206 protein-coding genes, 2 tRNA genes and 5 pseudogenes are annotated in these 228,897 nt (G+C 70.5%); 82 read left to right on the top strand and 131 right to left on the bottom strand.

Annotated features, from left to right (window positions below; translation table 11 throughout):
* Positions 1-324: 324 nt before the first annotated feature.
* Positions 325-933 (bottom strand): TetR/AcrR family transcriptional regulator, encoded by a 609-nt coding sequence (locus tag ABZT06_RS21735; protein ID WP_355743117.1) that lies wholly within the window; start codon positions 931-933, stop codon positions 325-327.
* Between the two features lie 223 nt (positions 934-1,156).
* Here ABZT06_RS21735 and hisN point away from each other — a divergent pair, with 223 nt between their 5' ends.
* From hisN to ABZT06_RS21755, 4 genes are all read left to right on the top strand, one after another.
* Positions 1,157-1,957 (top strand): histidinol-phosphatase, encoded by an 801-nt coding sequence (gene hisN / locus ABZT06_RS21740; protein ID WP_355743120.1) that lies wholly within the window; start codon positions 1,157-1,159, stop codon positions 1,955-1,957.
* Between the two features lie 169 nt (positions 1,958-2,126).
* Positions 2,127-2,534, top strand: a complete 408-nt coding sequence (locus tag ABZT06_RS21745) for a CBS domain-containing protein (RefSeq protein ID WP_355743123.1) — start codon at positions 2,127-2,129, stop codon at positions 2,532-2,534.
* 75 nt (positions 2,535-2,609) lie between these two features.
* Positions 2,610-3,026, top strand: a complete 417-nt coding sequence (locus ABZT06_RS21750) for a Fur family transcriptional regulator (protein ID WP_355743126.1) — start codon at positions 2,610-2,612, stop codon at positions 3,024-3,026.
* 405 nt (positions 3,027-3,431) lie between these two features.
* Positions 3,432-4,298 carry an alpha/beta hydrolase gene (locus tag ABZT06_RS21755; RefSeq protein ID WP_355743129.1) on the top strand — a complete coding sequence of 289 codons (867 nt, stop codon included), beginning with the start codon at positions 3,432-3,434 and terminating at the stop codon, positions 4,296-4,298.
* A 363-nt stretch (positions 4,299-4,661) separates the two neighbouring features.
* Here ABZT06_RS21755 and ABZT06_RS21760 read toward each other — a convergent pair whose 3' ends face one another.
* Entirely contained in the window at positions 4,662-5,255 is a 594-nt protein-coding gene (locus tag ABZT06_RS21760; RefSeq protein ID WP_355743132.1) for a TetR family transcriptional regulator, read from the bottom strand.
* A gap of 436 nt (positions 5,256-5,691) precedes the next feature.
* A pseudogene (locus ABZT06_RS21765) lies at positions 5,692-6,754 on the bottom strand (alkene reductase).
* 356 nt (positions 6,755-7,110) lie between these two features.
* Between ABZT06_RS21765 and ABZT06_RS21770 the strand changes: the two are divergent.
* On the top strand, positions 7,111-7,449 hold the full coding sequence (locus tag ABZT06_RS21770; protein ID WP_355743135.1) for a Tn3 family transposase: 339 nt from the start codon (positions 7,111-7,113) through the stop codon (positions 7,447-7,449).
* A gap of 354 nt (positions 7,450-7,803) precedes the next feature.
* On the opposite strand, the gene ABZT06_RS21775 is transcribed toward ABZT06_RS21770, so the two are convergent.
* On the bottom strand, positions 7,804-8,532 hold the full coding sequence (locus ABZT06_RS21775; RefSeq protein ID WP_355743137.1) for an SDR family oxidoreductase: 729 nt from the start codon (positions 8,530-8,532) through the stop codon (positions 7,804-7,806).
* A 199-nt stretch (positions 8,533-8,731) separates the two neighbouring features.
* On the bottom strand, positions 8,732-9,571 hold the full coding sequence (locus tag ABZT06_RS21780) for an alpha/beta hydrolase (RefSeq protein WP_355743140.1): 840 nt from the start codon (positions 9,569-9,571) through the stop codon (positions 8,732-8,734).
* A 68-nt stretch (positions 9,572-9,639) separates the two neighbouring features.
* On the opposite strand from ABZT06_RS21780, the gene ABZT06_RS21785 reads away from it, so the two are divergent.
* Positions 9,640-10,311: a TetR family transcriptional regulator gene (locus ABZT06_RS21785; RefSeq protein WP_355743143.1), complete on the top strand. Its 672-nt coding sequence runs from the start codon at positions 9,640-9,642 to the stop codon at positions 10,309-10,311.
* 98 nt (positions 10,312-10,409) lie between these two features.
* Here ABZT06_RS21785 and ABZT06_RS21790 read toward each other — a convergent pair.
* Positions 10,410-10,726 (bottom strand): annotated as a pseudogene (locus tag ABZT06_RS21790) (hypothetical protein); the annotation flags it as partial.
* Positions 10,727-10,831: 105 nt separating this feature from the next.
* On the bottom strand, positions 10,832-11,530 hold the full coding sequence (locus ABZT06_RS21795) for an SDR family oxidoreductase (RefSeq protein ID WP_355743146.1): 699 nt from the start codon (positions 11,528-11,530) through the stop codon (positions 10,832-10,834).
* A 212-nt stretch (positions 11,531-11,742) separates the two neighbouring features.
* Here ABZT06_RS21795 and ABZT06_RS21800 point away from each other — a divergent pair, with 212 nt between their 5' ends.
* Positions 11,743-11,970, top strand: a complete 228-nt coding sequence (locus tag ABZT06_RS21800; RefSeq protein WP_355743149.1) for a hypothetical protein — start codon at positions 11,743-11,745, stop codon at positions 11,968-11,970.
* 107 nt (positions 11,971-12,077) lie between these two features.
* Here ABZT06_RS21800 and ABZT06_RS21805 read toward each other — a convergent pair.
* From ABZT06_RS21805 to ABZT06_RS21820, 4 genes are all read right to left on the bottom strand, one after another.
* Positions 12,078-12,151 (bottom strand) — tRNA-Met (locus ABZT06_RS21805).
* 78 nt (positions 12,152-12,229) lie between these two features.
* Positions 12,230-14,062 carry a tetratricopeptide repeat protein gene (locus ABZT06_RS21810; RefSeq protein ID WP_355743152.1) on the bottom strand — a complete coding sequence of 611 codons (1,833 nt, stop codon included), beginning with the start codon at positions 14,060-14,062 and terminating at the stop codon, positions 12,230-12,232.
* Positions 14,063-14,268: 206 nt separating this feature from the next.
* Positions 14,269-14,342: transfer RNA gene (locus ABZT06_RS21815), tRNA-Met, on the bottom strand.
* 55 nt (positions 14,343-14,397) lie between these two features.
* Positions 14,398-17,337: a UPF0182 family protein gene (locus ABZT06_RS21820; protein WP_355743845.1), complete on the bottom strand. Its 2,940-nt coding sequence runs from the start codon at positions 17,335-17,337 to the stop codon at positions 14,398-14,400.
* Between the two features lie 164 nt (positions 17,338-17,501).
* On the opposite strand from ABZT06_RS21820, the gene ABZT06_RS21825 reads away from it, so the two are divergent.
* Positions 17,502-18,044: a PPA1309 family protein gene (locus ABZT06_RS21825; protein WP_355743155.1), complete on the top strand. Its 543-nt coding sequence runs from the start codon at positions 17,502-17,504 to the stop codon at positions 18,042-18,044.
* Between the two features lie 90 nt (positions 18,045-18,134).
* Here the strand turns inward: ABZT06_RS21825 and ABZT06_RS21830 are convergent, their stop codons facing one another.
* From ABZT06_RS21830 to ABZT06_RS21845, 4 genes are all read right to left on the bottom strand, one after another.
* Positions 18,135-19,232 (bottom strand): PDZ domain-containing protein, encoded by a 1,098-nt coding sequence (locus ABZT06_RS21830; protein WP_355743158.1) that lies wholly within the window; start codon positions 19,230-19,232, stop codon positions 18,135-18,137.
* A gap of 61 nt (positions 19,233-19,293) precedes the next feature.
* A complete protein-coding gene (locus ABZT06_RS21835) occupies positions 19,294-19,458 on the bottom strand; it encodes a hypothetical protein (protein ID WP_355743161.1) in 165 nt (54 codons plus the stop codon).
* A gap of 122 nt (positions 19,459-19,580) precedes the next feature.
* A complete protein-coding gene (locus ABZT06_RS21840) occupies positions 19,581-20,042 on the bottom strand; it encodes a molybdenum cofactor biosynthesis protein MoaE (RefSeq protein ID WP_355743164.1) in 462 nt (153 codons plus the stop codon).
* 206 nt (positions 20,043-20,248) lie between these two features.
* Positions 20,249-21,364: an SDR family oxidoreductase gene (locus ABZT06_RS21845; protein WP_355743167.1), complete on the bottom strand. Its 1,116-nt coding sequence runs from the start codon at positions 21,362-21,364 to the stop codon at positions 20,249-20,251.
* A 192-nt stretch (positions 21,365-21,556) separates the two neighbouring features.
* Between ABZT06_RS21845 and ABZT06_RS21850 the strand changes: the two genes are divergently transcribed.
* Positions 21,557-22,972: a zinc-dependent metalloprotease gene (locus tag ABZT06_RS21850; RefSeq protein ID WP_355743170.1), complete on the top strand. Its 1,416-nt coding sequence runs from the start codon at positions 21,557-21,559 to the stop codon at positions 22,970-22,972.
* Entirely contained in the window at positions 22,969-23,490 is a 522-nt protein-coding gene (locus ABZT06_RS21855) for an NUDIX hydrolase (RefSeq protein WP_355743173.1), read from the top strand. The genes ABZT06_RS21850 and ABZT06_RS21855 overlap by 4 nt, the downstream gene beginning before the upstream one ends.
* A 60-nt stretch (positions 23,491-23,550) precedes the next feature.
* Here ABZT06_RS21855 and ABZT06_RS21860 read toward each other — a convergent pair whose 3' ends face one another.
* The 4 genes from ABZT06_RS21860 to ABZT06_RS21875 all read right to left on the bottom strand — a co-directional run bounded on the left by ABZT06_RS21860 (position 23,551) and on the right by ABZT06_RS21875 (position 27,295).
* Positions 23,551-24,288 carry an AIM24 family protein gene (locus ABZT06_RS21860; RefSeq protein WP_355743176.1) on the bottom strand — a complete coding sequence of 246 codons (738 nt, stop codon included), beginning with the start codon at positions 24,286-24,288 and terminating at the stop codon, positions 23,551-23,553.
* Positions 24,289-24,305: 17 nt separating this feature from the next.
* Positions 24,306-24,983, bottom strand: a complete 678-nt coding sequence (locus ABZT06_RS21865) for an AIM24 family protein (RefSeq protein WP_355743179.1) — start codon at positions 24,981-24,983, stop codon at positions 24,306-24,308.
* A gap of 4 nt (positions 24,984-24,987) precedes the next feature.
* Entirely contained in the window at positions 24,988-26,583 is a 1,596-nt protein-coding gene (locus ABZT06_RS21870) for a TerD family protein (RefSeq protein ID WP_355743182.1), read from the bottom strand.
* A 115-nt stretch (positions 26,584-26,698) separates the two neighbouring features.
* Positions 26,699-27,295, bottom strand: a complete 597-nt coding sequence (locus ABZT06_RS21875; RefSeq protein ID WP_355743185.1) for a M48 family metallopeptidase — start codon at positions 27,293-27,295, stop codon at positions 26,699-26,701.
* 264 nt (positions 27,296-27,559) lie between these two features.
* Here ABZT06_RS21875 and ABZT06_RS21880 point away from each other — a divergent pair, with 264 nt between their 5' ends.
* Together ABZT06_RS21880 and ABZT06_RS21885 are read left to right on the top strand one after the other, a co-directional pair.
* Complete coding sequence (locus ABZT06_RS21880; protein ID WP_355743848.1) at positions 27,560-28,777, top strand: TOMM precursor leader peptide-binding protein; 1,218 nt, start codon at positions 27,560-27,562, stop codon at positions 28,775-28,777.
* Entirely contained in the window at positions 28,770-30,140 is a 1,371-nt protein-coding gene (locus tag ABZT06_RS21885) for an AarF/ABC1/UbiB kinase family protein (protein WP_355743188.1), read from the top strand. Before ABZT06_RS21880 ends, ABZT06_RS21885 begins: the two co-directional genes overlap by 8 nt.
* A gap of 12 nt (positions 30,141-30,152) precedes the next feature.
* Here the strand turns inward: ABZT06_RS21885 and ABZT06_RS21890 are convergent, their stop codons facing one another.
* The 5 genes from ABZT06_RS21890 to ABZT06_RS21910 all read right to left on the bottom strand — a co-directional run bounded on the left by ABZT06_RS21890 (position 30,153) and on the right by ABZT06_RS21910 (position 34,009).
* The gene (locus ABZT06_RS21890) at positions 30,153-30,356 is read right to left on the bottom strand and encodes a hypothetical protein (protein ID WP_355743191.1); all 204 of its coding nucleotides are present in this window, start codon (positions 30,354-30,356) and stop codon (positions 30,153-30,155) included.
* A 103-nt stretch (positions 30,357-30,459) separates the two neighbouring features.
* A complete protein-coding gene (locus ABZT06_RS21895) occupies positions 30,460-30,783 on the bottom strand; it encodes a hypothetical protein (RefSeq protein WP_355743194.1) in 324 nt (107 codons plus the stop codon).
* Complete coding sequence (locus tag ABZT06_RS21900) at positions 30,780-31,148, bottom strand: WhiB family transcriptional regulator (RefSeq protein ID WP_355743197.1); 369 nt, start codon at positions 31,146-31,148, stop codon at positions 30,780-30,782. Before ABZT06_RS21900 ends, ABZT06_RS21895 begins: the two co-directional genes overlap by 4 nt.
* A 175-nt stretch (positions 31,149-31,323) precedes the next feature.
* Positions 31,324-31,647, bottom strand: coding sequence for a hypothetical protein (locus ABZT06_RS21905; protein WP_355743200.1), 324 nt, complete (start codon positions 31,645-31,647; stop codon positions 31,324-31,326).
* A 169-nt stretch (positions 31,648-31,816) separates the two neighbouring features.
* On the bottom strand, positions 31,817-34,009 hold the full coding sequence (locus tag ABZT06_RS21910; protein WP_355743203.1) for an ATP-dependent DNA helicase UvrD2: 2,193 nt from the start codon (positions 34,007-34,009) through the stop codon (positions 31,817-31,819).
* Positions 34,010-34,191: 182 nt separating this feature from the next.
* On the opposite strand from ABZT06_RS21910, the gene ABZT06_RS21915 reads away from it, so the two are divergent.
* The gene (locus tag ABZT06_RS21915) at positions 34,192-34,434 is read left to right on the top strand and encodes a mycoredoxin (protein WP_355743206.1); all 243 of its coding nucleotides are present in this window, start codon (positions 34,192-34,194) and stop codon (positions 34,432-34,434) included.
* 32 nt (positions 34,435-34,466) lie between these two features.
* Here ABZT06_RS21915 and ABZT06_RS21920 read toward each other — a convergent pair whose 3' ends face one another.
* The 6 genes from ABZT06_RS21920 to ABZT06_RS21945 form a co-directional block, all read right to left on the bottom strand.
* Positions 34,467-35,078: a class I SAM-dependent methyltransferase gene (locus tag ABZT06_RS21920; RefSeq protein ID WP_355743209.1), complete on the bottom strand. Its 612-nt coding sequence runs from the start codon at positions 35,076-35,078 to the stop codon at positions 34,467-34,469.
* Positions 35,079-35,088: 10 nt separating this feature from the next.
* Positions 35,089-36,033, bottom strand: coding sequence for an NAD(+) diphosphatase (gene nudC, locus ABZT06_RS21925; RefSeq protein WP_355743212.1), 945 nt, complete (start codon positions 36,031-36,033; stop codon positions 35,089-35,091).
* 151 nt (positions 36,034-36,184) lie between these two features.
* Complete coding sequence (locus ABZT06_RS21930) at positions 36,185-37,597, bottom strand: dipeptidase (RefSeq protein WP_355743215.1); 1,413 nt, start codon at positions 37,595-37,597, stop codon at positions 36,185-36,187.
* A gap of 10 nt (positions 37,598-37,607) precedes the next feature.
* Positions 37,608-41,108, bottom strand: coding sequence for an ATP-dependent DNA helicase (locus ABZT06_RS21935; protein WP_355743218.1), 3,501 nt, complete (start codon positions 41,106-41,108; stop codon positions 37,608-37,610).
* Positions 41,109-41,218: 110 nt separating this feature from the next.
* Complete coding sequence (locus ABZT06_RS21940; protein ID WP_355743221.1) at positions 41,219-44,833, bottom strand: UvrD-helicase domain-containing protein; 3,615 nt, start codon at positions 44,831-44,833, stop codon at positions 41,219-41,221.
* Positions 44,834-45,099: 266 nt separating this feature from the next.
* Positions 45,100-45,486, bottom strand: coding sequence for an MGMT family protein (locus ABZT06_RS21945; RefSeq protein WP_355743224.1), 387 nt, complete (start codon positions 45,484-45,486; stop codon positions 45,100-45,102).
* A 186-nt stretch (positions 45,487-45,672) separates the two neighbouring features.
* Between ABZT06_RS21945 and ABZT06_RS21950 the strand changes: the two genes are divergently transcribed.
* The 3 genes from ABZT06_RS21950 to ABZT06_RS21960 all read left to right on the top strand — a co-directional run bounded on the left by ABZT06_RS21950 (position 45,673) and on the right by ABZT06_RS21960 (position 51,685).
* Positions 45,673-48,369 (top strand): lysylphosphatidylglycerol synthase domain-containing protein, encoded by a 2,697-nt coding sequence (locus ABZT06_RS21950; RefSeq protein ID WP_355743226.1) that lies wholly within the window; start codon positions 45,673-45,675, stop codon positions 48,367-48,369.
* An 82-nt stretch (positions 48,370-48,451) separates the two neighbouring features.
* Positions 48,452-49,996, top strand: a complete 1,545-nt coding sequence (locus ABZT06_RS21955) for an alpha/beta hydrolase (protein ID WP_355743228.1) — start codon at positions 48,452-48,454, stop codon at positions 49,994-49,996.
* Positions 49,997-50,137: 141 nt separating this feature from the next.
* Complete coding sequence (locus tag ABZT06_RS21960; RefSeq protein WP_355743230.1) at positions 50,138-51,685, top strand: alpha/beta hydrolase; 1,548 nt, start codon at positions 50,138-50,140, stop codon at positions 51,683-51,685.
* Positions 51,686-51,738: 53 nt separating this feature from the next.
* On the opposite strand, the gene moeZ is transcribed toward ABZT06_RS21960, so the two are convergent.
* The 12 genes from moeZ to ABZT06_RS22020 form a co-directional block, all read right to left on the bottom strand.
* Positions 51,739-52,917: an adenylyltransferase/sulfurtransferase MoeZ gene (gene moeZ, locus ABZT06_RS21965; protein ID WP_355743233.1), complete on the bottom strand. Its 1,179-nt coding sequence runs from the start codon at positions 52,915-52,917 to the stop codon at positions 51,739-51,741.
* A gap of 63 nt (positions 52,918-52,980) precedes the next feature.
* Positions 52,981-53,730, bottom strand: a complete 750-nt coding sequence (locus ABZT06_RS21970; RefSeq protein ID WP_355743236.1) for a spherulation-specific family 4 protein — start codon at positions 53,728-53,730, stop codon at positions 52,981-52,983.
* On the bottom strand, positions 53,718-54,677 hold the full coding sequence (locus ABZT06_RS21975) for an NAD-dependent epimerase/dehydratase (protein WP_007384548.1): 960 nt from the start codon (positions 54,675-54,677) through the stop codon (positions 53,718-53,720). The genes ABZT06_RS21970 and ABZT06_RS21975 overlap by 13 nt, the downstream gene beginning before the upstream one ends.
* Before the next feature lie 296 nt (positions 54,678-54,973).
* Positions 54,974-56,437, bottom strand: a complete 1,464-nt coding sequence (locus ABZT06_RS21980; RefSeq protein ID WP_355743240.1) for a hypothetical protein — start codon at positions 56,435-56,437, stop codon at positions 54,974-54,976.
* The gene (locus ABZT06_RS21985) at positions 56,434-58,131 is read right to left on the bottom strand and encodes a DUF3492 domain-containing protein (protein WP_355743243.1); all 1,698 of its coding nucleotides are present in this window, start codon (positions 58,129-58,131) and stop codon (positions 56,434-56,436) included. The genes ABZT06_RS21980 and ABZT06_RS21985 overlap by 4 nt, the downstream gene beginning before the upstream one ends.
* 190 nt (positions 58,132-58,321) lie before the next feature.
* The gene (locus ABZT06_RS21990; RefSeq protein ID WP_355743246.1) at positions 58,322-59,914 is read right to left on the bottom strand and encodes an ABC transporter ATP-binding protein; all 1,593 of its coding nucleotides are present in this window, start codon (positions 59,912-59,914) and stop codon (positions 58,322-58,324) included.
* Positions 59,911-60,909 carry an ABC transporter permease gene (locus ABZT06_RS21995; protein ID WP_355743249.1) on the bottom strand — a complete coding sequence of 333 codons (999 nt, stop codon included), beginning with the start codon at positions 60,907-60,909 and terminating at the stop codon, positions 59,911-59,913. The genes ABZT06_RS21990 and ABZT06_RS21995 overlap by 4 nt, the downstream gene beginning before the upstream one ends.
* On the bottom strand, positions 60,906-61,910 hold the full coding sequence (locus ABZT06_RS22000) for an ABC transporter permease (RefSeq protein WP_355743251.1): 1,005 nt from the start codon (positions 61,908-61,910) through the stop codon (positions 60,906-60,908). Before ABZT06_RS22000 ends, ABZT06_RS21995 begins: the two co-directional genes overlap by 4 nt.
* 4 nt (positions 61,911-61,914) lie before the next feature.
* Positions 61,915-63,633 carry an ABC transporter substrate-binding protein gene (locus ABZT06_RS22005; RefSeq protein WP_355743254.1) on the bottom strand — a complete coding sequence of 573 codons (1,719 nt, stop codon included), beginning with the start codon at positions 63,631-63,633 and terminating at the stop codon, positions 61,915-61,917.
* A 163-nt stretch (positions 63,634-63,796) separates the two neighbouring features.
* Positions 63,797-63,892 carry an Ms4533A family Cys-rich leader peptide gene (locus tag ABZT06_RS22010; protein WP_329230691.1) on the bottom strand — a complete coding sequence of 32 codons (96 nt, stop codon included), beginning with the start codon at positions 63,890-63,892 and terminating at the stop codon, positions 63,797-63,799.
* A gap of 57 nt (positions 63,893-63,949) precedes the next feature.
* Entirely contained in the window at positions 63,950-65,701 is a 1,752-nt protein-coding gene (locus ABZT06_RS22015) for a DUF3152 domain-containing protein (protein WP_355743258.1), read from the bottom strand.
* An 8-nt stretch (positions 65,702-65,709) separates the two neighbouring features.
* Positions 65,710-66,813 (bottom strand): alpha/beta hydrolase, encoded by a 1,104-nt coding sequence (locus ABZT06_RS22020; protein WP_355743261.1) that lies wholly within the window; start codon positions 66,811-66,813, stop codon positions 65,710-65,712.
* A gap of 203 nt (positions 66,814-67,016) precedes the next feature.
* Between ABZT06_RS22020 and ABZT06_RS22025 the strand changes: the two genes are divergently transcribed.
* From ABZT06_RS22025 to ABZT06_RS22040, 4 genes are all read left to right on the top strand, one after another.
* Positions 67,017-67,253, top strand: a complete 237-nt coding sequence (locus tag ABZT06_RS22025; protein ID WP_355743264.1) for a hypothetical protein — start codon at positions 67,017-67,019, stop codon at positions 67,251-67,253.
* 233 nt (positions 67,254-67,486) lie between these two features.
* A complete protein-coding gene (locus ABZT06_RS22030) occupies positions 67,487-68,128 on the top strand; it encodes a TetR/AcrR family transcriptional regulator (protein WP_355743267.1) in 642 nt (213 codons plus the stop codon).
* A 224-nt stretch (positions 68,129-68,352) separates the two neighbouring features.
* Positions 68,353-68,580 (top strand): DUF3107 domain-containing protein, encoded by a 228-nt coding sequence (locus ABZT06_RS22035; RefSeq protein ID WP_019754243.1) that lies wholly within the window; start codon positions 68,353-68,355, stop codon positions 68,578-68,580.
* 182 nt (positions 68,581-68,762) lie between these two features.
* Positions 68,763-69,029: a hypothetical protein gene (locus ABZT06_RS22040; protein WP_355743851.1), complete on the top strand. Its 267-nt coding sequence runs from the start codon at positions 68,763-68,765 to the stop codon at positions 69,027-69,029.
* Positions 69,030-69,117: 88 nt separating this feature from the next.
* On the opposite strand, the gene ABZT06_RS22045 is transcribed toward ABZT06_RS22040, so the two are convergent.
* Positions 69,118-69,873 (bottom strand): ferritin-like fold-containing protein, encoded by a 756-nt coding sequence (locus tag ABZT06_RS22045; protein ID WP_355743270.1) that lies wholly within the window; start codon positions 69,871-69,873, stop codon positions 69,118-69,120.
* Between the two features lie 501 nt (positions 69,874-70,374).
* Here ABZT06_RS22045 and ABZT06_RS22050 point away from each other — a divergent pair.
* Together ABZT06_RS22050 and ABZT06_RS22055 are read left to right on the top strand one after the other, a co-directional pair.
* On the top strand, positions 70,375-72,894 hold the full coding sequence (locus ABZT06_RS22050) for a DEAD/DEAH box helicase (RefSeq protein ID WP_355743273.1): 2,520 nt from the start codon (positions 70,375-70,377) through the stop codon (positions 72,892-72,894).
* A 217-nt stretch (positions 72,895-73,111) separates the two neighbouring features.
* A complete protein-coding gene (locus ABZT06_RS22055) occupies positions 73,112-73,981 on the top strand; it encodes an alpha/beta fold hydrolase (RefSeq protein ID WP_355743276.1) in 870 nt (289 codons plus the stop codon).
* A gap of 4 nt (positions 73,982-73,985) precedes the next feature.
* On the opposite strand, the gene ABZT06_RS22060 is transcribed toward ABZT06_RS22055, so the two are convergent.
* Positions 73,986-74,879, bottom strand: a complete 894-nt coding sequence (locus tag ABZT06_RS22060) for an NYN domain-containing protein (RefSeq protein WP_355743279.1) — start codon at positions 74,877-74,879, stop codon at positions 73,986-73,988.
* Between the two features lie 194 nt (positions 74,880-75,073).
* Here ABZT06_RS22060 and ABZT06_RS22065 point away from each other — a divergent pair, with 194 nt between their 5' ends.
* Positions 75,074-75,226: a hypothetical protein gene (locus tag ABZT06_RS22065; RefSeq protein ID WP_129801357.1), complete on the top strand. Its 153-nt coding sequence runs from the start codon at positions 75,074-75,076 to the stop codon at positions 75,224-75,226.
* A gap of 93 nt (positions 75,227-75,319) precedes the next feature.
* On the opposite strand, the gene ABZT06_RS22070 is transcribed toward ABZT06_RS22065, so the two are convergent.
* From ABZT06_RS22070 to ABZT06_RS22080, 3 genes are all read right to left on the bottom strand, one after another.
* Positions 75,320-75,925, bottom strand: coding sequence for a MarC family protein (locus ABZT06_RS22070; RefSeq protein ID WP_057610068.1), 606 nt, complete (start codon positions 75,923-75,925; stop codon positions 75,320-75,322).
* A gap of 96 nt (positions 75,926-76,021) precedes the next feature.
* The gene (locus ABZT06_RS22075) at positions 76,022-76,879 is read right to left on the bottom strand and encodes a PHP domain-containing protein (RefSeq protein ID WP_355743283.1); all 858 of its coding nucleotides are present in this window, start codon (positions 76,877-76,879) and stop codon (positions 76,022-76,024) included.
* Positions 76,880-76,981: 102 nt separating this feature from the next.
* A complete protein-coding gene (locus ABZT06_RS22080) occupies positions 76,982-77,623 on the bottom strand; it encodes a DUF6758 family protein (RefSeq protein WP_355743285.1) in 642 nt (213 codons plus the stop codon).
* Between the two features lie 171 nt (positions 77,624-77,794).
* Here ABZT06_RS22080 and ABZT06_RS22085 point away from each other — a divergent pair, with 171 nt between their 5' ends.
* Positions 77,795-79,018, top strand: coding sequence for an MFS transporter (locus tag ABZT06_RS22085; protein WP_355743287.1), 1,224 nt, complete (start codon positions 77,795-77,797; stop codon positions 79,016-79,018).
* A gap of 41 nt (positions 79,019-79,059) precedes the next feature.
* Here the strand turns inward: ABZT06_RS22085 and ABZT06_RS22090 are convergent, their stop codons facing one another.
* Positions 79,060-79,644: a suppressor of fused domain protein gene (locus ABZT06_RS22090; RefSeq protein WP_355743289.1), complete on the bottom strand. Its 585-nt coding sequence runs from the start codon at positions 79,642-79,644 to the stop codon at positions 79,060-79,062.
* Between the two features lie 519 nt (positions 79,645-80,163).
* Here ABZT06_RS22090 and ABZT06_RS22095 point away from each other — a divergent pair.
* Both ABZT06_RS22095 and ABZT06_RS22100 read left to right on the top strand, forming a co-directional pair.
* Positions 80,164-81,282 carry a magnesium and cobalt transport protein CorA gene (locus tag ABZT06_RS22095; protein ID WP_355743291.1) on the top strand — a complete coding sequence of 373 codons (1,119 nt, stop codon included), beginning with the start codon at positions 80,164-80,166 and terminating at the stop codon, positions 81,280-81,282.
* A gap of 10 nt (positions 81,283-81,292) precedes the next feature.
* The gene (locus ABZT06_RS22100) at positions 81,293-81,805 is read left to right on the top strand and encodes a hypothetical protein (protein ID WP_355743293.1); all 513 of its coding nucleotides are present in this window, start codon (positions 81,293-81,295) and stop codon (positions 81,803-81,805) included.
* Here the strand turns inward: ABZT06_RS22100 and ABZT06_RS22105 are convergent.
* On the bottom strand, positions 81,802-82,545 hold the full coding sequence (locus ABZT06_RS22105; protein WP_355743295.1) for a hypothetical protein: 744 nt from the start codon (positions 82,543-82,545) through the stop codon (positions 81,802-81,804). The genes ABZT06_RS22100 and ABZT06_RS22105 overlap by 4 nt on opposite strands.
* Positions 82,546-82,747: 202 nt before the next feature.
* Between ABZT06_RS22105 and ABZT06_RS22110 the strand changes: the two genes are divergently transcribed.
* Genes ABZT06_RS22110 through ABZT06_RS22125 form a run of 4 tightly spaced genes read left to right on the top strand, consistent with a single transcriptional unit; the run spans position 82,748 to position 87,796 of the window.
* Positions 82,748-84,034: a CBS domain-containing protein gene (locus ABZT06_RS22110; protein WP_355743298.1), complete on the top strand. Its 1,287-nt coding sequence runs from the start codon at positions 82,748-82,750 to the stop codon at positions 84,032-84,034.
* A complete protein-coding gene (locus ABZT06_RS22115; RefSeq protein ID WP_355743301.1) occupies positions 84,024-84,638 on the top strand; it encodes a DUF1003 domain-containing protein in 615 nt (204 codons plus the stop codon). The genes ABZT06_RS22110 and ABZT06_RS22115 overlap by 11 nt, the downstream gene beginning before the upstream one ends.
* A 42-nt stretch (positions 84,639-84,680) precedes the next feature.
* Entirely contained in the window at positions 84,681-85,814 is a 1,134-nt protein-coding gene (locus tag ABZT06_RS22120; RefSeq protein ID WP_355743303.1) for an Mrp/NBP35 family ATP-binding protein, read from the top strand.
* Positions 85,815-85,861: 47 nt separating this feature from the next.
* Positions 85,862-87,796, top strand: a complete 1,935-nt coding sequence (locus tag ABZT06_RS22125) for a glycosyltransferase family A protein (protein WP_355743305.1) — start codon at positions 85,862-85,864, stop codon at positions 87,794-87,796.
* Positions 87,797-87,843: 47 nt separating this feature from the next.
* Here the strand turns inward: ABZT06_RS22125 and ABZT06_RS22130 are convergent, their stop codons facing one another.
* The 4 genes from ABZT06_RS22130 to sigE all read right to left on the bottom strand — a co-directional run bounded on the left by ABZT06_RS22130 (position 87,844) and on the right by sigE (position 91,305).
* Complete coding sequence (locus tag ABZT06_RS22130; RefSeq protein WP_355743307.1) at positions 87,844-88,509, bottom strand: hypothetical protein; 666 nt, start codon at positions 88,507-88,509, stop codon at positions 87,844-87,846.
* A 292-nt stretch (positions 88,510-88,801) separates the two neighbouring features.
* Complete coding sequence (locus ABZT06_RS22135) at positions 88,802-89,227, bottom strand: sec-independent translocase (protein ID WP_355743309.1); 426 nt, start codon at positions 89,225-89,227, stop codon at positions 88,802-88,804.
* A 438-nt stretch (positions 89,228-89,665) separates the two neighbouring features.
* Complete coding sequence (locus tag ABZT06_RS22140) at positions 89,666-90,610, bottom strand: zf-HC2 domain-containing protein (protein WP_355743312.1); 945 nt, start codon at positions 90,608-90,610, stop codon at positions 89,666-89,668.
* Positions 90,607-91,305: an RNA polymerase sigma factor SigE gene (gene sigE / locus ABZT06_RS22145; protein WP_355743315.1), complete on the bottom strand. Its 699-nt coding sequence runs from the start codon at positions 91,303-91,305 to the stop codon at positions 90,607-90,609. Before sigE ends, ABZT06_RS22140 begins: the two co-directional genes overlap by 4 nt.
* Before the next feature lie 235 nt (positions 91,306-91,540).
* On the opposite strand from sigE, the gene ABZT06_RS22150 reads away from it, so the two are divergent.
* Complete coding sequence (locus ABZT06_RS22150; protein ID WP_355743854.1) at positions 91,541-92,239, top strand: O-methyltransferase; 699 nt, start codon at positions 91,541-91,543, stop codon at positions 92,237-92,239.
* A gap of 131 nt (positions 92,240-92,370) precedes the next feature.
* Here ABZT06_RS22150 and ABZT06_RS22155 read toward each other — a convergent pair whose 3' ends face one another.
* Positions 92,371-92,538, bottom strand: a complete 168-nt coding sequence (locus ABZT06_RS22155) for a DUF3117 domain-containing protein (protein ID WP_003966491.1) — start codon at positions 92,536-92,538, stop codon at positions 92,371-92,373.
* A gap of 370 nt (positions 92,539-92,908) precedes the next feature.
* Here ABZT06_RS22155 and ABZT06_RS22160 point away from each other — a divergent pair, with 370 nt between their 5' ends.
* Positions 92,909-93,700, top strand: a complete 792-nt coding sequence (locus ABZT06_RS22160) for an enoyl-CoA hydratase-related protein (RefSeq protein ID WP_355743318.1) — start codon at positions 92,909-92,911, stop codon at positions 93,698-93,700.
* A gap of 3 nt (positions 93,701-93,703) precedes the next feature.
* Here the strand turns inward: ABZT06_RS22160 and ABZT06_RS22165 are convergent, their stop codons facing one another.
* Together ABZT06_RS22165 and ABZT06_RS22170 are read right to left on the bottom strand one after the other, a co-directional pair.
* The gene (locus ABZT06_RS22165; protein WP_355743321.1) at positions 93,704-94,282 is read right to left on the bottom strand and encodes a DNA-3-methyladenine glycosylase I; all 579 of its coding nucleotides are present in this window, start codon (positions 94,280-94,282) and stop codon (positions 93,704-93,706) included.
* Positions 94,279-94,638, bottom strand: coding sequence for a DivIVA domain-containing protein (locus ABZT06_RS22170; RefSeq protein ID WP_355743324.1), 360 nt, complete (start codon positions 94,636-94,638; stop codon positions 94,279-94,281). Before ABZT06_RS22170 ends, ABZT06_RS22165 begins: the two co-directional genes overlap by 4 nt.
* A gap of 146 nt (positions 94,639-94,784) precedes the next feature.
* Here ABZT06_RS22170 and folP point away from each other — a divergent pair, with 146 nt between their 5' ends.
* Positions 94,785-95,645 (top strand): dihydropteroate synthase, encoded by an 861-nt coding sequence (folP, locus tag ABZT06_RS22175; RefSeq protein ID WP_355743327.1) that lies wholly within the window; start codon positions 94,785-94,787, stop codon positions 95,643-95,645.
* Between the two features lie 161 nt (positions 95,646-95,806).
* Here the strand turns inward: folP and ABZT06_RS22180 are convergent, their stop codons facing one another.
* Together ABZT06_RS22180 and dapE are read right to left on the bottom strand one after the other, a co-directional pair.
* Positions 95,807-96,565, bottom strand: coding sequence for a TIGR00730 family Rossman fold protein (locus ABZT06_RS22180; RefSeq protein WP_123991473.1), 759 nt, complete (start codon positions 96,563-96,565; stop codon positions 95,807-95,809).
* 122 nt (positions 96,566-96,687) lie between these two features.
* Complete coding sequence (dapE, locus tag ABZT06_RS22185) at positions 96,688-97,767, bottom strand: succinyl-diaminopimelate desuccinylase (RefSeq protein ID WP_355743331.1); 1,080 nt, start codon at positions 97,765-97,767, stop codon at positions 96,688-96,690.
* An 85-nt stretch (positions 97,768-97,852) separates the two neighbouring features.
* On the opposite strand from dapE, the gene ABZT06_RS22190 reads away from it, so the two are divergent.
* Together ABZT06_RS22190 and ABZT06_RS22195 are read left to right on the top strand one after the other, a co-directional pair.
* The gene (locus ABZT06_RS22190) at positions 97,853-98,857 is read left to right on the top strand and encodes a heavy metal transporter (RefSeq protein ID WP_355743334.1); all 1,005 of its coding nucleotides are present in this window, start codon (positions 97,853-97,855) and stop codon (positions 98,855-98,857) included.
* A 273-nt stretch (positions 98,858-99,130) separates the two neighbouring features.
* Positions 99,131-99,586 (top strand): ATP-binding protein, encoded by a 456-nt coding sequence (locus tag ABZT06_RS22195; protein WP_355743336.1) that lies wholly within the window; start codon positions 99,131-99,133, stop codon positions 99,584-99,586.
* 86 nt (positions 99,587-99,672) lie between these two features.
* On the opposite strand, the gene ABZT06_RS22200 is transcribed toward ABZT06_RS22195, so the two are convergent.
* Positions 99,673-100,767, bottom strand: a complete 1,095-nt coding sequence (locus ABZT06_RS22200; RefSeq protein WP_355743857.1) for a bifunctional succinyldiaminopimelate transaminase/glutamate-prephenate aminotransferase — start codon at positions 100,765-100,767, stop codon at positions 99,673-99,675.
* Between the two features lie 111 nt (positions 100,768-100,878).
* Entirely contained in the window at positions 100,879-101,196 is a 318-nt protein-coding gene (fdxA, locus tag ABZT06_RS22205) for a ferredoxin (protein WP_007384503.1), read from the bottom strand.
* 140 nt (positions 101,197-101,336) lie between these two features.
* On the opposite strand from fdxA, the gene ABZT06_RS22210 reads away from it, so the two are divergent.
* Both ABZT06_RS22210 and ABZT06_RS22215 read left to right on the top strand, forming a co-directional pair.
* Positions 101,337-102,344 carry a GNAT family N-acetyltransferase gene (locus ABZT06_RS22210; RefSeq protein ID WP_355743340.1) on the top strand — a complete coding sequence of 336 codons (1,008 nt, stop codon included), beginning with the start codon at positions 101,337-101,339 and terminating at the stop codon, positions 102,342-102,344.
* Positions 102,345-102,376: 32 nt separating this feature from the next.
* On the top strand, positions 102,377-103,228 hold the full coding sequence (locus ABZT06_RS22215) for a transglutaminase-like domain-containing protein (protein ID WP_355743343.1): 852 nt from the start codon (positions 102,377-102,379) through the stop codon (positions 103,226-103,228).
* A 73-nt stretch (positions 103,229-103,301) separates the two neighbouring features.
* Here ABZT06_RS22215 and ABZT06_RS22220 read toward each other — a convergent pair whose 3' ends face one another.
* The 8 genes from ABZT06_RS22220 to ABZT06_RS22255 all read right to left on the bottom strand — a co-directional run bounded on the left by ABZT06_RS22220 (position 103,302) and on the right by ABZT06_RS22255 (position 111,127).
* Entirely contained in the window at positions 103,302-103,919 is a 618-nt protein-coding gene (locus tag ABZT06_RS22220; protein ID WP_355743346.1) for a response regulator transcription factor, read from the bottom strand.
* Positions 103,916-105,112: a histidine kinase gene (locus tag ABZT06_RS22225; protein ID WP_355743860.1), complete on the bottom strand. Its 1,197-nt coding sequence runs from the start codon at positions 105,110-105,112 to the stop codon at positions 103,916-103,918. Before ABZT06_RS22225 ends, ABZT06_RS22220 begins: the two co-directional genes overlap by 4 nt.
* Positions 105,113-105,117: 5 nt before the next feature.
* On the bottom strand, positions 105,118-105,858 hold the full coding sequence (locus tag ABZT06_RS22230) for an ABC transporter permease (RefSeq protein WP_355743349.1): 741 nt from the start codon (positions 105,856-105,858) through the stop codon (positions 105,118-105,120).
* Positions 105,855-106,766, bottom strand: coding sequence for an ABC transporter ATP-binding protein (locus ABZT06_RS22235; RefSeq protein ID WP_355743352.1), 912 nt, complete (start codon positions 106,764-106,766; stop codon positions 105,855-105,857). The genes ABZT06_RS22230 and ABZT06_RS22235 overlap by 4 nt, the downstream gene beginning before the upstream one ends.
* Before the next feature lie 106 nt (positions 106,767-106,872).
* Positions 106,873-109,374: a hypothetical protein gene (locus tag ABZT06_RS22240; RefSeq protein ID WP_355743355.1), complete on the bottom strand. Its 2,502-nt coding sequence runs from the start codon at positions 109,372-109,374 to the stop codon at positions 106,873-106,875.
* Between the two features lie 248 nt (positions 109,375-109,622).
* Positions 109,623-110,033 carry a DUF6113 family protein gene (locus tag ABZT06_RS22245; RefSeq protein ID WP_355743358.1) on the bottom strand — a complete coding sequence of 137 codons (411 nt, stop codon included), beginning with the start codon at positions 110,031-110,033 and terminating at the stop codon, positions 109,623-109,625.
* Positions 110,030-110,887: an N-acetyl-1-D-myo-inositol-2-amino-2-deoxy-alpha-D-glucopyranoside deacetylase gene (gene mshB / locus ABZT06_RS22250; RefSeq protein WP_355743361.1), complete on the bottom strand. Its 858-nt coding sequence runs from the start codon at positions 110,885-110,887 to the stop codon at positions 110,030-110,032. Before mshB ends, ABZT06_RS22245 begins: the two co-directional genes overlap by 4 nt.
* 45 nt (positions 110,888-110,932) lie before the next feature.
* On the bottom strand, positions 110,933-111,127 hold the full coding sequence (locus tag ABZT06_RS22255) for a hypothetical protein (protein WP_007384493.1): 195 nt from the start codon (positions 111,125-111,127) through the stop codon (positions 110,933-110,935).
* Between the two features lie 177 nt (positions 111,128-111,304).
* On the opposite strand from ABZT06_RS22255, the gene ABZT06_RS22260 reads away from it, so the two are divergent.
* On the top strand, positions 111,305-113,425 hold the full coding sequence (locus tag ABZT06_RS22260; RefSeq protein ID WP_355743365.1) for a prolyl oligopeptidase family serine peptidase: 2,121 nt from the start codon (positions 111,305-111,307) through the stop codon (positions 113,423-113,425).
* 122 nt (positions 113,426-113,547) lie between these two features.
* Here the strand turns inward: ABZT06_RS22260 and ABZT06_RS22265 are convergent, their stop codons facing one another.
* The 12 genes from ABZT06_RS22265 to ABZT06_RS22320 form a co-directional block, all read right to left on the bottom strand.
* The gene (locus tag ABZT06_RS22265) at positions 113,548-114,585 is read right to left on the bottom strand and encodes a dipeptide ABC transporter ATP-binding protein (protein ID WP_355743368.1); all 1,038 of its coding nucleotides are present in this window, start codon (positions 114,583-114,585) and stop codon (positions 113,548-113,550) included.
* The gene (locus ABZT06_RS22270) at positions 114,578-115,552 is read right to left on the bottom strand and encodes an ABC transporter ATP-binding protein (RefSeq protein WP_355743371.1); all 975 of its coding nucleotides are present in this window, start codon (positions 115,550-115,552) and stop codon (positions 114,578-114,580) included. Before ABZT06_RS22270 ends, ABZT06_RS22265 begins: the two co-directional genes overlap by 8 nt.
* A 780-nt stretch (positions 115,553-116,332) precedes the next feature.
* The gene (locus ABZT06_RS22275; RefSeq protein ID WP_355743374.1) at positions 116,333-117,301 is read right to left on the bottom strand and encodes an ABC transporter permease; all 969 of its coding nucleotides are present in this window, start codon (positions 117,299-117,301) and stop codon (positions 116,333-116,335) included.
* The gene (locus tag ABZT06_RS22280) at positions 117,294-118,217 is read right to left on the bottom strand and encodes an ABC transporter permease (RefSeq protein ID WP_355743377.1); all 924 of its coding nucleotides are present in this window, start codon (positions 118,215-118,217) and stop codon (positions 117,294-117,296) included. The genes ABZT06_RS22275 and ABZT06_RS22280 overlap by 8 nt, the downstream gene beginning before the upstream one ends.
* Positions 118,218-118,224: 7 nt before the next feature.
* Positions 118,225-119,868, bottom strand: a complete 1,644-nt coding sequence (locus tag ABZT06_RS22285) for an ABC transporter substrate-binding protein (protein ID WP_355743380.1) — start codon at positions 119,866-119,868, stop codon at positions 118,225-118,227.
* Between the two features lie 231 nt (positions 119,869-120,099).
* The gene (locus ABZT06_RS22290; RefSeq protein WP_355743383.1) at positions 120,100-121,212 is read right to left on the bottom strand and encodes a dipeptide ABC transporter ATP-binding protein; all 1,113 of its coding nucleotides are present in this window, start codon (positions 121,210-121,212) and stop codon (positions 120,100-120,102) included.
* Between the two features lie 13 nt (positions 121,213-121,225).
* Complete coding sequence (locus tag ABZT06_RS22295) at positions 121,226-122,287, bottom strand: ABC transporter ATP-binding protein (protein ID WP_355743386.1); 1,062 nt, start codon at positions 122,285-122,287, stop codon at positions 121,226-121,228.
* 9 nt (positions 122,288-122,296) lie between these two features.
* A complete protein-coding gene (locus ABZT06_RS22300; RefSeq protein WP_355743389.1) occupies positions 122,297-123,277 on the bottom strand; it encodes an ABC transporter permease in 981 nt (326 codons plus the stop codon).
* A gap of 94 nt (positions 123,278-123,371) precedes the next feature.
* Positions 123,372-125,180: an ABC transporter substrate-binding protein gene (locus ABZT06_RS22305; protein WP_355743392.1), complete on the bottom strand. Its 1,809-nt coding sequence runs from the start codon at positions 125,178-125,180 to the stop codon at positions 123,372-123,374.
* Between the two features lie 111 nt (positions 125,181-125,291).
* Positions 125,292-126,329: an ABC transporter permease gene (locus ABZT06_RS22310; RefSeq protein ID WP_355743863.1), complete on the bottom strand. Its 1,038-nt coding sequence runs from the start codon at positions 126,327-126,329 to the stop codon at positions 125,292-125,294.
* A gap of 372 nt (positions 126,330-126,701) precedes the next feature.
* The gene (gene typA / locus ABZT06_RS22315; protein ID WP_355743395.1) at positions 126,702-128,609 is read right to left on the bottom strand and encodes a translational GTPase TypA; all 1,908 of its coding nucleotides are present in this window, start codon (positions 128,607-128,609) and stop codon (positions 126,702-126,704) included.
* 126 nt (positions 128,610-128,735) lie between these two features.
* Positions 128,736-130,979 (bottom strand): ABC transporter family substrate-binding protein, encoded by a 2,244-nt coding sequence (locus tag ABZT06_RS22320; protein WP_355743398.1) that lies wholly within the window; start codon positions 130,977-130,979, stop codon positions 128,736-128,738.
* A 299-nt stretch (positions 130,980-131,278) separates the two neighbouring features.
* On the opposite strand from ABZT06_RS22320, the gene ABZT06_RS22325 reads away from it, so the two are divergent.
* The 4 genes from ABZT06_RS22325 to ABZT06_RS22340 are packed head-to-tail and all read left to right on the top strand — an operon-like array spanning position 131,279 to position 135,144.
* On the top strand, positions 131,279-131,569 hold the full coding sequence (locus tag ABZT06_RS22325; RefSeq protein WP_355743401.1) for a hypothetical protein: 291 nt from the start codon (positions 131,279-131,281) through the stop codon (positions 131,567-131,569).
* A 19-nt stretch (positions 131,570-131,588) separates the two neighbouring features.
* The gene (locus ABZT06_RS22330; protein ID WP_355743404.1) at positions 131,589-132,425 is read left to right on the top strand and encodes a hypothetical protein; all 837 of its coding nucleotides are present in this window, start codon (positions 131,589-131,591) and stop codon (positions 132,423-132,425) included.
* A 17-nt stretch (positions 132,426-132,442) separates the two neighbouring features.
* Positions 132,443-134,377, top strand: a complete 1,935-nt coding sequence (locus ABZT06_RS22335) for a fumarate reductase/succinate dehydrogenase flavoprotein subunit (protein WP_355743407.1) — start codon at positions 132,443-132,445, stop codon at positions 134,375-134,377.
* Positions 134,374-135,144, top strand: coding sequence for a succinate dehydrogenase/fumarate reductase iron-sulfur subunit (locus ABZT06_RS22340; protein ID WP_355743409.1), 771 nt, complete (start codon positions 134,374-134,376; stop codon positions 135,142-135,144). The genes ABZT06_RS22335 and ABZT06_RS22340 overlap by 4 nt, the downstream gene beginning before the upstream one ends.
* Here ABZT06_RS22340 and ABZT06_RS22345 read toward each other — a convergent pair.
* From ABZT06_RS22345 to ABZT06_RS22355, 3 genes are read right to left on the bottom strand one after another with little or no spacing between them, the layout of a single operon-like run.
* A complete protein-coding gene (locus tag ABZT06_RS22345; protein ID WP_355743412.1) occupies positions 135,125-135,448 on the bottom strand; it encodes a hypothetical protein in 324 nt (107 codons plus the stop codon). The genes ABZT06_RS22340 and ABZT06_RS22345 overlap by 20 nt on opposite strands.
* Before the next feature lie 5 nt (positions 135,449-135,453).
* A complete protein-coding gene (locus tag ABZT06_RS22350; protein ID WP_355743415.1) occupies positions 135,454-136,422 on the bottom strand; it encodes a phosphotransferase in 969 nt (322 codons plus the stop codon).
* A gap of 45 nt (positions 136,423-136,467) precedes the next feature.
* Positions 136,468-137,547: a hypothetical protein gene (locus ABZT06_RS22355; protein WP_355743418.1), complete on the bottom strand. Its 1,080-nt coding sequence runs from the start codon at positions 137,545-137,547 to the stop codon at positions 136,468-136,470.
* Between the two features lie 88 nt (positions 137,548-137,635).
* Between ABZT06_RS22355 and ABZT06_RS22360 the strand changes: the two genes are divergently transcribed.
* Positions 137,636-139,024, top strand: coding sequence for a hypothetical protein (locus ABZT06_RS22360; protein WP_355743421.1), 1,389 nt, complete (start codon positions 137,636-137,638; stop codon positions 139,022-139,024).
* Here ABZT06_RS22360 and ABZT06_RS22365 read toward each other — a convergent pair.
* The 8 genes from ABZT06_RS22365 to ABZT06_RS22400 all read right to left on the bottom strand — a co-directional run bounded on the left by ABZT06_RS22365 (position 139,021) and on the right by ABZT06_RS22400 (position 146,606).
* Complete coding sequence (locus ABZT06_RS22365) at positions 139,021-141,648, bottom strand: SpoIIE family protein phosphatase (RefSeq protein WP_355743423.1); 2,628 nt, start codon at positions 141,646-141,648, stop codon at positions 139,021-139,023. The genes ABZT06_RS22360 and ABZT06_RS22365 overlap by 4 nt on opposite strands.
* A 100-nt stretch (positions 141,649-141,748) precedes the next feature.
* A complete protein-coding gene (locus ABZT06_RS22370; protein ID WP_355743426.1) occupies positions 141,749-141,958 on the bottom strand; it encodes a hypothetical protein in 210 nt (69 codons plus the stop codon).
* Positions 141,959-141,974: 16 nt separating this feature from the next.
* Complete coding sequence (locus tag ABZT06_RS22375) at positions 141,975-142,382, bottom strand: ATP-binding protein (protein WP_355743429.1); 408 nt, start codon at positions 142,380-142,382, stop codon at positions 141,975-141,977.
* A 95-nt stretch (positions 142,383-142,477) separates the two neighbouring features.
* On the bottom strand, positions 142,478-142,960 hold the full coding sequence (locus ABZT06_RS22380) for a (deoxy)nucleoside triphosphate pyrophosphohydrolase (protein WP_355743432.1): 483 nt from the start codon (positions 142,958-142,960) through the stop codon (positions 142,478-142,480).
* Between the two features lie 25 nt (positions 142,961-142,985).
* Positions 142,986-143,177 (bottom strand): SPOR domain-containing protein, encoded by a 192-nt coding sequence (locus tag ABZT06_RS22385; protein WP_355743434.1) that lies wholly within the window; start codon positions 143,175-143,177, stop codon positions 142,986-142,988.
* Between the two features lie 314 nt (positions 143,178-143,491).
* Complete coding sequence (locus ABZT06_RS22390) at positions 143,492-144,244, bottom strand: GntR family transcriptional regulator (RefSeq protein ID WP_355743437.1); 753 nt, start codon at positions 144,242-144,244, stop codon at positions 143,492-143,494.
* Between the two features lie 147 nt (positions 144,245-144,391).
* Entirely contained in the window at positions 144,392-145,681 is a 1,290-nt protein-coding gene (locus ABZT06_RS22395; RefSeq protein ID WP_355743440.1) for a DUF4190 domain-containing protein, read from the bottom strand.
* A 733-nt stretch (positions 145,682-146,414) separates the two neighbouring features.
* Positions 146,415-146,606 carry a hypothetical protein gene (locus ABZT06_RS22400; protein ID WP_355743443.1) on the bottom strand — a complete coding sequence of 64 codons (192 nt, stop codon included), beginning with the start codon at positions 146,604-146,606 and terminating at the stop codon, positions 146,415-146,417.
* 143 nt (positions 146,607-146,749) lie between these two features.
* Here ABZT06_RS22400 and ABZT06_RS22405 point away from each other — a divergent pair, with 143 nt between their 5' ends.
* Positions 146,750-147,382: an SMI1/KNR4 family protein gene (locus ABZT06_RS22405; RefSeq protein ID WP_355743446.1), complete on the top strand. Its 633-nt coding sequence runs from the start codon at positions 146,750-146,752 to the stop codon at positions 147,380-147,382.
* Between the two features lie 8 nt (positions 147,383-147,390).
* Here ABZT06_RS22405 and ABZT06_RS22410 read toward each other — a convergent pair whose 3' ends face one another.
* A complete protein-coding gene (locus tag ABZT06_RS22410) occupies positions 147,391-148,221 on the bottom strand; it encodes an oxidoreductase (RefSeq protein ID WP_355743448.1) in 831 nt (276 codons plus the stop codon).
* Between the two features lie 84 nt (positions 148,222-148,305).
* On the opposite strand from ABZT06_RS22410, the gene ABZT06_RS22415 reads away from it, so the two are divergent.
* Positions 148,306-149,259, top strand: coding sequence for a LysR substrate-binding domain-containing protein (locus ABZT06_RS22415; protein WP_355743450.1), 954 nt, complete (start codon positions 148,306-148,308; stop codon positions 149,257-149,259).
* Between the two features lie 57 nt (positions 149,260-149,316).
* Entirely contained in the window at positions 149,317-149,964 is a 648-nt protein-coding gene (locus ABZT06_RS22420; RefSeq protein ID WP_355743453.1) for a response regulator transcription factor, read from the top strand.
* Here the strand turns inward: ABZT06_RS22420 and ABZT06_RS22425 are convergent.
* Entirely contained in the window at positions 149,855-150,991 is a 1,137-nt protein-coding gene (locus ABZT06_RS22425) for a histidine kinase (protein WP_355743455.1), read from the bottom strand. The genes ABZT06_RS22420 and ABZT06_RS22425 overlap by 110 nt on opposite strands.
* 300 nt (positions 150,992-151,291) lie before the next feature.
* On the opposite strand from ABZT06_RS22425, the gene ABZT06_RS22430 reads away from it, so the two are divergent.
* From ABZT06_RS22430 to ABZT06_RS22445, 4 genes are all read left to right on the top strand, one after another.
* Positions 151,292-152,560 (top strand): beta-ketoacyl-[acyl-carrier-protein] synthase family protein, encoded by a 1,269-nt coding sequence (locus tag ABZT06_RS22430; protein ID WP_355743458.1) that lies wholly within the window; start codon positions 151,292-151,294, stop codon positions 152,558-152,560.
* Positions 152,557-153,780 (top strand): ketosynthase chain-length factor, encoded by a 1,224-nt coding sequence (locus ABZT06_RS22435; RefSeq protein WP_355743461.1) that lies wholly within the window; start codon positions 152,557-152,559, stop codon positions 153,778-153,780. Before ABZT06_RS22430 ends, ABZT06_RS22435 begins: the two co-directional genes overlap by 4 nt.
* Positions 153,781-153,806: 26 nt before the next feature.
* Positions 153,807-154,064: an acyl carrier protein gene (locus ABZT06_RS22440; RefSeq protein ID WP_355743464.1), complete on the top strand. Its 258-nt coding sequence runs from the start codon at positions 153,807-153,809 to the stop codon at positions 154,062-154,064.
* A gap of 93 nt (positions 154,065-154,157) precedes the next feature.
* On the top strand, positions 154,158-155,093 hold the full coding sequence (locus ABZT06_RS22445) for an aromatase/cyclase (RefSeq protein ID WP_355743467.1): 936 nt from the start codon (positions 154,158-154,160) through the stop codon (positions 155,091-155,093).
* An 81-nt stretch (positions 155,094-155,174) separates the two neighbouring features.
* On the opposite strand, the gene ABZT06_RS22450 is transcribed toward ABZT06_RS22445, so the two are convergent.
* On the bottom strand, positions 155,175-156,278 hold the full coding sequence (locus ABZT06_RS22450; RefSeq protein ID WP_355743470.1) for a hydrolase: 1,104 nt from the start codon (positions 156,276-156,278) through the stop codon (positions 155,175-155,177).
* 127 nt (positions 156,279-156,405) lie between these two features.
* On the opposite strand from ABZT06_RS22450, the gene ABZT06_RS22455 reads away from it, so the two are divergent.
* On the top strand, positions 156,406-157,314 hold the full coding sequence (locus tag ABZT06_RS22455; RefSeq protein WP_355743473.1) for an NmrA/HSCARG family protein: 909 nt from the start codon (positions 156,406-156,408) through the stop codon (positions 157,312-157,314).
* Positions 157,315-157,381: 67 nt separating this feature from the next.
* On the opposite strand, the gene ABZT06_RS22460 is transcribed toward ABZT06_RS22455, so the two are convergent.
* From ABZT06_RS22460 to ABZT06_RS22470, 3 genes are all read right to left on the bottom strand, one after another.
* Entirely contained in the window at positions 157,382-158,053 is a 672-nt protein-coding gene (locus ABZT06_RS22460; protein WP_355743476.1) for a DsbA family oxidoreductase, read from the bottom strand.
* Positions 158,054-158,073: 20 nt separating this feature from the next.
* Positions 158,074-158,841: an antibiotic biosynthesis monooxygenase gene (locus ABZT06_RS22465; protein ID WP_355743479.1), complete on the bottom strand. Its 768-nt coding sequence runs from the start codon at positions 158,839-158,841 to the stop codon at positions 158,074-158,076.
* A gap of 82 nt (positions 158,842-158,923) precedes the next feature.
* Entirely contained in the window at positions 158,924-159,646 is a 723-nt protein-coding gene (locus ABZT06_RS22470) for a TetR family transcriptional regulator (protein ID WP_355743482.1), read from the bottom strand.
* A gap of 87 nt (positions 159,647-159,733) precedes the next feature.
* On the opposite strand from ABZT06_RS22470, the gene ABZT06_RS22475 reads away from it, so the two are divergent.
* Both ABZT06_RS22475 and ABZT06_RS22480 read left to right on the top strand, forming a co-directional pair.
* Entirely contained in the window at positions 159,734-161,242 is a 1,509-nt protein-coding gene (locus tag ABZT06_RS22475) for a DHA2 family efflux MFS transporter permease subunit (protein WP_355743485.1), read from the top strand.
* Positions 161,243-161,244: 2 nt separating this feature from the next.
* Positions 161,245-161,643: a PPOX class F420-dependent oxidoreductase gene (locus ABZT06_RS22480; protein ID WP_355743488.1), complete on the top strand. Its 399-nt coding sequence runs from the start codon at positions 161,245-161,247 to the stop codon at positions 161,641-161,643.
* A gap of 68 nt (positions 161,644-161,711) precedes the next feature.
* Here ABZT06_RS22480 and ABZT06_RS22485 read toward each other — a convergent pair whose 3' ends face one another.
* The 4 genes from ABZT06_RS22485 to fabG all read right to left on the bottom strand — a co-directional run bounded on the left by ABZT06_RS22485 (position 161,712) and on the right by fabG (position 165,184).
* Positions 161,712-162,533 (bottom strand): DUF6081 family protein, encoded by an 822-nt coding sequence (locus ABZT06_RS22485; RefSeq protein WP_355743491.1) that lies wholly within the window; start codon positions 162,531-162,533, stop codon positions 161,712-161,714.
* A gap of 38 nt (positions 162,534-162,571) precedes the next feature.
* Positions 162,572-163,594: an LLM class flavin-dependent oxidoreductase gene (locus ABZT06_RS22490; RefSeq protein WP_355743494.1), complete on the bottom strand. Its 1,023-nt coding sequence runs from the start codon at positions 163,592-163,594 to the stop codon at positions 162,572-162,574.
* 64 nt (positions 163,595-163,658) lie between these two features.
* Positions 163,659-164,399: an SDR family oxidoreductase gene (locus tag ABZT06_RS22495; protein WP_355743497.1), complete on the bottom strand. Its 741-nt coding sequence runs from the start codon at positions 164,397-164,399 to the stop codon at positions 163,659-163,661.
* Positions 164,399-165,184, bottom strand: coding sequence for a 3-oxoacyl-ACP reductase FabG (fabG, locus tag ABZT06_RS22500; RefSeq protein ID WP_355743499.1), 786 nt, complete (start codon positions 165,182-165,184; stop codon positions 164,399-164,401). The genes ABZT06_RS22495 and fabG overlap by 1 nt, the downstream gene beginning before the upstream one ends.
* Positions 165,185-165,363: 179 nt before the next feature.
* On the opposite strand from fabG, the gene ABZT06_RS22505 reads away from it, so the two are divergent.
* Positions 165,364-165,804 (top strand): nuclear transport factor 2 family protein, encoded by a 441-nt coding sequence (locus tag ABZT06_RS22505; protein WP_355743502.1) that lies wholly within the window; start codon positions 165,364-165,366, stop codon positions 165,802-165,804.
* A 10-nt stretch (positions 165,805-165,814) separates the two neighbouring features.
* Positions 165,815-166,519 (top strand): 4'-phosphopantetheinyl transferase superfamily protein, encoded by a 705-nt coding sequence (locus ABZT06_RS22510; protein WP_355743505.1) that lies wholly within the window; start codon positions 165,815-165,817, stop codon positions 166,517-166,519.
* Here the strand turns inward: ABZT06_RS22510 and ABZT06_RS22515 are convergent.
* Complete coding sequence (locus ABZT06_RS22515) at positions 166,502-167,308, bottom strand: AfsR/SARP family transcriptional regulator (RefSeq protein ID WP_355743508.1); 807 nt, start codon at positions 167,306-167,308, stop codon at positions 166,502-166,504. The two genes, ABZT06_RS22510 and ABZT06_RS22515, sit on opposite strands and share 18 nt — an antisense overlap.
* Positions 167,309-167,515: 207 nt before the next feature.
* Between ABZT06_RS22515 and ABZT06_RS22520 the strand changes: the two genes are divergently transcribed.
* Positions 167,516-168,433: an MBL fold metallo-hydrolase gene (locus tag ABZT06_RS22520; protein ID WP_355743511.1), complete on the top strand. Its 918-nt coding sequence runs from the start codon at positions 167,516-167,518 to the stop codon at positions 168,431-168,433.
* Here ABZT06_RS22520 and ABZT06_RS22525 read toward each other — a convergent pair.
* The 4 genes from ABZT06_RS22525 to ABZT06_RS22540 form a co-directional block, all read right to left on the bottom strand.
* On the bottom strand, positions 168,424-168,936 hold the full coding sequence (locus tag ABZT06_RS22525) for a flavin reductase family protein (protein ID WP_355743514.1): 513 nt from the start codon (positions 168,934-168,936) through the stop codon (positions 168,424-168,426). The two genes, ABZT06_RS22520 and ABZT06_RS22525, sit on opposite strands and share 10 nt — an antisense overlap.
* A gap of 543 nt (positions 168,937-169,479) precedes the next feature.
* Positions 169,480-169,746 carry a LysR substrate-binding domain-containing protein gene (locus ABZT06_RS22530; RefSeq protein ID WP_355743517.1) on the bottom strand — a complete coding sequence of 89 codons (267 nt, stop codon included), beginning with the start codon at positions 169,744-169,746 and terminating at the stop codon, positions 169,480-169,482.
* A gap of 132 nt (positions 169,747-169,878) precedes the next feature.
* Positions 169,879-170,430: a low molecular weight phosphatase family protein gene (locus ABZT06_RS22535; RefSeq protein WP_355743520.1), complete on the bottom strand. Its 552-nt coding sequence runs from the start codon at positions 170,428-170,430 to the stop codon at positions 169,879-169,881.
* Complete coding sequence (locus ABZT06_RS22540; RefSeq protein ID WP_355743523.1) at positions 170,427-171,983, bottom strand: polysaccharide biosynthesis tyrosine autokinase; 1,557 nt, start codon at positions 171,981-171,983, stop codon at positions 170,427-170,429. Before ABZT06_RS22540 ends, ABZT06_RS22535 begins: the two co-directional genes overlap by 4 nt.
* Before the next feature lie 230 nt (positions 171,984-172,213).
* Here ABZT06_RS22540 and ABZT06_RS22545 point away from each other — a divergent pair, with 230 nt between their 5' ends.
* Positions 172,214-172,888, top strand: coding sequence for a hypothetical protein (locus tag ABZT06_RS22545; protein ID WP_355743526.1), 675 nt, complete (start codon positions 172,214-172,216; stop codon positions 172,886-172,888).
* A 62-nt stretch (positions 172,889-172,950) separates the two neighbouring features.
* Positions 172,951-173,898 (top strand): glutaminyl-peptide cyclotransferase, encoded by a 948-nt coding sequence (locus ABZT06_RS22550; protein ID WP_355743529.1) that lies wholly within the window; start codon positions 172,951-172,953, stop codon positions 173,896-173,898.
* Between the two features lie 74 nt (positions 173,899-173,972).
* Here ABZT06_RS22550 and ABZT06_RS22555 read toward each other — a convergent pair whose 3' ends face one another.
* The 4 genes from ABZT06_RS22555 to ABZT06_RS22570 are packed head-to-tail and all read right to left on the bottom strand — an operon-like array spanning position 173,973 to position 180,133.
* Positions 173,973-175,166 carry a glycosyltransferase family 4 protein gene (locus tag ABZT06_RS22555; protein WP_355743532.1) on the bottom strand — a complete coding sequence of 398 codons (1,194 nt, stop codon included), beginning with the start codon at positions 175,164-175,166 and terminating at the stop codon, positions 173,973-173,975.
* Positions 175,153-176,127 carry a D-glucuronyl C5-epimerase family protein gene (locus ABZT06_RS22560; protein ID WP_355743535.1) on the bottom strand — a complete coding sequence of 325 codons (975 nt, stop codon included), beginning with the start codon at positions 176,125-176,127 and terminating at the stop codon, positions 175,153-175,155. The genes ABZT06_RS22555 and ABZT06_RS22560 overlap by 14 nt, the downstream gene beginning before the upstream one ends.
* Positions 176,124-177,350, bottom strand: a complete 1,227-nt coding sequence (locus tag ABZT06_RS22565) for a glycosyltransferase family 4 protein (protein ID WP_355743538.1) — start codon at positions 177,348-177,350, stop codon at positions 176,124-176,126. Before ABZT06_RS22565 ends, ABZT06_RS22560 begins: the two co-directional genes overlap by 4 nt.
* Positions 177,347-180,133: an O-antigen ligase family protein gene (locus ABZT06_RS22570; protein ID WP_355743541.1), complete on the bottom strand. Its 2,787-nt coding sequence runs from the start codon at positions 180,131-180,133 to the stop codon at positions 177,347-177,349. Before ABZT06_RS22570 ends, ABZT06_RS22565 begins: the two co-directional genes overlap by 4 nt.
* Before the next feature lie 358 nt (positions 180,134-180,491).
* On the opposite strand from ABZT06_RS22570, the pseudogene ABZT06_RS22575 reads away from it, so the two are divergent.
* From ABZT06_RS22575 to ABZT06_RS22590, 4 genes and pseudogenes are all read left to right on the top strand, one after another.
* A pseudogene (locus ABZT06_RS22575) lies at positions 180,492-180,758 on the top strand (UDP-N-acetylglucosamine 2-epimerase); the annotation flags it as partial.
* Positions 180,759-180,825: 67 nt separating this feature from the next.
* A complete protein-coding gene (locus ABZT06_RS22580) occupies positions 180,826-181,101 on the top strand; it encodes a hypothetical protein (protein ID WP_355743887.1) in 276 nt (91 codons plus the stop codon).
* A 297-nt stretch (positions 181,102-181,398) separates the two neighbouring features.
* A complete protein-coding gene (locus ABZT06_RS22585) occupies positions 181,399-182,706 on the top strand; it encodes a glycosyltransferase family 4 protein (RefSeq protein WP_355743544.1) in 1,308 nt (435 codons plus the stop codon).
* On the top strand, positions 182,703-183,320 hold the full coding sequence (locus ABZT06_RS22590; RefSeq protein WP_355743547.1) for an acetyltransferase: 618 nt from the start codon (positions 182,703-182,705) through the stop codon (positions 183,318-183,320). Before ABZT06_RS22585 ends, ABZT06_RS22590 begins: the two co-directional genes overlap by 4 nt.
* Here the strand turns inward: ABZT06_RS22590 and ABZT06_RS22595 are convergent.
* The 5 genes from ABZT06_RS22595 to ABZT06_RS22615 all read right to left on the bottom strand — a co-directional run bounded on the left by ABZT06_RS22595 (position 183,278) and on the right by ABZT06_RS22615 (position 189,139).
* Positions 183,278-183,526, bottom strand: coding sequence for a hypothetical protein (locus tag ABZT06_RS22595; RefSeq protein WP_355743550.1), 249 nt, complete (start codon positions 183,524-183,526; stop codon positions 183,278-183,280). The two genes, ABZT06_RS22590 and ABZT06_RS22595, sit on opposite strands and share 43 nt — an antisense overlap.
* A 37-nt stretch (positions 183,527-183,563) precedes the next feature.
* Positions 183,564-184,727, bottom strand: coding sequence for a DegT/DnrJ/EryC1/StrS family aminotransferase (locus ABZT06_RS22600; protein WP_355743553.1), 1,164 nt, complete (start codon positions 184,725-184,727; stop codon positions 183,564-183,566).
* Entirely contained in the window at positions 184,720-185,352 is a 633-nt protein-coding gene (locus tag ABZT06_RS22605; protein WP_355743866.1) for a sugar transferase, read from the bottom strand. Before ABZT06_RS22605 ends, ABZT06_RS22600 begins: the two co-directional genes overlap by 8 nt.
* Before the next feature lie 92 nt (positions 185,353-185,444).
* Positions 185,445-187,412 (bottom strand): SDR family NAD(P)-dependent oxidoreductase, encoded by a 1,968-nt coding sequence (locus tag ABZT06_RS22610; protein WP_355743556.1) that lies wholly within the window; start codon positions 187,410-187,412, stop codon positions 185,445-185,447.
* Between the two features lie 227 nt (positions 187,413-187,639).
* Positions 187,640-189,139, bottom strand: coding sequence for a DUF4012 domain-containing protein (locus ABZT06_RS22615; protein ID WP_355743559.1), 1,500 nt, complete (start codon positions 189,137-189,139; stop codon positions 187,640-187,642).
* Between the two features lie 676 nt (positions 189,140-189,815).
* Here ABZT06_RS22615 and ABZT06_RS22620 point away from each other — a divergent pair.
* The 4 genes from ABZT06_RS22620 to wecB all read left to right on the top strand — a co-directional run bounded on the left by ABZT06_RS22620 (position 189,816) and on the right by wecB (position 194,121).
* Positions 189,816-190,913: a DegT/DnrJ/EryC1/StrS family aminotransferase gene (locus ABZT06_RS22620; protein ID WP_355743562.1), complete on the top strand. Its 1,098-nt coding sequence runs from the start codon at positions 189,816-189,818 to the stop codon at positions 190,911-190,913.
* A 41-nt stretch (positions 190,914-190,954) separates the two neighbouring features.
* A complete protein-coding gene (locus tag ABZT06_RS22625; protein ID WP_355743869.1) occupies positions 190,955-191,947 on the top strand; it encodes a Gfo/Idh/MocA family oxidoreductase in 993 nt (330 codons plus the stop codon).
* Between the two features lie 423 nt (positions 191,948-192,370).
* Positions 192,371-193,024, top strand: coding sequence for an acyltransferase (locus tag ABZT06_RS22630; protein ID WP_355743564.1), 654 nt, complete (start codon positions 192,371-192,373; stop codon positions 193,022-193,024).
* The gene (gene wecB / locus ABZT06_RS22635) at positions 193,021-194,121 is read left to right on the top strand and encodes a UDP-N-acetylglucosamine 2-epimerase (non-hydrolyzing) (protein WP_355743567.1); all 1,101 of its coding nucleotides are present in this window, start codon (positions 193,021-193,023) and stop codon (positions 194,119-194,121) included. Before ABZT06_RS22630 ends, wecB begins: the two co-directional genes overlap by 4 nt.
* Here the strand turns inward: wecB and ABZT06_RS22640 are convergent.
* A complete protein-coding gene (locus ABZT06_RS22640; RefSeq protein ID WP_355743570.1) occupies positions 194,109-195,416 on the bottom strand; it encodes a nucleotide sugar dehydrogenase in 1,308 nt (435 codons plus the stop codon). The genes wecB and ABZT06_RS22640 overlap by 13 nt on opposite strands.
* A 236-nt stretch (positions 195,417-195,652) precedes the next feature.
* Here ABZT06_RS22640 and ABZT06_RS22645 point away from each other — a divergent pair.
* Together ABZT06_RS22645 and ABZT06_RS22650 are read left to right on the top strand one after the other, a co-directional pair.
* Positions 195,653-196,059 (top strand): annotated as a pseudogene (locus ABZT06_RS22645) (transposase family protein); the annotation flags it as partial.
* 44 nt (positions 196,060-196,103) lie between these two features.
* A pseudogene (locus ABZT06_RS22650) lies at positions 196,104-196,381 on the top strand (Uma2 family endonuclease); the annotation flags it as partial.
* Between the two features lie 109 nt (positions 196,382-196,490).
* Here the strand turns inward: ABZT06_RS22650 and ychF are convergent.
* Positions 196,491-197,579 (bottom strand): redox-regulated ATPase YchF, encoded by a 1,089-nt coding sequence (gene ychF / locus ABZT06_RS22655; RefSeq protein WP_355743573.1) that lies wholly within the window; start codon positions 197,577-197,579, stop codon positions 196,491-196,493.
* 177 nt (positions 197,580-197,756) lie between these two features.
* Here ychF and ABZT06_RS22660 point away from each other — a divergent pair, with 177 nt between their 5' ends.
* A complete protein-coding gene (locus ABZT06_RS22660) occupies positions 197,757-198,275 on the top strand; it encodes a DUF6542 domain-containing protein (protein WP_355743577.1) in 519 nt (172 codons plus the stop codon).
* Between the two features lie 459 nt (positions 198,276-198,734).
* Here the strand turns inward: ABZT06_RS22660 and ppgK are convergent, their stop codons facing one another.
* Together ppgK and ABZT06_RS22670 are read right to left on the bottom strand one after the other, a co-directional pair.
* Positions 198,735-199,478, bottom strand: a complete 744-nt coding sequence (ppgK, locus tag ABZT06_RS22665) for a polyphosphate--glucose phosphotransferase (RefSeq protein ID WP_355743580.1) — start codon at positions 199,476-199,478, stop codon at positions 198,735-198,737.
* A gap of 29 nt (positions 199,479-199,507) precedes the next feature.
* Complete coding sequence (locus tag ABZT06_RS22670) at positions 199,508-200,518, bottom strand: 4-hydroxy-3-methylbut-2-enyl diphosphate reductase (RefSeq protein ID WP_355743583.1); 1,011 nt, start codon at positions 200,516-200,518, stop codon at positions 199,508-199,510.
* Positions 200,519-201,043: 525 nt separating this feature from the next.
* On the opposite strand from ABZT06_RS22670, the gene xseA reads away from it, so the two are divergent.
* From xseA to ABZT06_RS22685, 3 genes are all read left to right on the top strand, one after another.
* Positions 201,044-202,252 (top strand): exodeoxyribonuclease VII large subunit, encoded by a 1,209-nt coding sequence (xseA, locus tag ABZT06_RS22675; protein ID WP_355743586.1) that lies wholly within the window; start codon positions 201,044-201,046, stop codon positions 202,250-202,252.
* A gap of 9 nt (positions 202,253-202,261) precedes the next feature.
* On the top strand, positions 202,262-202,495 hold the full coding sequence (locus tag ABZT06_RS22680; RefSeq protein ID WP_355743589.1) for an exodeoxyribonuclease VII small subunit: 234 nt from the start codon (positions 202,262-202,264) through the stop codon (positions 202,493-202,495).
* Between the two features lie 177 nt (positions 202,496-202,672).
* A complete protein-coding gene (locus tag ABZT06_RS22685) occupies positions 202,673-203,263 on the top strand; it encodes a malonic semialdehyde reductase (RefSeq protein ID WP_123762837.1) in 591 nt (196 codons plus the stop codon).
* A gap of 81 nt (positions 203,264-203,344) precedes the next feature.
* Here the strand turns inward: ABZT06_RS22685 and ABZT06_RS22690 are convergent, their stop codons facing one another.
* Positions 203,345-203,866 (bottom strand): DUF4245 domain-containing protein, encoded by a 522-nt coding sequence (locus ABZT06_RS22690; RefSeq protein ID WP_355743592.1) that lies wholly within the window; start codon positions 203,864-203,866, stop codon positions 203,345-203,347.
* Positions 203,867-203,992: 126 nt separating this feature from the next.
* On the opposite strand from ABZT06_RS22690, the gene glpX reads away from it, so the two are divergent.
* Entirely contained in the window at positions 203,993-205,027 is a 1,035-nt protein-coding gene (glpX, locus tag ABZT06_RS22695; RefSeq protein WP_355743595.1) for a class II fructose-bisphosphatase, read from the top strand.
* A gap of 176 nt (positions 205,028-205,203) precedes the next feature.
* Here the strand turns inward: glpX and ABZT06_RS22700 are convergent, their stop codons facing one another.
* Together ABZT06_RS22700 and ABZT06_RS22705 are read right to left on the bottom strand one after the other, a co-directional pair.
* Positions 205,204-205,575: a WhiB family transcriptional regulator gene (locus ABZT06_RS22700; protein ID WP_355743598.1), complete on the bottom strand. Its 372-nt coding sequence runs from the start codon at positions 205,573-205,575 to the stop codon at positions 205,204-205,206.
* 175 nt (positions 205,576-205,750) lie between these two features.
* Positions 205,751-206,470 carry a DUF1707 domain-containing protein gene (locus ABZT06_RS22705; protein ID WP_355743601.1) on the bottom strand — a complete coding sequence of 240 codons (720 nt, stop codon included), beginning with the start codon at positions 206,468-206,470 and terminating at the stop codon, positions 205,751-205,753.
* A gap of 167 nt (positions 206,471-206,637) precedes the next feature.
* On the opposite strand from ABZT06_RS22705, the gene ABZT06_RS22710 reads away from it, so the two are divergent.
* From ABZT06_RS22710 to ABZT06_RS22725, 4 genes are all read left to right on the top strand, one after another.
* On the top strand, positions 206,638-208,305 hold the full coding sequence (locus ABZT06_RS22710) for a fumarate hydratase (protein ID WP_355743604.1): 1,668 nt from the start codon (positions 206,638-206,640) through the stop codon (positions 208,303-208,305).
* Positions 208,306-208,952: 647 nt separating this feature from the next.
* A complete protein-coding gene (locus ABZT06_RS22715; RefSeq protein WP_355743607.1) occupies positions 208,953-210,356 on the top strand; it encodes a class II fumarate hydratase in 1,404 nt (467 codons plus the stop codon).
* Positions 210,357-210,428: 72 nt separating this feature from the next.
* Positions 210,429-211,121: a DUF402 domain-containing protein gene (locus ABZT06_RS22720; protein WP_355743610.1), complete on the top strand. Its 693-nt coding sequence runs from the start codon at positions 210,429-210,431 to the stop codon at positions 211,119-211,121.
* A gap of 295 nt (positions 211,122-211,416) precedes the next feature.
* Complete coding sequence (locus ABZT06_RS22725) at positions 211,417-213,540, top strand: SpoIIE family protein phosphatase (RefSeq protein ID WP_355743613.1); 2,124 nt, start codon at positions 211,417-211,419, stop codon at positions 213,538-213,540.
* A 52-nt stretch (positions 213,541-213,592) separates the two neighbouring features.
* Here ABZT06_RS22725 and ABZT06_RS22730 read toward each other — a convergent pair whose 3' ends face one another.
* A complete protein-coding gene (locus tag ABZT06_RS22730; RefSeq protein WP_355743616.1) occupies positions 213,593-215,938 on the bottom strand; it encodes a transglycosylase domain-containing protein in 2,346 nt (781 codons plus the stop codon).
* A 238-nt stretch (positions 215,939-216,176) separates the two neighbouring features.
* Between ABZT06_RS22730 and ABZT06_RS22735 the strand changes: the two genes are divergently transcribed.
* The 5 genes from ABZT06_RS22735 to ABZT06_RS22755 all read left to right on the top strand — a co-directional run bounded on the left by ABZT06_RS22735 (position 216,177) and on the right by ABZT06_RS22755 (position 221,022).
* Complete coding sequence (locus ABZT06_RS22735; protein WP_355743619.1) at positions 216,177-217,103, top strand: SPFH domain-containing protein; 927 nt, start codon at positions 216,177-216,179, stop codon at positions 217,101-217,103.
* Positions 217,100-217,345: a hypothetical protein gene (locus tag ABZT06_RS22740; protein WP_355743622.1), complete on the top strand. Its 246-nt coding sequence runs from the start codon at positions 217,100-217,102 to the stop codon at positions 217,343-217,345. Before ABZT06_RS22735 ends, ABZT06_RS22740 begins: the two co-directional genes overlap by 4 nt.
* A gap of 106 nt (positions 217,346-217,451) precedes the next feature.
* The gene (locus ABZT06_RS22745; protein WP_355743625.1) at positions 217,452-217,976 is read left to right on the top strand and encodes a PadR family transcriptional regulator; all 525 of its coding nucleotides are present in this window, start codon (positions 217,452-217,454) and stop codon (positions 217,974-217,976) included.
* Positions 217,973-218,659 (top strand): ABC transporter ATP-binding protein, encoded by a 687-nt coding sequence (locus ABZT06_RS22750; RefSeq protein WP_355743628.1) that lies wholly within the window; start codon positions 217,973-217,975, stop codon positions 218,657-218,659. Before ABZT06_RS22745 ends, ABZT06_RS22750 begins: the two co-directional genes overlap by 4 nt.
* Positions 218,656-221,022, top strand: a complete 2,367-nt coding sequence (locus ABZT06_RS22755) for an FtsX-like permease family protein (protein WP_355743631.1) — start codon at positions 218,656-218,658, stop codon at positions 221,020-221,022. The genes ABZT06_RS22750 and ABZT06_RS22755 overlap by 4 nt, the downstream gene beginning before the upstream one ends.
* 22 nt (positions 221,023-221,044) lie before the next feature.
* Here ABZT06_RS22755 and ABZT06_RS22760 read toward each other — a convergent pair whose 3' ends face one another.
* The 8 genes from ABZT06_RS22760 to ABZT06_RS22795 form a co-directional block, all read right to left on the bottom strand.
* On the bottom strand, positions 221,045-221,473 hold the full coding sequence (locus tag ABZT06_RS22760; protein WP_355743634.1) for a hypothetical protein: 429 nt from the start codon (positions 221,471-221,473) through the stop codon (positions 221,045-221,047).
* 4 nt (positions 221,474-221,477) lie between these two features.
* Positions 221,478-221,876 (bottom strand): roadblock/LC7 domain-containing protein, encoded by a 399-nt coding sequence (locus ABZT06_RS22765; RefSeq protein WP_053851222.1) that lies wholly within the window; start codon positions 221,874-221,876, stop codon positions 221,478-221,480.
* A 42-nt stretch (positions 221,877-221,918) separates the two neighbouring features.
* The gene (locus ABZT06_RS22770; RefSeq protein WP_355743638.1) at positions 221,919-222,737 is read right to left on the bottom strand and encodes a MarR family transcriptional regulator; all 819 of its coding nucleotides are present in this window, start codon (positions 222,735-222,737) and stop codon (positions 221,919-221,921) included.
* Positions 222,738-222,891: 154 nt separating this feature from the next.
* Complete coding sequence (locus ABZT06_RS22775; protein WP_355743641.1) at positions 222,892-224,247, bottom strand: AI-2E family transporter; 1,356 nt, start codon at positions 224,245-224,247, stop codon at positions 222,892-222,894.
* Positions 224,248-224,380: 133 nt separating this feature from the next.
* Positions 224,381-225,046 carry a transglycosylase SLT domain-containing protein gene (locus ABZT06_RS22780; RefSeq protein WP_355743644.1) on the bottom strand — a complete coding sequence of 222 codons (666 nt, stop codon included), beginning with the start codon at positions 225,044-225,046 and terminating at the stop codon, positions 224,381-224,383.
* Positions 225,047-225,053: 7 nt separating this feature from the next.
* The gene (locus ABZT06_RS22785) at positions 225,054-225,758 is read right to left on the bottom strand and encodes a transglycosylase SLT domain-containing protein (protein WP_355743647.1); all 705 of its coding nucleotides are present in this window, start codon (positions 225,756-225,758) and stop codon (positions 225,054-225,056) included.
* Between the two features lie 392 nt (positions 225,759-226,150).
* Positions 226,151-227,476 carry a PhoH family protein gene (locus tag ABZT06_RS22790; protein WP_355743650.1) on the bottom strand — a complete coding sequence of 442 codons (1,326 nt, stop codon included), beginning with the start codon at positions 227,474-227,476 and terminating at the stop codon, positions 226,151-226,153.
* A gap of 313 nt (positions 227,477-227,789) precedes the next feature.
* Complete coding sequence (locus tag ABZT06_RS22795; RefSeq protein ID WP_355743653.1) at positions 227,790-228,563, bottom strand: isoprenyl transferase; 774 nt, start codon at positions 228,561-228,563, stop codon at positions 227,790-227,792.
* Positions 228,564-228,897 lie beyond the last annotated feature (334 nt).

A 228,897-nucleotide genomic window follows, 5' to 3' on the forward strand; every position in this document is an offset into this window, starting at 1 on the left:
AGCCTGTAATGGTGCAAGTCGGGCGCGATTTCAAGATCTTCAGTGTGCTCCTAGGCCTCCAGTCCCCTCCACGAACTTGCGCGGGGCAGCACTAGGGCCTGTCGTTCGGATCAGGCCGGCTGTGAGGTGCGGTGCTTTTCAGCCCGACCCGAGCGGGGTCTGGTGCGTGCAGTTGCGAGGCGGAGGAAGGAGTCGACGCGATGGGGGTCCCCCCGCTCGAGCGAAGCCGAGAGTGGGGGAGTCAGCGACCGACGACAACCCGCAGATGGCGTGTCAGACCCCGCTCGGGTCGGGATGATCCAAACCACAGGCCCTGGGCACTGTTCACACCGGCTGCCGGTGCAGCACGCTCCGCACCAGGTCCGCGACCCCGCCCTCACCCGGCGGGGCGGCCACGCAGGACAGGGCGAGCCGGACGGCGAGTTCGCAGGAGCGGGCGAGCTCGGGGACGTCCGACTTGTGGACGCCGGGTCCGGAGAGGACGGAGACGGCGCGGTCGCGCACCAGTGCCACGAAGTCGCCGGGTGACGGCAGCTGTCCGTCGGCCCGGCGCTGTGCCGGTACGGCGGAGGAGGACGGCACCGCCGAGAGCGTCGGCGAGGGCAGCCGCTCGCTCCAGCAGCCGGTGAGCATGGCCCGTACCAGCGCGTTCTCCCGGGCGGAGGCGGTGGTCCACTCGGCGGTCGCGGTCAGCCGCTCGTGGGCGTCGCCGTGTGTGGTGAGCGCCCGGTCGACACCGACGAGATACCCGTCGGCCTCTCGTCTCACCAGCGCGCGGGCCAGCCCTTCCTTGCTCCCGAACTCGTTGTACAGCGTCTGCCGGGACACTCCGGCCGCCGCCGCGACATCCACCATCCTCACGGCGGACCACGGCCGACGCGCCAACGCCGCATAAGCGGCGTCCAGCAGCGATTCCCGCGCAGCAGGCATCATCGCCTCCCAGGGAGCAAGCAGCTCTGCGCCCAGATTTGACGCGCGCGGGGGCACTGTCAAGGGTTCGCGAGGGCATGCGCCCGCTCATGGGGCGCGGCGAACCGCGCGATCGACCACCAAGCGCCCGTCCCCGCCGGGCAACCCCGACCCGGGCCCCCCTTCGCACTGTCCACACTGCGGCCCTGGTAGCCCCGTGCAGGGGCCCCCGGATACGGTTCGCACCATGCCGGACTACCTCGACGACCTCCGCTTCGCCCACGTCCTCGCGGACGCGGCCGACGCGACCACCATGGACCGCTTCAAGGCACTGGACCTCAAGGTCGAGACAAAGCCGGACATGACCCCGGTCAGTGAGGCGGACAAGGCGGCGGAAGAACTGATCCGCGGCCACCTCAAGCGCGCCCGTCCCCGCGACGCCATCCTCGGCGAGGAGTACGGCATCGAGGGCACCGGCCCGCGCCGCTGGGTCATCGACCCCATCGACGGCACCAAGAACTACGTCCGGGGCGTCCCCGTGTGGGCCACCCTGATCTCCCTGATGGAAGCCGCGGAGGGCGGCTACCAGCCCGTCGTCGGCGTGGTCTCCGCCCCGGCCCTCGGCCGCCGCTGGTGGGCCGCGAAGGGCAACGGCGCGTTCAGCGGCCGCAGCCTCACCTCCGCCTCCCGCCTCCACGTCTCCAAGGTCGGCAGGCTCTCGGACGCCTCCTTCGCGTACTCCTCCCTCACCGGCTGGGAGGACCAGGGCCGCCTGGGCGGCTTCCTGGACCTGACCCGCGAGGTGTGGCGCACGCGCGCGTACGGCGACTTCTGGCCGTACATGATGGTCGCCGAGGGCTCGGTCGATCTCTGCGCGGAACCGGAGCTCTCCCTCTGGGACATGGCCGCGAACGCGATCGTCGTCACGGAGGCCGGCGGCACCTTCACCGGCCTCGACGGCCGCCCCGGCCCGCACAGCGGCAACGCCGCCGCCTCCAACGGCCTGCTCCACGACGAGTTCCTGGGTTATCTCAACGAGCGTTACTAGCGGCGCGGAGCACTTCCGGGAAGCACATGTGAGCGCGCACGCCCTCAATCGGCGGCGCGCGCCCCCTTGTTGACCCTCGCTTTACCTGCGACTCTGAAGGAACCCTCATTTGTGAACTTGTGAACCAATGAACGAACTCATTGGTTTCCCAGGAGGTGACTGCGAACCCATGCTCGTCCGAGACGCCATGAGCACGGTGGTCCTCACCATCGGCCCCGCCCACACTCTCCGCCAGGCCGCCGCCCTGATGTCCGCCCGCCGAGTGGGCGCGGCCGTGGTCCTCGACCCCGACGGCACCGGCATCGGCATACTGACCGAGCGCGACATCCTGAACTCCGTAGGACTGGGCCAGAGCCCGGACACGGAGCACGCCCACGCCCACACCACCACCGACGTCGTCTTCGCCACCCCGGCCTGGACGCTGGAGGAGGCCGCGCAGGCGATGACGCACGGCGGCTTCCGGCACCTCATCGTCCTGGACCGCGGCGAGCCCGCGGGCATCGTCTCCGTCCGCGACATCATCCGCTGCTGGGCACCGGCACGGCAGCGCGTACCGGCCGCCAGCGCACCACATTAGACTCGATCCAAGTCGAGCAGCTCTCCAAACTCACACCCATTCGGATTCTGGTCTCCAGCTGTTAGGCTGGTGCGCATGAGCGACCTTCTGGAACGACTGCGCGGCCGCGGATGGCGGATGACCGCGCAGCGGCGCGTCGTGGCCGAGGTCCTCGACGGCGAACACGTCCACCTGACGGCCGACGAGGTCCACGCGCGCGCCGTGGCCAAGCTGCCCGAGATCTCCCGGGCGACCGTCTACAACACGCTGGGTGAGCTGGTCTCCCTCGGCGAGGTGCTCGAGGTCGCCACCGACAAGCGCGCCAAGAGGTACGACCCGAACGCCCACCGGCCACACCACCACCTGGTCTGCGCCCAGTGCGGCGCCATCAGGGACGTCCACCCCACGGGCAACCCGCTGGCTGAGCTCCCCGACACGGAGCGCTTCGGCTTCACCGTCTCGGGCGTCGAGGTGACGTACCGGGGCGTGTGCCCGAACTGCGCGGCGGCGTAACAGCGTTCACCGAAGCCCCGGCGTCCCTGATGGACGCCGGGGCTTCGTGCTGACGTCGTGCGGCCACCCTCTCCGTACCTCGCGGCCGTCGGCGTAGGTGAGCCACTCCCGCCCTGGTGGCGTGCCCCGCCGTGTACCACCACACTTGACGGAACCGGTGATTCCGCCGCTGCGCATCTCGTTCGGCTCGGCCACTTGCGCCCCAATGAAAGTATGGTCATACTTCAATCATCGACGGGTTGTTCAGGGACCTGATCCAGGGGCTTCCCACTTTTTGGGCCTCCTCTGACCGCCGACCCCGAACTGCAGTCGCAGCCGGGAGACCTGGAAACCGCTCTGCGCCCACCTGCGAGGAAGAAGAGTCGGCGCGTACTGGCGGTAACTCTCACATCGAAGGGCACGACCGTGAACGCACGCGAAACACGAGGTGACGTGGTGACGTCGTACAAGAACGCGCAGACCCGCACCGTCACCGCCGACGGAGTGACCTTCGCCTACCGCGACCTCGGCCCCCGGACCGGCATGCCGATCATCTTCATCACCCACCTCGCCGCGGTCCTCGACAACTGGGACCCCCGGGTCGTCGACGGCATCGCCGCCAAGCACCGGGTGATCACCTTCGACAACAGGGGCGTGGGCGCCTCCACCGGCAAGACGCCGAAGACCATCGAGGAGATGGCCAAGGACGCCGTCACCTTCATCCGGGCCCTGGGCTTCGAGCAGGTGGACGTCCTCAGCTTCTCGATGGGCGGCATGATCGCCCAGGTGATCGCCCAGACCGACCCGCAGCTCATCCGCAGGCTGATCCTCGCGGGCACCGGTCCGGCCGGAGGCGAGGGCATCAAGAACGTCACCCGGCTGTCCGACTACGACACCCTCCGGGCACTGCTCACCCTGCAGGACCCCAAGCAGTTCCTCTTCTTCACTCGGACCCCGAACGGGATCCGGGCGGGCAAGGAGTTCCTGGCCCGCCTGAAGGAGCGCACCAAGGACCGCGACAAGGCCATCTCCCTCATCGCGTACCGCTCCCAGCTCAAGGCCATCCACCGCTGGGGACTGGCACAGCCGCAGGACCTGTCCGTCATCGAGATCCCCGTGCTCGTCGCCAACGGCGACAACGACCGCATGGTGCCGACGCCCAACTCGTACGACATGGACCGGCGACTGTCGAACTCCGAGCTGGTGATCTACCCCGACGGCGGCCACGGCGGCATCTTCCAGTACCACGAGCAGTTCGTGCCGACGGCTCTCGAGTTCTTCGGCCGGCCGTAGGGCCGCGGTGCGGTCTAGGTACGGGCCGAGGATGTGGGGTCAGAGCCGTGATGCCCGGTGGGCGTGCGGCTCTGTCACCATTTCAACGCAACCGACCTGCTCGCTCGTGGCCCTACGGCGCCGAGGCGCTTGTCGTGCGGGATGCGATGCGGAGAACGCGTGGTCGACGTCCCGTCCGCGCGCCAGCCCAGCGACCTGCGCTGCTGCTACGGCGTATCGAGTCAGCGGAGCGCCATACGCCGTACGAGCGGAGGACCATCGCGTCGGTGCCGCTTCCGGGATGGCAAATGCTCGGGGCCCCCGCTCACGCCGACCGCGGAAACGCGGGTGCACGGCACTGGCGCCGTGACCCTTGCCAGGCGGTCACCCAGCCGGCATCGACCGGCACCGCGCCAAGGCGAGGACGTTCTCGATTCCCTGCTCGAGGACCTCGTCGGAGAACTTCCGGTCGGACAGCGCGCGGGACAGCTGCAACGTTCCCACCGCCATGGTGTAGAGCCCGATGGCCTGACCGCGGGCGGACTGCGGATCCTCGGGTGCCAGGCGGGCGGCGAGCTCGTCCAGGATGGCCCTGGCGCCGTCGGTGTAGGCGCCCTTCGTCGCGTCACCGCAGCGGCCGATCTCGTCGAGCAGGGCCGCGGACGGGCAACCGTCGCCGGGGTTGTCCCGGTGCTCGGGCGACAGATACGCGCGGATGAGGTCTTCGAGTCCCTCACGGCCGGGCCGCAGCGTGCCGTACTGCTCCACCTGCGCGCGCAGTTGCTGGGCGACGACGTTGGCGACCAGGTCGTCCTTGGACTCGAAGTGGGCGTAGAACGCTCCGTTGGTGAGCCCGGCGTCCGACATCAGCGTGGAGATGCCGGAGCCGTCGATGCCGTCCTTCTTGAACCGGTGGCCGGCCCGCTCGATGATCCGCTGCCGCGTGACCTGCTTGTGCTCCTTGGTGTAGCGCGCCACAAGATCCCTCCCCAACTTTGCCCGGCCATTGCCCTGCATCCCATCGTAATCTATGGTCTGACATATGTAATATTACGATCGGCAGGTGATGGTGCGACATGACGGACACCGCGTCTCGATATCCCGAGCGCACCGCGGCCGTCTTCGGTGACGACCAATCACGTACGCCGGCCTCGACGCCGCGGCATACCGCTACGACGAGGGCACGCATGGCGCCGGCTTCGACCGGGCCGACGACGGCCCTCCTGCCGGCGTGGTCGGCCTCGACCAGGATGCCTTCCCCGGGGATGCCCTGGTCATGGGAGGTGGGCCGAGTCTGGATCGGAGCCGCGCGGCGCGACCTCGCGGTCATCGCCGGAACACCGGTGCCCGACTGTGTCGTACGTACGCCGAAGCGCCCGAGGAAGGCGACTTCCTCGGGCACAAGGCGTTCCGGTCAGGCGGCGTAGTTCGGGTAGTCGGTGCAGCCGGCCGCGCCGCCGCCGTAGAAGGTGGCGGGGGGTGTTCAGGGGTGCCCCTGCGCGGATGTGCTCGACCAGGTCGGGGTTGGCGAGTGCCATCGAGCCCACGGTGATGACGTCGGCGTTGCCGTTCTCGATGTCCTTGGCGCGGGTGGCGATATCGGTGCCGGCGCGGTTGAGGATCAGCGTGTTGGGCCACAACTCGCGGAGCGTGCCCAGGAGTTCCTCGTCGCCGCCGTGCGCGAGGTGCAGGTAGGCGAGGTCGAGGGGGGCGAGGGCGCGCACGAGGTGGGGGTAGAGCTCGTGGGTGTCGTCCTCCACGAGGTCGCCGAGCTGGAACGGGTTGCCCGGGGAGAGCCGGATGCCGGTGCGGTCGGCTCCGATCTCGTCGGCCACGGCAGTGGCGACCTCCACCGCGAAGCGGATGCGGTTGTCGAGGGAGCCGCCGTACTGGTCGGTGCGCTGGTTGGTGCTGGAGAAGAGGAACTGGTTGACCAGGTAGCCGTTGGCGCCGTGGATCTCGACGCCGTCGGCGCCGGCCGCGATGGCGGCCGCGGCGGCCCGCCGGAAGTCGTCGACGGTCGCGGCGACCTCCTCGGTGGACAGTGCGCGCGGCTCCGGCATCTCCTGCATCCCGGAGGCGGTGAACATCTGACCCGCCGGCTTGATCGCGGAGGGGGCCACCGGCTGACGGTGGTGGGGGGTGTTGTCGGGGTGGGAGATGCGCCCGACGTGCATGAGCTGGATGACGATGCGCCCGTCGGCCTTGTGTACGGCGTCGGTGACCTTGCGCCAGCCCGCGATGTGCTCGTCGGTGTAGATGCCCGGGGTCACTACATAGCCCTGGCCGTCGGCGGAGGGCTGGGTGCCCTCGGTGATGATGAGGGCGTGCGAGGCGCGCTGAGCGTAGTACTCGGCGTTCAGCTCGGTCGGCACGCCGTCCGGGGTGGCCCGGCTGCGGGTCAGGGGGGACATCGCCAGACGGTGCGGCAGGGAGATCTTTCCGGCGACGGTCGGCGTCCACAGGCTGTTGAGCATGCGTGATTCCTCAGGTTGTGGGTGGCGGACATCCGGCAGGCCGGCGTTCCGGGCTGTGAGTCCGATGAGGCATCCGCCATGAGCATGGGATAATTTACATTACGAACATAATATTTTGTCGGGCGGTGGACGGCTGGACGGCACAGGAAGGGGTGGTTCGGGGCGTGCTTGGGCGCTTCAGCAGTTCCTGGGGCGGGGAAGGCGGCCGGGATGCCTGGGTTGCCGGAGGTCAGGTCCCTCGTGGGGGTCGGGCGCCGGACAGTGTCCATGAGCAGGTCGAACATGCGGCTCTGCATGTGCGTCGGCCAGTGAGGCCCTTGTGAGGATGCCGGGAGGGTGATGGCGATGTCCTCGGCGTGGAGGCGAACTACACCGATCCGCACGGCCAGCCGGAAATCGGATTCGGGATCACCCGGCTGCTGAACTTCCACCCACTGTCCAGGGTCATGCAGATCAACAAGGTCAAGCCGTACCGGCCGGTGGCCGGCGCCCCGTACGCCTACCCGCAGCTCACCCCGGCGCTGAACCACCCGATCCGCTGGGAAGTCATCGCCCAGCGGTACGACCGGATGATCAAGTACGGGACCGCGATCCGTACGCGGACCGCATCGACCGAAGTGGTCCCGCGCCGCTTCACCCACAACGCCTCCCATCCCCCTTACGCGGCGACGCTGGAGGTCGGCCGCGCGCAGTAGACCGTCTTCGTGGCCGCTACCTGCGGCTGCGCGACCTTCGGCGCAAGATCGAGGGGGGCCTGCACGTCATGGAGGTCCCCGCTGACCGGCGTGGCCCGACCCCGCTGTTCTGGTCCCCCGTCCGGACCTACGGCGATGTGAACCTCGACATGGACAGCCGCCGCAACCTCACCCCGGCGAACGCTGCAGGGCCCGGAACGCGGACAGCGAGCCCGCCCGATCCGCCAGGGGAAATGCATGATCCGCTCCGCTACATGTCGCGCCCGCCGGCATCTCGCCTGGCGCGATACCGGCACGCGGCTGCTCTCAAGCTGAGTACCGCGGATTCGACCTTGGCGCCGGCACTCCCGTGGGTCAGTCGGCCAGTTGCGCGGCGAGCTGCGCCTCGAGGGCCGGGTACAGCAGGGCCTGGTCGTCATGGAGCGTGGACTTCACGTTGCGGCTCATCTCGTCGACGATGGCCTCGGGCCGGCCTGCCTCCAGCGCGTCCAGGGCACTGCGGGCCACGTCGGCCGGCGGGGTCTTGGGGACGTCGAAGCCGGCCTGCATGTCCGTGTCGACCGGCCCGACGTGGACGGCGACGACTTCGGTCCCCTGCGTCTTGAGCTGCTGGCTGGCGGCGTTGGTGTAGCTCCACGCAGCCGCCTTCGACGCGCCGTACGTGGCGGCTATGGGATAGGCCGCCCAGGAGGCGACCGAGAGCATGTTGACGAAGGCACCGCCGCCGTTGGCCGCCACGACCGGGGCGAACGCCTGCGTCATGGAGATGAGTCCGAAGTAGTTCACCTCGAGCTCGTTGCGCGCCACGTCGAGCGACGCGGAGAGAGGGAGGTTGGCGCTGGCGACACCGGCGTTGTTCACGACGATCGAGACATCGGCGAACTGGGCAGCGGCCGCGGCGACAGCTGCCGGGTCCGTGACGTCCAGCGCGACGGGCGTGAGCCGCGGGTCCGTGATGGTGGCGACATCGCGGACAGCCGCGTACACCTTGGTTGCACCGCGGGCGAGGAGCTCGTCCGCGAATGCCTTGCCGATGCCACGGTTGGCACCGGTCACCAGAGCTACCGAACCTTCAATCTTCATGTCTGCCTCTTCTCATCAGGTGTTTCGTTGGGTGCGGGGCGCGCCGAGGTGATGGGGCATGGCCCCGGGACCGCTGGTCGGGCCGCGGCCTCGACGAGCGCGACTGCTGCCCGCGCGTAGTGACTTCCGCGCCGCCGAAGGCCGATGGCCACCAAACCGTCGGCCGAGGACGTGCCGTTCGCCTTTCGCGCGCGGCTGCTTACTCGTCGAGGAACTGAAGGGCGTGCTTCAGGAATCGCTCGGGGTACTGGAAGTGCGCTCCATGCCCGGCGTCGGGGTAGATCAGCAGTTGCGCGTTGGGGATGTTCTGGGCGAGGTGCCAGGAGTTGATCGAGGCGATCATCACGTCGTTCTCGCCGTTGACGACCAGCGTCGGCTGGGTGATCGCGTTCAGGTAGGCGTAGGGATTCTCGCCGGGCAGCGGTTCCCCGTAGGCGGTGGCCGCTTCGAACTGCGCCTGCCCGACTGCGGGCGAGCTCGGCGGGTCCTGGTCGGCCCGCTGGTGACGCCGCTCCCAGAAAGCTCGGCCCGCTTCGACGGCGGCCTCGGAGCGGCCGAAGAACAGGAAGAGGAAGTCCTCCAGACCGGGGACCGGATTCAGCGCCACCTCGGGCACCTTGGGGTCCATCGTCGGGTCCCCGCCGCGCAGGCCGGTGCCGACCAGGAGGAGCTTGCGCACCAGCTGGGGGTGGCGCAGCGCGACCTCCTCCGCCTGCCAACCGCCGATCGAGAAGCCGAGCAGATCGACCTGCTCCAGCCCCAGCGCTCGGATGACCGCGGCGATGTCGTCGGCCATGTCCTCCATCCGATTGCGCGGCGTGCCCGATGACGAGGCGATGCCGCGACCGTTGAACAGGATGACCTCACGGCCCTCGGCCAGGCCGTCGGTGAGCAGCGGGTCCCAGTGGTCCATCCCCCCGCGGAAGTGCTGGACGAGGAAGATCGGGACGCCGGAGGGCTTGCCCCAGCGCCGGTACGCGAACCGGTCGCCGTCGACCTCGACGTACTGGGTCGGTGCGGTCACATGCGTGTCACTCATGGCCTGAGCCTTTCTGGAGGGGCTGAGCAATACGATGACGATCGTCATCTAAAAAGTCAAGCTCTTAGATGTCGATCGACATCTATGTATGCTTGACCGGCGAGCGTCGACCGTGGAAGGGGCGGCTGGACATGCGGGTCACCAAGGCACAGGCGGAGCAGAACCGTGCGCACATCGTCGCGACAGCGGCCAGGCTGTTCCGCGAGCGCGGCTACGACGGTGTCGGCGTGGCGGAACTGATGGCAGCCGCCGGGTTCACCCATGGCGGGTTCTACAAGCACTTCCGCTCCAAGGCCGACCTGATGGCCGAAGCGTCCGTGAGCGGGCTCTCGCAGATCGCGGCACGGACGGAAGGCCTGGACCCCGCCGAGTTCGTCGAGAGCTATGTCTCCCGGGAGCATCGCGACGGGCGCGGAGACGGCTGCACCATCGCGGCCCTCAGCGGCGATGCCGCACGTCAGCCGGCGGACATCAAAACAGCGTTCGCGGCCGGGATCGAGAACCTGCTGACTGCCCTCCAGGCCCCGAGCGACACACCGGAGGATGCGGACCAACGCGCGGCCCGCACCATGGTGATCGACATGCTCGCCCATTCGGTCGGAGCGATCATGTTGTCGCGGGCATGCCCGGACGACTCTCCGCTGGCGGACGAAATCCTCGATGTCTGCCGCAGGGAAATTCTCACGTCCCTGGCGCGCGACGACAGCGACCGGCAGGCAGCAGGGAGCCTGGAAGCCTGACCACAGCCGACCGACGCAGGCCCGGCCACCTGAGGGTCAGACACTGACGCAAAGGGGATGCGGCGGCGTATGTCCGGGTCCTTCTGCTGTGGGCTTCAGGGCAGCATGCGCACCCCGGCCTCCATCGGCGAGTAGCCCCCGACGGTCTGCAGGTACTGGCTGAGCAGGAAGAGCGCCCCGAACATGCCCAGGAACATCAGCAGGCATGCGGCGTTGATGACGCTGAACGAACGATGACGGAAAAGACGCATCGCCCGAACATCACCAGGACCGCGAAGGTGAGGGTGTAGACGCTCACCGTCCATTCGACGTCTTCGAGGCCGCCGCCGAGGTCCTCGCCCAAGGAGGGAAGTGCGGTGGTGACGATCAGGTTGTCCAGCGCCGTGATGAATCCAGCAATGCTGGTGATGACCACGGCCCGGAAACTGCGCTGCCGCCACGAACCGGTTGCTTGTGTTGCTGTGTCAGACGTTCCCTTGGCGGACGTGCCTGGCGGTCGGCCCGTGGCGGCGGGTGCTCCTCAGGGGAGCTGCGGGTATAGCACCGAGACACCCCCGGCAAGTGCTGCCTGCGCCTGGCGGGCCGCGTTGTCGGCGAGGATCTCGTAGGCGCCGGCGGCGATGCCGTCCACGGCGATGCGCGCGATGTCGGCCGGGTCGGACTTCTCCGCGTCGACGGCACGGACCATGTCGGTGTCCATGTAGCCGACGTGCAGGCCGGCCACGCGGATGCCCTGGTCGGCGAGTTGCAGGCGCAGGGTGTTGGTGAGTGACCATTCCGCGGATTTGGCGGCGCAGTAGGCGCCGAGCTCCGGGAAGCTGACCCAGGACAGGCCGGACAGGACATTCAGCATGGCCCCGCCGCCGTTGGCCGCGATCTGGGGTGCGAAGGCGCGGGCCACCGTCAGGGTGCCGAGGTAGTGGGTGTTCATCTCGAGGCGGATGTCGTCCAGGTCGGCGGTGAGCAGGTCGGCGCCGGTGGAGGAGCCCGCGTTGTTGACCAGGATGGTCACGTCGCCGGTGGCCTTGGCGGCGGCCGCGACGGAGGCGGGGTCGGTGATGTCGATTGCGATCGGCTTGGCGCCGGGCAGGTCGATCTGGTCGGGGTTGCGGGCGCCGGCGTAGACGGTGGCGCCGCGGCTGAGCAGTTCGGCGGCGAGGGCGCGGCCGAAGCCCCGGTTCGCTCCGGTGACAAGGGCGGTGCTGGCGGAGAGGTCCATGAAGGTTCCCGGTGAAATGGAGAGGAGATGACCAGAGCGCAGATGGCATGGCCTGACGCGACCCAGGTTCATTAAATTACGATCGTAATAATAAGCAGGCTGCGTCAGTGATCGCAACCGATCCGCCCGGTGAACGACGCTGCGCCGGGCCCCTCGCCGCAGCCCTGGCAGGACGTCGCAGGCGCCCTTTGGTTGGATATGAGGAGCGCGTCATGCAGCACCGGACACTCGGCAGCCAAGGCCTGGAGGTCTCGGCGATCGGCTACGGCTCGACGGGTCTGACGACGGCCTACGGCCCCGGCGACGAGCAGGCGGGGGTCGCCGCCATCCGGCGCACCCACGACCTGGCAGTCACCTTCTTCGACACCGCCGAGCTCCACGGCTGGGACACCGGTAACGACGAGGTCCTGGACGCGAGCTTCGTCACCTACCCGGCATAGCTCCTGCCGGAGCTGAGGACAGTGGACAGAAGTCCGGGGCGGTGGGCCACCGGCCTGGAAAACACCGAGGGCCGGAACCCTTTCGGATTCCGGCCCTCGGCCTTCAGTAGCGGGGACAGGATTTGAACCTGCGACCTCTGGGTTATGAGCCCAGCGAGCTACCGAGCTGCTCCACCCCGCGGCGATGAATGCAACGTTACGTGAAGGGGGAGGCCAGAGGCAAATCGCTTGGTGCGAGGCGGCCCGACACCACGCACCGCTACGCCGACAGCTCCTCACTCAACGCGTCCCGGAGCCGGGCCGCCCGCTCGGAAACCTCCGCGGGCCCGAGAACGACGGCCCGGTCGGCCCACCGCTGTCCCTCGGCCAGCTCACCCCGACGCGCGTAGACCAGGGCCAACCGCAACGCCGCCCGTCCATGCCCCGCGTCGGCGGCCCGGGCCCACCACACGGCGGCCTCCGGCTCACTCCCCTCACGGGCGAGCAGCAGCCCCAGGTTGAACGCCCCGTTGCGGGACCCCGCCTCCGCGGCCTCCCGGTACCACCGGGCCGCCTCCACGACATCGCCCCGCGCGGCGGCGAGCATGCCCACCCGCACCTGGGCCCGGCGATGCCCCTGGGAGGCCGCCCGCTCGTACCACTCCTCGCACTCGCTCTTCTCCTCGTGCACGGGCTCTCCGAGCGAGTGCGCGGGCACCGGCGGCCGTCGGGCGTCCAGCACGGTCGCCAGCCGGTACGCGGCCTCCGCGCTGCCACCCCCCGCCGCACACCGCAGATGCCGCTCGGCACCGGCCTCGTCCCCGTCCCGCAGCCGGGCGATGCCCACCTGGAGCGCGGCCTCGGTGTGCCCGGCGGCTGCGGCCCGCTCGTACCACCGCAGCGCGACGGCCTCCTCGCCCCGCCCTGCGAACAGGATGCCGAGGTTGAACGCGGCGTCCACGCTCCCGGCCTCCGCGGCCTTGGAGAACCACGGCTCCGCCCCGGCGGTGTCCCCGCCCTGGAGCAGCAGGATGGCGAGCGCGTTGGCCGCCTCCCGGTGCCCCGCGTACGCGGCCCGCCGGTACCACTGCTCGGCCTGCGCGGTCCGCCCCTGCTCGGCGCAGAGCAGCCCGAGGTTGTACGCGCCGTTGTCGTCACCGGCGTCCATCGCCGCCCGGTACCAGCGCTCGGCGGTCTGCGACTCGCCACGCTCGGCGTGCAGGGCGCCCAGCGCGTTGGCCGCGTTGCCGTCGCCGTCCTGGGCGGCGCGCAGCCACCAGACGGCGGCGCTCTCGGTGTCGCCCGCGTCCCGCAGCAGGAATCCGAGGGCGCAGGCGGCCCGCGCCTCGCCGTCCTTGGCGGAGGTCAGATACCAGCGCCCGGCCTCCTTGAGCGCGCCGCGCCGCTCCAGGATCGCCCCGAGGTGCAGCGCCGCCCGCCGGTGTCCGCGCGCGGCGGCCTGCCGGTACCACTGCTCGGCCTCGGCCCCGGCGCCGTCGTCGTCGCCGACGGCGCACTCGGCCAACCGGCGGTCGAGCGCACGGGCCAGCCGATAGGCCGCCTCCCGGTGCCCCCGCTCGGCGGCGATCCGCATCCACTGCTCGGCGCCCCCGTCCCCGCGGTGCTCCAGCAGGTCGGCGAGCGCGTAGGCGCCCAGCGCGTGTCCCTGTTCGGCGGACTGGCGCAGCCAGTACTCGGCGGCGGGCTCGTCGCCCCGCTCACGATGGTGCCGCCCCAGCGCGTGCGCGGCCGCGGCGGACCCGGCGACGGCGGCGATCCGCCACCAGCCGGCGGCGTCGTCGGCGTAGCCGCGCTGGTGCAGCAGGACGCCGAGGTTGTTGGCGGCGGCACGGTCGCCGGCGGCGGTGGCGGCACGCAGATGGGGCTCGGCTCCGTCGAGGTCACCGCGGCGCAGCAGGAGGGCGCCGAGGACGCTCATCGCCTCGACATCGCCGGCCTGCGCGGCCATGCGCTGCCGTGCCTCCTCGGCAGCCTCCCCGGTCTCGTCCCGGTCCATGGGCTGCGACAAGTCGCCCGTCGACTCCGAAAAATCGGCAGGCTGCACAAAACGCCCTGTCTCCAACAGAGTTGCCTTGTCCCCCATAACGTCCATCGTCGCACCACCATCAACCTGGGTACACCTGGTATACCGCAGCCATTGAGGTCACTTCAGCGTTTTGTCGACATGCCCACAGAGAGACAAGTCAAACACAGTCGCCCCAACTCCCGGAGGCGGCACGGCCGTCGCAGCGGCCGGTACATGCGTTCGCACATCACGAAGGCCCGGATCCTCAAGAGGATCCGGGCCTTCGATTTCAGTAGCGGGGACAGGATTTGAACCTGCGACCTCTGGGTTATGAGCCCAGCGAGCTACCGAGCTGCTCCACCCCGCGCCGTTGTGTAGCAACCGTATCACGGCGCGGGGGTGGGCATTTGACCAGCGGCTGATCAGCCGCTGGGGCTGCTGCTCGGACTGCTCCGCGGGCTCGGGCTGCTACTGGGCTTCGCACTGCTGCCGGTGCCCTTGCCCGCCGCGGACTGCGCGTCCTCGGCACGCTTGAGCGCGTCCTTCAGATCCTCCTGGGCCCGGCCGTACGCCTCCCAGTCGCCCTTCTTCAGGGCTTCCTGGCCGGCGTCGAAGGCCTTCTGGGCGTCGTCAAGCGCCTGTTGGACCGTCGGGTTGGCGGAGGTCGGCGGCGGCTTGGTGGTGGTCCCGCCGTCGTCCGGAGGCTGCGTGGTCGAAGCGTTCGCTCCGAACACCTTGTTCAGGGCCTCGTCGAGGGTGTCCTCGAAGGCGGTGTTGCCTCCGTAGGTGACCAACACCTTCCGCAGCAGCGGGTACTTGAGTCCACCACCGCGTACGTAGACCGGCTCCACGTAGAGCAGTCCGCCGTCCAGCGGCACCGTCAGGAGATTGCCGTACTCCACATTGGAGTCGCCTCTGTTGAGGAGGCTGATGGTCTCGGCGATGTCCTGTTCGGAGTTGAACTGGCTCTGCACCTGTTTGGGCCCGTTGACCGTGGTGTTGGTCGGCAGTTTCAGGATTCTGATCTTGCCGTAGTCAGTGGTGCCCGCCTCGGCGTCGACCGACATGAACGCACTGAGGTTGTCCCGGCCGTTGGGCGTGAACGTCGTCGTGAGCGAGAACGCCTGGGCCGACTGGTCGGGCATCTTCATGCTCAGGTAGTACGGCGGCACCGCGTCGCCCGACTTGTTGGTCGGGTCGTCCGGCACCTGCCACACCTCGCTGCCGCTGAGGAAGGTGTCCGCGTCCTCGACGTGGTAGCGCGCCAGCAGCTCACGCTGGACCTTGAACAGGTCCTGCGGGTACCGCAGATGGGCCATCAGGTCGGTGGAGATGTCCTTCTTCGACTCCACGGTGCCCGGGAACGCCTTCATCCAGGTCTTGAGGACCGGGTCCTTGGTGTCCCACTGGTAGAGCTTGACCTCGCCGGTGTACGCGTCGACGGTCGCCTTCACCGAGTTGCGGATGTAGTTGACCTGGTTCTGCTGCGCCACCACCGCGCGCTGGTTGTTCGTCGCGGTCAGCGAGTCGGCCGTGGTGTCACCGAGGGTCGTACGCGAGGAGTACGGGTAGCCGTTCGTCGTCGTGTACGCGTCGACGATCCACTCGATCTTGCCGTTCACCACAGCCGGGTAGGCGTCGCCGTCGATGGTCAGCCAGGGGGCGACCGCCTCGACGCGCTGCTTCGGTGTGCGGTTGTACAGGATCCGCGAGCCCTCGCCGATCGCTCCGGAGTAGAGGATCTGCGGCTCGCTGAACGCCACCGCGTACGCGGCCCGGTTGACCGGGTTGGCGAGGTTGACCCCGCTCTTGGCGCCGTAGCTGTAGGTCTTCTCGCCGGAGTCGTCGGAGTAGTCGATCTCCTTCTGGGGACCGCCGACGATCGAGTACGTGGTGGTCTTCTCGCCGTAGTAGACGCGCTGCTGGTACGTCCCGAGGTCGCCCTGGGAGGGCAGGTTGGACTCGGTGAAGACCGGGCGCCCCTCGGCGTCGGCCTCGGTGCCCTTGGCGGCGACCACGCCGTAACCGTGGGTGTAACGGAAGTGGTCGTTGATCCAGTTGTTCTTCGGGATGCCGGCGAGGTTCAGCTCACGCAGCCCGATGACCGTGTCCTGGTCCTTGCCGTCCTTGCTGTAGCGGTCCACGTCCAGGTTGGTCGGGAACGCGTAGTAGTTCCGCATCTGCTGGAGCTGCTGGAACGTCGGCGAGACGACGTTGGGGTCCACGACCCGGATGCTCGCCGTGGCGTCGACGTCGTCGCGCAGCTTGGTCTTGTCCGAGGTGGTGGACTTGCCGTCGTACTCGGTCACCGAGGCGTCGTCGATGCCGTAGGCCTCACGCGTCGCCTTGAGGTTCTTCTCGACGTACGGCGCTTCCTTGGCCTGCTCGTTCGGCTGCACCTGGAACTTCTGGACGATCGCGGGGTAGAGCCCGCCGATGAGGATCGCCGAGAGCACCATCAGGCCGAAGCCGATCACGGGCAGCTGCCAGGTGCGCCGCCACAGGGTGGCGAAGAACAGCAGCGCGCAGATGACCGCGATGCAGAACAAAATCGTCTTGGCCGGCAGATAGGCGTTCGCGTCGACGTACCTGAGGCCCGTCCAGCTGTCGGTCGCCTTGAAGTCGCTGGACTTGACCGCGAGGCCGTACCGGTCGAGCCAGTACGCGACCGCCTTCAGTGCGACGAAGATGCCGAGCAGCACCGAAAGGTGGCCGGTCGCGGCGGCCGTGGCACGCGCGCCCGGGGAGGTGACCCGAAGACCGCCGTACAGGTAATGGGTGAGCGCGGCGGCGATCACCGAGAGGATCGCGGCGGCGAAGCCGAAGCCGAGCAGGAACCGGTACCAGGGCAGGTCGAAGGTGTAGAAGGAGATGTCGAGGTGGAACTGCGGGTCCTTCTGGCCGAAGGACACGCCGTTGACCCACATCAGCCAGGTCCGCCACTGACTGGAGGCGGAGGCGCCGGCGATCAGGCCCACCAGGGAGACGATCCCGAGCAGCAGCCACTTCTTGTACGGTGCGATGCCCATCCGGTAGCGGTCGAGGTTCTGCTGCTCCATCGACATGGCGCTCAGCGGCGGGCGCAGCCGGTGGGCCAGCCAGATGTTCACGCCGACGGCGAGGGCCATCAGCAGACCGAAGACGAAGAACAGCCCGATCTTGGTCCACAGCGTGGTGGTGAACACGGACGAGTAGTTCACCGAGCGGTACCAGAGCCAGTCCGTCCAGAACCCCGCGAACATGGTGAACGCCATGCCGAGGACGGCGAGGACGCCCAGCGTCATGAGCAGGGTCCTGGCACGCCGGGACGGGCGGCCCACTCTCATCCGCGGCCCTGTCGGGCCTCCGCCGCGGTCCGGCATCTGGAAAGCCAAGGTGCGCACCTCGAAGTTCGCTGTCGATCCGTCAGGCCCTCGTGTTCGCGGGCCCTGGGTGGCCCCCCGTGATCGCGGGCCCACACCTATGCAACTTACTCACCGTTTACTCGGTTCCCGATTCCGGTCACGAACGAGGCAGGATTGTGACCATGTCCAACACCCCCATGGCGGCGAGCCCGCTCACCCGGGCCGTACTCGAGATCGACGAGTACGCCTCCGGCCTCGGCTGGGACCAGCCCGCCCGCCTCTTCGCCCTCGTAGACACCGCCCGGCTGCGAGCCCAGGAACCCGCTCTCGCGAGCCAGCTCGGTCTGGAGGAGGCGCGGGAGTCCGCGGCCCTGACCCCCATCGAGCAGGACGAGATTCCCGCGGGCAAGCCGCTCGACGAGTTCCTCGGCACCATCGCCTGGCCCGACGCGGTCGTCGGCTGCGCGCTCACCGTGGAACGCCTGATGCTGCCGCCGTCCGCCGAGGCGTCCGTCCCGCAGGGGCTGAGCGACGCCAAGCTGGCGAAGTGGGTCGCCGAGCACCCGGACCGTCAGGAGGTCCGCATGACGGTCGCGGTCCTGCGCAACGGCACCCGCGACTCGGCCCTGCGGCTGCGCGAGAAGGACTCCCCCACGGAGGTCCTCACCGGCCGCGACCTGGTCCCCGGCCTGGCGGAGGCTCTGTCGGCGACGTTCGCGGACTGAGGTCTCCCAGCTCTCCCGGCTTTCCCGTTACGACGACGGGGGCGCCCTCGGTGTGAGGGGCGCCCCCGTCGTCGTACACGCGCGTGCCGGTCAGCCCTTGGTCGTGCACTTCGGCAGGTCGGACGTCCTGCCCTCGCGGAGGTCCTTGAGCGCGCCGAGGGCGTCGTCGATGGTCTTCACCTTGATCAGGGTGAGCCCGCCCGGGGTGTCCTTGGCGGCGGCCGCGCAGTTGTCGGCGGGCGTCAGGAAGTACTGGGCGCCCTTGTCGCGCGCGCCGACCGTCTTCATCTCGATGCCGCCGATCGGGCCGACCTTGCCGTCGTCGTCGATCGTCCCGGTGCCCGCGACGAACTTGCCGCCGGTCAGGCTGCCCGGGGTGAGCTTGTCGTAGATGCCGAGCGCGAACATCAGACCGGCGCTCGGACCGCCGACGTCGGCGAGCTTGATGTCGACGGTGAACGGGAAGGTGTGGTCGGTCCCGGCGGCGATCCCGACGATGGCGCGCTTCTCCCCCTCGTCGTCGGAGGCCCGGGTCGTGATGGTGACCTTCTCGGTCCTGGTTGCCGTCTTGTGCGCCTTCTCGGCGGCGGCCTGTTCCTTGGCGGGCACGACGGTGAAGACGACGTCCTCACCCGGCTTGTGCTTCGTCACCAGCTTCGCGACATCGTCCGGCGCCTTCACGGCCGTACCGTCGACGGCCTTGATGACGTCACCGGCGTGCAGCCTGCCCTCGGCCGGGGAGTCCTTGACGACGGTCGAGACGATCACCCAGGACTGCACCGGGACATCCAGTTCCTTCAGGGCGGCGACCTTGGCGCTCTCCTGGGACTGGCTGAACTCCTCGGCGTTCTCCTGCGTCGACTGCTCCTCGGTCTTGCCGTCCGGGTAGAGCGTGTCGTGCGGTACGACCTTGCTGTCGTGCGCGAGCCAGCCGTACACGGCCTCGACGAGGTTCATCTTGTAGTCGGCGCTGGTGACCCGGACGGTGGTCATGTTCAGGTGACCGCTCGTCGGATACGTCTTGCGTCCGGAGATCTGCAGCACCGGCTCGCCGCCGTGGTCCCCGAGGGTGTTCACCGTGGGGCCCGGTGACATCTCGGCGTAGGGCACTTTGATGAAGACTCCCGCGCAGAGAAGCGCGATCAGCATCAGGGTGGAGGCGAGCATCGTCGCGGTGCGGCGTGGCATGGCACGACAGTACGGGACGCTCCTGTCGGACCATCGTCAGGGCGCCGCCGTGACGTGGACGTCAGGTGCCGGAGTGCGACTTCTCCATCGCGGCGCGGAAACGGGCGTATCCGTCGAGCTCGGGGCCGTCGTTGCGCGCCTTGCGGGTCCGGTTGGCCCAGCTGCCCCACAGCCCGGCGACGATCGCGGCGAACAACGGAATCAACAACCAGACGAGCGCCCCCATGCCGACCTCCCGACCCCATACCGATCAACCGCAGAACTGACTGATCAACAGATTAACCATCCGCACTGACAACGCTCACGCCAGGGGTGCGGTTACGCAACCGGAGGGGTGAAGGAAGGGTTTCAGCAGGCGCCGACCCACTCCTCCGTACCGTCGGAGAACGTCTGGTGCTTCCAGATCGGCACCTCGTGCTTGAGATCGTCGATCAGTCTCCGGCAGGCATCGAAGGCCTCGCCCCGGTGCGGGCAGGAAACGGCGACGACGACGGCGAGGTCCCCGACTCCGAGATCCCCGACGCGGTGCACAGCGGCGAGGGCCCGCACCGGGAACTCGGCGACGACCTTCTGGGCGACCCTTCGCATCTCGGCCTCGGCACTGGGGTGGCACGAGTAGCCGAGCTTGTCGACGTCGGCGCCCCCGTCGTGGTTCCGCACGGTCCCGACGAACAGGGCGGTCCCCCCGGCCGCGTCGTCCCCGACCGCGCGGAAGACCTCGTCGAGGGAGAGGGGGGTCTCGCGGATGCCGATGAGCTTGATCGGCTCATCGGCGGTCTGCTCACCGGGGTGGTCGAAGGTCGATGCCATACGTCCATCGTGCCGCACGCCCGGGACAAGGGGGAATGGAGCTGTCACCTGGCACACGCGCGTGCGCGTTCGGAGGCTCGTACAGGGAAGCGCCCCGAAGGGGCGCGGGGCTGTATCGACTTGCGGCTCCGCCGCGTGGGCGCGACCAGCCACGGCGCTCCCGCAGCCGCCGACCGGTCGCACGCGGCACCCCGCACAGCGCACCCTCAGATCCGCCGCCGAGCCTTCCGAGCCCGCCGTACGACAGCCGCCGCACCCAGCAGCGCCACCGTCGCCCCAGCGGCCCCCGCCGCCGTCGCATCCTTCCTGCCCAGCCGCCGCCCGGCGACCGTGTGCCGTCCGGCGACCTCCTCCAGCAGCTCCGCGAGCACCTCCTCGTTGGTCCACTGCGGCCGCCACCCGGCGTCGTGCAGCCGGCTCCCGCTCACCACCCAGGGGTACATCGTGTACGCGAGATCCCCCGCGGGAGACGGCGTCAGACCGATCCGGTGCAGCCGGGCCGCGGCCCCGAGCGCGACCGCCGACGGCAACTCCATCCGGCGGATCCCGCTGAGCTCCTCGATCTCCTCCTGCTCCAGCCACCCGTCGCATCCGACGGCGAGTTCCCCGTCGACCTTCTCCAGGACGGCGTGCTCCAGAGCGCTGCAGAGGTCCTCGACGTGGCAGAACTGCCAGGCGGGCCGGGATCCGGCCACGACCAGGAGCCGCGGCGACTCGAAGTACCGGGTCAGAGCGGTGTCGGTGCCGCCGCCCACCAGCACGGCGGGCCGCACGACGGTGACATTGAGCCCGGGGTGCGCCCGGGGCGCCCGCCGTGCGAGCCGCTCGATCTCCAGCAGGTCCCCGACACCGGTCGCCTCCGCGGTGGCCCGCAGTTCGGCGTCCTCCGACAGGGGCAGTTCGTTGTCCGGAAGCGCCCCGTAGACCATCGCGGAGGTGCACAGGACGACCCGGTGGACGCCCGCGGCCGCCGCGGCGGTCAGCACGGTCTGCGTCCCGCGGACGTTGTACGCCGTACGCGCCGCCGGGTCGGTCTCCAGATCGAGGTCGAGCGCCAGATGGACCACGACATCGGCCCCGCGCAGCTTCTCCGCGATGGCCGGATCCCGTACGTCCAGGATGTGCCACTGCGCCGCGGCGCACTCACCACGCCGCTCGTCGAGCGCGATGACCTGCTTGATCTCCTCCGAGGCGGCGAGCCGCTCGGTGAGCATCGCTCCGATGCCGGACGCGGCGCCGGTGACCGCGACGACTGGCCCGCGCGTGGCGGGATTGGTTGACTGGTTTCGCGCTGCGCGAACCTGCGGATCAGGGGAACTCACCGGGCGTCTCCAGCGGTTGTCTTCAGTAGGAACGCGAGTGACGCGTACGTACCAGGTGGCATCCATCCTGCCGCAGGCGGACAGTCGGCGGAGCACCGAGGCCCTAACGGCCGTTGGTGTCTACGCTGGGGGGTGTTATCGGGCAGCCGCGCCGCCGGAGGCAACCGGTGGCCTTACCAGCCGAGGAATCCCGTGAGTGACACCCCATTCGGATTCGGCCTTCCGCCGGAGGAGCCGGACGACGGCGACGAGGGCAAGAAGAAGGACCAGGAGAGCGGTGGTGGTCAGGGACCGGCCAACCCGTTCGGTTTCGGCGGTCTGCCCGGAGCCGGAGGCTTTGGCGGCCCCGGTGCGGACAATCCGCTCGCAGCCATGTTCGGTTCGTTGAACCCCACCGACCTGGGCGCCGCCTTCCAGCAGCTGGGCCAGATGCTCTCGTACGAGGGCGGCCCGGTGAACTGGGACATGGCCAAGCAGATCGCCCGCCAGACGGTCTCCCAGGGCACCTCGGACGGCACCAAGGACGCGAGCATCGGCCCCGCCGATCGCACCGCGGTCGAGGAGGCCGTACGCCTGGCCGACCTGTGGCTCGACGACGCGACATCGCTGCCGTCCGGCGCGGGCTCCGCCGTGGCGTGGTCCCGCGCGGAGTGGGTCGAGGCGACCCTGCCCGCGTGGAAGGAGCTCGTCGACCCGGTCGCCGAGCGGGTCGGCACCGCCATGGGTGACGTCCTGCCGGAGGAGATGCAGGCCATGGCGGGCCCGCTGATCGGCATGATGCGCTCGATGGGCGGCGCGATGTTCGGCACCCAGATCGGGCAGGCCGTCGGCGTGCTCGCGGGCGAGGTCGTCGGCTCCACCGACATCGGCCTGCCGCTGGGCCCGGCCGGCAAGGCCGCGCTGCTGCCGGCGAACATCGAGGCCTTCGGCAAGGACCTGGGCGTGCCCAAGGACGAGGTGCGGCTGTATCTCGCCCTGCGCGAGGCCGCCCACCAGCGCCTCTTCGCGCATGTCCCGTGGCTGCGCTCGCACCTGTACGGCGCGGTCGACGGGTACGCGCGCGGGATCAAGGTCGACACCGCCAAGCTGGAGGACGTGGTCGGCCAGTTCGACCCGCAGAACCCCGAGCAGCTTCAGGACGCACTCCAGCAGGGCATGTTCCAGCCGGAGGACACTCCGGAGCAGAAGGCGGCCCTGGCCCGTCTGGAGACGGCTCTGGCGCTGGTGGAGGGCTGGGTGGACGCGGTGGTCCACGCGGCCGCGAAGCCGCGCCTGTCGTCCGCCGACGCGCTGCGCGAGACCCTGCGCCGCCGGCGTGCCTCGGGCGGCCCGGCCGAGCAGACGTTCGCCACGCTGATCGGCCTGGAACTGCGCCCGCGCCGCCTGCGCGACGCCTCCCGGCTGTGGGCCTCGCTCACGGACGCGCGCGGTGTCGACGGCCGTGACGGCCTGTGGGCCCACCCGGACATGCTGCCGACCGCGTCCGACCTGGACGACCCGGACGGCTTCGTGCACCGCGAGCAGCTGGACTTCTCCGAGCTGGACAAGATGCTCGGCGAGGCCGCGGAGAAGCCCGACCTCAAGAAGAAGGACGACGACTCCGAGTGAGCCTTCATGACGACGCTGCCCTGGTCCTCAAGGGATACGAGGACCAGGCAGATCTTCGCCAGGCCTACCTGGACCATCTGGCGGCTCATCCGGACGGCATGTGGAAGTCCTGCGAGGCAGGGCACATCACGGCGAGTGCCCTGGTGATCGACCCGTCTCGTGGAAAGGTCCTGCTCACCCTCCACAAGAAGCTGCGGATGTGGCTCCAGATGGGCGGTCACTGCGAGCCGACCGACACCTCCCTGGAGGCGGCGGCGCTGCGCGAGGCGACGGAGGAGTCCGGCATCGCAGGTCTGACCCTGCTGCCCGGCGGCCCGGTCCGCCTCGACCGGCACCCCATCCCGGCGCCCTGTCACTGGCACTTCGACGTCCAGTACGCGGCGCTCGCCCCGTCCGGGGCCGTGGAGGCGATCAGCGAGGAGTCCCTCGACGTGCGGTGGTTCGCCTACGACGAGGTGGCGGATGTGGCGGACGAGTCCGTCGTACGACTGCTGGAAGCGACCCGCGCGAGGTGGTGAGCTTCTTCTCGGCGCGGAGGTAAGGGGCGCCCGGCAATAGCGGGCGCCCCTTACACATGCCTAGCTGTTGCTGCCCCCGAGGGAGTTGCCGCGCATGCCGAACTGGCCGAGCACTCCGCCGTTGCGCATGCCCTGGGGCGGCAGCAGCTCGCTGGGCTGGACCAGGACGTGGCCCGTGCCGCCGAAGTGCATCTCCCAGCCCTCACCGGTGGTGCCCCTGCGGCGCCACACACCGGAGGTGGAGGTGGGTGCCTGGAGCTGGGTGCGCAGGGAGGTGGACCAGGCGATGACGGCGTCGGAGTCGACGCAGACGTTTTTGTCCGGTCCCACCTCCAGTACCAGCGGCTCACCGGAGGTCATCAGCACGACCTGCCCGGAGCCCGACAGCTCCAGGTTGTAGGCGCCCGCGGCCGCCACCTCGACGGCACTGTCCACGGCGACGATGCCGACGCCGAGGGAGCCGTCGAAGGCGAGCACATAGGAGCTGTCGACGGTGATGCCGGAGCCGACCTCCATGATGTGCAGGTGCTGGGCGAGGTTGGCCAGGTAGACGATGCCGTTGCCCTTGCAGCGCATGAGTTCGAGGCGTTCGCCGGTCATCCGCTCGACGTTGCGCCAGCTGCGGTTGCGGTACTGGCTGTCGAACTCGACCTGACCCTCGAAGGCCACCATGGCGCCCTGCCGGGCAAGGATCGGGCTGCTGCCCTGGGCGACGTCGGTCTTCAGGAGCTGCGGGTTCTGCAGGGTGTAGCGCCCGGTCGACTCGACCGGGACGTGTGCGAAGAGTGTGCTGTGCATGGTGCCTGGTGCTCCCCTCAGCCCCGGATCTTGAATCGGTCGCCGGTGTCCTCGCTCGGCTGGACGACGACGAAGCCCTGCCCCTTGAAGCCGATCTGGAAGGCCTCGCCGCTGCCGCGGCCGATGAGGGCACTCGCCTTGATGGTGCGGCGGGCCTTCATCTCCAGGCCGGTCGTCCACGCGACGAGCGCGTCCGGGTCGACGTACGTCTCACGTTCGGCGCAGTCCAGGGCCATCGGAATGCCCCGGCTGACCAGGGCGACCCAGCCGGTGCCCTTGATGACCAGGTTGGTCAGGCCGGAGCCGGAGAGTTTCGCGAGCCCCTTGACCGGTTCGATGGCCAGCTCCAGCGAGGCGTCGCAGGCCAGCAGGGTGGCACCGTTCACGGACAGCGCCTCGCCGCCCAGGTGCAGGACCAGGATGTCGCCGCCGTAGTCGGCCAGGTACAGGTCACCGTCGCCGCGGGCCAGCATCAGCTTGCCGCCCTCGCCGGAGACCATCTCCTCCGCCGACCGGCGCAGGCTCGCGGGCGCCCCGTCGAACTGCACATAGCCGTCGTAGGCGATCATCGAGCCGGCCTTGGCGATCAGGTCGTGCCCGGTGGCCATGGTGACCTTGAGCGTCTTGGAGCTGTGCACACTCATGCGGACGCCGGTCGCGGCGGCGCGGTGCGCACTCAGAGTCTGGGAGTCCATGGCCTCACACCTCGAAGGGCTGTACGACGACGAAGTTGCCGGGGGCGCCGCGGAACTGGAGGTTCACGGCCTCGGTGGTCTGCCGGGCGTACCCGGAGCGGCGCAGCCTGAGCGAGGTCGTGGTGACCGCCTGCGCACCGGCGGACCAGGCGATGACGGCGTTGCCGTCGACATAGGTGGCCGCGCCGACGGGCAGGACGACGGGCACGCCGCGTGTCTTGACGACGACCGCTCCCGTGCCGGAGAAGAGCATGCTGAAGAAGCCTCCACCGGGCAAACCTTCGCCCTCGATGCGGCGGACCTCGGTGTCCAGGGACTCGTCGAAGGCGAGCACGCCCTGGGCGCTGGTGTAGAGCTGCTCGCCCTGGAGGCGGATGACGAAGACCCGGCTGGCCTCGTCGGCGAGGAACACCTCGCCGTTGCCGGTGCAGCGCATCAGGGACATGCCCTGGCCGGTGAGTGCCCCGGTGAGCTTGCCGAGCAGGCCCGAGCCCTTGTGGGCGAAGTCGATGTCGCCCTGGTAGGCGACCATGCTGCCCTGCTTGGCGAGGATCGGGGCGTCCTTGGTGAGGGTGGCCCGCACCAGGTTCTGGTTCTGCTCGGTCCAGCGGTCGCCGACGGGGGCTTCCGCGTACTTCGTCAGGACGACCCGGACGTTGGCCTCGGGCGGCACGGGCGCGAGCTGCGTGCCACCACCGAAGGGCTGCGCCTGACCGGGGAAGGCTCCGGGAGCACCGGGGGGCGCGAACTGGCCGGGGACGGCGCCTGGGGGCGTGAACTGACCTGCGGGTGCGCCGGGGGGCGCGTACTGGCCTGCCGGAGGGGCGCCGGGGGGCGTGAACGTTTGCCCCGGAGGAGTGAACGTCTGCGGGCTCGTCGGCGCGGCGGGCGCGGCCGGGGTTCCGGCGATCGTCGGAGCGGTGTGGAGGGACGGGGCGGGCGCGGGAGCCGGCGGCGCGCCGAACGAAGGGGCCGGTGCGGGCGGCGCCTCGGCCTGCGAGGGCGGGGCGAACGCCGGTGCCTGGGACTGGGCGGGGACAGCGGACTGCTGGGGCGCGGACTCCGGCTCTTCCTCGGCGACCTCACCGCCGAAGTTCTTCAGCAGTGCGTCCAGACCGCCGTCGAATCCCTGGCCGACCGCGGCGAACCGCCAGACGTCCTTCAGGTACAGGTCGCCCACCATCACGGCACGCTCGGTGGAGAACTCGCCGCCGTCGAACGAGTACCGGGCCACTTCCTCGCCACCGGCGACGATACGGAGATAGCCGGGGGCGATCTGCGACATCTGGCCGGCGCCGTCGATCGTCGCCGTGAACGACAGCTTCTGGATCTGCGACGGAATCCGGTCGAGCGTGACCCGGAACGACTCCGTGTCACCCGACTGCGCGCCCAGGAGCTGGATGGAGTCCTCAGGGGACTTCGGCTGGTTGAAGAAGATGAAGTACCGGTCGTCCGAGAGCCGTTCGTCGGCGTCGAGTCCGAAGCAGCTGATGTCGAAGGTCAGTCCGGGGCCGGAGATCTGTACGCCTACGTACAGGTCCGTGCCCGCGGTCAGGTCACTGATCTTGGCCTTGTGGCCGCGCTGGAATTCCCTGGCCATGCGTTACGACCGTCCCCCATCCCGAATGCGAGTGCGTCGCGACAGGCTAACGGCAAACTCGGACACCGTCGGAGGTCGGTACAGATCCGGTACAAAAACCCGTTCGGGTCGTCGGTCACTCTCCGCGGACGCCCGGAAGGTGCGGCAACCGGTCGGCGGCGACCACGCCCTCGAGATAGCCCTTGGCCCGCTCGGTACGCGGATATGCCTCCAGCAACCGCCAGAAACGGGGCCCGTGGCCGGGCACGAGAAGATGCGCGAGCTCATGGAGCAGGACGTAGTCGACGACGTACTCCGGCATGCCCTGCAGCCGGTGCGAGAGCCGGATGCTGCCCTCGGACGGGGTGCACGAACCCCAGCGGGTGTTCTGGTTGGTGACCCAGCGGACCGAGGTGGGCCGCGCCCGGCCGTCGAAGTACTGGGCCGACAGCCGCTGCGCGCGCTCGGAGAGCTCGGTGTCGCCGAGGACCCGTTTGCTCTCCTGGGCGGCCAGCTTGTCGAGCATGACGCTCACCCAGCGCCGCTCCTCCGCCTCGGACATTCGGGCAGGGATGAGCACGATGGTGCGATCGCCCTCGCGGTACGCGGAGACCGTCCGGCGTCGACGGCTGCTCCTGCGCACCTCGATCGCGCTCGCCCCCGAGCCGCTCGGCGGCAGGCTCGTCGTGCTGCGCTGTGGTGTTCCGGCGCGGTGCAGTGGGTCGGCGGGCACGCCCCGACGTTACCCGCTGCACACGGGGGAAGTCCCGACTCCGGGACGGTTCGGTTCCGATCGCCCGCCATGCGTCTTATTTGTACGACGAATGGCCCCCACCTGTGGACAACTTTCGGCACGTGAGGGCCGGGTCCGGGCATGCTGGCATCGCCACCGCAGCCGCGACCGACCGTCGCCCGGGCTCCGGCGGCGGACGGGGACGTACTACGAGGGCTACGGGGGCCTGGCATGCAAGCAGCAGTGGTTCCGCTCGAGCACACAATGGTTCCGCAGATGAAGCCCGCGCTCCGGCGCGGCTGGCGCGATCTCAACACCGTGCAGTTCGGGATGACCCCGGCGCATGCGCTGACGCTGGGTCCGATGGACACGGCGACGGGCAGCTTCCTCGACCTGATCAACGGCACGCGCGGCCTCGCGCTGCTGCGGGAGGAGGGACGCCGTATGGATCTGCCCGACGACCATGTCGACACGCTGGTGACACGGCTGGCGCGGGCCGGGCTCGTCGACGACGCGAGGGGCGGTGGGCCCGCCGCGGACGCGCTGCGCGAGAAGAAGGAGCTCCTCGACCGGCTGGCCCCCGACCTGGCGTCCCTCTCGCTGACCACGTCGGAGCCGGGTGACGCGATGAGACTCCTGGCCGCCCGCCGCTCACTGCGCGTGCAGGTCAGGGGGGCGGGCCGGGTGGGCGTGGCGCTGGCCGCGCTGCTCTCCGGCGCCGGCGTCGGAGAGGTCGACGTGCGGGACTGCGGCCGGGTCGAGCCGGGGGACGTCGCCCCGGGCGGTCTCCCCGCCGCCTCCGTCGGCGACCGCAGGGACATCGCCGCACGCCGGGTGGTGTCCGCGGCGGCCCCGGGGCGCCCGCCGCGCCATGGCTCCCGGGCCTCGGTGGACGCGGACGACCCCGGCTTCTCCCTGGTCGTCCTCGCCCCGCGGGACGACGTCGACGTGCACGCGCCCGCCCCGGCCGCCGGCGAACCTCTCGTCCGGTCCGGCACACCTCATCTGTACGCAGGTGTGGTCGAGGCCACAGGGGTGGTCGGCCCTCTCGTCCTGTCGGGAGAGACGGGCTGCGCGGGCTGCCTGCACGAGACGCGGACCGACCGCGACCCGGCCTGGCCCCGGCTGGTGGCGCAGTGGCGTTCGGGCAGCAGGCGGCATCCGGCGCGGGCCTGTGACCTGGCACTGGCCACGACGGTCGCCGGCCTCACGGCCGCGCACGCGCTCGCTTTCCTGGACGGCCGGCTGCCGTCGAGCGCGGGCGCCCGCTGGGAGGTCTCGCTGCCCGGTCTGAGCTGGCACGCGCGGCCGGTCTGGCCGCATCCCGCATGTCCGTGCGGGGCCGCGGAGAAAGGTAAGGGAGAACACACCTCCAAGGAGGAGGCTGCGCACGAGACAATGGCGGAGCAACGGTCGTCGGAGGAGTTGTGCCGTAAGGCAACCGCGCCACGGCCTGCTGGCACCTGGAGGGCGCATGTCTGATCTTCCCCGGAAGGCGGTCACCCGAACCGCCAAGCTCGCCGCGCTCCCGCTCGGCTTCGCCGGGCGGGCCACCTGGGGACTCGGCAAGCGGATCGTGGGCGAGTCCGCGGAGATCGTCGGCCGCGAGCTGCAACAGCGCACCGCGGACCAGTTGTTCAAGGTGCTCGGGGAGCTCAAGGGCGGGGCCATGAAGTTCGGCCAGGCCCTGTCCGTCTTCGAGTCGGCGCTCCCCGAGGAGGTGGCGGGCCCCTACCGCGCGGCCCTGACGAAGCTCCAGGAGGCGGCGCCTCCGATGCCGACCCGCACCGTCCACGCGGTGCTCGAGGAGCGGCTGGGCGAGGACTGGCAGGAGCTGTTCACCGAGTTCGACGACAAGCCCTCCGCGGCGGCGTCGATCGGCCAGGTGCACCGGGCCGTGTGGCATGACGGGCGCGAGGTGGCGGTCAAGGTCCAGTACCCGGGGGCCGGCGAGGCGCTGCTGTCCGACCTGACCCAGCTTGGCCGCTTCGCCCGCCTGTTGGGCCCCCTGGTGCCAGGTATCGACATCAAGCCCCTCATCGCCGAGCTGCGCGACCGGGTCTCGGAGGAGCTCGACTACGGCCTGGAGGCGCAGGCCCAGCAGGCCCATGCCGAGGAGTTCGCGGACGATCCGGACGTCGTGGTGCCGGCGGTGGTCCACCAGAGTGACCAGGTCCTGATCACGGAGTGGATGGAGGGCGTCCCCCTGTCGGAGGTGATCTCGGACGGCACCGAGGAGCAGCGCGACCGCGCCGGTCAGCTCCTGGCCCGGTTCCTCTTCTCCGGCCCCGCCCGCACCGGTCTGTTGCACGCCGACCCGCACCCGGGCAACTTCCGGCTCCTGCCCGGCGGTCCGGACGGCGAGGAGGACTGGCGTCTGGGCGTCCTGGACTTCGGCACGGTCGACCGGCTCCCCGGCGGTCTGCCGGACACCATCGGCACCTGCCTGCGTATGACGCTGGACGGCGAGGCCGAGGCGGTCTACGAACTGCTCCGCGCGGAGGGCTTCGTCAAGGAGTCCATAGAGCTGGACCCGGACGCGGTCCTCGACTACCTGCTGCCGATCATCGAACCGGCCGAGGTCGACGCGTTCACCTTCAGCCGTGGCTGGATGCGCAGCCAGGCGGCCCGGATCGCCGATCCCCGCTCCCCCGCCCACCAACTGGGCAAACAGCTGAACCTGCCCCCGGCGTACCTCCTGATACACCGGGTCACCCTGAGCACCATCGGCGTCCTGTGCCAGCTCGGGGCGACGGTCCGGCTGCGCGAGGAGCTGGAGGAGTGGCTGCCGGGATTCGTGGCGGCCGAGGAGGGGGACGAGCAGGAAGCGGCTGCGGAGGCGTGAGGCGGGTCGGCCCTACCACCAGGCCGAGTCGAGCCGCCCCTCGATGGCCCTGAGGTTCTCCCGGGAGCAGGTGTCACAGAGGTACTGGCGGACGCCGTTCTCCACGGAGCAGGTCCAGGTGGGCGGTGAGCCCTCGGCCTGCGTGCCGCAGCGGGCGCACACAAGGGACAGGGGCTTCGCCTCGCTGTCGCCCTCGTCTCCGGGAAGACTCGTCACTCGCCGACGATAACGCCCCATCCGGCGGTTCGGCGGGCACAACGCACCGCGGGGGCCGGTCCGTTCGGACGGACCGGCCCCCGCTGGGAACTACCGGGTCCCGTTACTGCATGACGGCCATGGCGAGCGCACGGCGAGCACGCATGGAGGCGCGCTCGGCCCGGCGCTGCATCCGGCGGGCGGTCGCCAGGCGGATCGCCCGGCGTTCCTGCTCGGCCTCATGCAGCCGGTCGTGCATATGCGCACGAGCCAGGGCTTCTGGGATGAGTTGCATCTCTCGGGTCCTGTTCTGACGCGAGTCGTTCGCGTCGGTGGTGGTGAAGTCTGGGATCGCGGAGCCTGCGGGCTCGCTGGTGGACGGCTTCATCGGGGCCTGCTTCGTGGGGTCGTTCGTGAGGGGGCGATCGATCGTTCCTGCGATGTTCATGCCATGACCGGGTTCTTGCGCGGGCGGCCACGCGGCCGCTTCCGGGCGACGACGACACCCTGGACGAACAGCTCCCCACCCCAGACGCCCCACGGCTCACGCCGCTCCTTGGCGCCGGCGAGGCAGGCCTCCATCAGCGGGCAGGTACGGCAGAGGGACTTGGCGTACTCGACGTCGGCCGGCGACTCGGCGAAGAAGACCTCCGGGTCGTAGGAGCGGCAGGGGACGGGTACGCCGAGGTTCTCGATGGCGTCGTCGAGCGCGGTGAGCGCGGTGAGGGGGATCAAGGCGGAGTCCTCCGTGGGGCCGGGCGGGGGGATCGTTTCGGAAGGCGGTACGGACGGGGCGTGCGCTTCGAGTTGCACGGTTCGTCTTCCTCGTCTGTTCGGTCCGGCCCTGTTGGACCGGTAGTCGCTTGGTACCGGGTTCTTTTCTTGTCCCGAGGCCCCTTCGCTCCGCTCTCCCCGTTCGGGGAAAACAGAAGGGCCGCGGATCCCGGATGGGGTTCCGCGGCCCTGAAGGCGCCGACCTGATCGATGATCAGGCTGGATCACTCCAGGGTTCTGGCCCACGGAAGGCCCACATCAGGTGGTGCTGCGTCGTCTGCTTCCGGAATCCGGCACCGGCCGCCGCAAAGGCATAGGCATGCGCCTGTGCCACTACTGCTTCCAGTGCCTTGGTCGGTCGCTCATTGCGCTCACGGACGGGAAGGACCGCGAGAGACAGGGCGGACGCCGGACGGACGGCAGGAATGCCGGACATACCGGTGCCCAGGTTCGAAACGCCGAGCATGCACGTGGAGACGACCGAGAGATCGGTCATTTTGGCGGTGCTGATGGCCTTGCTGCGGTCGATGCTGATCACTTCAATCGCCTCCTCTCGGCGTCTCTGGGGACGGCGGCGCGAGCCGCTGTCCGACGGATATGCAAGTAGAACACGGAATCGGGGCCTCCGAGAAGGCCTCCGTCCCCGTGGCTAAGAACCTATGGGGATTGCCGGGGCATGCGCAAACTATTTTTCCGACGAGTTGGGATCAGTCCTCATCTTCTTCCTCCGCAACCTCCTGGCCTGCGCAGATGGTCAGCACATCGGCTCCGTAGCGGTTGAGCTTGCGCATGCCGACCCCCGGGATGCGCGCCAACTCGTGCTCGTCGTCGGGCACCGACTCGGCGATCGCCATCAGGGTTTTGTCCGTGAAGACGCAGAAGGCCGGTTGGCCACTGCGCTTCGCCTGCACGGCACGCCAGTCGCGCAGTCGCTCATAGAGCCCCTCGTCCATGTCGGAGGGACAGTCCTCGCAACGCATCAGCTTCAACTCGCCCGCGTCGGTGAGCGTGCGCCCGCACACCCGGCAGCGCGCCGGGGTGCGCTGGGTGCGTCTCGGGGCAGCGACGGGGCTTGCGAAGCCGCGCTCGACGCCTCCGGGACCGCCGGCGGCGGTTCGCCCGGTGGTGGCGGTGGAGCCGGGGCGCAGCCCGTCGAGGAAGCGGCTGGGACGGCGGTTGGGGCGGCCGCCGGGCGAGCGGGAGAGCGACCAGGAGACATGGAGGCGTTCGCGGGCACGGGTGACGCCGACATAGAGGAGCCGGCGCTCCTCCTCGATCTGCTCGTCGGTCTTCGCGTAGGTGATCGGCATCATGCCCTCGGCGACACCGACCAGGAACACGGCGTCCCACTCCAGGCCCTTGGCCGAGTGCAGGGAGGCGAGGGTGACGCCCTCGACGGTCGGGGCGTGCTGGACACTGGCCCGCTCGTCGAGTTCGGCCACGAGGTCGTTCAGGGTGGCGCCGGATCGCGCGGCGGCGAAGTCCTGCGCGAGGTTCACCAGGGCGGTCAGCGACTCCCAGCGCTCCCTGACGGCCCCGGAACCGGCCGGCGGCTGGGTGGTCCAGCCCTCGCCCGACAGCACGGCACGTACCTGGGAGGGCAGGTCGACGGCGTCGTCCAGCTGTGAGTCGTTGCCGCCGAAGCGGGCGGCGCCCCGGAGCTTGACGATGGCCCTGCGCACCTCGGGCCGGTCGAAGAACCGCTCGGCACCGCGCAGCTGGTAGGGCACTCCGGCGTCGGCGAGTGCCTGTTCGTAGGTCTCGGACTGGGAGTTGGTGCGGAACAGGATGGCGATCTCGCTGGCCCGGACGCCCGCGTCCATGAGCTCCCGGATGCGGCGGGCGGCGCCCTCTGCCTCGGCGGGCTCGTCGGTGTACTCGGCGTAGACGGGCTCGGGACCGGGCCGGCGCTGGGAGATCAGTTCCAGCCGGTGGTCGGCGGCGCGGCCGCGAGCCTGGGCGAGCAGCCCGTTGGCGAGATGGACGACCTGGGGGGTGGAGCGGTAGTCGCGGACCAGCTTGACGACGGTGGCGCCGGGGTGGCGGGTACGGAAGTCGAGCAGATGGTCGGGAGTTGCGCCGGTGAACGAGTAGATCGTCTGGCTGGCGTCACCCACGACGCAGAGGCTGTCCCGCCGTCCGAGCCACAGCTCAAGCAGGCGCTGCTGGAGGGGGCTTACGTCCTGGTACTCGTCGACGACGAAGTGCTGGTACTGGGAACGGACCTGTTCGGCGATGTCGTGCCGGTCCTGGAGGATGGCGACGGTCAGCAGCAGGACGTCCTCGAAGTCGATGACGGCGCGGTCGCGCTTGAGGTCCTCGTAGGCGGCGTAGAGCTGGGCGATCTCGGCCGCGGCGCGCGGGGTCTCACGGCCGGCCTTCGCGGCTGCGAGGGCGTAGTCGGACGGCACGGTCTGGGTGACCTTGGACCACTCGATCTCGCCGGTGACGTCCCTGAGCTCGCCCCGGTCGAGGCGGATACGGCAGGCGGCGGCCGCGTCCGCGACGAGCTGGATCTTGCGGTCGACGAGCCGGGGCATGGACCCGCCGACGGCTTTCGGCCAGAAGTACTGGAGCTGTCGCAGGGCCGCCGAGTGGAACGTACGAGCCTGGACCCCCGCGGCGCCGAGCTGGCGCAGTCGTCCGCGCATCTCCCCGGCGGCGCGGTTGGTGAAGGTGACGGCGAGCACGCTGGAGGGCTGGAGGATGCCCGCCCGGACGCCGTAGGCGATGCGGTGGGTGATCGCCCGGGTCTTGCCGGTGCCGGCGCCCGCCAGCACGCACACCGGCCCGTGCAGGGCGGTGGCCACCTCGCGCTGCTCGGGGTCGAGCCCTTCGAGCACCGCGTCGGCCGAGTCCGGTGTGCGCGGGAAGAGCGTGGAGTGCGTTGCTGCTGTCACACGGCCATGCTGCCAGGTCGGCGGAGACGGGTGAGCCGGTTGTCCACAGGCAGGTAGCCGCAGTCGTACTAATGCGGCAGGCGCCACCTGGCCGGGCACCCAGCTCGGGAATGGCACCCCGGCCGCATACGTTCCCCCATGGGACGACCTCTTCCCCGAGCCACCGAAGGAGCGCGCGAGACATGCAGGGCACTGTGACGATGTACAGCACCACGTGGTGCGGTTACTGCCAGCGGCTGAAGAAGCAGATGGACCGCGAAGGCATCGCGTACACCGAGATCAACATCGAGCAGGACCCTGCGTCCGCGGCGTTCGTGGAGAAGGCGAACGGCGGAAATCAGACAGTTCCGACGGTTCTGTTCGCCGACGGTTCGACGCTCACCAACCCGTCGCTGGCACAGGTGAAGCAGAAGATCAGCGCGTAAGCACTGCGGGCGTGGAGGCGGTTCCTGGCGGCTCAGGGACCGCCTTCTTGTGGTTTGTCCCACACCGCGGTGTAGCGCCACAGCAGTCGGCGCCGGTAGCGGCAGCCGGGCAGGAGGCGACGGGCAGCCCGGCGGGCCTCGCCCCAGTGCATGGCCGAGTCCTCGACGGGCATGCCGGCCGGGGCCCGCTTGCCGCCCCGCAGCCGTCTGAGCAGCATGCTCCCGGGCAGACCACAGCCACTGACGAACCAGTCCAAAGCGGTCTCGTTGTACGCCATCCCGACGATCACCAGCCGTCCGCCCGGGGCCAGCAGCCGGACCAGGCTGCCAACGGCCTCCTCGAAGGGCGCGTGGTGCACCACGGCGACCGCGCTGACGAAGTCGTACGTGCCCTCGGGCAGGGTCGTTCCGTCGAGGTAGTCCGCCTCCAGGTACGTGATGTTCCCGGCGGTGGCCGCGCGCGCCTGCCGGATCATCTCCGGTGAGCGGTCGACGCCCGTGACGGACGCGGCCTTCCGGGCCAGCTTGCGGGCGAGAAGGCCGTCCCCGCACCCGACGTCCAGGGCCTCCCGGCAGCCGTCAGGGACGGCATCGAGCACCAAGGGGTGGTAGTGGACGTTGTGGTTCCAGTACGGGTCCGGCATGCCCGTCCTCTCAGACGAAACTCCTCGTCGGCAGCGGCTTGCCGTACCAGAGCTCGATCAGACGGGCCGCGATCGAGATGCCGTACGGCGGGAGGACCTCGCCGGACTCGAAGGCGGCCTCCAGTTCGTCACGGGAGAACCAGCGGGCCTCGTGGATCTCGTCCCCGTCGACGTTGATGTCGGTGGAGGTGGCGCGGGCCATGAAACCGAGCATGAGGCTGGAGGGGAACGGCCAGGGCTGGCTGGCGACGTACTCGACCGGGCCGACGGTGATGCCGGCCTCCTCGAAGACCTCGCGCCGCACCGACTGCTCGATGGACTCGCCCGGTTCGACGAAGCCGGCGAGGGTCGAGAAGCGGCCCTCCGGCCAGTGCACCTGGCGGCCGAGCAGGATGCGGTCCTCCTCGTCCGTGACGGCCATGATCACGGCCGGGTCGGTGCGCGGGTAGTGCTCGGCGCCGCATGCCTGGCAGCGGCGGACGTGGCCGGCTGCGGCGATCACGGTGCGCTCGCCGCAGCGGGAGCAGAAGCGGTGGGTGCGCTGCCAGTTCTCCAGGCCGACCGCGTGCACCATCAGACCTGCCTCACGCGCGGACAGCAGCAGGCCGGCCTCGCGCAGACCGGCGGGACGCGCGGACTGGTCGATGCGGCCGGGCAGGGCGTCCTTCTGGAGCGCGAAGTACCGGACCCCGTCCTCGTCGATGCCGAGGAAGTAGCGGTGCGCCTCGGTGAGCGGGGCCTCGAAGGACGGGGTCATGACGAGTTCGGTACGGCCGTCCGCCGTCTCGTCTATGAGGACCTGACCGCCGGAGACCACGAAGCAGCGGGTCGTGGGGTGGCTCCACGCCGCGGCGAGCCAGGCCTCGTCGAGCCGGTGGTGCGCGGCGCGGTCGATGCCGCTGGGGGCGGTGAGCGAGACGGGACGGTCGTCGGTGTGGTCGGTCAAGGTGGTCACGGGTGCTTCCAACTCCCCCGGTGCAGCGGATTGTTTCGGCGGGCGGTTCGGCGGGACGTACGACGCGGGGCGACCGGGTCCGGCGGGCTTCGCAGTACGGGTGGCTCCTTCAGTGTGCCGCGCGCGCTGCCGGTCCGGCGGCGCGGGACGGTCAGGGCGCATGACTCCAGTGCTCGGCGAGATCACCCCACAGGTACGCGGCGGTCTCGACGCCCTTGAGCAGCAGGTCGAGCTCGACCTTCTCGTTCGGCGCGTGCCAGCCGTCGGAGGGGACGGAGATGCCGAGGAACAGCACGGGTGCGCCGAGGACTTCCTGGAGATCGGCGGCGGGGCCCGAGCCGCCCTCGCGGGTGAAGCGGACCGGCCGGCCGAAGGCGCGGCCCATGGCCCGTACGACCGACTCGAGGGCCGGGTGGTCCAGCGGGGTCAGGCACGGGCGCGTGGCGGCGCCGAAGGTGATCTCCTGCCGGATACCGGCCGGCACCTGTCCGGCGGCCCAGGCGCGGACCGCCTTCTCGATGTGGGCGGGGTCCTGGCCGGCCACCAGCCGGAAGGAGAGCTTCACCATCGCGGAGGACGGGACGATCGTCTTGCTGCCGGGGCCCTGGTAGCCGCCGCCGATGCCGTTGACCTCGGCGGTGGGGCGGGCCCAGACGCGCTCCAGGGTGGTGTGTCCGGCCTCGCCGTGGGTCGCGTGCGACTTGGCGGTGCGCAGCCACTGCTCCTCGTCGAAGGGCAGCTCGGCGAAGAGCTCCCGCTCACGGTCGGTCAGTTCGACGATGCCGTCGTAGAAGCCGGGAACCGCCACGCGCGCGTGGTCGTCGTGCAGGGCGGCTACCAGGCGGGCGGCTGCCGTGGCCGGGTTGGGGACGGCTCCGCCGAAGGAGCCGGAATGGATGTCCTGGTCCGGTCCGTACAGGCGGATCTCGCACTCGGCGAGGCCCCGCATGCCGGTGCACACCGTGGGGGTGTCCTCGGCCCACATGCCGGTGTCGGAGACGATCACGGCGTCGGCGGCGAGCCGGTGCGCGTGCTCCTCGACCAGCGCGCGGAAGTGCGGGGAGCCGGACTCCTCCTCGCCCTCGACGAGCAGCTTCAGGTTCACCGCCGGGGCGGTGCGTCCCGTGGTGGCGAGGTGGGCGCGGACGCCGAGGGTGTGGAAGAGGACCTGGCCCTTGTCGTCGGCCGCCCCGCGCGCGTAGAGACGGTTGTCGCGGACGACCGGCTCGAAGGGGTCGCTGTCCCAGCCGTCCTCACGAGCGGCGGGCTGTACGTCGTGGTGGCCGTAGACCAGGACCGTGGGCGCCGCGGGGTCCTGGGCGGGCCACTCGGCGAAGACGGCGGGCGCGCCCGGGGTCTCCCAGACCTCGGCGGTGGGGAAACCGGTCTCCTTGAGCTTGGCGGCGAGCCAGTCGGCGCTGCGGCGTACATCGGGGCCGTGGTCGGGCTGGGCCGAGACGGACGGGATGCGCAGCCATTCGGCGAGGTCGTCGAGGAAGGCGGCGCGGTGCTGCTCGATGTACGCACGGACAGCGCTGACGACACTGTCAACGGGTTGGCTCATGGTCACGAGCCTATCGGCCCGCACCGACATCCTCGTTGGGCGGTTCCTCACAGTCTGCTCGCGCGGAACCGTTCGATCGCCCTCCCGTTTCCTGTGTCAGGAGCCGCTCCAGGGCGGCCCGGTCGGGCAGGTTCCTGGGGCGCACGACGTCTCCGGTGCGCACGTACAGGAACGCGGCCGTGACGGATTCCACAGGCACGCCCTGCCGCTCGGCCCAGGCCAGCCGGTACACGGCGAGCTGGAGGGGGTCCGCGGTGCGGGTGCGGCTGGTCTTCCAGTCGACGATCTCGTACGTCGTGGTGTCCCCGTCCCCCTGCCGGTAGACGGCGTCGATGCGGCCCCGGATCACGCGGCCCGCGATGGCGAGCTGGAAGGGCGTCTCGAGGCGGTAGGGGGTGCGGTGGGCGTAGTCGCTGCGCTCGAAGGCGTCCTTGAGGTCTTCCAGGTCGCGTTCGTCGGCGATCTCGGCGTCGCTGCCGGGCAGGTCGTCTGGTTCCAGCATGGGCAGGGTCAGGGCTTCGAAGCGGGCCTCCACCCAGGCGTGGAAGCGGGTGCCCTGACGTGCGGCGGGTTGTGGAGGGCGCGGCATGGGGCGCGCGAGTTCCTGCGCGAGCCCGTCGGGATCGGCGGCCAGGCGGAGCACCTGGGTCGCGGTGAGCGATGCGGGCAGGGGCACGTCGGTGACGGCTTCCCGCGCGCGCAGGAGTTCGCCGGTGAGGGCGTCGAGGTCACGGTCCCAGGAGGCGATGGCGCGGGCTTCCTCGGGGGTGAGGGTCTGCCGTTCCGTGGAGTGGGCGCGTGCCGGCGTGGTGGGGAGCTCCGGGGCGGTGGCCTGGTGCGGGACGGCGGGGCGGTCCGTCGTGAAGGTGTCCCAGTCCTCGGAGAGGACCTCCTCGGCGATCTCGTCCTCGAAGGGGGGCTCTTCGGCGTACGGCGGCGGGGGCCAGTCCGGGTCGTCATGGGTGTCCGGGTCGTGTACGGCCGCGGGATGGTTGTCCGTGTGGGCGGCGAGGTCCTCCAGGTGGTCGAGGACCGTCTGGGCTGCAGCCCGGCGTCGGGCGAGGGCCCGGTCGTCCAGGGGCAGGGGCCAGACCTGGTCCTCGGTCCGGCTGTGCAGGACGGGGTTCTCCTCGTCCTCCGCGGGCTCCTCGGCCCAGGCCTCGATCTCGCCGTGGCCGGCCGTGCAGTGGTCGTGCAGGGCCTGGAGGAAGTCGGACGGTCCCCGGGGCTTCTTCTGTGTCGGCCCCCACCAGTGGCCGGAGCCGAGGAGGAGGGAGCGGGGACGGGTGAAGGTGACGTATCCGAGGCGCAGTTCCTCGGTGTGCTGATGGTCCTTCATCGCCTCGTGGAAGGCCTTCATGCCCCGTGAGTCCCAGGAGGCGATGTCGGGGAGGGTGTCGGTGTCGCCGCGGAGCGCATGCGGCAGCACCTTGCCCTGGGCGGTCCACTTCTCGCGGCCCTGGCTGCTCGGGAAGGTTCCGGTGACCAGGCCGGGGACGGCGACGACGTCCCACTCCAGGCCCTTGGACTTGTGCGCGGTGAGCACCTTGACGGTGTTCTCACCGCCCGGCAACGCGTTGTCGAGGCCCTTCTCGTACTGGGCGGCGGTGCGCAGGAAGGCGAGGAAGGCGAGGAGGCTCGCCTCGTTGTCCCCGGCGGCGAACGAGGCGGCGATGTCGAGGAAGTTGGAGAGGGTCTCGCGGCGGCGGGCGGCCAGCGCGTGCGGGGACGCCGACAGTTCGACCTCCAGGCCGGTGGTGGCGAGCACGCGGTGCAGGACGTCCATCAGGGGGTCGGCCAGCGAGCGGCGCAGGTCGCGTAGTTCGGCGGCCAGTCGTGCGAACCGCACGCGCGCGTCCGGGGAGAAGGGCAGCCCGTCGTCGTCTTCGTCGTCGCTGTAGAGGGGCGTCTCCAGGAAGGTCTCCAGGGCGTCGGCCAGCGATATCACCTCGGCCGGGTCGACCCCCTCGACGGCCTCGGCGAGCCGGCGGTCGGGGTCGTCGTCGCCGTCCACGCGCGTGTGGGACACCAGACGCCGGGCGCGCCTCCCGAGGAGGGCTAGGTCGCGGGGGCCGATGCGCCAGCGCGGGCCGGTCAGCAGGCGGACCAGAGAGGCGTTGGCGCCGGGGTCCTGGAGGACCTCGCAGACGGCGACCAGGTCGGCGATCTCGGGCAGGTGCAGCAGGCCCGAGAGGCCGACCACCTCCACGGGGACGTCCCGTTCGACGAGGGCGCCCTGGATCTCGGCGAAGTCGGTCGCCGTACGGCACAGGACGGCGATCTCGCCGGGCGGCTTACCGGTCCGTACGAGATGGGCGATGGAGTCCGCGAGCCAGTCGATCTCCTCGGCGTGGGTGGGAAGGAGGGCACAGCGCACCATGCCGTCGCGTTCGGCGCCGGGGGCCGGGCGGAGGGCCTCCACGCCCGCGTGCATGGCGCGCAGGGGCTCGGCGAGGCCGTTGGCGAGGTCGAGGAGGCGGCCACCGCTGCGGCGGTTCTCGCTGAGGGACTGGCGGGTGGCGGGCCGGCCGTCGGGGTGGGCGAAGTGCTCGGGGAAGTCGTCGAGGTTGGCGACGGAGGCTCCCCGCCAGCCGTAGATGGCCTGGCAGGGGTCGCCGACGGCGGTGACCGGGTGGCCGGTGCCCGCACCGAACAGACCCGCCAGCAGGACACGCTGGGCGACCGAGGTGTCCTGGTACTCGTCCAGCAGCACCACCCTGAACTCGTCACGCAGGGTGTGGCCCACCTCGGGGATCCCCGCGAGGCGTGCGGACAAGGCGATCTGGTCACCGAAGTCGAGCAGGTCGCGTTCGCGTTTGGCGGCGCGATAGCGGACGACCAGGTCGGCGAGCGCGCGGCGGGCCGCGGCCGCCTCGGGGACCTTGCGCAGGGCGTCATTGGTGAGCTTGGCGCTCTGAAGGGTCCGCAGCAGCTCGGCGTCGTGGGCCCGCACCTGCTCGGGGCGGACCAGGTGCTCGGCGAGTTCGCCGTCGAGGGTGAGGAGATCGCTGACCAGGTCGGCGAAGGAGCGGGTCAGGGCCGGGTAGGGGCCGGGGGCCTCGCGCAGCACGCGCGCGGCGAGCTGGTAGCGGGTGGCGTCGGCGAGGAGGCGGGAGGTCGGCTCCAGGCCGATGCGCAGGCCGTGGTCGGTCAGCAGGCGGCCCGCGAAGGCGTGGTAGGTGGAGATCACGGGTTCACCCGGCGGGTTGTCCGGGTCGATGGCGTCGGGGTCGGTGACGCCCGCCTTGACGAGTGCCTTGCGGACGCGCTCGGCGAGTTCCCCGGCGGCCTTGTTGGTGAAGGTGAGGCCGAGGACCTGTTCGGGGGCGACCTGACCGGTGCCGACCAGCCAGACCACGCGGGCCGCCATCACCGTCGTCTTGCCCGAGCCGGCACCGGCCACGATCACCTGCGGGGCGGGCGGCGCGGTGATGCAGGCCGTCTGCTCCGGGGTGAACGGGATGCCGAGGAGCTCCTTGAGCTGATCGGGATCAGTGATACGGGCGGGCATGTCGCAGAGGCTAGCGGCGCGCACTGACAGCGGAGGACGAATCGCCCTCCGAGCCGGAGGATGCGCAGGTCAGCACGTGTGGTGCGACTGATCACACCGGCCTGCTCACCTCACTCCACGACGTGTCGGCCTTCCGGCTGGACGCTGCACGAGGCCCGGAACGCGCAGTGGGAGCAGTGCTGGCCCGCGTTCGGCGTGAACCGTTCGTCGAGGACCTTGCCGGCCGCCGTGGCGAGCAGGTCGCCGACCCACTCCCCCTCCAGCGGCTCCTGGGCCTGCACTTTGGGCAGGGTCTCGCCGCCGTCCCGCTTGGGGGCGCCCTGGCGCAGCTGGACGAGTTCGGCGCCGCCCGGCTCGGGCCGCACGCCGTCGAAGGCCTCGTCGACGGCGCCTTCGCGGACGGCGAGCTGGTAGACGGCGAGCTGGGGGTGGCGTTCCACTTCGGCGGAACTCACCGGCTGCTTGCCGGTCTTGAAGTCGACGACGTACGCACGCCCCTCGCCGTCGGCCTCGACGCGGTCCATCTGTCCGCGGATGCGGACCGCGACCTCGCCCGCTTCGAGGGTGACGTCGAAGTCGTGCTCGCTGGCCACCGGGGTTCGGCCGGTGCGGTCCATGACGTGCCACTTCAGGAAGCGTTCGAGCGCCACGCGCGCGTTCTCCTTCTCCTGCACCGACTTCCAGGGCGCGTCGAAGGCGAGCGCGTTCCACACGGAGTCGAGGCGCTCCATGAGGACGTCGAGGTCGGCGGGGGTGTGCCCGGAGGCGACCTCGTCGGCGAGGACGTGCACGACGTTGCCGAAGCCCTGGGCGACGGTCGCGGGCGCGTCGGCCTTCACCTCACGGCCCAGGAACCACTGCAGGGCGCAGGTGTTGGCGAGTTGGTCCAGGGCGCTGCCGGAGAGCACGACGGGCTGGTCGCGGTTGCGCAGCGGCACCTTGGACTCGGTCGGCTCGAACATGCCCCACCAGCGGTAGGGGTGCGCCGAGGGGACGAGCGGGCGGCCGTCCTCGTCGGCGAGGGCGGCGAGCCTGGCGAGGCGGCGGGCGGCGGCCTCCCTCAGGGTGTCGGAGACGCGCGGGTCGACGGTGGTGGCGCGGAGTTCGGCGACCAGGGCGGCAACCGACAGGGGACGGCGCGGGCGGCCGGTCACGTCCTTGGGTTCGACGCCGAGTTCGGTCAGGAAGCGGGAGGGCTGGTCCCCGTCGTCGGCCGGTGCCTTCACCGCCGTGACGACGAGTCGCTCACGCGCACGCGTGGCGGCCACGTAGAACAGTCGGCGCTCCTCGGCGAGCAGGGCGCCCGGGGTGAGCGGTTCGGCGAGTCCGTCGCGGCCGATACGGTCGGCCTCCAGGAGGGAGCCGCGGCGGCGCAGGTCCGGCCACAGGCCCTCCTGGACGCCCGCGACGACGACCAGGCGCCACTCCAGGCCCTTGGAGCGGTGCGCGGTCATCAGGCGGACGGCGTCGGGGCGTACGGCACGCCGGGTGAGGGTGTCGGCGGCGATGTCCTCGGCGTCGATCTCCTCCAGGAAGTTCAGGGCGCCGCGGCCTCCGGTGCGCTCCTCCGCGCGGGCGGCCGTCGCGAACAGCGCGCATACGGCGTCGAGATCCCGGTCCGCGTTGCGCCCCGCGGCGCCGCCGCGCCGGGCGGCCCGCTCCAGACGTCCGGGCCACGGCGTGCCCTCCCACAGGTCCCACAGAGCCTCCTCGGCGCTGCCGCCGTTCGCGAGGCGTTGACGGGCCCTGCCCAGCAGCGCGCCGAGCCGCTGGGCTCCACGCGCGTACGCGGGGTCGTGCACGGCCAGGCGTTCGGGCTCGGCGAGGGCCCGCGCGAGCAGCACGTCGGAGGGCGGCGGCAGGGCGTTGCCCGCGGCCCGCTCCTCGTCCCGCAGGGCCCGCCCGAGGCGGCGCAGGTCGGCGGCGTCCATACCGGCGAGGGGGGAGGCGAGGAGAGTGAGGGCGGTCTCGGTGTCGAGCCAGGAGGTCTCCACCGGTGATTCTTCGGAGGCGGGCCGTGGTTGGTCTTCCGGGTCCTGCTGCCGCTCGCCGTCCGGGTCCTGCCGTGGCTCGCCGTGCGGGTCCTGCTGCGACTCGGCGTCCGAGTCCTGCTGCGACTCGGCGTTCGGCGCTTGTCGCGGCTCGCCGGATCCCGGCTGCGGCTCGCCGTCGGACACCTGCTGCGCCCCGTCGCCGGACCCCAACTCCAGCTCACCGTCCGACACCCGCTGCGCCCCGTCGCCGGACCCCAACTCCAGCTCACCGTCCGACACCCGCTGGCGGGACTCGTCGGAACCCCCACCCCCCTCAAGCCGTACGGCCCCCTCCGCCGCCTCCGCCGTGGCCACCGCCCGCAACGCCGTCAGCAGGGGCGCCACCGCCGGTTCGTGGCGCAGCGCCAGGTCGTCGCCGTCGATGTCGAGGGGGACCCCGGCCGATGTGAGAGCGCGCCGGACCGTCGGAATCGTGCGGGATCCCGCGCGCACCAGGACCGCCATCTCGCCCCAGGGCACGCCGTCCTCCAGATGCGCCCGGCGCAGGATGTCCGCGATGTTGTCCAGCTCTGTGCCGGGGGTCGGGTAGGTGAACACCTCGACGCGCCCGCCCTCGCGGACCGGGGCGAGCTCGCGATGGGCGCGGACCTTCTCCGCCGGCAGCCGGGTCAGGGGCATGCGCTGGGTCACCAGGCGGGTCGCGGCCAGCAGGTCGGCGCCGGAGCGGCGGGAGGTGCGCAGGACCTCGACGGGGGCCGTCCTGCCGTCCGCGCGGGGGAAGGCGTACGGGAAGTCGAGGATGCCGTTCACGTCCGCGCCCCGGAACGCGTAGATCGACTGGTCGGGGTCGCCGAAGGCGACGAGGGTGCGTCCGCCGCCGGCGAGGGCTTGCAGCAGCCGTACCTGGGCCGGGTCGGTGTCCTGGTACTCGTCGACGAAGACGGCGTCGTACTGCGCGGCGAGCCGCTCGGCGACCTCGGGGCGGCGGGCGAGGAGCACCGCGCGGTGGACGAGTTCGGCGTAGTCGAGGACGCCCTGGAGGTCGAGGACGTCGAGGTACTCGGCGAGAAAAGCGGCAGCGGCCTGCCAGTCGGGGCGGCCGATACGGCGGGCGAAGGCGTCCAGGGCGCCGGGGCCGAGACCCAGTTCGCGGCTGCGGGCGAGGACCGCGCGGACCTCGTCGGCGAAGCCGCGGGTGGTCAGGCAGGCGCGCAGCTCGTCGGGCCAGCGCACATGCGCGAGGCCGAGCTGCTCCAGGTCGGGCTGGCCGGCGAGCAGGTCACGTACGGTGACGTCCTGCTCGGGTCCCGACAGCAGCCGCAGCGGCTCCACGAACAGGTCGCTGTCCTGGTGGGCGCGGACCAGGGCGTAGCAGAACGAGTGGAAGGTCGTCGCCTGCGGGGCGCGCGCCGCTCCGATGCGCAGCGCCATGCGGTCGCGCAGCTCGACGGCCGCCTTGCGGCTGAACGTCAGCACGAGCACGCGCGCGGGGTCCCCTCCGCGGGCGATTCGTGACGCCACCGACTCGACGAGAGTGGTGGTCTTCCCGGTGCCCGGACCTGCGAGAACGAGCAAAGGGCCGCTTCCGTGCTCAACCACGGCGCGCTGTGCTGCGTCCAGACGAGGGGGATCCACTCGGGCCGGCGGGGTACGAACCAGTCGGTAGGCGCCACGGGTCCCCTGGCGCACCTGGGAGTGCGACAGACGCCTGGTGGAGGAAGAGGAGCTCACGTGGTTCGCCGGTCCTGGTGGGTGTGCTGTTGGGCGGCCCCCCGCGCGTGGAGAGCGGTGGACGGGGGGTGAGGGGGACGCGTGCAGCCGACGCTACGCCGACGCCGAGTGCGGAAGCAGGGCTTCCGCTTCTTCCCGTGCGACCCGTGCGACCCATGCGACCCGTACGTCCCTCACCCCACGAACGTACGGCATGCCACAGACGTGCCATGTTTCCCCCGTACGGGCCTCAGGGTGCTCCCGGGCCCGCGGGATGGCGGAAGCTGTCAGGTGTGACCCTCCGCCCGATGGCCGCCGTCCCAGCGCGCCCGTCTCATGTCGAGACGGGGCAGATGGCCCTCGGCGGCCCTGCTCGCCTCCTTCAGTGGCGTGCCCTCGACGCGGTACCGGTCGAGCGCCCGCAGTTCGTGCCCCGGGAGCAGAACGCCGTCCGCGCGGACGACCCGCCACCACGCGACGGCTCCGCCGTACAGGGCCATCACCCGGCCGACCTGGCGGGGTCCGCCCTCCTCCAGCCACTCGGCGACGTCCCCGTACGTCATGACGCGCCCGGGCGGAATGCGTTCGGCTACGTCGAGGACCCGCTCGGCGTACTCCGGCAGCTCGTCCGCGTACTCCGGGCGGGCGTCCCGAGGAAGGCTCTGCTCGCTCATCCGCCCCATCCTGCACCACCCCACCGACAATGTGACGGGCTCGCGACGGTGCGTATCCCTCGCCCGAGGACGGCGCGTCCGGCAGACTGTGCGCCCCCGCATGTGCACCCTGACACCCCCGCGTGTCGGTGGGGCATGCCACCATCGTGCGGGCGGTGACTGGTGATACGAGATCAAGAAGAGACGATGAAGCCACAGGGTGTGCACCCGGAGGACGCCGAGAGCACCTCTGACGCCTCGTCGCGCCCCGACACCGCCGAGGCCGAAGAGGTGCGTGCCGACGAGGTGCATGTCGACGAGGTCGAGAGCGACGAACCGCTCCTCCCCGCGCGCGTGCACCGGCCCTCCGACCTCATGCGACTGCTGGTCGGCGTGCTGGCCGTCGTCATCCTGCTCGCGATCGCCGCGTTCGCGCACGGCACCACCTCCGGCCTCGAACAGGACATCAACAAGGGCACCGGGCAGGCACCCGACCTCCTCATCAAGATCGCCGGTCTCGCCTCCAGCATCGCGATCCTCCTGGTCCCGGTCGCGTTCGCGATCGAACGGCTGATCAAGCGCGACGGACTGCGGATCGCCGACGGTGTGCTCGCCGCGGTCCTGGCCCACGGTGTGACGCTCGCCACCGACCTGTGGGTCGCCAAGGCCGCCCCGGATTCGATCCAGGAGGCGCTCACCCAGCCCTCCCCCGGCGACATCCACGCCCTCACCGACCCCGTGCACGGCTATCTGGCGCCCGTCATCGCCTATATGACGGCCGTCGGCATGTCCCGCAGGCCGCGCTGGCGGGCGGTGCTGTGGATCGTGCTGATGCTCGACGCGTTCTCGATGCTCGTCACCGGCTACACCACACCGTTCTCGATCATCCTCACGGTGCTGATCGGCTGGACGGTCGCCTACGGCACGCTGTACGCGGTCGGCTCGCCCAATGTCCGGCCCACCGGGCGAACGCTGATCGCGGGCCTGCGGACCGTCGGCTTCCACCCGGTCAGCGCGGCCCGCGAGGAGGCCTCGGAGACCGCAGAGAACGGCGACCGCGGCCGGCGCTACTTCGTGACCCTGGAGGACGGGCCTCCGCTGGACGTGACGGTGGTCGACCGGGAGCAGCAGGCACAGGGGTTCTTCTACCGTGTGTGGCGCAACCTCACGCTGCGCGGGTTCGCCACCCGCAGCAGCCTCCAGTCGCTCAGGCAGGCGCTCGAGCAGGAGGCACTGCTCGCCTACGCGGCGATCGCGGCCGGCGCCAACGCGCCCAAGCTGATCGCCACCTCCGAGCTCGGTCCCGACGCCGTGATGCTCGTCTACGAGCACACCGGCGGGCGCACCCTCGAGTCGCTGCCCGAGGACGAGATCACCGACGAACTGCTGCGCAACACCTGGCGTCAGGTGCAGGCGCTCCAGTCCCGGCGCATCGCGCACCGCAGGCTCGCGGGTGACGCGATCTTGGTGGATCGTTCCGGCGCGGTGATCCTCACCGATCTGCGCGGCGGTGAGATCGCGGCCAGCACCCTGCTGCTGCGCATGGACGTCGCCCAGCTGGTGACGACCCTGGGACTGCTGGCGGGCGCGGAACGCGCGGTGGCCTCGGCGGTCAGCATCCTCGGCCCCGACGCCGTGGCCGACTGTCTGCCGATGCTCCAGCCCATCGCTCTGACACGCTCCACGCGCGCGACGCTGCGCAGACTGGCCCGGGAGCGGGCCCAGCGCGAGCGCGAGGCCGTCCTGGACGCGTCCCAGCAGGCCAAGCAGGCCCGCCTGGAGGAAGCGCCGGACGCCGCCAGGCCCGTACTCGAGAAGCCCGACAAGAAAACCGTCAAGGCCGAGGCCCGGGCGGAGAAGCGGGCCATCGACGAGGCCATCGAAGGGGCGCGGGAGGAGGACCTGCTGACGCAGATCCGCCACCAGGTGCTGCTGATCAGGCCGCAGGCGCCGGTCGAACCGGCCCGCCTGGAGCGGGTGAAGCCGCGCACGCTGATCAGCTTCATCGCGGGCGCCATCGGCGCGTACTTCCTGCTGACGCAGCTCACCCACATCGAGTTGGGGCCTCTCGTCGCCAACGCCGAGTGGGGCTGGGTCGCAGCGGCCGTGCTGTTCTCCGCGGCCAGTTACTTCGCCGCCGCCATGGCCCTGCTGGGCTTCGTGCCAGAGCGGGTGGGATTCCTGCGGACAGTCGCTGCCCAGGTCGCCGGTTCGTTCGTGAAGATCGTCGCACCGGCCGCGGTCGGCGGTGTGGCGCTCAACACACGGTTCCTGCAGCGCCAGGGGGTGCGGCCGGGGCTCGCGGTGGCGAGTGTGGGCGCCTCGCAGTTGTTCGGGCTCGGCTGCCACATCCTGATGCTGCTGTCCTTCGGCTACCTGACCGGTACCGAGAAGACGCCGTCGCTGTCGCCCTCGCGAACCGTTATCGCGGGTCTGCTGACGGTGGCGGTGCTCGTGCTCGTGGTCACCTCGGTGCCGTTCCTCAGGAAGTTCGTCGTCACGCGCGTGAGATCGCTGTTCGCGGGTGTCGTGCCGCGCATGCTGGACGTGCTCCAGCGGCCGCAGAAGCTGGTCACCGGCATCGGCGGCATGCTGCTGCTGACGGCCTGCTTCGTGATGTGCCTGGACGCCTCCATCCGCGCCTTCGGCAGCGAGGGCACCTCGCTCAGCATCGCCAGCGTCGCCGTCGTCTTCCTCGCCGGCAACGCGCTCGGTTCGGCAGCTCCGACACCGGGCGGTGTGGGAGCCGTGGAGGCCACCTTGACGGTCGGTCTGATCGCCGTGGGGCTCCCCAAGGAGGTCGCCGCACCGGCCGTTCTGCTGTTCCGTCTGCTGACGCTGTGGCTGCCGGTGCTGCCGGGCTGGCTGGCCTTCAACCAGTTGTCCCGGAAGGGCGCCCTGTAGTCCGTCCTGCCCCAGCCGGAACAGGTACCTCTTACGGCTCGTGCTCCGCGCATCCCCACGCGCGCGAGCGCAGGATGGGTGCATGCCGAACCCCCCTCGCCTGCGCCTCGCCGCCCTGACCGCCACCGCCCTTCTGCTGGCCTCCGCGCTGGCGGGCTGCGGCGGTGACTCCCAGGACGAGGACCTGTCGGCCCAGAAGCTGAACTGGAAGGACTGCCCGGCGCCCTCCCCTGCCGAGGGCGGCGGAGACGCCCCCTCGCCACTGCCGGGCGGCGAAGAGTGGCAGTGCGCCACCCTCAAGGCCCCTCTCGACTGGGCGAAGCCCAAGGGCGACACCATCGGCATCGCGCTGATCCGGGTCAAGACCAGTGGCCCCAAGGACAAACGCATCGGCTCGCTCGTCTTCAACTTCGGCGGCCCCGGCGGCTCGGGCGTCAGCACCCTGCCCGCCTTCGGCTCGGACTACGCGAAACTGCGCACTCGCTACGACCTGGTGAGCTTCGACCCCCGCGGGGTCGGCCGCAGCGCCCCGGTGGAGTGCCTGAACGACCCCCAGCTCGACGCGTACTTCGAGCAGGACGGGACCCCCGACGACTCGGCCGAACGCGCCAAGCTGCTGGACAACACCAAGGAGTTCAACGCGGCCTGCGAGGAGAACTCCGAGAAGATTCTGCCGCGTGTGCGCACGACCGACGCCGCCCGCGACATGGACCTGATGCGCCAGGTCCTGGGCGACGCCAAGCTGTACTACTTCGGCATCTCGTACGGCACCGAACTCGGCGGCGTCTACGCCCACCTGTTCCCGAAGCATGTGGGGCGCGCGGTCTTCGACGCGGTCGTCGACCCGACGCAGAACAGCGAGCAGGGTTCGCTCGGGCAGGCCGAGGGCTTCCAGCTCGCGCTCGACAACTTCGCCGAGGACTGCACCTCGCAGCCCACGGACTGCCCCGTCGGCGACACCCCGCAGGACGTCAAGACCCGCATCGCGAAACTCCTGGCCGACCTCGACAGGAAGCCCATCCCCGGCATCGGGCAGCGGGTGCTGACCCAGACCGCCGCGACCAACGGCATCGCGCAGGCCCTGTACTCCAAGGACTTCTGGGAGTACCTGACCGAGGGCCTGGAGCAGGCGTACGACGGTGACGGCAGAGTCCTGATGCTGCTGTCCGACTCGATGAACGGGCGCAGCGAGAACGGCGAGTACAGCAACATCGCCGCGGCCAACATCTCCATCAACTGCGCCGACGACAAGCCCCGGTACACCACCACCGAGGTCGAGCGGAAGCTGCCCGAGTTCCGTGCCGTGTCACCGGTGTTCGGCGACTTCATGGCCTGGTCGATGCTGACCTGCACCGACTGGGCCGTGGCGGGCGCCGCAGACCATCCCGACGTGAGCGCCGCCGGCTCGGCGCCGATCCTGGTGGTGGGCAACACCGGTGACCCGGCGACGCCGTACGAGGGCGCCCGGAAGATGGTGGAGGCGCTCGGTCAGGGCGTCGGCGTCGAGCTGACCTACAAGGGGCAGGGGCACGGGGCGTACGACAGCAAGAACAAGTGTGTCCAGGACGCGGTGAACGGCTATCTCCTGAACGGGAAGGTGCCGGCGGCTGGGACCGTGTGCTCGTAGCACGACCGCAGTCCCCGAAACTTCGATAAATCCGCTGCTCAGAGGGTTATCCACAGGCCCCGACGAGTGTCCTGCGATCGGCCTACCATGGCCGGACCGACGTTCGTGGCTCGGCACGGACGGCTTGGGAGGGGGACCGGAATGGGGCGTTTCGTACGGTGGGCGGCCATGACCGCCGCGGCCGCACTGCTGACGGCCGGCTGCAGTGGCGGCTCACCCGGCGGCGGCGATGGGGACGGTCAGTCGAGCAGCGCGAGGCCCACCACGACCGGCGCGAAAGCGCTGCCCGCCGCGCTGACCTCGCAGAAGCTCGACTGGGAGCACTGCAAGGCCACCGCGGACTCCTCCGCGCCCGGCAGGGACTGGCAGTGCGCGACGCTGAAGGTGCCGCTCGACTGGTCGAAGCCGGACGGTGAGACGATCGGCCTCGCGTTGATCCGCTCCAGGGCTCGCGGCGGTGACCGCATCGGCTCGCTCCTGTTCAACTTCGGCGGCCCCGGCGCGTCGGGCGTCGCCGGAATGCCCGGGTACGCCGCCACCGTCTCCCTGCTGCGCGAGCGGTACGACCTGGTGAGCTGGGACCCGCGCGGGGTCGGCGCCAGCGAGGGCGTCCGATGCCGCGGCGACAAGGAGACCCAGGCGGCCGAGGCGGTGGACCCCACTCCGGACACCCCGGCCGAGGAGCGGGCGTACCTGCGGGACGCCACCGACTTCGCCCAGGACTGCGAGAAGAACGCGGGCAAGCTGCTGGCCCACGTCTCCACCACCGACACCGCGCGGGACATGGACCTGATGCGCCAGGTCCTCGGTGACACCGAGCTGCACTACTTCGGCATCTCTTACGGCACCGAACTCGGCGGCGTCTACGCCCACCTGTTCCCCGAGACCGTGGGGCGGCTGGTGCTCGACGCGGTCGTCGACCCCGGCGCCGACATGGTGGCCCACCGGAGGAACCAGGCCCGGGGCTTCCAGCGCGCGCTCGACAACTACCTGACGTCCACGGGCCAGGACCCCGAGCGGGGCACCCGGAAGATCGCGGACCTGCTGGACCGGATCGACGCGGACCCGCTGGACACGTATTCCGGGCGGAAGCTGACCCAGGTGCTCGCGTTCACCGGCATCGTCTGGCCGCTGTACCGCCAGGACAGCTGGCCCTCGCTGACCAGCGCTCTCGACACGGCCGAGCAGGGGGACGGTTCCGAACTGCTGGCGCTCGCCGACGGTTACAACGAACGTGACCGCTCAGGGCGCTACGGCCTGCTCCCGCAGGCACAACGGGTCATATCGTGCTTGGACGACAAGCAGCGGCCCACGCTCGCGGAGGCGAAGAAGCAGCTGCCCGAGTTCGAGAGGATCTCACCCGTGTTCGGCCCCTTCCTCGGCTGGGACGCGGCCGGCTGGTGCCACGACTGGCCGGTGCCGGGCCAGTACGAGACCCCGGAGGTGAGCGCGCCCGGTGCGGCACCGGTGCTGGTGATCGGCAACACGGGCGACCCGGCGACGCCCTACGAGGGTGCCCGGAGGATGGCGGACGAGTTGGGCAAGGGGGTCGGTGTGGAGCTCACCTGGAAGGGCGAGGGACACGGGGCGTACGGCAACGGGAGCGACTGTGTGGACTCCACGGTGAACGCGTACCTGCTGCAGGGCAGCGTGCCGAAGGACGGCAAGGTCTGCGCCCGGCGCCGGTAAGGGAAAGGGGCCCGGCACACGTGATGCCGAGCCCCTCCCGGGAAGACGTGGGTCTAGTAGACCGGCTTGTCCGGCTCGATCTGGTTGACCCAGCCGATCACACCGCCGCCGACGTGCACGGCGTCGGAGAAGCCCGCGGACTTCAGGACGGCGAGGACTTCCGCACTGCGGACACCCGTCTTGCAGTGCAGGACGATCTTCTTGTCCTGCGGGAGACCCTCGAGGGCGGTGCCCATCAGGAACTCGTTCTTGGGGATCAGCTTGGCGCCCGGGATGGAGACGATCTCGTACTCGTTGATCTCCCGGACATCGATGATCTCGATGTTCTCGCCGTCGTCGATCCACTCCTTGAGCTGCTTGGGAGTGATCGTCGCGCCGGCTGCCGCCTCCTGGGCCTCCTCGGAGACGACGCCGCAGAAGGCCTCGTAGTCGATGAGCTCCGTGACGGTCGGGTTCTCGCCGCAGACCGCGCAGTCCGGGTCCTTGCGGACCTTGACCTGGCGGTACTGCATCTCCAGGGCGTCGTAGATCATCAGGCGGCCGACGAGGGGCTCACCGGTGCCGGTGAGGACCTTGATGGCCTCGGTGACCTGGATGGAGCCGATGGACGCGCACAGCACACCCAGCACGCCGCCCTCGGCGCAGGAGGGGACCATGCCCGGCGGCGGGGGCTCCGGGTAGAGGCAGCGGTAGCAGGGGCCGTGCTCGGACCAGAAGACCGAGGCCTGGCCGTCGAAGCGGTAGATCGAACCCCACACGTACGGCTTGTTCAGCAGCACGCACGCGTCGTTGACCAGGTAACGCGTCGCGAAGTTGTCCGTGCCGTCGACGATCAGGTCGTACTGGCTGAAGATGTCCATCACGTTCTCGGCCTCGAGCCGCTCCTCGTGAAGGATCACGTTCACGTACGGGTTGATGCCGACGACGGAGTCGCGGGCGGACTCGGCCTTGGAGCGGCCGATGTCGGCCTGGCTGTGGATGATCTGGCGCTGCAGGTTCGACTCGTCGACCTCGTCGAACTCCACGACGCCGAGCGTGCCGACGCCCGCCGCGGCCAGGTACATCAGCGCCGGCGAGCCCAGGCCGCCGGCGCCCACACAGAGCACCTTGGCGTTCTTCAGCCGCTTCTGCCCGTCCATCCCCACGTCGGGGATGATCAGGTGGCGGGAGTACCTGCGGACCTCGTCTACGGTGAGCTCGGCAGCGGGCTCGACCAGGGGTGGCAGCGACACGGGGACTCCGTTGGTCGGTCAATCACTACGGTTGTTCTTCCCGTAACACTGCCATGGGCTTCTTCATTCCGAGACACCCGTTCCGATCCGCGAGACGATTTCGTCCCAGTAGCCGGGCAGGGTCTCCCAGGGGTCGACGCGGCCGCCGCGATCCGTGCGGTCCGTGAACCAGATCGTGGCGGCGCCCTGCCAGCGGGCGATCCGCAGGGCCTCCTCCAGGTGCGGGCCGGGAACTCCGTGGACGAGGTGGCAGAAGCGGTCGGGTGGGTAGTCGGCGGTCCACTCGGCCACCTGCGCCCAGCGGTAGTCGCTCCAGGAGCCGGAGAAGGTGACCAGCTGGTCGGCGCTCTCGGCGTAGCCGGGGTGGGGGTGGGTGCCGTGCCCGAGGACGATGTGGGCATCGTCACGGACCGCGCGGAGCGTGGTGACGGTGCGGCGGACCTCGGGAAGCGCGGCGCGTTCGGTGGGGCACCGGTCCAGGAGGAAGCCGTCGACCTGGTACCAGTCGATGTAGCGCTGGGCCTCGGAGACCGTCTCACCGTGGACGCGGCTCCCGTAGGCGGTGTCGAGACGGCCGAGGACGCGGACGCCCGCGTTGCGCAGCCGGCCGGCCGCTTCGAGGCAGTGCGGGTCGGGGCGGGCGCCGGGGCCGTCGGCGACGTCGAGGACGGCCCAGTGCACAGGGGTGCCGGGGCGGGTGAGTTCGGCCCATTCGGCGGGCGCGACCAAGGGGTGGGCGAAGCCCGGGACGCCGAGGCCGGCGCGCAGTTCGGTGCTCGACGTGCTCGTCTTCGTGCTGGTCAGATGCGGCATGCCGCCTCCATCCAGATGTCGGCCAGGGACTCCTCGAGGTTGATGCGGGGGCGCCAGCCAAGCCGGTCGCGTGCGGTGCGCACGTCGGCCTGCTGCCAGCTGCCGCAGCCGTCGGGGTACGGGTACGCGACCGGCGCCGCATGGTCGGGCTCGGAGCGGGGATGCCCGATGGTCGCCCTCAGCGGGCCGGGAGGACCGTCGAGTTCATGGAGGGCCCCGCCGTATCCGGCGACCCGGGCCAGGACGGCGGCGGCGTCGCGGAGGCGGACGGCTCGGCCCGAGCCGATGTTGATGACACCCTGCGCGGCGGAGAGGGAGGCCGCGTGGACGGCGCGGGCCACATCGCGGACGTCGACGAAGTCGCGCTGGGCGCCGAGGCCGCCGAGCTTCAACTCGCCGTCGCCGGACTGCATGGCGCGGCGCATGGCCTCGGCGAGACGGCCGAGCGGGGAGCCCGCGGGGGTGCCCGGGCCGGCCGGGGAGAAGACGCGCAGGACGACCGCGTCCAGACCGGAGCCGAGGACCAGTTCGGTGGCGGCGAGTTTGCTGACACCGTACGGGCCGCCGGGGCGCGGGACGGCGTCCTCGGCCGTGGAGGAGCCCGGCTGGCTGGGCCCGTACTCGGCGCCGCAGCCGATCTGCACCAGACGGGCCCCGCAGCCGCTGCGCCGCAGGGCCTCGCAGACGGTGGCGACGGCGACCGTGTTGTGGCGGGTGAGTTCGCGGGCACCGCCGCGGGTGGCGCCGGCGCAGTTGACGACGACGCCCGGGTGGACCGCGTCCAGGAAGCGGGTGAGGGCGCCGGGGCTGCCGGACGCGAGGTCGAAGCGGACGTCCGCGTCGTCGCCGCGGCCGAGGGCGGTGAGCTGGACGGCGGGGTCGGCGAGCAGACGGTCGGCGACGAAGCGGCCGAGGTAGCCGTTGGCTCCGATCAGCAGGACTCTCATCGGGCTGCTCCCGGGGCCTCGGGGGCGGGTCGGGAGGTGGTCATTGCGGGTTCTCCTTCGGGAGGGGCTTGCGAGTTGTCTCCGGCGGTGGGCCGGGGTGCCGGTGGCGGTGTGTGCGGATTCGGCGGGGCGGTTCCCCCACGGCGGAGGGCGATCCCACGGCGGGAGGAAGGTCGCGCCCACGGCGGCCGGGTCTTCACGCCACGGCGGGTGGGCTCTGCTCCTGCGGCGGGTGGGTGCCGCGCCTACGAGGGGTGGGCGCTGCGCCTACGGCGGGTGCGTGGCCCGGGGACGGGTCAGCACGGTGCCTCCGCCCGGGCGTGGGCCGACGCTCTGGTCAGCTTGCGGGCCCCGTGGATCAGCAGGGCCAAAACGCCGAGTCCGCAGGAAAGGGTCTGGATGCCGCCCGGGCCCCAGAGGTCCACGAGGGCGTCCACCGGTGTCGCCATGAAGCCGCAGCCCGGCAGGCGGGAGGCGAAAGCCGCGGCCAGGGCGGTCACCTGGGCCGTGGCGGCGGCGGTGAGGACCACTCCGGGGGCGTGGGTGAAGCCGTGGACGGTGAGGAGACGGGCGAGGAAGAGAAGGGCGCCCAGGGCGATGACCTGTGGATGGGCGGCCGGTTCGTCCATGACGGCGCCGGACAGGGCCGTCAGAGCCGTCAGCGCGCACAGGTACAGGGCGAACGTGCAGAACAGCAGAGGGCGTACGGAGGCCGCGAAGTCCTCCAGGCCCCGGCTGACGGCGAGTTTGCGACGGGCGCGGGCCGCGAAGAGGTGGGCGGACCAGGCTGCCGGGGCGCAGGACAGGGTGAGGGCGAGGACGGGGGCGGTGGCCGTGGGCCAGGCAGCGTCGGCGGCGCCGGTGGGAAGGGCGTCGGGGCCACCGGTCACGGCCGCCGCGAGGAGGCCGTCGCCGAGGGCGGCGTAGGAGAGGAGCCAGTAGGTCCAGGTGGAGGTGCCCGTGCTGGGTGCGCGGTCAGGGGTACCGAGGGGGCCGCGGGACAGGGCCGCGCGCACGGTCAGAGAGACGGCCAGGAAGCCCACCAGGGCGGCGACCAGGCGGGCCTGGCCGTCGGTGAGACGGGTGCCGGCCACCGTGGCCACGCAGAGGGCGCCGGGGAGGAGGGCGAGCAGGACCCAGTCGGCGCGGGCCCGGGGTGTCTGATCAGCCGCGGAGGGCGGGGGCGTTTCGGCGTCCCTCGGGACACGGGCGTACATCTCCTCGGCGAGGGAGAAGACGTCCCGGTGCCGGAAGCGGACGGCGGTGCGGTCGGTGACGCCGTGGGCCTCCAGGCCCGCCGCGATCTCCAGAGGGTCGACGGCCCGCTCGCACAGCTCGCGGTGACGGTGCATCAGGGCCTTCACCGGGTCCGCGGCGGAACGGCGGGAGGGGCCGGGAGGGGTGGGCTTGAGGCCGGTGGAGATTTCGGGGGCGCGGGGCACGGGGCCCGACGGGGCGGCGTCCTCCGAAGCCTCGGCCGTGGGCGTGTCCGCGTCGACCGGCTCGGCCCCTTCGGACCCGCCGGACCTCCCGGACCCGCCGGGCACCCAGGACCCGCCGGGCGCCTTGGGCACACCGGGCTCCTTGGGCGCACCGATTTCCCCCACAGCTCGCGGCGCCGACGTTGCCGCCGTTTCCGGTGTTCCCACGCGCCCCGTATCGCCGTTCGCACCGCGCTCGCCGACCCCCCGCCCGTCGCCCGCGGCCGCCTCGCCGGGGCTGCCCGGGGTGTCGGAGCGGTCGAGTCCCACGTCGCTCATCCGGTCGCTCCTTCCGAGGCGGCCGTCGCGCTGACCGGGGGCCCGGCGGCCCAGCCGGGGCCGCCCCGGGCGACGACGCGGGTGCTGCGCTCGCTCCAGCGGCCGGGTACGTGGGCTTCGGCAGGGGCGGCGAAGGGCAGGGGCTCTCCGGTGCCGTCCAGGACGACCCGGCGGACCGGGGTGCTCGAGACGATCTCCAGGTAAATGCCGTGAAATGCCGTGATGTTCTGTTCCACGGTGAACAGTTCGAGCGCGCGGGCCCGTGCGGCGGCTCCCAGGCGCTCACGGCGCTCGGGGTCGCGCAGCAGCGTGACGCACGCCTCCGCGAGCGCCTTCGGGTTGCGCGGCGGTACGACGAGCCCCGTGCCGCCGATGACCTCCACGACCGCGCCGACATCGGTGGACACGGTGGCCCGGCCGCAGAACATGGCCTCGACGAGGCTGATCGGGAAGCCCTCGACCACGCTGGACAGGACGGTGACCGCGCCCGAGGCGTACGCGTCGGCGAGCGTCGGCACCTCGGGCCCGCCGATCTCCTCGAAGGAGACGGGGTTGTCGCCGACGGAGTGCAGCCCCTCCGCCTCGTCCGGGAAGAGCTGCGCGGCCAGCGCCTTGCAGTGCCCCAGATAGGCCGCACCTTCGGGACCGGTGGGGGCGCCGACGATTCGCAGCCGTGCCTTGGGCTCCTCCTTGCGGATCTCCGCGAAGGCATGGAGCAGCGAGATCAGGTCCTTGGCGGGTTCCACCCGGCCGACCCAGACCAGCGTGTCCGGGTCGACGCACTCCGCGGACTCGCCGACCTCCGTGAAGCGGGCGGCGTCCATCCCGGGGTAGACCGTGCGCAGCTTCGCGCGGTCGGCGCCGCAGCGCTCCTGCCAGCGGCGGGCGTGGGTGTTGCCGGGCGTGACGACCGCGGCCCGCCGGTAGGTCTCGGTGGCCAGCCGGCCGTGGAAGGCGGCGAGCAGGGTCCGGACGGCGGGCGGGGAGTCGGTGTCGGCCAGGTAGTGCGTGCGCAGCCGTACGCCGTACTCGGTCACCAGCAGGGGGACGCCGGTGAAGTGACGGGCGAGGAGCCCGGACAGGGCGGCCGGGCCGCCGGAGGTCGCGTGGCACAGGTCGACCGCGCCGAGGCCGTCGTCCTCGTACCAGCCGAGCGAGAGGGGGCGCAGGGCGCACTCCAGGTGTGCGGCGACGTCGAGCAGATCCGGTACCCGCGCCGCGCGTGCCGTCTGCCGGGCGCCGGGCGCACGACAGGCGCGCTCCAGGGCGCGTACGGCGGTCTCGGAGCGGAGCGCTCCCACGAGCCCGCCTTCGTCACGGGCGAGTTCGGCGAGCCCGTACAGGGCGTTGGCGAAACGGTCCGCCTCAGTGGCCGACGACTCCCCCGAGGCGTCGCCGACCGACCCTTCGCACAGCGCCGACGCCAACTCTCCGTAGGACTCGGCGAACCGACGGCGCGCGCGGCGCCCGTACACCACCCCGTCGTCCTCGGCGGTCCACAGCGGGGCCGTGATGACCCTGTCGACCTGGGGCGGCAGCTGGACCCAGCCCTCGTCCTCCTGGTGCTCGCTGCGGCTGAGCGCGTAGATGTCGAACTCGTGCTGCTCGAGCCCGCGCACGAGCCGGTCGCACCAGAGCCTGGCGTCACCGCTCACATACGGATAGCCACCCTCCGTAAGCAGTCCTATGCGCACGAGTGCACCCCCGATCTCCCGTATGAGGAGCCGCCGTTGGCCCGGCGGCTCGCAGCGGGACGAAGGTATGCGGACAAGGCGGTGGCGCGACGGACGGTTGTCCATCGCGCCACCAGAAGGGGTGAACGCTCGTAACTTTCCGGTGCAGGTCGCGTTCCGTCGCGCTAGGAGATCATCCGGACACGGAACGTCAGGTCGCGGCCACCTCCCGGCGCTCCGCCCGGCGCCGGGCCGCGATCCGCGGGTCGAGCGCCGGTACGGCGGCCAGGAACTGCTGGGTGTACGGGTCCTGCGGGCTGTCGTAGACCTCGTCGGCCGGGCCCTGTTCGACGATCCGGCCGCGCCGCATCACGGCGACGCGGTCGCTGACCTGGCGTACGACGGCGAGGTCGTGCGCGACGAAGACCAGCGCGAGTCCGAGTTCCCGCTGCAACTCGCCGAGCAGGGCCACGACCTGGGCCTGGGTGGTGACGTCGAGCGCGGAGACCGGTTCGTCGCAGACGATGACGCGCGGGTCGGCCGCGAGGACCCGGGCGATGCCCACGCGTTGGCGCTGGCCGCCGCTGAACTCGTGCGGGTAGCGGTCGTAGTGCGCCCCTTCGAGCCCCACACGCTCCAGGAGTTCGGTCACACGCCCCCTGATCCGTTTCTCGTCCCGCTCGCCACGCGCGCGCAGTGGGTCGGCGATGGACTCGCCCACGCTGCGGCGGGGGTTGAGGGAGGACACGGGGTCCTGGAAGACCATCTGCACGGCCGGGTTCACGCCCCCGCGCGCGTGGCCGTCGTGACGGACCTCCCCCGCCGTCGGCTCCAGCAGCCCGACCAGCATCCGTCCCAGCGTCGTCTTGCCGCTGCCGCTCTCGCCGACGACGCCGAGGGTCTCGCCCCGGCGGACGGTCAGCGAGACGTCGTCGACGGCCGCGAAGGCCTTCCTGCCGCGGCCGAACTCGCGCCGCAGGCCCTTCGCTTCGAGGACCACCTCGCCTGATGCCCGGGAGGGTGCCCGCGGCGCGTCCAGGCGCGGTACGGCGGCGAGCAGTTCGCGTGTGTACGCCTCCCCCGGGGCCCCGAGCACCGCGCCGACCGGTCCCTGCTCGACCGCGCGACCGTGCCGCATGACGAGCACGTCGTCGACGCTCTCGGCGGCGACGCCCACGTCGTGCGTGACGAGCAGCAGGCCCATGCCGGTCTCCTGGCGCAGCGTGTGCAGCAGGTCGAGGATCTGTGCCTGGACGGTCACGTCGAGCGCGGTCGTCGGCTCGTCGGCGATCAGCAGGTCGGGCCCACAGGCCAGTGCCATCGCGATGAGAGCGCGCTGGCGCATCCCGCCGCTGAACTCGTGCGGACGGGACCGGGATCGCCGTACGGCGTCCGGGATGCCGACCCGGTCCAGCACCTCCACCGCACGCGCGCGTGCCGTTCGTCGCGACACACGCGTGTGCACGCGGTACACCTCGGCGATCTGGTCGCCGACGGCGTAGTACGGGTCCAGGGACGTCAGCGGGTCCTGGAAGACCATCGCGGCCCCGGCGCCCCGCAGCCGCCGCAGTTCGTCGTCCGGTGCCTGCTGTACGTCCACCCCGGCGACCTCGACCGAGCCGCCCACGCGCGCGCCCGTGCCGCGGTGCAGCCCGAGCAGGGCCGAGGCGACCGTGGACTTGCCGGAGCCCGACTCGCCGACCAGGGCGAGGGCGGCGCCCCGCTCCAGGCGGAAGGAGAGGCCGTCGACGGCACGCAGGTCGCCGAACGCGACGGTCAGGTCCGTGACATGGACGAGACTCATGCGAGCACCACCCGTCGGTCGGCCACCGCGTACAGGACGTCCGCGAGGGCATTGGCGAGCACCACGAAGAAGCCGATCACCAGGACCATGCCGACGACGACCGGGAGGTCGACGACATTGACGGCGTGGACCAGTTCCTGGCCGATGCCCGGAAGGCCGAAGAGGGTCTCGGTGAGGACGGCTCCGCCGATCGCCGAGCCGACGTTGTTGGCGTTCAGGGCGATGACCGGCGCCAGGGCGCCCCGCAGGGCGTGCCGTCCCACGACGGCCCGCTCGGCGACGCCGTACGCGCGGAAGGTGCGGATGTGGTCCTCGGCCAGCGTCTCCAGCATGGCCGCCCTGGTGAGGCGGGCGAACGCGGCGGCCTCGATGAGGGCGAGCGAGAGCCAGGGCAGCAGCAGGTTCCACGCCCATTGCTCGGGATCGTCGGTGAGGTTCACGTACTGCGGGAAGGGCAGCAGTTGCAGTTCACCGCAGACGACGATCATCAGGACCAGGCCGATGACGAAGACCGGGGTCGCCCAGCCCGCCAGCGTGAAGGCGGTCAGCACCCGTTCGGTGAACCTGCCGCGTCGCCACGCCGAGAGCACTCCGGTGCCGACGCCGAGGACCAGCCAGAGCACCATCGCGCCGAACACGAGCGAGAGGCTGACCGGGAGCTTCGTCAGGATGAGGGTCAGGACCTGCTGGTCTGTCTGGTACGACAGCCCGAGGCAGGGCGCCGCGCAGTGCTCCACCGAGGTGCCCGTGGAGTAGTCCTGGCCGGCGACCATGCCCTGCAGGAAGTGCCAGTACCGCACCCACAGCGGGTCGTCGAGCCTGAGTTGCTGGGCCACCTGGTGCACCTGCTCCGGGGAGCAGCGTGGGCCGCAGGTGATCTGGGCGACGTTGCCGGGGGTGGCGTAGAAGACGACGTAGACGATCACCGAGATGGCCAGCAGGGTGATCACGGTGCCGACGGCACGACGGAGCAGAAAGCCACCGAAGCCGCTCATGCGGTTTCCTCCTTGCCGGCCTTGGCCTCGCGCCGGCGGCCGGTACCGACGCTCAGCCGCGAGGCCGCGCGCGGGTCGAGGGCGGTGCGGACACCGTCGCCGAGGACGGTGAGGGCGAGGACGGTCACGAACAGCGCGCTCGCGGGCAGCAGCAGGTACTGCGGGGCCGCCTGGTACCAGACGTCCGCGGCGGTGAGCATCTGGCCCCAGGACGGCGTCGGCGGCTTCACGCCGACGCCGAGGAACGACAGGGCGGCCTCGACGCTGATGTTGACCGGCATGAGGATCGCGGCGTAGGTGATGACCGGTGCGGCCAGCCCCGGCAGCAGTTCCCGGCGGGCGATGTGCCAGGTGTTCCAGCCACTGAGCCGGGCGGCCGAGACGTAGTCGAGTCCCTTCAGGGTCAGGGTCTGGGCCCGCACGATCTTCGCGATGTTGCCCCAGGCGATGAACCCGATGACGAGGGTGACCAGAACGGTTCGCGGGAAGCTGGAGGGGACGATCGCGAGCAGCGCCAACGACATGATCATCAACGGCATGGCGACGAAGATGTCGGTGATCCGGCTCAACAGTTGATCAACCCATCCACTGCCGAGCGCGGCGGCGACCCCCATCACGACCCCCACGACGACCTGGATCACGGTCGCCGCCAGTGCGACGCCCAGCGACACGCGGGCGCCGTAGGCCAGGCGCGCGAACAGATCGCGCCCTGTCTGCGGCTCGACGCCGAGCCAGTGGTCCCCGCTGAGGCCCCCGAAGGACCCGATGGGCACGCCTCCGCGCGCGGAGTCGATCAGGGCGGGGTGGTAGGTGGTGGGGTCCTGGCCCTCCAGCGCGGTGAGCAGGGACGCCGCGAGGGCGACCAGGACCAGCAGTGCGACGACCGACGCCGCGACCATGGCGGCGCGCTGCGCCCGCAGCCGCCGCCAGAACTGACGGGCCCCCGAGACCCCCGGGACGGTTGCCCCGGGGACCTCGGCGGCGACAATTGCCTCGCTCATCGGGTTACTTGACCGCGACCTGCGAGATGTCCAGAACACCGGTCCAGTCGCTGATCACGACGTTCTTGATGTCCTTGCCGACCAGGCGCTTGTAGACCGGGTGGAACAGCGGCACGGTCAGGGCCTGCTCACCGATCTTCTTGTCCAGTGCACCCCACCTCTTGGCGACAGCGTCAAGATCGGTCAACTTGTTGATCGCGTCAATCTCGTCATTGACCGACTCGTCATTGAGCAGGCCGGTGTTGAAGTTGGCGCCGTCCTTGACGATCTGCCGGCCGTCGAAGATCGGGGCCAGGAAAGGGCCGCCGGAGGGCCAGTCGGCACCCCAGTGGGCGAGGAAGAAGCCGGGCTCGGTCTTCACGCTGTGGACCGTGTCCGAGTAGTCGTTCTCCTCCAGGCCCTGGAGCTTGACCGTGATGCCGGCCTTCTTGAGCGCGTCCTGGATCGCGGTCGCGATCTCGGGGCTGGTCTCGAAGTCCTTGGCGTTGGAATGCGTCAGGGTGACCGTGAGCCCGTTCGGGTGACCGGCCTCCTTCAGCAGCTCCCTGGCCTTCGCCGCGTTACCCGTAGCGCCCGCCGGGAAGAGGTCGTACGGCTCGTAGCCGAAGGACTTCTGGTTCGGCAGGAAGGTGGTGGCGGACTCGGCGAGCGCGCTGCCGCCGGCCGCGTTGACCACGGAGGAGCGGTCGATGGCGTACGAGATCGCCTGCCGCACCTTGACGTCGTCGAACGGCTTGACCGTTGGGTTGAACGCTATGTAGTTCGTGTAGCCGAAGTGCCCGGTGCCGACGCGGGAGGCGAGTTCCTTGTCGCCGGTCACCTTGGCGAGCTCGGCCGGGCCGAGGTTGGTGTCCGTGGTGACCGCGGCCGCGTCCGCGCCCTGGGACGCCGACAGCCGCTGGTTGATCACCGAGGAGTCGAGCCCGGACTTGACGTCGATCCGGTCCGGGTACGCCTTGCGCTCGGGGTCCAGCGCCGTCGACCAGTACTTGTTGCGCTCCAGGACCAGGTGCTCGCCGTCGTTCTCGTTAGTGACGACCTTGTACGGGCCGGACGAGACGGGGTGCTCCTCGTACTTCGTACCGGTGTCCTTGGCCTTCGGGACGGGCGTGAACTGCGTCTGCGTGGCCAGGTACGGGAACTCACCCTCGGGCTTGTTCAGATGGAAGACGATGGTGCGGTCGTCCGGCGTCTCGATCGCCGCGAGTCCCTTCTTGTCCTTGTACGGCCCCTGGTAGTCGGCCGCGCCGACCAGCCAGTCCCGCAGATAGGGCGCGCCGCCGGAGAGTTCGGGCGCGAAGGAGCGCTCGATGCCGTACTTGATGTCGGCCGAGGTGATCGCGGTGCCGTCCTCGTACTTGAGGCCCTTCCTCAGGGTGTACGTCCACACGGTCGCGTCCTTGCTGGGGCGCCCGGTGTCGGTGGCGAGGTCGGGGACGACCTTGGCGCCGGCGGCGCCGTTCTCGCGGTTGCGGGTGGTGAGGGTGCGGAAGACGAGGGAGGGCACGTTGCCGCCGCCGGAGGTGTACAGGCGGGCCGGGTCGAAGTCCTGCTGCGGATTGGAGTTCAGGACCGTCAGGGTGCCGCCCTTGTGGGGCGTGGAGTCGCCGCCCGAGCTCTTGGCATCGTTGTCCTCAGGGCCACAGGCGGCGGCGCCCGCTGCCAGAACCAGGCTTACGGATACCGCGGCCACGCGGCGCGCTGTGAGGGACGGTTGACGCATCGGAGACGACCTCTCGAGTGTGAGTCTCGAATGGCGAGACGGATTGACGAAGGGTGAGACGAACATGGACAGACGTCCGCCCCGGCGTCGGGTCGTCGAGAGAGCCGTGACTCGGGTCACGGAGACTTGAGGGATTCGCGACGCGCGCGCCTGAGGGCGGGCGTCAGCGACAGAGAATGTCGGCCACGCAGAGCGGGGTCACACCGATGAGCGCCAGCTCGATGGCGGCGCTGCTCTCGACGGCATGACTAGACCACATGCGCAGCAATATGTACGACCGATCAACACATGTCAATGTGACATATGTGCCCGCCTGTCAACTGCCGGGGTACGCCCAGGGGTTGGCCCGGCAGTGGATCCCGTCGTGGTCGAGGAACTTGGTCTGCTGCTGCATGACCGGCGCGAGCTCGCCGTTCTTGTCGCAGGTCACATGGGAGTAGCCCAGGCGGTGGCCGACTTCATGGTTGATCAACATCTGCCGGTACGCATGGATCTGATCACCGTATGTGGTTGATCCCTGCGCCCATCGATAGGCATTGATCATCACGCGTTCGGTGGCGGCCGAGTCGCACGAGACGTTGTCCTCCGTGGTGTCGAGGCCGGACTTGGCGCACCAGTCGGCCGTGGTGCCGGGGCTGGCGAGGGTGATCACGAAGTCGGGCTTGCCGGAGTAGACACGCTCGAAGGTGCGGGCCCCGTCGTGGGCCCAGCTGCGGTCGTCGTTGAGCGTCTTCTGCACGGCCTCGGCGAAGAGTGCGCCGTCGAGTCCTAGGCCCTGTTCCACGTCCACGCGGTAGGTGTACTTCTGTCCCTTGCCGGGCGCCTTGTCGACCCCCTGGACCGCGTCGAACTTCCCCGAGCCGTCGAGCTTGGCGCTGAGCGGGTACTTGGTGTCCATCTTCTGCTCGTACGTCAGCGGCGCCACGACGGCCGGGGACGACGCCGAGGGCTGTCCCACCGCGCCCGTGGCAGCGTCCCGGGCGTCCCGTGCCTGGTCGGTCGCCGACTGCGCGCCCGAGGCGGTGCCGCGTCCGTCGGTGACCTGTCCGGCCACGACGACGGCGAGCACGGTGACGACGGCGGCGGCCGCGATGCCGGTGAACGCCCGGCCCTTGCCGCCCTTGGCCGCCGGCGGCTGGTCGTCCGACGGCGCGTCACCGGAGTCGGGGCGGGCGTCCTCGTCGGTGCGGACGTCGGCGTCGCCGGGCCGGTCGGTGACGGAACCGTACGGATCGGAGGGGTGTGCGGCGGACGGATGCGCGGCGGTGGGCCTTCCGGGCCCCCCGACGGGACCGTTCGCGGGAACGGGGCCGCGGGGACCGCCGGGCGCGAAGAGGTCGACATCGCCGGCGAAGGCGTCGACGTAGTCCTGGCGTGGCCCCGACCGCGATCCCGGCGGGCCCTGCCGTTGCCGTGGCAGTGCGGCCCCGGGCCCGGCGGCGTGCCCGCCCGGCTCCTGACCGCTCAACTCCCCCCAGGCGCCCCCGGATTCACGCTGCTCGGGATGCCCACCACGGACGCGGGGCACACCCTGGGCGGGGGTGCCGTCGGGAAGCCGCGGAACTCCGCGCGGGGGCGTACCGTCCGGGAACCGCCGCACACCTTGGCCGGACGGGCCGTCGGACACACGCGGGACTCCGCGCGCGGGCGTACCGTCCGGCAGCCGCAGCACCCCACGCGCAGGCGTGCCATCAGAAACCCGAGCGGAGCCAAGCCCGGTCGTCCCCCCATCCCCAACCCGAGGAACCCCACGCGCCGGCGTCCCGTCCGGAACCCGAGGAACCCCGCGCGCAGGCGTCCGGTCCGGCAGCCGCGGGCTGCCCGGTGCGGGCACCCGGCGCCCGGCAGCGCCGTTCCCTGGTCCAGCGGCCGGTGACGCGTACTCGGGGCTCCGGCCCCCCGGCCGTGCAGGCCGCGGCGCCGGAGCGGCGGAAGACGGCGTCCGTTCCCGGCCCGTCGGCTCCGCGGCGGGTCCCGTGGCGCCCGCCTGGCCCGGACCGTCCTTGCCGGAACTGCTTTTGTCAGGCCCCTTCTTGGGAGCGGGCCCGCGTCGACTGTGGCGTCCCACGCCGCGCCTCAGCTCCCCACGATGGTGGTGTCGGCCCCGTCGCCGGAAGCCGTTGCGGCGTCTCTTCCGCCACCGGAGGCTCCCCCACCGGAGGTGCCCACGGAGCCGTCACGCCGGTCAGAGCTTCCCACAGAACCGTCGGAAGCCCCCTCGGCCATGGCCGCCTTGTCCGCGGTGAACTCCCGGAACGCCCCCGCCACCGTCTCCGGGTACTCCATCATCGCCACGTGCCCCGCCTCCGGCAGGGTCAGCAGGCGGGAGTCGCGGAAGGCGCGGGCCGCCTTCTGGGCCATGCGGAAGCCGACGAGCTGGTCACGACCGCCGTAGACGAGCAGCGTGGGGGCGAGCACACGCTCGGCCTGGCGCCACAGGGCGTGCTGGCCGCCCAGCGTGTACGCGTTCACCAGCCCGCGCGCGGAACGCGTCAGCGCGTCCCAGAAGTACGGCAGTTGCAGCCGCCGTTCCATCTCCTCGACGGCTTGCTGGAAACCCTCGGGACTGACCCGTCCGGGATCGCCGTAGCAGAGAGCCGTGACCCCGCGGACGCGTTGCTCGGCCGTCCAGTCCTTGCTGAAGCGGGTGAAGAGACCGGCCACGCCCGGCAGTGCCAGGAGCCCCGTGGGCACGGCGGTGCGCTGGACGCGGATCTCCGGGAGGGCCGGCGAGACGAGCGTGAGGGTGCGCACCAGGTCGGGCCGCACCGCTGCGACGCGCGTGGACACCGCGCCGCCGAGGGAGTTCCCGAAGAGGTGGACGGGACCGCGGCCGGACGCGTCGAGAAAACGGATCACCGCACGCGCGTGGGCGGTGATCGAGTAGTTGCCGTCGTCCGGCGGCGGTGAGTCCCCGAAGCCCGGCAGGTCGACGGCCTCGCCGTCGACGTCGCTCTCCAGCTGCTCCATCAACGCCGACCAGTTCTGCGAGGAACCGCCGAGGCCATGGACGTACAACGCGGGCGGCAGCCCCTCGCGCGCGGGTGGCCTCGAACGCACCGTCAGAGTGATCCCCGGCAGTCCCACCGACCTGAGCCGCTCGCCCTCACCGACCCTGACGGGTGCCACTTTCGGAAGGACGGTGGCGGGCGGCACGAAGGGCAGCTCGGTCGAAGGCATGCGGCAATGTTACGAGACGATCACGCTGTGGTTCATGTGTTCGCCATCACAGGGCACATGTGCGAGGTGTGCGCGGTGCGGAAGGCGCCGTGCGGCACGCAGATCGCATGGCGTCCAGATCGTGTGTCTCCTAGGCTCGTACGCAGGGCACCCGGATGTGGCCCCCTGTGTACATCAGGGACGTTCTAGGAAGGGAGCCCACCATGGCCTACGACCCCACCGACCCCGAGGCCCTCGCAGCGCTCGAGGCCCTGGAGAACGAGGAGGACGCCGACGAGCTCGACGTCGAGGCCCCCGAGGTCGACGCCGCCGAGCAGCGCGCCGACGTCACACCCCACCGCGACGACCCGCTGACCGGCGTCGACCCCGGCCGGGCCAACGAGGCCGACCTGGTCGAACAGGCACGGGTCGTCTCGATCGACGAGGACGACTACCGGTGACCTCGGCACATTTGGAGGCAGCCGACTGACGCAGCCGACAAAGCGCTCATCGGGGGGTTACCGAGCGGGACCGGGACGGCCTGTGCCCGCTAGATGCCCGTTTGAAACCTTTGCGCGACTTTCGTCACCGTCCGGTCCGTGAAATTCTGCGCGCTCACCGCGCACAGCAGGGTTACCGAAAAGTACGATGGCGGCGCGGCGCACACCGCATGTGGACGACATTGGGAGGCGGCGTGACAGCCATCGAGCAGACAGAGGCAGCACGCCCGCGGGGGACGCGCCTGCCGCGCCGTGCCCGACGGAACCAGCTGCTGGGCGCCGCGCAGGAAGTCTTCGTGGCACAGGGCTACCACGCGGCCGCGATGGACGACATCGCCGAGCGGGCCGGCGTCAGCAAGCCGGTGCTCTACCAGCACTTCCCAGGCAAGCTCGACCTGTACCTCGCCCTGCTGGACCAGCACTGCGAGTCCCTGATCCAGGCGGTGCGCGCCGCGCTCGCGTCGACGACCGACAACAAGCAGCGCGTACGGGCGACCATGGACGCCTATTTCGCGTACGTCGAGGACGACGGCGGCGCCTTCCGCCTGGTCTTCGAGTCGGACCTGACGAACGAGCCCGCCGTGCGCGAGCGCGTCGACAAGGTCACCGTCGAGTGCGCCGAGGCGATCTCCGAGGTCATCGCCGAGGACACCGGCCTCTCGCGCGCGGAGTCGATGCTGCTCGCGTCGGGCCTCGGCGGTCTCGCGCAGGTGGTGGCCCGTTCCTGGCTGCACAGCGACCGCAGCGTCCCCCGCGACCAGGCGGTCCAGCTGCTGACCTCGCTGGCGTGGCGGGGCATCGCCGGATTCCCGCTGCACGGCACCGAGCACCACTAGCCGCGGAGCACCCTCAAGGGCCCTCAGGATCCCTCAGGGCCCCTGAGGGATCTTCCCAGGGATCACCCAACGACCCGCACGCGCGCGTGCGGGTCGTTTGTTCCCGTGCGTTGTTCGCTGTTGGCGTTCTTGCGCGCAACGTGTACGTCCCCTCACCGGGCTAATGTGTGCTGGGTACGGCGCGGAAGGTCGCGCACTTCACTGACCGTCGGAGGGACATAGCCGTGGAGGTCAAGATCGGCGTGCAGCACGCGCCCCGCGAGATCGTTCTGGAGAGCGGTCAGAGCGCCGAGGAGGTCGAGCGGGCGGTGTCGGAGGCGCTGGCCGGCAAGTCTCAGCTGCTGAGCCTGGTGGACGAGCACGGCCGCAAGGTCCTCGTCCCGGCCGACCGTCTCGCGTACGTCGAGCTCGGCGAGCCGGCTCCGCGCAAGGTGGGCTTCGGCGCGCTGTAGGCGGACAGACGAAGAGGGGCCCGGCGACCGGAAGTCGCCGGGCCCCTCTTCGTGTGGTGGGCGGACTTTCCTCCACGGATGGAGCACGAACAGCACCTCGGGGAGGATTGCATTCCGCAGGTCACGGGTATGACGGGCTACGACCGTAATGCGCAGTGTGGCCGTGTGGGAGGGACCCCATGATGTTGATCGAAGCGCTCGGCTCCGCTCTGCTCGGTCTCGTGCTGGCGGGGGCGGCGGCACACCGTCTCGCCCACCGACTGCCGACCCGTTCCCTGGTCCTCGCGACGGGCACCGCGGGCGCCCTCTTCGGCGCCTTCGTGACCCACACCGCGCTGGACCCCGGCAACATCCTGCTGATCCTCCTGGGCGCGGCGGTGGTCTCGGTGGCGTCGCTTTCCCTGCTCCTGCGGCCGTCAGGCAGACTCCGCCGATCAGCAACCGCCTAGACGACACCCACCGGGGGCGCGGGGAACCGCCGACCGGCCACGGACGACCCGCGGTCGACCGGCGTCCCGGGCCCCCGCCCCTCGGGCACTACGCCGCCAGGCCCAGTGCGGCCATCCGCTTGGTGTGCGCCTCGGTGATCCGGGAGAACATCCGCCCCACTTCGGCGAGGTCGAACCCGTCCGCGACGCCCCCGACGAGCATCGTCGACAGCGCGTCCCGGTCCGCGACGACCCGCTGCGACTGCGACAGCGCCTCCCCCATCAACCGCCGTGCCCACAGGGCGAGTCGCCCGCCCACGCGCGGATCGGCGTCGATCGCCGCCCGCACCTTCTCGACGGCGAACCCGGCGTGCCCGGTGTCGTCGAGGACGGCCAGCACCAGCTCGCGCGAGTTCGTGTCGAGCCGGGCGGCGACCTCCCGGTAGAAGTCACTGGCGATCGAGTCGCCGACGTACGCCTTGACGAGCCCCTCGAGCCAGTCCGACGGAGCCGTCTGCCGGTGGAAGCCGTCGAGTGCCGCGACGAACGGCTCCATCGCGAGCGTCGGCTCCTCGCCGATCTCCGTCAGCCGGTCGCGCAGCTTCTCGTAGTGGTGGAACTCGGCCGACGCCATCTTCGCCAGCTCCGCCTTGTCCGACAGCGTGGGCGCCAGCTTCGCGTCCTCCGCGAGCCGCTCGAAGGCCGCCAGTTCGCCGTACGCGAGCGCGCCGAGCAGGTCGACGACCGCGGCTCGGTACTGCGGGTCGGCGGAGGCCTTCGTCCAGTCCTGGGCGGCGACGCCGGTGGGTTCGGCAGCGGTCTCGGAGACGTTGTCGGGCTTGTCAGAGGTCGTCATGAAGCGCACAATAGCCCGCTCTCCGGACGGCGTAAGGTCCAGCTCAATCAGTGTGACGACGACTACGTGACCAAATCGGCCATCACATGTGCGCGAATCCGGGGTATGGTGGTAATGCGCCTGCTGGTACGACAGTCCTTCATGAGTGCGCCACTTCATGAGTGCGCCGTACCTCGACAGGCCGCACGTATGAGGATGCCCGGTCGGAGGCCCGATCGGCTCCGACCCGACAGCCCTCCTCGCCCGTACGGCACAGTGCGTACGGAGTTCGGAGGGGGACCCTCAGCGGTACGAGCGCTAGAGCGTCGGCAGTGGTCCCGTGCCATACGGCTTAGCCCGTAAGGCAGCCGACGTCCCCAGCACGGTAGACGACACCCCGCGCTCGCCTCGCACCGCGCACACAGAAGAGGCAGCACCCTGACTACGACTTTCCGCGATCTCGGGATTCTGACCGAGACGGCCGAGGCCCTCGAAGCCGTCGGCATCATCAACCCCTTCCCCATCCAGGAGATGACGCTCCCGGTCGCCCTCTCGGGCTCCGACGTCATCGGCCAGGCCAAGACCGGCACCGGCAAGACGCTGGGCTTCGGCCTCCCGCTCCTCGAGCGCGTCACCGTCCCCGCCGACGTCGAGGCCGGCCGCGCCAAGCCCGAGGACCTGACCGACGCCCCGCAGGCGCTCGTCGTCGTCCCCACGCGCGAGCTGTGTACACAGGTCACCAACGACCTGCAGACCGCGGGCAAGGTACGCAACGTCCGCGTTCTCGCCATCTACGGCGGCCGCGCCTACGAGCCCCAGGTCGAGGCCCTCAAGAAGGGCGTCGACGTCGTCATCGGCACCCCGGGCCGGCTCCTGGACCTCGCGGGCCAGAAGAAGCTCAACCTCAGCCACATCAAGGCGCTCGTCCTCGACGAGGCCGACGAGATGCTCGACCTGGGCTTCCTGCCCGACGTCGAGAAGATCATCAACCTGCTGCCGGCCCGCCGCCAGACCATGCTGTTCTCGGCGACCATGCCGGGCGCGGTCATCAGTCTCGCGCGGCGCTACATGTCGCAGCCCACGCACATCAACGCCACCTCGCCCGACGACGCGGGCAGGACGGTCGCGAACACCAAGCAGCACGTGTACCGGGCGCACAACATGGACAAGCCCGAGATGGTCGCGCGGATACTGCAGGCCGAGGGCCGGGGACTGGTCATGGTCTTCTGCCGAACCAAGCGCACCGCGGCCGACCTCGCCGACCAACTCAAGCAGCGCGGCTTCGCGGCCGGCGCGGTCCACGGCGACCTCGGCCAGGGCGCCCGCGAGCAGGCGCTGCGCGCCTTCCGCAACGGCAAGGTGGACGTGCTCGTCTGCACCGACGTCGCCGCTCGCGGCATCGACGTCGAGGGCGTCACGCACGTCATCAACTACCAGTGCCCCGAAGAGGAGAAGACGTACCTGCACCGCATCGGCCGTACCGGCCGCGCGGGCGCCAAGGGCATCGCGATCACCCTCGTCGACTGGGACGACATCCCGCGCTGGCAGCTGATCAACAAGGCGCTGGAGCTCAAGTTCAACGACCCGCCGGAGACGTACTCCACCTCCCCGCACTTCTATGAGGACCTGAACATCCCCGCGGGCACCAAGGGTGTCCTGCCGCGGGCCGACCGCACCCGTGCGGGGCTCGACGCGGAGGTGCTCGAGGACCTGGGCGAGACGGGCGGACGCGGTGCGCGCGGCCGCGGTGACCGTGACCGTGACCGGGGTGACCGTGACCGGGGTCGCGGACGGGGTGGCCGGGACGAGTCCCGCTCCGCCGACCGCGAGAGCGCGGACCGTACGCCGCGCCGTCGCCGTCGTACCCGCAACGGGACCCCGCTGGACGCGAACGCCCCCGCCGAGGCGGTCGCCCCGTCGGAGACCACCGCGACCGAGGACGCCACCGCCACCCGCACCCCGCGCCGCCGTCGCCGCACCCGCGCCGGGGCGTCCGACGCTGTGCCGACCACGGTGACCACGGCAGCGGCGACGGTCGAGCCGGCCGTCTCCGAGGCCGCGGAGACCGCCGTGACGACGGCGGAGAGCCCGTCCCTCGACACCGAGACCCCGGCCAAGCCGCGCCGCCGCCGCACCCGCAGGTCCGCGGAGACGCCGGCCGCGACGGAGACGGTCGTCGAGGCCGCACCGGTCACGGAGGCCGCCCCGGTCGCCGAGACCGCTCCGGCGGCGGAAGCCCCGGTCGCGAAGCCGCGACGGACGCGCAAGGCGGCAGCTGCGGCTCCCGCAGCGGAGGCCGCCGTGGACGCGGCCGAGACCGCTGAGGTCAAGCCCCGCCGCACCCGCAAGACCGCGGCCACGACCGCCGCCGAAGCCGCCGTGGACACCGCGGAGGGCACGGTCACCAAGCCGCGCCGCACCCGCAAGACCGCGACCGCGGCCACGACCGCCGCCGGGACCCCGGTGGACACGGCCGAGGCCACCGAGGCCAAGCCGCGCCGCACCCGCAAGGCGACAGCCGCGGCCCCCGCCGCGGAGGCCGCCGTGGACACGGCCGAGGCCACCGAAGCCAAGCCGCGCCGCCGTACCCGCAAGGTCGCCGAGCCCGCCGTGGCCACCGTGACCGCCGAGATCCCGGCCCAGGCGGTCCCGGAGACGGAGACAGCCGAGGTGGCCAAGCCCCGGCGTACGCGGAAGACGGCGAGCACCGCGAAGGCGGCCGAGGCGGCAGTGGACACCGCGGAGGGCACGGTCACCAAGCCGCGCCGCACCCGCAAGACCGCGGCGGCCCCGGCGGAGACCGCGGCCGACGCCGCGGAGACCGCTGAGGTCAAGCCGCGCCGCACCCGCAAGGCCGCGGCGGCCACCGCCGAGGTCGCCACGGACACGGCGGAGGCCACCGAGGCCAAGCCCCGTCGGCGTACCACCCGCAAGGCCGCCGAGCCCGCGGTGACCGCGGAGATCCCGGCCCAGGCGGATCAGGAGCCGAAGGCTGCCGCACCGCGCCGCCGGACCCGCAAAACGGCCGCCGCGGAGCCCGCGGACAGCTGATCCCGCACCGACGGCCCGGCCCCTTCACCTGGGGGCTGGGCCGTCGGCGTTCCGGGCACGGTTCGTCAGGGCGGACGTCTGCCACACCCACCAAGGGGCGCGGGGAACTGCGCGCCAAGCCACGACGAACACAAAGCCGCCCGACGACCGCCCCCGCGACACCCCCTGAGGCGCCCCGCGCGGCCTCCTCGGCACCCCCGCCCGATACCCTCACCCCGTGAGCACCCGAGCCGTCTTCACCCCGCCGCCCGGCGCCCGCGTCCACCGCCTGCGCACCGCTCGCGGCGAGTTCGCGGTGGTGGAGTCGGCCGTGGCCCCCGGTGTCGCCCGCAAGGGCACCGCGCTGCTGCTGCCCGGATTCACGGGGAGCAAGGAGGACTTCACACTGCTCCACGAGCCGCTCACCGCGCGCGGGTACCGGGTCGTGGCCGCGGACGGGCGGGGGCAGTTCGAGTCGGATGGCCCGGAGACCGACGAATCCGCTTACGCACGAGGCGAGTTGGCGCGGGACGTGCTCGCCCAGACCGCCGCCCTCGACACACCCCTGCACCTGGTCGGCCATTCCCTGGGCGGTCAGATCGCGCGCGCAGCCGTACTGCTCGACCACTCCCCCTTCCTCTCCTTCACCCTCCTCTCCTCGGGTCCCGCGCAGATCTCCGACTCCCAGCGGCAGCGGGTGAAGCTGCTGCGGGACGCGCTCGGGGTGATGACGATGGCCGAGGTGTGGGACGCGATCCTGGCCATGGGCCCGCCCGAGGAGGTCGGCGGCCCCGCCAAGGGCATCGGGGACATCGCACAGCTGCGCCGCCGCTGGCTCGGCAACAAACCCGCCCAACTCCTCGCGACGGGCCGCCAGTTGTGCACTGAGCCGGACCTGGTCGCGGAACTCGCCGCCGTCCCGCTGCCGTTCCACGTCCTGTCCGGCTCGCAGGACGACACCTGGCCGGTTCATCTCCTCGACGACATGGCCGTACGACTGCGCGCCCGCCGTACGGTGATCCCGGGAGCCGACCACTCTCCCAACGCCGACGAGCCCCTCCCCACGGCCCACGCCCTGGCCGACTTCTGGGACACCATCAGCCGCTGAGCGCTCAGTACTGCCCCTGCAGGTGCTCCCAGAACCCGTCCCGCAGCGCCCGGCGCAGATCCGCCTGCCCCCGCAGGGAGTACTGGAGGCGCCCCTCCGCCTCCACCAGCAGGTCCTGGTCCACCGAGCCCGGCAGATAGGGATGCCCGGGCAGGAGTTCCTGCAGCGCCGCCCGCCCCCGCTCGGCGAGCCACTTGGCGGCGATCTGCGCGCCCACGAACCGGACGTCGTCGCGGGCGGGACGGGTGGCCGTCGCCTCGTAGGGGACGGCGGCCCGCCGCGAGACGTACGGCTTGAAGAACTCGAGGTCGAGGGTGCGCTGGCTGTCGACCTCCCACAGGAGCGGTTCCGCCTGGTTGCGGCCCTCCGGTGCCTCGATGCCCCACAGGTGGACGCGGGCGCCGTAGCCCTGGGCCGCCTCGACCGCCGAGACCAGGTCCTCGTCCCCGCCGAGGAGCGCCGCGTCGCTGATCGCGCGGTGCCGGGCCAGGGACTCCAGGTCGGAGCGGATCAGCGAGTCGACGCCCTTCTGCTGGTTGTTGGCGTTGAGGTTGCCCAACCGGACCTTCACGTCCGGGAGTTCGGCGATGGTCTGCTGCTCCGCCGTGTGGATGCGGCGTCTCGCGCCGTCGTACCAGTAGACCCTCAGCAGTCTGCTGTCCGCGAAAATGGTCCGCGCCCGGTCGATGAGGGCCTCGATCAGGCCCTCGGCGTCGAGGTCGAAGGCGCGACGGTCCTCCGTGCCGGCGGCGAGGCGTCCCGCGGCCGCGTAGAGATATCCCGCGTCGACGAAGATCGCATGCGTCGAGGGCGTCTTCGCCACCTCGGCGAGCATGCGCGTGAGCAGCTCGTTGGTGCGGTCGATGCGGGCGCTCAGGGACGCCAGGTCGTCGTTCATCGCTTCCATTGTCCCGGCGGTCACGCTGCGAACACAACCGGTCCCAAGGAGTCTCCGAAGACTCACTTACCGGTCAGTAGTTAGCTGTTCGAAAAATTTCTTTAGCGTAGGGAATGTTTGTAACACGCACCCCGTTGACTACATACGTACGCAGTAATTCTCCGCAGGAGGATGACCAGACGAAGGGAGAAGCCATGCGCTTCGAAATCATGCGACTCGACGACGTCGACGGCACGCCCGTGGACACCACTGTCGTGGACGCCGCCTCCGTCAATCGGATCGTTCAGCAGGCCGCCGCCATAGGACAGCGACTCTGGATCCGCCCGGCCGACACCTCGGCCTCATGACCCCCACTGTACAGACGCGGATCACCGCTCAAGCTTCAGAGCCCCCGCCCGGCATCGACGCCGGGCGGGGGCTCTGCGCATCCCCACGGGCGTTCAGCTCGCCTGGATCACCTGGGTGATCCCGTTGATGATCTGCTGCACGGCGATGGCGGAGAGCATCATGCCCGCGAGCCGGGTCACCAGCACGACACCGCCGTCCTTGATGACCCGGATGATCAGCAGGGAGTACCGCATGACCAGCCACAGCACCACGTGGATGGCGAGGATCGCCGTCCACACGGAGACCTGCGTGGCGACGCTGTGGGCCTTCTGCACGGCCAGGATGACGGAGACGATCGCACCCGGACCCGCGAGCAGCGGCATGCCCAGGGGTACGAGCGCCACGTTGACGTCCTTGGTCTGCTTCGGCTCGTCGGTCTTGCCGGTGAGCAGGTCGAGCGCGATCAGCAGGAGCAGCAGCCCGCCCGCGATCATCAGCGCGGGCACGGAGACGTGCAGGTAGTTCAGGATCTGGTGGCCCAGGAGCCCGAAGACGGCGATGACGCCGCCCGCCACACAGACGGCCTGGAAGGCCATCCGCTTCTGCACCTTGCCGGGCCGGCCGGCGGTCAGCGCGAGGAAGATCGGGGTGATCCCGGGGGGATCCATGATGACGAACAGGGTGAGGAAGAGCGAGCCGAAGACGGCGACGTCGAACATGACGGAACTGGCCTTACAGAAAGGGGTGGAACACGGAGCCGGACACGGGCACGGGCAGGGCCTGCGGCGCCGGGTGATGGATGGCGGGGTCGGGCCTCAGACTCCGCCGGTACCGGGGACCGGGAACGCACCCGTCGCCCGTCGCGTGATCTCCCCGTAGACCTCGGGGTCCGTCGTGTACTCGCCGAGGGCGACCGTCTTGCGGCTGCCGTGGTAGTCGCTGGAGCCGGTGACGAGCAGCCCCAGGTCGGCGGCGAGTCCGCGCAGCCGTACGCGCGTGTCCTCGTCGTGGTCCATGTGGTCGACCTCGATGCCGTCGAGGCCTGCGGCGGCCATCTCGGCGATCGCGGACTCCGGGACGGTGTGACCCCGCTTGCTGGCGGCCGGGTGGGCGAACACGGTGACCCCGCCCGCCCCCTTGACCAGGCGGATCGCCTCGAAGGGGTCGGTCTCGTGCTTCCGCACATGGGCCCGGCCGCCGTCGGCCAGCCAGTCGGTCGTGAAGGCGGCGTCCACGCTCGGCACGACGCCGAGCTCGACGAGTGCGGTGGCGACATGCGGCCGCCCGACGGAACCGTCCCCGGCGATCCGCGCCACCTGCTCCCAGGTGACCGGCACACCCAGCTCCTGGAGCCTGGCGACCATCGCGCGCGCCCGGGGCACCCGGTCGTCCCGCACCAGCTCCCGCTCGGCGAGCAGTTCCGGCTCCTCGGGATCGAACAGGTAGGCCAGCATGTGCAGGGACACCCCGTCGATCCGGCAGGACAGCTCGGCCCCGGTGACGAGGGTCAGCCCCGCGGGCAGCGCGGCCATGGCCTCGCCGTACCCGCGGGTGGTGTCGTGGTCGGTGAGGGCGACGACGTCCAGCCCGGCAGCGGCGGCGTTGCGCACCAGCTCGGCGGGCGTGTCGGTGCCGTCGGACGCGGTGGAGTGGCAGTGCAGATCGATACGCACGACACGGACTCCAGACGCTGACGGAACAGATGAGGACGCTCAAGGATAACCGGATTTTCCGGCTCCTCTGTCACACCCGCAGCGGGGGTACAACCCCTACAGTCAGGGCTTCAGCAGTCGGGGTGACAGCGCCCCACAGGGCACCAGTTCCACTTCCGCCCCGGCGTCCCGCAGATCCGTCAGCACCAGCTCGTCGTACATCAGCAGCCCGGACTGCTCGGGCCATACGACCGCCCACAACCACAGCCCCAGCGCCTCCCCCGCGAAGACCGCCCGGTCCTCCGGCGCCCCGGAGACGTGCCACAGCGGCGTCGGCCGGCCGGCGGCGAGCACCTTGGCCTGGGCCGGTTTCTCCACGCTCATGTACGGTCCCGGATCCGGCCCGTCGATGCCCGCGTAGCGCGCACCGAGGCCGACGCCGAGCTCCTCGGCGACGAGGATCAGCTCGCCGACACCGCCGAGCGGTCCGGGTCCCGTGCACGCCACGGCCGTGGCGCGACCGCCGCTGCGGTCGTCACCCGCGCACACCACGCCCGTGAACAGCCAGCCGACCGGCAGCGGCCACGGCATCCACACCGGTACCTGCGTGCGATGCACCACGACCTCGAGGGCCTCGACGCTCGGCGGGATCGCGGGCTGCAGCGGATGCACCGTCCCGTGCACGTCGCACTGCCAGGAATCGGCGAAGAGTCCGGGAGCCCTGACCCGGCCACCACACTTCGGGCAACTGGGTTCGCCCCTCATAGAGCCCCACGGTCCTACCCTCGCTCCGCCACGTCAAGGACGATCACCCGTCCGGAGGGAACGGGTTCACTCCGACTTCACCAGGAAGAACTAGATGCAGCTTGCATTATTTAGCCGACCTAACTTAGTATGTGCATATACCAACTATCTCCCAGGAGTGGAGGAACGACCATGGACCCCTTCGATGCGGGAGCCGGCGGCATCCTGCGCCAGCCGAAGGCCGTATGGGCGACGGCGGGCGCATCCGTCGTCGCCTTCATGGGCATCGGACTCGTGGACCCGATCCTGCCGTCCATCGCCCAGGGCCTGGACGCCACCGCGAGCCAGGTCTCCCTCCTGTTCACCTCGTACTTCCTGATCACCGCGATCGCGATGCTGGTCACCGGCTTCGTCTCCAGCCGCATCGGCGGCAAGAAGACCCTCCTGCTCGGCCTCGCCCTCGTCGTGGTCTTCGCGGGGCTCGCGGGCACCTCGGGCTCGGTCCAGGAACTGGTCGGCTTCCGGGCCGGCTGGGGTCTCGGCAACGCCCTGTTCGTCTCCACGGCCCTCGCCGTCATCGTCGGCGCCGCGGCCGGCGGCAGCGCGGCGGCGATCCTGCTGTACGAGTCCGCCCTCGGCCTCGGCATGGCGTGCGGCCCGCTGCTCGGCGCCCTGCTCGGTGACGCCAGCTGGCGCTACCCGTTCTTCGGTACGGCCTTCCTGATGGCCATCGGCTTCCTGTGCATCACGGTGTTCCTGAAGGAGCAGCCGAAGCCGGCCCGCAAGACGTCCCTGCTCGACCCGATCAAGGCGCTCGGCCACGGCGGACTCGCCTCGGCCGCGGTCTCGTCCTTCTTCTACAACTACACGTTCTTCACCGTGCTGGCCTTCACGCCGTTCGTGCTCGACATGACCCCGTACAAGTCGGGCGCCGTGTTCTTCGCCTGGGGCGTACTGCTCGCCGTCTTCTCGGTGTTCGCCGCGCCGCGCCTCCAGGAACGGTTCGGCTCGCTCAAGGTGCTCGGCGGCTCCCTCGTCCTGCTCGCGGTCGACGTGCTCGTCCTCGGCTACGGCAATCACACGGCGGCCATCGTCTGCACGATCCTGTCCGGAGCGTTCATCGGCGTGAACAACACGGTCTACACGGAGCTGGCGCTCGGCGTGTCGGACGCCCCGCGGCCCGTGGCGAGCGCGGGCTACAACTTCGTGCGCTGGTTCGCTGCGGCCGCGGCGCCCTACTTCGCGCCGAAGATCGAGGAGTGGACCGACATCCACATCCCGTTCGTGGTGGCGGCGGTGACCGCGGCGCTGGGCGCGCTCGTGGTCGTCGTACGGCGCAAGGCGCTCACCCACGAGGCCGAGGAGCTGGAGCCGAGGCACGCGACCGAGGACAGCGTCGCCGTCTTCGCCAACTGACGGCTTCCGGCCACCACTTGGTGACCTTGCTCACGCGAGGGTCACTCCAGCGGGACGGACTTGCGGGACGGATCCCTCAGGTCCGTCCCGTTCGTCAGCCAGCGCTCCTGGAGGGCCTGGGCGCCGTGGACGCGCTTCCAGGCCGCCTCGTTCGGCGTCATGGGGAGCAACGGCAGGAAGTGGACCGGGTCGAGGGGCTCGTCGAGCTCCAGGTCCTCGACCAGTCCGCCCGGCTCGGCGACCAGGACCGAGGTGAACGGGGCGCCGGGCCACAGGGGTTCACCCACGTCGAGCGAGGCGCCCGGCGCCACGACCACGCCCTCGACCTGCGGGGACGCGGCGAGCACGGCGAGCGGGCGGAGCACCTTGTCGGTGTCGGCGAGCCCTCCCCGTACGGAGATGAGCAGCTCGGCACGCGGGCCCTTGACGGGGTCGGCGAGCATCGCGGTGGGGTCGCCCATCGGCTGGGCCGACATGCCGAGGGTGGCGTAGCGGACGACGTCCCCGTCGGTGAAGCGGAGCACCTCGACGCGGTCCGTGCCGAGGAAGGTGACCGCCGCGCGCGCGTCCGGCTCGCCCAGCGCGCTGCGCAACCGGGCCTCGACCAGAGGAAGAACATCTGCCATGCCGCGAGCATAGAACTCGTCAGTACCGGGCAAAGCAGCGCCTTGACAGTTCGGCCTGCTGGTACTCTGGCCCGGTCGTCGGGGCAGCACGCAGAAGCGTCGCGATCGAGCCCCGACGCTTTGTGAGACTCCCTTGCGGGAATGGATCGTCCCTTACGAGGGACCGGCCGGAGGAGGTGGGGCTGTCATGGATCGAAGTCGACCTGGTAGTACCACTCGTTCTTCCGGCCGCTGATGCAGCTCTGTGACTTTCGGCAACCGCCGCCTTTCACATTCGCGTCTTCGTGCGGAAGAGCACTTCGTCGTTTTGCCTGATCTGTCTGATCTGTAGCAGTAGCTGAATCAGTACTTCAGCAACGAAGTCCGCCACCGCGATGGTGCGGTGCTCCCCGCTTTGTGGACGTGCCAAACACCCTTCCCCTGCCTCAAGGGCGGGGATACCCCTTGCAGGACGTCCTCATTCCGGGTAGTTCCACCCGTCGCCGGGGCCCTTTGTTGCCCGTCACGAAGGAGCCTGCCATGTCGATGATCCGTGACCTGCGCGCCGCTGTGCGTCCGTCGCGTCCCTCGCTGCGCAAGGACACCGGCGCGTACGACGCGACGCGGGACCCCTCCACGCCCTCCGCGGTCGTCGACTGCGCGGTCTACCGCGACGGTCGGCGCGTGGAGACCGACCGGCAGCTGAGCCCGCACGAGGCGATGCGCCAGGTGCGCCGGGACGGCGGGTTCGTGTGGATCGGCCTGCACGAGCCGAGCGAGGCCGAATTCTCCGGTATCGCAGGCGAGTTCGGGCTCCACCCGCTCGCCGTCGAGGACGCCGTCCAGGCCCACCAGCGCCCCAAGCTGGAGCGCTACGACGACTCCCTGTTCACCGTCTTCAAGACCATCCACTACGTCGAGCACGACGAACTCACCGCCAACAGCGAGATCGTCGAGACCGGCGAGGTCATGTGCTTCACCGGCCGGGACTTCTTCATCACCGTCCGGCACGGCGGCCAGGGCTCGCTCAGGGCGCTGCGCCACCGCCTCCAGGACGACCCCGAGCTGCTCGCCAAGGGCCCCTCGGCGGTCCTGCACTCGATCGCCGACCACGTGGTCGACGGCTATGTCGCGGTCGCCGACGCGGTGCAGGACGACATCGACGAGGTGGAGACCGAGGTCTTCACCCCGGGACGCGGCGGCAAGGTCTCGCGCGGTATCGACTCGGCGCGGATCTACCAGCTCAAGCGCGAGGTGCTGGAGTTCAAGCGGGCCGTCGCCCCGCTGCTGCGGCCCATGCAGCTGCTCAGCGAGCGCCCGATGCGGCTGGTGGACCCCGACATCCAGAAGTACTTCCGGGACGTCGCCGACCACCTGGCCCGCGTCCAGGAGCAGGTCCTCGGCTTCGACGAGCTGCTCAACTCCATCCTCCAGGCCAACCTCGCGCAGGCGTCCGTCGCGCAGAACGAGGACATGCGCAAGATCACGTCCTGGGCCGCGATCATCGCCGTACCGACGATGGTGTGCGGGGTGTACGGCATGAACTTCGACTACATGCCGGAGACGCACTGGAAGCTCGGCTACCCCGTGATCATGGCGATCACCGGTGTCATCTGCCTGGGCATCCACCGCACCCTCAAGCGCAACGGCTGGCTCTAGGGTGGGCCTCATGACAAGTGAGCTGCTCGACCGGGCCCTCGTCGAGGAGGCCACCAAGAAGTCCGGCCTCGTCTGGGTCAAGGCGCCCGGGGGCCCGGCCCGCGCGCTGTGGCACGTCTGGCACGAGGGTGCGGCGTGCCTGGTCGGCGACGGGCCCGGCGAGCAGCCGCTCCCGGGTCTGACCGACGGGGGCCCGGCCGAGGTGACCGTCCGCAGCAAGGACAAAGGCGGCCGGCTGGTCTCCTGGACGGCGAAGGTCGTGGAGCTCGCGCCCGGCTCCGAGGCATGGCAAGCGGCCGTCGCCGAGCTCAAGGGGAAACGGCTGAACGCCCCCGACGGCGAAGCCATGACGGACCGTTGGTCCCGCGAGTGCCGGGTGCTTAGGCTCGAACCGACCGGCGTCACGGCACCGCTGCCCGACGGCGACCTGGCCGAACCGCCGCTGCCCACACCGGCGACCACACGTGAGCCGATCCCCGCGGGACTTCCCCGGCTGCTGGTGAAGCGCCGCAAACGCGGCTAGGACGCCGGCAGCTGCTTGCCGTAGTCCACGGTCTCGTCCTTCTTCGGCTCGGTCAGGGGGAAGTCCTTGCCCCAGGCCGAGAAGGTCAGGGTGCCCGCACCGCCCGCCCGGGCCAGGCGCAGGGGGTACGGCTGACCCTCCAGGGAGACGTCCAGCGTGCCGCCGTCGCCCTTGTCACCGGTGATGCGGATCGTGCGGGTACCCGCCTGCTCGTGGTGGCCGTCGGTGTCCAGGCCGCCGTGCAGCGTCAGAAGTCCGTCGAGGAGAACGTCCTTGTCCGTGAAACCGCTGAACTTCTTGTACGCCGGGTCGCCCGACGGCACCTTCACGTACTTGCCGTCGAGCTTGTCGGCGGCCGCGTCCGAGTCGCCCTTTCCGTCCGCCTGGGTCCAGAAGCCCGCGTCGGCCTTCAGATACAGCTCCTTGCCGATCCGCAGCAGCTGGAAGGTGGCCCCCTCCGCGGTGACCGATCCGGAGCCGCCGTCGGAACTCAGGCGCATGTCGAGCCGGTACGTACGCCCGCTGGTGACCACGTTCCCCGACAGACGCAGCGCGTCGGCGGACTCGGCTGCCGCGCGCGTCTTCGACTGGATCTGGTCGGCGGGCAGTTTGCCGACCCCGTTGGTGCCCGCGTCGGGGTCCTCGCTGCAGCCCGTCAGGCCGGTACCCGTCACGACCAGGGCGCACATCGCGCCCACCACAACGGTCCTGCGGGCACGGCCCTGGGGAATCGCGGTCACAGGTGGGGCTGCCTTTCCGACGAGGGTCCTTCAGCGGCGTACGGCAGCGTACCGGGGCCCCGGGCCCCGGACGGAGCCAGATCGTCCGGACCCCTCACCAGGGCGTATCCGATCGGTACGGGCTAGCCTTAAGCCCTCCCGAGCGGGCAATCCGGACAACGAACGACGAACGAAACACCCCGTAGGCAAAGGAAGCACAGTCATGGCAGCGGGAGCCCCCCGGATCTTCGTCTCGCACCTCGCCGGTGTCGCCGTCTTCGATCCCAACGGCGACCAGGTGGGCCGCGTGCGCGATCTGGTCGTCGTACTGCGCGTGGGGCGCAGGCCGCCCCGGGTGCTCGGCCTCGTCGTCGAACTGTCCACCCGGCGCCGCATCTTCCTGCCCATGACCCGGGTGACGAGCATCGAGTCCGGTCAGGTCATCACCACCGGCGTGCTCAACGTCCGCCGCTTCGAACAACGCCCCACCGAGCGCCTCGTCTTCGGCGAGCTCCTCGACCGGCGCGTCACGCTCGTGGAGAGCGACGAACAGGTCACCGTCCTCGACGCGTCGGTGCACCACCTGCCGGCCCGCCGCGACTGGGAGATCGACCGCGTCTTCGTCCGCAAGGGCGGCAAGGGCGGTGCGTTCCGGCGCAAGGGCGAGGCGCTGACCGTCGAGTGGTCCGCCGTCACCGGCTTCACGCTGGAGGAGCAGGGGCAGGGCGCCGAGAGCCTCCTCGCCACCTTCGAGCAGCTGCGCGCGGCCGACCTCGCCAACGTCCTGCACCACCTCTCCCCCAAGCGGCGCGCGGAGGTGGCCGCCGCTCTCGACGACGACCGCCTGGCCGACGTACTGGAAGAGCTCCCCGAGGACGACCAGATCGAGATCCTCGGCAAGCTGAAGGAGGAACGGGCCGCAGACGTCCTGGAGGCCATGGACCCCGACGACGCGGCCGACCTGCTCGCCGAGCTGCCCACGGAGGAGCAGGAGCGGCTGCTGAGCCTGATGCAGCCGGGCGACGCGGCCGACATGCGGCGCCTGATGGCCTACGAGGAGCACACGGCCGGCGGTCTGATGACGACGGAACCGATCGTCCTGCGGCCGGACGCGACCGTCGCCGACGCGCTCGCCCGCGTCCGCAACCGTGACCTCTCCCCCGCCCTCGCCGCCCAGGTCTACGTGTGCCGCCCGCCCGACGAGACCCCGACCGGCAAGTACCTCGGCACGGTCCACTTCCAGCGGCTGCTGCGCGACCCTCCGTACACCCTCGTCAGCGCACTCGTCGACGACGACCTCCAGGCCCTCGACCCGGACGCGACCCTGCCGGTCATCGCCGGGTTCTTCGCGACGTACGACATGGTCGCGGCGCCCGTGGTCGACGAGGCGGGGGCGCTGCTCGGCGCGGTGACCGTGGACGACGTACTGGACCACATGCTGCCAGAGGACTGGCGGGAGACGGAGTTCGACGCGGAGGGTGCGGAGGGGGTGGCCCACCATGACGCCTGAGCGCGACACCCCGAACCGCGAGCGCACCCCTTCCGGCGCCCGGGAACGCACCCCCTCCGGTGCCACGGCGACCAGCCGTCCCCGCGCCCGCCTCGACCAGCCCCGTTCGCCGCGCCGCAGGCTGCTGCCCGAGTGGGACCCGGAGGCGTTCGGACGGCTGTCGGAGCGGATCGCCCGCTTCCTGGGCACCGGGCGGTTCATCGTCTGGATGACGGTCGTCATCATCGCGTGGGTGCTGTGGAACATCTTCGCGCCCGGCGACCTGCGCTTCGACAACTACCCGTTCATCTTCCTCACGCTGATGCTGTCCCTCCAGGCCTCCTACGCCGCCCCGCTGATCCTGCTCGCGCAGAACCGGCAGGACGACCGGGACCGGGTCAACCTCGAACAGGACCGCAAGCAGAACGAGCGGTCGATCGCGGACACCGAGTACCTGACCCGCGAGATCGCCTCGCTCAGGATCGGCCTCGGGGAGGTGGCGACCCGGGACTGGATCCGCTCGGAGCTCCAGGACCTGATGAAGGAGCTGGAGGCACGGCAGCACGACGGGCATGTCGTATTCCCGGCAGAACGGCCGCACGGGCGTGACGTAGACGACCACTGACGGGGGTGCGGGGGGCGGCCACGGCCGCCGTACCATCGTCGTATGGCTAGCGAAGACGCGGTGCGCGAGGCACTGGCGACGGTGAACGACCCCGAGATCAACCGCCCCATCACGGAGCTCGGGATGGTCAAGTCGGTCGACATCGGCGCGGACGGAGCGGTCGCGGTCACCGTGTACCTGACGGTCTCCGGCTGTCCCATGCGCGAGACGATCACGCAACGCGTCACCGACGCGGTCGCGGCCGTCGAGGGCGTCACCCGCGTCGACGTCACGCTCGACGTGATGAGCGACGAGCAGCGCAAGGAGCTGGCGACGGCCCTGCGGGGCGGACAGACCGAGCGCGAGGTGCCCTTCGCCAAGCCGGGCTCCCTCACGCGCGTGTACGCGGTCGCCTCCGGCAAGGGCGGCGTCGGCAAGTCCTCGGTCACGGTGAACCTGGCGGCGGCCATGGCGGCCGACGGCCTCAAGGTGGGCGTGGTCGACGCCGACATCTACGGCCACTCGGTGCCGCGCATGCTGGGTGCCGACGGCCGTCCCACCCAGGTCGAGAACATGATCATGCCGCCGTCGGCGCACGGCGTGAAGGTCATCTCCATCGGCATGTTCACCCCGGGCAACGCGCCGGTGGTGTGGCGTGGCCCGATGCTCCACCGTGCCCTTCAGCAGTTCCTGGCGGACGTGTACTGGGGCGACCTGGACGTGTTGCTCCTGGACCTCCCCCCGGGCACGGGCGACATCGCGATCTCGGTGGCCCAGCTGGTCCCGAACGCGGAGATCCTGGTGGTGACGACCCCGCAGCAGGCGGCCGCGGAGGTGGCCGAGCGGGCCGGCTCCATCGCCGTCCAGACCCACCAGAAGATCGTCGGTGTGGTGGAGAACATGTCCGGTCTCCCCTGCCCGCACTGCGGTGAGATGGTGGACGTCTTCGGCACGGGTGGCGGCCAGACGGTGGCGGACGGCCTGACCCGGACCACGGGGGCGACGGTCCCGGTCCTGGGTTCCATCCCGATCGACGTCCGCCTGCGCGAGGGCGGCGACGAGGGCAAGCCGGTCGTCCTGAGCGACCCGGACTCTCCGGCGGGGGCGGCTCTGCGGGGCATCGCGGGGAAGCTCGGGGGACGGCAGCGGGGGCTTTCGGGGCTGTCTTTGGGGATCACTCCGAGGAACAAGTTCTGAGACGCACGCGACAGGAGGCATTTCACGGGCCGGGTAAGGTCCGTGGAATGCCGAGAGTCAAAGTCAGCGTGATCGTTCCCGTCTACAACACCGGGAAGTACGTCGACGAGTGCGCGCCGTCGCTGCTCGGGCAGAGCCTGCCCGCCGACGAGTACGAGGTCATCTACGTCGACGACGGCTCGACGGACGACACACTGACGCGGCTGGAGAAGATCGCCGCCGGGCATCCCAACGTCCAGGTGCACACGCAGCCGAACTCCGGCTGGCCGGGCGCACCGCGCAATCTCGGCATGCGGCACGCCAAGGGCGAGTACATCCAGTTCGTCGACCATGACGACATGCTCGGGCCCGAGGCCCTGGAGCGGCTGTACGAGCACGCCAGGCGCAATGACGCCGATGTGGTGCTCGGCAAGATGTCCAGCACGATGGTGCGGCCCCGACGGCTGTTCCGGCACACGGTGGACGCCTGCACGATCGAGAACGACGAGCTCATGCAGAGCATGTCGCCGCACAAGATGTTCCGGCGGGCCTTCGTCGAGGAGCACGGTCTCCAGTTCCCCGAGGGGCCCTGGATCCTGGAGGACCTGGCGTTCGTCAGCGCGGCCTACCTGAAGGCCGAGCGGATCTCGGTCCTCGCCGACTACCCCTGCTACTACTGGATGAAGCGGGACGACGGCGGCAACAACACCCAGCACCGTTTCAACCCGCGTCACGGCTTCTGGTCCAACTGCCGCACCATCGTGCGCCAGATCAAGGACGGCACACCCCCCTCCGGCGACGTCGACGCGCTGCAGAACCGTCTCCTGCACCGCCTCTACCACGTCGAGATCCTCTCCCGCACCCGCGAGCCCGAGATCCTCCGCGAGGAGCCGGCCGAACAGCGGGAGCGGTTCGAGGCGGCCCGGAAGCTGGCGATCGAGGAGTTCCCGGCGGCCGTACGCGAGGGGCTGCCCGCCGTGTCCCGGCTGCGCGCCGAACTTCTCGAACACGGTGACTTCGACGGCGCCGTGGCCCTCGCCGAGCGGGTCCGTGAGGTCAAGGCCCGCAGCGCGGTCGACGGGCTGCGGTGGGAGGACGGCATGCTGGTCGCCGACGTCACGCTGGACCTGCTGCGCGGGGACGGCGAGCCGCTTATGCTCGTCGAGCGGGACGGGAAGCGGTGGCTGGACCCGGAGTTGGTGGCCGGGGTGCCGGGGACCGAGGACGGCTGGGAGGTGCGCGATCCCTTCCGGCTGGCGTACGCCGAACTGGTCGTCAAGGACCGTGACCGCGAGGACTGGTGGTACCCGGAGGGCGACCTGGAGGTACGGCTCGAGCCCCACGGGGAAGGGCGGTCGCGGATCGTCGCGTCCGGGCGGCTGCTCCTCGACCCGGAACGGCTCGCGGGCGGGCGGCCGTTGGAGCGCGGGGTGCACGACGTGTGGGCCTACGTCCAGTTGCTGGGCATCGACCGCATGGTCCGCCTGACCGGTGACGGCACCCCGGGGGCCCCGGCCGCGGGCCCGGCGCTGACCGGCGGGCGGCTCGCGCTGCCGTACTGGACGGGCAGCGGCCAGCTCGCCCTCGACGTGGACCAGCGCCAGCGCAGGCTCGGTTCCGACACCGCCGGTGCGGCCGCGGCGAACTCCGGGCGCGGGGAGCGGTCGTTGCCGCTGCCGTACGTGGCGGCGACCGCGTCCGGTGTGCCGGCCCGCCTCAAGGTCACCGTGTCCGCCCTGACAGTGGACGCCGAGCTGGTGCCCGGAGAAGACGGCGGGGCGACGGCCGTACTGCGGCTGCCCGCCCGTCTCAAGCTCCCGGCCGGACGCCACCCGGTCGGCCTCCCGAAGACGGACGCCCCCCTCGCGTACGCCGTCGTCCGCGACGGCACCCTGCTGCGGCTGGAGGGCCCGGCCCACGCGGCCGGCACCGGCCGCCGGCTCCTCGACGCGGTCGCCGACAACCGCCAGGTCCGGCGGGTACGGCGACGACTGGGCCGATAGAGCAGTCGTGGGGCACCGCACGGACCGATCCTCGGTGCCCCCTCGCGTCAGGCGTACGCGGAGATGTCCTTGATCATCGCGAACCCGAGCCCGTACGCGCTCATGCCTCTCCCGTACGCCCCCACGTGCACTCCCTCCTGCGTGGAGCCCGCGAGCACCCAGCCGAACTCCGACTCCCGGTAATGGAACGGCGTGGGCACGCCGTCCACCGGGAGGGACAGGGTGGACCAGTCGGGTCCTTCGAGGTCGTCCGCCAGGGTCCAGGCCGTCTCGGTCTGCTGGTCCAGCCAGTCGTCGCGCAGCGAGTGGTCCATCTGGCCGGGCCAGGTGAACGACAGCAGCCCCACCCCGGCCAGCCAGGCGGCGGAGGAGACCGACGTGGCCTCCAGCAGCCCGGTGCCGTCCGCGCTCCTGCGGGACGGGTTCGCGGCGACGGTCACCACGACCGCGAACTTCTCCTTCGGCTCTCCCGTGGAGCCCGCCTCGTTCTTCACCGAGGGCTCGTCACCGTGTCCGATCGAGCCGTGCTCGACGGCTCCGTCGGCCGACGTGCCGACCTGCATCAGCCAGCGCGGCCCCGTGAACGCCTCGTCAAGGCCGTACCAGGGGAAGGGCGCCTGAAGGTAGCCGTCGACCGTGCGCCGGGCGGAGGGAACCTGCTGGCCACCCTCCGCGGCCGGCGCCTGCGCGACCGCCCCACTCGTCGTCTCCATGTGCCGGACGCCTCCTACTAGTGCTCGTCGGGCCGGACCGGCCCGCCCCCCTTCGGGCGGCGTCGCTGGTTCGCGTACGGCCCGCACAACAACTCGGCAGCATAGCCACACCGCTCCGAGCTGCGGGGAAACCGCCCGGTGCGCGGGGCGCACGGGGGGTGGCATCAGGCCGTACGAGGGCCCTGGCAGGGCCGTACGAGGGGAGGGCGGGATATGAAACGCGTCACGTACGACGGGAAAGGCGCCCGCGAGCTGAACTGCTCGGCAGGCGCCTTCCGGTGGGGCGTACGGCTCAGGTGGCGTCCGCGTCGAAGGGCGGCCGGTCGTCCTTGCCGAGCTCCTCGGGCTTCTTGGTCATGTCGATCCGGCCACCGGAGGAGGACGAGGACGAGGCGTCCGCGCTGTGCACCGCGTCGGTGACCTCGGCCATCTCCTTCTTCAGGTCGAAGCCGTTGCGGATCTCCTTGAGGCCCAGCTCGTCGTTGTCCAGCTGCTTGCGGATGAACGTCTTGGGGTTGAGGTCCTCGAACTCGAAGTCCTTGAACTCCGGGCCCAGCTCCGAGCGGATGTCCTGCTTGGCGCTCTCCGAGAACTCGCGGATCTTGCGCACCGTCCGCATGACGTCCTGGATGACCTTCGGGAGCTTGTCCGGACCGAAGACGAGCACGGCGAGGACAACGAGCGTGATCAGCTCGAGCGGTCCTATGTCATTGAACACCTGAAGCTCCTTGCGATGTCCTCGGTCCTCGGCCCTCGGTGGTCTGTGCGGGTCTTCCGTGGTCCGGGCCGGGTCCACGGTACCTGGGGATGCCGTACGACCGGTACTGTCCCGGGGGCTCCGGGTGCGGGCGGGTCGACGGTTTTCCGGGTTGTTTGCCTAGTGGACCGCGGTTTGCGGGCGTCTCTGTGAGGTTTCCGTCAGGCCAAGCGGGTCGCGGAGGAACTGATCAACACCGGTAGGTGACCCACCCCGTCATCGGTGTCACCCTCTCATCGTGAAGGCCCGCGCCCACCGCCCCGGGGGACCGCCTGGAACTCACTCTGAAGCGCGACGGCAGGGAGAACGCTCTCCCCACAGCTGACCGGCAGCGGTGCGCGGCGCGTCGACCTGTCTGTGGATTCAACCAGGTTCGGGCGCCGCGCAGCAGGGCGCCGGTCAGCGGGTGGCGCTGGGGGGCGTGGGTGCTGACGCGGCGGGGAGGCCGGAGGCGGTGAGGTCCGGGGTGGTGGGCAGGGACGTCAGGGTGAGCGGCGGGGTGGCGCTGAGCGGACGTATGAGAGGGGACATCGCGGCGGCACCGGCGACCACGGGCGCCGTGAGCGTGTGCAGGGCCGCCTCCCGGACCTGGGCAGGGATACCCGGCAGCAGCGGTGCGGACGCGGTGGTCGGGACGACCGGGGTCTCGTCCGTCGTCCGCTGTCCCTGTTCCTGGGTGAGCAGCGGACCCACGCCACGGCGGCGCTGGTTCTCCGGCACCGCGGGTCCCGTGCCGGGCGTGCGCGCCGGAGTCACATTGCTGCCGGCCCCGCGGGCGTCGGTATCGCCCGGCATGCCGGTGGTGACGCCGCCCAGCGCGATCGCTGCCAGCGACACCGCCCCGGCGGCGACGACCGCGAACCGCATGCCGCGCGAGGCCGAACGGTCGGTCTCGTGGCGGCTGACGTCATGGATGCGGAATCCCCGGCCCGCGGCGGGCGGAAGCACCCCCGCGTGCGGACGGGCGGGGACGTAGTCGAACGCGAAGCGCTCGCCACGTCTTACTCCGAAGGCTCCGGTGGCGCCGGGTCGTCCCGACAGTCCTCCGAATCCTCCCCCGCCGAACGGCGAGCTGTCGCCGTCCTCCGGATCACCTCCGGGCAGCCCCTGGAGACGGGCCAGGAAGCTCTCGGAGGGCGGGGGCGGGGCGGCCTCCGCGAAGACGTTCTTCAGGCGGCGCTGGGCGTCAGCCTCCGCCTTGCACTTCGGACAGGTGGCGAGATGCGCGAGAACGCGCTCCCGCGTCGCATGACCGAGCTCACCGTCCACCAGGGCGGCGAGTCGGTCTCCCAGATGCTGTTCCGCGAGGCTCCCCTCGCCGGGTTTGGGCAGTGATCCACTCACGCGGTCGCGCCCCCTCCTCCCAGAGCGGGGACCCGGGCCCTGAACGAGCGGCGCTCGGCGCGGGCCTCGGGTGAGCGGTGGGCGAGGGCCTTGCGCAGCTGGGAACGGCCGCGGTGGATCCGCGAGCGGACGGTGCCGAGCTTGACGCCCAGGGTCGCGGCGATCTCCTCGTACGACAGTCCCTCGATGTCGCACAGGACGACCGCGGCGCGGAACTCCGGTGCGAGGGTGTCGAGGGCCTGCTGGACGTCCGCGTCGAAGTGGGCGTCGTTGAAGACCTGCTGGGGTGACGGCTCGCGGCTGGGCAGGCGCTCGGCCGCGTCCTCGCCGAGGGCGTCGAAGCGGATGCGCTGCTTGCGGCGGACCATGTCCAGGAAGAGGTTGGTGGTGATGCGGTGCAGCCAGCCCTCGAAGGTGCCCGGTGTGTACGTGGACAGCGAGCGGAAGACGCGGACGAAGACCTCCTGCGTGAGGTCCTCGGCGTCGTGCTGGTTACCGGTGAGGCGGTACGCGAGGCGGTAGACGCGGCCGCTGTGCGTGCTGACGATCTCCTCCCAGGTGGGCGGAGTCCACGCCTGCCCGTCCGCGTCGGTGGCAAAGGTCGCGGTCTGGGCGTAGTCGCCGGCGTGGCTGTGGTCAGCAGTGTCGTTCACGGATCTCGGCCTGCCCGCCGATCCGAGGAAGCGCCGCAGCACTCCCCCACGATCTCCAGGCGCGGCCGCACCTCCCCTGTCGGCTCTGGTTGTCTCCAGTGGAGCCCCTACCATAGCCACCTCGCCCGTTAGCTCCGGATAAGCGGTTTTACGAGAATTTGATCTGGGCTGATACCACTCGGTCCCCTGCGTCAGCAGTTGCTCGAGGGCCCGCTCGGCTTCGTGATCCAACTGTGTCCCCCCGGGTGCGTCTCCACCCCTCTAAACGCCCGGTCCCATCTGCGGGTTCCCGGCACCAACGGATACAGTCACGCCCAGGCAACCACGGGGCAAGGAGAGGGTCATTACCGGCAACCGGCAGACGAGCTGGGCGTTCGCCGACGCCTACGTCGCCGAGGACGAAGTCCTGCGCTGGGCCCGCGACCGGGCTCGTGAGGCGGGGCTGCGCTCGGTGTCGCCCGGCGCGGGCGCCGCGCTGCGCTTGCTGGCCGCCTCCGTGGACGCCAAGGCCGTCGCCGAGATCGGCACCGGGACCGGCGTCTCCGGCATCCATCTGCTGCACGGGATGCGCCCGGACGGGGTGCTGACCACCGTCGATCCCGAGCCGGAGCACCAGCAGTTCGCCCGCCAGGCCTTCCGCGCCTCCGGCTTCGCCAGCAACCGGGCCCGCTTCATCCCGGGCCGCGCCCTGGACGTGCTGCCCCGTCTCGCCGACGCCGGCTACGACCTCGTCTTCTGCGACGGTGACCGGCAGGAGGTCATGGACTACCTCGCTGAATCGTTGCGCCTGCTGCGTCCGGGCGGCCTGGTGGTCTTCGAGGGCGTCTTCGCCAACGGCCGCACGGTGGACTCGGGGCCGCAGCCGACGGAGGTGCTGCGCCTCAGGGAACTGCTGCGCGCCGTACGCGAGAGCCAGGATCTGCTGCCGTCGCTGCTGCCGGTGGGTGACGGACTGCTCTGCGCGGTCAAGCGCTGAGCCGGTGGCCCGGCACCGGGACCGGGATCCGGAGCGGGGCGTACGGCCATTCGTGGAAACGTCCGGGCAAACCGCTGCCCCGGCACCTCATGAGATGCCGGGGCAACCGAAAGGGTATGGTCGCTTCCGCGTCAGCCGACGACCTTCTTGAGGGCGTCACCGAGCGCGTCGGCCTCGTCCGGGGTCAGCTCGACGACGAGCCGACCGCCGCCTTCGAGCGGAACGCGCATGACAATGCCCCGCCCCTCCTTGGTCACCTCGAGCGGGCCATCGCCCGTCCGCGGCTTCATGGCCGCCATGCTCGTTCCCCTTCCTGAAACCAGCTCATCGTCAAAGCCGACGGCCCCGGGAGGGCACGCGCGTCAAAGTGGGACACGCGCCACCGGCATCGAACACATTGCTTCCAAGCCATTATCCCGCATCTCAGGACCCGATGACCAACATCAGTCGGCATCGCTTGGGCAACGCGCGCGAGCAAAACCACTCAATTCGGCGATGTGGCTGCGATACTCCGCCGCCGCGCGGATCCCAGCCGGTCAGGAGCGCTCCGGAATTGTTTGACGCAGGTCACACGTCCGGTCCGGTCCTCGGACGGCGATCTCCGCCATGCTGTCCTTCGGACACCGATACGGACATCGGATGCAGCGGACACACCGGAGGGGATACGCCATGGCCGACACCGTGCTCTACGAGGTGCACGACGGGCTCGCGACGATCACGCTGAACCGGCCGGAGGCGATGAACGCGCTGAACATCGCCACGAAGGTCGCGCTGCGGGAGGCCGTGGAGTCGGCGGCCTCGGACGACGCCGTGCGGGCCGTGCTGATCACCGCCGCCGGGGAGCGGGCGTTCTGCGTGGGGCAGGACCTCAAGGAGCACATCGGGCTGCTCGCCGAGGGTTCGACGAAGGTCATGAGCACGGTCAAGGAGCACTACAACCCGGTCGTGCGGGCGCTGACGGAGATGCCGAAGCCGGTGGTGGCCGGGGTGAACGGGGTCGCGGCGGGCGCCGGCTTCGGGATCGCGCTCGCGGCGGACTACCGGGTGGCGGCGGACACGGCCGCGTTCAACACGTCGTTCGCGGGCGTGGCGCTGACCGCGGACTCCGGGATCTCGTGGACGCTGCCGCGCGTGGTGGGGCCGGGGCGCGCCGCCGACCTGCTGCTCTTCCCGCGGACCATGTCGGCTCGGGACGCGCACGACCTGGGGATCGTCAACCGTCTGGTGCCGTCCACCGAGCTGCCCGCGGAGGCCGAGAAGGTGGCGCGGGCCCTGGCCGAGGGGCCGACGGTGGCGTACGGCGCGATCAAGGAGTCCCTCGCCTACGCACTGTCGCACAGTCTGGCGGAGACGCTGGACAAGGAGGACGAGCTGCAGACGCGGGCGGGGGCCTCCGAGGACCACGCGATCGCCGTGCGGGCCTTCGTGAACAAGGAGACGCCCAAGTACCTGGGCCGGTAGGGCTCAGCGGGTCCTGGCGACGCAAGTCTCCAGGTGGTCGTCCACCAGTCCGCACGCCTGCATCAGCGCGTACGCCGTCGTCGGTCCCACGAAGCGCAGGCCGCGCTTCTTCAGGGCCTTGGACAGGGCCGTCGACTCCGGGGTGACCGCGGGAACGTCCGCCAGGGTCCGGGGGACCGCGTGCGAGGTGGGGGCGTGGGACCAGATCAGCTCGTCCAGCTCGCCCGGGGTCCATTCGGCCAGCACGCGCGCGTTGGCCATCGTCGCGTCGATCTTGGCGCGGTTGCGGATGATCCCCGGGTCGAGGAGCAGGCGGTCCCGGTCGGCCTCGCCGAAGGTCGCCACCTTGGCGATCTCGAACCCCGAGAACGCGGCCCGGAAGCCCTCGCGGCGGCGCAGGATGGTGATCCAGGACAGACCGGACTGGAATGCCTCCAGGCTGAGGCGTTCGAACAGGGCGTCGTCGCCGTGGACCGGGCGGCCCCACTCCTCGTCGTGGTACGTCACGTAGTCCGGCGTGGACAGGGCCCAGGGGCAGCGCGGGGCGCCGTCCGGGCCGGCCAGGGCGGTGCCGTCGCTCACTGCTGCTCCCCGTGGCCCTGCTCCGGCTTGTGCAGGGCGACGTGGGCCGCGGCCCGGGCACCGGCCAGCGCGGACTCCAGGTCGGCGATCCGGGCGTCCCGCTCGGCGAGCTCGGCGCCGAGGCGGCTGAGCGCGTCGTCGACGTCCGCCATGCGGTAGCCGCGGGCGGTCAGCGGGAAGCGCAGGCCCTCGACGTCCGCGCGGTTGACCGGCCGGTCCGGCGGCAGCGGGTCCTGGAGCCGCTCGGGGGCGACCTCCGGCAGCGGGCCGTCGCTCTCCCCGCCGCCCACCACGGCCAGCGTCACCGCGGTGACCACGACCGCGAGCGCGATGACCAGGAACAAGAACATAACCATCGCTGAGGTCCCCAGGGTCCCTGCCGGCGGCCGGCCACCGGCGTCGAATGTGTCAGGGTCCGATCGTGCCATGCGAGTCTGACAGTTAGGGTCGCAGGCGGCCGCAGACGCCGAACACATAGACGTACGAAGTGAGGTCACAGGGGATGCTCAGGCTGGGCAGGCGTGAATTCGACGCGCACGAGCCGGTGATCATGGCGATCGTGAACCGGACCCCCGACTCCTTCTACGACCAGGGAGCCACCTTCCTCGACGAGCCCGCCCTCGCGCGCGTGGAGCACGCGGTGGCCGAGGGGGCCGCCATCATCGACATCGGCGGGGTCAAGGCCGGCCCGGGCGAAGAGGTGTCCGCGGCGGAGGAGGCACGGCGGACCGTCGGGTTCGTGACGGAGGTCCGGCGGCGGTTCCCCGACGTGATCATCAGCGTCGACACCTGGCGGGCGTCCGTCGGCGAGGCGGTGTGCGAGGCGGGGGCGGATCTGCTGAACGACGCCTGGGGCGGGGTCGATCCGGGGCTGGCCGAGGTCGCCGCGCGGTACGGGGTGGGGCTGGTGTGCACGCACGCCGGGGGCGCGGAGCCTCGTACGCGGCCGCATCGGGTGACGTACGACGACGTCGTGGCCGACATTCTGCGGGTGACCGTGGGTCTCGCCGAGCGGGCGGTGGCGCTGGGGGTGCCCCGGGAGTCGGTGCTGATCGATCCCGGGCACGACTTCGGGAAGAACACACGGCACAGTCTCGAGGCGACCCGGCGGCTCGGGGAGATGGTCGACACGGGGTGGCCGGTGCTGGTGTCCCTGTCCAACAAGGACTTCGTGGGCGAGACGCTGGACAAGCCGGTGAAGGAGCGGGTGGTGGGCACGCTGGCGACCACCGCGGTGTCGGCGTGGCTGGGGGCTCAGGTGTACCGGGTGCACGAGGTCGCCGAGACCCGGCAGGTGCTGGACATGGTGGCGTCGATCGCCGGGCGTCGGCCGCCGGCGGTCGCTCGTCGGGGGCTGGCGTAGAACCCGCGGCGGAGCCGCTGATGGATGCAGCTCGCCCCCGCCGCCCCTACCCGTCCCGTCCCCAAGGGGCTCCGCCCCCTTCGACCCCCGCTCCTCAAACGCCGGAGGGGCTGGAAGACCAGCCCCTCCGAAGCCCCGTTCAAGCCCCGTTCAAGCCAGCGCTAGCGTCCCGCCTCCTTCGACACCAGCGCGACCGCCTCGTCCACGTCGTCCGTCACGTGGAACAGCAGCAGGTCCTTCTCCGACGCCTTGCCCTGGGCGACCAGGGTGTTCTTCAGCCAGTCGACCAGTCCGCCCCAGTACTCGCTGCCGAAGAGCACGATCGGGAAGCGGGTGACCTTCTGGGTCTGGACGAGGGTCAGGGCCTCGAAGAGTTCGTCGAGGGTGCCGAGACCGCCGGGCAGGACCACGAAACCCTGCGCGTACTTCACGAACATCATCTTGCGGACGAAGAAGTAGCGGAAGTTGAGGCCGATGTCGACGTAGGGGTTGAGCCCCTGCTCGAAGGGGAGCTCGATACCGAGGCCGACGGAGGTGCCGTCGGCCTCGCAGGCGCCCTTGTTGGCCGCCTCCATGGCGCCGGGGCCGCCGCCGGTGATGACGGCGAAGCCGGCCTCCACCAGGCCCCGGCCGAGCCGCACGCCCGCCTCGTACTCAGGAGAGTCCGCCGGTGTCCGCGCCGAGCCGAACACGCTGATCGCGGGCGGGAGTTCGGCGAGGGTGCCGAAGCCCTCGATGAACTCCGACTGGATGCGCAGGACGCGCCAGGGGTCGGTGTGGACCCAGTCCGAGGGGCCGCCCGCGTCCAGCAGGCGCTGGTCGGTCGTGCTCGCCGTGACCTGTCCCCGCCTGCGGAGGACAGGTCCCAGGCGCTGCTCCTCCGGCGGCTGCTTCTTGCCCTCGGGGTTCCCGGTAGCCATGTGCGCTCCCTCCGCTTGCCTGGTCTTTCCATCTCAGCGTAGATCTACGCGGGTTACGGAGGGGGGACGTACGCGTGTCCGCCATGAAGCGCCACCGGGCGGAACCCGGTGGCGCCCGTCCCTCACGACGTCAGCCAGGCCCTCAGCTTCTCCTCCGCCTGCGGGATCAGCGACGCCTTCACCCGCTCGTCCACCTTGTGCGCGAGCAGCGGCTGACCTGGGCTGTAGTTCACCGCGGGCACGCCGAGCGCGCTGAAGCGGGACACGTCCGTCCAGCCGAACTTGGGGCGGGCGACGCCGCCGACCGCGGCCATGAAGGCCTGGGCGACGGGGTGGGTGAGACCGGGGCGGGCGCCGCCGGTGTGGTCGTCGACGGTGAACTCGTCGACCCCGCAGTCCGCGAAGAAGTCCCGCACGAAGGCCTCCGCCTCGGCCTCGCTGCGGTCCGGGGCGTAGCGGAAGTTGACGGTCAGCGTGCAGGAGTCGGGGATGACGTTCGTGGCCACGCCGCCCTCCACCCGTACGGCGTTGAGTCCTTCGTGGAACTCGAGCCCGTCCACCACCGGCTTGCGCGGCTCGTAGGCCGCGAGCTTGGCGAGGGCGGGAGCGGCCTTGTGGATCGCGTTGGAGCCCATCCACGCGCGCGCGGAGTGCGCCCGCTCTCCCTTGAACGTCAGCAGGACCCGCAGGGTCCCCTGGCAGCCGCCCTCGACCTGGTTGTCCGTCGGCTCCAGGAGGACCGCGAAGTCGCCCTCCAGCCACTCGGGGTGGGCCTCGGCCACATGTCCCAGGCCGTTGAGGTGGGCCGCGACCTCTTCGTTGTCGTAGAAGATGAAGGTGAGGTCGCGGTTGGGTTCGGGGACGGTGGCCGCGATGCGCAGCTGGACCGCGACCCCGGACTTCATGTCGCAGGTGCCGCAGCCCCACAGGTAGCCCTCGTCGTCGAGCCGGGAGGGGACGTTGCCCGCGATGGGGACCGTGTCGATGTGGCCGGCGAGGATGACGCGTTCCGGACGGCCGAGGTCCGTGCGGGCGACGACGTTGTTGCCGTGGCGGTCGACCGTGAGGTGCGGCAGGGCGCGCAGGGCGGTCTCGATCGCGTCCGCGAGGGGCTTCTCGGTGCCGCTCTCGGAGGGGAAGTCGACGAGCTGCGCGGTGAGCTCAGCTGCGTCCAGCGAAAGGTCAAGAGGGGTGTCGGCCATGCTCCCGACCCTAACGTCCCCGCTGCGCGCACTCACTGTCCCCGCCCGGCGCAGACGTCTCAGTACTCTCCAGTATCTTGTCCGGATGCCAGAGCCGTTGCCCCCTACCCGCAAGCGCCGTGGCCGTCTCCTCCGCTTCGCGGCGGCCCTCGTGGTCCTGTGCGCGGTCGCCGGTTACCTCGTGGTGCAGTACGTCACCGGAGGCACCGGCGGGCCGAGCTGCAGAGTCGCCTCGGGCGGCGCCGACGGGCCGTCGTACGAGTTCACGCCCGAGCAGGCGGTGAACGCGGCGACGATCACCGCCGTCGGCACCGGGCGCGGGCTGCCGGAGCGGGCCGTGGCCATCGCGCTCGCCACCGCGCTCCAGGAGTCGGGGCTGCGCAACATCTCGCACGGCGACCGTGACTCCCTCGGGCTGTTCCAGCAGCGGCCCTCGCAGGGCTGGGGCACCCCGAAGGAGATCCTGGACCCGACGTACGCGGCGGGCGAGTTCTACAAGCACCTGGTCAAGGTGAAGGGCTACCAGGATCTCCCGCTGACCGTCGCCGCCCAGCGCGTGCAGCGCAGTGGCTACCCGGAGGCGTACGCCAAGCACGAGCCGGACGCCACCGTGCTCGCCGCGGCCCTCACCGGCACCTCGGCGGCCACCCTGACCTGCGACGGCCGCCAGGACACCACCCAGGCCACCCCGGCCACCCAGGCCGCCGGCACGGGCACCCAGGCCGCCGCCACGGGCCCCGACGCGGTGCGGTCGGCTCTCGTACGGGACTTCGGGCGCGACGCGCTGGAGACGACCGCCGCCGAGGTGGGCGGCAAGGCCGCGCCGAGCCCGACGCCTCTGGCGACCACGGGTGACGCGCGCACCGTGACCCTCCCCGTGCGCGAGGACACCAGCCCGGGTTCCGGGCGCGGCGTCAGGGAACGCGGCTGGCAACTCGCCCACTGGGCCGTCGCCAACTCCTCGGCGCTGCGCATCGAGCGCGTCTCTTACGCCGGGCGGCAGTGGACGGCCGGGAACACGTACAGCGAGTGGCGCACGACGGGCGGCGAAGGCGGCACGGGCTCGGTGCGGATACTGACGGCACGGTAGTTCGGAAGATCACCTGGAAGGGTCACGTCCGGCCGCCGCGGGAGCGGGTGTGCGCAGGTTTTCGTCACCTCACCCCCGTATCCGCGAAAACCCTTGAGAACAAAGGGCTGCGGGGATTCGAAGGACTTTCAGACCGGAAGCTTTTTGTCCGTTTTTATCCGCAGGCGATAATGCGACGCATTGCCAACTCTTTACGTTGCGCGTCCGCAACCTTCGTCGGCTTCGAGCGGTAGTCACGGCGTCCTTAGCAACGTTTCCTCTCGAAGGAGCAACATGTCCCTCCCCCTGACCCGCAGGATCGCCCGTGCCGCGCTGCTCGTCGCTGCCGGAGCGGCCGCCGGGGTCGGTGCGGCCGGCTCCGCCAGTGCGGCCCCCGCCGCGCTGCCCGCCACCCCGAACCTCGGCGGGCTGACCGCTCTGGACGGGGCGCACGTCGGCAACACGGTGGACGGCACGGCGCAGAACCTGACCGGGACCGCGGGCAAGACCGGTGGCAAGGCCGTCGAGAAGGCGGTGCCGTCCGCGGGCAAGGCCGGCGGAAAGGCCGTGAAGAAGGCGACGCCGGTCGCGCAGAAGACGGCGGGCGAGGCCGCGGGCTCGGCCGGGGGCGTCCTCGGCGACACGACGTCCACGGCGACGAAGGGCGGCCTGCCGACCGACTCCCTCGCCAAGGGCGGCGGCCTGCCGTCGGCGGACACCCTGCCGGTGAAGAGCCTCCCGCTCGGCTAGTACCTCGCGCATACGGTGAAGGGGTCCAGGAAAACCGTCCTGGACCCCTTCGCCGTATGCGGCCCCTTCGCCGTATGCCCGCGCGTCTACGCCAGGCGCTCGACCGCCGCCCGCACCCGCTCGTCCGTCGCCGTCAGCGCGACCCGTACGAACCGCTCGCCTGCCTCGCCGTAGAAGTCGCCCGGAGCCACCAGGATTCCGAGGTCCGCCAGGTGGGCGACCGTCGCCCAGCAGGACTCGTCCCGCGTGGCCCACAGGTAGAGGCTGGCCTCGCTGTGCTCGATGCGGAAGCCGTGGTCGAGGAGCGCCTCGCGCAACAGCGACCTGCGAGCCGTGTAGCGCTCGCGCTGTTCGTGGACGTGGGTGTCGTCGCCCAGGGCCGCCACCACCGCGGCCTGGGTGGGCGCCGACGTCATCATGCCGCCGTGCTTGCGGATCTCCAGGAGGGGCGCCAGGACGGCCGGGTCGCCCGCCAGGAAGGCCGCGCGATAGCCCGCGAGGTTCGACCGCTTCGACAGCGAGTGGACGGCCACGATGCCGTCGTAGGAGCCGCCGTTGACGTCCGGGTGCAGGACGGAGACCGGGTCGGCCTCCCAGCCCAGCTCCAGGTAGCACTCGTCGGAGAAGACCAGGATGCCGTGGGACCGGGCCCAGGCGACGATCCTCGTCAGCTCGTCCTTGGACAGCACCCTGCCGGTCGGGTTCGACGGGGAGTTGAGCCACAGGAGCTTCAGCCCTGCCGGGTCCAGCTCGGTCGGGTCGTCGTAGACCTCGTGCTCGGCGCGGGCGAGGCGCGCGCCGACCTCGTAGGTCGGGTAGGCGAGGCGCGGGTAGGCGACCCGGTCGCCGGGGCCGAGGCCGAGCTGGGTGGGGAGCCAGGCGACGAGTTCCTTGGAGCCGACGATCGGCAGGACGTGGCGGTGGGTGACCTCGCGGGCGCCCAGGCGCCGCTCGACCCAGCCGGTGATCGCGTCGCGCAGGGCCGGGGTGCCCCAGACCGTCGGGTAGCCCGGGGAGTCCGCCGCGTCGATCAGGGCCTTCTGGACGAGATCGGGGACCGGGTCGACCGGGGTGCCGACCGACAGGTCGACGATGCCTCCGGGGTGCGCGGCCGCCGTCTTCTTGTACGGCTCCAGCTTGTCCCAGGGGAAGGTGGGCAGGCGGTCGGAGACTGCGGACACGGCGTTCGCGCTCACTTTCGGGTCGTACGGCGAACACTTCGGTCCCGCAGGCCACGATCGGGGGCGATCAGGCCGTACGGGACCGAGGCGACACGGAAAGGTGCCGGCTGATCAGGCCTGCGGCGGCAACGCGGCGATGAACGGGTGGTCCCGCTCGATCAGACCCAGCTTGCTGGCGCCGCCGGGCGAGCCGAGCTCGTCGAAGAACTCGACGTTCGCCTTGTAGTAGTCCTTCCACTCGTCCGGAGTGTCGTCCTCGTAGAAGATCGCCTCGACCGGGCAGACCGGCTCACAGGCACCACAGTCGACGCATTCGTCCGGGTGGATGTACAAGGACCGGGAGCCCTCGTAGATGCAGTCGACCGGGCACTCCTCGATGCAGGCCTTGTCCTTAACGTCGACACAAGGCTGCGCGATGACGTAGGTCACGCTGTCGTTCCTCCTCCATAGGGCGCTGGCGGGCCTCCTCAGGCTCCGCCGCCTCGCGCGCGGGAGCGCGGCGTCGTCGATGCCCGCACCTAGTATCTCCGTTCTTGGGCATGATCCGAACAGGAGGGGTGAACTGACCTGTGGAAATCTCCGCCGCAGGGCGTCTCGTCGTCCGCATCGCCGCAGCTGACGTGGGCAAACGGGTATCCGTGCGCCACCTTGCCGAAACCGGGGTCACGCTGGAGAAGTTCACCGACACGGTGGGTGTTCTCACATCATGGGACGACGGTGTGCTGATGATCACGCGCCGGGACGGCGAGAGCGTCCGCATTCCGGAATCCGCGCTGGTCGCGGGCAAGGTCGTGCCCGCCGAACCGGCCCGCCGCCGGGGCCCGGCCGCCTCGTACGGGGAACTGGCCCGGATCGCCGCGCGCGGCTGGCAGCCGGTGGAGAGCGAGCGGCTCGGCGAGTGGGAGCTGCGCGCCGCCTCCGGGTTCACCCGGCGCGCCAACTCCGTCCTCCCGCTCGGCGACCCGGGCCTGCCCCTCGACGAGGCCCTGACCGCCGTACGACGGTGGTACGGCGACCGCGGGCTGCCGGCGTACATACAGACCGCGACCGGCGCCGCGGGCACCCAGGAGGTGCTGTGCGCGGAGCTGGAGGCGCGCGGGTGGACGCGGGAGGTGACGGCGGAGCTGTGGACCGGGGCGCTGGCGCCGGTCGCCGACCGGTCGCCGGACGAGACCGTCATCCTGTCCCGGGAGGCCGACGCGGACTGGCTGGCGCGCTATCAGCGCAAGGGGGTGAGCGAGGTGGCGCTGCGGGTACTGGGCAGCGGGCCGTCGGTGTGGTTCGCCACCGTCCCCGGCGAGGGGGCGCCGGCCGCGATCGGCCGGTGTGTCGTCGACGGCCGGTGGGCCGGGTTCGCCGCGGTCGAGGTGGATCCCGCGCTACGGCGACGGGGGCTGGCCTCGACCGTGATGGCGGCGCTGGCCCAGCGCGCCCTCGACGAGGGGGCGTCGGCCGCCTGGCTCCAGGTCGAGTCGGACAACGCCGGTGCGCGGGCGCTGTACGAGCGGATGGGGTTCGCCGCGCACCACGCCTACCACCACTACCGCGAGCCGGACGTCTCCGGCGGGACGCGGTAGTAGCGATCGCCGGGAGAGGGCACCAGCCAGCTATGCGTCCCCCGTTTCCGCCATCACCCGAACGTTCCGCCGAGCTCCGGAGGCGGTTCGCCGCAGAGGCGCGCTCGGAGCGGCCCGACCTGTCCACACTGTGCCTGCTCGTGGGGGCGCAGGCCGACGGGGCGCTCGACGAGGCCGGCATCGACGCGGCCCAGATCGAACTCGACGCGCTGGCCGGTCGGTTGCCGTTCCGGCCGGGCGGTCCGCGGTCGTGGGCGGTGTCGTTGCGGGAACTGCTGGGCGACCGGTGCGGGTTCCGCGGCTCCGCCGCGGACTATCAGCGGCTGGAGTCCTCGTTGCTGCACGAGGTGCTGGTGCGGCGGCGTGGGTTGCCGATCCTGTTGTCGGTGGTGTGGATGGAGGTGGCCCGGCGGGCGGGAGCTCCCGTGTACGGGGTCGCCCTGCCGGGGCATTTTGTCGTGGGGTTCGGGCCGCCGGAGGAGCAGGTGCTGGCCGATCCCTTCGACGGGGGGCGGGTTCTGGCGGGGGCGGACGCCGAGTTGCTCGTGGCGGGAGCCACGGGGGGCTCTTTGGAGCCGTCGATGCTGGTGCCGGCAGAGACCCTGGACGTGGTGCAGCGGATTCTGAACAACGTGCGGGCGTGGGCGGCGGCTCGGCCGGAGCGGACGGATGTGGGGCTGTGGGCCGTGGAGTTGGCGCTGCTGTTGCCTTCGCATCCGGCGCGGCTTCGGTATGAGCGGGCGCAGTTGCTCGTGCAGCGGGGTGACTTCGTTGAGGGGGCCGGGGAGTTGGAGGCGTATGCGGGGGTGGTGGCTGCGGTGGATGAGGCGGCGGCGGATCGTCTGCGACAGCAGGCACGGGCCGCGCGAGCGAGGTTGAACTGAGGGGTTGTGTGGCGTCTGCGGCTTAGTGGGGGCTCGTCGCGCAGTTCCCTGCGCCCCTAAAAGCAAAAGGCCCTCACAGCCAGCCTTTCTCTCTCGCGATCCGGACTGCCTCTGCCCTGTTCCGTACCGCCAGTTTTTGGATCGCCGTGGAGAGGTAGTTGCGGACTGTGCCCTGGGAGAGGTGCAGGGTGGTCGCCAGTTCCGCGTTCGTGGAGCCGTCCGCCGCCGCCCTCAGGACCTCTCGCTCACGGTCCGTCAAAGGGTTCGCGCCCTCCGCCAGGGCCGCCGCCGCCAGCGTGGGGTCGATGACCCGCTCTCCCGCCAGTACCTTGCGTACCGCGTCCGCCAGTTGGGCCGCGGGGGCGTCCTTGACCAGGAAGGCGTCGGCGCCCGACTCCATCGCGCTGCGGAGGTAGCCGGGGCGGCCGAAGGTCGTGAGGATGACGAGCTTCACCGCGGGAAGTGCCTTGTGGAGCTGGGCCGCGGCCTCTATGCCCGTCGCGCCCGGCATCTCGATGTCCATGAGGGCCACGTCGATGTCGTGCGCGCGGGCCGCCGCCAGCACCTCGTCGCCGCGGGCCACTTGGGCGACGACCTCGATGTCGTCCTCCAGGCCGAGCAGGGCGGCCAGGGCCTCGCGGACCATCGACTGGTCCTCGGCGAGCAGGACCTTGATCGTGCGGCTCGTCATGAGGCGGATCCTACGTGGGCCGCGGCACCGGCGGGCACGCGGGCGACCAGCCGGAAGCCGCGCCGGGTGCCGGTGGCCTCCAGGGTGCCGCCGGCCTTCTCCAGGCGTTCGGTGAGGCCGGTGAGACCGTTGCCGGGACCGTCGCCCGCGCCGCCCGAGCCGTCGTCCTCGACGGTGAGTTCGAGCCGCGGCCCGTCGAGGGTCTGGCGGTGCAGCAGCTCCACCGTGCAGCCGCGGGCACCACTGTGCCGTACGACGTTGGTGACCGCCTCGCGCAGCGCCCAGGCGAGGGCCGACTCGCTCTCCTCCGGGACGCCCGTGAGGTCGGGTTCGGCGGGCAGGGTGGCGGTGACTCCGGCGGCCGCCAACGCGACCTGGGCGCCCGCGAGTTCCGCGGCCAGGCGGGCGCGCCGGTAGCCGGAGACCGCCTCGCGGACGTCCACCAGGGCCTGGCGGCTGACCTGTTCGATGTCGGCGACCTGCTGGGCCGCCTTGTCGGGGTGGGCGGGGAGCATCCGGCCCGCCAGCTCGCTCTTCAGGGTGATGAGGGACAGGGAGTGGCCGAGGAGGTCGTGCAGGTCGCGGGCGAGGCGCAGGCGCTCCTCGTTGGCGGCCAGTTGGGCGACGGTCGCGCGGGCCTTGCGCAACTCCACGGTGGTACGGACGAGTTGGCGTACGCCGGTCATGGAGTAGCCGACGAGGAGCACGACGAGGAACAGTCCCCAGGCCGAGTCCGGGTCGGTGCGCAGGCCCACCAGCATCAGCGAGAGGGTGTTCACCGGAATCGCCCAGTACGCGGCCCGGAGGGGGAAGGTGACCCCGCAGGCCACGGAGACGTACACGAACAGTCCGAGCCAGGAGCCGCCGAGGCTCAGGGTCAGGACGATCGCAAGCAGCCAGAGCACGCCGACCAGGGCGCAGACCGTCCGGCCGGGGAACGCCCGGCCCATGTTCCGGAAGACCAGCGCCAGATAGGTGCCGGTGAAGACCGTCAGGCCCGCCCAGCCCGCCATGGTGGCCGAGCCGGTGTGGTGGCCGGAGGCCAGGTCGCGCACCGGTGAGCTGAGGAAGACCAGCCACGGCACGATCCACACCAGCTTGCGTATGACCTCGGCCCGGTTGCGGGGTGGTTGGCCGATGCGCACCAGCCGCTCCGCACGCGCTTCCTCGTCCCCGCGCAGCTCGTCCGTCATCCCGCTCACGCCTTCAACGTGTCCTTCCGGTACAGCCAGGCCGCGCCGCCCGCGAACAGGGCGAAGGAGACGGCCAGGATGGCGATGTCCTGTGCGTGCGGGGCGCGGCTCTGTTCGATGGCCTGCCCGAGGGCAGCGTACGCGTGCGTGGGCAGCCACTTGGCGATGTCCTGGAGCCACTGCGGGAAGGTCGTCGCCGGCATCCACAGGCCGCCCAGCATCGACAGGCCGAAGTAGGTGATCATCGTGATCGGGCGGACCGCGTCGCCGGTGGCGAGGTAGCCGATGGCGACGCCGAGCGCGGCGAACACGAGGCTTCCGGCCCAGATCGCGCCGGTGAGGGCGAGCCACTGCCAGGCGTCCAGGCGTACGTCCTTCACGACCGCGGCGACCACGAACACGACCACGATCGAGGGCAGGCTCACCACGGCGGCGCTCGCCGTCTTGGCGAGGACATAACCGCGGCCCGGGAGGCTCGTCAGCCTCAGCTGCCGTACCCAGCCGCCCTCGCGCTCCTTCGCGATGCGCTCGCTGTTGCCCATCAGGACGGCGGTCAGGGCGCCGAAGGAGGCCATCGAGACCATCATGTACGTCGCTACCGTCAGGCCGGTGGCGCCGACCTTCTCGGTGGTCCCGGAGCTGCCCGCGATGATCAGGAACAGCAGCGACGGGTACAGCACCGAGAAGAACAGGAACTTGTGGTTGCGCAGGGCGCGGGTGAGTTCCAGCTTGATCAGGCTGTTCATGACTGCTTGGCCTCCTCGGCCTCGGTGATGGCGACGAAGGCCTGCTCCAGACCGAGCCCGGCGACTTCGAGGTTGCGGGGGTAGACGCCGAGGCCGTAGAGGGCGTGGACGGTCGCGTCGGCGTCGGTGGACTGGATGCGGATGGTCTGGCCGGATATGTCCACAGAGGTGAGGAAGGGGAGCTCGCGCAGGGGCCCTTCGTCGATCGCGCCCTCCAGGTCGAAGGCGATCCTGCGGGCGCCCGCCTTGGCCTTGATCTCGGCGGCGGTGCCGTCGGCGAGCAGGCGGCCCCGGTGCAGGACGAGCACCCGGTCGGCGATGGCGTCGGCCTCTTCGAGGTAGTGGGTGGCGAAGAGGACCGTACGGCCCTGGTCGGCCTGTTCGCGCATGGTGGCCCAGAAGGCATGACGCGTGGTGACGTCCATACCGGTCGTGGGCTCGTCGAGGACGATCAGGTCGCTGTCGCCGGCGGTCGCGAGGGCGAAGCGGACCCGCTGGGCCTGGCCGCCGGAGAGCTTGTTGACCTTGCGGTCGGCGATCTGGGCGACTCCGGCCCGGGCGAGGACGTCGCCCACCGGGTACGGCTTCGGGTGCAGGGCGCAGGCGAGCTTCACCAGCTCGGCGACGGTGACCTCGTCCATCAGGCCGCCGCTCTGGAGCATCGCGCCCACCTGCCCGGCGACGATCGCCTCACGCGGGGTGGTGCCGAAGAGGCGGACGCTGCCGCTGTCGGGCTGCTTGAGGCCGAGCAGCAGGTCGAGGGTGGTCGACTTGCCGGCGCCGTTGGGGCCGAGCAGCGCCACGGTCTCCCCCGGGCGCAGGGTCAGGGCCAGTCCGTCCACGGCGCGTACCTCGCCGTATGCCTTGCTCACCTGGTCGAAGGCGACCACCGGGGCTGTCGTTGTCATTCGGCCATGGTGGCCTCGGGGGTGCGGCGGCGGGCAGTGTCGGCCGTCCGGAGTGCCGCATGACAGATGTCATGTGCGGCGGCACTCCGGGGCGATGTGAGCGGGTTCAGCTCGGGTTCGTGTCGATGGTCACGGTGCGGTCCGCCGTCGACTTCGCGCGCAGCGCCTTGCCCAGCGCGGAGGCGACATCCTGCGGCAGCAAGTCGCGCTTGCCGCTCGCGCCGTTGATCTGCACACCGTCGAAGGTGGTGCCGTACGCCTCCTTGAGCGCTTCGAGGTTGTACGTCTCCACGAGCTTGCCGTCGACCGCCTTGAACCCGAGGATCTTCGGCAGGGACAGCGAACCGAACTTGATGAAGTGCGCCGAGTCGGTCCGGATGGTGACGACCTCGGACATCGCGGGCTCCGCGAACTCCTTCATCATCCGGTCGACCTCGGCGTTCGACACCGACGGCTGCTTGGTGGTCGTCGGGAGCGTGACCGAGCCGGCCGTGCCGGTCTCCACCTGGGTGCGGTACGCCTCCTCGACCGCGGTGGTCGACCTGGCGACGTCGATGCCCTTGCCCGCCTTGCCGTAGACGGCGACGGCCTTGCCGTTCTCGAACTTGATCGTGCCGTCGGTCGCCGAGCCGGAGCCGCCCGAGGCGTCCCCCAGGGCCGCCTGGAGCTTCTCCTCGTCGACCGGCATGACCGGGTCGACGACCCGGTGGTTGCCGAAGAGGGAACCGATGACCGAGATCGGGTTGTAGTCGCTCTTCGCGGCCGCGGCGACCGTGGCCTGGTCGTCGAGCTGGAGGCCCGCCTGATCCGGCTTGAGCTCCACGGTCTTGCCGCCGACGGAGAGCTTCAGGGGCGCGTTGACCGACTTGCCGAGGGCGTCGTCGAGCTTCTTGACGGCGTCGTCGCGGGTGCCGCCGCCGATGTCCACGCCGAGCACGGTGGTGCCCTTGGGGACGTCGGAGCGGTTCATCAGGAGACCGGCGCCGTAGGCACCGGCGCCGAGGAGGACCACGATGCCGCCGACCAGCGCCAGCTTGCTGCGGCCCTTCTTTTTCTTCTTCTTCGACGCGGCGGCCGGGGCCTCCTGCGACGCGGTGTCGGGCAGCTTCGGGGGCGTACGGCCGTCGGTGCCCTGCCGGAAGGGGGCGTTCTGGGTGCCGGACGGTACGACCGGCATGCCGCTGGTGACGGTGTGCCCGGAGACGTTGTCCGGGGCCCCGTAGCCGGGAGCGCCCGGTCCGGGGGCCGGCTTCTGCGGGGTGAGGATCGCGGTGTCGTCGCTCAGACCGCCACCGGGGCCGAGGCCCGCGCCGGGAGCACCGCCGGGGCCGGGGCCGCCGGGGCGACCGAGGGTGCCGGGGCCGCCCTGAGCGGGCCGGCCGGGCCGGCCGGCCTGACCGCCGGGGACGCCCTGGGCACCGGGGCCTACCAGGCCACCGGAGATTCCGGGGCCGCCCGGGCCGCCGAGGGTGCCGGGAGCGCCGGAACCACCGGGACCGCCGCTGCCGCCCGGGCCCGGGGTGCCCGGGGTGCCCGGGGTGCCCTGACCGCCGAAGCCGTCGGGGCCGTTGAAGGACTCGCCGCCGAAGGACTCGGCCCTGGCGAAGGGGTCCGGTCCGGCGGGCGGCACGACCGGGCCGTCGCCGGTGACCGGGCCGGCGGTCGGACCCGCGGGTCCCTGAGGCCCGCCCGGACCGCCTGGACCCTGCGGTCCGCCGAAGCCGCCGCCGTAGTCGATCTGACCGCCCTGGCCACCCTGGCCGCCGTAGTCGATCTGGCCGTTCGGGCCACCGGGACCACCCGGGCCGCCCTGCGCGCCGAAGCCGCCCTGACCGTTCGGGCCACCGGGACCGCCGGGTCCGTCGAAGCCGCCCTGACCGTTCAGGCCGCCCTGAGCGCCCTGTCCGCCGAAACCGCCCTGACCGTTGTCCCCGGCCGGGCCGTCGGAGCCGTTGCCGTTCTCCGCGAAGTACGGCAGTTCGTCGCGGCGGGGTTCGGCGCCGCGCTGGCCGCCTCCCAGGGGGCCGCCGTTCAGCGCCTCGGTGACGTCGAAGGAGCCCGTGCCGCCGCCGTGTCCCGGAGCGACCGGACCGCCCGTGGCACCAGGAAGTCCCGCGCCGTTCGTCGCGCCGGGACGGGAACCGCCGGGCGCGCTCATGGAACCGACCACCCCGCCGGGGCGCGCACCGCCGTGCCGGGGGCCGGACGCACCGGGACCAGCGGCAGCCGCACCCGGCGCTCCCGCGGCCGAACCGCCCGGCAGACCGGCGCCGTTGGTGGCGCCGCCGCCCTGAGGGGGCTTGGCGGGGCCGGACTTGCGGGGCGCGAACCAGTCGCTCGGCTTCTCCTCGGCGGCGGGCGCCGCGGGGTCGGCGGGCAGTTCGACGGTGCCGGTGGTCGAGGAGGGACTCGGCGTCGGCTCCTCGGTCTCAGGACCGCTGTCGACGGAACGCTCCGTCTCCGCGACGGGCTGACGTACGACGACCGGCGGAATGGGCCGCGAACCGGGGATGTTGATCCGGATCCGGGTCGTCAGCGTGGTCTCGGTCTTGCGTTCCTCCGGCTGCGTGGCCGAACGGGCCGCGTCCGGACCGCCGTCGGAAGCCATGGGCGTCCCGTACGGCGGCGTGCCCGAGGGGTAGGCGGCTCCGCCGCGCCCGTTGGGCCCGGAGGACGGACTGTCAGTTTCACGACTCAAGGCAGGTTCTCCCGGTTGGCTCCGCCGCCCGTTTCGACCTCACTGCTTCGGGCGTCGGCGGCGCGCACCACCATACTGGCCACTTCTGGCCTGTATCCCACGACCGCTTTGGAAACCCACACGGGACTCGCACGCGCGCGATGCGGAGAAGTGGTACGTCACTTGCCAAGTCGGACGGGGTCGCCGCCCGGTTGCCGCCCTTGGCCAAGGGTGGCGCAGATCACAGCCACAGCCATGCCTCCGAGCAGGAAGAGATAGGAGCCGCTTCCCGCGGCGAAGACGAAGTCGCCTTCCGGACGGCTGGTGGTGAGAAAGACGACAGCGACCATCCAGCCGCCGGCGGGCGCGACGGCTCCGGCGCGGCTGCCGGCGGCGCGTGCTCCCCCGAGCAGCAGTCCCGCCTCCCCGAGCAGCGCGAGCAGCAGTCCGCCCGGGAACCAGCCGCCCTGCACCAGCGCTCCGGCGAGCCCCACGACCGCGCCGAGCACGAAAAGGCCGAGGTAGGCGGCGGCCCGTCCGGCGGAGGGGCGCTGCAGGGGCTGGGCCAGCATCGGCGTTCGGTCGTTCATGACGCGCTCTCGATTCCGGAGAACAGGTCGGTCTCCCTGGTATCCCCGTGTTCCCCTCTTACCAATTCGTAGTACTCGGTGGTGAAGAGAGGTTGCGCGAGTTCGTTGGAGAGCGCGAAGTACGCCCCCGACACGTCGATCTGGGTCGCGTGGGCGGCCATCGCGGCGCTCTTGGCTGCGGTGTACGCCGTGCCGTCGATCTCGGTGGTGATCCGGTCGTCCTCCACCACACCCGGTACGTCGTCGAGGACGGCGGCCTTGGTGAAGGGGAGGCCGGGCAGGTCGGCGTGGAGCCGGGCGAAGGCCTGTTCACCGACCGCTCGCGGCACGCGGTTCCAGTAGACCTTCGGGATCCGCCACCCGGTGTCGGCGGCGAGCTCGACGGCACGCGTGGCGACGCGGTGGGCCTGGATGTGGTCGGGGTGGCCGTACCCGCCGTTGTCGTCGTAGGTGACGAGGACCTGGGGGCGCGCTTCGAGGATCACCTCGACGAGATACCCGGCCGCCTCGTCGATGTCGGCCCGCCAGAAGCAGGCGGGGTCGTCGTTCTCCGGGAGGCCCATCATTCCGGAGTCCTGGTAGCGCCCGGCGCCGCCGAGCAGGCGGAAGTCCGCGACGCCGAGCTCACGCATGGCCGCGGTGAGCTCGCCGCGCCTGTGCTCGCCGAGCGCTGCGCCGGTCAGGTGCCGCAGCCCGGGTGGGATGACCTCGCCGAGTTCGCCGAGGGTGCAGGTGACCAGGGTCACCCGGGCTCCCTCGGCCGCGTACCTGGCCATGGTCACGCCGTTGTTGATCGACTCGTCGTCCGGGTGCGCGTGCACCAGGAGAAGGCGCCGAGCGGGCTGTTCCGTCATGGCCCCAGCCTACGAGGAGCCACCGACGGTCCCGCTCAGCCGGTCTCAGAACTTGATACTGCCGATCATGCCCGCGATGTTGGTCGTCAGCTCACTGATCGTCGGTGCGATCGAAGAGGCGGCGAGATAGAAGCCGAGCAGGATGCACACCACGGCGTGCCCGCCCTTCAGTCCCGACTTCTTCACCAACAAGAAGACGATGATCGCCAGCAGCACTACCGCCGAAATTGAGAGTGCCACGGCGGCTCACCTCCAAAGATCCCAAGAGCGCGGGGGGTCGGACCAGGGGGGCAGATAAATCCATACAGCAGCCAGCGGATTCATACCCACTATGCGGTAGTGATCATAACTATCCGGGCCTGCGCATCCGTCGGCGCACGGCCGCACAAGGGGGCGCATGGCCAATATGGTCGGGGCATGACGACCGAGCCTGACTCCTTCCCCCGCCGGCACGCCCGTACCCAGCGCTTCACGCTCGGCGCGCCGCGCGCGTTCACCGTGGCGCCCGACGGATCGCGTGTCGTGTTCCTGCGCTCGAACTCCGGCACGAACCGGGCCAATTCACTGTGGGTGCTCGACACGGCGGACGGCGGGGAGCGCGTGGCGGCCGACCCGCGCGCCCTCCTGGGCGGCGCCGAGGAGCGCCTCTCGCCCGAGGAGCGGGCGCGCCGCGAACGCAGCCGCGAGGGCGGTGCCGGCATCGTCGGCTACGCCACCGACGCAGCCGTCGAGTTGGCCTCTTTCGCGTTGTCAGGGCGGCTTTTCAGCGCGGAGCTGCGGGCCGGCACGGCACGTGAACTGCCCGTCCCGGGACCGGTGATCGACCCCCGCCCGGCTCCCGACGGGCGGCACGTCGCGTACGTCGCCCGGGGCGGCCTGCGGGTGGTGGGCGCCGAGGGCGAGGACGACCGGGCGCTCGCCGCTCCGGAGTCGGACCACGTCACCTACGGTCTCGCGGAGTTCGTCGCGGCCGAGGAGATGGGCCGCTCACGGGGCTTCTGGTGGTCGCCGCAGTCGGACCGGCTGCTGGTCGCGCGCGTGGACGACACGCCGGTGCAGCGCTGGTGGATCTCCGATCCGGCCCACCCGGAGCGTGATCCACAACACGTCCCCTACCCGGCCGCGGGCACCCCTAACGCGGACGTACGGCTGTTCGTGATCGCTCTGGACGGGGTGCGCGCGGAGGTCTCCTGGGACCGGCGGCGCTATCCGTATCTGGCCCATGTGCACTGGTCAGCGGCGGGTGCTCCGCTGCTGCTCGTACAGGCGCGCGACCAGCGCAGTCAGCTGTATCTGGCGGTGGATCCGGAGTCCGGCGCGACCCGGATGGTGCACGCGGACGAAGATCCAACTTGGCTGGATCTTTTCCCCGGGGTGCCCTGCTGGAGCCCCTCGGGACAGCTCGTGCGGATCGCCGACGAGGGTGGCGCGCGGGTGCTCGCGGTCGGCGAACGGCCGCTGACCGGACCGCAGTTGCACGTCCGCGCGGTACTCGACGTGGCCGCGGACGACGTGCTGGTCTCGGCCTCGGCCGGCACGGACGCCGAGTCCCCGGAGACCGGCCAGGTGCACGTCTACCGGGTGAACGAGCTCGGGGTGGAGCGCGTGTCGCAGGAGCCCGGCGTGCACTCGGCGGTGCGCGCCGGGGGCGTGACCGTGCTGGTGTCGGCGACCCTCGACCGGCCGGGCAACCGGGCGCGAGTACTGCACGACGGCAAGGAGAGGGCCACTGTCACCTCGTACGCGGAAGATCCCGGTTTGACCCCCCGCGTGACGCTCGTCGAGGGGGGCGCACGAAGGATCCCGTGCGCCGTGCTTATGCCTCAGGACTACGCCGGTGACAGCCCCCTTCCGGTTTTGCTGGACCCGTACGGGGGTCCGCACGGACAGCGGGTGGTCGCCGCGCACAACCCGCACCTGACCTCGCAGTGGTTCGCCGACCAGGGTTTCGCGGTGGTCGTGGCCGACGGCCGGGGCACCCCGGGCCGCTCCCCCGCCTGGGAGAAGGCGGTCCGGGACGAGCTCGCGGCGGTGGTCCTCCAGGACCAGGTGGACGCGCTCCAGGCGCTGGCCGAGGACTTCCCGCTGGACCTCTCCCGGGTCGCGATCCGCGGCTGGTCCTTCGGCGGCTACCTGGCGGCCCTCGCGGTGCTGCGCCGCCCGGACGTCTTCCACGCGGCGGTGGTGGGCGCCCCGGTCACCGATCTGCGGCTGTACGACACCCACTACCAGGAGCGCTACCTCGGCCACCCGGACGAGCAGCCGGAGGTCTACCGCCGCAACTCCCTGGTCGGCGACGAGGGTCTGGTCGACGCGGCGGAACGGCACCGCCCGATGATGATCATCCACGGCCTCGCGGACGACAACGTGGTGGTCGCCCACTCCCTGCGCCTGTCCTCGGCCCTGCTGGCCGCGGGCCGCCCGCACGAGGTGCTGCCGCTGTCCGGCGTGACCCACATGACCCCGCAGGAGACGGTCGCGGAGAACTTGCTGCGGCTTCAGCTGGACTTCCTGAAGCGGTCGTTGGGGATGGCGTAGGCACGGCAGCGGGCCGGGACGACATGGCGCGTCCCGGCCCGCTTACGGCACCCGCACGGCCGTACGTTGTAGAGACTGACGCGTCCGTATATCGGAACCGGGTCGGCAAAGTTGCCGCCGTGTTACTCCGTCCCCTCCGGCGGTACCACCTGCTTCTCCTCCGCGAAGTGGCAGGCCGAGTCGTGCGCGGCCGGCCCGCTCACGTGCCGGAACTCCGCCGGCACCGCGAGTGCCGGGACCTCGAGGGCGCAGCGCTCCTGCGCCTTCCAGCAGCGGGTGCGGAAGCGGCACCCGGACGGGATGTTGGTCGGGGACGGGACATCTCCGTTGAGGATGATCCGTTCGCGGTGCTCGCGCGCCTCCGGGTCGGGCACCGGCACGGCGGACAGCAGCGCCTGGGTGTAGGGATGCGTCGGATGGTCGTAGATCTCGGCGTCCCGGCCGATCTCCACGATCCGTCCCAGGTACATCACCCCGACCCGGTCCGAGATGTGCCGGACGATCGACAGGTCGTGCGCGATGAAGAGGTACGACAGCTCGAACTCGCTCTGCAGTTGGTCGAGGAGGTTGATCACCTGGGCCTGGACGGAGACGTCGAGGGCGGAGACCGGTTCGTCGGCGACGATCACCTCGGGGCGCAGGGCGAGCCCCCTCGCGATGCCGATGCGCTGGCGCTGGCCGCCGGAGAACTGGTGCGGATAGCGGTGGATGTACTCGGGGTTGAGGCCGACGACGTCCAGCAGGTCCTGGACCTTCCTGCGCCGGTCGCCCTTGGGGGCCACCTCGGGGTGGATGTCGTACGGCTCCCCGATGATGTCGCCCACCGTCATACGGGGGTTGAGGGAGGTGTACGGGTCCTGGAAGACCATCTGGATGTTGCGGCGGACCGACTTGAGGGCCTTGCCGGAGAGCTTGGTGATGTCCTCGCCCTTGTACTTGATCAACCCTTGCGTCGGGCGCTCGAGATTGACGAGCATCTTGGCCACGGTCGACTTGCCGCAGCCGGACTCCCCGACGATGCCGAGGGTCTCTCCTTTGTGGAGCGTGAAGTCCACGCCGTCGACCGCCTTGACGGCACCGATCTGCTTCTTGAACAACACGCCCTGGGTCAACGGGTAGTGCTTGACCAGTCCACCCACTTCCAGGATCGGCTCAACCATGGAGGCACTCCGTCCAGAAGTGACAGGCACTCGTCCGTCTGTCGTCGACGTCGTACAGAGGCGGTACGTCCGTCCGGCACACCTCCCGGGCCATCGGGCACCTGGGGTTGAACGGGCAGCCCGGCGGGATGTTCATCAGGTTGGGCGGCAGTCCCTTGATGGCGTACAGCTCCTGCCCCTTCTGGTCGAGACGGGGGATGGAGTCGAGGAGTCCGCGGGTGTACGGGTGGGCGGGCGCCTTGTAGATGTCGTGGACGGGGGCCTGCTCGACGATCCGGCCCGCGTACATGACGGCGATCCGGTCGGCCACGTCCGCGACGACACCGAGGTCGTGGGTGATGAGGATGAGCCCCATGTTGTACTCGCGCTGGAGCTCGGCGAGCAGGTCCATCACCTGGGCCTGGACGGTGACGTCGAGTGCGGTGGTCGGTTCGTCGGCGATGATCAGCGCGGGTTCCAGGGCGAGCGCCATCGCGATCATGATGCGTTGGCGCATACCGCCGGAGAACTGGTGCGGGTAGTCCTTCACGCGCTCCCTGGCGGCCGGGATGCGCACCCGTTCCATCAGCTCGACGGCCTTGCTCCGAGCGTCCTTCTTCGACATGCCCCGGTGCACCACGAACATCTCGCCGAGCTGGTCGCCGACGGAGAGCACGGGGTTGAGGGAGGACAGCGCGTCCTGGAAGATCATCGCCATCTCGGCACCACGGAACTTGCGCCGCTCGTCCTCCTTCAGCTTCAGCAGGTCCTCCCCCCGGAAGAGGATCTCGCCGCCGGTGATCCTCCCGGGAGGCATGTCGAGGATCCCCATGATCGCCTGCGCTGTCACCGACTTCCCCGACCCGGACTCCCCGAGCACCGCGAGGGTCTCCCCCGCGTCCACTCCGTAGTCGACCCCGTTGACCGCCTTGGCCACCCCGTCCCTGGTCCTGAACTCCACATGCAGATCACGCACTTCGAGCAACACGGCGACTCACCTCAGCTTCGGGTCGGGGCGTCGCGGGTGGCGCCGCGGGGTGGGGGGAAAGGGGGGTTCGGCTGAGGGGGTCGCGCCCGGAGCACGCGCCGGGTACGTCGGCGTCGGGCGGGGCGAACAGAGGTGAGCGGAAGGGCCACAAACCCACCCTTCCGACGGAACGCAACCGCGGTGATTCCCGCCCCGGCGGCGCCCCCGATCCCCGCACGAACCGCCCGTAGGGCCATCCGCGCCACCCGCGGACACGACGAAGCAGCGCGGGCGGAACGGGCACCGGGACACCGCCCCAACCGGAACGCAACCGCGGGTGATTCCCGCCCCCGCGGCGCCCCCGACACGCCGCGTCGCATCCCCCGCCTCCCCGCACGAACCGCCCGTAGGGCATCCCAGCCCCCCGCGGACACGACGAAGGAGCGCGGGCGGAACGGGCACCGGGACACCGCCCCAACCGGAACGCAACCGCGGGTGATTCCCGCCCCCCGCGGCGCCCCCGGCACGCCGCGTCGCATCCCCCGCCTCCCCGCACGAACCGCCCGCATTGCACCCCAGCCAACCGCGCCCAGGTCCTCCCCCGGGCCCGCATCGGCGACAACGCCACGGACACGACGAAGCGGCGCGGGCCGCCGGTACAGCCGAACACGCCACGCCTCCCGGCCCAGGTCTTCCCCGCACGAACCGCCCGCAGCGCACCCCAGCCGCCCGCCCCGGTACCCGAGCGCCCACCTGGACGACGGCGAAGCCGGGCTCACCGCACCGCCCGCCCACGTCCGCTCACCTCAGCTTCGGGTCGAGGGCGTCGCGGACCGCGTCGCCGAGCATGATGAAGGCGAGGACCGTGATCGCGAGAGCCCCGGCCGGCCACAGGAGCATGTGCGGGGCGTTGCGGATGTAGGGGGAGGCCGCGGAGATGTCGATGCCCCAGCTGACCGTGGGGGGCTTCAAGCCCACGCCGAGGTACGACAGGGTCGCCTCCAGCGAGATGTACGTACCGAGGGCGATGGTCGCCACGACGATCACCGGGGCGACCGCGTTCGGGGCGATGTGGCGCAGCAGCAGGCGGGAGTTGGAGGCGCCCAGCGCCCTGGCCGCCTGCACGTAGTCGTTCTGTTTGGCGGTGATCACCGAGCCGCGCGCGATGCGGGAGATCTGCGGCCAGCCCAGCAGCACCATGAACCCGATGACCGGCCACACCGTGCTGCTCGTGACGACCGACAGGAGCACCAGACCACCCAGCACCACCGGGATCGCGAAGAAGATGTCGGTGGCGCGGGACAGGATCGAGTCCGAGAAGCCTCCGAAGAAGCCGGCGAGGCCGCCGAGGACCGACCCGAGGAGGGCGACGCCCAGCGTGGCGCAGACGCCGACCGTCACCGACGTACGGGCGCCGTACACCGTGCGCGTGTAGACGTCGCAGCCCTGGCCGTCGTAGCCGAAGGGAGCGCCGGGCTGGGAGCCCTCCTGGGCCTTGGAGAGGTCGCACTTGAGCGGGTTGCCCGACGCGATCAGCGACGGCCACAGGGAGATGACGACCAGGAAGAGGATCACCAGGGCGGAGACGATGAAGACGGGGTTGCGGCGCAGGTCGCGCCAGGCGTCGGACCAGAGGGAGCGGGGTTTTTCCTGAGGGCCCGTACCGTCGGGGCGCTTCTCCAGGGTCGTGGCCTCGCTCACCGCGAGATCCATCGCACCGCCCGCTCCGGTCCCGGCGATCGCGCCCTCTGGTTCCTGGGATTCAGGCATAGCGGATCCTGGGGTCGAGGACGGCGTACAGGAGGTCGACGAGCAGGTTGGCGACCAGGAAGACCAGGACGAGGACGGTGACGAAGCCGACCACGGTCTGGGTGTTCTGGCGCAGGATGCCCTGGTAGAGCTGGTAGCCGACGCCGTGGATGTTGAAGATGCGCTCGGTGACGATCGCGCCGCCCATCAGGGCGCCGATGTCGGTGCCGATGAAGGTGACGACGGGGATGAGCGAGTTGCGGAGCAGGTGCCGCGTGATGACCCTGCCGCGGGGCAGCCCCTTCGCCACCGCCGTACGGACGTAGTCGGACCGCCGGTTCTCCGCGATGGACGTGCGGGTCAGCCGGGTCACGTACGCCAGCGACACGGACGCGAGGACCAGGCCGGGCACGAGCAGTTCGCCGAAGGTGGCGTCCGTGGACACCGACGGTTTGATCCAGCCCCACTCGACGCCGAGGAGCAGCTGCAGCAGCAGACCGGTGACGAAGGTGGGGATGGAGATCACCACGAGGGTGAGGAGGAGGACCGAGGTGTCGACGGGCCGGCCGCGCTTGAGTCCGGTGATCACGCCCAGGGTGATGCCGACGACGATCTCGATGAGGATCGCGACGATCGTCAGCCGGATGGTCACGGGGAACGCCGTCGCCATCAGCTCGGTGACCTTCTGGCCGTTGAACGCGGTGCCGAAGTCGCCGGTGAAGACGTGCCCCATGTAGGTCAGGTACTGCTGCCAGACCGGCTTGTCGAGGCCGAACTCCTTCTTGAGCTGGGCGGACGTCGCCGCGTCGCACTGCTTGTCGCCGCACAGGCCCGCGATGGGGTCGCCCATCACGTTCACCATGAGGAAGATCAGCAGGGTCGACCCGATGAACACCGGGATCATCTGGAGCAGACGCCGGACGACGTACCGTCCCATGGCGGGGTCAGCCGACCTTGATCTCGTTGTAGACGGGGACGCTGAACGGGTTGAGCTTCACGTTCGAGAGCCGCTCCGAGTAGCCCGCGCTGCCGTTCTGGTACCAGAGCGGGATGGCGGCCATGTTGTCCCGTACGACCTTCTCGGCGTCCTGGAACTTGGCGACGGCCTTGGCGGTGTCGGTCTCGGCGTTGGCCTCGTTGACGAGCTGGTCGAAGTCCTTGTTGGACCACTTGCCGTCGTTGGAGGAGGCGTTGGTGTAGTAGAGCGGCTGGAGGAAGTTCTGGATGAGCGGGTAGTCCATCTGCCAGCCCGCCCGGAAGGGGCCGCTCATCTTCTTCGCGGTGATCTGGCTGCGGAAGTCGGCGAAGGTGCCGACCGGGTTGCCGACGCAGGCCTTGTCGTTGTCGAGCGCGTTGTTGATGGAGTTGCAGACCGCGTCGATCCACTGCTTGTGGGAGCCGGTGTCCGCGTTGTACGTGATCTTGATCTGGCCGCCGGGGAGTCCGCCGCCTTCCTTGATGAGCTTCTTGGCAGCGGCGGGGTCGTAGTCGCAGGCGTCGCCGCACAGCCCGTCCTGGAAACCGCCTTCCTTGCCGAGGACCGGGGAGGTCCAGTCGGTGGCGGGGGTGCGGGTCTTCTGGAAGATCGTCTCGGTGATCTGGGCGCGGTTGATCGCGCGGGAGAGTCCGGTGCGGACCTTCTCCGTACCGGGCTTGTTCCAGTTCTTGTCGTAGAACGGGAAGGCGAGGGTCTGGATGATGCCGGCCGGGGTGTTGATGTAGCGGCCGCCGAGGTCGCTCTTGACGTTCTTCAGCTGGGCGGCCGGGACGTCGTCGACGAGGTCGAGGTTGCCGGCCATGAGGTCGGTGTAGGCGGTGTTGTTGTCGGTGTAGACCTTGAGGGTCACCCCGCCGTTCTGCGCCTTGTCCGTGCCGGGGTACCCGCTCCACTTCTTCAGGGCCATCTGCGAGCCCTTGGTGTACGACTCGATGGTGTACGGCCCGTTGCCGACGGGCTTGCTCAGCCAGCCCACGTGGTCGGTGAAGAAGGCCTGCGGGAGCGGGGCGTAGGCGGGATAGCCGAGGGTGTCGGGGAAGGTCGAGAACTTCTGGTTGAGCTTGACGGTGAAGGTGTTGGTGCCGGTGACCTTGAGCCCGGAGAGGGTGTCGGCGGTCTGCTTGCTGCCGTCGTCCGGGTGCGTCTTGTCGTAGCCTTCGATGTAGCCGAAGAAGTAGGCGTTCTTCTGGTTGTTCTTGAGGGAGGCCCCGTAGTTCCAGGCGTCCACGAACGACTTGGCGGTGACCTTCTCGCCGTTGCTGAAGGTCCAGCCGCTCTTGACCGTGATCGTGAAGTTCTGCGAGTCGCTCGTGTCGATCTTCTCGGCGAGCATGTCCTCGGCCTTGCCGGTCTCCGGGTTGTACTTCTTCAGGCTCCGGAAGATCATGTCGAGGACCTTGCCGCCCTGCACCTCGTTGGTGTTGGCCGGCTCCAGCGGGTTCTGCGGGTCGCCCCAGGAGGAGCTCAGCGTCGCGCTGCCGTCGCCGCTGCCACCGCTGTCGCTGCCGCTGTCCCCACCGCCGCAGGCCGACGCCGCGAGGGTTACCGCCGCCGCGCATGCGGCCCATCTGGCGTGCGTGGCTCCACGCATGGAGTGCCTCCTCAAGACTGATCCGTTACCGGCCAATATCGGACCAAAAGGAGTCTTCTGCGCGTATTCCGCCACCATTCGGGGGGAGGCCATCCGAACGGAGCGACGCGAAGGTGCCACACGACAACCGGGTGGTGATGCACGGTGTTCGTGCATCACCACCCGGTCAGAGAACGCAGCGTCGGTCACCTGTGGCGGCCGGCACTGCTGCACTCACCTCGCGCACCGCGTCTACTTCGGCTCCTCCACGGCGGCAAGCGCAGGATCCAGCACGATGTCCTCGTCCCGTGCCTCCGTGGACGGGTCCTCGGGGAAGTGGCAAGCCGTCAGGTGGCCTTGGCGGTTGCCCGAGAGCTGGACGAGCGGCGGCTGCTCCTCGGCGCACTTGTCCTGCGCCTTCCAGCAGCGGGTGCGGAAGCGGCAGCCGGACGGCGGCGAGATCGGGGAAGGGACGTCACCGGCCAGACGGATGCGCTCGCGCTCGTCGCTCTCGCCATCGAGCGAGACCTCCGGAACCGCGGAGAGCAGGGCGTGGGTGTACGGATGGCGAGGCCGGTTGTAGATCGAGTCCCGGTCGCCGACCTCGACCACCTTGCCGAGGTACATCACCGCGACCCGCTGCGAGAAGTGCCGTACGACGGCCAGGTCGTGGGCGATGAACAGGAACGCGATGCCGAGCTCGTCCTGGACCTTCTTGAGCAGGTTGACCACCTGCGCCTGGATGGACACGTCCAGCGCGGAGACCGGCTCGTCGGCCACGATCAGCTTGGGGTTCAGAGCGAGCGCACGGGCCACGCCGATGCGCTGGCGCTGACCGCCGGAGAACTCGTGCGGGAAGCGGTTGTAGTGCTCCGGGTTGAGGCCGACGAGCTCCAGCAGCTCCCGGACCTTCTTCTCCCGGCCGCCCTCCGGCTCGATCTCGTTGACCTCCATCGGCGACTTGATGATCGTGCCGACGGTCTGGCGCGGGTTGAGCGAGGAGTACGGATCCTGGAAGATCATCTGGATCTCGGACCGCACGGGCGCCAGCTGCCTCCGCGAGGCGTGCGTGATGTCCTGGCCCGAGTACGTGATCTTTCCGTCGGTCGGCTCCAGGAGCCGGGTGATGAGCCGGCCCGTGGTCGACTTGCCACAGCCGGACTCGCCGACCAGGCCGACGCTCTCGCCGACGCCGACCGTGAGGTCGATGCCGTCCACGGCCTGCACCGCGCCGACTTTCCGCTTGATCGGGAAGCCGCCGTAGATCGGGAAGTGCTTGGTCAACCCTTCGACCTGAAGGAGCGTCTCGCGCGCAGAGGTGTCGGGGGAGCCCTGCTGTGCGGGGAGGGTGAGGTTGTCGCTCATGTCTCGGTTCTCCCTAGCGCAGCCGAGGCTGGATCTTGTCGATGAAGATGGACTGCTTCTGCTCCGCCGTCAGATGGCACGCGGAGGCACGGCCCTCTCCCAGCGTCGGCCGGGAGTCGGTGCACAGCGTGCCCGGCACCTCGTCCTTGAAGGCGCACCGGGGGTGGAAGGGGCAGCCGGAGGGCGGGTTGAGCAGCGAGGGCGGGGAGCCGGGAATCGGCACCAGCTCCTCGTTGACGTCGCTGTCCAGCCGCGGCATCGAACTGAGCAGACCCCAGGTGTAGGGGTGCCGGGGCGCGCGCATGACCTCGCGGACACTTCCGCGCTCGACGGCCCGGCCCGCGTACATCACCAGCAGGTCGTCGGCCATGCTGGAGATGACACCCAGGTCGTGGGTGATGAAGATGATCGCGGAGCCGAACTCCTGCTGGAGGTCCTTGAGCAGGTCCAGGATCTGGGCCTGCACCGTGACGTCGAGTGCGGTGGTCGGCTCGTCGGCGATCAGCAGCTGGGGGTCGCACATCAGCGCCATGGCGATCATCGCGCGCTGGCGCATACCGCCGGAGAACTGGTGCGGATAGTCGCCGAAGCGCACCTTGGGCTGAGGGATGCCGACCTTCTCCAGCATCTGGATCGCCCGGTCCTTGGCCTCCTTCTTGGAGGCGCCCGTGTGCTTCATGAAGGGCTCGGAGAGCTGTCGGCCCACTGTGTAGTACGGGGAGAGCGCCGTCAGCGGATCCTGGAAGATCATCGCCATCTTGTTGCCGCGAAGCTTCTCCATTTCGCTTTCGCGCGCGGTGATGAGCTCCTGACCCTCCAGCAGGATCTCGCCGTCGATGGCGGCGAACTGAGGGTTGTGCAGACCGAGGATGGTCAGGTTGGTCACCGACTTGCCGGAACCCGACTCTCCCACGATGCCGAGTGTCTGCCCGCGCTCCAGATCGAAGCTGAGCCCATCGACAGCCTTGACGATGCCGTCCTCGGTCTTGAACCGTACGCGCAGGTCGCGCACGGAAAGGAAGGCCCCGGTATCGGCCGAGACAGGAGCCCCCGTTTCCTTGGTCACAGTGGTCACAGAAAGCTCCTAGGACAGCCGCACGCGCGGGTCGATGAACGCATAGCACGCGTCGACGATGATGTTGAACAGAAGAATCATGGCGGCCGAGAACAGCATCACCCCGAGCAGCAGGGGCAGATCACTGAAGTTCACCGCATCCACGGCCAGCCGGCCGAGGCCCGGCAGGCCGAAGGTGTACTCGGTGATGATCGCACCACCCAGCAGCGAACCGATGTCGATGCCGAAGATCGTCACGATCGGGATGAGGGAGCCGCGCCATGCGTAGCGGAAGAAGACGTAACGCCGGGACATGCCCTTGGCCCGCGCCGTCCGCACATGTTCTTCCTGGAGCTGCTCGATCATCGAGGACCGCGCCATACGAGTGTATTGAGCCGCGAAGATCGTCGAGAGCACGGCCCACGGGATGATCAGTCCGGTGAACCAGGAAACCGGGTTGTGGGTGAAGGGCACGTAATCGGGCTCGTCCAACAGGTGTGCCTGGAAGACGACAATGGCGAGCACGAGCGGACCGAGGAAGTAGATCTGCATCGAACTGAGCACCATCGCACCCGCGGTGAAGGTCTTGTCGACGACCGTACCGCGCTTCCAGGCGGCGATCATGCCCGAGCCGAGACCGACGAGCAGGAAGAGGACCGCGGCACCGAGAGAGAGGGAGACCGTGGTCGGCAGGCGGTCGATCAGGGTCGACCAGACGTTCTCGTTCGTGTGGTACGAGTAGCCGAAGCAGGGTGCGGGGCAGGGCCCCTGAGCGAAGTCGTTGCGTCCCGCGATCAGACCATGCAGGAAAATCCAGAACTGCTCAGGGATCGATTTATCGATACCGAGCGTCCTATGGATATTGGCCAGGGCATCCGGGGTGCAGGTCTTGCCGCACATCAGCAGCGCCGGATCACGTGGCATGCCGAAGAAGAGCAAGAAGGCGACCACGGTCAGTAGGACCAGGATCACGGCGGCGCCGAGAGACCGGCGGAGGATGAAGCGCAGCATCAGAAGCAGCTTTCGGACGTGGGAAGCCGATGCGGCCGGGGCCACCCCGTCGCGAGACAGGGTGACCCCGAGCGCTTTCGGGGGTGGGGCGGTGTTACTTCACGAACAGCCTGCGCGGGTCGACGCCGCCGAGAACGTCGTCGTACACCATGCCGCCGACCTTCGGTCCCGCGATCTGGGTCTGCTTGTAGTACGCCGTCGGGATGTTGGAGACGACATCCTTGACGATGTACTCGTTGACCTTGTTCCACTCCTCCGCAGCCTTGACCGGGTCCGTGATCTTGTTGATCCGGTCGATGTCCGCGTTGACCTTCTTGTCGTTGATGTGCGAGTAGTTCGACGAACCGTCCTGGATCGTGCGGCCGTCGTACAGCGGCGGGATCACGGTCGAGGCGCTCGGCCAGTCGGCACCCCACGCGGTGTGGAAGATGTCGTAGTTGTTCTTGACCTTGCTGACCTGGTCGTAGTACGTCTCGGCCGGGATCTCCTGGCGCTGGACGTTGAAGCCGGCCTTCTGCAGGCCCGCGGCCATCGCGGTGGAGTACTGCTGGCCCTCAGGGGTGTTGATGTAGCCGAAGGTCAGCTTCATGCCTTCCTTGCCGGCTTCCTTGAGGAGCTGCTTCGCCTTCGCGGGGTCGCCGGCCGGCTTCTTCTTCTTGCCGAACGGGTCGAAGTTGGGGTTGTAGCCGGAGACGGTCGGGCTGATCAGACCGCCGGCGACCTCCATGGCCTGAGCGCCGCCGTAAGCGCGGACGAAGGGCGAGATGGGCAGCGCGTAAGCGATGGCCTCACGAACCTTCTTGTCCTGCATCTCCGGCTGGGAGAGGTTGATGTTCATCTGGCCGACGTACGGCTGGTAGCCGGAGACCACGCGGCTCTTCAGCGCGGAGTCGCCCAGCACCTTGGACAGGTTGCCCGCGTCGACCTGGTTGTTGAAGCTGATCGAGGTGGCGTTGGTGCCGGTGCCGTCCAGCATCGCCTTGGTCGAGTCCTCGAACTGCTTGTTGAAGAGGATGTTGAACTGGTTCACGTACTGGTGACGGATCGGGTCCGTCTTCGGGTCCCAGTTGGTGTTCTTGACCAGCGTCATCGACTTGCCCGACTTGAAGTCCGCGATCTTGTACGGACCAGCGGTCATCGGGGCCTTGTCGTACTTCACCTGCGTGTCCTTCTTCGCGGACACGATGGAGTAGCCCGCCATGGCGAGCGCGTACGGCAGGTCGGGCTTCGGCTCCTTGAACTTGAAGACGATCGTCTTGTCGTCCGGCGTCGCAAGGATGCTGTCCGACAGGTGCTTGCCCTTGTAGGGGCCGTCCTTGAGGAGCTTGCGGTAGTCGGTACCCGGGGTGTTCGCCAGCCACTGCTGGATGTAGGTCGGGCCGTTGGCGACGAACGGAGCGAAGAGGCGCTCGAACGTCTGGCGGAGGTCAGCCGAGGTGATCGGCGTACCGTCGGCCCACTTGACGCCGTCCTTCAGCTTGTACGTCCAGGTCTTGCCGCCGTCCGTGGTCGTACCGCTGTCCGTGGCCAGGTCGCCGACGACTTCGTGCTTGGCGCCGTCGTTGCTGGTGGCCTTGTAGCCCGTCAGCCCACGGTGCAGGATCGAGGCCAGCGAGCCCTCGTCGGAGACGTAGATCTGAGCCGGGTCCAGGTGCGCGTAGCTGTCTCTCTGCAGCACCGTCACCGTACCGCCGGCCTTGGCGCCGGAGATCTCGGCGGCCGGGCCCACGGAGTCCTGCGCGTCGCCGAAGTCTATGGACGACTGCTGGCGCTTGGCGTTCTCCGAGTCCTTCTGATCGCCGGAGCCATTCTTGCTGCCGCCCTGGCTGCAACCGGTGAGCGCAAGCGCTCCGGCCGCAAGCAGGGAGACAGCGGCGTACGCGCGGCGTCCACCCTTACCCATCACTTGGTTCCCATCATCCATGTGTCACGAGTGCGATGAAATGAAGTGCCCCTCCGGGGTGACGAGGAGTCACCCCGGATGGTTCGGGCGAGGACGCCCATTCCCGTTCGGTCAGCGCGCCGTCTTCGGGTCGAAGGCGTCGCGGACCGAGTCCCCAAGCAGGTTGAAGGCCACGATGAAGATGATCATGGAGATGCCCGGGAAGAACATGTAGGTGATGTCGTTCTGCATCACGAGTTCGGTCGACGCCTTGGAGAACATCTGTCCCCAGTCGGGCGTCGGCTCGACGATTCCCACGCCGAGGAATGACAGGCCGGCCTCGGCCGTGACGAAGGCCGGGAGCATGTACGTGGACTGCACCAGGATCGGCGTGACCACGTTGGGCAGGATCTCCTTGCGGATGATCCGCCACGGGGAAGCCCCGCTCACCTTGGCCGCCTCGATGAACTCGCGCCCCGCGAGGGAGAGCGTGGTGCCACGCAGAATACGGGCGAGGCTCATCCAACCCAGGAACCACTGCACGGCGATCAGAGCAACCACCCGGACGTAGACCGGCGTCTCGTCCCTCGGGTCCACGAACAGCGAAACCACGACCGGCATGCTCGCGATGAAGAAGAGCTGCGCGGGGAAGGCCAGCAGGAAGTCGACGATCCGGCTGATGACGAAGTCGGCCTTGCCGCCGAGATACCCCGCCATGACGCCGAGAAGAACGCCGGTGAGTACCGTGGCGATCGTGACCGCGATCGAGATGCCGAGCGAGTTCCTGATGCCGTACAGCAGCTTGGTGAAGACATCGTAACCGTTGCCCGGTTCGAGGCCGAACCAGAACTCGCCGCTGATGCCGCCGTTGGGCTGCAGCGGTACACCGGCACTGTCGAAGAGCTCGGGGCGCTCGTCGGCGAACACCGTGTACGGGTCGTTGCCGTACAGCTTCGAGATGACCGGCGCGAGCACGCCAATGGCGAAGAAGAAGACCACGATGCAAGCCGAGACCACTCCGGCACGGTCGCGCTTGAAGCGGATCCACATCAGCTGGCCGGGAGAACGACCGACAAGCTCCTGGCTCTTGGCGGGCTCCGGGTTCGGCTCGAGCTCGGGGTCCAAGGCGAGCGACGGCCTGGAGCCTTCGGCCTTGGCTGGACTGGTCATGTGTGTACTTCCCCCGGGGGGTTGGAGAGTTGAGCGCAGCACAGATACCGGCAGGTTCTGTGGTTTGGGGGAACTTTCGCCAAAGTGTTCAACGCGCGTCAAGGGCGGAAGACATAGGGATCTCCCTACCGACCATATTTTGAGGAAAAATTGCAAAGATTGACACCTGGTCGCGCTTGACACGCGATCCGACAGACCGTCAAATCGGACATACCGCAATGGATTTCGGTTCACATGTCCGAAACACGATCGGGTCCTTACCGATATCCGGACGGTGTCTCATAGATCGCGGACAGGCTTTCGCAGGCACACCGAAGGCCCGGTCCCCCGCATGTCGGAGAACCGGGCTGCCGACGGTCGCCGGCGGTGGGGTCAGCCGTGCTTGGCGCGGCTCGCGGCGCGGGCGCGCTCGCGGGCGTCCAGGTTGACCTTACGGATGCGAACCGCTTCCGGGGTCACCTCGACGCACTCGTCGTCGCGGCAGAACTCCAGGGACTGCTCCAGGGAGAGCTTGCGCGGCGGGACGATCGCCTCGAACGAGTCGGCCGAGGACGACCGCATGTTCGTGAGCTTCTTCTCCTTGGTGATGTTCACGTCCATGTCGTCGGCGCGCGAGTTCTCACCGACGATCATGCCCTCGTAGACCTCGGTGCCCGGGTCCACGAACAGCACGCCGCGCTCCTGAAGGTTCGTCATCGCGAAGGCGGTGACGGCACCGGAGCGGTCGGCGACCAGCGAGCCGTTGTTACGGGTCTGCAGGGTGCCGAACCAGGGCTCGAAGCCCTCGTGGATGGAGTGCCCGATGCCGGTGCCGCGGGTCTGGGTCAGGAACTCCGTGCGGAAGCCGATCAGACCGCGGGAGGGCACCACGAACTCCATGCGCACCCAGCCGGAGCCGTGGTTCGACATGTTGTCCATACGGCCCTTGCGGACGCCCATGAGCTGCGTGACCGCGCCCATGTGCTCCTCGGGCACGTCGATGGTCATGCGCTCGACGGGCTCGTACACCTTGCCGTCGACTTCCTTGGTGACCACCTGCGGCTTGCCGATGGTCAGTTCGAAGCCCTCCCGGCGCATGGTCTCGACCAGGATGGCGAGCGCGAGCTCACCACGGCCCTGGACCTCCCAGGCGTCGGGGCGCTCGGTGTCCAGGACGCGCAGCGAGACGTTACCGATCAGCTCGCGGTCCAGGCGGTCCTTGACCTGACGGGCGGTCACCTTGCGGTCCTTGACGGCCGCCTTCGCGTCGGCGCCCTTGCCGGTGCCGCCACGGCCGACCAGCGGCGAGGTGTTCGTGCCGATGGTCATGGAGATCGCGGGCTCGTCGACCGTGATCAGCGGCAGCGGGATCGGGTTCTCGGGGTCGGCGAGGGTCTCACCGATCATGATGTCCGGGATACCGGCGACCGCGCAGATGTCACCGGGGCCGGCCTTCTCGGCGGGCTTGCGGGTGAGCGCCTCGGTCATCAGCAGCTCGGTGATGCGCACGTTGGACATCGTGCCGTCGCGCTTGATCCAGGTGACGGTCTGGCCCTTGCGCAGCTCGCCCTGCTCGACGCGGAGCAGCGCGATACGGCCCAGGAAGTTGTCGGCGTCCAGGTTGGTGACGTGCGCCTGGAGCGGAGCGGCCTCGTCGAACTCGGGGGCCGGGACGTGCGAGAGGATCGTGGAGAAGAAGGGCTCCAGGCTGTCGCTGTCGGCCGGGACCGTGCCGTCCTCCGGCTTGGTCAGCGAGGCCACACCGTCACGCGCGCAGGCGTAGACGATGGGGAACTCGATCTGGTCCTCATCGGCGTCGAGGTCGAGGAAGAGGTCGTACGCCTCGTTGACGACCTCGTCGATGCGCGAGTCGGGGCGGTCCGTCTTGTTGATGCAGAGGATGACGGGCAGCCGGGCCTGCAGCGCCTTGCGCAGCACGAAGCGGGTCTGGGGCAGCGGGCCCTCGGAGGCGTCGACGAGCAGCACCACCGCGTCCACCATCGACAGACCACGCTCGACCTCGCCGCCGAAGTCCGCGTGGCCCGGGGTGTCGATGATGTTGATGGTGACGACCTCGCCGCCATCCTTCGGGTGGTACTTCACGGCCGTGTTCTTGGCCAGGATCGTGATGCCTTTCTCACGCTCCAGGTCGTTCGAGTCCATCATGCGGTCGTCGAGCGATTCGGCGGCGTGCGCGGCGAACGCACCGGCCTGCTTCAGCATGGCGTCGACGAGGGTCGTCTTGCCGTGGTCGACGTGGGCGACGATGGCGACGTTACGGATGTCGTGGCGCGTGGCCATGAAGGCGTACTCCTGGAGTGTGAGGAAGGCCGACGCGTACGTCTGTGTTACGCGGACCCTGCCGGGCTCAACATGCCACGGCCTCACCCCATCGTACGTTGCCTCCTGGGTGGGGGCTCGCCCGGCTCAGCCGCCGGAGGGGCCGGCCGCCGGCTTCGCGCCCTTCTTCAGGAAGCCCATGTCCTCGTAGACCGGCGTCTGGAATCCGAAGGAACCGGCGTTCACCACGTCCTTCTTGGCGGCCGTCAGCTGGGGGCGCTGGTACAGCGGGATGGATCCGGCGGCGGCCCAGATCCGGGCGTCGGCCTTGCGGATCAGGCTCCGGCTCTTCCCCTCGTCGAGCGTGGCGACGGCCTGGTCGAACAGCTGGTCCACCTGGTCCGTGCCGACCCGGGTGTAGTTCTGCTCCACGTTCAGCGACCCGTCCGCGGCCGGCACCGGCTTCGCGAAGATCGGGCGGGCGTCGGTGGCGGGGAAGGCGGACGCGGGCCAGGAGTACAGCGCGAGGTCGTACTCCCCGGACGCGATGTGGTCCTTGAAGTAGCTCGCGTCGGAGACCTTGGAGATCTCGGTCCGGATGCCGACCTTCGTCAGCATCGAGGAGATCCGGTCGGCCACCGTGCGCAGCGTCTCGGACCCCGGTCCCGACGGGAGCACGAACCGCAGGGCGAGCGCCTTGCCGTTCTTGGCCAGCACCTTGGTCGCCGCGTCCGCGGGAGCCGCCGTGCCCTTGGGGGCGTACGCCCCGGGCGCGCCGCCCTGGTTCAGCTTGTTGGCGTACTGCTTGCCGTCCTGGGCGAGATGGTGCGGGCCGTCCGCGCCCTTGCGGTGGTCCCTGGGGTCCTTGTCGTCGCTCCTGTCAGCGCTCTTGTCGTCCTCGCCGACGATGTACGACCCGTCGTCCCCGGCCGCGGAGTCCCGTCCGGCCTTCTTGCCTTCGGTCCCCGCCGCCTTCCCGCCCTTCTCCTTCTTCTTCTCCTTCTCGACCGGCCCGCCGGGCACCCACCCGGCGTCCGCGAGCAGCGCCCGGGCCTCCTTGGCGTCCGGGCCGCCGATGGCGCCGCTGTTGTCGGCGTAGGCGTCCTGGCCGGAGAGCGCGAGGTGGCTGCCGACCGGCACGGCGGGCAGCCCGAGCGGGGAGAGGACGACGCCGGCCAGCGCCTTGCGGTCGATGGCGCGGGCCACGGCCCGGCGCACCCGCTCGTCGGCGAGTGGCCCCGAGGCGCCGTTGAGGGCGAGCTGGGTGTAGGCGGGTTCCAGCGACTTGCGCACCTCGAAGCCCTTGAGGGCCGCCTGCTCACGCGCGTACGCGGCGAGCGCCCTGCGCTCCTTCTGCCGGGCGCTGAGCTCCTCGTCGGCGGCCTCCTCGTCGTCCCCGTGGGCGACGGCCCGGGAGCGCAGGGCGTCGGCGGCTCCCAGGTTGCCGCCGGAGCGGTGGCCGGGGAGTCCGTCCGGGCCCGCGAGCGGGCTGCTGCCGGCCTTGACTCCCGCGTGGGCGGCGAGGCTGATGCGGCCGAGGGTCTCCGGGTCGATCTCGGCGAGCTCGATCGCGCCGGCGGCGAGCGCGGTGGCCCGCTTGTCGCGCGGGACGGCACGCAGCACGATCTCTTTCAGCTTGGCGGGGTGGCCCCACCAGCGCGGATTGCGGGTGAGGGTGACCTCGTCGTCCTTGCGGTCGACCTTCTTCAGCTGGAAGGGACCGGCGGTGACCTTGAGCTTCTTGCGGGCGGAGTCGTTGAAGGCGTCCGGGGTGCCCATGACGTCCTTCGGGTACAGCGGCGAGAACAGGGAGCGCCAGTCGGCGTACGGCCGCGCGAAGGTGACCCGGACCTCGAGGTCGTTGGCCCCGCGTTCGATCTTGTCGATGCGCTCGTACCCGGCGTTGCGGGCGGTCCAGTACGCGGAGTCCTTGCCGGACAGGGCGCGCCACTGGGCGGCGAAGTCGGCGGCGCCGATCTCCCGGCCGTCGCTCCACACCGCCTGCTGGTTCAGCTTGTACAGCACGACCTGCTTGGGCTCGGTCTGGACGACCTTGGCCGACTCCAGGTAGTCGGGGTTGATCTGCGGCCGCCCGTTCGCGTCGAGCCGGTACATCGAGGGCAGGACCGCCTGGGCGACGGTGGTGGTGGTCGCGTCCGCGTCCGCCTGGAAGGTGTTCAGGGTCTCCGGCACGGCGTCCACCGCCCAGTGCAGGGTGCCGCCATCGGCGACCTGGTCGCGGGCGGCGGGCGCGATGTCCTGCTCCGCGAGCGGCTTGCTCGCCTTTTCGTCGGAACTGCACGCGGAAAGCGCGGTGACCGCGAGCGCGCCCGCGGTGAGGAAGGCGACCGAGCGCGTGACCGCGCGCAGTCCGACGCCGTTGTGGGACATCTCTGCTTACCTCCGGGAGCCGCGGGCGTTATGATCACTTTTGGCGGTATATGGAGCTGATCACATCTATTGCGGCCACTGAAGAGGAAAGGGTTCGGCAACGGACGGCGACACGGCGACAACAACCGGGAAGCCCACCCGTGCGGCGCAATCGACGGCGCACGAGGGGCGCGCACGGAGGCACACGATCCGCCAATCCATGCACGTCCCTTCACACCGGCAGGTGTGACGCGCAACACTCGCAGGCGCATGACCGTTCCCGTCCAGGGCAACCCCGCCCACGGAAGTGAGGTCACGTCATGTCCGTGCACGATGAACTGGCAGCGGCCCAGCGCTCGCTCGACGAGGTGCTCAGGTACGTCAAGCGCCTGGAGCAGCAGCTGGGCAGCGGCGGCCTGGAGATGCGCCGCGTCCGGATCGACGCCGACCGGCTGCGCGAGAGCCTCGCGCTGCTGAGGGAGACCGACCCCGCGCTGGCCAAGGCCCGCCGCCCGGATCTCGTCTCCATCTCCGACACCCCGTACGACAACACCCTGTGGACGGACTCGGACGACGAGGGACTGGGTGCCCGCGACCGCCGAGCCCCCTGAACCCGACCGGAGTCAAGCGTTGGCCACTGGTACGGAACCTCCCGACACCGAATCCCATAGCGTCCGCGGCGGCGTACGCACCGGTACGCGCGCCGCGATCGACGCCCCGCACCTGCGCACCGACCGCTGGTGGCTGGCGCCCGCGGCCACGGCCGCCGGGCTGCTCGCCTTCATCGTGTACTCGACCTGGCGGGCGTTCGCCGACACGGACTACTACGCGGCCCCGTACGTCTCGCCGTTCTACTCCCCCTGCCTGGCCGAGCGCTGCGCGCCCATGCGCCACGGCCCCAACTGGGAGCTCTTCGGCGGCTGGTGGGGCATCTCCCCGGCGATCATCATCCTGATCTTCCCGCTCGGCTTCCGCCTGACCTGCTACTACTACCGCAAGGCCTACTACCGGGGCTTCTGGGCGTCCCCGCCGGCCTGCGCGGTGGCCGAGCCGCACAAGAAGTACACCGGTGAGACCCGCTTCCCGCTGATCCTGCAGAACATCCACCGGTACTTCTTCTACGCCGCGATCCTGGTCGCCGGCATCCTGACCTACGACACCGTGCTCTCGTTCCGCAACGAGAGGTACGAGTGGGGCCACATGGGCCTCGGCACCCTGGTGTTCCTGGTCAACATCGCGCTGATCTGGGCGTACACCCTCTCCTGCCACTCCTGCCGGCACATCGTCGGCGGCAAGCTCAAGCACTTCTCCAAGCATCCCGTGCGCTACCGGGCCTGGCAGTTCGTCGGGAAGCTCAACGCCCGCCACATGCAGCTGGCCTGGGCGTCGCTGGTGAGCGTGGCGCTCGCCGACTTCTACGTGTTCCTGGTCGCCTCCGGCGCCTTCGACGATCCGCGCTTCTTCTAGATTGAAGGTGCCTTCTGATGTCCGTGGTCGACCGGCAGGAATGGGACGTCGTCGTGGTGGGCGCCGGGGGTGCCGGTCTCCGCGCCGCCATCGAGGCCCGCGAGCGCGGCGCCCGTACGGCCGTGATCTGCAAGTCGCTGTTCGGCAAGGCGCACACCGTGATGGCCGAGGGCGGCATCGCGGCCAGCATGGGCAACGCCAACTCGAACGACAACTGGCAGGTCCACTTCCGCGACACCATGCGCGGCGGGAAGTTCCTCAACCAGTGGCGGATGGCCGAGCTGCACGCCCAGGAGGCCCCGGACCGGGTCTGGGAGCTGGAGACCTGGGGCGCCCTGTTCGACCGTACGAAGGACGGGCGGATCTCGCAGCGCAACTTCGGCGGCCACGAGTACCCGCGCCTCGCCCACGTCGGCGACCGCACGGGCCTCGAACTGATCCGCACCCTCCAGCAGAAGATCGTCTCGCTGCAGCAGGAGGACAAGAAGGAGACCGGAGAATACGAGTCCCGCCTGAAGGTCTACCAGGAGTGCACGGTCACCCGGGTCCTCAAGGACGGGTCGCGGGTCTCCGGTGTCTTCGCCTACGACCGTGAGACCGGCCGTTTCTTCGTCCTCGAAGCGCCCGCCGTCGTGATCGCGACCGGTGGCATCGGCAAGTCGTTCAAGGTGACGTCGAACTCGTGGGAGTACACCGGCGACGGTCACGCGCTGGCGCTGCTCGCGGGCGCGCCCCTGCTGAACATGGAGTTCGTGCAGTTCCACCCGACCGGCATGGTCTGGCCGCCGTCGGTGAAGGGCATCCTCGTCACCGAGTCGGTGCGCGGCGACGGCGGGGTGCTGCGCAACTCCGAGGGCAAGCGGTTCATGTTCGACTACGTCCCGGACGTCTTCAAGGAGAAGTACGCCGAGTCGGAGGAAGAGGGCGACCGCTGGTACGAGGACCCGGACAACAACCGGCGTCCGCCCGAGCTGCTGCCCCGCGACGAGGTGGCCCGGGCCATCAACGCCGAAGTGAAGGCGGACCGTGGCTCCCCGCACGGCGGGGTGTTCCTGGACGTGTCCACCCGTATGCCCGCCGAGGTCATCCGGCGCCGGCTGCCCTCCATGTACCACCAGTTCAAGGAGCTGGCCGACGTCGACATCACGGCGGAGCCGATGGAGGTCGGACCGACCTGTCACTACGTGATGGGCGGTGTCGCGGTCGAGTCGGACACCGCGGCCGCGCGCGGGGTGCCGGGACTCTTCGCGGCCGGTGAGGTGGCCGGCGGCATGCACGGCTCGAACCGGCTCGGCGGCAACTCGCTCTCCGACCTGCTGGTGTTCGGACGCCGGGCGGGCTGGCACGCGGCGGAGTACGCGACCGGGCTCGCGGCGGCACGTCCGCCGGTGGACGAGGTCCAGGTCGACGCGGCGGCGGCCGAGGCGCTGCGGCCCTTCTCGGCGGAGGGCGCCGAGCCCGCCGTAGGACCTCCGGAGAACCCCTACACCCTGCACCAGGAGCTCCAGCAGGCCATGAACGACCTGGTCGGCATCATCCGCCGCGAGGGCGAGATGGAGCGGGCCCTGGAGAAGCTCGCGGATCTTCGGGTGCGGGCCCGGCGGGCCGGGGTCGAGGGGCACCGGCAGTTCAACCCGGGCTGGCACCTCGCCCTGGACCTCAGGAACATGCTGCTGGTCAGCGAGTGCGTGGCCCGGGCCGCGCTGGAGCGGACCGAGTCGCGCGGCGGCCACACCCGCGAGGACCATCCGGCGATGGACCGCGAGTGGCGCCGGATCAACCTGCTGTGCCGACTGACCGACCCGACGGGCGGGCTGGCGGCCACGGACCCGGTCCGGGGCCAGATCGACCTCACCCGCGAGACCACCGACCCCATCCGCGCCGACCTGCTCGCCCTCTTCGAGAAGGAGGAGCTGGTCAAGTACCTCGCCGAAGAGGAGCTGTACGAATGAGCGGCTACACGGCCCACTTCAAGGTGTGGCGGGGTGATGTGAAGGGCGGCGGCCTGGAGGACTTCAAGGTCGAGGTCAACGACGGCGAGGTGGTGCTGGACATCATCCACCGCCTCCAGGCCACCCAGGCGCCCGATCTCGCCGTCCGCTGGAACTGCAAGGCGGGCAAGTGCGGTTCTTGCTCGGCGGAGATCAACGGGCGGCCCCGGCTGATGTGCATGACCCGCATGTCGGTGTTCACCCCGGAGGAGACGATCACCGTCACTCCGCTGCGGGCCTTCCCCGTCGTCCGCGACCTGGTCACCGACGTCGGCTTCAACTACCAGAAGGCGCGCGAGGTCCCGGCGTTCGTGCCGCCCTCCGATCTGGGTCCCGGCGAGTATCGGATGATGCAGGAGGACGTGGACCGCTCGCAGGAGTTCCGCAAGTGCATCGAGTGCTTCCTGTGCCAGGACACCTGCCATGTCGTGCGCGACCACGAGGAGAACAAGACCGCGTTCGCGGGCCCGCGGTTCCTCATGCGGGTGGCGGAGTTGGACATGCACCCGCTGGACGCGGCCGAGGACACCGGCCTGGACCGCAAGAAGACGGCCCAGGACGAGCACGGCCTCGGCTACTGCAACATCACCAAGTGCTGCACGGAGGTGTGCCCCGAGGGCATCAAGATCACGGACAACGCGCTGATCCCCCTGAAGGAACGGGCCGTCGACCGCAAGTACGACCCGCTGGTGTGGCTGGGGTCGAAGATCAGGAGGAGGTCTTCGTAGCGTCCCTGGCAGCGCGGCCGGGGCGCTGGGCCCGGAACTGGATCAGCAGGCCTGCCATGAACATGACCCAGCCGGCCCACGCCACGTACGCCGACGGGGCGTGCGGCGGGCCGGCCATGGGGCCCAGGAAGATCCACACCGTTGCTCCGACCGCGGTGACCAGCGATCCGTAACCCCACAGCCTCGGCCGCAGAACCCTGGACCGGCCCCACGGCATGACCCAGCCGGTCGCGATCCCCGCGACACCGCCCACCGCGACCACCGTCATGGCGAGCAGGGCGAGCCCCATGAGTACCCAGTGCATGCCGATCATCGTCCCACGAGCTCCAGCACCCTGACCAGGTTGGATTCGGCGATCTGCCGCATCCCCTCCGGGTGGGGGAAGTCGCCCTCGATCAGCCGGAGCGGGCCTGCGACCAGGGAGAGGTGCATGGCGAGGCGGTAGAGACGCATCCGGTCCTCGTCCAGGTCGGGGACGCCGAGGGCGTCGTAGTGGGGGCCGAAGCGGATCCGCAGGAAGACGTGCTCCCACTCGACGTCGAAGTACATGAGCCCTTCGATGTCGATGAGGGCGGGCCGGCCCTGGTCGTCCAACAGGACGTGGTCGGCGCCGAGTTCGCCGTGGATCAGGGTGTGCCGGGCGCGGGGCCGGACGGCCGCCGCGAGCCGCCGTACAGTCTCAGCGAGGTCGTCCCGTACGACGGCGATCCGTTCGTCGCGTACGGCGGTCTCCTCGATGTCGCGCAGGGCGCCCTCGGTGACGCGCCCGGTCGCCGAACTCGACGACGAGGTACCGCCGTTGTCGACGAGGGCGACCTTGCCGAAGGCAGGGCCCTCCTGCGTGTGCAGGGTCGCGAGTTCGGCGGCGAACCGCTGCAGGGCCGCGCGTCCGGCGGCCGGGTCCCGCTCCAGGGCGTCCTCCAGACTGCCGCCCCGCATGTCCTCGACGACGACGGCATCCCTGGTGGTGTCGGCGTACAGGAGGCGCGGGGTGCGGACGCCTGCGTGGACCAGCCGGTCATGGGCAGCAGTGAAAACGTCGAGACTCGTACCGGCCGAGAAGGGATCGCGGGGGTCGGAGGGGCCGGCGTCCCAGTAGTCCTCGTCGGCCGACCAGACGTAGGCCACCGCAGTGGTGTCGTCGTCGAGGACCAGTCGGTAGACGCCCTTCTTGGTGCCGCCGCGCAGGCGGTCGACGGCGGTGAGCGAGCGACCGGTCGCCGCCCGGGCAAGAGGCGCGAGGTCGCCGCGGCCGAGATGTCTGCGGGTGCTGGTCACTCGGCAGATGGTCGCAGTGCGGTGTCCCGGAGCGCAGGTGGTTTTCTAGCGGACCCAGTCCCGTTCGTACGCCGTCCAGTCCGTCTCCGTCGCCGCGAAGTCGACGTACAGCGCCACGCCGAAGTTGGTGCGGGCCGCGTCCGTGCGGGAGAGGCCGAGGCGGACGCCGCGGACGGCTGCGGGGACGGTCTCGGCGTGGGCCCAGTGGTCGAAGTTGTTCTCCCGGTAGAAGGGCAGGCCCATCAGCAGGTCGGTGGAGTCGGGTGTGACCTCCAGGGCCAGGGAGGTCTGCTGGGCGACATAGCCGCCGTACAGGCTCTGAAGCGGCGTGCTCGTGTCGTACGACATCACCGCGATCTGGTCGACCCGGCGCGCGACCTGGCCGAAGTAGGACTGCGACCACCACTTGGGGTGCCCGGCGAGCGTCCCCGCGACGGAGTGCAGTGCGGGGAGGGGGTCGATCTGGTGGGCGGCGACCGAGAGGGGGACGCCTCGGGCGCGGGTGACCCCGTGGAGGGTGTCGAGGAGGTCGAGGTAGTGCTCGTCGCCGGAGTGCAGGGGTTCCAGGTCGAAGTGGGCGCCGTCGAACCCGGCGGTGAGGATCTGCCGGGTGGACCGGACGACGGCGGCGCGGGTGTCCTTTTCGGCGAGGCGCATGCCGTCCGGGCTCTCCGTGGCGAGCTTGTCGCCCAGCCAGGCCTGGACGCGGATGCCGGGGGCTGCCTTGTGTACGGCGCCGATCAGCCAGGCCGCCTTCGGATACGCCGGCGCGGGCAGCCTGCCGTCGTGTTCCAGGGGGCCCGCGTGGACGTACAGGTCCCGGATCCCGGAGTTTCGGAGGCGCCGGGCGAGGGCCCTGACGTCGGAGTCGGTCTTGCGGCCGTCCACCCAGGCGTGGCCGAGCCAGAGCGCGTCCTTGCCGCGGGTGCGGGTGCCGTCGGCGGGGTTGCCGGCGTAGTTGAGGCGGAGAGCGGCGGCGACGGTCAGGAGGGGGACGAGGACGACGAGCGCGAGCCCGAGCACGCACCGCCGGAGCCGGCGGCGACGCCTCGGCCCCGGCGCCGGTGCCTCCTTCGCCGCCTCCCCGTCGTGCCCGTCGCCCCCGTCGGCCTGCGTGTCCCGCACCTTTGACATCCGCTCCCCGTCCGCTCGCGTACCCCCGCCCGTCCCGCCCCGCTCGCGCCACCGCATTCCGGCCCATACGCTCCGAAACGTGACGCCATCCTTGATCCGGGGCCGACCGCGGCGGGGCCGCTCGCACATATCCGCGCGGGTGGCGCATGGCCTGCTGGGCGTGGTGGCCGGGGTCGTGTGGCTGGTGTTGCCGTGGATGACGATCAATGACGACGCTCCGGTTGCAGGGGCCCGGGTCAGCGCCGCCGCCTCCGCCGAGGACGAGTCCTCCGGGACCGACCTCGTCCTGCCGGTGGCCGCCCTCGCCGTCGTGGTGGTCCTCGCCGTCTACGGCTCCGTCCGCCGGATACGCCGCACCCGCAGCCGTACGACACCTGCGGCCGCCGGCACGACCCACGTCGGCGCGTACCCCTCCCCCGCCGCCGCGCCCCCGCTCGCCGACCTCGACGGCCGGTCCCGGGCCGCGCTGGTCGACGCCGACAACCGTCTCCGCGCCCTCCGCGAGGAACTCGTCTTCGCCGAGGCCGGATCGGGCCCGGGTCCCGAGGCGATGGCCCCCTTCACCGGGGCGGCCGAGGCGGCGGAGGCCGAACTGGCGGCCGCCTGCGCGATACGGCGGCGCTACGAGGAAGGCGTACCGGAGGAGGCGGCCGCCCTCGCCGGGGTCGTGGGCCGCTGTGAGGAGGCCGAGCGACGGCTGACCGGCGCGGCGGAGAGCCTGAGCGCGCTGCGGGGGCTGGACCGCGACCCCGCCGCGGCCCTGGCGTCGGCCGAGACACGGTTCCGTGAGCTGACCGCCCGCACGGCCGAGGCGGAGACCGCGCTCACGGACGACTCCGTCACCGGGTATGTCGAGCTGGCCAAGGACAGCCTGGTCACCGCCACCGTCCACCTCAACCAGACCCACCAGGCCACCGCCGTGGGCCGGACGGACGAGGCGGCCGACCACCTCCGCGCGGCGGAGACCGCGATCGCCCGGGCGGACGTGCTGGTGACGGCCGTGGCCCGGCTGCGCTCGGCGCTCACCGAGGCCGCCCGGCTGATCCCGCCCGCGCTCACGGGCGCGGAGGCGGAACTGGCCCCCTTCCGCGACGCCACCGCGTACGAGGGCGACACCTACGCCCGCCTCCTGCACGCCGACGCGGTCCTGGCGGCCGTACGACAGGAGACGACGTCCGGGAATCCGTACGACCCGCTCGGCGTCCTGCGCCGGATCGTGCACGCCACCGCGCCGCTCGCGACCGGCCGGTCCGGGGTGCTCGCGGTGGCCGCGCTGCTGCTCGCCCGGGAGTCCGTGGCCGCGGCGGACGACTACGTCACCGTCCACCGCGAGGCGGTCGGTGCCGCGCCCCGTCTCCTGCTGTCACAGGCGCGGCTGACCGACGATCTCCCGCGGGCGGACGTCCTGGCCCGCGAGGCACGTGAGCTCGCCGAACGGGACGTACGCCTGCGCGGGCACCCCGCCTAGAAAAGGCTCAGCAACGCCTCCGCCGGGTCCACCATGCCGTTCTCCCCGTCCGGCAACGGCAGTTCGAACCACACCGTCTTGCCGCGCGGGGTACGCCGGGAGCCCCAGGCCGCGCTGAGCAGGCCCACCAGTTGCAGGCCCCGGCCGCCCTCGTCGGTGTCGCGGGCGCGGCGGCGGCGCGGCTGGACGAGGCCGGAGTCCCAGACCTCGCAGACCAGGGTGCGGTCAAGGAGGAGCCGTAGCCGTATGTCGCCCTCGCCGTACCGCAGGGCGTTGGTGACCAGTTCACTGACCAGGAGTTCCGTGGTGTCGACCAGCGGTTCCAGATCCCAGCTGAGCAGCTGGCCGCGGGCGTACTCGCGGGCCCGGCCCACGCTGCGCGGCTCGCGCGGCAGGGTCCAGTCGCCGACGGACCCGGCGGGCAGGCCCTGGACACGCGCCATCAGCAGGGCGATGTCGTCCTCGCCGTGGTGGGTGTCGAGGGTGTTGAGGACGTGGTCGCAGACGTCCTCCAGCGGGGCGGAGGGGTCGGTGAGCGCGCCGACGAACGCCTGGAGACCTTCGTCGAGGGGGTGATCGCGGCTTTCGACCAGTCCATCCGTGTAGAGCGCGAGCAGGGCGCCTTCGGGTAGTTCGACCTCGACCTCCTCGAAGGGCTCGCCGCCGACGCCGAGCGGCATGCCGGGCGGCACGTCGAGCATCAGCGCGTCCTCGCCGGGTTCGACCAGCACGGGCGGCAGGTGGCCGGCGTTGGCGAAGGTGCAGCGGCGGGTCACCGAGTCGTAGACGGCGTAGACGCAGGTCGCCAGGTACACCTCGGACAGGTCCGCCTCGCGGGGGCGGCGGGCCGCGCGGGTGGCCTGCTGGACCCCGCCGGGGGCGCCGAGACCGCGGGCGATCTCGTCCAGCGCGGAGAGGACCTCGGCCGGTTCGAGGTCGAGCAGGGCCAGGGTGCGCACCGCCGAGCGGAGTTCACCCATCGCCACCGCCGCCCGCAGACCACGGCCCATCACGTCGCCGACCACCAACGCCGTACGGTGACCCGGCAGTTCGATGACGTCGAACCAGTCGCCGCCGACCTCGCTGGGGCGGTCCGCGGAGGAGTTGCCGGGCAGATAGCGGCAGGCGATGTCCAGTCCGGAGGCGACCGGGTCGCCGGGCGGCAGCAGGGACCGCTGCAGCATCAGCGCCCGCTCGTGCTCCCGCCGGTAAAGGCGGGCGTTGTCGATACAGACGGCGGCCCGCGCCGCCAGCTCCACCGCGAGATCCCGGTCCCGGTCCCCGAACGGCTCGCTGCCCTTCGTCCGGGAGAACTGCGCGAGTCCTACGACGGTGTCGTGGGCGACCATCGGCACCGCGAGCGTGGACTGCACGAGGCCGCCCTCCTCGGCCGGGATGTACTGCGGGCGGGCGGTGCGCAGGGCGTCCGCGCAGGGCGAGTTGAAGGGGTAGTGGTGGACCGCGCCGACCGAGACGGGGGCGCCGGAGCCGGCGAAGGGGGCGTCGGAGACCGCGCTGGCGAAGGCGACCCGGCGCAGTTGGGCGCTGCCGTCGGCGAGCCCCGGCGGGGTCTCGTCGCCGGCCAGCAGGCCCTGGTAGAGGTCGACGGTGGCCAGGTCGCAGAAGCCGGGGACGACCACGTCGAGGAGTTCCCGGGCCGTGGTCTCCAGGTCGAGCGAGTTGCCTATGCGGGCGCCGGCCTCGTTCAGCAGGGCCAGGTTGCGCCGGGCGGCGGCGGCCTCACGGGCGGCGGCGCGACGGGCGGTGATGTCGGTTCCCAGCCAGGCGATGCCGATGGGCCGGCCGGACCCGCTGCGCACCCGGTACAGGTTGATGGACCAGTGGCGGCGCTCGTCGGAGCCCGGCAGAAAGCCCGTGACGTGCATGTCCGTGATGGAGTCACCGGTCTCCAGGACCCGGCGCAGGGTCGCACTGACCCGCTCGGCCTCGGGGCGCGGCAGATAGTCGTGGACGCCCTTGCCGCGGTGATCGTCCGGGTTGCCCCCGAAGAGGGAGGCGAAACGGTAGTTGACGCGCCGAACCCGCAGGTCCGGGTCGATCAGCACAAATCCGAAGGGAGATTGACCGAAAATCGCCTGCGAGGCGGCGAGGTCGGTCTCGATGCTGCGCAGCGTGCGCACGTCGACGACGATGCAGACGGCGGCCTGTTCGCCCTCCTCGGTCCGCGTCGGCATCACGTAGACCTCGGCGAGGCCCTCCCGGCCGCACTCGCCGTCGGCCGAGGACGGGGGCACCCTGAAGGGGACCACTCCGGTCCACTCACGGCCGTCCAGGATCTCCGCCATCTTGCGCTGGCCCTGCGCGCGCAGGTCCGGGTCGATGAAGGCCTCGATGGGGTCCATGCCGACGGCGTGCTCGGCGGAGATACCGAAGAGCTGCTCGGCGCGCAGGCTCCACTGCTCGACCAGGCCGTCGGGACCTATGGAGAAGGACGCGACCTTGATGTAGTCGTAGATCGAGCCGGGCGGGCTGCTCTGCCACATGGCGTCACCGGACGGACCGTCACCGTGACGGACATGTTCCACGGCCGCATCCGCGGCCTGCGTCCTCGCGCCGTCCGACGGGTCCTTCGACTCCGTGGCCTTCGCTGGTATCTCGCTCACGCGAACCGTCCCCTCCAGCTCACCGCGTCCGGTACCGGTCACCGGGGGCGGCTGCCCGCAGTATCCAGCACTACGGCGCCGCACAACACGGTGTTCACGATCACAGCACGATCCCGACGGTTTTCGGTCCGGGCTGCGACAACACTCCCAGTCTTCTAACCAGCGGACACGGCGTCGAATCACGTCTGCCGACAACCGCCACTGGCCTGAACCAGTCGATGGACAGCGAGCGGGGTGTCGTACAGACGTTCTGGGGGTTCTTTGCGTTTCGGGCGTTCTCGGCGTTCTCGGGGTTCTCGGGGTTCTTCACCGCGATCAGGTCCTGTTCATCCCGGCATCGAGAGTTCGAACCAGACGGTCTTGCCCGTCGTGCCGGGGCGGGTGCCCCAGCGGTGGGCGGCGTGGGCGACCAGTTGCAGGCCGCGGCCGCTCTCGTCGTCCAGGTCGGCGACGCGTTCGCGGGGCGGGTCGGGGAGGGGGTCGGAGACCTCGACCAGGAGGACGCCGCCGATCCCTTCGGGACGGACCAGCCGGACGCCGATGGGGCCGGTGGCGTGCCGCAGGGAGTTGGTCACCAGCTCGCTGACCAGCAGGGCGGCGATGTCGGCGAGGCCGTCGAGGTTCCAGGCGGCCAGCCGGTTCCGCACGGCCGCCCGGGCAGCGCGCACGGCGCCCGGGTCCGCCGGGAAAGTCCACTTGGCGCAGTCGCCTTCGGTGTCGATCACGCCGATCACATCCCGGGCCAGCCCATGTCCGCTTTCGTGGGGTTAAGGGGCACATACCCGATATTGCGGGGGCGGTACCGTGCCGAATGGCGTAAGTAGGGGTTCTACGAGCCCGGGGGTCCCTGTTGTGGGGCGGGTGCGGGCGCGTCGCGGCTTGTCGCGCCCCGCGGCGGAGCCGCCCACCGAGACAGCCCCGCACCCCTGCACGCCTCCCGCACCGCCGGCACGTCCTGGTCGAGCCAGGGCACGTCCCAGATCTGTTCCGGTGTCAGCCAGCGCAGTTCGTCGTGGTCCTGCAGCGGCTTGGGGTCCGGGGAGTCCGGGAGAAGGCTGGCCCTCCACGCCTGAAGGACGTACGGGGGCTTCAGGGGCCACTCACCCGGGACGCGCTCCACGACCTCCGCCTCCACGCCCAGCTCCTCGTGGAGTTCGCGGGACAACGCCTGCTCCGCCGACTCCCCCCGCTCCACCTTGCCGCCCGGGAGTTCCCAGCGGCCGGCCAGTTCCGGCGGGGCGCTGCGGCGGGCCGCGAGGAGGCGGTCGCCGTCCCAGAGGGCGGCGGCCACCACCACGATCCGTTCCGTCATGCGCCGGAGCCTACGGGAGGCTCCGTCAGTCGGCCGAACTCGCGCCGTCGGGGCCGATGCGCTCGACCCAGTAGAGCTGTTTGTGGCCGCGGGCATCGAGGCTGTCGGCGATCTTCTGTGCCTCGGCCCGGGTCGCGTACCTGCCCACGCGGTAGCGATTGCCGTTGTCGTCCTGCCGTATGACGAGCCAGGGAAGAGTGATCGTGCCGTCGTTCATTGCGCCCCACCGCCCCTTCCCGACCTGCGTCGGGCCCCACCCGATAAGGAAACCGCACTCCGCATATGCCCGAGCCTACGCCCAACCTTTACGCAGCGAACACGCGTTTTCACAAAGAGGTACGCAACCAGCCAGGACGGACTCCTCCGGCAGGGGGCGCGCGCCGATGAACACGCCCCCGGTGGACGGCGACGACTCCCGTCGGGCACGCCTCCGAAACAGCGGTGTCGACCTGCGAGAACGGCCGGATTCGAACGGCGTTCGCCTGTGGGTGCGTTGACTGTTCACCCCGGGCAACTTCCCAGGGGCGCGCGCTACTTCACCGGAAGGTGGTACGCGACCTCGTAGCGGTCGGCCGGAACGACCACGTCGGCGGTCTCCACCGGGCGGCCCGAGGCGTAGTAGGTGCGGTGGACCACGAGGACGACATGCCCGGGGACACCCCCGAGGGCGAGCAGCTCCTCGGCGAGGCCGGGGCGGGCGCCCACCTCCTCGGTGACGTTGTCCACCACGACGTCGATGGCGGCCATGCGCTCGACCACGCCCATGCCGCCGAGGGGGCCCTCCTCGGGGAGCATCACGGGAGTGCGCCCGGTGACCGCGAGGGGCTCCCAGGAGGTGGAGAGCATGATCGGCTCACCGGCCTCCCGGAAGACGTACTTCGTGCACATCACCCGGTCGCCGGGCCGGATGTCGAGTCGCTCGGCAATGGCCACCGAGGCCTCGGTCTGCCGGCTGCTGGACTCCCAGGTGCCGCGCCCCTCCCCGTCGGCCTGCTCCTGCCGGAAGGGGGTGGCGCCGGAGGCCGGGCGGTAGCCGGAGCGGGCGATACGGCGGGGCACCGGCCGCTCGCGGACGTACGTCCCGGAACCGGAGCGGCCCTCGACCAGGCCCTCGGCCATCAGCACCTTGCGGGCCTCCAGCGCGACGGTGTCCGAGACGCCGTACTCCTCGCGGATCCTGGCCTGGGACGGCAGGCGGGTGTGCGGTGGCAGCGAACCGTCGACGATCTTCTTGCGGAGATCACCCGCGACACGCAGATACGCCGGCTGCTCACCGAAAGTCACTGGCCGCTCCCATCAGGTTGTACAGACAGCAACAGCGTGGCAACCGTGGGTTCGACCTTGCAAGCAAAGGCCAGAGAATCACTCGATGTGATGACATGTTCCGGTGGGGGGCTTTACGCAGGCACTTTCTCCCCGCTATGGCGGCGATCACACATCGAGTTCGCCGCCGCCGGTGCCGCCACCCGAGTCGCCGCTCCCGTCGCCGTGGTCCTCGTCGTACGTCGGCCGTTTCGTGGCCAGCCCCAGAGCCTTGCGTGCGGTGACCGTGCTGGGGCCGTCGACGTAGTCGTAGCCCTTGTCGTAGTGGGTGTAGAAGGCGTCCACGTCGTCGTCCTCGGCCGCGACGACCGCCTTCGCCCACTCGTCGCGCGCGTCCTCCATGTCCTTCACCAGGGCCGCCACCGGCTTGTCGGCCTTGGCCGGCCAGGAGTGCGCGCGCAGGGCCTCGATCTGCTCGGCGAGGCTGTCGTGGACGTCCCGCGACCAGTCCCGGTAGCCCGCCAGGTCGTCCTCCGGGTAGTCCTCGGGCTCCTCCCACAGCACGGTGTCGAGGGCGTTGAGGGACTTGAGGAGGGAGATCTGGTCCGTGTCGAGCGTGGTCCCGTCGGCGCGCAGCGAGCCGGTCAGGGTCCCGTTGTCGTCGGTGTTGCCGAAGATGCAGGTGACCTCGCGGTCACCGAGGCGCCAGCTCTGCCGGGTCGGGCCGAAGTAGTACACGTCGACGTTCTGGGGCAGCGCCCAGGTGTCCATGGCGTACGTGTCCTGGAGCGGATGGCACTTCTCGTCCGCGGCGTCGGAGACCGCGTCGTTGCCCGGGAAGGCGGAGCCGCCGGTCATCGTGAACTCGCCGAACACCTCGCCGTCGTGCTCACCGGCGCAGGGCACCTCGTCGACGTCGTAGGTCAGGCCCTCGAGGGACTCCCCCGGCGCGTCGAAGCACTGGCCCCTGACCACCGAGAAGGCCGTGCTCTCCGTCGCGCCCTTCTTGAACCCGTCCCACGCCTTGGAGAGCCCGCCGGTGGCGAGCACCGTCACCCACAGGGCGAGTCCGAGCGAGGACAGGATCGACCCGGCGATCGCCAGCCCCTTGCCGGACTGGCCCTTCTTCCTGATCTGCGCGAGCGCGATCACGCCGAGCACCAGTCCCACGGCCGGGAAGCAGCACAGGACGCCGAGCACCAGGGAGGCGACGGCGAGGCCGTTGACGGAGGAGGGGCGGGCGTAGGGGCTGTAGCCCTGCCCCCAGGTCCGGTAGGGCGGACCATAGGGTTGCCCGTACGGCTGTCCGTGCGCCTGCTGCCCGTACGACTGCTCTCCGTACGGCTGCTGCCCATACGGCTGCTGTCCCCGCGCCGGCGGCCCGTACGGGTCCGGGGCCGGGGGTGGCCCCTGGGCGGGGTCGGGCTGGTGGGGCCCAGGGGGCGGGGGTATGGACACGGGTACCGTGCTCCTGGTTCAGGCAGTGGCGGGGAACTGACGTGCGACAGGGCGCATGGTATGCGCGGGGTGGGCGGCGGTGGAATGCCGATCACGGGTGCGCTCACGGCACGGTGGGCGGGGGTGCCTTCCCGGGGGACCGTGGTGTCGACCGCCGGAGTGTGGCCGCTGCCGGCCTTCCGGCCTTCCTGATCGACGGGGCGCAGGGCACGGACTGCGGGCGAGCCGGCACGGGCGCTCGGGGCGCCCGCGGAGCAAGCGGCCGCGGCGGCACGGGAGTTGCTCGGGGAGCCGGCCCACACGGAGGCGCTGGACTCGGCGAAGCGGACGCTGGAGACGCGCGAGGAGTGGGAGGCCGGGCTGCCCACCCACACACGGGGCCCTCACCGGCGATCCCGACCTCGACCAGCGGGAGATGAACGCCTGGGTGGCGAAGCGGACGGGCGGCTTGATCGAGCAGATGCCCGTGCAGCGCGGGACGACACCGAGCTGGTGCAGGCGAGCGCGCCAGCCTCTGCGGACCACGTGGGCGACCCTTCGAGGTGGGTCCGCCACGGCCGTCCCCGGGGCCTTGGCAGAACCGCACCCTGCGCGGCCTGAACCGCCGGAGCGTGCGGCTCGACCGGGTCGGGGTGGCGGCCGCGGCCGGAGGGCCGGATCACCGAGGCGAAGGTGCCCGGCGGCAACGGCGTCGACGGCCATCTGCTGCTCTGGGGCGCGCCATGACGCCGAGTCAGGTGCCGGCGGTGGGGACCGCCGCGCTCGACGGCACGGGGTCATCGGCGCCGCCCTCGTCGAGCGGGACTTCGGCACGCTGGACGCCGGGCAGGAGCGGGTGGTCCGGCAGGCCCTGGCCGAGGTCAACGGCTTCGAGCGCGCCTACGGGAACATCGTGCGAGGTGAGAGCATGCTGCGGGCGGCGCACGGGCGGTGGTGGCCGTAGGCGAAGTGGGACGCGATCCCCGACGCTCCCGTGCTCCAGCCCGCTGTGCGGTCGGTCGCGAGCGAGCGGGTACGTGCCCGCTGTCCGACCCGACCGATCGGCCCCGAGGCAGTGGAGACCAACGCATGACCACCGACAGCGCACTGGAGCAGCTCCTCGGCCGGGCCCGGGGCCCGATGGGCCCGGCGATCGCTCTCGACTTCGGCTTCGAGACCGGTCCGCTGGCCGAGCTCGGGCGGCTGATCTCCCGTATGAACGGGTTCTTCCTGTTCAACGCCGGGGTGCAGGTCTTCCGGGTCGGTGAGGAGGGTCTCGGCCACGACATGCTCCACTGGAACTCCGACGCGGCCTGGAAGGACACCTACGGCGGTCTGGCCGACGACCAGTTCTGCTTCGGGCAGGACATCTTCGGCACCCAGTTCGCCGTGGTCGGTGGCGAGAAGGTGGTCTGCTTCGACCCCGAGACCGCCGACGTCACCGAGCTCGGCGACAGTCTGGAGTCCTGGGCGGCATGGCTCCTCGCCGACCCCGATGTCAACGCCGCCGCCTCCTTCGCCTACGCCTTCCAGCAGGAGAACGGCGCGCTGGAGCCGACCGAACGGCTGGTGCCGCGGCAGTTCTTCGTCGGTGGCGGCGGCTACGACTTCGACAACCTCGTGGTCAAGGACGCGGTCACCGCGATGCGCATCCGCGGGCCGGTCGCCCAGCGGGTCCACGGGGCCCCGGACGGCACGACGATCCGACTCGACCTGACCTGACCTGACACTCAGTCGTCGAAGCCCGTGACCCGCGTGCGCTTCTCCCAGGCGGCGACATCCGCCCGGACGCCGTCGAGGTGGCCGAGTACGGCGGTCACCGCGTCGTCGCCGAGGGGCAGTCGCAGCGGGGTCTCCTCGGCGTCGAGGGCGGCGCGGATCAGGGCCGCCGCCTTGGCGGGGTCGCCGGCCTGGGTGCCGTCGCCGCCGGAGACGAACCCGCGGGTCTCGCTCACCTTGGCGTAGACCCCGCTGTCGGCACTGACTCCCGCACGGCTCGCGTCGAACAGCGAGGTACGGAAGGCGCCCGGTTCCACGATCAGCACCTTGATGCCGAACTCCCGCACCTCGTCGGCGAGCCCCTCGGACATGCCCTCCAGCGCGAACTTCGTCCCGCTGTACGCCGAGAAGCCCGCGAAGGACATCTGCCCGCCCATGCTGCTCATCTGCACGATCGCGCCCGAACGCCGCTCGCGCATGGCCGGCAGCACCGCCCTCGTCAGCGCCGCCGGTCCGAAGACATGCAGGTCGAACAGTTCGCGCAGTTCGTCCTCGGTGGTCTCCTCGAAGGCGCCGACATGCGTGCGGCCCGCGTTGTTGACCAGCACGTCGATCCGGCCGTGCCGGGCCACCACGTCCCGTACGGCGGCCTCCGCGGCGGCCGTGTCGGTCACGTCCAGGCGCAGCGCCTCCACCTGGTCCGGACGGGCGGCCACCAGGTCCTCCAGCGCCTCGGGCCTGCGGGCCGCGCCCACCACGACATCGCCCTCGGCCAGCGCCGCCTCGGCGATCGCCCGCCCGAACCCGCTGCTCGCGCCCGTGATCAGCCAGACCTTGTTCATGACGACTCCTCGTTGCACCGTCTGTGTCGCCGACCAGCCTGCTGGGAAAGTCGGTTGCCCGTCCAAGACCCACGGTGATAACCGATGGCTATGACGACCGACGTCCATGTACGGGACCTGCGTTACTTCCTGGCCGTGGCCGAGGAGCTGCACTTCACGCGCGCGGCCGAACGGCTGTACGTGTCGCAGCCCGCGCTGAGCAAGCAGATCCGGGCCCTGGAGCGGCAGTTGGGCGTGGAGCTGTTCCGGCGGGACGCGCGGGGCGTGCTGCTCACCGAGGCGGGTGAGGCACTGGTGCCGCACGCCCGGCAGGTGCTGGCGGCCTGGGCGGCGGCGGATGCCGCGATGGCGACGGCCCGGGCGGTGGGGCGCGGCACGCTGGTGGTGGGCATGAGCACCAGCCCCGGCCGCGGTGGTCTGCTCCCGGCGATCCGCTCCCGCTTCACGGCCGCGCATCCGGAGGCGGTCGTACAGCTACGGCAGATGGGCTGGCAGGACCCGGCCGCGGGGCTGGCGGACGGTGCGACGGAGGTCGCGTTCGTCTGGCTGCCGCTGCCCGGCGAGGAGCGCTACGGGTGGACCGTGGTCGCCGAGGAACCCCGCCTGGTCGCCCTCCCCGAGAGCCATCCGCTCGCCGCCCGCGAGGAGGTCGACTTCGCCGACCTGGCCGACGAACCGTTCCTCGCCCTGCCGCCGAGCGCGGGCCCCCTGCGCGACTTCTGGCTCGCCGTCGACGAACGGGCAGGCCGCCCGCCCCGCGTCGGCGCGGAGATCGCGGGCACCGAGGAGACGTACGAGGCCCTGGTCGCCGGCCTGGGCATCTGCCTGGTGGCCGCCGGCAACGCCCCCCTGATCACCCTGGGCGGGGTGGTCACCAGGCCGGTGCGCGGGATCGGGCCGAGCAGGTATGTGCTGGCGTGGCGGAAGGGGGACGACAGACCGCTGGTGCGGGCGTATGTGGAGGCGTGCCTGCGGGTGACGGATCCCGGTGCCGAGGGCCGAAGCATGCTCAGGCCGCGCTCGAGGCCGGGTGCATAGACTCACGCGTACGGCCCGTGCGACCGGACGGGCCCTCGCCTGACTGCTGGAGGCCCAGTGATACGCGTGCTCCTCGCCGACGACGAGCATCTCATCCGGGCAGCACTCATCGAACTGATCGGCCTCGAAAGCGATGTGGAGGTCGTCGCGGACACCGGTGAAGGCGCGCAGGTCCTCCCCCTCGCGCTGCGGCACCGCCCGGATGTCGCTCTGCTGGACGTCAATCTCTCCGACACGAGCGGGCTCCAGGTCGCCGCCGAGCTGCATGAGCACCTTCCGTCCTGCCGCACACTGCTGCTGACGAGCCTCAGCACCGCCTCCACCGTGCGCGCGGCCGTGGAACTGCGGGTCAGCGGCTATCTGATGAAGGACGCCGCTCCCGACGCCCTCGCCGAGGGCATCAGGAAGGTGGCCTCCGGGCAGCGGGTGATCGCACCCGAGCTCATGCTGGCGGCGTGGGAGAGCCGCGCCAACCCGCTCACCCCGCGGGAGACGGAGGTGCTGAGGCTGGCCGCGGAGGGCCAGACCGTGTCGGACATCGCGGACACGGTCCGGCTGTCGGTCGGCACGGTCCGCAACTACCTCGGCAACTGCCTCACGAAGCTTGGTGCGCGAAGCCGTCTGGACGCGGTGCGCATTGCACGGCAGGCGGGATGGCTGCCTCCCGCCGATCGGTCGACGCCGATGCTGGACATGACACAGTGACCAGGAAGCGCCCCTCCCTGGGAGTCCACGCGCGGCACCGGCCGCCGAGTTCGCTCGCGCGTGCCGCCAGATTGGCAAGGCCCTGGCCGGTGGACGCCGAGCGGTGAGTGCCGTGTGTCCCGTCGTTGAGCACGGACAGCAGTATTGTTTCGCCCTTGCTTCGCAGAACGATCGTGCACTGGGTGGCCTCGCTGTGCCGCAGAATATTGGTCACCGATTCCCGCACCGCGGCGGCGAACAGATTCTGAATTTCTCCGTAGGGAATGGCGGTTTCCTCGCGGACATTAACCGTCACACCCATGCTCTCCAGCAGAGACCGGGCGTTGTCGAGTTCGCAGCGTAATGACAGGGTCCCGAATTCATGGGCCATCGAGCGCATATCGGCCAGGACCTCCCGGGTCAGGCCCAGCAGGCTCCGCAACTCGGAACGCGCCCGCTCGTTCTGCCGGCCCAGGTGGCGGTTGGCCAGCTCCCCGCGAATGGCCGCGAAGGCCAGCCGGCTCGCCAGGAGGTCGTGCATGTCGCGCCCTATCCGCAGCCGTTCGTCCTGCAGGGCGTTGCGGACGGCCTGTGCCTCCGCTCGGCAGATCCAGTCGAGCCGGCACGCGATCCGGAGCAACGCGGCGACGGCCAGCCCCACCACCAGGGTCACGACCAGGCCCACCGCCGCTTCCGTGTAAGGAACGCCGTCCCTCCAGCTCACCGAGGTGTCGACCACCAGCACCGTGAGGAACGCACCGGTCCCCCGCCGGCCACGCAGGCCGGCCGCCCCCGCTCCCGCGACGAAGCCCCCCATCCCCGGCCACAGGGTGTGAAAGGCCAGGCAGGGCAGGTAGGTCAGAACGCCCTGCAGGACCAGCGTCCACACCGAGAACCGGCGGAGTCTCCTGGCGGTCGGCGGGCTGTGCAGCGCCTGCAGCCCGATCATGGCCGGAATACACAGCGCCCATGCGACGAAGGCCGCACCCCGCGCTCCGACCGTCAACATTTCAATCAAGCCGTTGAGTGCGACCCCGGCCTGAAGCACGCAGACAGCGCAAACCGCCACCCATGCCACTGGAACACCCTTGTAGAGCCTTCCCACAGTTCCCCCCGCAGGTACGTCAACGTACGAACCTGTGTCTGCAACTGAGCATACGCGAACCGGTGTCCGTGCTGTTGCTTGAAAATGAAGAGTGTTCGATATCGCATTTACGAGCCGCGCAACCGCGCCCCCATTCGCTCCCGAGCCAGCCTCGAGCGGCTACTCGGAGGGTTCCGGTGTCAACACCTCAGGGTGCACACCGAAAGGGGTACGGATCATGCCGAGCAGGACAGGAGCCGGGCGGTGACCCGGCGGGTGGTGATCACCGGAATCGGTGTGCGTGCACCGGGCGGCTCGGGGACCAAGGAGTTCTGGGACCTGCTGACCGCGGGGCGGACCGCCACCCGGCCGATCACCTTCTTCGACGCCTCGCCGTTCCGGTCGCGGATCGCCGGCGAGACCGACTTCGACGCCCGGGCGGAAGGGTTCAGTCCGCGCGAGATCCGGCGGATGGACCGGGCGACGCAGTTCGCCGTGGCGTGCACCAGGGACGCCGTCGCCGACAGCGGTCTCGACTTCGCCTCGCTCGACCCGCACCGGGTCGGTGTGGCGCTGGGCAGTGCCGTCGCCTCGGCCACGAGCCTGGAGAACGAGTACCTGGTGATGTCGGACTCCGGCCGCGACTGGCTGGTGGATCCCGCGCATCTGTCGCCGTACATGTTCGACTACCTCAGCCCCGGGGTGATGCCTGCCGAGATCGCCTGGGAGGTGGGGGCCGAGGGCCCCGTCACCATGGTCTCCGACGGCTGCACCTCGGGCCTGGACGCGGTCGGGTACGGCGCCCAGCTGATTCGCGAGGGCAGTGCCGACACCGTGCTCGCGGGCGCCGCCGACACACCGGTGTCGCCGATCGTCGTCGCCTGTTTCGACGCCATCAAGGCGACGACTCCGCGCAATGACGAACCGGCCACGGCCTCCCGTCCGTTCGACGGCACGCGCAACGGCTTCGTGCTGGCCGAGGGCGCGGCGATGTTCGTCCTGGAGGAGTACGAGGCGGCACGGGCCCGCGGCGCGCAGATCTACACCGTGATCGGCGGTTACGCGACCCGCAGCAACGCGTACCACATGACCGGTCTCAAGAAGGACGGCCGTGAGATGGCCGAGGCCATCTCGGCGTCCCTCGACGAGGCCAGGCTCGACCGGACCGCCGTGGACTACGTCAACGCCCACGGCTCCGGCACCAAGCAGAACGACCGGCACGAGACCGCCGCCTTCAAGCGGAGCCTGGGCGAGCACGCGTACGCCGTGCCGGTGAGCTCCATCAAGTCGATGGTGGGCCACTCCCTGGGCGCGATCGGCTCCATCGAGATCGCCGCCTCCGCACTCGCGATCCGGCACAACGTCGTGCCACCCACCGCGAATCTGCACACGCCCGACCCGGAGTGCGACCTGGACTACGTGCCCCGCGTCGCCCGCGAGCAGCGCGTGGACACCGTACTCACCGTGGGCAGCGGTTTCGGCGGCTTCCAGAGCGCCATGGTGTTGCACGCCCCGGAGGTGACCACCGCATGAGCACCGTCCGTACCGTCATCACCGGCATCGGTGTCCTGGCGCCCAACGGGCTGGGCACCGAGGAGTACTGGAAGGCCCTGCTCGCCGGGGAGAACGGCATCGCGGAGCTGAGCCGCTTCGACACCTCCGGGTATCCGGCCCGTCTCGCCGGGGAGATCCGGGACTTCGACGCGGCCGAGTATCTGCCGAGCCGGCTGCTGCCGCAGACCGACATCTCCACGCGCTACGCCGTCGTGGCCGCCGACTGGGCTCTCGCGGACGCGGGCATCGACACCGCCTCGGGCGTCGCCGACTACGACATGGGCGTCGTCACCTCCACCTCCCAGGGCGGATTCGACTTCACCCACCGGGAGTTCCGCAAACTGTGGCACCAGGGGCCCGAGTACGTCAGCGTCTACGAGTCCTTCGCCTGGTTCTACGCGGTCAACACCGGCCAGATCTCCATCCGCAATGGCATGCGCGGGCCCAGCGCGGCCCTCGTCGGCGAGCAGGCGGGCGGGCTGGACGCCGTCGGGCACGCCCGTCGCACGGTACGGCGCGGCACCCGTCTGGTGGTGAGCGGCGGGGTCGACTCCGCCTTCGACCCGTGGGGCTGGTCGGCCCAGCTGGCCGTCGGAAGGGTCAGCACGGCGGACGATCCCGGGCGGGCGTACCTGCCCTTCGACAGCTCGGCCCGGGGTCATGTCCCGGGTGAGGGCGGCGCCGTGCTGATCGTCGAGGACTCCGTGTCGGCTCGGGAGCGGGGGGCGGAGCGGACGTACGGCGAGGTCGCCGGCTATGCGGCCACCTTCGATCCGGCGCCGGGCTCCGGACGGCCGTCCGGTCTGCGCCGGGCCGCCGAACTGGCCCTCGAGGATGCCGGGTTGACGCCGTCCGACATCGGTGTGGTGTTCGCGGACGCGGCCGGTGTCCGCTCCCTCGACGAGGCCGAGGCCGAAGCGCTGCGCGGGATCTTCGGTCCGTACGGCGTACCGGTGACCGCGCCCAAGGCGCTGACCGGCCGGATGTACGCGGGCGGCGGCCCGGCCGACGTCGTGGCGGCCCTGCTCACCCTGCGCGACCAGGTGGTCCCGGCCACCGCCCACACCACGTCCGTACCGGAGGAGTACGGGCTGGACCTCGTCCTCGGCGAACCGCGGTCCGTCCGAGCCGGAGCCGCCCTGGTCCTCGCCCGCGGACACCACGGCTTCAACGCAGCCGTCGTCCTCACCACCGCCTGACCCCACCCGAGGAGAGAGAACGAACCATGGCAGACATGACCCTTGACGACCTGCGCGGCACGCTCATCGCCTGCGCCGGCGAGGAGGACTCCAGCTCCCTGAGCGGGGACATCCTCGACGTGCCGTTCGACGAGCTCGGGTACGACTCGCTGGCCTTGATGGAGAGCGCGGCGAAGATCGAGCGCGATCTCGGTATCGCCCTGCCCGAGGAGGCGGTCGCCGAGGCCGAGACGCCGCGTGCGCTGCTGCGGCTGGTCAACAGCCTGACCACGGCCGCGGCCTGACCGAGCCCGTCCAGACCCCGCCGGGGCCGCACCGCCGTCCGGGTGCGGCCCCGGCCTTTCGCACCACCCCGCCGGAGACGTCCAGGAGACCCCATGTCCGCTGCTGTCCTGCACCGCACCCAACACACCCTGACCGCCGCCGCACCCGCCGAGGTCCTCTACTCCCTCGTCGCGGACGTCACCCGCTGGCCTGCCGTCTTCGAACCGACCGTGCACGTACGGCACTTGGAGCGCGCGGCGCGCTCCGAACGGTTCGAGATCTGGGCCGAGGTGAACGGCGAGGTGGTCCAGTGGACGTCCCGCCGCGTCCTCGACCCGGAGCGCCGCTACGTCTCGTTCCGCCAGGACCACGCCAACCCGCCGGTCACCTCGATGTCGGGCGGCTGGCTCTTCCGCGAACTGCCCTCCGGTTCCACGGAGATCGTGCTGCGGCACCGGTTCGCCGTGGTCGACGACGACCCTGCCGCCGTGGCCGCGATCACGGCGGCGCTCGACCGCAACAGCGCGCGGGAGCTGGCCGCCCTGGGCCGGCTGGCTGCCGGCGCCGGCTCCGTGGACGACGTGGTGTTCAGCTTCTCCGACACGATCGAGCTGTCCGTGTCCGCGGCGGAGGCGTACGACTTCATCGCGCGTGCCGAGCGCTGGCCGGAGGTGCTGCCGCATGTCTCGCGGGTGGAACTCGCCGAGCCGCGGCCGGAGGTGCAGCACCTGGAGATGGACACGGTCACCGCGGACGGCTCGCGGCACACGACCCGCTCGGTGCGGATCTGCCGCGACGGGGACTGGATCGCCTACAAGCAGCAGATCACCCCCCGGCTGCTGTCCGGGCACAGCGGTGCCTGGTCGTTCGAGGACGGGCCGTCGGGGTCCGTCGCCACCGCGCGGCACACCGTGGTGATCGACCCGGCGGCCGTGCCCGAGGTGCTCGGCCCGGACGCGACACCGGCCGACGCCCGCGCCTATCTCCGCGACGCGCTGGGCCGCAACAGCCGGGCCACGCTGGAGGGCGCGGCCACGGCCCGCGTGTGACGCCGGCCGGCACCTGACGAACGCCCACGACAAGGCCGGGTGGGAACCGAAGTCTCGGTTCCCACCCGGCCTTTCGGATGCTCAGGCCGTCAGGTGCCGCGTGTACTCGGCGGCCGCCGGCTGGAACTGGAGGACGACGTGGCTGGCCGAGCTGTGGGCGTCGCGCCAGGCCCGCTGCAGGGGGGAGTTCTGCTGCTGTCCCCGGGTCCCGGCGCTGCGGAAGAGGCGTTCCACGGCGGTGACCGACAGGTCGGCGGCCAGCGCGCAGTCCCGTGCCGCCCGACCCACCTCGAAAGCGTCGGGCGCTCCCCGGTCCGCGGTCCCGGCGGCCCGGTGCAGGAGCAGTTCCGCGGCGTCGGTCTCCCCCGTCGCGCGGGCCAGGTCGGTGGCGGCGGTGTCGGAGAGGGAGCCGCGCCCGGCGGCCAGGGGAAGCCAGGCGTCGGCCGCGGCGCGGGCCGCGCCCAGGACGGGCGCGGCGAAGCACAGGCCGTTGACGGCCTTCAACGGCACACGGTGACAGGCGTCGGCGTCGTACCCCGGCACCCCGGCGATCAAGGAGTCCCGCAGGAACGAGCGGTGGGCGGGCACCAACGCGTCCTCGAGGACGAGGGTGTTGCTGCCGGTGCCCCGCATGCCCACGCTGTCCCAGGTGTCCTCGATCTCGTAGGCGCCGCGCTCGACGGCGAAGAACCGCGTCTCGGCGCCGCCGTCGCGGGAGGTGACCGCGCACACCAGCGCCCATTCCGAGAACTCGACGAGACTCACGTACGGCCAGCGTCCGCTCACCCGCCACCCGCCGGGCACCGGCTGCGCCCGGCCCAGCGGCATCAGCGCCCCCACGACGAGGGTGTCGGGGCCGTCCTGCCAGAGTTCGGCCCGGCCCTGTTCGGGCAGGTAGGCCGCCATACGGGGCAGATGGGCGGTGAGCGAGGCGCCCCACGCGGCCGAGGTGCAGCCGGCGCCGACGGTGGCGACCGCGGCGACGAGGTCGGTGAACAGGCCGGCCCCGCCGCCGTGGGCGACGGGTGCGAAGTGCCGGGCGAACCCGGCGTTCAGCAGCGATTCCACCACCTCGGCGCAGAGCGTCCGGCGGCGCTCGGACTCGGTCGCGTACTCCGCGGCGATCTTGGCGGTGTCCACGGCCGCGGCGGTCAGCTCGCAGGGTGCGGCGGTACGGTCCGGCATGGGTCTGTCTCCTTCAGCTCGCGCGAGGTTGCCAGGCCCAGGCTCGCTGCCGGGACTCGAGTGAGACTGGAGACCGTGCCGCCAGGCTGGCCTTGTCCGTTGAGGCCAGTGAGCTAAGGAAACAGCCATGTCAGCACAGTGGATACTCGTGTTCGGCGCCACGGGGAACCAGGGCGGTTCGACGGCCCGTGAGCTGCTGGCCCGGGGGTGGACGGTGCACGCCTTCGTCCGTGACCCGGAGTCGGCCGCCGCGCGGCGGCTGGCGGCGAGCGGCGCGGTACTCGTGCGGGGCGATCTGGAGGACCCTGCCTCCGTGCGGTCCGCGATGCGCGGCGCCTACGGGGTCTTCAGTGTGCAGACCCCCCTGGGGCCGGGCGGGGTGCCGGCCGAGGAGCGGCACGGCAAGGTGATCGCCGATGTCGCGGCCGAGGTGGGGGTGGAGCACTTCGTGCACAGTTCGGTGGGGGGCGCCGACAACCCGGCCGGGGTGTTCTGGCGTGAGGCCAAACTCCGGATCGAGGAGCGGGTACGGGAGCGCGGACTGCCGGCGACGTTCATCCGGCCCACCTACTTCATGGACAACTTCGGGCAGTATCCGCCGCTGCCGCAGAACGGTGAGCTCGTCTACCGGCGCGGTCTCGCCCCCGGCAAGCCGCTGCAGATGATCGCCTCCCAGGACATCGGCTTCTTCGCGGCGGAGGCGTTCGACGCCCGGGAGGAGTTCCTGGGCAAGGCGTGGGAGATCGCCGGCGACGAGCTGACCGGCGAGATGATCGCCGAGGTCTTCCAGCGGCACACCGGGACACCCACCCGCTACGAGGCGGTCCCCATGGAGGAGTTGCGGCAGGAGAGCGAGTGGCAGGCCACGGCCTACGACTGGCTCAACCGCATCGGCTACACGGCCGACGTGGCCGCCCTGCGGCGGCGCAAGCCCGATCTGCTCACGCTGGAGGCATGGCTGAAGCGGACGGCCTGGGCTCCGGCCGGGCACCACCGGGCACCCAGCGCGGCGGGTGTGGAGCGCTCGGGGAGCTGAACACAGGGGCGGGGTCCCGCGGTGGTACCGCGGGACCCCGCTCGTGCACCGGCCGGCCCGGTGGTTCTCAGCGCCGCCCAGGGCTCTCGGCCTCACCGGCGAGGACCTCGTCCAGCGCGCCGGCGAGGTCCTCGGGGGCGGCGGTGCCCGGGACCAGGTACCGGTCGGCGATCACGATCGAGGGCACGCCGGTGATGCCCAGCGCCAGCCCGTTCGCCCGGTCCGCGTGTACGGCGGATTCGAAGCGGTCCCCCGCCAGCACCTCGCGCGCCTCGCCCTCAGGTACGCCGGCCTCGGCGACCAGGGAGACCAGGGTGTCGTGGTGGGCGAGGTCGCGGCCCTCGGCCCAGTACGCCCCGTACAACCGTGTCACCGCCTGTTCGGCCAGGCCGTGCTGGGCGGCCAGATGCACCATGCGGTGGGTGTTCATGGTCCGGCACGGGCGCACCAGGTCGGGGCGGAAGTCCAGGCCCGCCGCCGCGGCCCGGGGCGCGATGCGGGCCATGGCCGCCTCGGCGGCCTCCCGGCTGCCGTTGAAGCGGGCCAGCGCGTCGAACAGGCTGGGCACCGGCTCCCGCGGGTCGCGGTCGGGCGCGGCGGGGCCGGGCATGAGCTGGAAGCTGCGCCAGGTCACCTCTACCGGGGAAGGGTCACGGCACAGGGTCAGCGCGGTGCGCAGGTTGCGGGAACCGTAGTAGCAGTGCGGGCAGGCGAGATCGGTCCAGATGTCGACGCGCATCGGCGCTCCTCGGATGAGGGTCAGTAGCGGGCGAGCCGCTCCAGCAGAGGTCCGGCCTGGAGCAGTACGGCCCGTTCGGCCGCGGTCAGGCCGAGGGCTTCGACCGCCTTCATCAGATAGGCGGTGCGCACCTCTCGGCCGGCGTCCAGGGCCGCCTTGCCGAGGGGGGTGATGGCGTGGCTCCCGCCGTCGGTGGACTCGACCAGACCGCGCGAGGAGAGCCCGTCGAGGGTCTCGCGCATGGCCTCGACCGTCACCTCGTCGTGGGCGGCCAGGTCTTCGGCCGTCTTGGGCGCCCGGTTGTTCATCAGCTGTACCAGGACGGTGAGTTCGTGCACCGCGAGCGGGTTCTCGGGGTTCTCCTTGCGCAGCCTGCTGCCCAGTTGCATGGCGCCGCGGCGGACCCAGTCGGCGGTCGTCCACAGGTCCTCGCCGGGCTCCGCGGGCTGCGGGGCGCCGATGCTGCGATCAAGGCGGTAGCCCGTCATGGAGGGGCCGTCGAGGACGCCGGGAAGCTCACGGATGGCCCGTCGCATGGCCTCCTTGTCGGGGTTGCGCTCGAAGGACTTCCGGTACGCCTCCTCGCTGGTCCACTGCGCGTAGTTGACCAGGGAGGTGCCGTCGGTGCTCAGGTGGTAGTTGGCCGAGATGAAGCCGGGGCAGTGCCGCACCCAGGCCTCCACGTCCTGGGCGAGCATCTTCACCAGGGCGTGCTGGACGGAGGTGTCCTCGGTCCTGACGGTGACGAGCGCGATGAAGCCGGCGTGCGGGGCGAGTGCGACGGTCATGGTTCCTCCCAGTGATCGGCCGGTGCACTGCCAGGCTGATCAGCCCGCCTCGACGCAGGCTCGACGTCCGGTGGAGCGGGCGTCACGGCTCGACGTCCGGCGAAGTCCCCGTCGTGGCCTCGTCGTCGTCCGGGAGCGGCAGTGCCAGTCGGCGGATGATGCGGCGCAGCTGGCTCGCGTACTGCTCCTCGAAGGCCGGGTCGGAGACGTCCGTGCCGAAGATCCGGCGGACCAGCTGGGGCATGGTGACCGGCGCCGCCACGGCACCGATGAGCAGCAGTACGGCGGACGCCGGGTCGATGTCCGCCGCCAGTTCCCGGCGGTCGCGCCGGGCGTAGGTGTGCGAGAGGTCCTCGCGCTCCTCGGGCTCGTCCGCCGTCAGCTCCGAGGGGTTGGTCAGTCCGCGCCACAGGCCGAGCCGCATGGGCCGGGGGTCGGCCAGCGCGTCGTGCAGATGGCGTACGACGGCCTCCTCCAGGGGGAGGTCGGGGCCGCCGATCCCGGTCTCGCGTTCCTGCCAGGCCTTCTGCAACTCGCGGTACAGGCCGAGCTTCCCGCCGAAGTAGTAGCTGATCAGCTGCTTGTTGACGCCGGCCCGGTCGGCGATCTCCTGGACCCGCGCCCCGTCGAAGCCCTTGGCGGAGAACACGTCGAGGGCCGCGTCCAGCAGCTGCCGGCGACTGCGCTCGGCGTCGAGCACCCGGTCCTCGGGGCGCGGCGCCCGGCGCGGCCGGCGCGGGGCCCCGGCGTCCTGCCCGTCCGTCTTCTTCCCGTGCAGGCCGTCCACATCGTCTACGTCGTCCACGAGGGCATCGTAGCGCCCTTCACCCACCTGTACAGCACCTTCATCCATCTGGTTGACAGGGTCATCCTGGCGGGCAATCATGCCGTCATGTCCACAGACAGTGCCCGAACCAGCACCGGCGCGACGCCCGCCGCCCCACAACCCAGCGGGCTCAGCCCCGAAGTCCGCCGCATCGCCGTGGTGGTCGTGACCGGGGCGGTCGCCTCGCTGCTCGACTCGACGATCGTCAACATCGCGCTCAACGACCTCACCCGCGAACTGCACACCGGCCTCGACACGGTCCAGTGGGTGGTGACCGCGTACCTGCTGGCCCTCGCCTCCGTCATCCCCGTGACCGGCTGGGCCGCCCGCCGCGTGGGCGCCCGCCGTCTCTACCTCGCCTCGATCGTGCTGTTCACGCTGGCCTCCGTGGCCTGCGGATTCGCCCAGACCAGCGGTCAGCTGATCGCCCTGCGCGCACTCCAGGGCATCGGTGGCGGTCTGACCCTGCCGGTGGGCCAGATGATCCTGGCGAGGAAGGCCGGGCCGCAGAACATGGCCCGCGTCATGAGCGTCGTCGGCATCCCCATGGTGCTGACGCCGGTGGTCGGCCCCACGATCGGCGGGCTGCTGCTGGACGGTCCCGGCTGGCGCTGGATCTTCTTCGTCAACCTGCCGATCGGGCTGATCGCCGTCCTGCTGGGGCTGCGGCTGCTGCCCCGCGAGCCGGCCGAGAACGCCGGCCCGCTCGACGCGACCGGCCTGGTGGCGATCTCGCTCGGCATGATCGGCCTCACCTACGGACTGGCCGAACTGGGCAACAAGGGGGAGTTCACCACCGCCGTCGTGGCCTCCCTCGCCGCCGGACTCGTCCTGACGGCCGCCTTCGTGGTGCACGCCCTGCGGACCAAACCGCCCCGGCGCCCCCTGCTGGACCTGCACCTCTACCGCGACAAGGCGTTCGCCGCGGCCTGCGTCGCCACCTTCGCCCTCGGCGGGGCGATGTACGGCGGCATGATCCTGATGCCGCTCTACTACCAGGCCGTACGCCACGAGGACGCCGTGACCACGGGTCTGCTGCTGGGCCCCTCCGGATTCGGCGCCGCGGCGGCGATGTGGCTGGCGGGGCGCACCTCCGAGCGGATCGGCGGTGGGCTCACGGCCATCATCGGCGGGGTCGTGAACATCGTCTCGACGCTGCCGTTCGTGCTGATCGGCCCGCACACCTCGTACGTGGCGCTCTGCCTCGCCCTGGTGGTCCGCGGCTTCGGCATCGGCATGTCGATGATGCCGGCGATGACCGCCGCCTACCGGGTCCTGGGCCGCAACAAGGTCAACGACGCCACCCCACAGCTCAGCATCCTCCAGCGGGTGGGCGGGTCCATGGGCACCGCGATCATCGTGGTGGTCCTGCAGAACAGCCTGGCCGACTCGGACGGCACCCCCGCCGGCCTGTCCGACTCCTTCGGGACCGCCTTCGGGTGGGTACTGGTCGTCACGCTGGTCGCCCTGCTCGCCACCGCGGTCCTGGCGGCGATCGAGCGGCCCGTCTTCGCCGCCCAGCGGGCCCAGAAGCGACAGGCCGCAGCCCAGCAAGCCGCGACCGGAAAGGCCTGACCATGGCGTTCACCGAAGCCGAGCTCGACTACCTCAAGACGCAGACCCTCGGCCGACTGGCCACCGTCGCCCCCGACGGCGTGCCGCAGAACAACCCCGTCGCCTTCCGCTACAACCCGGACACCGGGACGATCGACATCCAGGGGCGGGCGCTCGGTGACAGCCGCAAGTTCCGCAATGTGCAGTCCAACGAGCACGTCTCGCTGATCGTCGACGACATCGCCTCCTTCAGCCCCTGGCGCGTGCGCGCCGTCGAGATCCGCGGCCGGGCCGAGGCGCTGACCGGCGCCGAGAAGCACATGGAGCACTTCAGCGGGGAGATGATCCGCATCCGTCCCACCCGGATCCTGTCGTGGGGCCTCGACCCCGGCCGGCCGGGCATCTTCGCCCGGAGCGTGTGATCACGGACGAAGGTGGGGTACGGCCGCCCGGCCGTACCCCACCTTCGTCTTCCGTCGGCGTTCCCACCTCACCCAGAGGTGGACACCCGGGCCCGACCGGCCAGCAGCCGCGCGCCCTGACCCCACACCGGGTCGGCGAACAGACCCAGGCCCAGGGAGAGCTGCCCCACCGTCACCTGTTCCTCGGGGCCCGGCTCCGCGCGCGCCAGATGCTCGTCCGCCGCCAGCCGCAGCCCGACACCGGACACCGCGAACACCTCGTCGCCGTCCAGCAGCCACCGCGCCCGTCCCGCCCGCGCGTCGACGGAGATGGCGAGTTCGTGCCAGGCCCGCGGGGAACGTCCGGAGACCGGGACGGCGTACGAGAACGTGCCGTGCCGTGCGCCGGGACGCGGCAGCCGCTCGTACAGCGCCCAGACCCGGCCGTTGGTGAGGGCGAAGTCGAAGACCATGCCGGACTCCATGTCCACGCAGATCATGGCCGCCATACCGCACTTGAGGGTGGCGTCCGGGTCGTCGAGGTCGTCGCCGTAGGGGTGCCGGTCGGTGCCGTAGAGCTCGGCGGACAGGGCAGCCTCGGCGCGGAACTCCCCGGCGTCCGGCAGCGGGAAGCCCTTGCGGCTGTCCCCGGACTCCGGAACGGCGAAGGCGGCCCAGCGCAGATGGCCGGAACCGTCGTGGCCGTCGGGCGCCTGCGCGAACGCCGGCTGTCCGGTCTCGGGGTTCCTCCCGGTGGGTACGACGGACAGGCCCTCCGGTGACGTCGTCACCAGGCCGTCCCCCTCCGGGAGCCAGGACAGCGGCCTGGGCTCCCAGCGTGCGGAGGCGTCCGGGGTGTTCCATTCCTGGGTGAAGTCGTCCTCGAACAGGACGGTCCGAACAGGGCTCATGCGGTCTCCTTGGGAAGGCGTTCCTGGGGGATGCGTCCTCACGTGGCCGTGCCCGATTGCTCCCACGCCGCCGCGCAGCCACGCAGGATCGCCAGCCGCTCGGCGGCCGAGGTGGCCGCGGCCGAGACCATGACGCCCAGCGTGGTCACTCCCGCCTCGGCGTACTCGGCCATGCGCTCGGCGATGCGCGGCACCGGTCCGATGAGCGCGGTGCGGTCGATGAAGTCCACGGGCAGCGCCGCGGCGGCCCCCGCCCGGTCACCGGCGGCCAGCCGTTCCCGCAGGTCGTCCGCGACCCGGCCGTAGCCGAGGCGGCGGGCCAGCGTGCAGTAGACGTTGCGTTCGGCGTCACCGATGCCCATGAGGTACACGTACTGGTTGCGCAGCAGATCCGCGGCGGCGGCCGGATCGGGGCCGACGGCCGTGGGCAGACTCGGCAGGACCTCGAAGCCGGCCATCTCCTTGCCCGCGCGCTCGCGCCCGCCGGCGATCTCCTCGACCGCTTCCTTGACGGCCTCGGGCGCGGTGAACACCCCGATCCAGCCGTCGGCGATCTCACCGGCGAGCCTGAGGTTGGCCGGTCCCACCGCCGCGAGATAGACCGGCAGGTCCGCACGCACGGGTTCGGTGAGGACATGGAGCGGGGCGGGGCCGCCGACGGAGTAGTGGCGCCCCTCGTGCTGGACCGGGTCGCCGGACAGGGCGCGGCGCACCAGGGCCACGTACTCCCGGGTCCGGCCGAGCGGCCGGTCGGCCTCGGCGCCGTACCAGCCGCGCGCCACATCGGGGTTGGAGACCCCGAGGCCGAGCCGGAACCGGCCGCCGCTGAGCGCGTCGAGGGTGGCCGCGGTGAGCGCCGCGAGCCCGGGCGGGCGGGCCGGGATCTGCATCACGCCCGAGATCAGGTCCACCCGCTCGGTCTGTCCGGCGACGAGTCCCAGCAGACTCGCCGCGTCCGATCGGTATCCCTCGGGCGCCAGCACGGCCGCGTAGCCGAGCTGCTCGGCCGTGCGGGCCAGTTCGGCGGCGCCCTGGTAGGTGAGATTCACAGCGAGGCGCATGACGCCGGGCTCCTGAGGTCGTTCCGGGGAGGGGTCAGAACAGCTGCTGTCCGTCCGAAGCCGGTCACAGCAGGTGGCAGCCGCCGTCGACGTACACGATCTGGCCGGTGGTGTACGTCGCGTCGATCAGGTGCCGTACGGCGGTGGCGACGTCCTCGGGGGTGCCGACCCGGCGCAGCGGCGCGTTCTGCCGTACGTACTCCGCGATCGGCGCGAAGAACGGCTCGCCGGCCGTCCACGGGGTCTCGATGAGGCTGGGCGCGACCGCGTTGACCCGGACCGCGGGGCCGACCGCCTTCGCCAGCAGCCGCGTCATGTGCTCGACGGCGGCCTTGCTGACGGCGTACGGGATCGAGCTGCCCGCGGTCCGGCTGCCGGCGATGGAGGAGACGTTGACGATCGCGCCGGCTCCGTTCGCGGCCAGGTGCGGCATCGCCGCCACCGAGGTCTGCCAGGTGCCGATGACGTTGAGGTCCAGGATGTCGCGCCAGACGTCGGGGCCGGCCGCCTCCAGGTCGGGGTGGGCGATGGCCCTGGTGCGGCCCGCGCTGTTCACCAGGACGTCCAGCCGGCCGTAGTGCTCCACCACGCGGGAGACCAGCTCCCGGGCCTCGGTCTCGGCCGAGACGTCGGCCCGGACGTACAGCGCGTCCGGCAGCGAGGCCGCCAGCTTCTCGCCCTCCTCCACCGAGCGCGAGGAGTTCACCGCCACCCGGTAGCCGTCCTCGGCCAGCCGCCGCGCGACCGCCTCGCCGATCCCCGAGGAGGACCCGGTGACCAGGGCGACGGGTGCCGCGGCGGACATCAGTAGTTCCCCAGTCCGCCGCAGACGTTGAGCGCCTGCGCGGTCACGGCCGCGGCGTCGTCACTCACCAGGTACTCGACCATGGCCGCCACCTCGCGCGGCTCCACATACCGGCCCATCGGCACCCGGGCGGTGATCCGGTCGAAGGTCTCCTGCTCGCTGACCCCCCAGATGCCCGCGTAGTGCTCACGCACCCGCTCGGCCATCGGCGTCTCCACGAATCCCGGGCAGACGGCATTGACCGTGACCCCGGTACGGGCCAGTTCGAGCCCGAGGGCTTTGGTGAAGCCGACCACGCCGTGCTTGGAGGCGGAGTACGGGGCGGCGTGGACGACACCCTGCTTGCCGCCGGTGGACGCGATGTTGATGATCCGGCCGCGCTGCCGTTCGAGCATCCGGCCGGTCGTCAGCACCTCCTTGGTCATCAGGAAGACGCTGGTGAGGTTGGTGGTGATGACGTCGTTCCACAGCTCGTCGGGGATCTCGGTGGTGGCGCCGCCGCCGCTCCGGCCCGCGTTGTTGACCAGGATGCCGACCGGCCCGAAACGCTCCACCGCCGTGCGCACGAAGTCGCGGATCTGCTCGGGATCCGCGACGTCGCAGACCACCCCTTCGACCTCGAACCCCTCCTCGCGCAGCTCCTTGACGGTGGCGGTCAGCCGGGCCTCGTCCCGGGCGCAGAGAAAGAGACGGGCGCCGAGTCCGGCCAGCCGCCTGGTGATCTCGAGGCCGATGCCACTGGTCGCTCCGGTTACCAGAGCCAGCGGCGATGCGGTCGCGCTCATGTGCCCTCCGTGTGTCGTGACCGTTCGTCTGCGCCGAGGGTCCGCGTCGCCGGTCGAGCCGTACTGGAGGGGTCTTGGAGCGCCTGCGGTCGCTCTCCACCTGCGCTCCAGGGGAGCGGCCGAGGATGCCTGCGAGCCGCGGTCAGGCGGCCAAGCCCTGAGGAACAGGAGGCATCCACATGCCCGAGAGCAACGTCGTACCCGCCGTACCCGACGGGCTCCTCGTCCGGGTCCAGCACTTCTACGCACACCAGATGCAGGCGCTGGACAGCGGGCGGTTCGAGGACTACGCGGCGACCTTCACCAAGGACGGGGTCTTCCAGCACACACCGAACGCGGACCCGGCGGTCGGCCGGGACGGGATCGTCACCGAACTCCACGCGTTCCACCGGCGGTTCGACGGCGACCCGGTGCGCCGCCGGCACTGGTTCAACCACATCGCCCTGACACCGCAGGACGACGGGTCCTTCCACGCCACGGTGTACGCGCTGGTGGTGACGGTACGGCCGGGCGGAAAGCCGGAGATCGCACCGAGCTGCCTGGTCCACGACGTGCTGGTGGTCGAGGACGACACCGTGCTCACCAGGTCGCGGCGCGTCGAGCACGACCAGATGTTCTGAGGCGGCCGCCATGGTCCCGTACCGGTCCGCCGCGCCCGACGGTCCCTGGTCACCGGTGCGCTCCGCCTGGCACGAGGCCGGCCGCGTCGTGGTGTACGGCGCGGCCGACGCCTGGGCGTCGGCCGGACCGGAGGGGCTGTCGGCCGCGGAACTCGCCCGCCGCGCGGCCCTGCGCACCCCCGCCGCGCGCCGGACGTATCTGGCCTCGCGCCTGCTGGCACGCCGCACGCTCGGCGTGCTTCTCGGTGTCCCCTGGCGCGAGGTGCGGATCACCCGTACCCCGCTGGGCGGCCCGGTACTGCCGGACCGGCCCGGCGTACGTCTCAGCATCAGCCATACGGGGCAGCTGGTCACCGTCGGCCTGAGCCGGTGCGGCCCGCTGGGCGTGGACGCGGAGCGGGCCCGGCGCCCCGTCCGTCCCGAACTGGCCGGGCGCATCTGCACTCCCGCGGAACTGGCCGCCGTCGCCGCGCTGGACGAGCCCGACCGGTCCGAGAGCCTGCTCAGGCTGTGGACCCTGAAGGAGGCGTACGTCAAAGCCCTGGGCACGGGGCTGCGGGTGCCGGTGCGCGGCTTCGGCTTCGACGACTTCGAGGGACCGCACCCGGACGGCCCGGACGGCTGGTCGTTCACCACCCGGGCCGTGCGGATCGGCCCCGACCGCGCTCCCTATCTGGTCAGCGCGGCGACCGCGGTGTCATCCGGCGCGCCGTAGGGTCGCGCCCGGCCAGGCCTCCAGACCGGGGTCCCCTTCGAGGATCGCCCGGTGCAGCCGCTGCAGCCGGGGCGTGGGCTCCACGCCCAGCTCGGAATTCAGCCTGGCGCGCAGCCTCCGGAACTCCTCCAGCGCCCGCCACGGGCTGCCCGCCCGGTACAGCGCCGTCATCAGCTGGGCGCACAGGTTCTCGTTCAGCGGATGACGTGCTGTCAGCATGTGCAGCTCGGCGATGAGCGAGGCGTGCCGGCCGAGCAGCAGATCCGCCTCGATGCGCTGCTCAAGTGCTGTCAACCGGGCCTCTTCCATGCCGATGACCTCGAGTTCGAGCACCATTCCGGTCGGCACGTCGGTGAGCGCCGGGCCGCGCCACAGCATCAGGGCCGTGCCCAGCAGGGAGGAGGCGGCCTGTGCGTCCCCCGCCTCCAGGGCCCGGGTGCCGCGCGTCAGCAGGTCCTGGAACTCGGCCAGGTCGTGCACCTCGTGCGGCGGGACGAGCCGGTAGCCGCCGTAGGACGTGGACAGCACGTCCTTGGGCGATATCCCCGGGTCGTCCCCCAGACTCTCTCGTATCTTCCGTCGCAGCTGCAGGATGTACGTCTGCAGGGTGGTCGCGGCGCTGCGCGGTACCGCGTCCCCCCATACCTCCTCGATCAGGGTGTCGACCGAAACGGTCCGTCCGGGCCGGAGTGCCAGCATGGCAAGGATCTGCCTCGGTTTGCCGGCCGTGGGGACAACGGACCTGCCGTTGTACTCCACGGTGAGCGGACCCAGAACCCGCGTCTTCACAGGGTTTTCTCCGTTCTGTGCCGGTGGGGCGGCCTACTCCCGCAGCATGGCACCGAGTGCCATCCGCCCCCCAGGGCGTTGAACACGACTTCGCCTGTGTAGTTCCCCGGGTCGGCATGTGCGTTTCACATGCCCGGGTCCTCAAGCGGGCCTCCATCTGCTGAGCCGACGATGCGTGATGTCCAGGATCGCCATGAGGGAGCCCAGATGACCGTAGGACTCGAACGACTCGCCCCACGTCTGGACGAGGTCGCCGACGGGGTGTTCGCCTATCTGCAGCCGGACGGGGGCTGGTGCGTGAACAACGCCGGCCTCGTCGTCTCGGACGGCCGGGCCGCGCTGGTGGACACCGCCGCCACCGAGGCCCGCGCGCGGGCGCTGCGCGAAGCGGTGCTCAAGGTGACGGAAGCCCCGCCACGCACCTTGGTCAACACCCACTCCCACGGAGACCACACCTTCGGCAACTTCGTCTTCCCGGAGGCCGTCGTGGTCGGCCATGAGCGGACCCGTGCCGAGATGGACGCGGTCGGCCTGCACCTCACCGGGCTGTGGCCGGGCGTGTGCTGGGGCGACGTGGAGGTCGTACTGCCCGAGGTGACGTTCCGGGACCGGCTGACCCTGCACATCGGCGGGACGACCGCCGAACTGCTGTGTCTCGGCCCGGCGCACACCGCCGCCGACACCGTGGTGTGGCTGCCCGGGGAGCGGGTGCTGTTCACCGGCGACCTGGTGATGTCCGGCGTCACCCCGTTCTGCCCGATGGGATCGGTGGCCGGCTGCCTGGAGGCCATCGCCGTCCTGCGCTCGCTCGGCGCCCGTACGGTGGTGACCGGCCATGGTCCGGTGGCCGGGCCGGAGGTCCTCGACGCGGCCGAGGGCTATCTCGGTCTGGTCCAGCGGCTCGCCCGGGAGGGCATCGCGGCGGGGCTCGCTCCGCTGCAGGTCGCCCGGGAGGTCGACCTCGGCGCGTACGGCGAGTGGATCGACACCGAACGGCTCGTGCCCAACCTGCACCGGGCGTACGCCGAGGAACGCGGCCAGGCCGTCGGGGACGCCGCGGACATGCCCGCCCTCTTCGCCGAGATGGTCGAGTTCCACGGCGGGCTCCCGGCCTGTCACGCCTGAACCGCTTCCTCGGCGAGGCCGTCCCAGGCCCGGAAAGCCCCCCGCTGGTACAGCACGGGCCGGCGGGGGTGCACCCGCACCGCCTCCATACGGGCGATCAGCAACTGGTGGTCGCCCGTCTCCACCGTGCGCTCCAGGGTGCATTCGGCATACGCCAGTACGCCCTTCTCCAGGACCGGAACATCCCGGGACACCTCACCGGGCAGCCACGACAGCCCCGCGAACTTGTCCACGGCGCGGCTCGCGAAGACCTGGGCCGTCTCCTCGCCGTCGTCCGCGAGCAGGTGCACGACGAAGGCCCGTCGCGACAAAAGGGACGGAAGGGTACGGGAGTTGCGGTCCACCGAGATCAGCAGCGACGCGGGTCGGGGCGAGATCGCCGCGAACGCGTTGCAGGTGAATCCCTGGGGCCGCCCCTCGGGATCCACGGTGGTCACCACCGCCACCGCCGTCGGTATCGATCCGAAGAACTCCCGGAACTCCGCAGGATCCAGCCGAGTCATGCCGCCTCCGCACCACCGTGTGGCGGCCGGGCCGCTCCCGGCCGTCCCCCAGAGACTCACTCCGGACGATGGAGGTGCGGTGGAGGTGCACTCGGGTTCCGCCGGGCCGGTCGAGCGCGATCAGCGTCCGTTCACGCCGTCGCCGCCGGGCGGCCGACGCCGGATGTCATTCCGGGCCCGGGCCGAGCATGCGGCGGGAGAGTTCGGCGAACTGGCTCAGCTCGGGCATGGTCCGGTGCTTGGCGTAGGCAGGCCAGGGCGACCATGCGCGGCGCGACCCCCTCCAGCGTCAGGTAGGCGACGTCGTCACGGTGGTAGAAGCCGGCCGTGCCGGCCGGCATGACATAACAGCCGGCACCGGAGATGGCGTCCCGCCGAGTGGTGTAGCCGATCAAGCTGACGGAATCCTCAGGTCGCGGCCTGAATTGCACGCGCCGGAGGCTCCGTTGAGGCTCCCGGGACCGGGACCAGCGGCGATCGCACGACGGCTGGCTGCGGCACGTACCGGACGGCTCCAAAGCGGAAGCGACGGACGGTGATCGGCTACACCACGACCGGGGACACGACCGCACCGGACGCGACACCTTCCAGACACTCCTCGATCGTCACCGGAAACCGCCCGGCATCCATCTGCCGCGCGAGGGGTTCACGCGGCAGACGCCCGCGCCATTCCGGGACGTCCTGCGGGTCCTGCAACAGGACCATGTCCCGCAGGTCCTCGACATGCACCGCCTTGAGCTCCGCGAACGGATGCCCGCTCGGCAGCGCCACCACACGGGGCTCCGGGAAAAGCGGGACCACCTCGAACATGGCGGAGAAGTTGCCGCAGGCTGCCAGGCGCGTACTTCGTCCTGCCGTCCGCATCGACCAGGCCGACCAACTGGCACGTCTTCTTGGAAGCGGTAACACGACGGGATCAGATGGAGAACCGCAACCGCAGTACTAATCACGCAGCAGCCCCCACAGCCGGACCAGCCCGCTCACTGCCCTGTCGATCTCCAGGGCACACTCGTACAGCTCCTCACGGGGCCTGCTCCAGGGGTCCGGGATGTCATCCTCGGCCGGCGGAACTGGGGCCGCGGCACCGCGGCGGGTGGCAGCCGTCGCCACCACGGCCTCGAAGCCGCCCCCGCCACCCCCCGCGGCTCCGCCGTCCGCGAGCCGCACGAACTCCTTCAGGGTGAAGCAGCGCCGCATCGCCGCCGGCGCGAGGCGCACGGCCGCCTCGCGGTGCTCGCGCGCGAGCCCGAGGACCAGCGGGGCGCCCGCCATGAGCTGTGCGGTGAGCGGGCGGGAGGCGAATCCGGAGCCATCAGCGCCCAGTTCCTCCAGGACCGCCCGAGTGGTGTCCTCCATACGGAAACGGTGCCACGCCTCCGTGCCGGCGCTCTCCGGCCGCAGGGCCGAGCCTGGCGGCAGCTTCGCCGCCAGCAGGCGCTCTGCGAGCACCGAGCGGTGCACGTTGCCCGTGCAGACGAACAGGATCCGAGTCATCTCCCGTCCGTGGGACGCATCACCGCGGACGCAGCACTTCCCGCCCGCGTGGCGGACATACGCGGAGCGGGCAGCTCGCCGTACTGCCCGTAGGCGCCGTAACGGCCATAACGGCCGCCGTTGGGAACCGGAGCCATGCTGAACACGGTGCCGAGCACGCGCGCGCCCACGCCCTCCAGCGATTCCGTGGCGGTGCGCACCTGGTCCCGGTTGGTCTTCCCGGCCCGTACGACAAGCAGCGCACCCTGAGTGAGAGAGGCGAGTCCCATGGTGTCGGCGACCGGCAGCAGCGGCGCAGTGTCGATGATCACAACGTCGTACACGTCCGCGAGCTCACGCAGCACTTCTTTCATACGCGCCGAGGCGAGCAGTTCCGCGGGGTTCGGCGGCACAGCACCGCTGGCGAGCACCGAAAGGCCGCCGGCGACCTGCTGCATCACATCCTCGACACGGGCTTGTCCGATGAGCACCGTGGTCAGGCCCCCGTCCTGGACGAGGCCGAAAGCCGGCGCCACGCACGGACGGCGCAGGTCGCCGTCCACGAGGCAGGTGGAAACGCCGGCCTCGGCGAGGGAGCGGGCGAGGTTCATCGCGACGTTCGTCTTGCCCTCACCGGGCATCGAGCTCGTCACCACAATGATCCGCGGCGGATCGTCCACCTGCGAGAACTGCAGGTTGGTACGCAGTTTGCGGAACGCCTCGGCGCGCTTGGAGTGCCCCTCGGCACTGACCAGCGGCTGCCTTGGGGCGGTCCTGTCGTACGGGATGGTGCCGAGGCCGGGCAGAGCGGTGAATGCGCCCAGTGCCGCGCTCGTCTTGAACGTGGTGTCGAGCGTCTCGCGGAGGGCGACCAGCCCGGCAGCGAGCAGCAGGCCGCCGACCACACCCGCGGCCAGGTTCAGCAGCGGGCGTGGCGACGTGGGAGAGGTGGGGGCGACGGCTTCCTCGGTGACGCCCAGGGAGACCGGCGAGACCGGTGGGACGGGCGCGGCACGCTCGGCCTTGTCACCCGTTTCGGGCAGTGTCGAGGGGGCCCGCCCCTTGGGGGTCTCCAACTGCTCGACGACCCAACTGAACCTACTCGCAACGGTATTGGCGATACGTGCCGCTCGCCGGGGCTCGGTGTCCCGGACGGTGATGTCGATGAGCACGGTCTTGAGCGGAACGACGGCGGTGATCCGGGACGCCAGCTCTTCCGGGGTGGTGCGCAGCCGCAGCCGTTTCACCACGGAAGCGGTGACCTGACGGGTCCGCACGATCTCGGCGTACGACTGCACACGCGCCTGCGAGAACGTCTGCCCCTGGTTCAGATCGATGGTGTTATCACCGGTGCGGGTAGCGACGAAGAGCTGCGTCCTCGCCTCGTAGGTGGGGGTGCTCACGCTTGTCACGGCGAGCGCCGCCCCGACCGCGAGAACCAGACAGACCACGACCGTCGGCCACCGTCTGGCAAGAGCCTTCAGGAATCCTTGGAGATCCAAGCTGCACCCCTCACGGGACTGAAGGAACCACCCGAATTGGGGCTTCTGTTCCCTATGGACGCAGTCGACCATAGGGACTCGGACTCTTCGAGCGAGGGAGCCACCCCCCGTGTCGCCCCCTCGAAAGACCCGCGAGCACACCGGGCGAGCCGGGACTCCCCCAATCCGGTGATTTCTTGCGCCATCAAGCTAATAAATGTCGTTATGTTCTATTTGCGCCATGTATCCAGATATTGGTGTCCACCCCGAATCGCGGCCGCCGCACGACCAGGCCCGGACCCAAGTCGAGGAGATTGAAGAAGATGACAGCATCGCGCAGATGGCGGGCCGCTTTGGTATCGGCGGCATCGACTGCCCTTCTCATCGCGCTACCGCTGATCGGGGCGCAGGCCGCCTCGGCACAGCCGTACCCGCCGCCGACCCCGCCCCTGTCCGTGAGCACCACCACGGTGACAGCCGGGGAGCAGTTGAGCTTCAGCACCATCCCCGGCGTGTTCGAGCCCGGGACGAACGTCACCGCGCTGCTGGAATCGAAGCCGGTCGTGCTCGGCCACTTCCGGGCCCGCGCCGACGGCTCGGTTGCGGGGACCGTGACCATCCCGGCGCACACCACCACCGGCTGGCACGTCTTCCGGCTCACCTCCGAGCACCCTCACCAGAGTGTCGGCGTCAGCATCTACGTGCAGGGCAGCATGACGCCCACCCCGACCCCAAAGCCGCCCCACCACCCGGGCAAGCCGGGGCACCCTGACGAGCCAGGGCACGGTGGGCGCCACGGAGATGGCGGCAGCCGCAACGATGCCCACGAACTCCCCGCAGCCGTCGGACCGTCGAATTCGCCGGGAGCGGACCAGAACGGCAAGGGGCTCGCGGCGACGGGCAGTGAAGAGGCGCTGCTGATCGGCGGCACGGCGACCGCCCTGCTCATGGCGGGCGGTGGCACGGTGCTGGCCGTACGCCGTCGTCGCAGTTCCTGAAAGATCAGTAGGTGCACACGGCGGAACCACGGCGTCCTGGCCCGGGCCAGGACGCCGCCCGCTTGCCTGGAACCAGTCGTTCCGGCAACCGGGCGGCGGGCCGTCGCCGCACACTGAGACACGCCCTACCGGCCATCGCGGCGCTCCTGGTCACCGGCTCCGTCTGCATCGCGGCCACCGGGCTGCTCACCCGATCGGAGCCGCTGAGGGCCCAGCGGGACGTCGAAGCGGTGTCCGACGATCCGGCCGGCCGAAGCCAGACGCAGGTGCGGCAGGTCGGCCCCCACCGAGTCGAACGCCTGCGAGTGAAGGTCCTCGAAGCCCTTGCCCACGACCCGAAATCGTTCACTCAGGGCCTGGAGATGGCCGGCGGCACGCTCTACGAGAGCACCGGGCTGTCCGGTCAGTCCTCCGTGCGGTCCGGGTTCCTTGGCAAGCCACCCAGGGTGCACACCAGCCTCCCCGATCCTCTCTTCGGTGAGGGGATCACCCTGCTGGGTCGGACCGTGTGGCAGCTGACCTGGCGGGACCGGATCGCCATCGAGCGGGACGCGACGACACTGAGGGAGCTGCGCCGCGTCCCGTACCCCGACGAAGGCTGGGGCATCTGCTTCGACCGCGGCAGGTGGCAGCTGGTGACGAGCGACGGCTCGGCACGACTGACCTTCCGCGATCCGCGCACCCTCGCGAAGAACGGTGAGGTCACCGTGACCGAAGACGGCCGGCCGGTGACGGGAGTGAACGAGCTGGAGTGCGCCGACCACGCCGTCTACGCCAACGTGCTGCCCACCGAACGCATCGTGCGCATCGACCCCATCACCGGCGCGGTGACGGCGAGCATCGACGCCTCGGGCCTCCTGCACGCCGACCAACTCGTCCCCGGCTCCACCCTGAACGGCATCGCGGCCGTCCCCGGAACGGACCAATTCCTCCTGACGGGCAAGTTCTGGCCCAAGATGTTCCGCGTCGTCCTTGTTCCGGCACAGCCGCCGAGCCGCACCACCCGCTGAACCGGACAGCGGGCGGTGGCGCCTTCCGGCACGAGGTACTCACTCCTCGTTGCCCCCGCATAAGCGGGTCTTGATCACACCGCCCCCGCGCGGGCCACCTCCCTGTACAGCCGTTCGAGTTCCGCGACCTTCAGGGAACCGCGCTCGGCCTGGCTGATCAGCTTGCGATTGGACAGGCGATCACCGGCATCCAGCGGCCCTGCGTTTGAGAGAACGTCAGCCAACGAGCTGACCAGCGGATCGGGAAGCAGATCCGCCAGCAGGCCGTCCTCCACCAGTTCTCGGTAGGGCGCGATGTCGGAGAGCAGCAGCCGGCATCCGGCAGCCGCGGCTTCGAGCACCGATGAGCTTCGCTGGTCGGCCCGGGGAACCGAGATCGCCACTTCGCTCGCGCGCATCAGGCTGAACATCTCGGCCTGTCCGAGTGGCCGATCGATGACGGCGACCCGGCCTGCCAGATCTTGTGCCCGGGCGCGCAGAAGCGCGAGATATTCCTGCTGCGCGCGTCTGGCGGCGGCATGAGCCGGCTGGTGACCCGCCACCAACACGAGGAACAGGTCGGGCCGGACTCGCGCGGCACGGGTGAATGCCGCGAGAATCTCGTGGGTCCGGTAGACCTCCGACGTGCTGCGGACCGACAGGGCGACCGTGACTCCGGCCGGAATGCCGTACTTCGCGCGCGTCAACCGGGGATCGGCGTCGTTTCCGGCATCCAGCAGCGCGTCCGGTACCCCCCAGGAAAGGACTTTGATCCGTGAAGAGAGGACCCGGTATCGGCTCGCGACCAGCTCAGCCACCTCCCGGGAGGTCGGCACCACGCGTGCGGCCCGCCGGAGCGTCAGCCGAGCGACCAGCGCCCGGCCGGAATGCCGGTCCGCCGCACGCAGTTCGGATCCCCACGGAGTGATCACGACCGGCACTGCCGGGTGGGCCGGCAGCAGAAGGGAGAGCGCCCCGTGCACGCCGAGCGAATGGACGTGGATGACATCCGGCCGCGCCCGGCGTACCTCGCGGCGCAGCCAGTGCCCCCCTCGCGCTGCCCGCAGCGGCAGGCACGCCCCGCTGGGGGCGGACACGGCTCGCCAGCCGTCGGGACGCAGGTCCGGCTCATGCCAGCTGCAGACAGTCACCTGATGCCCCCGCATGGCCAGATCGTCCGCCCAGCGCCGGGTGTGCGCCGACGTGGCCGACGCGAGCAGGACGACGCGCAGCGGCGCGGCCGGCGCATCGCAGATGCCCAGCCGTCGGGCCTGGTCATGACCGGGCACGGCGCTCCTTGAGTACGAACCGGCCCTTGCCCGCCGCAGCCCGCAGCCGGCCGGCCGGACTGCGCGTGTAGCGGTCCCACGCGCTGGCCACTGCCGGCCATCGCGGGTCGGCGAGCACGCTTCCGGCCGCGGTCAGCAACGCGACGTGCAGGCAGTGGTACGCGAAACTGGCGGGCGCGGTGTGCCGGAGGTCGTACCTGGTCCAGTACCCCAGGTCGAATGCGGCCAGCGAGTCGCGGAGCCGGTCCGCCACGCGCTCGTGGGCAGCCCCGCTCTGATGCCGGCTCAGCTCGCAGAGACCGAAGAGGGCGAAGACCGCTCCGTTGAGAATGTGACTGACCGGGTCCGACGGGCATTCCTCGGGAAAAGGGCGACCCAGGTGGTCGTAGTGCGAGCAACCGCCCGCGTCCAGCGGCCGGAGCATCAGTTCGACCGCACCCTCGCTCGCATCGAGAAAGGACCGCTGGCCGGTCGTGGCGTATCCGCGCAGCATCACAGACACCGCAAGGCCCTGGGCCATGGCCGAGTACCAGCCCGGGCGCACCCCGTACCGGGGTACTGGTACCGGATAGCGCCATCCGCCGTTGCTGTCCTGGCTGGCGCGCAGCCATCCGGCTTGGGTCAGCAGAGCCCGCACGCCCTGCGACCGTTCGTCCCCAGTGGCCGGGTGCCGGCCGGCGGCGAGCGCGCCGGTGTGCTGTGCGAGCGCATACAGGCTGACCGAGACCGGGTTCCGGTAGTTCTCGCCGGTCGCGGCACGGGTCACCACCACGCGCTCGTGGTCGAGCGTGCTCCCGGCCGTCATCGGCCGCAGGTCGAGCGGGTACCTGCCCGGCTGGTCGGCGGTAATGTCACCCGGTGGCGTCGCGTCGACCGGGAAGCTCGGCCGCCGCAGATCACGTACCGCTTTCCCCGCCATGCCGGCCAGCGTCGTTCCGGCCCACGTCCTGTGGTGCTTCACGCCGGACTCTCCCTGCGGAGCAGCCCGCGTCGTCCCCGCGCGGCCAGTGCCTGGTGGTACAGCTCGTTCACCTGGCCGACTGTGTCGGTGATATCGAACTGCCGGAGCGCGAGTTCACGGCCCCGGTCGGCCATGCGGAGACGCGCTGCGGGATCGGCGAGCAGTACGTTCACGGCCTGTGCCAGTGCCGGGGGATCGGCGGGCGGGATCAACAGGCCGGTGTGGCCGTGCTGGACGGTGTCCGGCAGGCCACCGACGTCGGTCGCCACCACGCCCTTTCGCATGAGCAACGCCTCCACCACGGTATAGCAGGCGGATTCGTCCATGGACGGGTTCACCAGGACGTCCAGCCCGGCCATGACCGAGCTGATGTCGGACCGGAAGCCGGTGAAACGGATCCGGTCGGCGACGCCGAGCCGGGCGGCGCGGCATTCCAGCTCGCGCCGGTACTCCCCGTCACCGACCAACTCGTCACCGACCACGAAGAACCTGGCCTCGGGATACTGACGCAGGATCAGCGGGACGGCGTCGATGAAGACTTCATGCCCCTTGACACCGACCTGGCGGAACTCCCGCAGTTTGCTTGGATACATGTAGGCGACCATGCCGACGGCTGGCGTGTCGTCGGTGAGGCCGAACTCACGGCGGAACGCATCCGGCGGGGCTGCCGGGTCGAACCGGTGTACGTGGCAGCCGTAGTAGCTGACCGCGACCGACCGCGCTCCCATGGCCTGGTAGCGGCGCGCGATCGCCCGGCACGATCCGAGCACCAGATCGTCCCGGCGCAGCGAAAGCCGCTCCAGGATCCGGAAGGGCGCCATCCGTAGATGCACCAGTCCGGGAACCTGCGACACGACCAGCGCCGGCCGGTAGGCGGCCGACGCCACACGGGCGGCGAGCATCGCGATGATCAGGTGGGAATGAATGACATCCGGCTTGTATTCTCTGACGAACTTCATCAACCGCCACTGCGCAGCCATCAGCCCCGGCAGCTGCCTGATCCGACGGGACAGCCCGAACGGGATGATCTCCACCCGGACGCCCCGTACCCCGCGCAACTGGTGGGCGAGCGGTCCCTCTCGGGGCAACACCGCGCAGACCTCGTTGCCCAGCTCGGCCAGGCCCCGCACCTGATCGTGGAACCAGCTTCCACCGACGGCGGTCGAGGTGATCTGCAGGATGCGCAGCGGCCGGGAGGACTTCTCGATCCCAGCCGTACTCATCGCGCCCCCCCTGCCGGTACCGGTGCCGAAGCCCGAGCTGAGGCCGGTGCCGGTACCGGTCGTGGTACGTCGGCCGGAGCCGGCTTCGCAGCCAGGATGATCAGAAGCAGACCTGCCAACAGGGGCGGGACCAGCAGGATCTCGCCGAACACCGAGCAGACGCCGACACCGACCATGGCCAGTAGAGCCGCCTCGCCCGCAGGGTCGCCGGAGCGGATCGCGCGCCATGCCCGGCGGACGCCGAGCACGACAATCGCGCCGATTCCGACCGCGCCCACCAGGCCGGTCTGCGAGAGCACTGTCAGGTAGGTGTTGTGCGCGAATTCCAGGAGCGGGAACTGTAGGAACATGATCTCGTAATCACCAGTGGCTTGGTAATAGGCGGGCAATTGGTCGGCGAAGTTCAGATAGCCGACACCGAAAAGCGGGTGCGCCTCGAACATCCGCAGTGCGCTGCTCCACAGATCGAGCCGTACCGCGGAGTTGGCGTCCGGAACGCCGCCGAGGATCGAGTCGAACCGGGCCGCGATCGCGGCGGGCAGCAGCAGTACCAGGCAGGCCGCGCCGACGCTCAGGGCCAGGACGCCGCGAAGCGATCTGCGGGCGGCGTAGAGCGCGATCATCGCGATTCCCGCCAGGTAGGCCGCGCGGCTCAGCGAGTACGCAATCCCCAGAGTGAGCACGACAACCCCGGCACCGGTTGCCAACCTCGGCAGGCCCTTCCGGACGGCCTCATAGCGCCTGAGCAGGACTGCGGCCGCCATGACGAACAGGGCACCCACGGCGTTGTGGTTGGCCGCACCTTCTTGAGTGATGGCCAGAACAGCGGTGTCGGCAGGGGTGAGGTCCCCCTTCATGGCGAAGACGGACCCCGCCTGAACGATTTCGATCACGGCCAGAATCACGCTGCCCCAGCAGAACACCAGGAGCGCCCGGTCAAGCGCCGGTCCAGGTTCGATGATCAGTGGCAGCAGCAGCAGCGGCGCGCACGCCAGCAGCAGGTACTGCCAGTTGCCGGTGCCCTGCGGATCGGCGTCGTAGATCAGGGCGCTGGCGGCCGCTGCGTAACCGACCGTGCCGACGGTGATCAGTACGCCGGTCGGCTTCGGCCACACGATCCCGCTGCCGGCGACGACGCGACCCAGCAGGCAGATGAGCATCAAAGCGACCAGTCGTCTCGGGCTGATCAGCGAAGTCCCGACGTCCGACTGTGAAAGCGGGACCGCGGCCGCCAGCACATACAGCCCCGCGTCCGGGATCAGCACACAGGCCAGCACGATGACGACAAGCCCGGAGGCGCTCAGGACGGTGAAGGTGCTGATGGCGGGGCTGTACGCCATTGCGAGGTAGCCGACGCCCGCCGCGGTCAGGAGTCCCGCCGCCACTACGGGTGCTCCGCTGAACGGAACGGACCTCACCTGCCTCGGGTAAGCGTTCCGCCAGCGGTCGCCGACCGTCTTGAGCGACAGTCGCCCAAGCGACGGACGAGCGGGGGCGGCCGATACTTCCCCGGTGACGGGCTCGGCCGACTCGCGCGGGCGGGCGCGGACGCGCTGCCGCACCCCGCGGCCGAGCAGCACCGCAAAGACCAGATATCCGGCCGAGTTGGCCGCGCCAGCGCCGACCGCGGCATAGTGGGGGGTCAGGACTCCGAGGAACACGATGTTGACCACCGCGCCGACTACGGTGGCTGTGATCACCGGTCGAAGCAGGTCTGCAGCAGACAAGTACGCCTGGAGCGAGCGGCCTGTGCTGAACAGCACCAGGCCGGGGAGCATCGCCCAGATCACCTGCACGGCACCGGAGTACGGCCGCCCGTAGATCGCTGGGATCAGGACGGGGGCAGCTGCCGCCGCGACGGCTCCGGCCATCGCGGCGGCAGCCAACACGGTCCGGGCGATCCTCGCTGCCGCCCGCGCGTCGACGGCACCCGACGTCACCGCGGAAAACATCACCAGCGCGACCGCCGTCGGGAGCAGGAACATCGCCTCGGCCAGGGGCAGCGCCACGGCATACATGGCCACGGCCGTCGCACCGGCAAGCAACTGGATCACTGGCACATCGAGACGCATCATTCCGTAATGGATGAGGTTCGGGAGATAGGCCTTGATGGCGAAGCTGCCGAAGGTCCGGGCGGAAACCTGTTCGCCATCGTCGTGGACGCGGGCGGTGGCCGCGATCAGCAGAACCCCGGCGCAGAGCAGTTGCCCGGTCAGCGCCGACAGAAAGCAACTGGTGGGGGTCAGCGATCCCGCGGCGAGCAGGCCGCAGACTCCGATGAGGTGGAAGACCGCGGGGACGGTGCTCGCGCGGTTGTACGTCTTGATCCGCCCCCGACCGATCTCGGCGGTGCCGAGCAGTGTGGTCAGCAAGGTCACCGGGCACATGGCAGCCGCGACCAGCGCAAGCCTGAACGGCACGCCGAGCAGCACGACCGGCCAGAGATGACTGAGCAGCAGCCACAGCCCCGCCAGTGCCGAACCGGCAACCAGGGAAAACGCCACGCTCCACCGGACGATCTGCCGGAATGCGGTGTGCGAGGTTCCGGAGAACCGGGCGTTGGCGTTGTCCATACCCAGGACCGCGACGATGCTCAGCACAGTGGGGACCGAGATCATGACCGCGAACGTGGCCCGGCCCTGCACTCCAAGGTCCCGCGCCGCGATGACGCCCGCCGCGAAGCTCATGGCCGTGGCCAGCAGTCGCGTGGCCAGTGTGGCCCCGATCGCCGCCGGACTCACTCCCGGCAGCCGGACACGGAGGCTTTTCATGATCGGCTGCACCAGGGAAAGGCCTCCGGAGTCGCGAGACGGGGCAGTGCTGCGGCGGGCGGCGGATTTTCTTGCCGTCTCGGCAGGCAGGCACAACATAGCGGCACAAGTAACCAAAAGTAGCTATTCGAGCACGCAAAGTAGTAGCGTTTCTCGGCGTCGGCCGGCCCCAGCCGGCATCCCAGACGCCAGGAGAAGGCCCTTCCCGGCGCGGACGACCGGTCAGGACAGGGGAACACAGCTGTGACAGACCTCAGCGTGGTCGGCGCACGTCCGCAGTTCGTCGCGCTAGCCGAGCGCGTGGCAACTCGCCCGCCGCGGCCACGGGCACCTGATCGTGCACACCGGCCAGGCCGAGCAGACTTCGAGGATGCTCGCAGCGCTCTATCCGGTACTCGCGCGGGAGCGTCCGGACTGGGTACTGGCCTACGTCGACACCTACTCCCCGCTCGCCGGAACGCTCGCGGCGGCGGCGCGAGAACTGCCCATCGCGCACCTGGAGGCGGGCCTACGGTCCTTCGACCGGACGATGCCCGAGGAACGCAACCGGATCGTAGCCGATCATCCGGCGGACCTGCTGCTCGCCCCGACCACGGTGGCGATGGCCAATCTGGCCGCCGAGGGCCTGACCGCTCGCTCGATGCTGGTCGGCGATCTGATGGTGGATAAGCTGCGGATGATCAGGGACCAGTGGGCGGCGCCGGGTGGAGAGCGGCTTTCACCGTGCCTCCGGGTATCCGGGGCGGTACCTGATCGCCACCGTGCACCGGCAGGCAACGACCGCCGATCCGGACCGGCCGGCCGCGGTGGTGACGGCGCTCGCCGCATGCCCCAAGGCCGTTCGGCTGCTGGCACACCTACGGCTTGCCGCCAGAGCCCGGCAGTTCGGCATCGACCTGTCGGGTGGCTCACTGCGCGCCACCGACCCGCTGCCCTGCCGGAGCATGATCGCCTCGCTGCCGCCGGAGCCGACGGGCTGAGCACCGACTCCGGCGGCCTGCAGAAGGAGGCCTTGGCACTCAGGGGTGCAGCACACTGCGCCCCGAGACGGAGTGGCCGCAGACACTGCAAGCGGCTGGAACATCCTGGGGCCCGAGCCTCGAGAGCCGGCGGCGGCAGTGGCCGGGCCGCGGCCGGCCGGGCGAGCCGCCAACACCCTTCGGTGACGGTGAAGCCGCCGTCAGGATCATCGACGTACTGGCGCCACGGGCCAACGACGAGCCCATGGCTCAGCACGCCGTCAGGTGCGGCAGGGCGGCTTCGGCGGAGGTGAGGACATGAGGATCTGGATCTTCAACCACTACGCGGCGCCACCGGACTGCGCCGCCGGCACCCGGCACTACGAGCTGGGCCGGGTGTTGGCGGCGAAGGGGCACGACGTCACCATCTTCGCCAGCAGCTTCAGCCATTTCAGCAGGCGCGAGGAGCGGCTCGCGCCCGGCGAGAAGGTGGCCACCCGGACGATCGACAGCGTCCGCTTCGTCTGGGTCCGCACGCCGCCCTACACCGGCAACGGATACCGCCGCGTGCTGAACATGGCCCACTATGCGGCCCGGGTGCTCTCGACGCAGCGCGGCCTGAACCGGCCGGATGTGATCGTCGGCTCATCAGTACACCTGGCCGCGGTGCTCGCCGCCTGGCTGGCGGCCCGCGTCCGCCGCGCCCGCTTCGTCTTCGAGGTACGCGATCTGTGGCCGCAGACACTGATCGACATGGGCGCGCTGCGCGCGAACGGGCTGCCTGCCCGGCTTCTCCGTCTGGTCGAGTCCTTCTGCTGCCGGCGTGCGTCCGCCGTGATCTGCCTGCTGCCCGGTGCCGCCGACTACCTGAAGGCCCGCGGTCTCCCGGCCGACAAAATCCACTATGTGCCGAACGGGATCGCCGACTTCCCCCGGCCGATGGAACCGGGTGAGCCGGCCGACCCGGACGTCGCGGACCCCGGGGACCGGGCCGCCGACCTGATCGAGCGGATCAGGCGCTTTCGCAAGGACGGTCGTCTCACCGCCGGCTACATCGGCTCACACGGACCGGCCAACGGGGTGGCGACCATTGTCGCGGCTGCGGCGGAGTTGCGGGGCCCCGGCAATCCGCAGGTCGCTGTGGTGATGGTCGGCGACGGCCAGGAGAAGGCCGCGTGTCAACGGCTCGCTCACCGGCATGGCCTCGACAACGTGCTGTTCTGGCCGCCGGTGCCGAAGCAGGCCGTGCCGGCCGTGCTGGCCGAGCTGGACGTGACGCTGTTCTGCCTGCGCGATGTCGCGGTCTTCAAGTACGGCCTGAGCAGCAACAAGCTGTTCGACTACTTGGCGTCCGGCAAGCCCGTGCTGTTCGCGAGCAACGCGCCCGGCGGCCCGGTGCGCGAGTCCGGCGGCGGCGTGTGCGTGCCCGCCGAGTCACCGGCGGACATGGCGGACACGCTGGCCGGGCTGGCCGCGATGAGCGAGACCGAACGGGAGCGGATGGGCGAGCGCGGCCGCCGCTGGGTCTACCGGCATCACGGCATGACCGCGCTGGCAGGCGCATTCCTCGCCGCGGTCTCGGAACCGGCGCGGCGCGGGGGTCCGGTGACGGAGGCTCGGCTGTGACGCTGCACATCGTGGGCGCAGGCGGCTTCGGCAGGGAGACGCTGGACGCGGTGCGGGCGACGGCCGCGGCACCCGAGGTTGTCTTCGTGGACGAGCACCCGGCAGCCACCACGGTGGACGGCTGTCCGGTGCTGCTGCCCGGGCAGTTGGCTGCGTCCGGCCGGCAGCGGAACGAGTTCGTGGTCGCGATCGCCGACGCCGACGCGCGCCGCAGGCTGGCCGGGGAGTTCGAAGACCGCGGCCTGCGAGCGGCGACAGTGATCGACCCGCGTGCGGTTGTCTCCCCCGGCGCCAGGATCGGGCGTGGCTGCGTTGTGCTGGGTCAGGCGTTCATCTCCACCGGCACTGTCACCGGTGCACACGTCCAGGTCAACTACCAGGCCAGCATCGGTCACGACACGGTGCTCGAGGATTTCGTGACGATCCTGCCGGGGGCCAACATCGCCGGCAACGTGACCATCGGCGCCGGGTCCACGGTGGGCAGTAACGCCGCCGTGCTGCAGGGCCGGCGGATCGGGCCGTCCGTCATGGTCGGCGCCGCGGCTCTGGTGACCCGCGATGTCGCCGTCGGTCAGCTGGTCGTCGGCGTCCCCGCCAGGGTTCGGGAGCCCTGACCGTCCGGTTCGATCACGGGATCCCGAGCACCCGGCGTCCGCGCGGATCCCCTGCAGGAGTCCACGGCCGGCGCGAGCGACCGGTGCAGGTCCGGCAGCACGGGCAGGCCGGGCACCGCCGTGCCGCCGGTCAGGTCCCGATCGCGGGCCGTGACCAGACGCACTCCGGGCAGCGCGGCCGGGACCTGGGCGCGGTTCTGGCCCATCGCGCCCAGGTCGTGAACGCCCGCTCGTGATGCGCGGTCACCGGGCACCGACCGGCATCGGCTGATCCGTGGCATTCGGCGACGCGGTTGCCCGGCCGACGGCGGTGGTCACCGCGTCGGCGATCTCGGTCACCTCGGCCTCGGTCAGCCGGTGGTGCACCGGCAGCGAGAGCATCGCCTGGGCGACGGCCTCGGTCACCGGCAGTGCCGCGGCGTCCCCGGTGCCGCCGTCCCGCCGGGCGAAGATCGGCTGCCGGTGTACCGGCGGGAAGTAGATCCGTGCTTCGATGCCCTGGTCCAACAGGTCGGCGAGCACTTGGTCGCGGACGCCGGGAAGCAGGCAGGTGTAGAGCATCCGGCTTCCCCGGGCATCGGGTAGCTGATGCGGCGTCGTCAGGCGGGGCAGCCCGGCCAGCCGCCGGGTCAGTGATTCCGCGATCAGCTGTTTGCGCCCCAGGATGCCGTCCAGCTTGCGCAGCTGCACCCGGCCGATCGCGGCCTGCATCTCGGTCAGCCGCCAGTTGTACCCGAGGCTCTCATGCTGGTACAGCCCGGTCTGACCATGGTTGCGGAGCAGTTTCAGCCGCTCCGCGACGCCCGGGTCGTTGGTCAGCACCATGCCGCCCTCACCGGTGGTGATGTTCTTGGTAGGGGTGAAGCTGAACATGGCCGACCGGCCGAAGGTGCCGACCGGTCTGCCGCGGTACTCGGCGCCGGCCGCCTGCGCGGCGTCCTCCAGCAACGGCACGCCGGCCGCGCCGCATACCCGCGCCAGCCCGTCGAGGTCACCGGGCTGCCCGGCGTAGTGGACGGTCATGACCGCCCGCGTTGCCGGGGTGATCCGGGCCGCGACCGATACCGGGTCGAGGTTGAAGGTCCGGGGGTCGATGTCGGCGAACACCGGGGTGGCCCCGACGTGGCACACCGATGTCGCGGTGGCGACGAAGGTCATCGACGGGACGATCACCTCGTCGCCGGGGCCGAGGCCCTCGGCGAGCAACATCGCATGCAGCGCGGCCGTGCCGGTGCAGAACGTCACACCGAACCGCGCCTGATGCCGGTCGGCGAACTCCTGCGCGAAGGCCTCGTTCTCCGCGCCGTTGGTGAGAACACCGCTGCGCAGAACTCTGCGTACCGCCTCACCCTCCTCCTCACCGAGATCGGGACTGGCAAGCCGGATACGGAGGTTGCTGTCAGCCACCTGAGAGCATCCCTTCTGGTTTGCGGGCGATCGGATCGTTGTCGTGGCTGGCGGTGGCTCCACCCCCGGCCAGGACCGTCCAGACGGTGAGGAACAAGATGGCCAGGTCGAGCCGGAAGCTCGGGCGGAGGACGTAACGCAGATCCCACTCGATGCGCTCCGGCCAGCTCAGCCGCTGTCGCCCATGCACCTGCGCCAGGCCGGTCAGGCCTGGGCTGGCCAGCAGCCGCAACTGCTGACGATCGGTGTACCGGCTTACCTGGTAGGGCAAGGTCGGCCTGGGCCCGACCAGGCTCATCTGTCCGCGCAGCACATTGACCAGCTGTGGCAACTCGTCAAGGGACGTGCGGCGCAGCACCCGGCCGACCGCGGTCACCCGCGCAGTATCGGCGTCACCCGGTTTCTCCGCGCCGGCCGGAACACTCCGCATCGTGCGCAGTTTCAGCAGGACGAACGGGCGACCGTCGCGGCCGACCCGCTGCTGCCGGAACAGTACGGGTCTGCCATGCGCGAGCAGGTGCGCCAGCGCGGCGATCGCGCAGAGCAGAGCGGCCGGCACGATGATCAGGCTGACCACGACCAGGTCCAGCAGTCGCTTGCCGCGGTACGACCTGCGGTGAGGCACCCGGTCGCCGACCCGGGCGCCGCCGGGCCCTGCAGCGGGCGCCTCCGGGATCACCGGGTCTGCCGGGTACCGGCCTGACAGAGGCGGAGCGGTCATCTGCTGGCCTCCGCTTTTCCGGGCTGGCCGGGCTGGGCGGGCAGCGCGGGCTGGCCGGCCGACTCCTCGGGTCCGGGTGCGACGGCGAGACGCGCCAGGGCGGCGCGTACCTCATCGGCATCGGTGAGGTGACCGATCCCGATGACCTCACCGGCATCGAGTACGGGCACCGGCACCTGCCTGACCAGCGGATGCCTCGGCCGGTGGTCCGGCTCCCCCTTGCCCAGCAGGTCTTCGGTCAGCTTTTCGCCGGGCCGCAGTCCGGTGAAGACGATCTCGACGTGCCGCGATGCCGAGGCGGCCATGCGACGGGCGAGGTCGACGATGCGGACCTGGTCTCCCATATCAAGGACGAGGACCTCACCGCTCTCCCCGACGGTCACGGCCTGCAGCACTAGTTGGACGGCTTCGGTGGCTGTCATGAAGTAGCGAGCGACCTGAGGGTGAGTCACGGTGACCGGGCCGCCCGCAGCGATCTGCGCGGACAGCGAGCCGAGCAGCGAACCCCGGCTGCCCAGGACGTTGCCGAATCTGACGGACACCCAGGTCCCGGGGAACTCACCGGCCATGTGGGCGGTGAGCCGCTCGGTGAGCCGTTTGGAGGTGCCGAGGACACTGACCGGGTCGGCCGCCTTGTCGGTGGAGACGTTCACGAACGACCGCACGCCACAGGCCGCAGCCGCTTGCAGCACGTTCAGCGTGCCGGCCACGTTCGTCTTCAGCGCCTCGGCCGGATACCGCTCGAGCAGCGGCAGGTGTTTCACCGCCGCCGTGTGGAACACGATCTCGGGGCGGGTCTGCGCGAAGACCTCGCGGATACGGGAGGCATCTGTGATGTCCGCGAGTACGACCTCGTCGGAATCGAGCAGCGCACGGCCGTGCAGCGCGAGCTGGATCGCGTGCAGAGCTGATTCGTCCCGGTCGAGCATCACCAGCGACGCGGGACCCAGCCGGTGCAACTGGCGGCACAGCTCCGAACCGATCGAGCCGCCGGCGCCGGTGACAAGGATGCGGCGTCCGGCGAACTGGGCGGCAGCCGACTCAAGGTCCAGCCGGATCGGATCGCGGCCCAGCAGCTGAGTGATCCGCGGGTCGCGGACGTCGTCGATCCGCGCCGGTCCGGCGACCAGTTCCTCAACGCGCGGAATCACCTTGGTGATCAGGCCGATCGACTCGGCCAGTGTGATCAGCTCGCGGATCACCTGGCCGCCCCGGCACCCGCCGGCGATCGCGATCACCATGACCGTCGCCCCGGTCTCGGCAGCGACCTCCGCGAGCCGGTCCCGCCCGCCGCGCACACGGATACCGCAGATACGCAGTCGGCGCTTGCCTGGGTCGTCATCCAGCAGGGCAACCGGTTGGTACCGCGCGCCAGGCTGACCGATCAGCCGCTGCACCAGTTGCGTTCCGGCGCTGCCCGCACCGAACACGATCACCTTGACGGCGGTCGGCGCGGGCTGTCTCGGCCTGCGCCGGATGGCCGCGACTGCGGCCCTCACGGTGATCATGGCAAGCACGCCGACCAGGCCGGCGAGGCCGGCCACGCCTGGCTTGTCGTCCACCAGGGGAAGCCCCACCTGGCAGATGCCCTCCAGAAGGAGCCCGGTCAGCCCGGCGGAGACCAGCACGGCGCTCAACTCCGCGCCGGTCTCGGCCTGATAGCGCCCGGAGTAGAGCCCGCACACGGCCCCGGCCAGTACCGCTGCTGTCGATGTGACAGCACAGATGATCACCAGATCGCCTGGTCCGACGAGCGGATCGGAAGCGCCGCTGGTGATCAGGCCGGCAATCAACAGGCCGCAAGTCCATGCGATCGCGTCTATGGCGGCGTGCACCGCCGGTCGGCGGTACCTGGCGGCAACGCCAGACCAACCACCCGGCGCAACGCGGCTTTCCTGTGCAGTGTGGAACTCCGCAGGATGAACCGCTGTCAGCTTGTCGTTGCCCGCGCATTCCCCACGCAAGGTGAACCCCGATCAGCAGGTTGTCATGTGCCAAAGGCCTATTCCGACACTTTGCCGACGGCATGTCCACAGACGCCGCCGCATCCTTTTGGGTGGATCACAATATTTCTTGTGTTCTGACAGACTTGACTTTCTGTGGGTACGATTTCGTTGCTCGGCTGGATGAGTCCCGCTGCACCGCTTCTTGAGCGGGCGGGCGCCCCTTGAGGTTCACTCAAGCGGCCCGACTACTTCCCGCACGGCTGGATACGCACCTTGGTGGTCTGCGGCCAAGCCAACGGCTGCAAGGGCACCACGGGGGCGCGGTCCGAAGCCGGTTCCAGCAGACGAATGTCCACTTCTCGCGTCTGACCGGGCAGAAGTTCCACCTGCGTCCCGAGTACGGGGTGACCGCGCTCCTCGGTCGACGACAACAGAAGTCGCCGCCCGTCCAGCGTCCCACCGGTGAACCGCGCACCGGAACTGGCGTACAGCGAAAGCCAGATGCTTGTGGACCCCCGGAGGTGTGAGCGCCGGGGATCGTCGGAACGGAGAGGTACGAGGGCAGGCAGGCCCCCAGCGGGAACGGTGTTTGTCAGCCTGATTCGCACCACGCTGGAACGAGTACCGCCCTCGCAAGGACCAAGCTCGTAGGTCAGCGACCGCCGCAGATAGTAGTCCATTTTGTTGCCTGCGGAATTGTTGACCACGAGATAGGCGAACGGCCCTGTTCTCTCGGGGACGTCGCCGGCCAGCCCGGCTTCTTCGAGTGCCGACTCGGTGGAGGCATCTCTGCTCCACACACGCAGTCGGCCGTCGTCGGCGTTCTGCCGCAGTGCGTGGAGGAGGGCCACCGAATCATGGTGGCGACCCAGCAAGGCAGCAGCGACTGACTGTGCGAGCTGCACCAGGAAACGCTTTCGTTCGATGTTGCTGTACGACGCGTAAAGGGTGCTCTCGGTGAGCTCTACGGTGTTATCCGCCGTCAGCTGCTTTCCGTCCGGAAGTCGGACCGCGCCCGTGGCTCTAAGGACACGGGCGAGTCCCACAGGATCGGTCGCGATGGCCCCATCGAGACGCTGCCCCGTATGCCGCTGCCACAAGCCCGCCCAGATCTGCGCCGCATAGGGAAAATGAGCGGACAGATTGGAATTGGCCAGCCCCTGCGTGCTCTCAGCAGCTCCGTACCGGCGGTCGAACGCCGGTCCGAAGTTCGCCACGGGGGTGGAGGTGCGCGGCAGCGTGTCATCCGACGCGAAGTCGTGCAAAGTGATGCGACCACGGTCGGCGGTCAAGATGCCAAAGGTGCCTACGAGACCACCGGTGCCCCGGGCCTCGGCATTGTTCTGGAAGGCCAGAAAGTAGGAGCGTGGGCCCGAGGCACCCAGAAGAGGCATCAGCAGCCGCGTCGTCGCCTCCGCCTCGGAGACCGAGTCGGAAAGGCGTGCCACTCTGTCGGAGAGCCGCTGCCGTGCCGTGTCGAGGCGACCGACCACTGTCGAGCCGGGCAGGCCATTCAAACTCGTTTCGATTCCGGTCAGCTGACGGTCCACATTCCCCAGCAGGTCCGTGGCAGCCGAAAGCCGACGGAGGTCGACGCGACCGTGGGACACGGTCCGGCCGGACGCGAGCATCTGATGCAGTCGCACAGCCTCCGGCAGCACCCCGGTGGCCATCTCGTCGGCGGCGACACTCAGCCCCCGGGCAGAACGGAGCGGTGGACCCATCAGTGGGAGGCCCTCGGCCACGCTCCACAGCGGCGTGCCGGCCGCGCTCCGGGCGGCAGCTGCGTGTCTTCGGATGTCGCCCAACCCCTCGGCTGAGGGCCGGTGATGACGGGCCATCTCCGTCTGCAGTCGGTCAGTGGCCACCTGAGCCGCAGCAAGATTGCTCTGGACCGCGCGGACCTCCCACACCAGGAAACCGGCCGACGAGGCGGACAACAGACCGACGGCTCCGGCAACCCAGAGGAAGCCCCGGTGGCGGCGCCGTAACATCAGAGCCGCGAATGCCCGCGCACTCTCCACAGCGCCCTTCCGGCTGCACGCTGGGTCCTTCCCTGCCTTCATTGCCTACCCATGAATCGAAGGGTCCACCGCAACCAAGCATTTTTCTTGGATCAGTAATGACAGTCACTAAGAGCCTTGCAAGCGTCACCACGCCGGATGGCGGGAAACTTGGCCCGAACGGCCTAGCCTCGATCGCTCACACTGAAGTTCAAAAGGCTCACGGCGTGAAGCTTTCGATTCTTCGGTTGAGAACCGGCATCACATCCGCGTGTACTCGATGTGTTCCTGAATTAAGCGCCGCGCATCGCCTCCGATCGCCCATAAGAGTGGATATGTGGCGCGCAGGAAAACCGGGTGGGGTGAGCAGAAGTTGAACGTAGGTCGACTCTCTCTCGCCCCCGAACGGAGAAGTCCAGTGACCCGCTCCTTTCCATCGATCCCGGCAGCCAGACCCGTGATCGGTGAGGCCGAAATCGCTGCGGCCGTACGCGTTCTGCGTAGTGGCCGTGTCGTCCAGGGTCCAGAAGTGGCCGCGTTTGAAGACGAGTTCTCCGAGTTGGTCGCCGGACGCGCCTGCGTAGCGGTCAACTCCGGAACCTCCGCCCTGCAGCTGAGCCTCATGGCCCTGGGCATCGGACCGGGAGACGAGGTCGTGGTGCCCTCGTTCTCGTTCGCGGCGACCGCCAACGCAGTACGCCTGGTAGGCGCCGATCCCGTCTTCGCCGACATCACGCCTGGCACCTACTGCCTCGACCCGCTCGCCGCGTCAGCGATGATCGGTCCGCGCACCGCGGCCCTCATGCCGGTGCATCTGTACGGGCACCCCGCGCCCATGGACCAGCTGATGGAGCTTGCCGCACGCCATGGGCTCGCCGTACTGGAGGACGCGTGCCAGGCGCACGGAGCCACGCTGCACGGACGCCCCGTCGGCAGCTTCGGTGAGGCAGGATGCTTCAGCTTCTATCCGACGAAGAACATGCACGCTCTTGAGGGCGGCATCATTTCGACCGGCGATCCGCACCTCGCCCGCACCCTTCGGCTTTTGCGGAACCAAGGCATGGAGCAACGATACGAGAACGAGATCGTCGGCGCCAACATGCGGATGACCGACGTCGCGGCGGCCGTCGGCCGTGAGCAGCTGAAGCAGCTACCAGCCTGGACGGAGCAGCGGAGAGCCAACGCCAAGGTGCTCGACTCCCACATCGAGGGACTGTCTGTTCCGCATGAGGCGGACGGCGCGCGGCACGTCTACCACCAGTACACGGTCCGCATCCCGGGCGGTCTTAGGGATTCCGTGCAGCAGGACCTGGCGCAACAGGGCATCGGCAGCACGGTGTACTACCCGACCCCGATCCACCGACTCAGGCCCTATCAGGACCACGGCAGGCCATCCCTCCCCGAGACCGATCGGGCAGCTGCCGAGGTTCTGTCCCTCCCGGTTCACCCGACCCTGGGGCGGGCCGAGCTGGAGCGGATCGCACAGGCCGTGAGCGATGCCGGAGGAGCACAGTGAGCCGGCGCACCCTGCGGGCCGGACTCATCGGTCTTGGAGCCATGGGACGCAACCACGCGCGGGTGCTGTCGTCGCTTGACGGTGTCGAGCTGGTGGGCGTCATGGACCCGGCAGGCGATTGCACGGGGGCAGGCCGGAACACCCCCGTCGTCGCCACCCTGCCCGAGCTGCTCGCGCTTGGACTCGACTACGCGGTGGTTGCCTGTCCCACGGCGTTGCACGAGGAGGTCGGCCTGGCCTTGGCCGAGAACGGCGTGTCCGCGCTGATCGAGAAGCCGCTCGCCCACTCAGCGACGGCCGCACAACGGCTGGTCGACGCCTTCGACAGAGCCGGATTGGTCGCCGGTGTCGGACACATCGAGCGGTTCAACCCGGCACTGCAGAGCCTGCGTTCCCGCCTCGAGGCGGGAGAACTCGGGGAGGTCTTCCAAGTGGTCACGCGCCGCCAGGGGCCCTTCCCGCACCGCATCGCCGACGTCGGGGTCGTCAAGGACCTGGCAACCCACGACATCGACCTCACCGGTTGGGTCACCGGCCACCACTATGTCTCGGTCTCGGCGCGCACGGTGTCCAAGAGCGGCCGCCCCCATGAGGACATGGTCTCCGTGGTCGGCGACCTCAGCGACGGCACCCTGGTCAGCCACCTCGTCAACTGGCTCAGCCCCCACAAAGAGCGCTACACGGCGGTGACCGGCGAGCGTGGCTGCCTCGTCGCCGACACTCTCACGGCAGACCTGACCTTCCACGCCAACGGAGCGGTGACCACCGAGTGGGAGGCGCTGCGCGCCTTCCGCGGCGTAGCCGAGGGCGACATGGTCCGCTACGCCATCCCCAAGCGCGAGCCGCTCCTGGTCGAGCACGAGCGGTTCCGTGATGCCGTGGACGGCAAAGCGACGGACATCGTCACTCTCGATCAGGGGCTGACGACGGTCGAGGTGGCGGAGGCGGTCCTCGACTCGGCACTGAGGAAGGCGTCCGTGAGCCTGCGACGCCCGCAAACGCCAACCCTGGCAATGGTCACCCAGCGGTCGTGACGAGCACCCCTGCCGAGCGCCAGAACCAGCCGGTTCGGCGAGCCGGTCACCAGGTGCAGACGTCAGGAAGAACCTGTGGCTCGGGCGCGAGTTGGGCCTGTGCGCGTGCCCTGCCGCTCGCACGAGCGGTGTGCGGAGTGATCGTCCACCACGAGGTGCGCACCGCCTCCCGCCCGCAACTACCACCTGCAAGCCTCGGCGTTCGCCGGGGAGCCCCTCGCCCACGCGCGGTAGGCGGCGCCCACGTCGACGCCGGACGGGAAGACAAGCACGCGACGCCTCTGGTGGAGACGGTTCGCTTGCTCGAAAACCTGTCTACCTGGGACTTCGTCCGTTCGTCAGACCAGCTGGCCGCTGAACAAGCCGAGTTGGAAAGGGCTCAGCAAGCCGTACCCAGAGCAGTCTGTGCTCGTTGCTCAGCACATGAACCTCAGCGGGAACGTGGCGTCTCCGCAGGTGCGGATCGCGCCCGGTGCGCAGGTCGACGAGTCAGCCGTGCTGAGCCCTGGTACCACTGTGTGGGAGTTCGCGCAGATTCGCGAGGAAGCCGTGCTCGGCTGTGACTGCGTCGTGGGCCGGGGTGTCTACGTGGGACCTGGGGTGAAGATCGGCCACAGGGTCAAGATTCAGAACCATGCGCTGGTGTATGAGCCTGCCGAGCTGGCCGACGGCGTCTTCGTCGGGCCTGCGGTCGTCCTCACGAACGACCACAATCCTCGCGCCGTCGACGCGGACGGACGTCTGAAACGCGCCGGTGACTGGGAGGCGGTCGGCGTCCGGGTCGCTGAGGGCGCGTCACTCGGCGCGCGCTCAGTGTGTGTGGCTCCGGTCAGCATCGGCCGCTGGGCGATGGTCGCCGCGGGGGCCGTCGTCACCAAGGATGTGCCGGATTTCGCCCTCGTTGCCGGTGTCCCTGCCCATCAGATCGGATGGGTGGGACGAGCCGGCGAGCGTCTGCGCGCACTGCCCGATCGGGTCGGATTCTGGGAGTGCCCGAGTAAGGGGATTCACTACGCAGAGAAAAACGGAATTCTGACGGAGCTTTCAGCTCAATACCGAGAAAAGTTGAGCCCGTGAAGGTCATGAGCGTAGTGGGAGCGCGCCCCCAATTCGTGAAGCTTGCCGCAGTCGCCGCAGCGTTCGGCAACACGGACCATTATCATACGATCGTCCATACCGGCCAGCACTACGACGCCGGTCTGTCCGACGTCTTCTTCACCGGCCTCTCCATTCCTGAGCCCGATGTGCACCTGGGCGTGGGCTCAGGCACCCACGGCGTGCAGACCGGTACCATTCTGGCGGCCCTCGATCCCGTCATCGCCGCCGCACATCCCGAATGGGTGCTGGTTTACGGAGACACCAACTCAACTCTTGCCGGCGCCCTTTCCGCGGCCAAACAGCACATCCCCGTTGCCCACCTGGAAGCGGGCCTGCGCTCTTTCAACCGGCGGATGCCCGAGGAGCACAACCGCGTCCTCACCGACCACGCTGCCGATCTGCTGCTCGCGCCCACCGAGGAGGCGGTGGACCACCTGGCAGCCGAGGGCCTGGCCGACCGCGCGGTCCTGACCGGGGACGTCATGGTCGACGTCTGCCTGCGCATCAGGGACAAGGTGCTGAGGGACAAAGCCACCGCCGCACTTCCGGCCTCCCTCGACGCCCAGGAGCCCTACCTCTTCGCCACATTGCACCGGGCCGAGAACACGGATCATCCCGAGCGCCTGGCCGCTCTCGTGAACGCCCTGGCCAGTCTGCCGGTTCCCGTCGCCCTGGCCGCCCATCCCCGGCTGCTTGCACGTGCCGAGGACTTCGGCATCAAGCTCGACCACGGCTCTCTCCGTATCAGCCGCCCCCTTCCCTACGCCGAGCTGATCCGCACGGTGCTCGGCTCGCGCGGCGTGATCACCGACTCGGGAGGACTCCAGAAAGAGGCGTTCCTGCTGGAGCGCGTCTGCACGACACTCCGTACGGAGACGGAATGGCCTGAGACGCTCCGGGGCGGCTGGAACACACTCGTGCCGGATCCTCGTGAACCGGGCTCCCAGGCATGGCCCGACATCGTCCTGCGCCCTGCGCCCGAGAGCTCCCGCGACATGCCGTACGGCGATGGGAAAGCAGCACCCCGCGTGGTGCGGGCGCTGGAAGATCACCTGAGCGGATCTCAGGCCCGCTGAGCCGTCGGCGACGGCGCACCAAGCACGATCACCTCGGCCCCGGCCCATCGATCGGGGTCAGTGATCCGCCGCCCGTCGACCACGACGCGCACCTGCGGGAACCGGTCGGATCCGAGCTCCCGGTACTCGCCGTGGTCGGCTTGGACGACGGCGGCGGTGACTGTCTGGCCGCTGTACGGCGGCAGGCCGAGTGCGCTCAGCTCATGGGCCCTGTACAGCGGGTCAGACACGTACGGTTCGGCGCCCCGCGACCGCAGCGCCTCGACGACGGGGAACACCCCGGAGAACGCGGTCTCCTTGACGCCGCCCCGATAGGCCGCGCCCAATACCAGCACGCCAGCGCCGGACAGGTCGCCGTACACATCCGCAAGCCGCCGTACCGCGTACTCGGGCATCGAGGCATTGGTCGCACGGGCCTCTCGTACGACCGTCGCGTCCGAGTCGTTCCACAGGTACATCTGCGGATAGACGGGAATGCAGTGACCGCCTACGGCGATGCCGGGCCGGTGGATGTGGCTGTAGGGCTGCGAGTTGCAGGCGTCGATCACCAGGTCCACATCGATGCCGGTGCGGTCCGCGAACCGTGCGAACTGGTTCGCCAGCCCGATGTTCACGTCACGGTAAGTTGTCTCGGCCAGCTTCGCGAACTCCGCGGCCTCTGCCGAGCCGAGGTCCCAGACACCGTTGGGGCGAGGCAGCTCGTCACGTACGTCGAAGTCGAGGAGGGACTCGTAGAACTCGACACCTCGGCGCGCGGATGCCGCGTCGATGCCGCCGAGCAGCTTGGGGTAGCGGCACAGGTCGGCGAATACACGTCCGGTCAGCACCCGTTCAGGGCTGAAGACTACAGCGAAGTCCCGGCCCGCGGTCAGCCCGCTGCTCTGCTCGAGCATGGGCGCCCAGCGCCCTCGCGTGGTACCGACGGGCAGTGTCGTCTCGTACGACACGAGTGTGCCGGGCCGCAGCCCGCGTGCCACAGCCTGCGTCGCTTTATCCATCCAGCCGAAGTCGGGGGTGCCCCGGGCGTCGACGTATACCGGAACGACCAGGACTACCGCCTCGGCCCGCATGACCGCCGCGGTCGTGTCGGTGGTGGCCAGCAACCGCCCCTCCGCGACGACGCTCTTCAGCCTCTCAGCGAGTCCGGCCTCGCCGGGGAACGGCTCAACGCCCTCATTGACCAGGTGCACGACGTGTCCGTCCACGTCGGCGCCGATGACGTGGTGGCCTTTTGCAGCGAACTGGACAGCCAGCGGCAGGCCGATCTTTCCGAGCGCCACTACACAGATCTGCACGGCTACTTTCCTCCGAGAGGCCACAAGATGCGCAGGCGACCGAAGAGAGTCGACACGCATTGGCAGAGAGTTCGCACTGCGCACCCTATCTCTGCAGTTTCATTTCAGTGAGCCGACACAAAAGGGTCGCACCATCGTCTGAGCGAAGCCATGTCGGCAGGACGCGTGAAGGCACGGCCCTCGGTGATCGGGAGTTATTCAATTGGGGTGACATGGCGAAGCCCCCCGTCGTTGGTGTGGTGATCTCACTCAGCACGCCATCGGCCGGGGGGTTTCGTTGGTTCCATATCCTTCCATGCTCGACGTCCCGTACGAGCTGGTTGAGCACGTCTCGTGGCCCATCTACGCCCGAAGGAACGAACTTCGCACGCGCTGAAGTAAGTTGGGGTGCTTCAAGCAAGCCCTGCTGGTGCTGGCCCACCTGCGGAAGAACGAGACCCTCGCACAGGTGGCCGCCGGCTTCGGAGTGTCGGAAGCGACCGCCTGGCGCTACGTCGGCGAGACCGTGGAGGTGCTGGCCGCGTGGGCACCGGGTCTGCACGAAGCCCTCGTCGGTCTGAGTGAAGGCGACTTCGTCATCGTCGACGGCACACTGATCCCCACCGACCGGATCGCGGCCGACGAGCCGTACTACTCGCAAAAACAAAAGGCTGCGACCACTCTGCCGGTCAGGTCGTGAGCGCCTTGTTCGCCCCGGACGAAGTGCGATTGGTCGTCGAGGTCGTCTCCCCTGAATCCGCTCGCCGCGACCGCACGGTCAAGCTCCGCAAATACGCGGAGGCCGGGTTCCCGCACTACTGGTGCATCGAGGAGGAGGACGGGGTTCCCGTCGTCCACGTCTACCAGCTTGACGAACCCACCCACGCCTACGCGCCCGTCGGCACCTTCCGGGGCACTCTCCAACGCCCCGTGCCCTTCGAGATCATCTCGACCTCGACAAACTCCCTCCTCAACGGAGCAGCTGAAAGTCAGCACCATGTCAGCACGTGAACACTGAGGGGGCGGACTCAACGGAGTCCGCCCCCTGTTGACCTGGGCGCTTGACGGATTACCTGGCGGAGAGTGGCGAATCGATCACACGTTGAAGCGGAACTCCACGACGTCCCCGTCCTGCATGACGTAGTCCTTGCCCTCCATCCGCGCCTTCCCCTTCGCGCGGGCCTCGGCCACCGAGCCGGTCTCGACCAGGTCGTCGAAGGAGATGACCTCCGCCTTGATGAAGCCCTTCTGGAAGTCTGTGTGGATCACGCCGGCGGCCTCGGGGGCGGTGGCGCCCTTCTTGATGGTCCAGGCGCGGGACTCCTTGGGACCGGCCGTGAGGTAGGTCTGGAGGCCGAGGGTGTTGAAGCCGACACGGGCGAGGGTGGTGAGGCCCGGCTCCTCGGCGCCGACCGACTCCAGGAGCTCCATCGCGTCCGCCTCGTCGAGCTCCGCGAGGTCCGCCTCCAGCTTGGCGTTGAGGAAGATCGCCTCGGCGGGGGCGACCAGGGCGCGCTGCTCGTCCTTGAAGGACTCGTCGACCAGTTCGTCCTCGTCGACGTTGAAGACGTAGAGGAACGGCTTCGTCGTCAGCAGGTGCAGGTCGTGCAGGAGTTCCTCGTTGCCGGAGCCCTGGACGATGCCCGCGGAGAACAGCGTGTCGCCCTTCTCCAGGATCTCCTTCGCCGCCTCGACCGCCGCGACCTTCGCCACCACGTCCTTCTTGATCCGCGACTCCTTCTGGAGGCGGGGCAGGACCTTCTCGATGGTCTGGAGGTCGGCCAGGATCAGCTCGGTGTTGATCGTCTCGATGTCGTCCTTGGGCGAGACCTTGCCGTCGACGTGGACGACGTTCTCGTCCTTGAAGGCCCGGATGACCTGGCAGATCGCGTCGGACTCACGGATGTTCGCGAGGAACTTGTTGCCCAGGCCCTCACCCTCGGAGGCGCCCTTCACGATGCCGGCGATGTCCACGAAGTCGACGGTGGCGGGAAGGATCTTCTGCGAGGAGAAGATCTCGGCCAGTTTCGTCAGGCGCGGGTCCGGGACACCGACCACGCCGACGTTCGGCTCGATCGTGGCGAACGGGTAGTTGGCCGCCAGCACGTCGTTCTTGGTCAGGGCGTTGAACAGGGTCGACTTGCCGACATTCGGCAGGCCGACGATTCCGATCGTGAGCGACACGTTGCGACTTCCCGTACGTGAGAGGAGACGTGAGGAGACTGGCGGCCAGGGGGCCGATCCACCAGTCTACGGCGTGCCGCAGCACGCCCCGGCGTCCCTCTCGAACGGATGGCCAAGGTCTTTCCCACGGCGTGTCTCAAGAGCGATTCCGCACATAAACAGACCTAGGTTGGTCCAGTGGAGCAACACAGGAGCCGCCCCCCGCACAACGGAACGCGACGCCCGGCCCCCGGAGCACCGCTGCCCGCGCAAGCCCGCGGCGAGCGCCGGCCACCGGTCGCCCGCCGCCCGCCGCCCCCCGTCGTCCAGACCCTGCGACGGCTGCCCAACCCCCGGCTCACCGGGCTCGGCGGCGGCCTGTTCTGCGCCGGGCTCATGCTCGTGCTCGGCTTCCTCGTCTCCGTGCTGTTCGGCTCGTCGCTGACGCTGTACGGCGTGCTGTTCGTGCCGGTCAGTGTGCTGACGTCGGTCTGGATGCGCCGGGGCGATCTGCTGAGCGCCCCGGTCATCGTCCCGATCGCCTTCGCCGTCGGGCTCGTCCCGCTCACCGACAGCGGCGGCGGCACCTCGGGCCGTCTGATGGGCATGTTCACCGCGCTGGCGACCCAGGCCGGCTGGCTCTACGCCGGCACGCTGGCCGCCGGTCTCATCGCACTGGTCCGCAGGATCCGCCTGGTACGGGACCGCTCGCGCTGACGCTCACGCCGACCGACGGCACGGGGCACGGCTCCCGGGCCGCTCGGCCCTGGGCCGCGCGCGACGGGCGGGAGCGGCACCGGCCGACCGGTGGACCGCCACCCGCAATCGCCGCACCGCACACTGAGCCGGTGGCAGTCGGAGTGACCTCGGCGCGAGGCCGGTGGTCGCCGACAGCACTCCCTCACCGGAACCGGGCCCGCCACCGGGCAGGCCCGCACCGTCCGCGCCGGTCACGGCGCCGCCCGACCAGTGGACCGCCACCCGGGATCGCCGCACCGCATACTGAGCCGGTGGCCGTCGGAGTGACCTCCGCGCGAGGCCGATGGCCGCCGACAGCACTCCCTCACCGAAACCGGGCCCGCCGCCGGGCAGGCCCGCACCGTCCGCGCCGGTCACGGCGCCGCCAGGGAGCAGGAGCGCCGGGTCCCGCCCCGCACCCCTGCTCCCCCGCTTCCTTCACCCCTGCGCCGCCCGCATCGCCGCCCCTACGATCCCCGCGTTGTTCTGCAGCTGCGCCGGGACGATCTCGGCCTTGATGCCCTCGATGTGGGGCAGGAACTTCTGGGCCTTGCGGCTGACGCCGCCGCCGATGATGAACAGCTCGGGCGAGAAGAGCATCTCGACGTGGGCCAGGTACTTCTGGACGCGGTGGGCCCAGTGCTCCCAGGTGAGCTCCTCGACCTCCCTGGCCCTGCTGGAGGCCTTCTTCTCGGCGTCGTGGCCGTGCAGTTCCAGGTGGCCCAGTTCCGAGTTGGGGACGAGGACGCCGTCGACGAAGAGCGCGCTGCCGATGCCGGTGCCGAAGGTGAGCAGGATGACGGTGCCCTTGCGGTCCTTGCCCGCGCCGAAGTTCATCTCGGCGACGCCCGCCGCGTCCGCGTCGTTGACCACGGTCACCGGCAGCCCGCCGAGCCGGTCGCTGAACAGGGCGCGCGCGTCGGTGTCGATCCAGCTCTTGTCGACATTTGCGGCCGTACGGATGTGGGACCCGTCGGTGACCACGCCCGGGAAGGTCAGCCCCACCGGTCCCGTCCACCCGAAGTGGTCCACGACCTGCTTCACCCCGTCGGCCACACCGTCGGGCGTCGCCGGGTGCGGGGTGAGCACTTTGTGGCGCTCCTGGGTGAGGTCGCCCTTGTCCAGGTCCACAGGGGCGCCCTTGATCCCGGATCCGCCGATGTCCAAGCCGAAGATCTGCATGGCAATACGTTACGACGGACGACGGACAGTCACGCCTGCGAGGTCCCCTTACGCTCCGCGACCAGCGCCGCGGCCTCCTCGCGCAGGTCGCGCCGCAGCTCCTTCGGGAGGGAGAAGGTGATGGACTCCTCGGCCGCCTTCACGAGTTCCACGTCGCCGTAGCCGCGCTGCGACAGCCACTCCAGGACCTCCTCGACGAGCACCTCCGGCACCGAGGCGCCCGAGGTCACGCCGACCGTGGTCACGCCCTCCAGCCAGGTCTCCTCGATCTCGCTCGCGAAGTCCACGAGGTAGGCCTCGCGGGAGCCGGCGAGCTTGGCGACCTCGACGAGCCGCTTGGAGTTGGAGGAGTTGCGGGAGCCGACCACGATGACCAGCTCGGCCTCGGCGCCCATCTGCTTGACCGCGAGCTGGCGGTTCTGCGTGGCGTAGCAGATGTCGTCGCTGGGCGGGGAGATGAGCTGCGGGAACTTCTCCTTGAGGGCGTCGACGGTCTCCATGGTCTCGTCGACGCTCAGGGTCGTCTGGGAGAGCCACACGATCTTCGACGGGTCACGGACCTCGACCTTGGCGACATCGGCCGGGCCGTCGACGAGCTGGATGTGCTCGGGGGCCTCGCCGGAGGTGCCGATGACCTCCTCGTGGCCCTCGTGCCCGATCAGGAGGATGTCGTAGTCCTCGTTCGCGAAGCGGACCGCTTCCTTGTGGACCTTGGTGACGAGCGGGCAGGTCGCGTCGATGGTGGCGAGCTTTCCGCGCGCGGCCTCATCGTGGACGACGGGGGCGACGCCGTGCGCCGAGAACATGACGATGTTGCCCGGCGGGACCTCCTCCGTCCGTTCGACGAAGACGGCGCCCTTCTTCTCCAGGGTCTGTACGACGTACTTGTTGTGGACGATCTCGTGCCGGACGTACACCGGAGCGCCGTACTGCTCCAGGGCTTTCTCGACGGCGATCACGGCGCGGTCCACACCCGCGCAGTAGCCACGGGGGGCGGCGAGCAGGACACGGCGGCCAGGCGAAGCAGTCATGCGTCCCATCGTAAGGCCGCGTTCGGCCGGTCGAAGATCGCGTGCACATGACCTTCCCAGGAAGACTGGCCGGCAGACGGGGGCGCGACGGACGAGGCACAGGTGGTGGGCACGGTCTGGTTCCTGGTCGGGCTGGGGGGTGCTGGTCACCCAGCGCGGCCGGTAGTTCGTCGACCGGGACGGCGCGTTGCACAGACGTCAGGGCCGGCGCAGGCCGTGGGCGCGGTGTGGCTCGTGAGCGGGCCCGGGGTCGGGCGCGGCGCACGTGGTCGGCGGCGCGGGTCGATGCGTGAGCGCGCCAGGGGTGCTGGTCACCCAGCGCGGCCGGTAGTTCGTCGACCGGGACGGTGCGTTGCGCAGACGTCAGGGGCGGCGCAGGCCGTGGGCGCGGTGTGGCTCGGGGGGCGGGCGCGGCGCAAGTGGTCGGCGGCGCGGGTGGAGGAGTGAGTGCGCCGGAGGGCTGGTCGCCCAGCGCAGCCGATGGTTCCGTACCGGTGACTGTGCGTTGTCGTACCCGGCCGTTACGCTCGCGGCATGGCTGTGAACTCGACTCCCGAAGCGCCCCTGCCCGTCGGCGAGGTGTCGCGCCTGATCGGCGGCTGGATCGACCGCCTCGGTGCCGTGTGGGTCGAGGGCCAGATCACCCAGCTCTCCCGGCGCCCGGGTGCGGGCGTGGTCTTCCTCACGCTGCGCGATCCGTCGTACGACATCTCGGTGAGCGTGACCTGCTTCCGCCAGGTCTTCGACGACGTCGCCGATGTCGTCAGCGAGGGCGCCCGGGTCGTCGTACTGGCGAAGCCGGAGTGGTACGCGCCGCGGGGCCAGCTCTCGCTGCGGGCCACCGAGATAAGGCCGGTCGGGGTCGGTGAGCTGCTGGCCCGGCTGGAGCAGCTGAAGAAGTCCCTCGCCGCCGAGGGGCTGTTCGCGGCGGAGCGCAAGAAGCCGCTGCCGTTCCTGCCGCAGCTGATCGGGCTGGTCTGCGGGCGTGCCTCGGCAGCCGAGCGGGATGTCCTGGAGAACGCCCGGCACCGCTGGCCGGCCGTCCGCTTCGAGGTGCGCAACGTACCGGTGCAGGGGGTGCACGCGGTCCCGCAGGTCGTGCAGGCGGTCAAGGAACTGGACGCGCTGGACGACGTGGACGTGATCATCGTGGCGCGCGGTGGGGGCAGCGTGGAGGATCTGCTGCCGTTCTCCGACGAGCAGTTGGTGCGGGCGGTCGCGTCCTGCCGTACGCCGGTGGTGTCGGCGATCGGGCACGAGCCGGACACCCCGCTGCTGGACTACGTCGCCGACGTGCGGGCCTCCACTCCGACGGACGCGGCCAAGAAGGTCGTACCGGATGTCGGGGAGGAGTACGAGCGGGTGCAGGCGCTGCGGGATCGTGCGCGGCGCTGTGTGGAGGCGCTTCTGCAGCGGGAGGAGCGGGGGCTGGCGCACGCGCTCGCGCGGCCGTCGATAGAGGATCCGCACCGGATGATCGACGAGCGCGCCGACCATGTGGCCGCCCTGACCGACCGCGGCCGCCGCACCCTGGGCCATCTGCTGGACCGCGCCGACTCCGAGCTGACGCACACGCACGCACGCGTGGTGGCCCTCTCCCCCGCCGCGACCCTCCAGCGCGGCTACGCCGTGCTCCAGAAGTCCGACGGGCACGTCGTGCGGGCGCCGGACGAGGTGACGGCGGAGGAGACCCTGCGGGCGCGGGTCGCCGAGGGTGAGTTCACTGTCCGAGTCGATGCATAGGGTGGGCGGATGACCAGCAAGGTGGCGGAAGAGGCGCTCGGGTACGAGCAGGCGCGGGACGAGCTGATCGAGGTCGTACGGCGGTTGGAGGCGGGCGGTACGACGCTCGAGGAGTCCCTCGCGCTCTGGGAGCGGGGCGAGGAGCTGGCCAAGGTGTGCCGGCGCTGGCTCGACGGGGCGCGGGCGCGGCTGGACGCGGCGCTGGCCGAGGAGTCGGAGGACGGCGGGGAGAACTCCGAGTAGCGCGAGCGGCTGCGGGCCGGACGCGGATCGGCGCCCTCGTAGAACCTGGCGATCTGTGAAGCGGATCACCACGCACCAGTTTTGGTTGAAGGTTGAACTTAATTCGCGTACGGTCGGAGACGTCAACCGGTCCACGGTCCGTTTCTGGGGCCGACGTCCTCCCGAGAAGGTTCCCCCATGTCTCTCGTTCTTGACCCCGCCGCCCAGGACCTGCTGTTCCGCGAAGCCCGCACCGCGAACACCTTCACCGACGAGCCGGTGACCGACGAGCAGGTCCAGGCGATCTACGACCTGGTCAAGTACGGCCCGACCGCCTTCAACCAGAGCCCGCTGCGCATCACCCTGGTCCGCTCCGCCGAGGCTCGCGAGCGCCTGGTCCAGCACATGGCCGAGGGCAACCAGCCGAAGACCGCCACCGCCCCGCTGGTCGCGATCCTCTCCGCGGACAACGAGTTCCACGAGGAGCTGCCGCAGCTCTTCCCGCACTTCCCGCAGGCCAAGGACCTCTTCTTCAGCGAGCGCCCCGCCCGCGAGGGTGCCGCCGGGCTGAACGCCGCCCTGCAGGCCGCGTACTTCATCATCGGCGTCCGTGCCGCGGGCCTCGCCGCCGGCCCGATGACCGGTCTGGACTTCGAGGGCGTCCGCAAGGAGTTCCTCGACGACGACCACACCCCGCTGATGGTCGTCAACATCGGCAAGCCGGGCGAGGACGCCTGGTTCCCGCGCTCCCCGCGTCTGGCGTACGACGAGGTCGTCACCACCGTGTGAGACGGCTGACACACGACGAGAGGGCCCGGCCGCCCGGCGGCCGGGCCCTCTCGCGCGCTCTCACGCCTCTCGCACGCGCTCTCACGCCATCTTGAGCGACTTCGCCATCTCGGTCAGCTGGGCGAGCGATCCCGTACCCGCGACCACCGTCGTCGCCCCGTCGCCCTGGTGCACGAGGGCGTCGTACCGGCCGCCCGTGTACCGCGTCCAGGTGCGGCCCGCGATCTGCCGGGTCTGCTTCGTCGCCTCGCCGCCCTGGCTCGCCTCGTCGATGAACTCCGACGGCTTCTGAGTCGACTGCTCGATCTGCACGTACTCATCGCCAGGGGCCTGGAAGCCCAGGTGCCAGGCGTCGGACCGGTCGCCCCGGAAGCGCACCGACGTCGCCTTCCACCCGGCCGGCAGACCCTCGGGCGCGGCCACCGGGTAGGAGGCCGCGCGGCGCGCCGTGAGCAGCTCGACGCGATAATCGACCGTCTTGACGTCGGGAGCGGAGTCGTCGTGCGGGATGAACACGTAGATGACCGCCGCCGCGATCCCGATGAGGCCCAGGGAGAGAATCATGTCCCGGACCGTCTTCTGCTTGCCGTTCGAACCTGCCACGCCCCTATCGTCGCAGGTGCCCGGTCCGCTCATCCGTGGGGTCCCCTGCTCATTTTGTCGGACTGACGATAGAGTCGACGGTCGAACCCTCATCCGGCCGTCGTCGTATCAGAAAGGTGCGCTCCGATGACCGAGCATCATCATCTGCCGTCCGAACTCGAGGTCCCCTCCGAGGCCCCCGACCGCAACCTCGCCCTGGAACTAGTGCGGGTGACCGAAGCCGCCGCGATGGCCGCGGGCCGCTGGGTCGGGCGGGGTGACAAGAACGGCGCCGACGGCGCCGCGGTGCGCGCCATGCGGACCCTCGTCTCCACCGTGTCGATGAACGGCGTCGTCGTCATCGGCGAAGGCGAGAAGGACGAGGCGCCGATGCTCTTCAACGGCGAGCGCGTCGGCGACGGGACCGGACCCGAGTGCGACATCGCCGTGGACCCGATCGACGGGACCACGCTCAACGCCAAGGGCATGCCGAACGCGATCGCCGTCCTGGCCGCGGCGGACCGGGGGTCGATGTTCGACCCGTCCGCCGTGTTCTACATGGACAAGCTGGTCACAGGGCCCGAGGCCGCGGACTTCGTCGACATCGACGCGCCGGTCTCCGTGAACATCCGGCGGGTCGCCAAGGCCAAGCGCGTCACTCCGGAGGACGTGACCGTGGTCATCCTCGACCGGCCCCGGCACGAAGGGATCATCCAGGAGATCCGGGAGGCGGGCGCCCGGATCAAGCTGATCTCCGACGGAGACGTGGCGGGCTCGATCTACGCGCTGCGCGAGGGCACCGGCGTCGACATGCTGCTGGGCATCGGCGGTACGCCGGAGGGGATCATCTCCGCCTGTGCCGTGAAGTGCCTCGGCGGGACGATCCAGGGCAAGCTGTGGCCGAAGGACGACGAGGAGCGGGCGCGGGCGATCGACGCCGGGCACGATCTGGACCGGGTGCTGACGACCGACGACCTGGTGTCCGGGGAGAACGTCTTCTTCGTGGCGACCGGGATCACCGACGGTGAGTTGCTGCGGGGTGTGCGGTATCGGTCGGAGACCGCGACGACCGACTCGATCGTGATGCGGTCCAAGTCGGGGACGGTCCGGCGGATCGACTCGGAGCATCGGCTCAGCAAACTGCGGGCCTACAGCGCGATCGACTTCGACCGCGCCAAGTAGGGCCTGACAGCTCGGGGGCTTCGGAGCGTCGGCGGGTGCGGCCACGTCGGGCTTCTCGCGCCCACGCGGCGGAGCCCCATATCAAGACAGCCCCGCGCCCCTGGGCAGGTTCCACACAGCCCCAGTTCAAAAGGCGCCCCCAGTGCGGTGGGGGCGCCTTTTGCTGTCCGTGCGGTTCAGCCCGCCTGGGCTATGCGTGCCGCCCGCGCCGCTTTCGTGAGTTCCAGGTCGCGGCGCCTGCGCCGGGCCAGGACCACCCGGCGTTCCGCTGCGGTCAGGCCGCCCCAGACGCCGTAGGGCTCGGGCTGGAGCAGAGCGTGTTCGCGGCACTCGACCATGACCGGACAGCGGGCACAGACGCGCTTCGCGGCCTCCTCGCGGGAGAGCCTCGCGGCGGTGGGTTCCTTGGACGGGGCGAAGAACAGGCCGGCCTCGTCGCGCCGGCACACCGCCTCGGTGTGCCATGGAGCGTCTTGGTCCCTGTCCCGCACTGGCACCCGCTGGGCCGGAACGGCAGCTACCTGCAGGGACGAATGCGGTTGCAGCACGGTCTACTCCTGACGACGGCTTCGCGAGCGAGAGACGATGCAGCAAGCCCTACCCGCTGTGCGCGCGCCTATGCACTGAGTCCCGAACCGCTGGATTCCGGGGGGTTCGCGTGCGCCTTCGGGAGCCGACCGGGGGCGGATCCCTCCGATGCGGAACCGCCCGGATTCACAACCGTCAACGATCCAGGTGTTTGCGCAAACTCCTGTCGACCTTGCGATCGACCACGCGCTGAACGCGGTCGAGAATGTCCGCGACGAGCTTGCCGCGCTTGGGTTTCGCGTCGACGCTGCCGAGGACGGCCCAGCCGTCGACGTACACGACGGGCGCGTCCGGCTCGGCCGAGTCGAGCGTGTCCACCTGGAAGTCGCCGAGGACACCGACCCCCGTGCCGCGCAGCGAGATGTTCTCGGGGACGCGCACCTCGACGCTGCCGAAGACCGAGAACGCCTTGATGACGACCTGGCGGTACTCGAAGATCGCCTCGCTGAGGTCTATCTCGACGCTGCCGAAGACCGCGTAGGCGTGGATACGGCGGCCCGCGCGCCAACGGCCCTTGCGGACGGCGGCGCTGAAGACCGCCACCACGTTGTCGTCCGGGTCCGGGGGGATCGCGTCGGTCGGGCGGTTGGCGGCCGGGGTCCAGGCCGGGGCGGTACGGGGCCCGTGGGCCGCCGGCAGGTCCCGGATGAAGACCTCCAGCTCGCCCACCGTCTTGGCGCTCAGCACCCCCTCGACCCGCTCGGCGTGCTCGTCCGCGGTGACGCGGCCCTCGGCGAGCGCCTCGCGCAGGATGTCGGCGATACGGTCGCGGTCGGCGTCCGAGGCGCGCAGGTCGGCCACCGCGGGGGCGGGGCCCGCGGGCTTCTGGAGGTCGGGCTGCTTCTGAAGGTCCACGGCAGCAGCGTACCGAAACGCGATAGATCGCGACTAGGGCTGTGGACAACTCTTGGCGAACCCACTGAGCCTTACCTCACAAGCTGCCGTGGCCGGACAGGTTCTAGGCTGGTGCGGCCCGCCGACGGAGGCGGGTGGTCGACCCGCAGAGTGAGGAATGGGCTGAGATGCCTGAGTTCGCGTACACCGATCTGCTCCCCATGGGAGAGGACACCACCCCCTACCGGCTGGTGACCTCCGAGGGTGTCTCCACCTTCGAGGCCGACGGGCGGACCTTCCTCAAGGTGGAGCCCGAGGCGCTGCGCAAGCTCGCCGCCGAGGCCATCCACGACATCCAGCACTACCTGCGCCCGGCCCACCTGGCCCAGCTGCGCCGGATCATCGACGACCCCGAGGCGTCGAGCAACGACAAGTTCGTGGCACTCGACCTGCTGAAGAACGCGAACATCGCGGCCGCGGGCGTCCTCCCGATGTGCCAGGACACCGGCACCGCGATCGTCATGGGCAAGCGCGGGCAGAACGTGCTCACCGAGGGCGGTGACGAGGCGGCCCTGTCCAAGGGCATCTACGACGCGTACCTCAACCTCAACCTGCGGTACTCGCAGATGGCCCCGCTGACCATGTGGGACGAGAAGAACACCGGCTCCAACCTCCCCGCGCAGATCGAGCTGTACGCCACCGACGGCGGCGCGTACAAGTTCCTGTTCATGGCGAAGGGCGGCGGCTCGGCCAACAAGTCGTTCCTCTACCAGGAGACGAAGGCCGTCCTCAACGAGGCCTCCATGATGAAGTTCCTGGAGGAGAAGATCCGTTCGCTCGGTACGGCCGCCTGTCCGCCGTACCACCTGGCGATCGTCGTCGGCGGCACGAGCGCCGAGTACGCGCTGAAGACCGCTAAGTACGCCTCCGCGCACTACCTGGACGAGATCCCGGCCGAGGGCTCGGAGCTCGGGCACGGCTTCCGGGACAAGGAGCTGGAGGAGAAGGTCTTCGAGCTGACGCAGAAGATCGGCATCGGGGCGCAGTTCGGCGGCAAGTACTTCTGCCACGACGTACGTGTCGTACGGCTGCCCCGGCACGGTGCGTCCTGCCCGGTCGCCATCGCCGTGTCCTGCTCGGCCGACCGCCAGGCCGTCGCGAAGATCACCGCCGAGGGCGTCTTCCTCGAGCAGCTGGAGACGGACCCGGCGCGCTTCCTTCCGGAGACGACGGACGAGCACCTCGAGTCCGACGGTGACGTCGTCAGGATCGACCTCAACCAGCCGATGGACGACATCCTCGCGGAGCTCACCAAGTACCCGGTGAAGACGCGGCTTTCGCTGACCGGTCCGCTCGTGGTCGCGCGGGACATCGCGCACGCCAAGATCAAGGAGCGTCTCGACGCGGGCGAGGAGATGCCGCAGTACCTGAAGGACCACCCGGTGTACTACGCGGGTCCGGCGAAGACGCCCGAGGGTTACGCGTCCGGCTCCTTCGGCCCGACGACGGCCGGCCGTATGGACTCCTACGTCGAGCAGTTCCAGGCGGCGGGCGGCTCCAAGGTGATGCTGGCCAAGGGCAACCGCAGCAAGCAGGTCACCGACGCGTGCGGTACGCACGGCGGCTTCTACCTCGGCTCCATCGGCGGCCCGGCCGCCCGGCTCGCCCAGGACTGCATCAAGAAGGTCGAGGTCGTCGAGTACGAGGAGCTCGGCATGGAGGCGGTCTGGAAGATCGAGGTCGAGGACTTCCCGGCGTTCGTCGTGGTCGACGACAAGGGCAACGACTTCTTCCAAGATCCCGCGCCTCAGCCGACCTTCACGTCGATCCCCGTGCGCGGTCCCGGCCTGGCGTAGTTGCCTTCGGGTGGCGGCGGGGATGGTTTTCGCCGCCGCCGCCCCTACCCGCCCCATCCCCAGGGGCTCCGCCCCTACGGCCCCGCCGGGGACCCCGCCCCCTGAACCCCCACGAGGCCGCCCGGCGTGGCACGCGGCAGTACCCACCGGACGAACCTTCATCCAGGACCCGGCGCCCGCACCGACGTTCACGTCGACCCCGGTGCGGGGCCCGGGGCTCGCGCAGCCCCGCGGGGTGCGGCCGAGACCCATTTCGCCCCCGCCGCCCCTACCCGGCCCATCCCCAGAGGCTCCGCCCCTACGACCCCGCCGGGGACCCCGCCCCCTGAACCCCCGCTTCGGCCCTGAGCGGTTCACGTCGTTCTGGTACGGGGCCCGGGGCCGGCGGAGAGGGGGGTCCCGGTGCGGTCGAGCGGGCGAGGGCAGGACCTTTCAGGGCCCGGTCGAGCTGTCGGACGGGGTCCTCGTACGTCGGGTCAGCGGCGGCCGCCGGCGACCGGGACCGTGGAGAGGTGTGCGGGGAAGCCCGGTGAGCACCCGTCCGGTTCGTGCCGTCGGTCTCGAAGCCGTCCGGGTTTCCGGACCGGTGGGTGCGGCAGGAATAGGTGCCACGGGGGCGACGCTGACCAAGACGGAGGTGATCGGCAGTGGCCGACGAGCAGCAGGAACAGGCGTTTCGTATCGAGCACGACTCCATGGGCGAGGTCCGGGTCCCGGTGGACGCCAGGTGGCGGGCCCAGACCCAACGGGCCGTCGAGAACTTTCCCATCTCCGGCCAGCGCATCGAGCGGGCGCACATCGAGGCTCTCGCGCGCATCAAGGGGGCCGCGGCGAAGGTGAACGCCGAACTGGGGGTGCTCGACAAGGACGCCGCCGAGGCGATCCAGGAGGCCGCCGACGAGGTGGCCCGCGGGGACTGGGACGAGCACTTCCCCATCGACGTGTTCCAGACCGGTTCCGGGACCTCGTCCAACATGAACACCAACGAGGTCATCGCGACGCTGGCGACCGAGCGGCTCGGCCGTGACGTGCACCCCAACGACCACGTCAACGCCTCCCAGTCGTCCAACGACGTCTTCCCCTCCTCCATCCACATCGCCGCCACCGCCGCCGTCACCCGGGACCTCGTCCCCGCCCTCGACCACCTCGCCGCGGCCCTCACCCGCAAGTCCGAGGAGTTCGCCGACGTCGTGAAGTCGGGGCGGACCCACCTGATGGACGCCACCCCGGTGACCCTGGGTCAGGAGTTCGGCGGATACGCGGCGCAGGTGCGGTACGGGATCGAACGGCTGGAGGCGTCGCTCCCCCGGCTCGCCGAGCTGCCGCTGGGCGGTACCGCCGTCGGCACCGGCATCAACACCCCGCCCGGTTTCTCCGCCGCCGTCATCGAGGAGATCGCCCGCACCACCGGGCTGCCGCTCACCGAGGCGCGGGACCACTTCGAGGCGCAGGGCGCCCGGGACGGGATCGTGGAGACCAGCGGGCAGCTCAGGACCATCGCGGTCGGGCTGACGAAGATCGCCAACGACCTGCGGTGGATGTCCTCCGGGCCCAGGACGGGGCTGGCCGAGATCTCGCTGCCCGACCTCCAGCCCGGCTCGTCGATCATGCCCGGCAAGGTCAACCCGGTGATCCCGGAGGCCGTTCTGATGGTCGCCGCCCAGGTGATCGGCAACGACGCCACCGTCGCGACCGCCGGAGCGGCCGGCAACTTCGAGCTCAACGTCATGCTGCCGGTCATCGCGAAGAACGTCCTGGAGTCGGTCCGGCTGCTCGCCAACGTCTCCCGGCTGCTCGCCGACCGCACCGTCGACGGCATCGTCGCCCACCGCGAACGCGCCCGGGAGTACGCCGAGTCCTCGCCCTCCGTGGTCACCCCGCTCAACAAGTACATCGGGTACGAGGAGGCCGCGAAGGTCGCCAAGAAGGCTCTCGCGGAGCAGAAGACGATCCGCGAGGTCGTGCTGGAGAGCGGCTACGTCGAGCGCGGCGACCTGACGGCCGAACAGCTCGACGAGGCGCTGGATGTCCTGCGGATGACACGGCCGTAACCTTTCCCGTCGCCGGCATGAACCGTGACGCGCACCGCAGCGTCGTATGCCTATGGCACCTAATATCTGTGCATGGCAGACGGTGGAGCGGTGAGAGCGGTGGAAGCGGGTACGTCGGCGCACTTCTGGGAGCCCGGGAGTCAGATCCTGTGGCGCTACCGGGAGAACGCGGGCGCGCGCTTCCACATCGCCCGCCCGGTCACCGTCGTACGCGACGACGAGGACCTGCTCGCCGTGTGGCTGGCACCGGGCACCGAGTGTGTGCGGCCGGTGCTGGCCGACGGTACGCCGGTGCACGCCGAGCCGCTGGAGTCCCGTTACACCAAGCCGCGTTCGGTCCAGCGGGACCGCTGGTTCGGCACCGGGGTGCTGAAGCTGGCGCGGCCGGGGCTGCCGTGGTCGGTGTGGCTGTTCTGGGAGCCGGGCTGGCGGTTCAAGAACTGGTACGTGAACCTCGAGGAGCCGCTGGCGCGTTGGGCCGGGGGTGTGGATTCGGAGGACCACTTCCTGGACATCACCGTCGATCCGGACCGCGGTTGGCAGTGGCGCGACGAGGACGAGTTCGCGCAGGCCCAGCGGGACGGGCTGATGGGCCCCGACCTGGCCGAACAGGTCAGATCGGCCGGGCGCTCCGCGGTGGAGGTGATCCGCGCCTGGGGCCCGCCGTTCTCGGACGGCTGGCCCGACTGGCGGCCCGATCCGTCCTGGAGTGTCCCGCTCCTGCCGGAAGACTGGGACCGTACGCCCGCGCACTTGTCCTCATGAGACCCTTGATGCGCCCCCGGGCTGCAAACGTAGGATCGTCCTCCGCAAGAGCGCGCAGCGGCAACTACCGAAGCGGGCGCTGGGCTTGACCGATCGTCACCGAGGGGCGGCAGGACGTGAGCGTGGGGTACGAGGGCAACACGGGTACGGGCCGCGGAAGGTTGACCAAAAACGCAGGAACAGCCCCTGACCACGCGGGAATTTCGTTCCTGGGACACACATTCCGGGTATCGGGATTTCGGCGGGACCAACTGCGCGTACGGCGTGCAGCCCCGGACGGACGGATTCGACACGCGTGACGGAGCACCCGACCTCCTTCGAACGCCCCCAGCCGGGCGTCGACCCCACGGACCCCCGCGGGGCGCTCCTGCGTTCCCCGGCGCCGCCGCCCGCGCAGGGCGTCGAGGCGTCGTCCGCTTTACCCGTCCAGGCACGCTCCGGTGACCCCACACCGGAGGCGGCACCCGTCGTCCAGGCCGGCAACGGCACGACGGGCAGGGCCGGCAATCACAAGGACATGGCCATGAACCCGGCCGGTACCGGCCCCGAGCACTCCCAGCCGGCCGCCGCGGAGCCGGACACGCACCGCCCGCGCCCCGTCCCGGAGGGGGTCCCGGTCCAGCCGGGCGGTACGGACGAGCGGCCGTCCCTGAGCAGCGACGAACGCCGTACCGGGCAGGGACTGCCCCCGGGCCGGCCCACGCCCATGCGGCGCGACGGGGACCGGCTGCGCTTCGTGGGCGCGGCCACTCGCCGGATCGCCCGCGGCATCGACCTGGACGAGATCGTGATGGGCCTGTGCCGGGCGACCGTGCCGACCTTCTCGGACGCGATCCTCGTCTATCTGCGCGACCCGCTGCCCGTCGGCGACGAGCGGCCCACCGGTCCCCTCGTGCTCAGGCTGCGGCGCAGCGACCGCATCCCGCAGCAGGAGCGGGACCTGGAGGACGGCATCCTGCCGGTGCCGGTACCGGAGAACCCGACGGAGCTGGACGCGCTCGGCACCGAACTGTGCGAGGTGCAGCCCGGCAGCGCGCTCGCCGAGGTGCTGCGCGGGGTGCGCCCGGTGTTCACGGACACGCCCGCGGCCCACGCCGCGCTGCCGGAACTGCTCGGCGAGGGCGCCGAATTCGCCGTACCGACGGGCCGCCGCGCGATCCTCGCTCCGTTGCGCGGCCGGCGCCGGGTCATCGGCGCCGCCTTGTTCCTGCGCCGCCCCGACCGCATCCCCTTCGACCCGGACGACCTGCTCGTCGCCGCCCAGCTCGCCACGCACAGCGCGCTGGGCATCGACAAGGCGGTCCTCTACGGCCGTGAGGCGTACATCGCCGACGAGCTCCAGCGCACCATGCTGCCCGAGACGCTCCCCCGGCCGACCGGCGTACGGCTGGCCTCGCGCTATCTGCCGGCCGCCGAGACGGCCCGGGTGGGCGGTGACTGGTACGACGCGATCCCGCTGCCCGGCAGCCGGGTCGCGCTGGTCGTGGGTGACGTGATGGGGCACTCCATGACGTCCGCGGCGATCATGGGCCAGCTGCGGACGACCGCGCAGACCCTCGCCGGCCTCGATCTGCCCCCGCAGGAGGTGCTGCACCACCTCGACGAGCAGGCCCAGCGGCTCGGTACGGACCGCATGGCGACCTGCCTCTACGCCGTCTACGACCCGGTCTCGCACCGGATCACCATCGCGAACGCCGGTCACCCGCCACCGGTGCTGCTGCACCTGGGCGGCCGCGCGGAGGTGCTGCGGGTGCCTCCGGGCGCGCCGATCGGTGTCGGGGGCGTGGACTTCGAGGCCGTGGAACTGGACGCGCCGGCCGGGGCGACGCTGCTGCTGTACACCGACGGGCTCGTGGAGTCGCGGCTGCGGGACGTGTGGACCGGGATAGAGCAGCTGCGGGAGAAGCTCGCCGCCACCGCGCAGTTGACCGGGCCGGATCATCCGCCACCGTTGGAGGCCCTCTGCGACGAGGTGCTGGACATGCTCGGGCCCGGGGACCGGGACGACGACATCGCGTTGCTCGCGGCCCGCTTCGACGGGATCGCGCCCAGTGACGTGGCGTACTGGTTCCTGGAGCCGGAGGACGCGGCACCGGGCCGTGCGCGGCGGCTCGCGCGACGGGCGCTGTCCCGTTGGGGCATGGAGGATCTGACCGACTCCGTCGAGCTGCTGGTGAGCGAGGTCGTCACCAACGCCGTGCGGTACGCGACCCGGCCGGTGACGCTCCGGTTGCTGCGGACCGATGTGCTGCGCTGCGAGGTCGGGGACGACGTGCCGCAGTTGCCGCGTCTGAGGCAGGCCCGGGCCACCGACGAGGGCGGTCGCGGGCTCTACCTCGTGAACCGGCTCGCCCGGCGGTGGGGCGCCACGCGGTTGAGCACCGGCAAGGTGGTGTGGTTCGAGCTCAACAGGGGCTAGCGAAAGAGAAAGAAAGGGCGCCCGGTGATCACCGGGCGCCCTTTCTCTTTCGCTACTGGTCGCCGTTCGGGTCGAACGGATTCAACGGTGAGGTCGATGTCTCGACCGGAGTGCTCTGCTCACCGGTCGGCGCGCTCTGCGAGGGCGTCTCCGACGGGGTTTCGGACGGCGTCTCCGAGGGCGTCTCCGACGGCGTTTCGGACGGCGTCTCCGAAGGCGTCTCCGAGGGCGTTTCCGACGGGGTCACCGAGGGCTTCGGTGTCCACGTCGGCTGGACCGCGGCACCCTGGTCGGTCTCCAGCTCGAACTTGGTGTTCTTGCCCGCGACGCCGAACGTGTACGCCGCCCAGATCTCCGCCGGGAAGCCACCGCCGTTGACGCGGTCGAGGCCGGCCGTGTTGTACAGCTTGCTCTGCCCGTGGGTCTTGTAGTCCTCACCGAACAGACCGACCGAGGTGACCAGGTCCGGGGTGTAGCCGGTGAACCAGGCCGACTTGTTGTCGTCGGAGGTACCGGTCTTGCCGGCGACCTTTCGGCCGTCGCGGGCCGGGTTCTGCTGGACGGCCTTCTTGGCCGTACCGTCGTCGACCACCCCGGTCAGCACCGAGGTCACCGTGTCGGCGGCCTCCCGGCTGATGACCTGCTCGCCGATCGGGTCGGGCAGCTGGAACTCGGTGCCCCCCTGCTCCGCCGACTTGATGATGCTCGGCGTGACCTGCTTGCCGTGGTTGTCGAGGGTGGCGTACACGCCGGCCATCTGGATCGGGCTCGCGCCCATCGTGCCCAGGGTGTAGGCGGGCAGCGGCCTCAGCTTGCCGGTGTCCATGCCGAGCTTGGTGGCCGTCGCCAGCACCTTGTCCATGCCGACGTCCACGCCCATCTGCGCGAAGACGGAGTTGATGGACTTGTCCATCGCCGTCTGCACGGAGACCTTGCCGTAGTTCGTGTCGTCCTCGTTCTCGGGACCGAAGCCGACCTTGTTGCCGTTGCTGTCGACGACCTGGCGCTTGCTGGTGCCGTCGTAGATCGTGTTCGCGCCGATCGCCTTGCCGCTCTGCGTCTCGGAGGCGTTCTCCAGGGCGGCGGCGAGGATGACCGGCTTGAAGGTCGAGGCGGGCTGGTAGTCGGTGCGGTTGGCGTTGCTGAAGTAGTGCTTGGTGTAGTCCGAGCCGCCGTAGAGGGCGACGATCTTCCCCGTCTTGGGATCGACGGAGGCGGCACCGGCCTGGACGTTCCGGTCGACCTTGCGTTTCTTCGGGTCGAGTTGGCTGGTCAGCTGAGTCTTGACCGCCTTCTCCAGCTGGGCCTGCTTCTTCTTGTCGATGTTCAGGGTGAAGGTCCACCCCGAATTCTCGACCCGGGCCTCCGCCTCGTCCTGGGTGATGCCCTCCTTGGCCACGAGCTGCTTCTCGAGCTGCTGCTTGGCGAGCTTGATGAAGTAGCCCTTCTGCCCCTCCATGCCCGGGGCGGCCTTGGGCTCCTTGGGGAACGGGAACGTCATCTCGTCCCGCTTGGTCTTGTCCAGCCAGCCCTGCTGGACCATGTTGTCCAGGACGTAGTTCCAGCGGGCCGTCACCAGCTTCTTGCCGGTGTCGCTGGCGGCCGCCCAGTCGTACTGGCTCGGGGCCTGGAGCAGCGCGGCGAGATAGGCGCCCTGCGCGACGCTGAGCTTGCTGGCGTCGACGCGGTAGTAGTCCTGGGCGGCGGCCTGGATGCCGTAGGCGCCGCGGCCGTAGTAGCTCGTGTTGATGTAGCCGGCGAGGATGTCGTCCTTGGGCGTCTCGCGGTCCACCTTCAGCGAGATGACCAGTTCCTTCAGCTTGCGCGTGACGGTCTGGTCCTGGTCGAGGTAGTAGTTCTTGACGTACTGCTGGGTGATCGTGGAGCCACCCTGCTTGCCCTTGCCGGACAGGGTGTTGAACAGCCCGCGGGCGATGCCCTTGAAGTCGACTCCCACATCCGTGTAGAAGGTCTTGTTCTCCGCGGCCACGAAGGTGCGCTGGACCGGCTTGGGCACTTCGGAGAGGTCGACGATCTCGCGGTTGGTGTCGCCCTCACGGGCCATGACCGAGCCGTTGCTGTACTTGTAGATGTTGCTCTGTTCCTGCGCCTTCGCGTTGCCCTTGGGCACGTCGATCATCATGTACATCACGACGAAGGCGCCGATGCCGAGCAGGCAGAAGGCGAAGAACGTGCCGAGGATCTTCTTCCAGGTGAAGAGCCGGCGTATGCCGCTCTTACCGTTCTTGGCGCCCTTCTTACCTCGCGCGGCGGCCTTGCGCGCCGCGGCCCTGCCGCCGGTCGCGAGGCCCTCGCTCGGCGTCCCGGACGAGCGTGCGGGCGGCGCCGCGCGGCGGCCACCGCGCTGACGTGCTCTTCTCTCTTCCGCTCGTCCCATGGGTCGACTCGCTCCGCTTCCTCATCGGCGGCCACACAGGTTTCGTGGCTCAGGTCAGCTCAGAAAGCTAACACCGGTCTATATGACACAGGGCAATCGATCGGGCCCTGGGGGGGCGTGAGAATCAGCACCCGCCTTCTCGGAACCAGACCTCCGAGCGGGCTTCAAGGTTGCCGGGGCGGGGTAAAGTGATATCACTTAGTTAGCTCTGAGATCACAGTCAGAACGGGGGACCACCATGTCCGCACAGGACTCCGAACCCATCACCGACGCGTCCGACGTACCCGACATGCCCGCCCCGCGCGTGCGGGAGTTCGCCGCGCACAGCATCGGCGGCGCTCTCGCGCTACTGCTCGGCCTGGTCGGGCTGTTGCTCGCCGTCTTCCTGTTCGCCGCGAGCGGGGAGAGCCCCGGGTTCGCCGTCGGCGGGGTGCTGGTGCTGATAGTGGCGCTCATCTCGCTGCGCGGCCTGAACACCGTCGCGCCGGGCGAGGCCCGGGTCGTCCAGCTCTTCGGGCGCTACAAGGGCACGATCCGCCAGGACGGCCTGCGCTGGGTGAACCCCTTCACCTCCCGTACGAAGGTCTCCACCCGGGTCCGCAACCACGAGACCGCCGTCCTCAAGGTCAACGACGCCTACGGCAACCCGATCGAGCTGGCCGCGGTCGTGGTGTGGAAGGTCGAGGACACCGCGCAGGCCACCTTCGAGGTCGACAACTTCGTGAAGTTCGTCGCCACCCAGACCGAGACGGCGGTACGGCACATCGCCATCGAGTACCCCTACGACGCCCACGAGGAGGACGGGCTCTCCCTGCGCGGCAACGCCGACGAGATCACCCAGAAGCTCGCCACCGAGCTGCACGCGCGCGTGGAGTCGGCCGGCGTGCAGATCATCGAGTCCCGCTTCACGCACCTCGCCTACGCGCCGGAGATCGCCTCGGCGATGCTCCAGCGGCAGCAGGCCGGCGCGGTGGTCGCGGCCCGGCGCCAGATCGTGGAGGGCGCGGTCGGCATGGTCGAGGAGGCGCTCGCCCGCATCACCGAGCGGGACATCGTGGAGCTGGACGAGGAGCGCAAGGCGGCGATGGTGTCCAACCTGATGGTGGTGCTGTGCGGCGACCGCGCCCCGCAGCCGGTCCTGAACACCGGGACGCTCTACCAGTGACGGCACCTTCCGAGGGGAGCTCCCCCGAGCGGCGGCCTCAGCAGCGCAAGCAGGTGCTGCTGAGGCTGGACCCGCTGGTGTACGAGGCGCTGGCACGGTGGGCCGGGGACGAGCTGCGGTCGGCCAACGCTCAGATCGAGTTCCTGTTGCGCAGAGCCCTGAAGGAGGCCGGCCGACTGCCGGGCGACACCGGGCCGCTGCCGCGCCGGGGGCGGCCGCCGAAGGACGCCGGAGACGCGTAGCAGAACCGTGACAATCGGTGCTCACCTGCGCCTCCGCACGCCCCGGATCCAGCTGCACACCCCGCGTATACACGAAGGGTATACACCGCATGTACAGTCCTTTCCCATGTCCATCGGTCACACCCTTCTAGGGCTCCTGGAGTCCGGGCCCCGCCACGGTTACGACCTCAAGCGGGCCTTCGACGAGAAGTTCGGTCACGACCGGCCGCTGCACTACGGCCAGGTCTACTCGACGATGTCGCGGCTGCTGAAGAACGGGCTCGTCGAGGTCGACGGGATCGAACCCGGCGACGGCCCCGAGCGCAAGCGGTACGCCATCACGGACGCCGGCATCACCGACGTACAGCGGTGGCTCGCGACGCCGGAGAAGCCCGAGCCGTATCTCCAGTCCACGCTGTACACCAAGATCGTCCTCGCGCTGCTCACGCACCGGGACGCCGGCGACGTCCTCGACAACCAGCGCTCCGAGCACCTGCGGATGATGCGCATCCTCACCGACCGCAAGCGCAAGGGCGACCTCGCCGACCAGCTGATCTGCGACCACGCCCTGTTCCATCTGGAAGCCGACCTGCGCTGGCTGGAGCTGACCGCCGCGCGTCTCGACAAGCTCGCGGAGGTGGTGGTCAAGTGACCCCGGCCGGTTCCCTGCTCATCGCCGACGAGCTGCGCAAGACCTACGGTCCGACCGTCGCGCTCGACGGCGCCCAGTTCTCCATCCACCCCGGCGAGGTCGTCGCCGTCATGGGCCCCTCCGGGTCCGGCAAGTCGACCCTGCTGCACTGTCTCGCCGGGATCGTCCCGCCCGACTCGGGCTCGATCACGTACAACGGCCGGGAGATGGCCACGATGAACGACGCCGAGCGCAGCGCTCTCAGGCGCTCCGAGTTCGGGTTCGTCTTCCAGTTCGGTCAGCTCGTCCCCGAGCTGACCTGCGTGGAGAACGTGGCGCTTCCGCTGCGGCTGAACGGCACCTCCCGCAAGGAGGCCGAGAAGGCCGCGCTGGCGTGGATGGAGCGCCTGGAGGTCGACGATCTCCGCAAGAAGCGGCCCGGTGAGGTCTCCGGCGGTCAGGGGCAGCGGGTGGCCGTGGCCCGGTCCCTGGTGACCAACCCGCGCGTGCTGTTCGCCGACGAGCCGACCGGCGCCCTCGACTCCCTCAACGGCGAGCGGGTCATGGAGCTGCTCACCGAGGCCGCCCGGTCCACCAACGCGGCCGTCGTCCTCGTCACGCACGAGGCACGGGTGGCCGCCTACTCCGACCGCGAGATCGTCGTACGGGACGGCAAGTCCCGGGACATGGAGCGGGTCGTATGAGTCTCAGGCAGTGGTGGCGAGACCTCGCCATGGGGGTTCGGTTCGCCTTCGCGGGCGGACGCGAAGGGTGGGTCCGGGCCCTGCTGACCGCGGTCGGCGTCGGCCTCGGAGTGACGTTGCTGCTGCTGACCACCGCGCTGCCGAGCGCCCTGGCGGTCCGGCACCAGCGCGAGGACGCCCGCACGGACATCACGTACAGCGACAAGATTCCCCCGAAGGCGGCCGACACGCTGCTGGTGGCGTCCACCGGAACCACCTTCCGGGACACGAGCATCCGCGGGCGGGACCTGGAGCCCGAGGGGCCGAAGGCGCCCCTGCCGCCGGGGGTCGGGAAGTTCCCGGCGGTCGGCGAGATGGTGGTCTCCCCCGCGCTGAAGAAGCTGCTGGAGTCCGGCGAGGGCAGGCTCCTGCGGGAGCGGCTGCCGCAGCGGATCGTCGGCACCATCGGCGAGAGCGGACTGATCGGTTCCGCCGAACTCGCCTTCTACCGGGGCGCCGACGGACTCGCGGCGCAGGGCATCACCGGCGGGCGGATCACTCGCATCGACCGGTTCGGGAACCCGAACCCGGTCCAGGAACGCACCGACCCGGTGCTGGTCCTGCTGGTCCTCGTCGTCTTCGTGGTGCTGCTGATGCCGGTCGCGGTGTTCATCACCGCCGCCGTGCGCTTCGGCGGCGAGCGGCGCGACCGCCGGCTCGCCGCCCTGCGCCTGGTGGGCGCCGACGGCCGCTCGACCCGTCGGATCGCCGCCGGTGAGGCGCTCGCGGGCGCGGTTCTGGGACTGGTCCTGGGCGCCGTGTTCTTCCTCATCGCACGTCAAGCGGCGGGCTCCGTCGAGGTGTTCGGGGAGAGCGTGTTCCCGAGCTACCTCAACCCCTCCCCGCTGCTCGCCCTGCTGGTCGGTCTCGCGGTGCCCGCCGCGGCCGTCCTGGTGACCCTGCTCGCCCTGCGCGGCGTGGTGATCGAGCCGCTCGGCGTGGTCCGTACGGCGAAGCCCGCGCGCCGCCGGCTGTGGTGGCGGCTGCTGCTGCCGCTGGCCGGGCTCGGGATGCTCTATCCGATGGTCGGACAGGGCCGCGACGACGGCGACTTCAACCAGTACCTCGTCACCGGCGGGGTGGTCCTGCTGCTGGTCGGCGTGACCGCACTGCTGCCGTGGATCGTCGAGGCGGTCGTCGCCCGGCTCGGCGCGGGCGGACTGTCCTGGCAACTGGCCGTACGCAGGCTGCAGTTGAGCAGCGGTACGGCGGCCCGGATGGTCAACGGCATCGCGGTCGCGGTGGCCGGGGCGATCGCGCTGCAGATGCTGTTCGCGGGCGTCGAGGGCGACTACACCAAGGACACCGGCTACGACGTCTCCCGGGCACAGATGCAGGTGAGCGTCCCGGAGGGGAAGACGCTCGCCGCGACCGCCCGGCAGCTCGCCGCGACCAAGGGCGTCCAGCAGGCGTACGCCTTCAACGAGGGATACGCCAACGACGGGCCCGGCGACGACGCGCACTTCAGCCGGGTCACCGTCGCCGACTGCACGTCCCTGCGACAGGTGGCCGAACTGCCCTCCTGCCACGACGGCGACGTCTTCGCCTCCCATGTCACACCGGGCGCGGACGGCGACTCCTCCGGCCAGCAGAACGCGGACGGCGAGTCGGGCGTGGCGGCCAAGCCCGGCAAGACGCTCTACTTCGACACCTCCGACGACCCGGCGAAGCCCACCTCGGTCACCTGGACCGTGCCGAGGACCGTCAAGCAGGCCCGGTCGATCCCGGACCCCACGGGCTACCGGCGCGGCGGCCTCCTGGTCACCCCGAGCGCCTTCTCCGCGAAGGCCGCGGCGGGGGTGCGCGGCGAGATCTATGTGCATCTGGACGAGTCGATGCCGGACGCCCGCGAGTACGTACGCAACACGGCGGCCCGGATCAACCCCCTCGAAGAGCCGATGACCTGGGTGACCAGCGAGCGCAACGACCGCTACGACACCATCCGCACCGGCCTGTTCGTGGGCGCCGCCTGTGTGCTGGCCCTGATCGGGGCGAGCCTGCTGGTCTCCCAGCTGGAGCAGTTGCGCGAGCGCAAGAAGCTGCTGTCGGCGCTGGTCGCCTTCGGTACCCGGCGGCGCACCCTGAGCCTGTCGGTGCTGTGGCAGACGGCGATCCCGATCGTGCTCGGTCTGCTGCTGGCCATGGCGGTCGGGCTGACGCTGGGCGTGGTCCTGCTGCGGATGACGGACACCTCGATCCGGGTGGACTGGCCGAGCGTGCTGTCGATGACCGGGGTGGGTGCGGCGGTGGTCCTCGTGGTGACGCTGCTGAGCCTGCCGCCGCTGCTGAGGCTGATGCGGCCGGACGGGCTGCGGACGGAGTAGCCGCCCGCAGCCGGGCGTCCGCTCAGAGGCTGTACTCCTTCACCACCCGCCGGACCTGGGCGAACAGCATGCCGACGTTGACCGACTTGCGGCACACCACGACGGCCACGACGTCCTGCTGTTCGACCAGCCGCACGAACAGGTGCGTGAGGTTCTCGCTGTTGACCAGGATCTCCTGGAAGAAGTGGTTGTCACTGGCGATCCCGCGACGCTCCTTGAAGACGTCCTCGATCATCACGACCGTGCGGCCCTGGAACAGGTCGAGCGTCGCACCCGCCAGGAGGTCCAGGACCTCCGGCGGGTGGTTCTCGACGGTCTCGTACGACAGCAGCATGCCCGTGGACATGTCGACCACGCCGGAGGCGACACAGTCGGGGGCGTCGGTACGAAGGGACTTGACCAGGCCCATCACCTGGTCGGAGAAACCTGTGGCCATGCGCTTCGTCGCCATCCCTTCAGACTCCTTCTGGTGCTTTCCCGGGCGCCTTGTCGGTGAGGATCGAGCCGATCCGGTTCAGGGTCGGCTGGGTCGCCCGGTGCAGGTGGTCCACGTCCATGCCCTCGTCGCCGAGCACGACCATCAGGGCGGTCTCGCCGACGGCGTAGAAGGCCGCGCAGCCGTGGCTGCCGTACGTCACCGTGCGGCGCAGCGTGCCGCGGGCGGTCGCCCCGGCGGTACGCCGGGCGAGGCCGAGGCCGGCCGCGGCGAGCGCGGCGAGCCCCTCCGGGTCGATCGAGTCGGCGGTGTCCGCGGCGATGAGGAGCCCGTCCGCGGCGGCCAGCGCGGTGTCCGTGATTCCGGTGACCTGTTCGCGCAGACCGCGCATTTCGAGCGCCAGCGCTTGGTGATCCATGGAGTCAACTCCCCTGATTCTGTTCGTGTCTGATCGGCTGTGTCATGCGGGTGTTCCGTTTCGGAGTCGGAAGAAGCTGCCGGGTTTTCGGCGGGGCAGATCGGTTCTTGCCGGGGACGGGGGCTGCTCCGCGGGCGTGGGTCTGCGAGGGCGCAGTGCGTCGCCGTCGGGGAGGGAGCGGACCGCGACGGGCGCGGGCGGTCCGGCGCACACCAGGAGCCCTTCGTCGAGCATGCGCGCCACCTCGACCGACACGGTGTAGACACCGCGCCCGACCCGGAAGGCGAGGTCGCGGGCCGTACTGCGGCCGTCCGCGTGCGTGAGCAACTCGCGTTGCAGGGCCCCGGATCCGTTGTCCGTGCCTGAGCGCACGGGCCGTTCCCGCTCGGGGTGCACGGGGTGCGGCAGCGCGGCGAGGGCGGTGAGTCTGCGGAGCGCGTCCTGGAGCAGGCGCAGGGGCGGCTCACCCATCGGGACCTGCGCGAACGGCTCCGAGGTGGCTCGGCGTTCGCACTCCTGCACCTGGCCCGCGGCCATCGCGAAGGCGGCGTCGTGCAGGGCCAGGGCGCACACCACCCGCAGCTGCGCGGCCCCCGCGTAGCCGTGCGCGATGAGCGCGGTGGCCGGCCAGCGCGAGCCGCCGGACTCCCGCACCAGCTCGGCCCACTGCTCGCCGCTGACCCGCCCCGAGCGCAGCAGCAGCGCCTCGGGGCCCGGGGCGCCCGGCGACTCCACGGCCACCACCCGGCCGTCCGCGAAGTGGAAGGTGCCGCCGGGTGCCCCGGTGATCCGCAGCTCTCCGGTGAAGCCGTCACGGCCGCACGCGGCCAGGGCCTGTGCCAGGTGTTCGTGGCCCGACATCACACCCCCCGCCGTCTCGCACACACGCCTGACGCGTAGCGCTGAGGAGGGAAGGTGTATCAGCCCCGGCGCATATTCCGGGGGCGGGTTTCCTACCTGCCGTCAGTTGACGGAAGTTGAGCCTGTGGGCTGCTCAAAACACTGTGTTCGGCGCTCAATTGACCGAATCCGAGGCAGGTTTTTCAGGGTCCGGGGGCTCCTGTTCCCGCACCGGATCCTCCTCGGCTGTCACGACCTCGTCCTCGGGCTCGGGTGGCGCGGACTGTTCCTCGGCGTACGCCTTGAGGTAGCTCACCACCGTGTTCGTCACCGCCACCAACGGTACGGCCACCACCGCGCCGCCGATGCCGGCCACCATGCCGCCCGTCGCGACCGTGAGGACGACCGCGAGCGGGTGGACGCGGACCGCGCGGCCGAGGATGAACGGCTGGAGGATGTGGCCCTCGATCTGCTGGACGGCGAGGACCACCGCGAGGGTCATCACCGCCGTGAACACGCCCTGCGTGACCAGCGCGACGAGGACCGCCAGCGCGCCGGAGGCGACCGCGCCCACGAGCGGGATGAACGAGAACAGGAAGATGAAGACGGCCAGCGGGACGGCCATGGGGACGTCGAGGAAGTAGATGCCGATGCCGATGAAGACGGCGTCGATGAGGGCCACCAGGACCGTGCCGCGGACGTAGGCGGTCAGGGTGCGCCAGGCGCGCGGTCCCGCGCCGGCCACGGCGGGACGGGCGGCGGCGGGGACCAGCTTCAGCGTCCACTCCCAGATCCGCCGGCCGTCGTAGAGCAGGAAGAGGGTGGAGAAAAAGGTCAGCAGGATGCCGGTGAGGGCCTCCACGACGACCTGGACGCCCTCCAGGCCCGCCGAGGTGATCTGGTCGGTGTTGGCGCCGACCGCGTCCCGCAGGTTCTTGGCGATCTGGTTGATCTGCTTGTCGGTGACGTGGAAGGGGCTCTTCAGGAGCCAGTTGCGCAGGTCGTCGATGCCGCTCTGGATCTGGCTGGAGAGGTCGTCGATGTTCTCCATGACCTGCCAGGTCACGAACCAGCCCATCAGGCCTATCACGACGAAGCCGAGGATCGCGGTGAGCGCCGTGGCGGGGCCGCGAGGGACGCCGTGCCGCATGAGGCGGGCCACCGTCGGCTGGAGCAGCGCGGTGATGAGCAGGGCGACGACGAAAGCGAAGACGACGAGCTGTACGGAGCTGATGATCCGCATCAGCACCCAGACGGTGCCCGCGAGGATCAGAAGCCGCCAGCCGGCCTCGGCGGCGACCCGCACCCCCCACGGCACGGCCTGCGCCGGGTCGGGGCGGGGCACCAGCACGACGGGCGGGCGGGAGGCGGCGCTCGCCGGCTTCCTCGGCCTGCGCTTGCGCTCGGGTGCCTCGGCCGCGTCGGCCTCGGCCTCCTCGCGGGCCACCTCGGCGCGGCGCTCGTCCAACCGCTCTCCCACATCGGTCAGCCGGGCACCGAGCCGGCCGATCCACCCTGGCACTCGCGACATGATCCGTCCTCTTCCCCCGTCTCTCCTCACCACTCCCCCCTGGAGTCGTCCGGTCCGACCGTACAGGGCAGAAGCCCCTCCCCCTAGGACGGGGAGGGGCTGTGCGAGGTTGAGCGGCCGGGGCGGTGCGTGATCAGTAGTTGCCGTGGGCCTGCCAGTAGGCCCAGGCGTCGCAGGGGCTGCCGTACCGGACGTTCATGTAGTTCAGGCCCCATTTGATCTGGGTCGCCGGGTTGGTCCGCCAGTCGGCGCCGACCGACGACATCTTGGAGCCCGGCAGGGCCTGGACGAGGCCGTAGGCGCCGGAGGAGGGGTTGACGGCCAGGTAGTTCCAGGTGGACTCGTGGTTCACGATGTTGCTGAAGCACTGGAACTGCCCGCCGGGCACGATCTGGCGCGCGATCGCCTGGACCTGCGCGGCCGTGTAGGAGCTCTGCACCGGGAAGACGCCGGAGGCGGCCTTGGCCTGCTGCTCCTGCTTCGCCTTCGCCTCGGCGGCCTTCCGCTTGGCCAGGGCGGCCTCGGCGGCCTGCTTACGGGCCGCTTCCTCCGCCGACTTCCTGGCCCCGGCGTCCGCGGCGACGGCCTGCGTGTCGGCCTGCTGGGTCAGCGCGACCGTCTGCACCTGGGCCTGCTCGCCCTCGGGTATGTCCGCGAGCAGCGTCGCGTCGCCTACCGGAGCCTGGGCGTCGTCACCGGACTGCGCGGTGCCCGCCTGGGCGACCCCCATGACGGCACCGACCGTGGTGACCGCCGTGGCCGAGACCACGGCGATGCCACGCGCGGAATTCCGGCTCATACCCGGCTCAGTACCAGTGGTTGGCCTGCCAGAACGACCAGGCCTCGCAGGGGCTGCCGTACCGGCTGTCCATGTAGTTGAGGCCCCACTTGATCTGGGTGGCCGGGTTGGTCTGCCAGTCGGCGCCGACCGACGACATCTTGGAGCCCGGCAGGGCCTGGAAGAGACCGTAGGCTCCGGAGGAGGCGTTGACGGCCCGGTAGTTCCAGCTGGACTCGTGGTCCACGATGTTGCTGAAGCACTGGAACTGCCCGCTCGGCACCATCGAGGAAGCCATCGCCTGGATCTGCGCGACGGTGTACGAGCTCTGCACCGGGAAGCTGGAGGAACTCCTGCTGGCCTTCGTCTTGGCCTCGGCGCGTTCCTTGGCTTCCTTGGCCGCCTGCTCGGCGGCCTCCTTCTTCTCGATCGCGGACTTGGCGGCGGCCTTGCGGGCCGACTCCTCCGCGACCTTCTTGGCGCTCGCGTCCGCGGCGATGGCCTGAGTGTCGGCCTGCTGCGTGAGGGACGCGGTCTGCACCTGAGCCTGCTCACCCGCGGGGATGTCCGCCAGGAGCGTCGTCGTGTCGGCTGCCGTCGCCTCGGCGTCGTTCGGCTGCGCGACACTGCCGGAGGCAACTCCGACAACGCTTCCGACAGCGGTGACCGCGGTGGCAGAGGCCACTGCGAATCCCCGGACCGAAATCGGGCTCACACGGTTTCCTTCCAGCATCGCCCGCTTCGGTGACCCTGGCGGACGCAATCGTGCCCCTAGACACTGGCCTCCCAACTACGGGGTCACGGGAGACACGGGCCCGGTGGGCAACTCCCTTGCGGGGAGCGCCGCGTGGTGCGCGGGCGGCATACGACGGACGGTATGGAGTTGGTGTGGTGTTGCTGTGGTGCCGTACCGCTGGGGGTACAGGTGTGCCGTATGCGGGGCCTGACAGAACCGAGACTCTGCCGTAACCGGACGCCGGGTGGCAATTCTGAGTTGCGTGTGAAAGCTCACATCCCGTTTGGTCCCAGTGATTTCGAGAAACCTCGACACGCGAAGGCGCCGCCCGGCTAGGCTCTTGGCCTTTCCGGACGGCGCCAACTGGCCCTGGGTGACCCAGGATTGCCTTAGATCTGGCCGTCTTCCAGCATTTCGGTCACAAGGGCCGCAATCTGGGACCTCTCGGACCTCGTCAGCGTGACGTGGGCAAAGAGGGGGTGCCCCTTCAGCTTCTCCACGACGGCGACCACACCGTCGTAGCGGCCGACCCGCAGATTGTCCCGCTGGGCCACGTCATGGGTCAGAACGACCCGTGAATTCGCGCCGATTCGGGACAGAACGGTGAGAAGCACATTCCGTTCCAGGGACTGCGCCTCGTCCACGATCACGAACGCGTCATGGAGCGAGCGCCCGCGGATGTGGGTGAGCGGCAGCACCTCGAGCATGCCGCGCGCGGTGACCTCCTCGATGACCTCGCGGCTGGTGACCGCGGACAGCGTGTCGAAGACCGCCTGCGCCCAGGGGCTCATCTTCTCGGACTCGGAGCCCGGCAGATAGCCGAGTTCCTGCCCACCCACCGCGTACAGCGGACGGAAGACCATGACCTTCTGGTGCTGGCGGCGCTCCAGGACCGCCTCCAGGCCCGCGCACAGCGCGAGCGCCGACTTTCCGGTGCCGGCCCGGCCACCCATGGACACGATCCCGATATCCGGGTCGAGGAGGATGTCCAGCGCGATGCGCTGCTCCGCGCTGCGTCCCTTGATGCCGAACGCCTCACGGTCGCCGCGCACCAGGCGGATGTTGCCGTCGGGTGCGACCCGGCCGAGCGCCTTGCCGCGCTCGGAGTGCAGGGTCAGCCCCGTGTGCACGGGCAGCTCGGAGGCCTCGGGGACGTAGACGTGGCCTTCCTCGAAGAGGATGTCCACCTGCTCGCCGGGCAGGGTCAGTTCGGACATTCCGGTCCAGCCGGAGGAATCCGTGATGGCGAGCTCGGCGCGGTACTCCTCGGCGAGGAGGCCGACCGAGGACGCCTTGATCCTGAGCGGGAGGTCCTTGGACACGACGGTGACGTCGAACCCCTCGGCCTGCAGATTGCGGGCGACCGCGAGGATGCGGGAGTCGTTGTCCCCCAGGCGGTAGCCGCTGGGCAGCACGCTGGGGTCCGAGTGGTTGAGCTCGACACGGACGGTCCCGCCCAGCTCGCCGATCGGGATGGGGGCGTCGAGGCGGCCGAACCGCACCCGGAACTCGTCGAGCAGCCGAAGGGCCTGCCGGGCGAAATAGCCGAGTTCGGGATGGTGCCTCTTCGCCTCCAGCTCCGTGACCACGACGATGGGGAGCACGACCTCGTGCTCGTCGAAGCGGCTCAGGGCGTTCGGGTCGGCCAGCAGGACGCTGGTGTCGAGAACGTAGGTGCGCCGGTCAGGCATACGGCGCTTTGTGCTGGTCACCACGGAAGGACGTACCCCCTCGGATGAGGTCGGGGAGCGACGGAGTGGAGCTGGACCGGTCGACGGCCCGTTTGCACGGGCCGGGGACCGGCCCTCCACTGCTTCTTCCGTGCTGAGATCGCACGGTCGAGCTGGTGCAAAGGGCCTCCCGGGCGGACGGCCCCGTGCCGCCCGCTGAGAACCGACACCCGTGGTTCGGGCATCGACCTGACTGGCTTATGCCCTCGAACATGCGGTGCCATGCCGATGCATATGACGGCGCCCTGGTGAACTCCTTGTTACTTCCGCCCCAAACGGGGTACCGGCCTCGGTTGCGTCAGCCGCCGTAGCGGCGGTGACGGGCCGCGTAGTCGCGCAGCGCGCGCAGGAAGTCCACCTTGCGGAAGGCCGGCCAGAAGACCTCGCAGAAGTAGTACTCCGAATGGGCCGTCTGCCACAGCATGAATCCGGACAGCCGCTGCTCGCCGCTGGTACGGATCACCAGGTCGGGGTCGGGCTGGTCGCCGGTGTAGAGGTGGCGGCCGATCATGTCGATGTCCACGGCCTCGGCGAGCTCCTCCATCGAGGTGCCCTTCTCGCGCGCGTCCAGCAGCATCGACCGTACGGCGTCGGCGATCTCCTGGCGGCCGCCGTAGCCGATGGCGACGTTGACGAGTATTCCGTCGACGTGGGCGGTGGACTCCTCCGCCTCCTTCAGCGCCGTCTGCATCGGGGAGGGCAGCAGGTCGGGGGTGCCGACGTGGTGGACGCGCCAGCGGCCGTCGGCGGCGAGGGTGCGCACGACGTCCTCGATGATGCCGAGGAGGGGGCCGAGCTCCTCCGGCGGACGGTTGAAGTTGTCCGTCGACAGCAGCCAGAGGGTGACGACCTCGACGTCCGTCTCGCTGCACCAGCCGAGGAACTCCTCGATCTTCTCCGCGCCGGCGCGGTGGCCGTCGACAGGGGTGGAGCCGGCGGCCTTCGCCCAGCGCCGGCTGCCGTCCACGATGACACCGATGTGCTTGGGCACCTGGGCGTGGTCCAGGTGGCCTTCCACCCGGCGTGCGTACAGCCTGACCAGCAGGCCGCGCAGCTTGTCGCGCAGGTTCACGTGAAAGTCAGCCCCTTTGAGATGGCGGTCCCCGCGGCTAGAGCGTACCGGGGCTTCCGGGCTCGAACTGCGTGGGGCCTTCTGGCGCATGGGCGAGGGCGGGTCGCCGGGGACCGGTCGCGCCCATGCCGCGGAGCACCTGCCGATACGCGCCCCACGTCCTGGCGGGTACCCCGGCCGCCCCTGTCATGCGCGTCTCGTGCGTACCGGACGCGCGGGTCGAGGGCACAAAAAACGGGCCGGTCCGTGGGGGGGAGACGGACCGGCCCGAGGGGGGGTTTCCACCATAACCCTTCGTGAGGGATGGTGCGTGCATCGGCGTGCCACAACTACT

The sequence above is a fragment of the Streptomyces sp. NPDC005483 genome (assembly GCF_040606035.1).
Taxonomy (GTDB): domain Bacteria; phylum Actinomycetota; class Actinomycetes; order Streptomycetales; family Streptomycetaceae; genus Streptomyces.

Coding starts and splice junctions, on each gene's coding strand:
- ABZT06_RS21735 (WP_355743117.1), bottom strand. CDS start 933: ATGATGCCTGCTGCGCGGGAATCGCTGCTGGACGCCGCTTATGCGGCG.
- hisN (WP_355743120.1), top strand. CDS start 1,157: ATGCCGGACTACCTCGACGACCTCCGCTTCGCCCACGTCCTCGCGGAC.
- ABZT06_RS21745 (WP_355743123.1), top strand. CDS start 2,127: ATGCTCGTCCGAGACGCCATGAGCACGGTGGTCCTCACCATCGGCCCC.
- ABZT06_RS21750 (WP_355743126.1), top strand. CDS start 2,610: ATGAGCGACCTTCTGGAACGACTGCGCGGCCGCGGATGGCGGATGACC.
- ABZT06_RS21775 (WP_355743137.1), bottom strand. CDS start 8,532: ATGAAGATTGAAGGTTCGGTAGCTCTGGTGACCGGTGCCAACCGTGGC.
- ABZT06_RS21780 (WP_355743140.1), bottom strand. CDS start 9,571: ATGAGTGACACGCATGTGACCGCACCGACCCAGTACGTCGAGGTCGAC.
- ABZT06_RS21785 (WP_355743143.1), top strand. CDS start 9,640: ATGTCGATCGACATCTATGTATGCTTGACCGGCGAGCGTCGACCGTGG.
- ABZT06_RS21795 (WP_355743146.1), bottom strand. CDS start 11,530: ATGGACCTCTCCGCCAGCACCGCCCTTGTCACCGGAGCGAACCGGGGC.
- ABZT06_RS21800 (WP_355743149.1), top strand. CDS start 11,743: ATGCAGCACCGGACACTCGGCAGCCAAGGCCTGGAGGTCTCGGCGATC.
- ABZT06_RS21810 (WP_355743152.1), bottom strand. CDS start 14,062: ATGGACGTTATGGGGGACAAGGCAACTCTGTTGGAGACAGGGCGTTTT.
- ABZT06_RS21820 (WP_355743845.1), bottom strand. CDS start 17,337: ATGCCGGACCGCGGCGGAGGCCCGACAGGGCCGCGGATGAGAGTGGGC.
- ABZT06_RS21825 (WP_355743155.1), top strand. CDS start 17,502: ATGTCCAACACCCCCATGGCGGCGAGCCCGCTCACCCGGGCCGTACTC.
- ABZT06_RS21830 (WP_355743158.1), bottom strand. CDS start 19,232: ATGCCACGCCGCACCGCGACGATGCTCGCCTCCACCCTGATGCTGATC.
- ABZT06_RS21835 (WP_355743161.1), bottom strand. CDS start 19,458: ATGGGGGCGCTCGTCTGGTTGTTGATTCCGTTGTTCGCCGCGATCGTC.
- ABZT06_RS21840 (WP_355743164.1), bottom strand. CDS start 20,042: ATGGCATCGACCTTCGACCACCCCGGTGAGCAGACCGCCGATGAGCCG.
- ABZT06_RS21860 (WP_355743176.1), bottom strand. CDS start 24,288: ATGCACAGCACACTCTTCGCACACGTCCCGGTCGAGTCGACCGGGCGC.
- ABZT06_RS21865 (WP_355743179.1), bottom strand. CDS start 24,983: ATGGACTCCCAGACTCTGAGTGCGCACCGCGCCGCCGCGACCGGCGTC.
- ABZT06_RS21870 (WP_355743182.1), bottom strand. CDS start 26,583: ATGGCCAGGGAATTCCAGCGCGGCCACAAGGCCAAGATCAGTGACCTG.
- ABZT06_RS21880 (WP_355743848.1), top strand. CDS start 27,560: ATGGTTCCGCAGATGAAGCCCGCGCTCCGGCGCGGCTGGCGCGATCTC.
- ABZT06_RS21885 (WP_355743188.1), top strand. CDS start 28,770: ATGTCTGATCTTCCCCGGAAGGCGGTCACCCGAACCGCCAAGCTCGCC.
- ABZT06_RS21895 (WP_355743194.1), bottom strand. CDS start 30,783: ATGAACATCGCAGGAACGATCGATCGCCCCCTCACGAACGACCCCACG.
- ABZT06_RS21915 (WP_355743206.1), top strand. CDS start 34,192: ATGCAGGGCACTGTGACGATGTACAGCACCACGTGGTGCGGTTACTGC.
- ABZT06_RS21920 (WP_355743209.1), bottom strand. CDS start 35,078: ATGCCGGACCCGTACTGGAACCACAACGTCCACTACCACCCCTTGGTG.
- ABZT06_RS21930 (WP_355743215.1), bottom strand. CDS start 37,597: ATGAGCCAACCCGTTGACAGTGTCGTCAGCGCTGTCCGTGCGTACATC.
- ABZT06_RS21935 (WP_355743218.1), bottom strand. CDS start 41,108: ATGCCCGCCCGTATCACTGATCCCGATCAGCTCAAGGAGCTCCTCGGC.
- ABZT06_RS21945 (WP_355743224.1), bottom strand. CDS start 45,486: ATGAGCGAGCAGAGCCTTCCTCGGGACGCCCGCCCGGAGTACGCGGAC.
- ABZT06_RS21950 (WP_355743226.1), top strand. CDS start 45,673: ATGAAGCCACAGGGTGTGCACCCGGAGGACGCCGAGAGCACCTCTGAC.
- ABZT06_RS21955 (WP_355743228.1), top strand. CDS start 48,452: ATGCCGAACCCCCCTCGCCTGCGCCTCGCCGCCCTGACCGCCACCGCC.
- ABZT06_RS21960 (WP_355743230.1), top strand. CDS start 50,138: ATGGGGCGTTTCGTACGGTGGGCGGCCATGACCGCCGCGGCCGCACTG.
- ABZT06_RS21970 (WP_355743236.1), bottom strand. CDS start 53,730: ATGCCGCATCTGACCAGCACGAAGACGAGCACGTCGAGCACCGAACTG.
- ABZT06_RS21975 (WP_007384548.1), bottom strand. CDS start 54,677: ATGAGAGTCCTGCTGATCGGAGCCAACGGCTACCTCGGCCGCTTCGTC.
- ABZT06_RS21980 (WP_355743240.1), bottom strand. CDS start 56,437: ATGAGCGACGTGGGACTCGACCGCTCCGACACCCCGGGCAGCCCCGGC.
- ABZT06_RS21990 (WP_355743246.1), bottom strand. CDS start 59,914: ATGAGTCTCGTCCATGTCACGGACCTGACCGTCGCGTTCGGCGACCTG.
- ABZT06_RS21995 (WP_355743249.1), bottom strand. CDS start 60,909: ATGAGCGGCTTCGGTGGCTTTCTGCTCCGTCGTGCCGTCGGCACCGTG.
- ABZT06_RS22000 (WP_355743251.1), bottom strand. CDS start 61,910: ATGAGCGAGGCAATTGTCGCCGCCGAGGTCCCCGGGGCAACCGTCCCG.
- ABZT06_RS22005 (WP_355743254.1), bottom strand. CDS start 63,633: ATGCGTCAACCGTCCCTCACAGCGCGCCGCGTGGCCGCGGTATCCGTA.
- ABZT06_RS22010 (WP_329230691.1), bottom strand. CDS start 63,892: ATGTGGTCTAGTCATGCCGTCGAGAGCAGCGCCGCCATCGAGCTGGCG.
- ABZT06_RS22020 (WP_355743261.1), bottom strand. CDS start 66,813: ATGCCTTCGACCGAGCTGCCCTTCGTGCCGCCCGCCACCGTCCTTCCG.
- ABZT06_RS22025 (WP_355743264.1), top strand. CDS start 67,017: ATGGCCTACGACCCCACCGACCCCGAGGCCCTCGCAGCGCTCGAGGCC.
- ABZT06_RS22040 (WP_355743851.1), top strand. CDS start 68,763: ATGTTGATCGAAGCGCTCGGCTCCGCTCTGCTCGGTCTCGTGCTGGCG.
- ABZT06_RS22050 (WP_355743273.1), top strand. CDS start 70,375: ATGACGCTCCCGGTCGCCCTCTCGGGCTCCGACGTCATCGGCCAGGCC.
- ABZT06_RS22060 (WP_355743279.1), bottom strand. CDS start 74,879: ATGAACGACGACCTGGCGTCCCTGAGCGCCCGCATCGACCGCACCAAC.
- ABZT06_RS22065 (WP_129801357.1), top strand. CDS start 75,074: ATGCGCTTCGAAATCATGCGACTCGACGACGTCGACGGCACGCCCGTG.
- ABZT06_RS22070 (WP_057610068.1), bottom strand. CDS start 75,925: ATGTTCGACGTCGCCGTCTTCGGCTCGCTCTTCCTCACCCTGTTCGTC.
- ABZT06_RS22080 (WP_355743285.1), bottom strand. CDS start 77,623: ATGAGGGGCGAACCCAGTTGCCCGAAGTGTGGTGGCCGGGTCAGGGCT.
- ABZT06_RS22085 (WP_355743287.1), top strand. CDS start 77,795: ATGGACCCCTTCGATGCGGGAGCCGGCGGCATCCTGCGCCAGCCGAAG.
- ABZT06_RS22090 (WP_355743289.1), bottom strand. CDS start 79,644: ATGGCAGATGTTCTTCCTCTGGTCGAGGCCCGGTTGCGCAGCGCGCTG.
- ABZT06_RS22095 (WP_355743291.1), top strand. CDS start 80,164: ATGTCGATGATCCGTGACCTGCGCGCCGCTGTGCGTCCGTCGCGTCCC.
- ABZT06_RS22100 (WP_355743293.1), top strand. CDS start 81,293: ATGACAAGTGAGCTGCTCGACCGGGCCCTCGTCGAGGAGGCCACCAAG.
- ABZT06_RS22110 (WP_355743298.1), top strand. CDS start 82,748: ATGGCAGCGGGAGCCCCCCGGATCTTCGTCTCGCACCTCGCCGGTGTC.
- ABZT06_RS22115 (WP_355743301.1), top strand. CDS start 84,024: ATGACGCCTGAGCGCGACACCCCGAACCGCGAGCGCACCCCTTCCGGC.
- ABZT06_RS22120 (WP_355743303.1), top strand. CDS start 84,681: ATGGCTAGCGAAGACGCGGTGCGCGAGGCACTGGCGACGGTGAACGAC.
- ABZT06_RS22125 (WP_355743305.1), top strand. CDS start 85,862: ATGCCGAGAGTCAAAGTCAGCGTGATCGTTCCCGTCTACAACACCGGG.
- ABZT06_RS22130 (WP_355743307.1), bottom strand. CDS start 88,509: ATGGAGACGACGAGTGGGGCGGTCGCGCAGGCGCCGGCCGCGGAGGGT.
- ABZT06_RS22155 (WP_003966491.1), bottom strand. CDS start 92,538: ATGGCGGCCATGAAGCCGCGGACGGGCGATGGCCCGCTCGAGGTGACC.
- ABZT06_RS22160 (WP_355743318.1), top strand. CDS start 92,909: ATGGCCGACACCGTGCTCTACGAGGTGCACGACGGGCTCGCGACGATC.
- ABZT06_RS22170 (WP_355743324.1), bottom strand. CDS start 94,638: ATGGTTATGTTCTTGTTCCTGGTCATCGCGCTCGCGGTCGTGGTCACC.
- folP (WP_355743327.1), top strand. CDS start 94,785: ATGCTCAGGCTGGGCAGGCGTGAATTCGACGCGCACGAGCCGGTGATC.
- ABZT06_RS22180 (WP_123991473.1), bottom strand. CDS start 96,565: ATGGCTACCGGGAACCCCGAGGGCAAGAAGCAGCCGCCGGAGGAGCAG.
- dapE (WP_355743331.1), bottom strand. CDS start 97,767: ATGGCCGACACCCCTCTTGACCTTTCGCTGGACGCAGCTGAGCTCACC.
- ABZT06_RS22190 (WP_355743334.1), top strand. CDS start 97,853: ATGCCAGAGCCGTTGCCCCCTACCCGCAAGCGCCGTGGCCGTCTCCTC.
- ABZT06_RS22195 (WP_355743336.1), top strand. CDS start 99,131: ATGTCCCTCCCCCTGACCCGCAGGATCGCCCGTGCCGCGCTGCTCGTC.
- ABZT06_RS22215 (WP_355743343.1), top strand. CDS start 102,377: ATGCGTCCCCCGTTTCCGCCATCACCCGAACGTTCCGCCGAGCTCCGG.
- ABZT06_RS22220 (WP_355743346.1), bottom strand. CDS start 103,919: ATGACGAGCCGCACGATCAAGGTCCTGCTCGCCGAGGACCAGTCGATG.
- ABZT06_RS22225 (WP_355743860.1), bottom strand. CDS start 105,112: ATGACGGACGAGCTGCGCGGGGACGAGGAAGCGCGTGCGGAGCGGCTG.
- ABZT06_RS22230 (WP_355743349.1), bottom strand. CDS start 105,858: ATGAACAGCCTGATCAAGCTGGAACTCACCCGCGCCCTGCGCAACCAC.
- ABZT06_RS22235 (WP_355743352.1), bottom strand. CDS start 106,766: ATGACAACGACAGCCCCGGTGGTCGCCTTCGACCAGGTGAGCAAGGCA.
- ABZT06_RS22240 (WP_355743355.1), bottom strand. CDS start 109,374: ATGGCTTCCGACGGCGGTCCGGACGCGGCCCGTTCGGCCACGCAGCCG.
- ABZT06_RS22245 (WP_355743358.1), bottom strand. CDS start 110,033: ATGAACGACCGAACGCCGATGCTGGCCCAGCCCCTGCAGCGCCCCTCC.
- mshB (WP_355743361.1), bottom strand. CDS start 110,887: ATGACGGAACAGCCCGCTCGGCGCCTTCTCCTGGTGCACGCGCACCCG.
- ABZT06_RS22260 (WP_355743365.1), top strand. CDS start 111,305: ATGACGACCGAGCCTGACTCCTTCCCCCGCCGGCACGCCCGTACCCAG.
- ABZT06_RS22265 (WP_355743368.1), bottom strand. CDS start 114,585: ATGGTTGAGCCGATCCTGGAAGTGGGTGGACTGGTCAAGCACTACCCG.
- ABZT06_RS22275 (WP_355743374.1), bottom strand. CDS start 117,301: ATGCCTGAATCCCAGGAACCAGAGGGCGCGATCGCCGGGACCGGAGCG.
- ABZT06_RS22280 (WP_355743377.1), bottom strand. CDS start 118,217: ATGGGACGGTACGTCGTCCGGCGTCTGCTCCAGATGATCCCGGTGTTC.
- ABZT06_RS22285 (WP_355743380.1), bottom strand. CDS start 119,868: ATGCGTGGAGCCACGCACGCCAGATGGGCCGCATGCGCGGCGGCGGTA.
- ABZT06_RS22290 (WP_355743383.1), bottom strand. CDS start 121,212: ATGAGCGACAACCTCACCCTCCCCGCACAGCAGGGCTCCCCCGACACC.
- ABZT06_RS22300 (WP_355743389.1), bottom strand. CDS start 123,277: ATGCTGCGCTTCATCCTCCGCCGGTCTCTCGGCGCCGCCGTGATCCTG.
- ABZT06_RS22305 (WP_355743392.1), bottom strand. CDS start 125,180: ATGGGTAAGGGTGGACGCCGCGCGTACGCCGCTGTCTCCCTGCTTGCG.
- ABZT06_RS22310 (WP_355743863.1), bottom strand. CDS start 126,329: ATGACCAGTCCAGCCAAGGCCGAAGGCTCCAGGCCGTCGCTCGCCTTG.
- typA (WP_355743395.1), bottom strand. CDS start 128,609: ATGGCCACGCGCCACGACATCCGTAACGTCGCCATCGTCGCCCACGTC.
- ABZT06_RS22320 (WP_355743398.1), bottom strand. CDS start 130,979: ATGTCCCACAACGGCGTCGGACTGCGCGCGGTCACGCGCTCGGTCGCC.
- ABZT06_RS22325 (WP_355743401.1), top strand. CDS start 131,279: ATGTCCGTGCACGATGAACTGGCAGCGGCCCAGCGCTCGCTCGACGAG.
- ABZT06_RS22335 (WP_355743407.1), top strand. CDS start 132,443: ATGTCCGTGGTCGACCGGCAGGAATGGGACGTCGTCGTGGTGGGCGCC.
- ABZT06_RS22340 (WP_355743409.1), top strand. CDS start 134,374: ATGAGCGGCTACACGGCCCACTTCAAGGTGTGGCGGGGTGATGTGAAG.
- ABZT06_RS22345 (WP_355743412.1), bottom strand. CDS start 135,448: ATGCACTGGGTACTCATGGGGCTCGCCCTGCTCGCCATGACGGTGGTC.
- ABZT06_RS22380 (WP_355743432.1), bottom strand. CDS start 142,960: ATGACGGAACGGATCGTGGTGGTGGCCGCCGCCCTCTGGGACGGCGAC.
- ABZT06_RS22385 (WP_355743434.1), bottom strand. CDS start 143,177: ATGAACGACGGCACGATCACTCTTCCCTGGCTCGTCATACGGCAGGAC.
- ABZT06_RS22405 (WP_355743446.1), top strand. CDS start 146,750: ATGACCACCGACAGCGCACTGGAGCAGCTCCTCGGCCGGGCCCGGGGC.
- ABZT06_RS22410 (WP_355743448.1), bottom strand. CDS start 148,221: ATGAACAAGGTCTGGCTGATCACGGGCGCGAGCAGCGGGTTCGGGCGG.
- ABZT06_RS22415 (WP_355743450.1), top strand. CDS start 148,306: ATGGCTATGACGACCGACGTCCATGTACGGGACCTGCGTTACTTCCTG.
- ABZT06_RS22435 (WP_355743461.1), top strand. CDS start 152,557: ATGAGCACCGTCCGTACCGTCATCACCGGCATCGGTGTCCTGGCGCCC.
- ABZT06_RS22440 (WP_355743464.1), top strand. CDS start 153,807: ATGGCAGACATGACCCTTGACGACCTGCGCGGCACGCTCATCGCCTGC.
- ABZT06_RS22445 (WP_355743467.1), top strand. CDS start 154,158: ATGTCCGCTGCTGTCCTGCACCGCACCCAACACACCCTGACCGCCGCC.
- ABZT06_RS22450 (WP_355743470.1), bottom strand. CDS start 156,278: ATGCCGGACCGTACCGCCGCACCCTGCGAGCTGACCGCCGCGGCCGTG.
- ABZT06_RS22455 (WP_355743473.1), top strand. CDS start 156,406: ATGTCAGCACAGTGGATACTCGTGTTCGGCGCCACGGGGAACCAGGGC.
- ABZT06_RS22460 (WP_355743476.1), bottom strand. CDS start 158,053: ATGCGCGTCGACATCTGGACCGATCTCGCCTGCCCGCACTGCTACTAC.
- ABZT06_RS22465 (WP_355743479.1), bottom strand. CDS start 158,841: ATGACCGTCGCACTCGCCCCGCACGCCGGCTTCATCGCGCTCGTCACC.
- ABZT06_RS22475 (WP_355743485.1), top strand. CDS start 159,734: ATGTCCACAGACAGTGCCCGAACCAGCACCGGCGCGACGCCCGCCGCC.
- ABZT06_RS22480 (WP_355743488.1), top strand. CDS start 161,245: ATGGCGTTCACCGAAGCCGAGCTCGACTACCTCAAGACGCAGACCCTC.
- ABZT06_RS22485 (WP_355743491.1), bottom strand. CDS start 162,533: ATGAGCCCTGTTCGGACCGTCCTGTTCGAGGACGACTTCACCCAGGAA.
- ABZT06_RS22490 (WP_355743494.1), bottom strand. CDS start 163,594: ATGCGCCTCGCTGTGAATCTCACCTACCAGGGCGCCGCCGAACTGGCC.
- ABZT06_RS22495 (WP_355743497.1), bottom strand. CDS start 164,399: ATGTCCGCCGCGGCACCCGTCGCCCTGGTCACCGGGTCCTCCTCGGGG.
- fabG (WP_355743499.1), bottom strand. CDS start 165,184: ATGAGCGCGACCGCATCGCCGCTGGCTCTGGTAACCGGAGCGACCAGT.
- ABZT06_RS22505 (WP_355743502.1), top strand. CDS start 165,364: ATGCCCGAGAGCAACGTCGTACCCGCCGTACCCGACGGGCTCCTCGTC.
- ABZT06_RS22510 (WP_355743505.1), top strand. CDS start 165,815: ATGGTCCCGTACCGGTCCGCCGCGCCCGACGGTCCCTGGTCACCGGTG.
- ABZT06_RS22520 (WP_355743511.1), top strand. CDS start 167,516: ATGACCGTAGGACTCGAACGACTCGCCCCACGTCTGGACGAGGTCGCC.
- ABZT06_RS22525 (WP_355743514.1), bottom strand. CDS start 168,936: ATGACTCGGCTGGATCCTGCGGAGTTCCGGGAGTTCTTCGGATCGATA.
- ABZT06_RS22530 (WP_355743517.1), bottom strand. CDS start 169,746: ATGTTCGAGGTGGTCCCGCTTTTCCCGGAGCCCCGTGTGGTGGCGCTG.
- ABZT06_RS22535 (WP_355743520.1), bottom strand. CDS start 170,430: ATGACTCGGATCCTGTTCGTCTGCACGGGCAACGTGCACCGCTCGGTG.
- ABZT06_RS22540 (WP_355743523.1), bottom strand. CDS start 171,983: ATGGTCGACTGCGTCCATAGGGAACAGAAGCCCCAATTCGGGTGGTTC.
- ABZT06_RS22545 (WP_355743526.1), top strand. CDS start 172,214: ATGACAGCATCGCGCAGATGGCGGGCCGCTTTGGTATCGGCGGCATCG.
- ABZT06_RS22565 (WP_355743538.1), bottom strand. CDS start 177,350: ATGAGTACGGCTGGGATCGAGAAGTCCTCCCGGCCGCTGCGCATCCTG.
- ABZT06_RS22585 (WP_355743544.1), top strand. CDS start 181,399: ATGAGGATCTGGATCTTCAACCACTACGCGGCGCCACCGGACTGCGCC.
- ABZT06_RS22595 (WP_355743550.1), bottom strand. CDS start 183,526: ATGGGCCAGAACCGCGCCCAGGTCCCGGCCGCGCTGCCCGGAGTGCGT.
- ABZT06_RS22625 (WP_355743869.1), top strand. CDS start 190,955: ATGGGACGCAACCACGCGCGGGTGCTGTCGTCGCTTGACGGTGTCGAG.
- ABZT06_RS22630 (WP_355743564.1), top strand. CDS start 192,371: ATGAACCTCAGCGGGAACGTGGCGTCTCCGCAGGTGCGGATCGCGCCC.
- ppgK (WP_355743580.1), bottom strand. CDS start 199,478: ATGCAGATCTTCGGCTTGGACATCGGCGGATCCGGGATCAAGGGCGCC.
- ABZT06_RS22670 (WP_355743583.1), bottom strand. CDS start 200,518: ATGGGACGCATGACTGCTTCGCCTGGCCGCCGTGTCCTGCTCGCCGCC.
- xseA (WP_355743586.1), top strand. CDS start 201,044: ATGGCTGTGAACTCGACTCCCGAAGCGCCCCTGCCCGTCGGCGAGGTG.
- ABZT06_RS22680 (WP_355743589.1), top strand. CDS start 202,262: ATGACCAGCAAGGTGGCGGAAGAGGCGCTCGGGTACGAGCAGGCGCGG.
- ABZT06_RS22685 (WP_123762837.1), top strand. CDS start 202,673: ATGTCTCTCGTTCTTGACCCCGCCGCCCAGGACCTGCTGTTCCGCGAA.
- glpX (WP_355743595.1), top strand. CDS start 203,993: ATGACCGAGCATCATCATCTGCCGTCCGAACTCGAGGTCCCCTCCGAG.
- ABZT06_RS22710 (WP_355743604.1), top strand. CDS start 206,638: ATGCCTGAGTTCGCGTACACCGATCTGCTCCCCATGGGAGAGGACACC.
- ABZT06_RS22720 (WP_355743610.1), top strand. CDS start 210,429: ATGGCAGACGGTGGAGCGGTGAGAGCGGTGGAAGCGGGTACGTCGGCG.
- ABZT06_RS22730 (WP_355743616.1), bottom strand. CDS start 215,938: ATGGGACGAGCGGAAGAGAGAAGAGCACGTCAGCGCGGTGGCCGCCGC.
- ABZT06_RS22735 (WP_355743619.1), top strand. CDS start 216,177: ATGTCCGCACAGGACTCCGAACCCATCACCGACGCGTCCGACGTACCC.
- ABZT06_RS22745 (WP_355743625.1), top strand. CDS start 217,452: ATGTCCATCGGTCACACCCTTCTAGGGCTCCTGGAGTCCGGGCCCCGC.
- ABZT06_RS22755 (WP_355743631.1), top strand. CDS start 218,656: ATGAGTCTCAGGCAGTGGTGGCGAGACCTCGCCATGGGGGTTCGGTTC.
- ABZT06_RS22760 (WP_355743634.1), bottom strand. CDS start 221,473: ATGGCGACGAAGCGCATGGCCACAGGTTTCTCCGACCAGGTGATGGGC.
- ABZT06_RS22765 (WP_053851222.1), bottom strand. CDS start 221,876: ATGGATCACCAAGCGCTGGCGCTCGAAATGCGCGGTCTGCGCGAACAG.
- ABZT06_RS22770 (WP_355743638.1), bottom strand. CDS start 222,737: ATGTCGGGCCACGAACACCTGGCACAGGCCCTGGCCGCGTGCGGCCGT.
- ABZT06_RS22775 (WP_355743641.1), bottom strand. CDS start 224,247: ATGTCGCGAGTGCCAGGGTGGATCGGCCGGCTCGGTGCCCGGCTGACC.
- ABZT06_RS22780 (WP_355743644.1), bottom strand. CDS start 225,046: ATGAGCCGGAATTCCGCGCGTGGCATCGCCGTGGTCTCGGCCACGGCG.
- ABZT06_RS22785 (WP_355743647.1), bottom strand. CDS start 225,758: ATGCTGGAAGGAAACCGTGTGAGCCCGATTTCGGTCCGGGGATTCGCA.